This window comes from Mycobacterium cajalii, from assembly GCF_045809005.2.
In the GTDB taxonomy this organism is placed as follows: Bacteria; Actinomycetota; Actinomycetes; order Mycobacteriales; family Mycobacteriaceae; genus Mycobacterium.
The window spans coordinates 2,849,913-3,078,918 of record NZ_CM141436.1; the positions used below are offsets into that span (position 1 = coordinate 2,849,913).

Sequence of the window (229,006 nt, forward strand, 5' to 3'; positions counted from 1 at the left end):
GATCTACGCATCGGCCAACCGGGACGAGCGGGAGTGGAACGACCCCGACACCTTCGACATCCGCCGCGACGCCAACCGCCAGCTGGGCTTCGGGCACGGTGCCCATGCCTGCGCGGGGCAGGGCCTGGCTCGTATCGAGATGCAGGCGATCCTCACCGCGCTGCTGCGGCGGGTCGGCCGGATCGAGATGGTCGGGGAGCCGACCTGGGCGCTGAACAACATCATCCGTCGTTACGAGCGATTGCCGCTGCGGCTGGTCGCGGGCTGAGCGGGCTGACTGGGCGGTGCACGATGGCCGCTGATCGACTGGAGCGGCCTGGCCGATCGGTTGAACGCCGACATGCAGCCCGGCTGCGGGGCGGCGTTCGTCGACGCCGAGGGCGTGCCGTTCGTCAAGCTGATGCCCGTATCGCGAGGAAACGGCCACCCGCCGCAGCAGTTCATCTACCAGCCCGCGCTGGTGAAGGTGCCCGGCGGTGTCACCGTGGTGGCCGTGCTCATCGGTGCGGCGTTGCTCGGGGTGGTCGGGGCGTTGATCGCCATCCCCGTCGCCGCCGCGCTGCAGCTACTGGTCTGCGAACTGTTTTTCCCCACGCTCGACGAAGCATGATCGCCGGCGCGGCGCCGCGACCTTGACCGCAAATTCGCCGCGCCGGTGCGTCGGGCACGCGGCGGGACCATCAGGGCGAGGGAGATCCGTACAGCCCCGGACCGGTGATGCGGAGCTGCTCCAGGAACGAGCGAGCGGACACATACGCCGCCTCGATCAACTCGGCGGTGTGCGTGAAGTCGAGTGGCGACAACAGTCTGGGCGCGGGGCCGGGAAGGTACACGACCGGAATCCCGGCGGCGATGACAGGAGCCTCGAGCACGGACTGCGCGCGCATCGACACCATCACCCAGTAGAGCAGAATGTCGGCGATCGTATCGGTCGAACCCGGCAGGTGGCCGGGAAAATTGCAGTCGAACACCACCAACGAGCGTGCCCCCATCTCGACCGCTTGGCGCATCGGGACGTTGGCCACCAGACCCCCGTCGTAGAGCTGGTGGCCGTCCAGGTCGACAGCTGGGTAGATACCCGGGACCGCCGCGCTGGCCAGCAGGGCCGGCAGCAGCGGACCGTCACGCAGGACGTATGGCCGAGCGGTGGCGATATCTGTCGTAACCGCGGCGAACGGCAGTTGCAGATCGGCGAATGTCGTTGCCTGTCCGATGAAGTCGGCGATCACCGCGGCCAGCCCGGTGTTGGGGAAGAGGTGCGTCCTGACTTTCTGCAGCAGCAGAGCTTGGGCGATCAAACCGCCCGGGAATACCTGGTCTCGCGTCATTCGTGCCCACACGTGCGAGAGCCGGTTCACCGCACCCTTCGGGTCCGCGGCGACGACCGCGCCGTTGAGCGACCCAACCGAGGTTCCGGCGACGAGATCGGGAGTGACCTCGCACTCGCTGAGCGCCTGCAGCATGCCCACCTGGATCGCGCCAAGGCTGGCACCCCCGCCAAGCACGTAGCCGACCGGTCGGGGCAGCCCGTCCAGCCCAGGCACCTGACCATCCATCCCATCAGGCTAAAGCACCCAGTACAACGACTGGGCCCTGGCCGGTAGAGAAGATCTTCAGTGACCCGGCGGGCGGGAACATCGAGTGGCGAGACGATTCGCGTTCTGGCGAACATGATTGAGCCGTGCGACTCGAGGACGTCATCGGTGACTTCCGCGCCGTCGAGCCGGAGCTGGTCACGCACCCGGCGAATAATTCCGTTTCGGCTCCCAGGATCACAGTGAACTTGTCGTTGGGTTCTTGGTTTACGGACCCGAGGTCCCCAAGCGCGGAGAAGACTGGGCAGGACCAACTTCCTGACGGCAACCCCCGTTCAGCTGTGGCGAGGTCCCAGCCTCGTCATACCGTCTACACCCCAGGGGTGTAGCGTGGGACGTGCTGGGAATTTCAGCTGGTTCGGGATGAGTTCGGCTGTCCGCTGCGGAACTTCAGGAGCGTTGGCTCCGGAACCCCTACGCGCCGGTGATCGTTTGCACATCAGGATCACCATGACTTTTTGGCTCTTCTGGGAACTCCGTGGGTCATGGGATGGCCGGATAGAGCTGGAGCCCGCCGAGGTGGAAGTAGATCGCGGTCTTGAAGTGCTCGCGGTTGCGGTAGCCGCGGGCCGAAACCCGGATGGCCTGGATGCGTGAGTTCAGGCCCTCGGCACCGGCGTTGGTGATGCGGTGGGCGAAGTAGGACAACAGCCCCGCCTCGTGGCGCTTCAACGTCTTGGCCGCGTCGATGATCGGCTTGAGACGGCAGTGGGTGGCCCAGAAGTACCAGCGCTTAAAGTGTTTGGCTGCCCAGCCGCGACGCTGGTAGGACCAGAAGTGCCGCAGGCTCTCCTTGATCGCCCATGCCCGAGCGGTTTTCAGGTCACCGGAGCGCAGCGTGGCGAAGCGGTCTTGGTGACGGTCGGGCAGGTTCTCCGCCGAATACAGCCACAGGTACTTGCTGCCGGCCAGGCTCTTATCGCCGGCCGCGGCCAGCGCCCGGTTCTCGGCCTTGCGCACGGTGTCCACGGCCTTGGTCAGGTAGCCCATCAGGTGGTAGCGGTCGAAGACGATCTTGTTCTCGGCGTCGCTCAGGTGCGCGCGCACCGAGGCGGCGAACGGCTCCCACATGTCCATTGCCACCGCCTCGATCCCGGCCAGCTGCTCGGGGGTGAACCGGTCGAAGTAGCCGTCCAGGCTGGCCTGGCGGCGTTCGTCGGCGATGTAGTCCACCGTGCCCGCGTCCAGGTCACTGACCACGGTGATGTAGTCCTGTCCCTTCCCGGCCGCCTTCTCATCGACCCCGACGTGGGCCGGCGCCACCAGCGGTTTGGCGGCCAGGCCGCGGGCCACCGCACGGTCCATCAGGTGCCACGCCTCGTCCCAGCTGACCCGCAGCAGCCCGGCCGCGGCCGCCACGTCGCACGCGGCGAGCACGTCGATGGCCAGCCGCTCAAACAACATGGTGAACCGCGAATGCGGCTCGGCCCACGGCAGCCGCACCTGATGCACCCCGTGCTCGGGACAGGCCACCCGCGGCGGGCTGGCATGCAGGAACGTCAGAAACGCACACGAGTCCAGATGCCGCCACGCCCGTTCCTCGCCATGGTCATACACCGACAGCTCGCGCTCGCAGTCCGGGCAGGCGAACCGGGTCCGGCCCGGATGCACGACCCAGACGTCCACCCGACCTTCCTGAGCCGACAGCTCCACCCGTTGCACCTCCCACGGCGCTACCAGTCCCAGCAGATGGCGGTACAACTCGGTGTCGCGCACACAGCACATCCTGCCGCCCTGCGCCCATCACGCCCAGACCAGACCCACAGAAAACCCGGAAGCGCCGACTTTTTCACGGAGTTTCGCCACTCGATCGGCCCCCTCACCGGACCTGCGAACAACGAGGGTTGGCCATAACGCGGGCAGCGCTCGGCACGGCTCACCGACAGGTGCACGGCGATGAAAACGCTGGGGGTCGTCGTTGTTGTTGTGGTCGTTTTGTTATTGCTGGTGCTGGCGGTGCGGATCGTCAAGCAATACGAGAACGGCGTGCTGTTCCGGCTGGGCCGGGTGATCGGAGAACGCCAACCCGGGTTGCGGCTGATCATTCCGTTCATCGATGTGCTGCACCGGATTTCGTTGCGAATCGTGACGATGCCGATCCAATCGCAGGGGATCATCACCCGCGACAACGTCAGTGTCGACGTCTCGGCGGTGGCCTATTTCAAGGTCGTCGACGCGGTGAAGTCGGTGGTGGCGATCGAGAACGTCTACGCCGCGATCGATCAGATCGCCCAGACGACGCTGCGCAAGGTGGTCGGCCAGCACACCTTGGACGAGACGCTCTCGGAGACCGACAGGATCAATCTCGACATCCGCGCGATCCTCGATGTCACCACCGTCGAATGGGGGGTGCAGGTCACCCTGGTGGAGCTCAAAGACATCCAACTGCCCGACAGCATGAAGCGGGCGATGGCCCGCCAAGCCGAAGCGGAGCGGGAGAAGCGCGCGAAAATCATTGCCGCCGAGGGTGAATCGCTGGCCGCTGCCGCCTTGGGTGACGCCTCGGACACCATGATGGCCCACCCGCTGGCGCTGCAGTTACGTAATCTGCAAACCCTGGTCGAGCTCGGTGTCGACAAGAACAGCACCGTGGTGTTCCCGGCGCCGTTGATGTCGACCATCGCCGAACTCGGGAACTTCCTGGCCCGGGAAAACGGTGCAGCAGTCCAGCCAGAGCCACAGCCGCCGATTCCGGTTCCGGCAGCGGTGGCCAACGGAACCCCCGCCGCGGGGAGCCGGCTCTGATCGCCGTGCTGATGTTCTGTCGTTGATCGGGCGGGGTTACTGGTTGATCCACCGCGACACGCGTCCGGGATGAAGAAGCTGTTCACCCAATTCTCTTTCCCCGGAGGACCGGTCCACGCGGGATACTTGAGTACCTTCGCGACATCCGGAGCGCCCCGACGATGAAGCACCCCGACGATAACGAGCAGGCGGGCAACCAACCATGACCACTGAGGATGAGAAACTTCGAGCCGAGAGCTCCGCAGCGCCGACCAAGGCCGACCCGCATGGAGATCTGAAATCGCTGCCGATGCCCGAGCTGGAAAAACAGCTCGGGAGTTCGGCCGACGGGCTTAGCGCAGCCGAGGCCGGTAAACGCCTGACTCAGTACGGGCCGAACGAGATCGGAGAGAAGAAAACCAACCAGCTGCTGAAGTTTCTCGGTTACTTCTGGGGTCCGATCCCGTGGATGATCGAGGTCGCCCTCATCTTGTCGGGCGTGCTGCGCCACTGGCCGGATTTCGTCGTCATCTTCGTGCTGCTCGCCGCTAACGCGTTCATCGGGTTCTGGGAGGAACGGTCCGCGGGCAAAGCCATCGACGCCCTCAAAGCCCAACTGGCGGTCAACGCGCGGGTACTACGCGACAGCGCGTGGGTCACCCTCCCGGCGCGCGAACTCGTGCCGGGCGACATGATCCGGCTGCGGCTCGGCGACATCGTGGCGGCTGACGCCCGCCTGCTTGACGGCGACCCGGTGGAGGTGGACGAGTCCGCGCTGACGGGGGAGTCGCTGCCGGCCAGCCGCGGACCGGGCGACAACGTGTTCTCCGGATCGATCATGCGTCAGGGGGAGATCAGCGCCTTGGTGTACGCCACCGGTACGAGTACCTACTTCGGCCACACCGCAGAACTGGTCCAAGCCGCCAACAGCGTCAGCCACTTCCAAAAGGCGGTGCTGCAGATCGGCAAGTTCCTGATCCTGCTCGCGCTGGCCATGGTGGTGTTGATCGTCGTCGTGTCGACCCTGCGCGGCAACCCTTTCCTGAATACCGTCCAGTTCGTCCTGGTGCTCACTGTGGCGGCGATCCCGGTGGCGATGCCGACCGTGTTGTCGGTGACCATGGCCGTCGGCGCACGCCTGCTCGCCAGGAAGCAGGCCATCGTCACCCGGCTGGTCGCCATCGAGGAGCTCGCCGGCGTGGACGTGTTGTGCTCGGACAAGACCGGGACCCTGACCCAGAACAAGCTGACTCTGGGCGACCCGTTCGCCGTGGACGGGGTGAGCGCCGGCGACGTCATCCTCGCCGGCGCGCTGGCCTCGCGCGTCGACGACAACGACACCATCGACCTGGCCGTCCTGGCCGGACTGACCGACCCGACGGCACTCGACCCCTACCACATGGTCCACTTCCAACCTTTCGACGCGGTCCACAAGCGCACCGAGGCCAGCGTCGAGATCGCAGGCAAGCCGTCGTTCAAGGTCAGCAAGGGCGCACCGCAGGTCATCCTCGCCCTGGCCGACGACGCGGCCGAGGTGCAGGCAGCAGTGGACACCGCCGTGCAAGGGTTCGCCCAGCGCGGCTTCCGGTCGTTGGGGGTCGCCCGCGCCGACGGTGACGGACCGTGGCGGTTCCTGGGCGTGCTGCCGCTGTTCGACCCGCCCCGCGTCGACGCCAAAGAGATCATCGCGACTGCCGAACAGATGGGCGTGAAGGTCAAGATGGTCACCGGCGATGCCATCGCCATCGCCCGGGAGACCGCCAAGGCACTCGGGATGCGCGACGGGATTCTTGACGCCGCCGGGCTGGGCGGCGTCAAGGAAGAGGTGACGGCCGCCCAGGCGACGGCGATCGCACAGGCCGACGGCTTCGCCCAGGTGTTCCCCGAACACAAGTACCGCATCGTCGACGTGCTGCAGCAGCGCGGCCATATCGTCGGGATGACCGGTGATGGGGTGAACGACGCCCCCGCGCTGAAGAAGGCTGACTGCGGCATCGCCGTGTCCGGGGCGACCGACGCGGCGCGCGCGGCGGCGTCCATGGTGCTGCTGAGCCCGGGCCTGTCGGTGATCATCGACGCGATCAAGGAAAGCCGCCGGATCGTGCAGCGCATGAACAGCTACGCGATCTACCGCATCTCCGAGACGTTGCGGGTGCTGCTGTTCGTGACCGCCGCGATCCTGGTTTTCGGCTCCTTTCCCGTGACGGCGATCATGATCGTCGTCCTCGCGCTGCTCAACGACGGCGCGATCTTGTCCATCGCCTACGACAACGTGAAGTACAAAAACAGCCCCGAGGCGTGGAACATGCGCCTGGTCCTGGGGATAGCCACCGTCCTGGGTGTCATCGGGCCGATCGCCGCGTTCGGACTGTTCTACCTCGGCGAGCACGCCTTCAATCTCGACCGCGACCAGCTGCAGACCCTGATGTATCTGATGCTGTCGGTCGCCGGCTCGATGACGATCTTCCTCACCCGTACCCGCGGGCCGTTCTGGTCCATCCGGCCGAAGCGGATTCTCGTGCTGGCCGTGCTCGGCGCCGAGGCCATTGCGACGCTGCTCGCCGGCTTCGGGGTACTGATGACGCCGCTCGGCTGGCAGTGGGTCGCCTTCGTCTGGGGCTACGCCATCGGCTGGGCACTCGTCACCGACCGCATCAAACTCCTCGCCTATCGCATTCTCGACCCGGTCAGACGTGACGGCGCTAGCCACGGGGGAGCAGCCTCAGACGGTGACAGCTCGCCCGCTGACCCGAGTGCGCATGGTGTCGCTACCACGACGACGATCGCCACCTTCCGCACCGTCACCGATCACGCAGACTCCGTCTACCACGACAATCCCGACTGTCCCTACGGACGGGAAATCACCCGCCACAACACCGGCCAGGCCGTGTACCCGCGCAGCCCTCGCCAATTCCTGCACCTGTTGTCGCCGGCGCAGTGAGGTTTCTTCAAGGCGCCAGGCGGGCAACGCAATTGACCTCACTGAACGCGAATGCGGCGATCACTGCCTGCTGCACTGCACAAGGCGTGGGTAACCCATGCCGACGGTGGTGGCAATCTCCGGTCACCATCTGGGACGCTGACAGTGGTCGTTGCCCCGGGTCATGGAGAGACACACAAGCAGGAGGCGAAGTTGTCGGCGCTCTGGAAACGACTGGCGGAAGCTACCTGGGTAGAGCCGGGGTCCAAGGTGGACCTGGCCAAGGACTTCGATCCCGGCCGCCACGACAAAGAGCTTCGACAAGACCACGGCGCCGCGGTGCTGGCCGATGCGAAGGCGGCGCTGCTGGATTTGCAGGACCGCTTCTTCGCCGAGGCCAACCGGTCGCTGTTGATCATCCTTCAGGCGATCGACGCGGCCGGTAAGGACGGCACGATCAAGCACGTGATGAGCGGCCTCAACCCCGAGGGGGTCGACGTGTACAGCTTCAAGGCGCCATCGGCGACCGAGCAGGCGCATGATTACCTCTGGCGCCACCAAAGGTCGCTGCCGGAATTGGGCCGCATCGCGGTGTTCAACCGGTCGCACTACGAGAACGTCTTGATCACCCGTGTGCATCCCGAGACGTTGTGGCCACGCACCGCGGTGCTCGACGCCGGGAAAATTTGGCAGCGGCGGTACCGCGACATCAACGACTGGGAGCGCTACCTCACCGACAACGGGACCGTCATCGTCAAGCTGTTTCTCAACGTCTCCAAGGACGAACAGGCGCGCCGGTTCCTTGAGCGCATCGACGAACCCGAGAAGAACTGGAAGTTCTCCGTCGCCGACCTACGCGAGCGCGCGTTCTGGGATGACTACCAGCGGGCCTTTCAAGACATGCTCAGCCACACCAGCACCGTCTGGGCGCCCTGGCATGTGATCCCCGCAGACCACAAATGGTTTGGCCGCGTGTCGACTTCCGCGGTGCTGTTGGAGACGCTGCGGGATCTCAACCCGCAGTATCCGCAGGTCGACGCCGCTGCCAAAGCCGAGCTGGCACAGGCAAAGAAGGAGTTGCTAGGCAACGACGGTGACGCGGGCGCACAGTCGTCGTGACACGGTGGACCCGCATGCACCCACGTCGACGGGGCGCACCGACATACCACGGACGCAACTGGACGCACCCGACATTGACCGGTGTTGTGGGCGAATGAGGAGGACGACCCGTGGCGGTTACGCTGAACCAGGCCCGTTCGGTCTACGAGCGGATCGGACGCGCCCAGGACTGGCAGGCCTTCTGTGAGGGCGCGACCATAAACCGCCTCGCGGCCAAGGCGGCCCTCACCGGGGACCAGACCATTTTCGAGTCCGGTTGCGGCACTGGCCAGTTGGCTGCGCGCCTGCCGACGGCGCTTGCCTTCCAGTGTCAATTACCTCGGGTGTCGACATCAGCCCGGTGATGGCGTGCCGCCCGGTGTGTTCGCCCGCGTGCCGGAGGCCGACGCCGTGCCCGCCTACTGCCTCGCATCGATCGACCGGAACGGCACGACGACGTGCTTCGAAGATTTATACGGATGCCGGCCGCCGCTGGGGGAGATGGATCGTGAAGTACCGGTCGTTGGGTCATTATGGGTGTTCGGCGGCCGGCTTGAGCACTTCTGCGTTCGTGATGTGCATGCTTGTGGCTTAGCCTGAATCCGTGGATCAGTGATTTCGTGGTGTCGTGGGGTTGATTTTTGCACGGTTGGGGCGGTTCGGGGTGTTGTGGGTATGAGTGATCCGCTGGCCTGCACCAGCTTTTCCTTGTTGCGGGGTTCCTCGGGTCGGGCCTGGGAGGGCAGATGGGCAGGGGATGTGATAGTTATCCTGCTCGTGGGATCGCGGGCCTATAGCCGATGGTGTTGTTCCACAGCGTTTTCCATCCGTTTTGCCACGGCCAGTGCGCGGGCAGGTGCAGCATCGGTTTGCGGGCCGGGGCGGCGAAGCGGGCCGGGATGTTGACCAGGTCGCGGCGCAGGGTGGCGCCGCGGGCCACGGCGTGATGGCCACCAGCGAGGGTGCCTGCGGCGCGCAGCAGGTTATGGGCGATCACCGCGGCCGCCAGCCAGGCGCAGTTGGCGGCGAACAGCCCGGAAGGGATGTGAGCCAGCGGGCCGTCGATCACATCGGCGAAGGTGGTTTCGATGACGGCGTGGCCCCGGTGGGTGATATCGGCCTCGGTAACCGGCAGTTCGGAGTTGGTGACAAACGGGTGATGGCGCCACACCGGAAACAACGCATCGGGGTAGCGGGCGTCTTTGACCCGGCGCACCACCAGCCGCACCGTCAGCGTGCGGCCAGAGCCCAACCGCACGGTGTAGGGCGTTTCGGCGACTTGGGCATCCGAGATCAGCGTCCCCGTGTCGGGGTCGGTCACCGCGCCGGGGTAGTGCACCGGGGTGTAGGCGGCTTCGTCGATGGCTGCGATCGCAGCGTTGATGCGTTTGTTGCGGCTGATCGACAAGGAGAATTCGGCACCTTGGGCCACGCACGTGGTGATCACCTTCTTGGTGCCAAACGCCGAGTCGCCGCGCACCATGATCGCCCCAGCGGCCCCGCAGGCGCGGGCGGTGCCGATGGCCACCGTGATCTGGGAGGCGGCCGCGCGCCCGGAGGCGGCCTTGCCGCTGCGCAGCCTGGCCTCGGCGATCACCGGTGCGGCCTGCGCGGTGGAGATGGTAGTGATCTGCGGTGAGAGGCCTTTGCGCAGCAGCGCGCGGCTGGCGATCTTGGCGTGCCCGAAGCTGGCGCCCTGCTTGGCTTTCCCGTAGACCGGGCGCAGCAGCGAGTCGATGTCGACAAAAGCGCGTTGCTCGATGCCGGGTAACAGCGGTACCCGCGCCGCGAGCGCCACCAGATGGGCTCGACCTACCGCAGCGAGTTGGTTGGCGTGCCCGAAAGTGAACTCGCGCAGAAAGATCCCCAACGTGGAGGGCGCATACACCTCGTCGAACACCCGCGGGGTGCCGCCCGCGCGCAGCACGCCGGCATCGTCGATGCTGTCCGCGCCGCACATCATGCCCGCGATGATCGAGGTCAGCTTGCCGGCCGGATTCACCGCCCCCGACGCCACCCGAGTCGACGGCAGCTGCACGTGTTCGCCGATCAACTCCGAAAGACCGGCCTGCTCAGCTAGGTCCAACACCGGCACCAGCCCGGCCGCCGATACCAGATTCTGCTCGTCAAAGACCGCCGAGTCGGCGGTGAACGTATACGATGAGTGCATCGAAAGTGCCTTCTTGAACTCTGGACAAATACGACGTAAGCACTCGTATTATCCCAGTTCAGAAGGCGCTTTCGCTGTTCACACGCCGATCAAATCACCGGCCCATCCACGGATTCAGGCTTAGTGGGCGAAGGGCCGCTGGTTGTCGAAGTGGCCGCCGGGCTTGAGGTCGTCCAGACTGGCCAGCGCCGACATCATGTCGTCGCGCAGTGACCGGGCCAGATCGGCGGATAACCCTTCGCGCACCACGACGCGCAGCACCGCGACGTCGGTCGCGTCGGCGGGCATGGTGTAGGCCGGCACCTGCCAGCCGTAGGACCGCAGGGCGTGGGAGACGTCGAACTCGGTGTAGCCGAAATTCCCGGCCAACCGTAGGCAGACCACCGGGATCGCTGAGCCGTCGGAGATCACCTCGAAGTGCTTGCCTTTGCGCAACTCGTCGGCCAGCCAGCGCGCCGTCGACGACAGGCATCCCATCACCTGGGTGTAGCCCGCGCGACCCAACCGCAGGAAGTTGTAGTACTGGCCGATGACCTGGTTGCCCGGCCGGGAGAAGTTCAGGGAAAACGTCGGCATGTCCCCGCCGAGGTAGTTCACCCGGAACACCAACTCCTCGGGCAGGTGTTCATGACCGCGCCACACCACAAAACCGATGCCAGGATAGGTCAGCCCGTACTTGTGGCCGCTGACGTTGATCGACACCACCCGCGGCAGCCGGAAATCCCACACCAGATCCGGCTGCAAAAACGGCACCACGAACCCGCCGATGGCGGCGTCGACGTGCACGGGGACATCCACGCCGCCGCCGGCGGCCAGCTTGTCCAGGGCCGCGCAGATCTGCGCAACGGGTTCCAGCTCACCGGTGAAGGTGGTGCCCAGGATCGCGACCACGCCGATGGTGTCCTCGTCGACCGCGTTGACCACTTGCTCGGGCGTGATCACGTAGCGGCCCTTGGCCATCGGCAGGTATCTGGGCTCGACGTCAAAGTAGCGGCAGAACTTCTCCCAGACCACCTGCACGTTGGAGCCCATCACCAGGTTCGGGGTGCGGGTCCGCCAGCCGCTCTTCGCCGCGTCACCGACCCGCTGACGCCACCGCCACTTCAGTGCCAGCCCGCCCAGCATCACCGCCTCGCTGGACCCGACGGTCGACACCCCGGTGGCGGTGGTCGGGTCGTCGTCGCGCAGCCCCTCGGCATGGAACAGATCGGCCACCATCGACACGCACCGCGACTCGATGGCCGCGGTGGCCGGGTATTCGTCCTTGTCGATCATGTTCTTGTCAAATGTCTCCGACATCAGCTTGTCGGCCTCGGGATCCATCCAGGTGGTGACAAACGTCGCCAGGTTCAGCCGCGCGTTGCCGTCGAGCATCAATTCATCGTGGATGAACCGGTACGCGGCGGCGGGCTCCATATCTTCGTCGGGCAGCCTCAGTGCGGGCACCGACGTGGTGGACAGCCGCCCGGTGTAGGCGGGAGAGATCGACGGCGACAGGCTGACCTTGTATGGCATGAGAATCCTTTCGGCGGTGACTTCACAACACTCCACCGTCACCAGGCGCGAGCCCCACTCGCTGGCGCGGCACCTCTCGTCCTAATCCGAAAATGGCGGTGAGCTGACTCGATACGGGTGTGGTCAGGCTGCGGGGGTGAGGGTGACGGTGTAGCCGAGTGCTTCGAGTTGGCGGATGTGGTTGCGTTTTTTGACCTCTGGGTTTGTGTGTTTGGTGAAGTGATCGGCGCCGAGATCGGTGAAGTGGGTGTCCTGGTCGGCCAGGAGGTGCCAGACGATGACGAGGATGGAGCGGCCGACGGCGACGATGGCGCGTTTCTTGCCTCGTCGGCGGGCGATGCGCCGGTAGCGTTCGCCCAGGAAGGTGTCGGTGCGCCCGGCCACCACGGCGGCCTCGCCCAGGACCCGCGCCAGGTAGCGATTACCGTGCCCGGTCGAGCCGTTGCCCTTGGTTTTGCCTGCCGAGGAGTTGATCCCCGGTGAGAACTTCGCCCATGAACACAGGTGCCCGGCGGTGGGGAAGCGCGACATGTCGGTGCCGATTTCGGCGAGGATGATCGCGGCGGCGATGGGCCCGATGCCGGGGATTTCATCCAGGCGTGTCGCCGCCGCGGCGAAAGGGGCCAGATAGGCCTCGATTTGTTCGTCGAGGGCGGCGATGTCGGCGTCGATACCGTCGATGCGGTCCAACATCCGCGCCAGCAGGAACCCGTGATGGGCGTCGAAGTGGCCGTTGAACGCGTCCTCGAGCCGGCCGATCTTGGTCCGCATCCGAGACCGCGCCATCTGCGCGAGTACCTTGGGGTCGCGTTCGCCGGAGATCAACGCCGCCATCATCGCGCGCCCGGACACCCCGAAAATATCGGAGGCCACCACCGAGAGCTTGATGCAGGCGTCCTCGAGCAGCTTTTCGACCCGGTTCTTCTCCGCGGTGCGCACCCCGACCAGGTCGATGCGGTAGCGGGTCAGATCCCGCAACCGCCGGATCGGTGGGGGTGGCACAAAGCTGGGCCGCAGCATCTGGCGTTCGGCCACCTTGCACAACCACACCGCATCCAGCACATCGGTCTTGGGTCGGCCCGGGAGATGTTTGACATCGCGGGCGTTGACCAGCCACGGATCCAGCCCGTGGGCCTCCAGCAGGTAGAACACCGGTTTCCAGTAATCCGAGGTGGCTTCCATCACCACCCGCTCGACCCGTAACTCGACCAGTCGGTTGGCCAACTCGATCAGCGAGCCGGTCATCGTCGACTGCGTCGACACCTCCTGCAACCGTTTGCGCGCGCTGTCGGGCGCAGGAACACGCACACAGCACACCAGTTCGGCCTTGCCGATATCCAGGGCCGCGACCCTGGCGATGATCTGTTCGTCATCATGGGACTCCTGCAACACCGCCACTGACCTCCCGTCTCCACACCGATCTATATCTAAGGGTGTGGTCGCCCGTGGAATCGCAAGGCCAACAACAGAATCTAATCCTCGTGCTCGAACAAGCGGCAACAATGAAGGGCCCACAACGCGATCCCAGCACCCGGCTAGACGACGGCCTGCAAGGACCATAGAGCGACGGCGTCGCAAGGCGACCACCACACCATTTTCACCCCGGAACGGGCGACCACAAGGTCAATTTGGCTAGACGGGGAATTATAAGCGGCGAAGAGGTATTCGACCGCCTGTTGAGCCTTGGCATAGGTGGGATAGGAGCCGATGGGCCAGCCCGGCGATAGTGTCGGGCCGGCCGGGAGGCGGGATTGCCCGAGAACGTTTGTCGTGGAGTTCCTTTCGATGGTGTCCGCGCGCCGGACCCGGTGGGTCGTAAGAATGCCTGCTACTCCCACCGCCTCGTCGACCTGACCGGCCCGGTCGCATCGACCCTTTGAGCCACTCGTGATCGCAGCGGGGCGATGTTCAGGGCAGCGGTGCTGACCAGCGCAGCAAGGTACCTCCGCCGGGAGCATCCGCGGTGGTGAGCGTGCCGCCTGCCTGCTGCGCGCGGTGATGCAACCTGCTCAAGCCACTGCCGGTGACGTCGCCGGGGATGCCTCGACCGTTGTCGATAACCTCGATGCAGACGTCGTCCCCGACCTTTACCGTCACGGCAAGGTTGGTCGCGCCGGCATGCCGGACGGCGTTGCTGACCGCTTCGCGCACAACGGCTTCGGCGTGATCGGCGAGTGCAGCGTCGAGAACCGACAAGGGGCCCACGAATTGAACCGTGGTCTCCAGTTCCGATCCGCAGAACTGGACGACTACCTCGTCAAGCCGCTCTCGCAGCTGGGTTATGCCCGGCACTGCGCCGTGCACGTCGAAAATGGCGACACGGATCTCCTGAATCACGCCTTGAAGATCATCAATGCTGCGGGACAGTCGCTGCTGCACCTCGGTTGATCGCACCTGCGGAATGGCCCCATGCAATGCCAGTTCGATCGCGAAGATCCGCCGGATCACGTGGTCGTCCAGGTGCCGGGCGATTCTGTCGCGCTCATCGAGAATGTCGCCTCCACGCATCCGGCGCTGTGTGGACCCCAGCTGCCAGGCGAGCGCCGCCTGGTCGGTGAAAGCGGCCATCATGTCGAGCTGTTCGTCGCCGAACGCCCGGGCGCCGCCGCGCCGCAGCGCGACCAGCACCCCGGCCACGGCATCGTTGGTGCGCAGCGGAAGCACCAGCGCTGGGCCGGCATGTTGGACGCCGTCGATCGCGACGTCGAAGTTGTTGATTCGTTGAGGGATCCGCTCCACGAAGGCCTGTTCGATCGAGGTACCGGCAACAGAGATGGCATGAGCCGGCGTCGAGGTCATTGCAGCACCGGCGGTTTCCACGATCATCAAATCGGCCACCTCCGACGTGGGTATGTCGTAGTTGTCTGCGACGGCGACCAATGCGAGTTCTGCGCCCGTGAGCCTGAGCGCTTGTCGGGCGATGAGCCGATATGCTCTCGCGGGCATCGGCGCTGGAGAGTTGTTCGGTTCCGACGTCACGCGTCGCTCCGCCGGTTTAACAGCAGACATGGTCATTCAGTCCCAGATCCGAGGCCCTCGGTGCAGTGGACCAGCGCTTCGTCCATGCTCAGCCATTGCGCGTCGCGCGGTTCCCGGCGACCACAATGTTGACGAAGTGGCGGGTGCGCAGACCTTGGTCGGCGGAAGGTAGATGGGTGATGGCCGCTGCACATATTGGTCACCGGCGGCTCGCTCACGGGGGCGTCGAGCAGGTCCTCGGAGGCCTTGACATCGGTCAGTGGGTCGAACCCGGGCGACTTCGCTCGGGTGACCCAGAACCGCGACCCGGTGTCGGGGCCGCCGCAGTGCCACCCCACGGCGGCCTCTAAGGCTGCGTGTGGATCATGAATGGATTCGATCCGGGGCAGATCTAGCAGGGAAACGCCGACGTTGGAACACAACGCAAATGAAATGGTCATGGTGACCTGACGTCCAGTGGATCACCGGAGTGTGTGAGGGTTCGGAGCCAATGCTCCTTGAATTAAGCGGCGGACGGCTCAACTCATCCCAGACCAGCTGATTCTCAACGCCCTTCACGCTACACCCGTTGGACTGCTCGTATCGACCTACCGAATCAATTTCGCGCCGCCTGGGGTGATTGAACCACGCACGGCGACTGTTGAGACGAACTGTTGAGAGCGCGAGGCGGCAAGCAGAGATCGAAACAAAGACGACGCTGACAAGGCCGACCGGCTGCCGGGGTTTGGCTCGTTCGAACGCAGCAGGTGTCTGGTCCGGTTGCTGGCCCCGCCGGTTTCGGACGCGCGATAGTGTGGGTCTCGGTGCTGCCGACGCTATTATTGTCCTGACAACCATCTCGTGACGGTTGCGCCACGGGTAGGGCGCTGGGTTTCGGTACCGATCCCAGCTCCGCCAAGACTATTGAGCGCAGGTATGACGGAGTTGACCGAGGACGCCGACGGGTTACCGTTGGGGTCGCTGAGCGCGCAGCAAGCCAGTGCTGATGCAGCTGACTTGCGGGCCGGGATCGACGACCTGGCGGGCCTGGTGGCCGGCAGCCTCGGGTTGTCCGAGTTGCTGACTGAGGTGTCGGCGTTTGCGGTGCACGCGATACCGGGCGCCGAGGGCGCCGGGGTGACCTTGTTGCGGGTCGACCGGGTGGACAACATGGTGGAGGCGTTGGCCGCCAGTGCACCGTTTGTCGCCGAGATCGACGAGATTCAGTACGTGACTCTCAAGGAGGGGCCCTGCATCACCGCGGCGCTGGAGCGGCGGACGGTGCGGTCCGGGTCGTTGGGCGGGGAGAAGATGTGGCCGCGATTCGGCCCCCGGGTGGGCCGCCTGGGCGTGCACAGTGCGCTGTCGCTGCCGCTACTGCTGTCGGGCCAGGCGATCGGGGCGATCAATGTCTACGCCCACGGCAAAGACGTCTTCGATGAGCACGCCGCCGAACTGGGGGAGCTGTTCGCCAAGCCCGCGGCGGTGGCGGTGCACAACGCCCAGATCCTTGCGCACGCGTTGGCGCTGACCGTCCAGTTGCAGACGGCGCTGTCGACGCGCCCGGTGATCGATCAGGCGATCGGCTTGATTCGGGGACGCAGCGGGCGTAGCGCCGAGGAGGCGTTCACACAGCTGCGGGCGATCAGCCAAGCCGAACACCGCAAATTGGCCGACGTGGCCCAACACATTGTCGATGAAGCCGTGCGCCGCGCCCGCGCCCGACACAGCCCGGCCTGAGCACAAACGCCAGCCCCTTCCACGCCCGACCTGTCGCTGCACGGTGTGACGCGCGTAGGTTGGAGGTCGGGGTAACAGTCAACGGGACGGGTCCTGGCTACGTCGCGCGTTCCCCACCGGACAAGGCGATTCGCCCATTCGGCACAGGCAGGCTAGATTCGCGCTCGGGAGCGCCCAGCGGAGCAATCCCGTCATGGAGATCGGGGCGGCCCTGGCCGCCGATTTGGGAATCCTCACCGCCGCCCTGGATGAGGCCGGCGCCGATTTACTGCAGGGTTTGCAGCAATTGGGCGACCACGCCCAGGCAGCGGTGTCCACCTATCTAGACGGTATGGGCAGGCTGGGGCCTCGCTGCATGTGATCGTGGGTTGCCGACAGGAATCAGGTCCTGGCCGGTAGAGCCACAGATGTAGGAGGCCCCAGTGAAACGCCATCGTACGAGTGTTGGGTTGGATGTGCACGCACGATCAGTGGTCGCGTGCGCCTTGGACGGGGACACCGGGGAGGTGTTCGAACGGCGATTGACCCCGGACTATCGGGATGTCCTGGACTGGCTGCGGTCGCTGCCGGGCAGGGTGGCGGTGACGTATGAGGCGGGGCCAACCGGGTTCGGGTTGGCCCGGTTTCTGCTGGCCGCGGGGGTCATGTGTCTGGTGGCTGCGCCGTCGAAGCTGCAGCGCCCATCAGGGGATCGGGTCAAGACCGACGCCCGTGATGCCGCGCATCTGGCCCGGTTGCTGCATCTGGGACAAATCGTGGCGGTCACGATTCCCAGCGCGGATCAGGAAGCAGCCCGCGATCTGGTGCGCGCCCGTGAGGACTGCCGCGGCGATCTGATGAGTTCCCGGCACCGGGTATCGAAACTGCTGCTGCGCCAAGGGATCATCTACTCCGGCGGGCGGACTTGGACCGGTAAGCACGAGGCATGGCTACGGGCGCAACGCTTCGAAGCCACCCCATTGCAGCTGGCTTACGACACCGCCCTGGATACGATGCTGGCCACCGTTGATCGCCGCGACCGACTCGATGCCGCGATCGCCGAACTGGCCGCCGACAGTGCCTACACGCCGGTGGTCACGCGGTTGGGCTGCTTGCGTGGGGTCTCGACGTTGACCGCGTTCGGGCTGGCGGTCGAGATCGGTGACTGGGGCCGGTTGACCGGGCGCTCAATCGGGGCCTACCTCGGGCTGGTGCCATGCGAGTACACGTCGGGGAATTCACGCTCGCAGGGATCGATCACCAAGACCGGCAACGGCCATGCCCGCCGGTTGCTGATCGAAGCGGCCTGGCACCACCGTCAACCGTATCGGCCCGGGGTAGATCTGCGGCGGCGCTGGGATGCCGCCAGCCCGGCAGCACGGGCGCGGGGCCAGCAAGCCAACCGGCGTCTGCACCACCGCTGGGTGTCCTTCGATGCCCGCAAGAAGCGCCCCGTGGTCGCCAACACCGCCATCGCCCGGGAACTGGCCGGCTGGTGCTGGTCGCTGGCTGTGCTCGACACCTGAGCACCGGCCCATAACTGTCCGAACAACCCGGTGGTGGCGGCAGCGCCTGGGAGTGACCCGCGAACGCCCTATGAGCAATCATGTTGCAGTGCAGTCTGATTACGCTCGATCTCTAGACCCGCGATCCACTCCAGCAGAACAGTCCGTCCTGCGGTAACCAACCCGCGAATATCAGACTTGACGACGCGTCGACACACGACACGCTCGCCATCCACCCAAAGTCAGTTCGGTCAACGGAAGCGGCGTCCCGGCGACGGTCGAGGACGCCGCTTCCCCCTGCGGTCTTGACAAAACCGATTCCATATCAGGGCTGAGCGTGACCGTCGAAGGCAGCGATCCGCCATTCACGTTCAGCACCCTTGAGGACGGCGGGGCCGGCGATGTTCGCACCTCGCTTCGGCTGACGTTGCCCGGTGTCGGTGTCGGTGACGGCCGGGCAGCGCCGCGGGTTGCCCTCACTCTGTATGCGGGCACGCCGGGCGCATTCGTCGACCTCGCCGCGGACCTGGCGTGGCTAACCGGCCGCCTGCCCAGTGAGTTCGCGCTCGATCAGCATCTCAGCGTCCCTGACGGGTCGGATTTCCGGACATATCTGCGGGCTGCGTCGGTGGTCAATCAGGCGATCGGGGTCCTCATCGGCCGCGGCTACACGCCGCGGCAGGCTCATCGGGAATTGGAAATCCGAGCGCATGGCGCGCGCGCCGATCGACACAGCGCCGCGCAGTTCATCCTCGACACGCTCACCGCTGAGGACCCGGCCGACGCCGAGCGCGTCGGTCCGGAGCCCGAAATCGGCTGAGTGCGCCAAGCACGTTCGGTGGTTCCCAAAGCCCCGCGCCGTGTAGGGTCAGCGATGTTGAGAACCCAGCCACGTCGGGGATGAGGTCGGCTGTCCGCCGTTGTCCTCGCTGAGCAGCAAGCTCGCGCCGAACACGCGGTGAGAACCCCACGTTGGGAATCGCCTTGAACGGTTCGCTTACCACCGACCCGTCGCCCACTGTGCGAACCGCACCGGTCTTTACGCTTGGTTCGGCGCTGCGCTGGCTTGGGCATGACTGCGCGGATCACCGCTGCTCGAAACCGATTGACGCGTTGCGACTTCCATGTGGTTCCGCCGGCGCGGACATTCGCTTCCGACATATCCGCTGCAAGCCGTTCTCGTCGTGTACACCCGTGGTGAACCAATTTGGGTCCACCGGCTATACAGCGACGGGAACGGACACGACCCGATCGCTGGTCAGAACCAGACACTCGCGATGCAGAGTCCTGCCGTGTTGGGCTACCGCGAGGGCCTGCGGCGGATCAGCCAGGATCACACGCAGCGATACCTGCGGATGGTTCGCTAATTCCGACGGTCCGGACGACTACCGCCTAGGTGGCTGGTGTTTTTCGCGTGGCGTTGACCGGGTAATCGGGTGCGGTCGGCGAGAATGGTTGGGTGAGTTTGGGTTTGACGCCGAAACAGGCGGATTTGTGGCGGTCGACGGTGGATTTCTGCGAGGGCCGGGTGGCGCCGGACTCGATTTACAGCGTGCTGCACCGGGAGTGCTTCAACTTGTTCGGCGATGAAATGTTCGCCGACTTGTTCACCGATGTCGGCCGGCGCAGCGTGCCGCCGATGATTGTGGCGGTGGTGATGGTGTTGCAGCGCATCGAGGGGCTTTCGGATCGGGAGGCGGTGGATCGGTTCGCGTTCGACGCGCGGTGGAAGTATGCCGCGGGCGGGCTGGACTTCGATTATCCGGGGTTTGTGCACACCGTGTTGGTGGACATGCGCGCGAGGCTGGCCCGCTCGGATCGCCCGGACCGGATCTTTGAGGTCACCCTGCAAGCGGCCAAGGCGGCCGGGCTGGTGGGCCGTAAGCGGGTGCTGGACTCGACCCCGCTGTATGACGCGGTGGCCACCATGGACACGGTCACATTGATCCGCTCGGCGATCCGGGGACTGCTGGCGGTCGCCGGCGCGGAGCTGCAACCCGCGCTGCGGGCGCGGCTGTCCCGCGACGACGACTACGTCAGCGCCGGCAAACCGGTGTGTGACTACGACGACGTGGCGGCGCGCGAGGCGCTGGTGGACGCGCTGGCCCGCGACGCGTCTGCGCTGCTGGCCTGCCTGGATGAGCAGGCGCTGAAGCCCGAGGTGGACAAGGCGGCCAAACTGTTGGCCACCGTGGTCGGCCAGGACCTCGACCAAGACGCCGCCGACGGGATATTCCGCATCGCGCGCCGTGTGGCCGCCGATCGGGTGATCTCCACGGTGGACCCGCAGGCACGCCACGGCCACAAGACCTCCGCGCGGGGTTTCGACGGATACAAGGGTCACATCGCGATCGACCCCGACGCCGAGATCATCACCGCCACCGAAGTCACCGCCGGCAACGCCGGCGACGCCCAACCCGCCACCGACCTGCTGGCCGGCGACCTACCCACTCCGGTGACCAGCGACACCAACACCGCCGACGGAGATTGCGTTGATCCTCAGGACGACTCGAGCCTCGGTGCAAGTGCTGGCACGACGACCGCGGCCAGCGCGGTCGGTGATGGTGATGGCGACGGGAGCGCCCCCAGCGTGTGCGGAGCCCAAGACCAGCGATGCCCGGCGGTTTACGGCGACGCCGCCTACGGTGCGGGCAAACTGCTGGCCGTGTTGGAAACCGCGGGCGCGGAAATCTTCACCAAGGTGCAGCCACCGACCGCGCCGGGTGGCCGCTACGCCAAGGACCGCTTCGTCATCGACCTCGACGTCGGCACGGTCACCTGCCCGGGCGCGGTGACCGTGCCGATCCGCCCGGCCAAGGGCGGCGGCGGCAACGCGGTGTTCGGCCCGGCTTGCGCCTGCTGCCCACTGGCCGAGCAGTGCACCAGCTCAACCGCCGGGCGCACCATCGCGATCAGCCGCTACGAGGCCGAACTCACCCGTGCTCGCACCACCCAAGCAGATCCGGGCTGGGTCGCCGACTACAAGGCCACCCGGCCGAAAGTGGAACGCAAGATCGGCCACCTGATGCGCCGCCGCCACGGCGGCCGCCGTGCGCGCGTGCGCGGCACCACCAAGGTCGCCGCCGATTTCTCCCTGCTGGCCGCCGCGATCAACCTCGCACGCCTGGGTGTGCTCGGATTACACCGGGAAGGCGCAAACTGGGCCGCCGCCACGACCTGAGGCCGGTCGGCGATGCCAACCGGCCCACCAGGACCGCCTGTAGACCAGCCAAGCAACGGAATCGCCAATCCCGACAACCGAATTCACCTGAGCTAGGAACCGCTCACGACCACACGAGCATCGCCCAATAGCCCGACCGGTCAACCAGCGCCCCCACAATGGCCGTTCGACACCAGCCACCTAGGCCTCTGCCGCGCGCTTTGTGCACCAGCAGCAAGTCAATCAACGGTCGTTACTTCGACAAGCCGTACAGGCGCTTCAACGACATGCTCATGCCGGTGAAGGTTGACGAGGCCGGGAAGGCCTCGCCCCGTGTCGACAATTACCGGGGGCTGTCGCCGTGGGCTGTGCTGGTCCGTTGTCGATCGCGTGACGAGCGGCCGAACCGGGAAACTCGCGTGCTGCGATCGTCGGCGTGATCCGGATTCACGGTTCGGCCAGTGGCTGCGTCGACCTGCTGGTGTTCGAGCAGTTGATCACGATCGCGGTTCAGAAACGCCGTCTCGCGCTGTGACCTCTTGAGTTCGCGTCGGGCGTCTCGCCCGCGAGCCGCGGTGCGCCCGGCACCGGCCAGCAACATGCAAAGCCCGAGCATCGCGACCGCACCGATCACGATGCCGAAGAGAAACAACGTGCCGGTCGACCCGGTGACGTGAAAGCCGAATACGGCGAAATTCGCGGTCAAGTGGTGAGCCGGCCCGGCATTGAGCAGCACCCCGGTGAACCCCACGATCACCGCGGCAAGCAGAACAATTAATCCAAGGATGACGATCATGTCGATCCCTCTGATCCTGGTGCTAGAAATTCAGTACGCGCCAGATCGGCGCTACTGCAGGTCAACATCGTTGACAGGTGCTGTAATCCTACGCCGATGCGGGGCGACCGGAGGCCAGCTGTCCGGGTGGCATCTAGATGACGATGCGTGAATGGACAGGGGTGCGACAATGGCAGACAGCCGACCTGGCCCGACGCGCGCGCTGGCGATGGCGGCCCGTCCGTCGCCGCCGGCCGACACAACGCTCAGTGCTCCCCGGCCGATGGTCCCGTAGGCTGCACCGGCGATCGTAGACGGCCCGAGATCGGTTGATGCTCTGCCGTCTTCGTGCTCACCCCGAGGCAATCGCTAAGCTACCGTCCTGGTGACTGGATCTCGTCCACCACAGGGCGATCGCGCCTTCGATCGAGCCGAGTCCAAGGGTCGGCGATGCCGCCAGTGGCGGCGCCGGCCCAGGCGATCAGAGGGGGTTATCGAATCTAACTGTGCGTTCTGAGATCCCCCAACTGTGGGAATTGGTAGTACACGTCAGGGGTGTCGTGATGGTGCGCGGCCCGCGAGATGGTCATCAGCGTGCTTGGCGCTACGGGCGGGCAACGCCGAACGCTGCCGGGCCCTTACACCCGGCTGCACACCTGCAATCAACGCAGCGGCCACGCCGCAGTCGTCTGAGGCAACTAGCCGGGGGTTCCCGAGAGGGGTACATTTGGAGGTGCTGGATTCTTCAGCCAGTCCGGAAGTGAGTTTGGCTGTACGCCGCCGAACTTGATGAGCGTTTGCTCGCGCCGCACATTCCGATGTCTACCCGTTTCGGTCGAGACAGCATGCACATGTTGCCCATTCCCCCGTTGGCCCGGGATTCGGAGGGCCGGCAATCTCCTGTTCACCCGACCCATGCCCGTCGGTTTGGTGACCACTTGACCGGCGACCGGGGGAGAAACACCTGTTTCGGTGGCATCGGGAATGGCCGGCGACGCAACGAAGGACGCGACACCAGACTAGGGCGACGCCAAAACGCCCGGAGGTCAGGCTAAATGGCGCCTTCAAACAACTGACCCGGACAATCCTCCTCCCCAAACATCTACATCTACAGAGAAACCAGGTAAACGTCGTGATCGTTTTTGGAATCGTCCTCATCGCCCTCGGGCTCCTCCTCCCTGCCCTCGTCCCGACCTTCGCCTACGCCCACATTTGCTTGGTCGTCGGGGTCATCATCCTCGTCGTCGGCCTGCTACTGATGTTGATGGGACGGATGGGACACGCCGTCGGCGGCCGCCGCCACTACTACTAAGGGGTCAGAGTTACTCAGTGGCTACCGGGTTCGGTCGGCCCAAGCCCATGTGAGCGCCGCCCGAGCCACTGGTCTGCAACAAGCCGCCGCCTTACGCCGCGAGGCGGCGACGTGCCGCGACTAAATGAGCGAATAGTGTTAGCGCGCAGACAAAGTCGATTAGACCGCAGATGCATCGGACACACCTGAGTCGGCAGAACGAACCGCAGAACCGCCAACCAATCTGCGGCGCAGGTCCGCACGATAGCGGCGGATGCGGTCGGTCTGGGTTGTTCGTTGCCGATGAATTTTGGCGACCCGTTGTATAAGCCCGACGAAAGGGAGGCAAGCGATGGCGATTACGGACATTCCGGCCTTCGCTCGCCTGACCGACACCGACATCGAGAGTCTGGCTGTTGAGCTGGACGCGATCCGGCTGGACATCGAGGATTCCCGTGGCGACCGCGACGCGCGCTACATCCGCCGTACCATCGCCGCGCAACGCGCCCTTGAGATCGCCGGCCGGCTCATGCTGGCCGGCAGCTCGAAACGCTCTTTGTGGTGGGGGGGAACGGTGAGTCTGGGTCTGGCCAAGATCATCGAGAACATGGAGATCGGCCACAATGTCATGCACGGCCAATGGAACTGGATGAACGATCCCGAGATCCACTCCTCGACATGGGAGTGGGACATGAGTTCGGCGTCAAAGCACTGGCGCTTGACCCACAACTTCCAGCACCACAAGTACACCAACATCCTGGGCATGGATGACGATGTGGGCTACTTCGCCCTGCGAGTCACCCGAGACCAGCCCTGGCAGCGCTTCAACATCGGCACCCTACTGTTCAACGCCGTCCTTGCGCTCGGATTCGAGTGGGGGATCGGCTTGCAGCCAATCGATTTCGAGAAGGTGCTGAAGGCCGGCCCGGAGCGCGACCTCACCCTTCAACAGACACGTGAGTTTTCGGTCAAGGCCGCACGGCAGGTGGTCAAGGGCTACGTCGCGTTCCCGGCGCTGACCTCGCTGTCACCGGCGGCGACCTACAAATCGACGCTGACGGCCAACGTGGTGGCCAACGTGATCCGCAACCTCTGGGCCAACGCGGTGATCTTCTGCGGGCATTTCCGCGATGGCGCAGAGAAATTCACGAATACCGACGTGATCGGCGAAACGCAGGGCCAGTGGTATCTCCGTCGGATGCTCGGTAGCGCCAACTTTGCCGCCGGGCCGATGATGCGGTTCATGAGCGGCAACCTGTGTCACCAGATCGAGCATCACCTTTACACCGATCTGCCCAGTAACCGGCTGCACCAGATCTCGGTGCGGGTCAGACGAATTTGCGCCAAGCAAGTACGACCTTTCCTACACCACGGGCTCGTTTCTGCCGCAGTACGGCAAGACGTGGCGCACCATTGCCAAACTGTCGCTGCCGGACCGCTACCTGCGCGACACCGCCGACGACGCTCCGGAGACCCGCAGCGCGCGAATGTTCACCGAACTGGACCGTGCTTTCGTCGGGACCGACCCGGCGACCGGGCACCGCCGCGGGCTCAAGACAGCAATCGCAGCGACCCGGCAGCGACGTCGCACCCGCGCATCGGCCAAGACACAGACCAGGGCGGCATCGATCATGCCCGCAAGAGCAGTGCTTTACTGGTCGGTAACCTACGCCACCGTAGGTTATGTTAGTGTTGACTCAAAGTAGGGAGAGCGATCGTTAATGCCGTTGAGCCAGCAGGCCGGAACACCGTCGGATGGAGACCGGTGCACGTGGGTGAGATGAACTATCTCGATCTGCACGGTGAGCGCATTGCCTATCGGGAGGCAGGAGCCGGCGAGGCGCTGTTGTTGATTCATGGGATGGCGGGAAGTTCGGCGACCTGGCGGGCGGTCATTCCTCAGCTGGCGAAGAAGTATCGGGTGGTGGCACCGGACCTGTCGGGGCACGGGGAATCAGCCAAGCCGCGTGGTGACTATTCGCTGGGGGCGTTCGCGGTGTCGCTGCGTGACCTGCTCGATGAACTGGGCATCAGCCGGGCGACGGTAGTCGGTCAGTCACTTGGTGGCGGTGTGGCCATGCAGTTCAGCTATCAACATCGCGACTATTGCCAGCGACTGGTTCTCATCAGTAGTGGCGGCCTTGGCCCCGACGTGAACTGGATATTGCGGATCCTGTCGGCACCCGGAACCGAACTGGTGCTGCCGGTGGTCGCGCCGCAGCCGGTGTTGAACGTGGGCAACAAGCTGGGATCCTGGCTCATGTCGGCCGGGATCCAGTCGCCGCGCGCCGGTCAGATGTGGAACGCTTATTCGTCATTATCGGACCGGCAGACACGGCAGGCGTTCCTGCGTACGTTGCGCTCGGTGGTGGATTATCGCGGCCAGGCGGTCAGTGCGCTCGGCAAGATCCATCTAAGTCATGGATTACCCACCTTGCTGATTTGGGGCGAGCAGGACCGGATCATTCCCGTCGCCCACGGCTACGCCGCTCACGACGCCGTGCCAGGTAGTCGACTTGAGGTGCTCCCCGGTGTCGGGCACTTCCCACATGTCGAGTCCCCGACAGCGGTCGTGGACATCCTCGATGACTTCATCGTCACCACCGCGCGAGATCGCGAGCTGACGAATCGAAAAACCTGATCAGAACCGAGATGCGGCGAAGTGTCGACTGCCAAGATCCGACCCACAAGGCGCTTGACAATTGCTCCCGCGGGGTGGAACGTCAGCTGAGTTGAGACTCTCAACCAGTTCGGGATGAGGTCAGCTGTCCGCTGCTGTCCTCTGAGAGCAGTAGGCTCGCGCCGAACAGACCGGTGGCAACCGCATGTCGGGGATCACCATGGATACTGCGCCCGCCCCCTCCGTGCTGCCAGAGGGTGGCTTTCTTTCCCAGCCCTGGCAGGGTCACACCGCACGGTTAGTCAGTCGTCGGCTCAGGTCGTCGGTAGCTGTCATCAGCGCCCACGGCGACATCGACGCATCCAATGCTGACATTCTGACCGACTACACGCTAGGGCATCTGATGCGTTGCCGCGGGCTGATCCTTGATCTGCGCGAGCTGGAGTTCTTTGGGACCGAGGGTTTCTCGGCGCTGCACAGGGTCTCCGGCTGCTGCGCGCACGTCGGCATCGGCTGGGCAACAGTGTTCGGTGCGGCAGTGTCCCGGGTGCTGCGGATCGGCGACCCACAGGGCTTGCTACCCGCCGCCAGCACGGTCGAGGCAGCGATAACCATCGTCCAAAGCCAGCCTCACCGTCCGCCACAGCTCATCGCGACCCGCAAGGATCTCGGACAATCCTCGAGATGCGATCGCACGGTGTGCCTGGTGTGCGGCGGTACACAACAGGTCCGGCAGGAACAACGCACCTTGACAGAAGCAATCGCCAAGCTCGATGGTCCGGCGTTGACGGTGGTTGACCCTGGGTTTCGAGGATGCAAAATCTGAGGTTGTGGAGTGCGGCGCCGGCAAGAAATGTCGAGTCCGCGTCGATCTCGGCGGTTAATGTGTTGCGCCCCATGCTTGGTCGCGTTCGTGTGCCTCCGATGATCGGTTCGCCGCCTTGGACGCGGTTGACCTCACAGGATCGGGGTTACTGAAACCGGGCCGGGGCAAGGTCATTACTCCGGCTCGCCGCTGGAGTGGCCCGCCTACTCGCTGTCTGCGGTTCGTTGCTGGGGCTGGGCGTCGTGGCTTGTAGTCGATTGTCGATAGTGGCCGTCGGTGAGGTCGTGGTGCCAGGTTGTTTCCCCGGGCGCCGGCAGCCCGGCCCTGCGCAGCTCGGTCGACAGTGGACGATAGGAGGGCGTAAGCGGGATGCGGTCAACAATGTGGACGATGGCGGGACGCTGGTGACGGGGGAGGACGCTCAACGCCGTGGTCAGGTCGGCCGCGGTGAGGACGCCGTCCTTGCCCAGCGTCACGGCCGCGACCGCGACGTCATGCGTGTCGGTCGGGACGGGATAGACGACGGTCAGGTCGGTCCCGGTGATGTCGGCGAGGGCGTCGCAAATCGGTTGGCAGAAAACGGGTCCGTGCCCGGACTGGATCACGGTGTTCCTGTGGTCGACGAACCAGTAGTCGCCGTCGCTGTCGCGGCGAAACAGGTGGTTCGTGGTGATCCACGTATCTCCCGCGGCGAATACACCGCGCATCGACCCGATCGCGGCATCGAGTCCGGAGCGTGGTTTCGCCAGCAGCACGCCCACCTCGTCGTCCGCACAGGGCCGCACGAATCCGTGTTCATCCTCGCTGAACCGGCCCGTCGCGGCGTCGTAGCCGGCGAGCCGAATTTCGGCGCTGCCCGGCAGCGGCCGACCCTTGGCCCCGGTCTTCGTGCCGGTGATATTTGCCAGCACGGCGTCCCCTTCGGTAGAGGCGTAGAACTCCAGGACGCGGGCCGGAGCGAATCGGTCGATTACCTGCTGCCATAGCCCGATCGGCATTCCGGCTCCGATGAACAGGCGGATCGGATGATGTTCTGCAAGGTCTGGCGATGTCGTCTCCACCAGCTCGCGCAACATCGCCCAGGTGTAGGACACCACCGTGACCCCGTAACGGTGCACCTCGTCCGCGAACCGCGTCGGGTCGACGCCCCGGGTCAAGGCGATGCGCGAGCCGCCGGCGACCGCGCCCCCGAGGGCGACCATCAGACCCGACGGATGGTGCAGCGGGGTCAGGCAATAGATCGTGTCGCCGCGCCCGAGCGCGGCGGCAGTGGCCGTGCCGTACGCCGACAGCGCCCACCGATGATTGGTGACCTCCTTGACCACCCGGCGTCCGCCCGTCGTGCTGAAGAACACGAAGGCGAGTTCGCTTGCCCGGCCCGGGTTCGGCCGATACCACCGGGGCAGCGGCGCACCGGACGGGTCGAGGCGGTCCAGCTCGACGACCCGTCCCGGCTCCGTCCGGCCCAGGCCGCCGGTGGGAAGGTGGCCGAGGACGAGCACCCTGGCGTCGGTTGCGGTGGCCGCCGCGAGATGGTCTGGGTCGGTGACGATGTCGGACACCTCGCACAGCTGGACGGCCGCGGCGAGATCGTCATCCGGGGGTAGCAGCACCGCCACCGCGCCGAGCCTCGACAGTGCCGCGATCGCGGCCACGGCGCTGGGGCTGGTGCCCATCAACACACCGACGTTGGCTCCCTGACGGATACCGACGGCGATGAGGCCGCGCACCGCGTCGTCGATGCTGCGATCAACCGCGGCGTTGGTGTGCACCCGATCCTCGAAGAGGAAGCATTCCTCCTCGGGCGCTCGGCTGGCCTGTTCGGCCATCAAGCTGCCCAACGACACCCGGGTATGGGGCTGCAGCCGTCCGAGGCGGGCGAGCCGGGGCAGGGTACGTAGCGCCTCCCCGGCGATCTCCCCGCCGCTGCGCGCCGCACCCACCGTGGCGCCGGCCAGCCCCAGCCCCACGCCGATGCCCAATTCGGCCAGCGCACCCGCCGAGCGAGCGATATGCGCCGAGAGCCCGGCGGCGCCGTCGCCCCCGGCGTCAGGGTCGGCCTGCATCGGACGAACGCCGTCGGGCCTGGGCCCCAGACCGTCTTGCCACAGCACCCATTGGCCCACGGTGGGCCAGGTGTGCGTGGCGGCGGTCGATCCGACAACGAGCCCGAAGTGACCCGCCCGCAACAGCACCTCGGACACCTCGGCCCGGGGGGCGGCCCGCCGGATACCTCGCACGGATGCGGGTTGGCCGATGTCGTCGATCTCGCCGATGAAAGCAACGACCGGACAGGTGATTTCCGCGAGCGTGATCAACGTGCCGTCGATCACGGCTCCACCGGCCATCATGCGGTTATGGACCACGAACTGCCGTAACAGTTCGGCGACCGCGGGGCCCGACCATGCCACCCACCCCTCCACCTCGAGGAAGCGGCGTTGCTGTTCCCTGGGCAACAACGCCTCGCGGTCATGGAGTTGCCATAGGAAGTCCCATCTCGCCCGTACCGTCTTGATCGGGTCCAGAAGTTGAAACCCGGTACGGGCCATCCATCCGGACACGGAGAGACGGTTGAAGACGTGGTCGGCGACCAGCTGGGCGCCGCGGCCCGCCAAGGCCGCGGGAATCCCGAACGGCAGACCGCCGAGCGAATCGACGGCGCTACCGAACGTGATGACACTGGCCAGGCCCTCGGAACGTCGGTAGGCGGCGGTCTGATAGCAGAACATGCCGCCCTGCGAGTAGCCCGCCAGATGCACCTTGCGCCGGGTGTGTGCTCGTACCGCGTCGACGGCGCGGCTCAGCGCGATCACATGGTCGCTCAACGTGCGTTCGAGCCCACCGGTTTCCCGGTCCGGTGAGCCGAAGTCCACCACCCACGGGTCCACCCCGAGATCATGCAGGACTCCGACCGCGCCCTGGTGTCTGGTGACGTCAAAAACGTTGGCTGACATCATCATCGGCGGCACGAGTATTACCGGCGGCCGTGACGGATCGTTTGCCCCGTCGGGGAAGTACCGTCGCAGCCGGTACATGTCGGAGCGCTCCACGATCCGAAACGGCGACGGACGGGATCCGGTTTGAAGGCCACCGAACCGCAGCACCTCGATGCCGTTCCGCGTGGTCGCGATCGCCCGGTTCACCGGACCGGTGATCAGGCCGCTACCCCATGTCACCGATACCACATGTCACACCGACACTCCCGCTGATCGCCCATCTGCTGACGTCACCCAATCGACACTACGTGAGGCGCCCTCGCGTCCGCTTCTCGAGGGGCGTTGCTGTCATGTCCGGAATGCACACCCCTTAAAACGCCGCGGTGGTCAGCGGTGTCGTCGTGAATCGAATCGTGACCGGCTGTCGCGAAGCTTCGCCAAGCAGCATTCGGGCGTGTAGTGTTACGCGGTAGAGATACTTGGCAGACAGGCCATCTAACACGCGTTTTGACGGAGTTCCAACACCGAAAATAACCAAAGGTGTTGTCCACCAGAAGAAATGTGCACGCTCGAATTCGCTGCGGTGGTCGATGTGGTTTGCGCTTGTGTCTCGGAAATCGGGTGGCGGCGACTTCTTTGCCCGCTCTGGTCAATCCGGACCTGTAGTCATTCGAGGGCGGCTCGGCGCGTTTACCGCACCCGCAGGGCCGCCGCCTACGCGAAATGAGGCCACGATGGGTAAATCCGAGTACGAACAACGAGATGTCTTCGGGGGGCTCGTGCTTCAGGTGGGTGCGGGTTTCAAGGAGCATGAGCGACGCCATGTGGTGGAGGCATTGTCGACGCTCGGGCCGCACCTGGGAAGGTGGGACCCTCATGACCTGGTCGTCGATGTCTCCCTACAGGACCGCGGCGGCAAGGAGCAGCGCGTCACATTGCGCACGAGCCTGCCCGGCTTTCCGCCATTGGTAGCGGTTGCTGACAACCCGGACCTAACCCGCGCCCTCGGCGAAGCAAAGCGCGAGCTGATCCGGCAGATTGAACATCAGAAGTCGCAGCGAGAACCCATGAGCAACCGTCGGCTCAGGAACCCCACGGTCCGGCATCCGGATAGCCCCACGCCGTGACCGATCGCCCGTTCTCACCCTGGGTGGCGATTTCGTACCACCGGTGGGGCGGTTCGACGCTCGTGGCATGCGGAGATTCGCAGACGCCGATCACGCCGGCGGCTGCGGGCTCATCGCCGCGATGTAGTAGATCTCGTGCCCGGTGGGGTAGCCGCCCCCATTGGTGGCGATGTGAACGTGGTCGTAGTGGTTGAGGGTTTCGTTGCCGTAGTCCGCCGTCCAGCTCCCCGTGCCGATGCCCGGGTAGATCCGCTGCCGCCAGATCACGTGGTTGATGCCCCAGCGTTTGGCGTTCGCGAGGGCATACCCGGCGATCTGGTTGCCGAGCGCGATCCCCTCCGGGCTGTGGTAGTTCGGGATCATCACGTCGATCGCCAATCCTTCGGGGTGCCACTTCAGGGCGTCCTGCCGGTACCCGCCGATCGCTCTGATCTCCGGGAACAGTACGCCGATGGCACGCGCCGCCCAGATGGTCTTGACCTGCAACCCATGCTCCGGCGCCACGCCGGGAGGCAGCGGGACCAGAAAATTCTGGGCGGCGGCGGGGGCAGTGGGCGCGTTGGCCGCCAACGACTGCACCTCCGCGGGGGTGGCGATGCGCGGCCCGTCCGCGGGAGCGGACATCTGCGGCCCGTCCGGGGCGCGGGCGATCTGCGGGCTGCCGGGCGCCGCGGTTTTGGCGACGGCCGGGGCGGCGGGCGGGTGTCCCACGCAGCACCGGTGCTCGGTGCTCTGGGCGTAGACCATGGTGGACGAGACGATGACCGAGGCCGCGATCGCCAGCCAGCGGCCCCGGCCGTTGGCCAGCACGGCGGTACCCACGGTCAGCAGCTTAGTGTCCCGTGCGACGCGTGGGCAGACTTTGCTGTTTGTTGTCGGGTGTCTAACGCCGGGATTCGTCAGCGACGTCATGACGGGACTGGTGCAGGCCCGGCGCGTCCGGGTCCTCGCCTTGGTTTTCCAGCTCTTCCTGCAGCCGACGCTGCTCCTCGGTGGCCTTCCCGGCGTCTTCGGGTACCTCCGGCGGGTCGATGTCGGCTTGCGGATCCACGCGAGATCTCCTCGAAGGGTCGACGAACACTTCTCGTCAGGATCGCCCGAATCGGGCGCGCCCAAACCCTCGGCCCACCGGGGGTCCGCGTTACCTCGTCGCCAGCCGAGACCGATCGGCGGGCGGCTGTTTGATCCCCGCTGCGCGCACGAGCACCGCCAAGACCACGGCCACGAAAAACAGTGCCAGCACGTCGCCCCAGAGGTGTCCCATGTGGCCGTCGCCCAAGGATTGCACCGTCATGATCGCGGCGTGCACGCCGCTGGACCACACCGTGAACCAGATCAGGCTGAGGTTGTTTTCCGGCCTGCGCGCCGCATTGATGAGGAACACCCCGAGGGTGGCGTAGACGCCGACGATCATCATGAAGTAGTCGGATCGGTACGGCGCACCGGAGTGCCACATCCAGCCCGACGGCCAGACCACCGCGAGGGGATAGACCAGGAGCATGACGGCGCCGACGAAAACCAGCGCCAGTTGCAGGAGTTTGTAGGGCGTTGCCATCGTGGCCTCCTGTCGGTGGCTGATGGCTTGTCATTATGCGCTTTTCCCCACCGCCGCGCAGCTATGCTCCGGCGGCGAATTCCGCGGACAGGGCGGCAAGCAACTGCTGGGTGCGGCGGCGCGACTCGCGCCGGGTCCGGGCGTTCTCGCCCAGCGGCACCACCCGGGCGGCGAGGTCGGTGACGCCGGCGTCGCGGTACCGGCGCAACCTGGCGAGGATGGCCGCTTCGTCGCCGGCGGCCATGGTGTCGCCGACGTCGGCGGCGTCGCCGTGCTCGAGCAGCCGCACGTAGTTGGGGGAGAAGTCCGCGTGGCCGAGCACCTCGCTGGCATGGGCGCGGGCCTGCTCGACCTCGCCGGCGCGGCACAGCGCTACCGGGACGCCGGCCACCACGCGAATCCCGTTGCGGCCGAGAGCCGTTGCCGCCGCTGTGATACGGGGGACGACGTAGTCGCCGATCGCGCGTTCGTCGGCCATCCACAGGACGGTGCCGCCGGCGCGTTCCCCGGCGATGCGCAGCATCGCCGGGCCGAGCGCGGCCAGCAGCACCGGCACCGCGGAGTCGGTGACGTCCACCGGGCTGTGCACGTGGTAGGTGGCGTTGTCGACCGACACCGCACCGGGACCGGCGAACGCCGCGTCCAGCACGTCGAGGTAGTCGCCGACCAGACGGGCGGGCCGCTCGTAGGACAGCCCCAGCTGGTCGGCGACGATCCAATGGTGTGACGGGCCGACGCCCAGCGTGAACCGGCCCGCGCACGCGGCCTGCGTGGTCAGTGCCTGTTGCGCCATGATGAGCGGGTGCCGGGTCTGGATGGGCACGACCGCGGTGCCGATCTCGATGCGGTCGGTGACCTGCCCGAGCAGCGCGACGGCCGTCATCGCGTCGAGGTAGCCGGGCACCTGCGGGAACCAGAACGAGGCGAATCCGTCCGCTTCGGCGGCCCTTCCGTCCTCGAGCAGACCGGTCAGCCGCTGCGCGCGGGTGCGCTCCTTGTCCGAGCCCACCATCAGGCCGATCCTCACGACATCGCCCGCTCACGGGACATGGCGGTCCCATTCGTGCGCCACGACGACGTGGAACGGGGCGGCGAACAACGGTGTGGCGGTGCCGTCGGCCCAGCGCTGCTCCAGTGCGGGCCGCAGCCCGCCCGCGGCGACGACCGGGTCCTCGTCGAGGAAGCAGTACGAAAGGGTCTGTCCCGCAGGGGCGCCGGCCAGGTTCGCGTCGACGGCCTGCGAGACTGCGGACCACACGCCGGCGGCACCGTCGACGCCGAGCAGGTCCGTCGGTGCCGACGCGTCGGTTTCCACCAGCACGTACACGCCGCGGGCCGGCCACCACGGCAGCACGTCGGCCCCCACTTTGATCCGGGACGCGGCCGCCTTCGCACGCACGTCGTAGACGCCGCGCTCGACCGGGGGCAGCAGCGGCAGCTTGCGCCCGGCGCCACCGAGTGCCACCGAAAGTTGGTTGAACCCCGCCAATCCGCCCGTGCCGGTGAAGAAATATGACATCACGTGGTCGACGGGATCGAACCGCTCGGTGCCGAACGCCCGCGCGTTGCGGCACTGCGGAGTGGACACCAGCCGCAGCGACGCCCGCACCGCGCCGAGCCGGTGTTGTTCGGGCCGGTGGTCCATCGTGTGCCAGCGCAGGTACTCGGCGTCGGCCCCCTCGGGATGGCGGGTGGCCATGGAGACGAACACGGTGGTGATGTCGCCACGTCCCGCGGCGAGCACGTCGACGACCTCGTCGGAGGGCGTGCCGGGTAGCAGCATCGATGCCGTCCTTCAGACTCGTTTGAGCTCGATCTCGGGGTGACGCGCCCGGGCCATTCGCCGGAAGCCTTCGCGCCAGGGGACTTTCGTGCGCCCCAGCACGTAGTGCATGCGGGTGACGTCCGGCCACAGCGGCGTGTGCGCGTCGGGGGTGTAATCGAAGATCGGCTCGACGCCCACCAACTCGCCCAGGTAGGCGCAGTAGTCCTCGGCGCTGACGGTCTCGCTGCCGGCCCAGTTCACGACCACCGGCGGGGTGGCGGCGACCTCCATGGCCCGGATGCCGAGCTCGACGTAGTCGTCCTCGTAGATCGGGTTGTAGTTGTTGGGCTTGTCGGGGTGCAGGCGAATCGGCTTGCGCGCCAATATCGCATCGAGGCGATCAGCCGGCGCGCCACCCTCTGGCCCGTAGGTGGAGCAGATGCGGATGATCGTCAGCGGAATCCCGTACCGCTCGGCGATCCAGGTGCACACGGCTTCGGCGGCGACCTTGGAGAAGCTGTAGTGGGCCCGCAGCGGCACCCCGGGCGGGTCCGATTCGGTCAGTGGGCGCTGCCCCCGGTACCCGTAGATCGACCCGGTCGAGCAGAACACGAAACCCTTTGCGCCGCGGCAGCGGTACAGGAGATCACCGGAATGCTGCGCGTTGGTGCGCAGGCATGCGGTCCAGTCGCCGGCGCCGGGATCGACCGCCGCGTGGAAGACGTAGGTGAAATCGTCAGGTAGGGAGGAGAAGTCACCGGTGGCCATGTCGAGCGCGACCGGCGTGATGCCGGCGTCGGCCAGTTTGTCGCGGTCGGCGGGGTCCCTCAGGCGCGCGGCGCCCCACACCTCGTTGCGCGGGGCCAGCGCCCGCGCGATGGGGAAGGCGATCTTTCCGGTCGCCCCGGTGATCAAGATCTTCTCTGAATCGAGCATCCCACTAGTCATAGCGCACGGCGCCGCGAATGTTAAGTACTTGATATATTGCGGGTCTGCAAATGACCTTCGGGGATGAGGTCGAGGGATTCCGCGCGCAGTTCGTGAGGTTCCTCGACGAGCACCTGCCCACCGAGGCGCAGGCGGCGGAGCGGTCGCGGTCGACGTCGCACATCCCGGAGTGGGCGTGGCAGCGGCTGCAGTTCGACCACGGCTGGCTGTTGCCGGGCAACCCTCCCGAGTTCGGCGGCCGCAACGCCGGCAACCTGCAGCAGTTCGTGCATCGCGAGGAACTCTCCCACCGGCGCATCGCTCACTGCTTCAACCCGCAGGGCGTGGGCATCGTCGCCGCGGAGGTTTTCTTCACCGGTGTGCGCGTGCTCGCCGAAAACCTCGTCGGCCCGCTGCACGGCGGCTGGAAGGTGGCCAACGGGTCGCTCGGGCACGAGCGCACGCTGATGTGGATGGCGTTGGTCGCCGGCGACACGTCGGAGATCCAGCGCAACATCATCGGCCAACGGATCCTCGGGCTGCCGGCGCGCTGAAACCACATGGGCCACACCAGCACCCAGGGGGAGTCACCAGTCTTCTTGCCCACCTCGCAGCGACAACCAAAGGCGCGGAGCAATTGTCGCTGTGAGGCGGGCACATCGGGTGCCCCGGTGCCCATAGACGCGTGTGGCTGCTGTGACCGCACGCCGCCCCGGCCGCAAACGCTAGCCGGCCGCCACCGCGATCGACTTGGTGTCGGTGTAGCCGTCGAGACCCTCGCGGCCCAGTTCGCGACCGTAGCCGCTGCACTTGACCCCACCGAACGGCGCGAACGGGTCCATCGTGTAGCCCTGGTTGACCCCGAACGTGCCGGTGCGGATGGCACCGGCGACGGCCAGCCCGCGGTCGGCGTCGGCGGTCCACACCGCGCCGGCCAGCCCGTAATCGGAGTCGTTGGCGATGCGCACGGCGTCGGCCTCGTCGCCGTACTCGATGACGGTCAGCACCGGCCCGAAGATCTCCTCGCGCGCGATGCGCATCGTGTTGTCGGCGCGGTCGAAGAGCGTCGGACGCACGTACCAGCCGCGCTCGAGGCCGTCGGGCATGGCGGTGCCCCCGGTGACCAGGCGCGCGCCCTCCGAGCGGCCCTGCTCGATGTAGCCGCGCACGCGCTCCTGCTGGCGGCGGCTGACCAGCGGCCCGACCTGGGTTGCCTTGTCGGCGGGATCCCCGACGCGCAGCGACCCCATCTCGGCGGCCAGCGCATCGGTGAACTCGCCGGCGCGGCCTTCGGGCACGAGCACGCGGGTCAGCGCGTTGCAGATCTGCCCGCTGTTGGACAGGCTGGCCGATCGGACCCCGGCGGCCACCGCGCCGGGATCGGCGTCGTCGAGGACGATGGCCGCCGACTTGCCGCCCAATTCGAGGCTCACGCGGCGCAGCCGGGCCGCGCACGCCGTCGCGACCGCGGTGCCCGTGGCGGTCGAACCGGTGAACGACACCTTGTCCACACCGGGATGCGCGACGAGGTGGCCGCCCGTCTCGGGGCCGCCGGGCAGCACGCTGACCACCCCGTCAGGCACCCCGGCGTCGGCGATCATCTCGGCGAGCACCAGCGCGTCCAGCGGCGACTCCTCGGCGGGCTTGACGATCACGGTGCACCCGGCCAGCAGCGCGGGGACGAGCTTGGTGACCGTCAGGAACTGCGGCATGTTCCACGGCACGATCGCGGCGACGACACCGACGGGTTCCCTGCGGATCTGGATGTCCGAGCCGTACATGCCGCGCCGCGCCTCGCTGAACGGGTAGTTCTCGGCGAGATCGCAGAACGCGGTCATCATCATCGCGGGCAGGCCGACCTGGGCGCGCCGGGAGAAGGCGATCGGCGCCCCGATCTCCGAGGTGATGACCTCGGCCATCTCCGCGCTGCGCTGCCCGTACAGCCCGGCGAGGCGGCGCACGATCGCGATCCGCTCCTCCGCCGGCCGCTGCGGCCACGCGCCGGTGTCGAAGGCCGCGCGGGCCGCCGCCACGGCGGCGTCCACGTCCGCCGGCCCGGCCGCCGCGACCCGGGCCACGAGTTGCTCCGAATGCGGTGAGATCACGTCGATGTGCCTGTCGCTGCTCGGTCGGGCCCACGCCCCGCCGATGAACAGTTCGTCTTGGTGCACTGGCCGCTCGCCTTCCTGACACGGGGTGGGACACGAATATCAACTACTTGCGATGCCGCCCTTCGAGCATATAGCGTCGGCGCTGCACGCTCCCGGCGCATGCCGGGCCGGGTCACGGGGTCGAGAGGGGTAGGCAGGATGGCGCGATTCCCCAAGCCGCCGGAGGGCAGCTGGACGCAGCATTACCCGCAGCTGGGCACCGAACCGGTGTCCTACGAGGACTCCATCAGCCCGGAGGTCCACGAGCTCGAGCGCGAGGCCATCTTCAAACGCGCCTGGCTCAATGTGGGCCGGGTGGAACAGCTTCCGCGAAAGGGCAGCTACTTCACCAAAGAGCTGGTGGTCGTGAAAACCTCGATCATCCTGGTGCGCACGGCAGCCGGGGACGTCAAGGCGTATCACAACATCTGCCGGCATCGCGGCAACAAGCTGGTGTGGAACGACATGCCGCTCGAGGAGACCAGCGGGGTGTGCCGGCAGTTCACCTGCAAGTACCACGGCTGGCGCTACGACCTGGACGGCCACCTGACCTTCGTGCAGCAGGAAGACGAGTTCTTCGACCTCGACAAGAGCCGCTACGGGCTGGTGCCGGTGCACTGCGAGGTCTGGGAGGGCTTCATCTTCGTCAACTTCGCCAAGCGACCCGAACAATCGCTGCGCGAGTTCCTCGGGCCGATGATCACCGACCTGGAGGGTTACCCGTTCGGCAAGCTCACCTCGCGCTGGCATTACCGCTCGCAGGTGAAGGCGAACTGGAAGCTCTACATGGACGCGTTCCAGGAGTTCTACCACGCGCCGGTGCTGCACGCGAACCAGTCGCCCTCGGCCTATTCGAAGGCGGCCGCCGAGGCCGGCTTCGAAGCCCCGCACTACCGCCTGGAAGGTCCGCACCGGCTGGTCAGCACGTCGGGTGTGCGCGCCTGGGAGATGGCGCCCGAACTGCGCAAGCCGATGGAAGAGATCTGCCAGAGCGGATTGTTCGGCCCCTGGGACAAACAGGACCTGGGGCAGATGCCCGCGGGGCTCAACCCCGCGAAATGCGACCCGTGGGGCCTGGATTCGTTCCAGCTGTTCCCCAACTTCGTGATCCTGTTCTGGGGCCAGGGCTGGTATCTGACTTACCACTACTGGCCGACGTCGTACAACAGCCACCTCTTCGAGGGCACGCTGTATTTCCCCCAGCCGCGCACCCCGCGCGAGCGGGTGGCCCAGGAGCTGGCGGCCGTGACGTTCAAGGAATACGGGCTGCAGGACGCCAACACCCTCGAGGCGACCCAGGCGATGATCGAATCCCGTTGGGTGGACCGGTTTTTGCTCAACGATCAGGAGATCCTGCTGCGCCACCTGCACAAGGAGACCGCGGCCTGGATCGAGCGCTACCTGTCGACCTCCGCAACGGCGGGAGCCGCGGCACGATGACCGCAACGCTGCCGACCGAATTCGCCGACCTCGAGCCCTACGCGGACTGGTGCCTGCCGTCCGAGCCGCAGCGCTACGCCAAGCGGCTGGCCAGCTCGATGGCCGAGATGAAGGCCTTCTACGACGCGATCACCCCGCGCGCGGAGGAGGCCCTGGCCTACTGCGACAAGTTCCCGCTCGACGACCTGCCCGACGACGTGCTCAACCTCATGCACCTGCTGTACTCGATGATCATGGTGTCGTTTCCGGTGGAGTGCTGGAAGCAGCCCCGGGTTCCCGACTCCGGGGCGTCGACGCTGGACTGCGTCTCGGAGCCCTTTCCGTGACCGTTCCGGTAACCGACGCTGTCGTCCTGCGGGCGGCGCGGTGGGCCGACGTCGCCGCCGGGCAGATCCGCTCGCCGGCCGTGGTGGTCGTCGCCGGTGACCGGATCGCCGAGGTCGATCCCGCAGGGGCCCTTCCCGATTCGGCCACTGTTCTGGACCTGGGGGACGTTACGCTGCTGCCGGGCCTGATGGACATGGAGCTCAACCTGCTCATCGGCGGCCCCGGCGGGCCCGAAGGCCTGCCGGCACCGATGCACGGCGTACAGGACGACCCGGCGTACCGGACGCTGCGCGGCGCGGTGAACGCGCGCACCACGCTGGAGGCCGGTTTCACCACGGTGCGCAACCTCGGGCTCATGGTCAAGACCGGCGGCTACCTGCTCGACGTCGCGCTGCAGCGCGCCATCGACAACGGCTGGCACGCCGGCCCGCGCATCTACCCCGCGGGCCACGCCGTCACCCCCTACGGGGGGCACCTGGACCCGACGGTCTTTCAGCGGCTCGCGCCCGGCATCATGCCGCTGTCGGTGGCCGAGGGCATCGCCAACGGGGTGCCGGACGTGATCGCCTGCGTCCGCTATCAGATTCGGCACGGCGCCAAGCTGATCAAGGTGTCCGCGTCGGGCGGGGTCATGTCGCACAGCACCGCGCCGGGCTCCCAGCAGTATTCCGACGCCGAGTTCGCCGCCATCGCCGACGAGGCACATCGGGCCGGGGTGCGGGTGGCCGCGCACGCCGTCGGGGACAAAGCGATCCAGGCGTGCATCCGCGCCGGGATCGACTGCATCGAGCACGGATTCCTGGCCGGCGACGACACGATTCAGATGATGGTCGATCACGGCACCTTCCTGGTCTCCACCACGTATCTGACCGAGGCGATGGCGATCGACCGGATCGCCCCGGAGCTGCGCAAGAAGGCCGAGGACGTCTTCCCCCGCGCGAAGGCCATGCTGCCCAAGGCGATTGCCGCCGGGGTCCGGATCGCCTGTGGGACCGACGCCCCGGCGATCCCGCACGGCCAGAACGCCAGGGAACTGCAGGCGCTGGTGGACCGCGGCATGACGCCGATGCAGGCCATCCGGGCCGCCACGGTGGTCGCCGCCGAACTCGTCGACGCCGAAGACGAACTGGGCCGGCTCGCGCCGGGTTACCTCGCCGACGTCATCGCCGTGCCGGGCGATCCCGCCCGGGACATCGGCGTCACGCTCGACGTGCCCTTCGTGATGAAGGGCGGCCAGGTCTACAAGGACGTCATCGGGCGGGGAGGCGGGCATGGAACTCACCGATAACATCATGTGGCTGCTCAAACAGGCTTTCTACCATTCGCTGACGTCCATCAACGATGCGATGAGCGAGCACGGCGTGAGCACCGCGCAGATCGGTGTGCTGCGCCAGCTGGCCAACGAGCCCGGCCTGTCGGGCGCGGAACTGGCCCGGCGCCTGTTGATCAGCCCCCAAGGGGTTCAGTTCGCGCTCACCTCGCTGGAGCGCCGCGGCCTGGTGGAGCGGAAGCAGAATCCCCAGCACGGGCGCATCCTGCAGGCCTACCTGACCGGCGAAGGGCGCGACGTCGCCGCCACCGTCGTCAGCGACGCGGTGGCCGCACACGACAAGGTGTTCGGCGTGCTGACCGCCGAGGAGCAGCAGACGCTGCGCGAGTTGCTGGGCCGGATCGTCGAAAAGGGCACCGGCAATGAGCTTTTCAACGACCACGTGGACACCTGATGGTCGACACCGTGCTGGCCCGGGCCGGGGATGCCGTCACCGAGGAGGTCGTCATCGAACTGAACGGCGCCGCCACCACCGTGGCCCACAGCCGGGGCGACACCCTGCTGCAGACCGCCCGCATGGCGGGGCTGTACCCGCCGTCGTCCTGCGAGATCGGTTCCTGCGGAACGTGTATGGCCCGGCTGGCCGAGGGGAGCGCACACATGGTCAACAACGACGCCCTCGAAGCCGACGAGGTCGCGGACGGATGGGTGCTGACCTGTCAGGCGCTGCCCACCAGCCGCAGGGTCAGGGTGATCTACGAATGAACACACCGAGGGTGGCGGTGGTGACCGGCGGGGCCTCCGGCATCGGTGCGGCCACCTGCCACGAACTGGGCCGGCGCGGGCACAAGGTCGCGGTGCTGGACGTCGACGAGCAAGCCGCGCAACGCGTCAGCGACGATCTCCGGGCGGGCGGGGTCACCTCCGTCGGTGTCGGCGCCGACGTCACGGACCGGCCCGCCCTCGAGCGGGCGTTCGCCGAGGTCCGCGGCCAACTCGGACCCGTCTCGGTCCTGGTGACCAGCGCCGGGTTGTTCGGCTTCGCGCCGTTCACCGAGATCTCCGCCGACGCGTGGGTGCGCGTCGTCGATGTCAACCTGACCGGCACGTTCCACTGCTGCCAGGTGGCCCTGCCCGACATGCTGGCCGCGAACTGGGGCAGGATCGTGACGATCTCGTCGTCGAGCGCGCAACGCGGTTCGCCCTTCGCCGCCCACTACGCCGCCGCCAAGGGCGGGGTGATCACGCTGACCAAGTCGCTGGCCCGCGAGTACGCCACGCACGGGATCACCGTCAACACGATTCCGCCGTCGGGCATCGAGACGCCCATGCAGCACGCGGGGCAGGCCGCCGGCTATCTGGGCTCCAACGAACAGCTCGCCGCCAACATCCCGATGGGCTACCTGGGCACCGGCGCCGACATCGCCGCGGCCGTCGGGTTCCTCAGCTCCGAGGAAGCCCGCTACATCACCGGCCAGGTCCTCGGTGTCAACGGGGGAGCGGTGCTATGACGAGGAGGTGCGCATGACCCGATCGGGACGGCCCGCGGAGGGGTCCTGGACCGAGCATTACCCCGAATTGGGCACCGGCCCGGTGTCTTTGCGGGACTCTACGTCGCCGCAGTTCTACGAGCTCGAATGCGAGGCGATCTTCAAGCGGGCCTGGCTCAACGTCGCCCGCGTCGAGGAACTGCCCCGCACCGGCAGTTTCCTCACCAAGGAGATCGAGGCCGCGGGCGCCTCGGTGATCCTGGCCAGGGGGAGGGACGACCGGATCCGCGCCTTCCACAACGTGTGCCGGCACCGGGGAAACAAGCTGGTGTGGAAGGACTTTCCCGCCGAACAGACCCGCGGCACCTGCCGGCAGTTCACCTGCAAGTACCACGGCTGGCGCTACGACCTGCAGGGCGCGCTGCAATTCGTGCAGCAGGAGTCGGAGTTCTTCGGGCTCGACAGATCCGAATACGGGCTGAGCGCCGTGCACTGCGACGTGTGGAACGGCTTCGTGTTCGTCAACCTCGATCCCGAGCCGCGTCAAACTCTGCGCGAATTCCTGGGCCCGATGATCACCGGCCTCGACGGCTATCCGTTCGACAAGCTGACCGAACGCTACGAGTGGGTCGCGCACAACAACAGCAACTGGAAGATCTTCGCCGACGCGTTCCAGGAGTACTACCACGTCCCCTCCCTGCACCCCCAACAGGTGCCCCCGGAGGTGCGCGAGCCCAACGCCGGATTCACCTGCGGGCACTTCCAACTCGACGGCCCGCACCGGATGGTGTCCACCGCGGGTCGGCGCCGGTGGCTGCTGCCGCCCGAGTACATGTACCCGATCGAGCGGGCCACCGAGAGCGGGCTGGTCGGCCCGTGGCGCACCCCCGACATCGGCGAGCTGCCCCCTGGGCTCAATCCCGGCGGCATCGAACCCTGGGGGATCAGCAATTTCCAGATCTTCCCCAACATCGAGATCCTGATCTACGGCGGCTGGTATCTGCTCTACCGGTACTGGCCCACCTCGTACAACACCCACCGCTTCGAGGCCTACACCTACTTCTCTCCGGCCCGCAGCGTGCGGGAACGCATTCAGCACGAAGTCGCGTCGGTGGTGCTCAAGGAGTTCGCGTTGCAGGACGCGGGCATGCTCGGTGGCACGCAGGCCGCGCTGGAGTACGGGGTCGTCGACGACTTCCCGCTGAACGATCAGGAGATCCTGGTGCGCCATCTGCACAAGGTGGTCGTCGACTGGGTCACTGAATATCAGGCCTACCGCCGCGAAACGGCACCGGCGGGAGTGTGAGCATGCCGGAAGCCCTGCTGCCCAGCGCCTTCGCCGAACTGGAGCCCTACGCCCAGACCTGGTGTCTCCCCACCGAAACCGAGCGCTGGAACGCCCGGATGTCCAGCACGATGCCGCAGATGCGCGAGTTCTACGACGCGTTCTTCCCGCGCCTGGAAGAGGCCATCGGATACTGCGACAAGTTCCCGCTCGACGGTCTGCCGGACGATGCGCTCAACCTGTTGCACCTGATCTATTCGCTGATCATGGTGGCCATGTCGGTGGAGATCATGCACCAACCCGCGCCCGTCTGCGCCGCCGACGCGGTCATGACCCGCACCGTAGAGCCCACCCCCTGACCGCCGGAGGACCGACCATGAGTCTGCTCACCATCAACAAGCTCACCGACCGCGTCGGCGCCGAGGTAGTCGGGCTCGACCTGGCCGCCGTGGCCTCCGACGAGTCGCTCGGGGCCGCCGTGCTCGACGCCCTGGAGGCCAACGGTGTGCTGGTGTTCCGGGGTCTGCGGCTCGACCCGGAGGCACAGGTCGCGTTCTGCCGCCGCCTCGGCGAGGTCGACCACTCCTCCGACGGGCATCACCCCGTGGCCGGGATCTATCCGATCACGCTGGACCGGTCCAAGAACTCCTCGGCGGAATACCTGAAGGCGACCTTCGACTGGCACATCGACGGGTGCACCCCGATCAAGGACGACGAGTGCCCGCAGAAGGCGACCGTGTTGTCGGCGGTGCAGGTCGCCGAGCGGGGCGGCGAAACCGAGTTCGCCAACACCTACGCCGCCTACGATGCGCTGAGCGCCGGGGAGAGGGAGCGCTTCGGGTCGTTGCGTGTCGTGCATTCGCTGGCGGCGTCCCAGCGGCGCGTCTACCCCGATCCCACACCGGAGCAGTTGGCGCGGTGGAACTCTCGGCGCACCCACGAGCACCCGCTGGTGTGGACGCACCGCAGCGGCCGCAAGTCGCTGGTGCTGGGCGCCTCGGCCGACTACGTGGTCGGCATGGACCTCGACGAGGGCCGGGCGCTGCTGGACGAGCTGCTCGCGCGCGCCACCGAACCCGACAAAGTGTACAGCCACGCCTGGTCGGTCGGCGACACCGTCATCTGGGACAACCGCGGCGTGCTGCACCGCGCCGCGCCCTACGACCCGAACTCGGCGCGGGAGATGCTGCGCACCACCGTGCTGGGCGACGAACCCATCGAATAACCCGTGTAGCACACTGGCCGGTGAGGATTCGCCACGAACCCGAAAGGACCGGTCGATGACCCCACGGTTGGACGGCAAGGTCGCCATCGTCACCGGCGGCGCCTCCGGGCTGGGCCTGGGCATCGTCCGCACGTTCCTCGCTGCCGGCGCCTCGGTGGTCATCGCCGACATCGACGACGCCGGACGGCAACTGGCCGACGAGTGCGGTGACCGCGCGCGATTCGAGCACGTCGACGTCTCCTGCGCCGACGACGTCAGCGCCGTGGTCGAGGCGGCGGTGCGGCATTTCGGTGGCCTCGACGTGATGGTCAACAACGCCGGCATCTCCAGCAAGATGCACCGGAGCTTCCTGCAGGCCGACCTCGGCGACTTCCCCAAGGTCATGGCGGTCAACGTCCTGGGCGTCATGCTCGGCACCCAGGAGGCGGCGCGCCACATGGCCGACCACGACGGCGGCAGCATCATCAACGTGGCATCGATCGGGGGCCTGCAGGCCGGCGGCGGCGTGATGACCTACCGGGCGTCCAAAGCCGCGGTCATCCATTTCAGCCGTAGCGTGGCCACAGAACTGGCGCCGCTGGGCATCAGCGTGAACTGCCTTGCGCCCGGAGGAGTTCCGACGCCCATCCTCGCGTCGTCGGTCCCGGGGCTGAGCCCGGAAGCCGTGGACAAATTCGTGCGGAAGACGCGCGAGAAGATGCACAAGGACCGCCCGCTGCCGCTGGAGGGGACCCCCGAGGACGTCGGCGAGGCCGCGCTGTACTTCGCGGCGGGTACCCGCACCAGCGGCATGGTGCTGGCCGTCGACGGCGGGACGTCGGCGCGCGAATCTGCGTGAGACCGCCGCCGACTCGCGGGTGATGACGGCCGACCCGTCGCGCCGCGGACGAAACGTGCCTGCCGGAGGACCGATTCGATGACCTCGCAACTGACGTTCCTGTTGCTGTGCCTGCCGCTGGCGATCGCGCTGGCGGGGTGGTTGGCCGAGCGCTTCGGGGTGCCCTACCCGGTCGTGCTGGTCGGGCTGGGGGCGCTGCTGAGCCTGCCGCCGTGGATGCCGACGCCCGAGCTGTCGCCCACGGTCGTCTTCTACGTGTTCCTGCCGCCGCTGGTCTACTTCGCCGCGTACTTCATCGCCCCGGAAGACCTGCGGGCCGATGCCGTCCCCATCGGGCTGTTGGCCGTGGGGCTGGTCCTGGTCACCATGGCGGGGGTGATGGCGGTGATGGTCGGGTTCGCCGGCGTGCCGATCACGATCGCCGCGGTGGCCGGGGCGGTCGTGGCGCCCACCGACACCGTCGCGGCGACGTCGATCTTCCGGCGGCTCAACGCGCCCGAGCGGTTGGTGACCATCGTCGAGGGCGAAGGGCTGATCAACGACGGCACCGCGCTGGTGCTCTATGTCGGGGCCGTCACCGCCGCGGCCGCGAGTGTGGTGCGACCGGGGCAGATCGCGGAGACGGTGCTCGTCGCGCCGCTGGGCGGCGCGGCGCTGGGCCTGGTGATCGCCTGGATCCTGGTCGGCCTGCGTCGCCGGCTCGATCAGGCGTTGCTGGAGATCACCCTGTCGCTCGCCACGCCCTACCTGACGTACGTGCTCGCGCAGGCGGCCGGTCTGTCGGGGGTCCTGGCGACCGTCGTCGCGGGCCTCTACGTCGGCGCCCGCTCCGGGTGGATCTTCGCGCCGCGGGCGCGGCTGCAGGCGTTCGCGTTCCTGGACGTGCTGGTGTTCCTGCTCAACGGCGCGCTGTTCACCCTGCTCGGGATGCAGTTGGTCCGTGTGGTCCACCGCGTCCCCGGGGTTCCCACCTCGACGCTGCTGACCGTCGTCGCGGTGGTGCTGGCCGTGGTGGTGGGTTCGCGGCTGGTCTGGATGCTGATGCTGCGACCGGCGATGACCCGCGTCGAGCGCCATCCGGGCACACCCGCGACCTGGCGGGAGCGGGCCGTGATCGGGTGGGCCGGAATGCGCGGCGGCGTCTCGCTGGCCGCGGCGCTGGCCATACCGTTGCGGCTCGACGACGGCTCACCCTTCCCGCATCGGGACCTGGTGATCGTGGTGGCGGCATCGGTCGTCGTGGTGACCCTCGTCGTGCAGGGCATGAGCCTGCCGCTGCTGCTCCGCAGGCTCGGGGTGGACCGCGATGACTGGCGCGACCAGGAGCGCGAAGCCCGGCTGGAGGCGGCCGCCGCCGCGCTCGACTGGCTGGGCGAGCAGTCCCAGGCGTGTGACGAGTCCGACGCCTCGGTCGCGTCGCTGCGCAGCCTGTACACGTCCAGGGTGCGCCGGCTGCAGGGACCCGACCCGGTCACGGCGGCGCCGCACAGTGAGGCCGACACCTACCGGGGGCTGCGGCTGGGGATGCTCGCCGCGGAGCGGGCCAAGGTCGTGGGGTTGCGGCAGCAGGGCCGCATCAGCGCGACGGTGTTGCGGGCCATCCAACGCAGCCTGGATCTCGAGGAGGCGAGGCTGCGGGACCTGTGATGCGGGTGGTCGCCTCACCCGGCGGTCGGGGGCACCGAAATGCCCGCGTCGCTCCTGTACTGCGGACAATAGGACGCCACCGAAGCGCCGATGAAGTAGCCGGCGTCCCGCGCCGACAGGAAGGTCGTCTTCGCGAGGGCCAGCGTCAGGCCGGCGGGCGTCTGGCCGTTGTCGAGGCCGGCGCACACGTTGCGGGCCGCCGCGATCGCGGCGGCGTCGCTCGGAAAGACGATCCCGCGCTTTTGCAGCGCCGCGACGAACGCGTCATCGACCTGATCGGCCGCGGCCGGGACCGCGAAGAGCAGCGCGGCAAGCGGGGCCGCAACGAGCGTCGACCACCTCGCGGTGATTGCCCGGCTGTGGGCCATGGTTCCCTCCCGGCGCGCGTACGGACGGACTCGGCGGTGAGTACGGCGGTAGCTAAACGGTAGCCGACACGACGATGTCCGTCCTGCCCAATCGTCCCGGGCAGCCCGCACCGGGCAGCCTGGGTGCGGGGTCAGTAACTTGGGAACCCTGCGTTTGCGGCGGCCGACGGACGGCCGATCCCGTCTCGGAACCAGAACGGAGCACAGATGAGCACAGGCGCGCAGACCGGGACCATCTCGACCCAGGTGCCGGCGCGGCTCGACCGGCTGCCGTGGTCGCGGTTCCACTGGCGCGTGGTGCTGGGTCTGGGCGGCGTCTGGGTCCTCGACGGCCTCGAGGTCACCATGGTCGGCAACGTCTCGGCCCGGCTCACGGAGAAGGGCAGCGGCATCGCGCTCGACCCCGCCCAGATCGGGGTGGCCGCCGCGATCTACATCACCGGTGCCTGCGCGGGCGCGCTGTTCTTCGGTCACCTGACGGACCGCTTCGGGCGGCGCAACCTGTTCATGCTGACCCTGGTGCTCTACCTGATCTCCACCGTGGCCACCGCATTCGCGTTCGCGCCCTGGTATTTCTTCGTCACGCGCTTCTTCACCGGCGCCGGCATCGGCGGCGAATACGCCGCGATCAACTCGGCGATCGACGAGCTGATCCCCGCGCGGGTGCGCGGTCGCGTGGACCTGGTCATCAACGGGACGTACTGGGTCGGGTCGGCCGCGGGAGCAGCGGGGGCTCTGGTCCTGCTCGACACCGCCCACTTCCCGGTCGACATCGGCTGGCGGCTCGCTTTCGGCATCGGCGCCATCTTCGGCATCTTCGTCCTCCTGGTCCGGCGCAACGTCCCCGAGAGTCCCCGCTGGTTGTTCATCCACGGCCGCGAGCAGGAAGCCGAGCGCATCGTCGGCGACATCGAGGCCGACGTGTTCCGGGAAACGGGCGAACCGCTGCCCGAGCCGCAGGGGCGGCCGCTCAAAGTCCGTCAGCGCACGGCGATCTCCTTCGTGGAGATCGCCAAGGTGGCGTTCACGCTCTACCCCGGGCGCGCGGTGCTGGGGCTGGCGCTGTTCATCGGGCAGGCGTTCCTCTACAACGGCGTCACCTTCAACCTGGGCACGCTGTTGAGCGACTTCTACGACGTCCCCTCCGGAACGGTGCCGCTCTTCTTCGTCGTGTGGGCCCTCAGCAACTTTCTCGGCCCCCTGCTGCTGGGGCATCTGTTCGACTCCGTCGGCCGCAAACCGATGATCACGATGTCCTACATCGGTTCCGCGGTCGTCGTGGCCGGCCTCGCGGTGCTGTTCGTGACCGGGGCCGGCGGCGTGTGGGCCTTCATCGCCGTGCTCGCGGCGGCCTTCTTCCTCGCGTCGGCGGGCGCGAGCGCGGCCTACCTGACCGTCAGCGAGATCTTCCCGATGGAGACCAGGGCGCTGGCGATCGCCTTCTTCTACGCGATGGGCACCGCGATCGGCGGCATCACCGGCCCGCTGCTGTTCGGGCAGCTGATCAACTCCGGGCAGCGCGGCGAGGTGGTCTGGTCGTTCCTCATCGGGGCGGCGGTGATGGCCGTCGCCGGGCTGGTCGAACTGTGGCTCGGTGTCGCGGCCGAACAACGCTCGCTCGAGGACCTCGCCATGCCGTTGACCGTCGTCGACGCCGAGGACGAGGACGCGCCGGCCGGCGCGGGGGACGCGCCGGTCCGCCGGGGCGGTGTGTCTGATTGACTGCGGCCATGCCCAGAGAACCGGAATTGGCGCGACGCTTCTTCGACCGTTTCGAGCCGGTGCACGCGGTGACGTACTTCGCGCCCGAGGCGCGGGCGGCGCTGGACGGGCTGGGTTACCGGGGATTCTGGATGGGCTACTTCGCCGCCCGTTCGGCGCCGCTGGGTTCGGTGTCACCGGAGATGGTGACCGCGATCTTCTACAACTTCGCCCCCGAGCGGGTCGCCAAGGCGCTGCCGGCGGCCTGGGAGATCGCCGGCCCGCAAGACGCGCTGCGCGCACGCGTGGAATCCGCCGTGGCGGCGCTGCGGCGCTACGGGCTGAGCGCGGACGAAAACGTCACCGTGGCGGCGGAATTGGCCGGTAAGGCCGCGCGGCGGGCGCCGCTCGACGGGCGGCCGCTGTTCGCCGCGAACCGGGCCCTGCCGTGGCCGGACGACCCGCTGGCCGCGTTGTGGCATGCGGCCACGCTGCTGCGGGAGCAGCGCGGTGACGCGCACGTGGCGGTGCTGGCCGCCGCGGGTGTGTCCGGGCGCGAATCCAACGTGCTGCACGCGGCGGCCGGGAGGATCCCGCGCGACGTGATCGCCGCCACCCGCGACTACGACGAGGCGGCGTGGCGGCACCACGAACAGCGGCTGGCCGAGCGGGGCCTGCTCGACGACGACGGGGCGCTCACCGACGCCGGCCGGGACCTGAAAGGCCGCATCGAGGCGGCGACGGACACCTTGTCCCTGTCGGCGCTCGAGGCGCTCGGCGACGACGAGGTCGAAGCGCTGTTCCGGGCGCTCACGCCGATCACACGCGCCGTGGTGGCCGCCGGCGACGTTCCCGTCGTCACCCCGATGGCTCTGCAGCGCGACGACCTGCACGACGACAGCGCACATCTGGCGTAGACGGCCGCGCGCCCGAAGCACGCTGGAAACGGTTGCCGAGCTACCGTTGACATCGGCGTAACACGTTTGCCATCGAAGCTTCCTAAAGTGAGGCCGTCCGTCTTCCACACCGGGGCAGCGCGGACCCTCAGCGATAGGAACTTTATTGAGCGGCAACTCCGTCCGCCTGCAGGCGATCAACAACGTCGAGGCATACGTCCCGCCCGCGGTCAGTTTCGTGCCCGGTGAGACCCCGGGCGGGATTTTCGGCAGCAACGTGTTCACCAAGGCCGAGATGCAGGCCCGGCTGCCCAAATCGGTGTACAGGTCCGTGGCGGCGACGATCGACAAGGGCGCCAGGCTCGACCCCGCCGTCGCCGACGCGGTCGCGGTCGCCATGAAGGACTGGGCCCTGGAGCGGGGCGCCACCCACTACGCCCACGTCTTCTACCCGATGACCGGCCTCACCGCCGAAAAGCACGACAGCTTCTTGGAACCCGTCTCGGACGGGCAGACGATGGCCGAGTTCGCCGGCAAGACCCTGATCCAGGGCGAACCCGACGCCTCCAGCTTCCCCTCGGGCGGACTGCGCAGCACCTTCGAGGCGCGCGGCTACACCGGCTGGGACGTGACCAGCCCCGCCTACATCCTGGAAAACCCCAACGGCAACACGCTGTGCATCCCGACCGTGTTCGTGTCGATGACCGGCGAGGCGCTCGACTACAAGACGCCGCTGCTGCGCAGCCAGCAGGCCATGGGCACCCACGCCGAGCGCATCCTGAAGCTGTTCGGCCACTCCGACCCCGGGAAGGTGGTGTCGTTCTGCGGGCCCGAGCAGGAGTACTTCCTGGTGGACCGGCATTTCTTCCTGGCGCGCCCGGACCTGGTCAACGCGGGTCGCACCGTGTTCGGCGCCAGGCCCCCCAAGGGGCAGGAGTTCGACGACCACTACTTCGGCGCGATCCCCGAACGCGTCCTGGGCTTCATGATGGACACCGAGCGGGAGCTGTTCAAACTCGGCATTCCCGCCAAGACCCGGCACAACGAGGTGGCGCCCGGCCAGTTCGAGGTGGCGCCGATGTTCGAGCGGGCCAACCTGGCCTCCGACCACCAGCAGCTGCTGATGACGGTCTTCAAGGCGCTGGCCAAAAAGCACGGCATGGAATGCCTGTTCCACGAGAAGCCGTTCGCCGGGGTCAACGGGTCGGGCAAGCACGTCAACTTCTCGGTGGGCAACGCCGAGCTGGGCTCGCTGCTGGTGCCCGGCGACACCCCCCACGGCAATGCCCAGTTCCTGGTGTTCTGCGCCGCGGTGATCCGCGCCGTGCACAAGTACGCGGGGCTGCTGCGGGTCTCGGTCGCCTCGGCCACCAACGACCACCGCCTGGGCGCCAACGAGGCGCCGCCCGCGATCATCTCGATCTTTCTCGGCGAACAGCTCGCCGACGTGTTCGAGCAGATCGCCAAGGGCGCGGCCACATCGTCAAAAGGCAAGGGCACCATGATCATCGGTGTCGACACGCTCCCGCCGCTGCCGACCGATCCGGGCGACCGCAACCGCACCAGCCCGTTCGCGTTCACCGGCAACCGCTTCGAGTTCCGGGCACCGGGCTCCGGGCAGACGGTGGCCGTGCCGATGATCGTCCTCAACACGATCATGGCGGACTCGTTCGACTACATGGCCACAGTCCTGGAGAAGGCGGTCGGGGACGGCGAGAACTTCGACACGGCGGTGCAGAAGCTGCTCACCGAGATCATCACCGAACACGGCGCGGTGGTGTTCAACGGGGACGGCTACTCGGAGAACTGGCAGATCGAGGCGGCCGAACGGGGCCTGCCCAACCTCAAGACGACGCTGGACGCCATCCCGGAGCTGATCAAGCCGGAGGCGGTGGAGGTCTTCGCGAAGTACGGCGTGTTCAGCGACCGCGAGTTGCACAGCCGCTACGAGGTCCGCCTGGAGCAGTACGCGCTGACCATCGGGGTCGAGGCCAAGCTCACACTCGAGATCGGGACCACGGTCATCCTGCCGGCCGCGATCCGTTACCAGACCGAGCTCGCGCAGAATGTCGCCACGTTGAAAGCCGCCGGCATGGAGCCGAGTATGACTGCGCTGCAATATATTTCGGAACCACTGGCAGATCTCGAGGGGGCGCTGGCGGCGCTGAAGGCGGCGCTGTCGGAGCACTCGGGGGCCTCGGCGCTCGACGAGGCCACGCATGCCCAACGGGCGTTGCTGCCGGCGATGGAGGCGGTGCGCGCCGCCGCCGACACGCTGGAAGGCGTCGTGGCCGACGACCTGTGGCCGCTGCCGACCTACCAGGAGATGCTCTACATCCTCTAGCGTCGCTCCTCGTCGTCGGCTCCGCGCTCGCTCAGCCCCTCCCGGGACAGCGCCCTGACGAATCCGTACGCCTGCATCCCGGCCTTGCCCGGGTTTGCCGCGATCCAGTCGTTGATCTTGCCCAGCGCCCTGGCCAGGTCGTCGCGCCTGACCCGCACCAGGTAGGTCTTCCTGTCGTCTGCCGGATCGTCGCTGGATTCGGCGACGGCCACGGGATGGCGGAACGCGTAGGCGATGCCGTGCACGGCATCGTGGTTCAGGGCCCACTGAAGCTCGCCGGGCCGCAACCGATTCACCGCCAGATTCCGGTAGTCGTCGTCATCGTGTGAACTGCTCACCTGGCCGATGGTCCTCCTCTACGAACTCGGAGAATGTGAACGGCGATGGACTGAAGACGATGCCGCGCGGGCGATGCGACCGAAGCTCCGCCGGGACCCTCCCATCATAGGAAGCGGCTTGCCCGGCTGCATGCCGAGTGATAGCCCGACCGCCGTCAACGGCGGTACTTCAGGTACAGGTAGCCCTCGTGTACCAGGGCGTGCTCGAGCCGCATCGCGACCGGCGCGGGCAGCCGCGACGGCAGCCGCTGACCCACCGGCTGACTCGCGGCGAGGCTGGGGGCCAGGGTCACGCAGATCTCGGCGAGCGCGTCGGCCTCCACCAGCTCGTCGAGCAGCGTGGGTCCGCCCTCGCACAGGATGCGGCGCATGCCGTGTTCGCGCAGCAGACCCAGGGCCCGTGTCACGTCCACCGAATCCTCGCCGGCGACCAGCACCCGGAGGCGTCGATCGTCGTGCAGCCGTGCGGCGGAGCGTGCGCAGGTGAGCAGGATCGGTGGCCGGTCGGGGTCCTCCAACAGCCGGGACGGCAGCTCACCGCTGCGGCTGACCACGGCGACCGGGGGCGGATCCGGGCGTCCCTCGGCGCGCCGGCCGGCGCGCTGCGCGTCGGTCAGCCGCACCGGGCCGTAATTCTCGGCGCGCGCGGTACCGGCGCCGACCAGCACCACGTCGGCGAAGGCGCGCAGAGTCTTCAGCAGCTGCTGATCGGTGGGACACGACAGTGGGCCCGCGCGACCGCCGAACGCCGCGGCGCCGTCGGCGCTGAAGATCATGTTGGCGCGCACACCCTCGGGAGGATCGGCGTAGCAGGCGGCCAGTTCGGTGACGCCGTCGACGGCGCCCACCCGGGGACAGTCCACCCGTCAGGCCTCGTGGCCCGGCTGCAGGTCCCGGACGTCGCCGAAGGACACCCAGCGTTGCAGGTCGTGCGGCGCGCTGCCGTCCACCGGCTCCAGCAGATGCCCGACGTGGTCGCCCAGGGTGAACCGGTCCAGGATCCTGCCGGCGAACCAGGCGGCCGCCTCGTCGAGGACGGGCAGGTCCGCGGGGCCGCGGTGCCAGGAGCAGCGTTCGAACTTGTCGATCTCGTCGCCGGTCTGCCCGCCGAACAGTTCGACGACGTCGAGGTGCTCGCGGTCGAACACGTGGACCGCCAGGTGGGTGGCGCCACCGGCCACCCGGTAGGTGTGATTGCGCTTGGACAGGCCGACCAGGAAGCGCGGCGGATGGATGCTGGTCTGGCTGGCGAAGCCCACCAGGCAGCCCGCCGACACACCGTCGGCCGCCGTGGTGACGACGAACATCGGATAGTTCAGCTGCGCCACCAGCTTCTCGAACGCGTCGACTCCGGGATTGCTCACCCGCCCAGTCTTCCCGTTCTGAACGGGCCGGAATCGCATTGACGCGATGGTAGCCGTGCCGCGTCGGGGGCTGCTCGCGGGACGGTGCGGGAGGTGACGCGCTGCGTCGTCTAGCCGAGCGGGTCGTTCGCGCGGACCCCGCGGTACATGCCCCACCGGACCAACCCCGGCATCACCACCCGTTGCACCGACCACGGCGGCAAGCGGAAGGCCTGCCCGCTCGGCAGGAACACCTCCAGCCCGTCGGGCTGGATCCCCAGCAGCGAGCCCCACCGCCGGCCCGGCGCCCGGTAGCCGCGCAGGCGCCGGCCCGCGAATTCGGCGCGGACGTTGCGGGCCACCAGCGCGTCCCCACGGTTGCGGGCCGAGCTGCGCAGCGGGTCGGTGGCCGCGACGTCGCCGACGGCGAACACGCCCCGCTGACCGGGCACCCGCAGTTCCGGCGTCACGCGCACGAAGCCGTGCTCGTCGAGCAGTTCGGGCGGCAGCCAGCCGGTGTTGGGCCGTACCCGTCCGATCGCCCACAGCACCGCGGCGGCGCAAGCCGGAGGCTGCCCGGTGCTCCACCGGACCGGGTCGGCGGTGATCTCGTCGCCGGCGAATCCGTCGGGAATCTCGGCGCGGTGCCCGGGATGCAGGCCGACGCCGAGGTCGGTCAGCCGGCCCTGGATGCGTCGCCAGGTTCGGGGGTGGTAGGCGGGCAGGGCCCGCTGGCCGGGAAAGTAGAGGTCGATGCGCTTGCCGGGCCAGGTGGTTGCCATGTTGGCGGCGCTGCTGACCGCGGCGACGCCGCCGCCCACGACGATCACCGATCCGGCGGCGGCCAGCCGGGCGTGCGCGGCGCGCAGGTCCGCCCCGATCTCGGTGGCCGACTGCAGCGTGGGCCGGCGCCAGAACCCGTTGGTCACCCCGGTGGAGATGACCAGCGCGTCGTACTCCACGGCGATCGGCGCGCCATCCTCGCGCCGGCCCGTGACCGTGCGGGCCGCCAGGTCCACTCCGGTCAGCGCGGCCTGAAGCGTGTGCACCGATTCCAGCCGGCGGAACCGGTCGAACGGGATCCAGTAGTCGCGGGCCCAGTCCGCGGGGCGGGCGAGCCGGACACCGAGTTCCTGACCGCTGACCAGGCCGGGTTTGACCGAGATCCCGGTGACCTCGGCGTGGCGGGAGAGGCGGATCGCGGTCAGCACACCGACGTCGCCCAGGCCGGCGATCACGACGCGCCGGCGGCTCATGTCGCAGCCCGGTGCGGCGGCATCGGCACGAACCGCGATACCCGGTCGATGACGCGCTGGTAGTCCGGCCGGCGTTGCAGGCTGCGCTGTTCCATCATCGGGATGCTCGCGCCCAGGAACATCGCCAGCATCGCCAGCGCACCGCCGAAGAGCCACCACGCGTCCGCCGGCGCGGCCGCGACGCCGAACAGCGCCAGGGCGACCCAGAAGGCGAACTCGCCGAAGTAGTTCGGGTGCCGCGACCACCGCCACAGCCCTCGGTCCATCACATCGCCGGGCCGGCGGCTGCGCACGAACCGGTGCAACTGCACATCGGCGACGGACTCGAAGGCCACCGCCGCGACACCGACCGCGAACGCGACCGCCGTGAGCCATCCGAGGTCACCGCCTCGACGCGTCACGCAGACGTAGACCGGCAGCATGCCCGCGAAGACCTGCAGGGTCGGGATGAGGTGTATGGCGACCAGATCGACGGCGAATTCCCATCTTCCGGCCCGCTGCCGGAACATCTGGTAGCGCCAGTCTTCGTGTTGCAGTCCCGGGAATCCGTAGATCCAGTTGGCGGTCAGCCGCACCGCCCACACCAGGACGAGCGCCGCGACGAGCCAGCAGCGCAGGCGATCCGTTCCCGCCTGGCTCCACCAGTAGAACGTCAGCAGCGGCGGGATGACGCTCCAATAGGCGTCGTAGCAGCTCGAGTTGCGGAATCCGCGACTGAAGGCGAACACCACCGCCGTCGCCAGCACGTCGGCCACGAGGGTGTCCGACCACAGCCTGCCCGTCGTCGGCCCCCAGGCCAGCCAGGCGACGGCGACGGCGGCGGCGGCGGCGTAGGCGACGCCGATGATGGCGAGCGACCGCGATTTCGTCGTGCTCATCGACGCAACCGAACGCGCTCGCCGACAGCGCAATTCATGCGTGGCCTCCTCGACGCGACGCCGGGATGCCCGTGCCGGCGGCCGCGATCGGCAAACTGTAACACGTTCTAGTAAGCCGTCCGGGGGCGTTGGTGGCTACATGACGACGTGGCCGGCGTCCACGGGTATCGACACGCCCGTCACGTAGCGCGCCCGGGGGCCGACCAGCCACAGCACGGCGTCGGTGACGTCCTGCGGATCGACCAGCGACGCGTCGGGCAGCAAAGTCTGGGACAGCGCGGGGTTCGGATTCTCCGTCATCTGTCTGACGACGAAATCGTTGAGGATCATCGGGGTGGCGACGCCGCCCGGATGTACCGAGTTGACCCGGATCTTGTGCGGCGCATACGCATTGGCCGCCGAGCGCATGAGCCCGACCACGCCGTGCTTGGAGGCGGCGTAGGCGAACATGGCGGCGCTGCCGTCCCCGCCCCGGCCGGTCAGGCCCTGCGACGAGCTGACCAGGACGACCGACCCGCCGCGGCCCTTGCGGACGATCGACGGCACCGTGGCCACCAGCGTGTTCCACACGCCCTTGAGGTTGGTGTCGACGATCGCGTCGAAGACCGGTTCGGCGCGGGGCTGGGTGTCACCGATCGCCACCACGCCGGCGTTGGCGATGACGATGTCGATCTCGCCGAGCTCGTCGACGCCGGACCGCACCCCGGCCTCCAGCTGTTCGAGGTCGCGGACGTCGGCGACGACGGGCACCGCCCTGCCGCCGGCCGCCCGGACCAGCCGCACGGTCTCGTCGAGGTCGGCTTTGGTGGCCAGCGGGTAGGGGATCGCGTCGATGTCGGCGCACAGGTCGACGGCGATGATGTCGGCGCCCTGCCCGGCCAGCGCCACGGCGTGGCTGCGTCCCTGGCCGCGCCCCGCCCCGGTGACGACGGCGACGGTGTTCGCCAGTTCCCGCCCGGATTCACTCACGGCTAGACCTCCATCGTTGTGCCGGTTGCCTTTTCGGCGAAGGCCACCAGGCGGGCGGCCGTGTCGTAGTCGCACGCCAGCTCCGAGCGGCCGATCAGGACGGGGCCGCCGCGCAGGCCGAACCAGCCGCTGACCCCGACGTAGCTGCCCGGCGGCAGGGGTTCGCTGATGCAGTACAGGGTGGGCGCCGCCCCTTGGTCGATGTCGTTGCCCAACCGGTCGGCCAGCGCCTTGACGCTGCGGTGCGCCAGCGTCATCAGCGGGAAGTCCGACAGGTGCGACAGGTTCGAGGCCACCCAGCCCGGGTGGGTGAGCTGGGTGACGACCGGCGATGCGGCGGCGCGCAGCCGGCGGTCCAGCTCGAGCCCCCACAGCATGACCGCGAGCTTGGACTGCGCGTAGGCGCCCAGCCTGGTCCAGCCGTGGCGCAGCTGCAGGTCGTCGAGCCGCAGCGTCGCCGTGCGGTGCGCGTCGGAGCCGACGTTGATGATCTGCGAGCGCACCCGCGGCAGCAGCAGGTTGGTCAGGGCGAACGGTCCGAGCAGGTTGGTGGCCAGCGTCGTCTCGAATCCGTCGGCGGTCTCGGTGCGGTGGTCGGTGAGGGTGCCGGCGTTGTTGACCAGGATGTCGACGGCCCCGTCGATCCGGCCGGGGAACGCGCGCACCGACGACAGGTCGGCGAGATCGAGCTCGACCACCGAGGTCGAGCCGCCGACTTCTGCCGCGCGTTGCGCACCGAGTTCGGTGTTGCGTACGGCCAGGATCACGTGGGCGCCGGCCCTGGCCAGGGCGCGCGTCGTGCCCAGGCCCACGCCGTTGGTCGCGCCGGTCACGATCACCCGTTTGCCGGTCAAGTCGCCGAGTCGGCCCGGCGTCCACGGTGCTGCCACGCGATCAGAGTAATGGTTGGTTCTATGAAAGTAAGGCCGGCTCTGCCACGATGGTCTGCGACGGTCGCCAGGCAGGAGTGAGCCCGAGTGAATGACAGCGCCATTGAGATCACCAACCTGATCTATCGCTACGCCGAGCTGATCGACGCCGGTGACCTCGACGCCGTCGCGGGCCTCTTCGCCCACGGCCGCATCTGCGGGGTCGAGAACGGCCCGCCCGAGACGGTGTTCACCGGATCGGCCGGGGTGCGGCAGATGTACGAGATGGCCACGCGCATCTACTCCGACGGCACCCCGAAGACCCACCACAACACCACCAACGTGCAACTGCACATCGACGAGGCCGGCGGCACCGCCCGCAGCACGTCCTACTACTGCGTCACCCAGGCCACCCCCGAGCTGCCGCTGCAGGTGGTCGTGACCGGGCATTACAAGGACACCTTTCACCGGGTCGACGGGGCGTGGTGGTTCGACACCCGCACGATGTTCGTCGACCAGGTCGGCGACGTCAGCCGGCACCTGAAGTTCTGAGCCCGTGCCTCACCCGGACGCCTTCGATGCCGCCGGCGTGCTGGCCGACGCGCAGCGCAAAGAGGCCCTGACCGACTGGGGGCCGGGGGATTTCGAAGACCCGCTGGGCGTGCTGCTGGACGACTACGCCCAAGCCGACCTCAACGCCGTCGGGGCCCACATCCTGCGGTCGGGCATCGTACACAGCCTGCGCATGCGGTTGCGTGCCCAGGAATGGATCCGCCGGAACCCCGAGATCCTCGACGAGCGGGTGGTCGCGCCCGTCGTCGTGGTGGGCATGATGCGCAGCGGCACCACCCTGCTGCAGCGACTCCTGGCCGCCGACCCGCGTTTCTACTGCGCCCACGGCTGGGAGGTCGTGGAGGTCGCGCCACGCCTCGACCACCGGTTCACCGGTGTCGATCCCCGCATCGCGGTGGCCGAAGCCCGGGAGGCCAAGTCCCGGGAACTGGCGCCGGAGCTGTTCGCCATCCACCCGATGTACGCCCGGGAGGCCGAGGAGGAGATCGTCTTCCTGGCCGACGCGTTCCTGTCGCACGTTCCCGAATCCGGTGCGCACCTGCCGGTCTACCGGTCCTGGATCGACGAGCAGGATTTCACGCCCGCCTACGACTACCTGTACCGCATGCTGCAGTTCCTGCAGTGGCAGAAACGCCGGACCGGGGCGAGAGGTGAGCTCTGGGTGCTCAAGTCGCCGGCGCATCTGGGCTACCTGGACCTGCTGCGTGCCCGATTCCCGGATCTGCACATCGTGCACATGCACCGCGACCCGCGCACCACGATCGCGTCCGGAGCCGGCCTGAACGCGACCCTGCACGCGATGCACGCCGACACCGTCGACCCGCACCGGGTGGGCGCGCAGTGGTTGCAGCGCATGGGCTGGACCAACGATCGTGCGATGGCGGTCCGCGACGGATGGACCGATGACGCCGCGCGCGTCACCGACATCGCGTTCGACGACGCCGTGGCCGACCCGATCGGCCAGGTCGCCCGCGTCTACGACGACGTCGGGTTGCCGTTGACCGCCGAGGCGGAGGCCGCCATGCGGCGCTGTCTGGCCGAGCGTCCCCGCGAGGCGCCGCGGTCCCCCTACGGGCTGGCGGCCTACGGCCTGCACCCCGAGCAGGTCGACGAACGGTTCACGTTGTACAACAAGCGGTTTCGGAACCAGTGAGGAGAGGTCCATGCCTGACGACCCGATCGCGACCACATCTCAGCACGAACAGGAACTGGCGGCGCTGGAGCTGACCGAGCACCCAGAAGTCAAGGCGGCCTACCGCACCGTGGCGCAGACCTGGCTGGGCCGGGCCAAGGCATCCGACTCCATGCGCGAGCGGTTCGACGACGCCTTCGCCGAGGTGATGTTCTCCGCGGCGATCTGGTCGTCCAACCAGGACAAGCTGCGGCCCAAGGTCAGCTGCATCACCCGGCTAGCCCATCCCGTCAACGGCCGCCGCATCCCCGGATCACGCTGGGGCATCGACAATCCCGACAGCGTGTACCGGGTGATCCCGATATCGGGAGACGAACGCTACGAGATCCGCGGCCGCGTCGGCGAGCACCGCATGACCGAGAACTACTTCACGCTCTGGGACGCCCACATGGGCACCGTCGACGTGCTCAACGGGCGGACCATGCAGGTGGACTCCGACGGCAGCTTCACCATCACCGTCGACGCCCGGGCGGCCGGCGGGCGGCCCAACCACGTGCAGACGTCGCCCGCCGCGCACGAGTTCTACATCCGCGACGTGCTGCTGGACTGGGGCCGGGACGATCCGAACCAGCTCAGCGTCGAACGGCTCGGCGGACCATCACGAGCGCCCGCACGTACCCTCGACGAGCAGGCCGAGGCCACCACGGCGATGATGGCGTACTTCGCCGACTTCACCGGGAAGCTCAGCCACGGCGTGTACAAGATGCCGCCCAACCATTTCGACCTGGCCTGGTCGGCCGACAAGGTCGGCGCGATGCGCAACCAGGTCTACGTGATGGGACGCTTCGATCTCGCCGAGGACGAGGCCTTCGTCGTCGACCTCAACGACGGCGGCGCCGAGTACTTCACGGTGCCGCTGAGCAACATCTGGGGCACCACCCTGGACATCGTGGACCGCACCGGCAGCCTGAACAAGGCGCAGTCGGTGGCCAACGCGGACGGCAGCTACACCTACGTGATCGCGCCGGCCGATCCCGGCGTCGCGAACTGGATCGACTCCGACGGGCTGCGCGAGGGCATCCTGACGCTGCGGATGGCCGAGTTCGGCGAGGCCGGTCCGCGGGAGACCCTGGGCGCGCGCGGCAGGGTCGTCACGCTGGACCGGCTCGACTCCGAGGTGCCACATCTGGCGCGGGTGAGCCCGCAGCAGCGGGCGGCACAGCTCACCGAGCGGCGCGCGGGGTATCTGCGGCGCCTGCCGGAAGGGACGGCCTAGGTGGCTGGTGTTTTTCGCGTGGCGTTGACCGGGTAATCGGGTGCGGTCGGCGAGAATGGTTGGGTGAGTTTGGGTTTGACGCCGAAACAGGCGGATTTGTGGCGGTCGACGGTGGATTTCTGCGAGGGCCGGGTGGCGCCGGACTCGATTTACAGCGTGCTGCACCGGGAGTGCTTCAACTTGTTCGGCGATGAAATGTTCGCCGACTTGTTCACCGATGTCGGCCGGCGCAGCGTGCCGCCGATGATTGTGGCGGTGGTGATGGTGTTGCAGCGCATCGAGGGGCTTTCGGATCGGGAGGCGGTGGATCGGTTCGCGTTCGACGCGCGGTGGAAGTATGCCGCGGGCGGGCTGGACTTCGATTATCCGGGGTTTGTGCACACCGTGTTGGTGGACATGCGCGCGAGGCTGGCCCGCTCGGATCGCCCGGACCGGATCTTTGAGGTCACCCTGCAAGCGGCCAAGGCGGCCGGGCTGGTGGGCCGTAAGCGGGTGCTGGACTCGACCCCGCTGTATGACGCGGTGGCCACCATGGACACGGTCACATTGATCCGCTCGGCGATCCGGGGACTGCTGGCGGTCGCCGGCGCGGAGCTGCAACCCGCGCTGCGGGCGCGGCTGTCCCGCGACGACGACTACGTCAGCGCCGGCAAACCGGTGTGTGACTACGACGACGTGGCGGCGCGCGAGGCGCTGGTGGACGCGCTGGCCCGCGACGCGTCTGCGCTGCTGGCCTGCCTGGATGAGCAGGCGCTGAAGCCCGAGGTGGACAAGGCGGCCAAACTGTTGGCCACCGTGGTCGGCCAGGACCTCGACCAAGACGCCGCCGACGGGATATTCCGCATCGCGCGCCGTGTGGCCGCCGATCGGGTGATCTCCACGGTGGACCCGCAGGCACGCCACGGCCACAAGACCTCCGCGCGGGGTTTCGACGGATACAAGGGTCACATCGCGATCGACCCCGACGCCGAGATCATCACCGCCACCGAAGTCACCGCCGGCAACGCCGGCGACGCCCAACCCGCCACCGACCTGCTGGCCGGCGACCTACCCACTCCGGTGACCAGCGACACCAACACCGCCGACGGAGATTGCGTTGATCCTCAGGACGACTCGAGCCTCGGTGCAAGTGCTGGCACGACGACCGCGGCCAGCGCGGTCGGTGATGGTGATGGCGACGGGAGCGCCCCCAGCGTGTGCGGAGCCCAAGACCAGCGATGCCCGGCGGTTTACGGCGACGCCGCCTACGGTGCGGGCAAACTGCTGGCCGTGTTGGAAACCGCGGGCGCGGAAATCTTCACCAAGGTGCAGCCACCGACCGCGCCGGGTGGCCGCTACGCCAAGGACCGCTTCGTCATCGACCTCGACGTCGGCACGGTCACCTGCCCGGGCGCGGTGACCGTGCCGATCCGCCCGGCCAAGGGCGGCGGCGGCAACGCGGTGTTCGGCCCGGCTTGCGCCTGCTGCCCACTGGCCGAGCAGTGCACCAGCTCAACCGCCGGGCGCACCATCGCGATCAGCCGCTACGAGGCCGAACTCACCCGTGCTCGCACCACCCAAGCAGATCCGGGCTGGGTCGCCGACTACAAGGCCACCCGGCCGAAAGTGGAACGCAAGATCGGCCACCTGATGCGCCGCCGCCACGGCGGCCGCCGTGCGCGCGTGCGCGGCACCACCAAGGTCGCCGCCGATTTCTCCCTGCTGGCCGCCGCGATCAACCTCGCACGCCTGGGTGTGCTCGGATTACACCGGGAAGGCGCAAACTGGGCCGCCGCCACGACCTGAGGCCGGTCGGCGATGCCAACCGGCCCACCAGGACCGCCTGTAGACCAGCCAAGCAACGGAATCGCCAATCCCGACAACCGAATTCACCTGAGCTAGGAACCGCTCACGACCACACGAGCATCGCCCAATAGCCCGACCGGTCAACCAGCGCCCCCACAATGGCCGTTCGACACCAGCCACCTAGATGGCGCGCTGGCTGGTCACCGGGTGTTCCACAGGTTTTGGCCGCGAGATCGCGCGCGCCGCGCTCGCCGAGGGTCACAGCGTAGTGGTGACCGCGCGCCGGGCCGAGTCGGTGGCCGGTCTCGCCGGCGAGTTCGGCGACCGGGCACTGGCCCTCGCCCTCGACGTGACCGACCCGGCCCAGATCGCGGCGGCAGTCGCCGCGGCCGACGAGGCGTTCGGCGGCATCGACGTCCTGGTCAACAACGCCGGTCACGGCTACCTGGCCGCGGTCGAGGAAGGCGAGGACGTCGAGGTCCGAAAGTTGTTCGACGTCAATTACTTCGGCGCCGTCGACATGATCAAGGCGGTGTTGCCGGCCATGCGAGCCCGCGGCTCGGGCCACATCGTCAACATCTCGTCGATGACCGGCCTGGTGGCCAACCCGCCCAACGCGTACTACTCGTCGACGAAGTTCGCGCTGGAGGCGCTGACCGAGGCGCTGGCCACCGAGGTGCGGCCGTTGGGCATCAAGGTGACCGCCATCGAGCCGGGCGCCTTCCGCACCGATTGGGCGACGCGGTCGATGAAGGAGTCGGGCACCCCGATCGCCGACTACGCCGACGTGGCGGCGCGCAAAGACCTGATCAAACAGTTCGCCGAACATCTGCCCGGCGACCCGCGCAAGGTGGCCGAGGCGGTGCTGATGGTGACCGGGCTCGAGGAGCCGCCGCTGCGGCTGTTGCTGGGCCGCGACGTCCTCAAGGCGATGCGCGACAAGATCGCCGCGACGACGGCGTCGATCGACGAGTGGGAGTCGGTCACGAAGGATGTGAACTTCCCGGGCTCGTGACCCGGCGCCTCCATGGTGGCGCGCGCGCAGCGGTGTGCGCGACCACGCCGCGTCCGGCCGCGGCCGGGCGGGCGGCGAGCGACTTCCGGCGGCCATTGTGGCCGGCGGTGCGCGCCGAGATTCGCTGGGCGTTCACCCCGCCGCGCACCTGGTTGACGGGCGTCGCGGCAAACCTCGTCCTCGCCGCGGGATGGTTGGTCATTCAGCCGCTCACGCTGCCTCCCGGCCGCCATTACGACTGGGTGGTCATGGTGATCACCTACTTCTCCTCGTTCATCCTCGCCGACGTCACCACCACCAACCTGCTCGGCGCCGACCACCACCGCGTCCTGCAGGGGCTGGCCGACGGGGTCCCGTTCTGGCGGATGCTGTTGATCAAGAACCTCGCCCTGCTCGCGATCGTCGGTCTGCCCACGTTGGCGGCGGCGGCGGCGTTGACGCTGTGGCTGGAAGCGCCTGCCCGCCTTGCGATCATCGTCCCCACCGTCGCGGTGCCGATCGTGTCCTGGCTGGGCGTCGGCAGCCTGATCTCGGTGCTGCACCCGGTCAGCGTCCAGTCCCTGTTCCGGCGGTGGCGGAGGCGGCACGACGGTTGGCGCACCGCCGGATGGTTGTTCGCCCTGGCGCTGCCGTATGGCCTGTACTACGTCGCAGACCCGATGGGCGGGGTCGAGCATCGCGTCCTGTGGAGCGATGTGCCCAAGCTCATCTGGCCGATATTCGGGCGCGACACCAAGAGTTTCGTGCATCTGGGCACCGCGGTCGGGGTCTGGCTGGCCGGCGCCGGGGCGGCGGTGCTCTGGGTTGGCAAGCGGGGGTTGCGGTTCCGATGAGGAATCGGATATCTATGGTTTCTCGCCACGCTCGCGAGTTCGGGGTTCGTCGAACAGCGGTTGAATGTCGGGCGTCGGGGGTTTGATTCGCGCTGTGGCGGGCGCTTGACCGGTCGGACAGGTCGAGGCGTTCGCCTCGGAGAGGCAAGCCAGACGAATCGACTCGGCGTTGAACAGGTAGCGCATAAGGGTACGACTCAACTGGACTCAGGCGTAACGGATCTGCACTAAGCCCCGACACCCGCGCAGGCCACCCTGCGACAGTTGGCCGAATGGGTGCGCGACCTACAGCATCAGACGTCCGCGGACATCCGCGCGGTTCTCGACCAGCTCGCCCAACGGGCGGCCCGCACCGTGCCCACGGCCCAGGACGGGCGAAGGACCCGCGCTGTCGGCCGTGCGGGAACATCCCTGTGTGCGAGTCGACGACCTGGCCGCCGAGGACCGCCCGCCGGGTGGTGCACAGTCAGGCGCCGCGGCGATAGCCCGAAAGGGCGCCACGCGGGGTGTCCCGGCCAGTGGTCGATGTCACGCGAGCCGGCGCGCGGTGTTGCTAACCTGGCCGGATGGACGCCCCCGGCACAAGCCCGACAAAGGCGACACTCGCCGCCACGAGTTGGGCACTGCTCGGAATGATGTCCTACGAAGAGGAAGTCTCGGGATACGACCTCAAGAAGTGGATCGACTGGAGCGTCGACCTCTACTATTGGAGCCCGTCATACAGCCAGATCTACACGGAGCTCAAGAAGCTCGAGGGCCTGGGTCTGGTCACCTCGCGGGTCGACCGCGACGAGGGCACCCGCAGCCGCCGGCTCTACAAGATCACGCCGGCCGGGATGGCTGCCGTGACCGACTGGACCAACAACGCCCCGGTGGACCCGCCGGTGCTCAAGCACAGTGTCCTGCTGCGGGTGACCTTCGGTCATCTCAGCAACCCGGCCCGGCTCAAGGAACTGCTGCAGGAGCACGTCGCGTACGCCGAGGCTCGACATCGCAAAGCGGTCGAGGACGCCGAAGGGGCCGAGGCGGAGCCCGCGTGGGCGTATTCAGTCATCGCTCTGCGTTGGGCCGCTAAGTACTACGCCGCCGAACGCGAATTCGCGCTGGAATTGATGAAGGACATCGACGAGGCGGACTCCATCATCGCAAACGCCGCCAAAGGCGGCACCGGAAAGCCACGTCCCGCACCGGGCTATTGGCGAGAAGTTGAGAAGCAGGTCGAAGCCAAGCGGGAAGCCGACTAGCCCGAACGGTGGTGACCCGCTTCGCCTGGCTCCGCCGCGCTCGCGATCACCACTAGTTGGCCTCAGCCGCGTCGCGGGCCGCGATGTAGCCGTACACCAGTCCCTGCGCGATCGTTGCACCCGCCCCCGGGTACGTCGTTCCAAACGCGTTGGCGGCGGTGTTGCCGATCGCGTATAGGCCTGCAATGGCACCGCCATCTTCGCGCAAGACCCGCGCCCGCTCGTCGGCTTTGAGCCCGCCGCAAGTTCCCAAGTCGCTGAGCACCATTTTCACCGCGTAGAACGGGCCTTTGACCAACGGACGCAGGTTCGGGTTCGGCGTCACAGTCGGATCGCCGTAGTACCGGTCATAGGCGCTGCGTCCCCGACCGAAGTCAAGATCCACACCAGCAGCAGCGTTTTCGTTGAAGCGGGTCATCGTGGCGGTGAAATCGACGACGGGAACGTTGATTTGGGGGGCCAGCCCGGCGAGGCTGTCAGCGCGCACTGCGATACCCGCGTCGTACCACGGTTGTGGGATTCTCATGCGCGGGAACAGCTCGGCGCCAAAGACATAGCTGTTGCGGTACTGCTGGTCGAAGACAATCCACATGGTTTCGACCGGCGTTCCCGCGCGTTCCAGTTCGAGCAGTCGCTGGCCGAAAGACATGTAGTCAGTTGATTCATTGGCGAAGCGGTGGCCGTCCTGGTCGACTATGAGGCAGCCTGGGAGCGATCGTTCGGCGAGCATCACCACCGGCGCTTTTCCGGGTAGCGGCGCAACAGCGGGGAACCACCACGCCTGATCCATCAAATCGATGTCGGCGCCGAGTTCTTGAGCCGCTCGGATCCCGTCACCGGTGTTGCTCTCGGCGCCCAGGCTCAGGTTGGCGCCCAGTGATTCGGACTGAAATTTCCACCGCATGTCCATGCTGTGGTCGAACCCACCTGTGGCCAGCACCACGCCGCGCCGGGCAGTGATCGTGAGTTCACGGCCGGCGTGGTCCACGATCGCGCCGTTGACACGGTCGGAATCGCCGGTGAGGCGCAGCAGCGTGGTATCGGTCCACACCGGGATTCCCGCTCGCAGCACGCCCGCGAACAGGCCGGCCGTCAGACCCTGGCCGCCTGCCGCGTAGTGGCGGCCCACCAGCAGCCCGCCCACGCCCTGGGCTAATCGTTTGATTATCGTCGGGATTCCCTTTCGTGGCACCCGGGCCATCAAATTCATCCAGCGATAGTCGGCGCCCGTCGTCGGAACCGGGATGCCGGCCTCCATGACCCCGGGCCGCAGCCGGGCGCGGTGTTCACCCAGGATCGAGGTATTCAACGGCCGGCATTCGCAGGTACGTCCGGCCGCGCTGCCGCCGGGAGCCTCGGGGTGGTAGTCGGAGTACTCACGTGCCCAGAAAAGCCGCAGTGGAGTGGTGCGGGCCAGCATGTCGACGGTCGCGGGCAGGTGCGTCAGGAACCCGGCGGAACGTTGCGCGGGTGCCGAGCCGGCAACCACCGAATCCAGGTACAGGGCAGCCCGCTCGCTCGTGTCGTTTGCCCCAGCTTCCTGCAGCACCGGGCCGGCGGGCAGCCACAGCGCACCACCGGACCGGGCGGTCGAGCCGCCCACACACGACGATTTTTCGATGATCAACACCGACAGGCCGAGCTCATGAGCCGCCAGTGCAGCCGCCATGCCCGTGCCCGAGCCGACAACCAGTAGGTCAACGCAGGTGTCGGTCACCGATAGGCCAGCGGGAATCGTCGAGCTGTGCGCGGTCACGAATGAAACGGTAGGCCCGGGCGCTGCTGCAAAGGAAGAGCCTTCCTGATGAGTGGAACAACAGGCCACCCAAATCGGCGTTATGGGGGTTGAATAGGCGTTATGACGTCGCAGTCTGAATCCGACCAAATCCGAGTCATCGAAGCGGATGCCGCGCCGGCGCGGTTCGCCCGCGGCTGGCATTGTCTGGGTCTGCTCCGGGAATTCGGCGACGGCAAGCCGCATACCGTGAACGCCTTCGGACAAAAGCTCGTCGTCTTCCGCGGCGCCGACGGGAGGGTCAATGTGCTCGACGGTTACTGCCGCCACATGGGCGGCGACCTGTCCGAGGGCGAGGTCAAGGGCAATGAGATCGCATGCCCGTTCCACGACTGGCGCTGGGGCGGTGACGGACGCTGCAAGCAGGTGCCGTACAGCAGGCGCACCCCCAGGCTTGCCCGCACCCGGTCTTGGACCACCCTGCAACAGGACGGCATGTTGTTCGTGTGGAACGACCCCGAAGGCAATCCGCCCCCACCGGAGGTGACGATCCCTCGGATCGAGGGTGCCATGAGCGACGAATGGACCGACTGGCACTGGTACACGACCGTGGTCCACACCAACTGCCGCGAAATCATCGACAACGTCGTGGACATGGCGCACTTCTTCTATATTCACGGATCGCTGCCCACGTACTTCAAGAACATCTTCGAAGGACACGTGGCGACGCAGTACATGAACAGTGCGGGCCGCCCGGACCTCGGCGGCACCGAGGGTGCGCAGATGCTCGGTACCACCTCCGTGGCCTCGTACTGGGGTCCGTCCTTCATGATCGACGACCTGACCTATCACTACGCGGAGGCCGATCACCACACCGTACTCATCAACTGCCACTATCCAATCGATGCGAATTCCTTTGTGCTGCAATATGGCATCATCGTCAAGAAGTCGGCCACGCTGCCCGATGACCTCGCCATGCAGACGGCCGTCGGCCTCGGCGACTTCGTCAAGCTGGGATTCGAACAGGATGTGCAGATCTGGCGGAACAAGGCACGCATCGACAATCCGCTGCTGGTCGAGGAGGACGGGCCGGTCTACCAGCTGCGGCGCTGGTACCAGCAGTTCTACGTCGACGTCGGTGACGTGCAACCGGACATGGTGGACCGCTTCGAGTTCGAACTCGATACCACGCGACCCTACGAGACGTGGATGAAAGAGGTCGAGGCGAATATGGCGGCACAGGCGGCCACCACCGGCTCGGTGTGATGAAGCCGGCTGGGGCCGGCAGGGCCGACAATCGCCTCGACGACATGCCCATGGTTTCCGTCGCATGTCGCACCTGCGGGGCACGGGTCCTGGTCCGCAAAAGCAGCTGGAATCAGACCAGCGTGCAGTGGGATGCCGACGCGACGAAGCGGTGCGCCGAGCGCCGCGAAGCCGATCGCTTCGCCGGCAACCGCCAGGAGCTGTTCCTGGCATGTTCGGGCTTGCGCCATTCGATCGAGGACGCCGTAGCGGCGGGAGAGCTCACGATCGTCCAGGCCGAATAGTGGCCGAATAGAGCTTCTGATGCACATTGCGGTGACGGGCGGAACGGGTTACCTCGGCGCTCATATCGTCAGCGCGCTGCTCGCCGCTGGGCACAGCGTGAAGCTACTTGTGGAGCCGCACTGGTCTAACGATGTGCTGATGGGCCGGTTCGCTTCCGCGGGGCCGGTATCGGTACTGCGCGCCGATCTTCGGGCGCCGGGGGTTATCGATGCGTTGCTGGAGGGTTGTGACGCTGTGCTGTACGGCGCGGGCGTGGTGGGCACCGACAACCGGCGTGAGCGATTGATGTGGGATATCAACGCCGACGCCGCCGAGCGGGTGATGCGTCGCGGTGTGGCGCTGGGGCTCGACCCGATTGTCCTGGTGTCGAGCTACAGTGCGCTGTTCCCGCCACCGGGGCGGATAATCGGACCGGATTCGCCTACGGCCCAAGGTCGGTCGGCCTACGCGCGGACGAAGTCCTATGCCGACAGAGTTGCGCGCGAGCTGCAGCGTCGAGGTGCGCCAGTGGTGGTGACCTATCCGTCCAGTGTGGTCGGGCCGGCGCTGCACACACCACCTGGTATCACCGAGCAAGGTTGGGGGACCATGGTCCGGTTTCGGGTCGCACCGAGACTGCGCAGTGCCGGCATGCAGATGATCGACGTTCGCGATGTCGCCGACGTCCACGAGCGCCTGATGCGGCCGGGGCGCGGGCCGCGGCGTTATCTGTGCGGTGGGCAGATGCTGACGTTCGATGCGATGATCTCGGCGATCGAACAAGGGTCGGCACGGCGCATACGTCGGGTACCGATGAGCGCGGGTATGTTTCGACTCGTCGGCCGATTGTCTGATCTTGCCGCCGCGGTGGTGCCACTGGGCAGCGGGTTCAGTTTCGAAGCCGCGCAACTTATCACCGCGGCGATACCGACCGACGACTCCGAAACACTGCGCGATTTGCACGTTGCGTGGCGGTCGGCCACTCAAGCCATCATTGCGACATTCGACCGGGGCTCGAACGCCGAAGCGCCGCGAGCGACGCGGCGCGGGTAGCCGTGGTAACCAAGGCAGGAGGGGGCATCGCTGTGCAAACGTGCACAGGGCAGTTGAAGCTCCGGAACGGCATGTTGCACGTCAGGCGTGCGCGCCGCCGTCGATCCGGATTTCGGTGCCGGTGATGAACGAGCCGTCGTCGGATGCCACCATGGCGACCACCGCGGCCACCGCACTCGGGTCACCCAGGATTTCGTTCTCGCTGCCGTGCAGCAGCGGTGTCTGCTTGGCCCACAGCCCCAAGTCGTAACCCTCGGGCATCTTGTCCAGCGTGCTCAGCGCCAGCGCGGTGGCCACGCCACCGGGTTGGATGTTGACCGCGCGCAACCCCCGCTTCGAATACTCCAGCGCAAGGGAGTGCGTGAACGACAACACCCCGCCCTTGCTGGCCGCGTAGGCCGCCATGTAGGGGTGAGCGAATGACGCCGCGGTGGACGTGAAGTTGACCACGACGCCGCGGCCGGAAGTCAGCAGCGCCGGAAGCGCCTGACGAGTCATCAGGAAGGTGCCCGTCAGGTTCACCGCAAGGGTGGCGTTCCAGTCGGCCAGCGGGTGCTCATGCGTGTTGGCGCACCGCTGAATTGCGGCCGCGTTGACCAACCCCTCGAGCCCGCCGAGTTCGGCGACGGCCGCATCCACCGCGGCGCTCACGGCGTCCTCGTCGGAGATGTCGAGGACGGCGGTGGTCAGGCGCTTCCCGGTGCCGGCGTCCTCAGCCGCCGCCGCCGTGCCCGCCAACCCGTCCGCCGAGATGTCGTAGGCGACGACGGTGCCGCCCTCGTCGAGCAACCGGGCGACGGTGGCCTGTCCGATCCCCGAGCCGGCTCCGGTGACGATGACCCGCCTGTCGGCGAAACGATCCATCAGCGAACTCCTTTCGGTCATGCCAGCTGGAAGGCGCTGAGCGGGGCTGTTTCGGGGTAAGCCGTCGGCCCGCCGATGTCGTAGGCGGCGTTCAGGGCGCCGATGAACGCCGGGTCGTGCAGCGGTTCGCCAGGGATATCGAGCTTGATGCCCTTGCCCGCGAGGTCGTCGACCATCATGTCGATGGCCTTGTCCACCGTGAGGTCATCGGAGCCTTCCATGTTCTTCTTCAGCTCCTCGTAGTCGGAGAACACCTCGGCCGACCAGTGCACCAGGAAGCGCAGCTCATCGGTGTGGTGGCGGGCGATCACCTCCCCACCGTTCTGCAGCAGCCAGTGGTCGCGGTCACCCGGGTCGCCGGTGAACATGGTGTCGAACGCCAGGCCAGCCGGAACCTGTTGGTCCAGTGGGCCGTTGGCCTCACCACGGTGCACCATCATCTCGTTCTGCACCACGACACCGCGGTTGTAGATCGGCGGCAGCACACGGCGTGGCGCCTTCAACGGTCCCTCGGGCCAATAGGTGAATCCGCTTCCGTCATCGAGCGAGAACCAGGTGATCACCTGCGCCATCTTGATCAGGTAGTCACGGAACAATCCGGATTTGCCCATTACGCTGGTCAGCCACGTGGGCGCGTTCTCGTGCCGCACGCCGCGGAAGCTCGGCGAATCCAGATGGCCCGGGTCGCGGTTGGCGCACGGCCCGTTGATGTTGAACAGCATCAACTGCGGCTTGGCGTATTCAGCGTTCCAGTAGCTCTTGGCCATCTCGAGGAACCGCTCGTTGTAGAAGCAGTCGTGCAGCTGCGGGTAGAGCACCGCGCCGTAGTTGGCCAGGTAGCCGCGAAAGGTCGGCGTCAAGAACAGGTCCAGCGAAGGGGTGAAACCCTCCGGGAAGACGCCGCTCATCGTGGCCATCAGCTCGTCGGGCGACGCAAAATGCTGGGCGATGATCAGCTTCCACGGACCCTCGGAATGCACGACGTCGAGCAGGCGCTCGCGTTGGTCGTCGGTGTACACATTGTCGATCTCGCGGGGCGGTGCGGCGGGCCGCAATACGTCGGAAAGCTCCATCCGCCGCTCGTCGGTGAGCATCAGCAGTCTCCTTTGCAATCCTGAATCGCTTGATTGTGGGCAGCGTCAACGCAATGCGGTCGACGGCTGTCCGGTGATCGGGACGTCAAAGCGCACCGGATGCCGAAATTTGGCGCACAGCAGCGCGCCGACCTCGGCGATAGCCAGCCGGCCCCGCGCCGTTGCGTCGGAGCGCATCAAAAAGCCGTGGTAGGCGCCCGGATAGCGGGTGGTGGTGGTCTGCACGTCGGCGTCGGCCAACCGGGCGGCGTAGCGCTCGCCCCAATCGCGGATCGGGTCGCAACCGCCGGTCACCACGATCGCCGGCGGCAGGCCGGTCAGGTCGGAGGCATACGCGGGGACCAGGTAGGGGTCGGTGGGCGGGCCGGCGTCGCCGTCGACGAGGGCGTGCATGTAGTCGATGTCGTCGCGGGCCAGCATCGGCGCATCGGCCAGTGCGGTGACCGACGGGGCGGACATGTCGCGGTCCAGCCCCGGATACAGCAGCACCTGCGCGCAGATCGGGGGTCCGCCGCGGTCGCGGGCGGCGAGCGCGACGGCGGCCGCGAGCGACCCGCCGGCGCTGTCGCCGAGGACGGCCAGCCGTGCGGCATCGACACCGAGTTGCGGCGCGTTCCGCGAAACCCACTCCGTGGCCGCGTAGGCGTCGTCGAACTGCGCGGGCGGCGGGGACTCCGGGGCGAGCCGGTACTCGACGGCCACGACGGCGGCCTCCGACGCCGCCGCCAGCTCGCGCGCCAGGGGTTCGAAGGAGTGGTTGGAGCCCATCACGAGTCCACCGCCATGCAGATAAACCGACACGGGGCCGCCGGTTTCGGCGGTGGGACGGTAGATCCGGGCCGGGATGTCGCCCGCGGGACCGGGAATGACGGCCTCGTCGATGGCGGCCATGTCGGGCATCGCGTCGGGCAGGGGGGCGGATTCCAGCCCGGCGCGCACCGCGGCCAGTCCGCGCTGCCGCATAGGCGCGATCGGACCGAAGGCCGCCACGCGCGCCGCGGCGTCGGGATCCAGTGCCGGCGTCACGGTGTCAGTGCTTCGTCGATTCGAAGCGGCTCTCGAGGCGCAGCGTCGGAGAGCGTTGCGCGGCAAGCACATCGGCCCGCTCAGCCATCGCGGCGCCCACCGCCTCGGGGTGCGTGTGCAGGTAGAAGTGTCCGGTGGTGGCCTGCTCGAACAGCGTCGCGGCGGCTTCCTGCGGGTCCATGGCCGTGGCCTTGATGTCGAGCATTGTCGAGCGTTGCGCCTCGGCGGCCTGAACGTCCACGCACCCGCCGGGGTCGACTCCGCCGGCCGACTCGAAGATGTTGGACGACACGGGGCCGGGAAGTACGGCCTGCACGTGGATGTGACGGCCGTGCCCGGTCGATTCGACCTCCAGGTACAGGCACTCGGTCAGCGCCAGCACCGCATGCTTGCTGACGATGTACGGGGCCTGCAGCGGAATCGCCACCACCGCGCCGACCGACGCGATGTTCCACACCCACACCCGCTCGTCGGTGGCCATCATCTTCGGCAGGAACGCCCGCACACCGTAGAAGACGCCGCTGACGTTGATGTCGATGATGCGCTGCCAGTTGGCCACCGGCGTGTCCCACAGGTAGCCGAACTGTTCGATGCCGGCGTTGTTGACCAGCAACCGCACCGCCCCGATATCCCGGTACACCCGCTCAGCAAGGTCCCGCACGGCGTCGGGGTCGCGGACGTCGCAGACGACGTCGACCGCGGACCCGCCTGCCGCGCGCAGTTCGTCGGCCACCGAGGCGGCCGCCGCCCCGTCGATGTCGGCCAGCACCACGGTCATGCCCAGCCCGCCGGCGTGGCGCGCCAAACCGGCCCCCAGTCCGGAGCCCGCTCCGGTGATGACGGCGACCCCGCCGCCGAACGATTCCCGGGCGCTCACGAACCCGCTGCGCTGTCGGCGGCCAACTCCGACAGCAGGACCGAGTTGGTGGCGTCCAGGACGACGTCCATCTCGGTGAACTGAAGTCCGTCGGCGCCGCGCCGGACCCCGACGTCGACGACCCCGCTGGACACCGCGAACGGCACGAAGTTGGCGATCTGGTTGACGAAGATGTAGAACCGAGCCCGGGTCACGTCACCGTCGGTGCCGGTGCGGTGCACATTGGTGGCGTGGTGGCGCAACGGGTACGGGCTCTGCGTGCGGTGCTCGGACAGCCACTCCATCACCGCGTCACGGCCGGTGAGCTCCGGTGACATCAACTCCTCGAAAGGGCTTGCGCCGGAATCGCTTCGGGTCAGATAGCGAACGTCCTCGGCGTAACTGGCCACCAGCACGTCGTAGTGGGCCTCGTCGTAGTGGTACCAGAAGCCGGCGATGAACTCCTGCAATTCGGGCAGCGTGATGTCGTTTGCCATGGGAGCAGTCAACTCCGCGGGTGGTCCCGACAACAGACCCGGTGCCCGGTCAGTGGAACGTGCCCGCGAGTCAACCGGTGATCAGGCTCCACAGCCCGCCCGCGCTCGCGTGCATCGCACTGTCGGTGACCTGCTGGTCCCAGTACCCCACCGAACCGAATTCCGAACGCCAGGCGAGCGCGGCCCGGGTGAATTCGTGCAGCCGGTGCTCGCGGGTGGTGCCCATGGCTCCGTGCACCTGGTGTGCGTTGCGCACCACCACCGAGGTCGCGTGGCCGGCACACGAACGTGCGACGGCGACAAGGAAGCCGAGATTCGGTCCCGACCATTGACTGGCCATCCCGGCACTCAGCGCCGCTTCCGTCGTGGCCCGAGCGAGCGCCGCCTCGGTCGCGATGTCGGACACCAGGTTCTGCAGGGCCTGGAATTTCGCCAGCGGGCGGCCGAACTGGACCCGGGAGGTCGCATGCTCGACGCACAGCTGCAGAATCCGGTCCAGCGCGGCGCACACCTGGATCGCGCGCACCAGCCCCGACTTCAGCCCGAGCTGGGTGATGAGGGCCGGGCCGGCCGGGGTACCTTCCAGAGCGGCCAGATCGGCGGCCACGGTGTCTCGCGGTTCGCCGATCAGGTTGACGCCCGCGGTGATGGTGAGTGTCGCGCGCGCGACGTCGGCGACCCGGTACTGCCCGTCGGCGCGCCACACGAGCACCACCCGGTCGGCCGAAGCGGCCCACGGCACCTGCGCCGCGGACCCCTTCGCGTCGAGCACGCAGACGGTCCGGACCGCGTCATCTACTGGCACTCCCGCCGCATCCAGTAGCCAGCATGCCAGTAAATCATGTTCCGCCAATGGGATTCGGACTCCGTGCTGGACGGCGGCGGCCAGGAGCTCGGCCGCTTCGGCCCAGCCGGCCCCGCTGCCGCCGTGCTGCTCGTCGCCAGTCAGCCGCACCAGGCCGAGTTCGTCGAGATGCCGCCACAGGTCCGGATCCCGCCGGACGGTCGTGGAGGGCGGACGCTTTTCGCGGTGTCCGGCGAACACCGCATCCATCATGTCGATGAGTGCGGGGTCGGGGCCGGGCCCGGCGGTCATCGCATGCCCAAGCCGCGCGCGACCACGCCACGCAGCACCTCGTTGGTGCCGCCGCGCAGTGTGAACCCGGGCCGCTGGTCGACGGCCGCATGTACCAGGCCGGCGAACACCGCATCGGGGGAGTCAAGTAGGTCGGCGAATTCCGCGATGTCGCCCTCGGTGGTGGTGCCCAGTACCTTGACGACGGCGGCGGGAAGGTCCGCGGGCTCGTGCCGCTCCAGCGCGCCGGCCACCGCGGTGGACATCTGATGCAGGCCGGCGATGCGCGCCACCAGCCGCCCCAGGTCCGGATCGCGGGGGATGGCATTGGCCGCCATGCGATCCGCGCAGGCCGCCAGCAGCACGAAGGTGGACAGGAACCGCTCGGGTCCGCTGCGCTCGAAGGCGAGCTCGGAGGTCACCTGCTGCCAGCCGTCGCCGATCTCGCCGAAGACCATCTCGTCGGGGACGAACGCAGAATCCAGGATCACCTCGTTGAAGTGGTGGGCGCCGTTCATGGACACGATCGGCCGGATCTCGACGCCGGGGCCGCGCAGGTCGACGATGAATTGGCTGAGCCCGGCGTGGCGGTGCGCCGGATCCACCTGCGCGGTGCGCGCCAGGACGATGAAGGCGTGGGCGCGGTGGGCCCCCGACGTCCAGACCTTGGTGCCGCTCAACGACCAGCCACCGTCGACGCGGGTGGCGCGGGTGCGCACACTGGCCAAATCCGAGCCCGAGTCCGGTTCGCTCATGCCGATGCCGAAGAAGCACTCGCCTCGCACGATGCGCGGCAGGAACTCCGACTTCTGCTGTTCGGTGCCGTATTTGAGCAGCGACGGCACGATCTGGCGGTCGGCGATCCAGTGCGCCGCCACGGGCGCGCCGGCGGCCAGCAGTTCCTCGGTGACGACAAACCGCTCCAGGAAGGACCGCCCGTGCCCGCCGTAGTCGACCGGCACCGTCATGCCCAGCCACCCACGTGCGGCCAGCGCGGCGGTGAAGTCCTCGTCCCATCCGGTCAGCCAGGCGTCGACGGACGGGGTGAACGCCCCGGCGGCCAGCTGGTCGGCGAGGAAGTCGCGCACCTCGGTGCGCAGGCCCTCGGTCGTCGCGGGGTCGACGCGGGCGGGCGGCACCAGCCGGGGGAGCGTCATCAGCGCGTTCTCCACTTGGCGATGCGCTGCTCGTGCTCGCGGTCGTGGTGGGCCAGCGGCTGCATGGCCGCGGCCATCCCCAGCGTCGACTCCAGGGTTCCGGTGCGCGACTCCTGCAGCAACCGCTTGGCCATCCGCAACGCGTGCGGCGGGTTCTTGGCGATGCGCTCGGCGAGCGCCCGCGCCTGGGGGAGCAGGTCGTCGTTGGCCACCACGCGGCTGATCATGCCCCAATCGAGTGCGGTCGCCGCATCCACGCGGTCGCCGGTGAACGTCATCTCGGCGGCGCGCTCGTAGCCGATCGCCCGCTGCAGAAACCAGGTGCCGCCGTCCCCCGGGATCAGGCCGAGTTGCACGAAGCTCTCTGCGAACGACGCCCGTTCGGAGGCGATGCGGATGTCGCACATCATCGCCAGATCGCAGCCCGCGCCGACGGCGGCCCCGTTGATCGCACCGATCAACGGCACCTCGAGACGTCCCAACGCCCTCGGGATGCGCTGGACGCCGTCGATGTAGGCGCGCCGCTGGTCGATCGCGTCGAGACCGAACATTCCGGCGCGGTCGGCCATTTCCTTGACATTGCCTCCGGCGGAAAAGATCTTGCCGTCCCCGGTCAGGATGACGGCGCGAACGGTGGTGTCGGCGTTCGCCGCATCGACGGCCGCCTCGAGCGCGGCGATGAAGTCGTTGCCGGTGATCGCGTTGCCCACCGCGGGCATGCTGATCGTCCACAGCTGCGTCGGCCCGTCGGCGGCGATGTGCAGAGGCGCGCTCATGCGGGCAACTGTAGAGACTTGGTCTGCAGGTACTCCTCGAACCCCGCTCGGCCCAGCTCACGGCCGATGCCCGATTTCTTGTAGCCGCCGAAGGGGGCGATCGGGTTGTAGTTGCCGCCGTTGATGTCGAGTTGGCCTGTCTGCACGCCGCGAGCGAACGCGATCGCGCGGTCGATGTCGCCCGCCCATACCGCGCCGGACAGGCCGTAGGGGGTGCAGTTGGCGATGCGCAGCGCGTCGGCGTCGTCGTCGAAGGGGATGACCGCGAGCACCGGCCCGAAGACCTCTTCCTGACCCAGTTCGGAGGCGGGGTCGACGTCGGCGAACACCGTGGGCGCGAGGTAGTACCCGATATCGCGGACCTTGTCGGGGCCGCCGGTGAGCAGCCGCGCACCGTCGCGCCGGGCGCGCTCGATGTAGCCGCGCGCGGTCTCGAACTGTTTGGCCGACGCCGACGGCCCGATGCGGGTGGCCGCGTCGAACGGATCGCCCACGGTGTATTTGGCCACCGCGGCCGCGACGAGGTCCAGCGCCTCGCCGTAGCGCGACCGCGGCACCAGCATCCGGGTCCAGGCCATGCACGTCTGCCCGCCGTTGAGGAACGCGTTGCCGACGCCCACCTTGACGGCGGTGGACAGGTCGGCGTCGTCAAGGATGACGTTGGCCGACTTGCCGCCGAGCTCGAGGGCCACCTTCTTCACCGACCGTCCCGCCAGCTCGGCGACCCGGGCGCCGACGCCGGTGGACCCGGTGAACGACACGAAATCGAGGTCGGGGTGCTCGGCGAGTCGTTCGCCGATCACCGCGCCGCTGCCGGATACCAGGTTCACCACGCCGGCGGGCAGGGCGGCCTCCTCGACTGCCTCGACGAACTCGAACACCGACAGCGGCGCCTCGTTGCTGGGCTTGAGCACCGTGGTGCAGCCGGCGGCGATCGCCGGCAGCACCTTGGCCACCACCTGATACAGCGGGTAGTTCCACGGCGTGATGGCTCCCACCACGCCGTAGGGTTCGCGCACGACGAGCGAATTGGCCACGTGCTCTTCGAATTCGAAAGTCTCGAGCACGCCGGCGAAACCTCGGGCGACGGCCAGCGGGACCTGGGTCTGCACAGTCTGCGCGATGCGCAGCGGCGCACCCATTTCGCGGCTGATGGTCTCGGCGATGTCGGGCAGCCGCGTCTCCATCGCGGCGATCACGGCGGCGACCCGCTCGCGGCGCTCGGCGACACTGATCAGCGGGTCGAAGGCGCGGCGGGCGGCGGCGACGGCGGCGTCGACGTCCTCGGCGGTACCGGCGGGCACCGACCCGATCGGCCGCTCGGTGGAGGGGTCGATCACCTCGATGACGTCCTCGCCGGCGGGCTTGACCCATTGCCCGTCGATGAACAGTGTGCGGCGGTCGTAGTCGTGCATGTGCGATTCCCTTCGGTCAGGGGACGATACTGGCCCGGACGTCGTGCTTGGCCTCGGCCGCGGTGAACGCATGATTGATGTCGTCGAGCGAATAGGTCGCTGCCGCAAGTCTGTTCAGCGGTAGCCGATCGTGGTTCTGCTCGAGGAAGGTTAGCGCCCGTGCCAGCACGGCCGGGTCGTAGAGCGAGACCCCCACCATCGACTTGTTGCCGAACACGAATCGCGACGGGTCGAATTCGAAGGTCTTGCCGATGTTGATGTTGCCGATCTCGACGTAACGGCCGAACTGCCCGAGCAATTTAAGCCCCTCGTCGATTGCGGAGGGGTGTCCGACCACCTCGACCACCACGTCGGCCCCTTGACCGTCGGTCAATCGGCGTACGACCTTGGCCCGGTCCTTGACTTCGGGCACTTCGGTGATGTCGATGACGTCGTCGGCGCCGAATGCGGTCGTGAGCTCCAGCCGTTCGGGTACCCCGTCGATGGCGATCACCCGGGCGGCGCCGCGCGCCTTGGCCACGGCGACGGCGTACAGACCCAGCGCACCCGCGCCCTGCACCACCACGTACTCGCCGAGCTGCGCATCGACCCGCTCCAGGCCGTACATGACCTGCGAGAGGGCGCAGTTGGCGCCCGCGGCGATGTCGTCGGAGACGGTGTCGGGAACGGTGTAGACCACCGCGCCGGCGGGCAGCAGGTAATAGTCGCCGTACCCGCCGACGAAGTAGGGCGGCTCGTCGGCGCGCCCGAGCATCGCCATCTTCAGGTTCACACACGCGTTGCGCCGCCCGGCCAGGCAGTTGCGGCACTCGTGGCAGCAGAAGAAGTAGGGGAAGACCACCCTGGTGCCCGGCGCCAGCGGTTTGCCGTTCGAATCCTTGCTGACACCGTCGCCGAGCGCCTCGATCGCGCCGACCATCTCGTGGCCCAGCACGGTGGGCAGCTGTCCGCCCAGGCCGCGAGTGGCGAAGGTGCCGTGCCAGGCGTGCACGTCCGAACCGCAGATGTTGGCGCGGCTGACCTTGATCAGGATCTCGCCGGGACCCACGTCGGGCAAGCTGACCGTTTCGATCTCGAACGGCTTGCCGGGCTCGTCGAACCGCGCGATGCGACCTGTGAACACGTCGGGCGCATTCCTTTCGGTGGTGTTGGGACTGACGGGGTCGCTACGTGGCGTGACCGGCGCGAACAGGAGCCACGTAGCTGGGTGACGACGGATCTGGTGGCGGCCAGATTAAGCCTTGCCCCCGCCGGTTGACGCGTTCCCTTCCCGCCCAGCGGTCACCGCTCTCGCGCGGATTGCTTGTGCAGCAATCACGGTCCAGGCGTCAGCGATGCGAGCGCCATCTCGATTCCCGTTCGCAAACCGCGTTTCAGGCGGCGGAAGTCGCCGTCCACCGCCCAGTGAACGTAGGCGTGTCTGCAGCACTGGATCACGAGTTGCGCCGGCAGTTCGCGACGAAACGGGTCCGCGCCGAGGTCGAACCGGGCCGCAAGGAACTCCGATATCGGCTCGGCCAGGTCTTCTCCCCAGTCAAGCCAGCGCAGCCTGTACTGCGGATAGTTGAGCATCAGGGCCAAGAACCGGCGGTCCGTCTCGACCTGCCCGCGCTTGGGGACTTCGGTACTGAACGCTTCCACCAAGGTGTCGACGGCGTTGCTCGTGGACGGGGCATGGTGAAGCACTTGGACACTGAGCCTGCCGAATTCGCGAAACAGCGGCATGACGACGTCTTCTTTTACCGGGAAGTGCCGGTGGAAGGTGCGAGGCGCGATCCCCGCCTCCTCGCAGATGCGCTCGACGGTTGCCGACGTCGATCCCTGGGCGAGGAAGATGTCGCGCGCTGCGATTGCGATATCCAAGCGGAGCTGCTCCGCGCGCCGTTCGCTTCGGGCCTGCTTACCGGGCGCGCTCACGTCAGACTCCCTTTCCGCCCGTGCGGGCGCGTCGAAACTGCGGGCAACGTCGGATTGTGGCTGACGCGATCGAGCCGGCATCCAGTGTCCCACTCAGCGGTCATCGCGACTGATCCTCTGGTGTCGTTTGTCCGTACCCTAGGGCTGTCAGATTCTGCCACACGTTGCAGAGTCTGCCAGGTTGTCTGGGGCGTCGAGCGTTGCCTCGATTCCCGGGATGGCTCGAAAGCTGCTGTTGCACGGTCGGACCTATAGAGACCCATAGAGACCTATCGAGGAGGAGCTCCGGTGAACATGACAGAAGACGGCTTGAACTATGACGACTACACCCACGACTTCATGGGAAAGGTCGGCAATGTGGAGGACTTCTCGCGGGACTTCCTGTTGGGGCTGGCCCGCGTCTTCGAGGACACCCTGAACTTCGTTCCCTACGCTCATGTCACCACCTACGCCCCCAGGGTAGGCATCAACACGGCCATGGACGTCGCCGCCGAGGTGTCGCGCGCCGGGATGCGGCAGGTGATGCCCATGGGCCGCTTCATAGCGCCCCCGGGGTGGGATTGGAAAAACGCTCAGTATCAAGCTATTCCATTCGATGTCCAAACGGAGGACTTCACAAAGGAAGCCCTCATCCGGCTGATCAAGACCTACTGGGACCAATATCTCAAGGGGCACAACTACTTCGTCGATCAATGGACGAAGATCATCCCCGAAGACGAAGTCTGGTTGGGTCTGCCGGACATGTACCAACTGATCATCGACTACGAATACCCCAAGCTGGCGAAGGTGCTGCGGATCAAGCCCGTGCACGTGGTCGACTACCTGAAATTGGCCTGCCTCAGCATCGACGGGACGCTCGGCTACGGCGGTGAGTACATCGTGCACAACCCCGATCACGTGGTTCTGAACATGCGGCGGTGCGAGGTGCTGCAGAAGTACACCGACGAAGGGCTGTACCCGCCGGCGCGGGCTTGGATGAACTGCACGTTCGAGCAGCGCATTTCCGCGCCGTTTTTCCTCGGCTGCAAACTCGACATCAACTTGCCGCCGAAGGATCTCAAGTTCGCCCAGGGCGAGCCGTTCTGCGTGTGGACCTACACCCGCGGCGAGGAGAACCATCGAGCTGCCGCAGCCGCGCCCGATCCCCGGGCCAGCGCCATGAAAAAGATCCCCATCATCCCGGTCTCCTGACCGGCGGCCAGCGGCGATTATCGAGAGCCGAACATTTCTCGCAATTCGCGCTTGAGGAGCTTTCCGCTGGGGTTCTTGGGAAGCGAATCGACGAAGAAGACACGCTTGGGCGTTTTGAAGCCCGCCAGGTGCCCTCGACAGTGGGCTACGACGTCCTGCTCGGTCAACGTCACGCCGTCGCGAGGCACGATCGCCGCCACCACCGCCTCCACCCACACCGGGTGCGCCATGCCGAACACCGCCACCTCTTCAACACCGCTGTGGCGGTACAGAACCTCCTCGACCTCTCGGCTGGCGACGTTCTCGCCGCCGGTCTTGATCATGTCCTTCTTGCGGTCGACAACGTGCAGCAGCCCGTGCTCGTCGTAGAAGCCCAAGTCGCCCGAGTGGAACCAACCGCCTCGGAAGGCTTCGGCGGTGCGATCCGGGTCATCCAGGTAGCCGAGCATCAAATGCGGGCTGCGGTGCGCGATTTCGCCGACGACACCTGTGGTGACCGGTTCATCCTTGTCGTCGAGGATCGTCGTCTCCACGTTGGCGACCGGGCGCCCGGCTGAACCGGCATGCTGGTCTTGCTCGTCGGGGCCCAGGGCGGACGCCAGTGGCGCCATTTCGGTCTGGCCATAGAAGTTCCACAGCCTCAGTTCCGGTAGGCGTTGCCGAATCTCGGCCAAAATCTCGACCGGCATGGCCGACGCACCGTAGTAGCCCTTGCGCAGGCTGGACAGATCCACCTCATCGAACACCGGTGAACGCAGCAGCGAGATCCAGACCGTCGGGGGAGCGAAGTAGTTGGTGACGCGGTAGCGCTCGATCGTGCGTAGCACCGTTTCGGGGTCTGGGCGGGGCAGGATGATGCTGGTGGCACCCAGGTAGATGTCGGTGGCCAAAAAGTTGTCCAGCTGCGCGCAGTGGTACAACGGCAGCGAATGGATCTCGATGTCGTCATGGGCCATCTCCCCGGCGACGATGGTGCTCACGTACTGCCACATCAGGCTGCGGCTGGTGTGCATGGCCGCCTTGGGACGGGACTCGGTGCCGCTGGTGTACATCAGCCGCACCAGCTGGTCGTCGTCGATGTGCGGGCTCGGCGGCGCGTTGTCGGTGTCCAGCCAGTGCGCGAAGTCGTCCCAGCCGGGCGGGGCCTCACGGCCGGCGGGCGCCAACGCAACCCGGGTTGTGACCACACCGCCGCGCCGCATCGCCTCTTCGGCCGTCGCTGTCATTTCGGACTCGACGATGAATCCGCGGGCCCGGCAGTGGCCGAGAATGTACGCGATCTCCTCGGCGGTCAGCATGAAGTTGATCGGCACCAGGACCACGCCGGCGCGCGCCGTCGCGAACGCCAGCACGGCGTACTCCCAGCAATTGTGCGAAAGCAATGCGACACGGTCGCCGACGCCAAACCCGTTGTTCTGCAACGCGGCCGCCGCGCGATCGACCAACCGATCGAAGTCCGTGAAACTCAACGCGACGTCGCCGTCGATGATCGCAGTCTTGTCGGGGTGCCGGCGAGCCGACCGGCGGGGGACATCGCCGAGTCCGTTGCTGCGAGCCCGCGCGACGATCGCGTCCAGATCCTGGGACTGCATTCCCGCCACGGTAGGCGCGAACACCCGGTTGCGGGCCATCGGCGTCCCGCTGAGTAGACAAGGGGCTGCACGCGACCGCGGATCGCCCCAATACTTGCCGGCATGAGCGCTGGCGTCCCCGTCACGACCGAAGGCACCGGATACGTCCACCTGGACCCCGAAGAGTTGCGAGCCAACCTGCGCCAGGCCGATCCCGGCGTGCTGGTTGCCGTGCTGGCGCAACTGACCGGTGACCCAGGGGTCGTCGAGCGGTTCGCAGGGAAGATCAGCTACGTCCCCGATCCGCCCGAGCAAGCCGGTGTCACCGATCCCGCAACGGCCGCGGAGCTGGTCGACGCGGTCGTCGCGGCGCTGCAGTCGCCCCGCCCGAGCGACGCCGTCCGTGCCGACGACCGCGACCTTTTCGCCCGTATCGCACCCGTCGCCCTGGGGGGCGAAATCGGTCCCGAGTACCTCCCGCTGCTGCTCGAGCAGGGCGGATTCCAGCCGTCCCAGCCGGTACTGCCGCGCACCGCCAAGCTTCCCGACGGCTTCAAGGTCGCCATCATCGGCGCGGGAATCGCCGGAATCACCGCCGCGCTCGCGTGCACAGACGCCGGCATCGACTACCAGATCATCGAGCGACACGGCGAGGTCGGCGGAACCTGGTACACGACAACCTATCCGGGCATCGGTGTGGACACCCCGTCGGCGTACTACTCGCTGTCGCGCGACATCAACGGCGACTGGTCGAGTTACTACCCGCAGGGCGCCGAGTACCAGTCCTACCTGGTGTCGGTGGCCGACAAGAACGACCTGCGCAGCCACACGCGGTTCGGCACCGAGGTCGAAGTGCTGTGGTGGGACGAAACCCGCCAGCAGTGGGAAATCCACGCGGTCGGTCCCAATGGCGCCCGCGACATCAGCTACGCGAACGCGGTGATTCCTGCGGCCGGTTATCTCAACCGTCCGCGCTGGCCGGACCTGCCCGGCCTGGAGACATTCGCGGGGGTTTCCGTCCATTCCGCCCAATGGGATCCCGATCTGGACCTGACGGGCAAGAGGGTTGCAGTGATCGGCGCCGGTTGCACCGCGGTGCAGATCGTCGACGCGTGCGTCGACCAGATTGCGCATCTGACGGTATTCCAGCGGCAGCCGCACTGGGTGGCACCGCGGCGACGGGCGTCCGACGACGTTCCGGCCTACCAGCGGTGGCTGGGCACCAGGGTGCCGCACTACGCGAATTGGGTTCGCCTCAAGTCGTATTGGGGGACGGCGGACAACAACTACCCGGTGATTTTGCATGACCCGGAGTGGGCGGCCGAGCATCTGTCGATCTCGCCGGCCAATGACGTGCTGCTGCGGATGTGTCAGGACTACATCGATCGGGTGTTCGGCGCCGGCAGCGAACTGGCCCGCAAGGTCACGCCCGACTTCGCTCCCTACGGCAAGCGGATCATCCGGGATCCCGGCGGCTACTACGCCGCGCTGGCGCGCGAGCATGTGGACGTCGAGGCGAGCGAACCGGCGCGGGTCAACGAGGCCGGCATCGTCACGGCCGACGGCCGGCAGATCGACCTCGACATCATCATCTACGCGACCGGCTACTACCTGGATTTCCTGTCCACCGTTGACATCCGGGGCCGCGGCGGCAAGAAGCTCAGCGACGAGTGGGGCGACATCCCGCGGGCCTACCGCGGCGGGATGGTGCCCGGTTTCCCGAACATGTTCGTTTCGTCGGCCCCCAACTACAGCCCGGGGCACGGGGCGGGCCACAACTTCGGCGTCGAGGTGATGGTGCACTACGTCATGGAATGCCTGCAGCTGATGGCGCTGCGCAAGGCGGCCACCATCGAGGTCACGCAGAGCGCCTACGAGCGCTATGTCGCCGACATCGACCAGACCATGGCCGGTACCGTCTGGTGCCACACTCCGTCCGCCCACACCTACTACCGCTCGGGCGGAGGGCGGATCGTGACCGCGTTCCCGTATCGCCTCATCGACTTCTGGCGCGACCATCGCGCGCCGCTCGAAGAGGATTTCACGCTGCGATGAGCGGACTCCTTTCCGGCAGAACGGCATTGGTGACCGGCAGCAGCCGTGGCATCGGCCGGGCGATCGCGCAGCGCCTGGCCGCCGAAGGCGCCACCGTGGCGGTCACCGCGCGATCGCATGCCCCGTCCTTGTCGACGCGGGCAGGAACGACCGCGGCGCTGCCGGGCACCATCGCCGAGACGGTCGGTCTCATCGAGGCCGCGGGCGGCCAGGCGTTCGGCGTCGCGGCCGACCTGGAGGACGCCGAGCAGCGCGACGGGCTGATCGGCGAGGTGCTCGAGCGCGCCGGCCGACTCGACATCCTGGTCAACAACGCCGGTTTCGCCGACTACTCGCTGGTCGAGGCGATGAGCCTGGAAACGTTCGACCGCACCGTGGAGCACTACCTGCGCGTGCCGTTCGTCCTGACGAAAGCGGCGGTGCCCCAGATGCGCAAGCAAGGCGCGGGCTGGATCGTCAACATCGGCTCGGTCACCGGCGTGGCGCCGGTGCGGCCCTACCGGGAATACAACAAGATCTCGGGCGACGTCATCTACGCGTCGATGAAGGCCGCCCTGCACCGGTTCACCCAGGGGGTGGCCGCGGAACTTCTCGACGCCGACATCGCCGTCAACTGCGTCGGCCCCTCGACGGCGGTCCGCACACCCGGCGCTGCGCAACTCATTCCGGATACTTTCCCGACCGAGCCGGTGGAATACCTAGCCGAGACGGTGCTGGCGATGTGTCATCTGCCCGCCGCGCAGCGCACCGGCTTGGTGGCGTTCAGCCTGCACTATCCGTGGTCGCAGCAGTTGCCGGTGCACAGCTTGGATGGCACCACGGTGTTGCCGCCGCTGCAGCCACCCGCGACGGCCAACCCGAACATCTCTCCCGCGGGGCTCTAACCCAGTACGGGCCCGGTGCTGGCGCAGAAGCTGTGACAGACGCGGTCGCGCACGATGACGTCGGGGCATTCGGGGTCGAACCAGCGATCCACGACCGCCCAGTGGATCGGATGCATCAGGTAGGGCCCGGTCAAACCGTCCGCGTCGGTGAAAAGCTGTTCGAACACATGAGTCCACGCCGAGGTGCCGGTCGCCTCCTCCACCCTGCTCAGCTGCCAGTCGGTGATCGTGCGCACGTACCGCGGCATCAGCCGCAGGTCGGCCTCGAAACGGGCGATGGTGGCCGCATCGGTGCCGGGCAGCACACTCAACAGCAGCGCCCGGTAAACGGTTCCCGGTCTGTCGTTGCCGAGTACGGGCGTTCCCGAGTAGGCCGCGCCGTTCACCCGGCTGACCGCGGACTCGGCGAAGAGCTCGGCGAAACGGCCTGCCGTGCAGTCCCATTGGCTTTTGACGGCAAAGCGGAGGTGAACCAGGATGTCGCCGCCGTTACGCGAACCGGGCAGCGTGGGCGCCACCACCCAACGCAGCGCTCCGGCGTTGGACGCGGCCCCACGCAATCCGGCGAGCATGCGGTCGCGGTCCGGCTCGGCGACATCGATCAGCCGGGTGACGCTATACATTGCAAAGTCCGTCCACGTCGGCGGCGGCCGCAGCGAACGACCGGGACCGTTCGACCACCAAGCCACCGACCTTTGTCCACCATTCGCCCAGCGCCGGGTCCGGCCGGCCTTTCCAGGTCATCTGCCACCACGCCGGTGCGCTCGGCAGCGTCCAGGTGATGGTGACCGTGTTGACCCGCTCCACTGATTCGTCGAACCAGATGGGCGGGCTGACCAGAACGTCACGCAGCGTCATGCCCCGTGCGCGTGCGCCGGGAGCGTATTCGGCGAGGTAGGTGTCGACGAATCGACGGGCACATCCGGGCCGAGTGACGACCCGATCGATCACGAAGATTTCACCGTCGGCCATGAGCCGACCGTATGACACCGGCGCGGCCCGGCGAGGCCGGCTCCCGATTATCGGGAACCTGGTGTTGACCGGCGCCGAATGCGGGGCAACGGTAGCCGGATGAGCACCGCAGCTCCCGATCCTTTCGCCCCCGCCACCTTGGGTCCGGTGAGGTTGCGCAACAGGGTGATCAAGGCCGCCACCTCGGAAGGTCGTTCGCCGGACGGGCTGGTCACCGACGACCTGATCGAATTCCACCGCGCCTTCTCGCGCGGCGGCGTCGGCATGACGACGGTCGCCTACTGCTGTGTGGCGCCGGAAGGGGCCAGTGCACCCGGCCAGATCGTGATGAGCCGGCGGGCGCTGCCGGGGCTGCGTCGCCTGACCGACGCCGTGCACGCCGACGGGGCCGCGATCTCCGCGCAGCTGGGCCACGCCGGGGTGGTGGCGCAGAAGAAGCTGACCGGGGTGACCCCGGTGGCGCCGAGCCGGTTCGTCAACCCCGCGTCCATGGGTTATTGCCGGGCGATCACCCGCGCCGAGATCGCGGCCGTGATCGACCAGTTCGGCGCCGCGGCGCGGGTGGCCGCCGATGCCGGCTTCGACTCCGTGGAACTGCATTTCGGTCACCTCTATCTGCCGAGCTCGTTCCTGAGCCCGCTGATCAACCGCCGCAAGGACGACTATGGCGGCGACATTGACAACCGCTCGCGCCTATGCCGCGAGATCGCCCGGCGGGTACGCGACGAGATCGGCGAGCGGATCGCGGTGACGGCCAAGTTGGATATGGACGACGGTGTGCCCGGCAGCATCTGGGTCGACGAAGCACTGCGGACCGCCGCGCTCCTGGATGCCGACGCGACCCTCGACGCGATCGAATTGACCCAGGGATCTTCGGTGTTCAAGCCCATGTATCTATTCCGCGGTGACGTCCCCGTCAGGGAGTTCGCCCAGGTCATGCCGCAGCCCATGCGCACGGGCATTCGGGTCATCGGCAAATGGGCGATGGGAGACTATCCGTACCACGACCTCTACATGCTGGAAAACGCCCGGCAATTTGTCCCGGTGATCCGCAACACGAAGCTGATCCTGCTGGGCGGCATCACCAACCGCGACCACGTCAAGACCGGTATGCGCGAGGGCTTCGACTTCGTGGCGATGGGCCGCGCGCTGCTGCGCGAGCCCGACCTGGTCGCCCGGATGGCCGCCGACCCCGCCGTGCGCAGCCGGTGTACCCACAACAACAAGTGCATGGTCACGGTGTTCGGCCGGACGCACTGCGTCTTGGACCCAGATCAGCGTTACGAGGCGGCAGAGCCGTTGCGGGCGAAAACTCTACCGCCGCAGCAGGTCGGCTAGCGCCGCAGTGGCCGATTTTCGGGCCTGATGCGCGAGGTCAAGCATCGGCATCGTCATGAAGCCGTGGATGCCGCCCTCGTAGTCCAGTCGCACCGTTGGGACGCCTGCCGCCTGCAATGCCGCGCTGAAGGCCAGTCCCTCATCGCGAAGTGGGTCGTGGCCGGCGATCACGACGACTGCGGGCGGCAGACCGCTCAGCTCCGCATGCAGGGGCGCGGCATACGGGTGAGTGCGGTCGCCCGCTGCGGGCACATAACAGTCCCAGTACCACTGCAGGGCCGGCTTCGGGTTGTAGTAGCCCCGACCGAACAGGCGGTAGGACTCGGTGTCGAAGTCGGCGGCGATCACCGGATACAGCAGCAGCTGGCCGGCCAGCGCCGGTCCGCCGCGGTCGCGGGCCATGATCGCGGTCACCGCGGCCAGGTTGCCGCCGGCGCTGTCGCCGCCGACGACGAGACGCCCGGCGTCGCCGCCGAGGGTGGCGGCGCTGTCGGCGCACCAGCGTGTCACCGCGTAGACGTCTTCGGCGGCCGCCGGCCACGGGTTCTCCGGCGCCAGCCGGTATCCGACCGAAACCACCACCGCGGGAAAGAGTTTGGCGATGCTGCGGCACAGGCCGTCGTGAGTGTCCAGATCGCAGAACACGAACCCGCCTCCGTGCGCGTAGACCAGTATCGGCAGCGGGTCGACGGCTTCGGGCCGGTAGACGCGCACCGCGATCGAGCCGTGCGGGCCGGTGACTATGCGGTCCGTGACTTCGCCGATGGGCTCGGGTTGGGCCGGCGGGACGAACCTGGACCTGATCAGATCGCGGGCCTCCACGCCGGTCATGTCGTGGACAGCGGGGAACCCGCCGTCCAGTTGCTCGATGATGGCGGCGATCTGGGGGTCGAGGCTCACGCGTATTGCAGGGTCGGGTGCGGCGCCGCGGCCGGCCGCGGCCGCGGGGGTAGCAAGGGCCGCAGCGGCTGCAGGGTGGGTGCGACACGTTGCGGGCCGCCTTCGACGTTGCGCCAGACGGCCATAGCGGTCATCCGAACCGGAGCGGCGAGGCGCTGGTCGAAGGTCACCCGGTTCATCGGGCCGCACACCGACACGGCGGCCACCGCTTCACCGGGGTTCCCGATGGGCGCTGCCACGCAACCGAACCCGAGCAGCGACTCTTCGCGCTCGAACGCGACACCGTGAGCGCGGACCTTGGATAGTTCCGCTGCCAGTTGCGCGGCACTCGAGATCGAGTATTTGGTCAAGCGGGCCCGCGGATCGATGCCCGCTCGCTCATCGCCGTAGGCCAGGATCGCCTTGCCGACGGCGGTGCAGTGTGCCGGCTGCCGGCCGCCTACCCTGGTGGGAATCGCGTTGCTCAGCCGGTCGCCGATCTTCTCGAGGTAGACGACATCGGGGCCGTCCAAGACGGCCAGATGTACGACCAGGCCCGTGGCGCGGTGCAATTCCCCCAGCAGCGGGGTGGCCGCGCGCACCAGCCGATCTTGATGCACGGCCAATGAGCCGAGCTCAACCAGCCGCATTCCCAGCTCGTAGTCGCGGCCACTGCGGCGTAACCAGCGGAGCTGAACCAGCCGCTCCAGCATGCGGTGTGCCGATGAGCGCGGCAGTCCGGTGCGTCGCACTATTTGAGCCAGCGTCAGCCGTCCCGGTCCGTCGAACGCGTCGAGCACCAGCGAGATGCGGTCGATAACGGCGCTGGGCGTGGTGGATTCGACGGTGTCATCGGTCGGAGCCATCGGTCGGTCCTCCAAGAGGTTGGTCTGCCTGGCTGGAATATTCCTATTAGGAATATCCGTTTCTATCACATCGTGTGGCTGCTGTCACAAACACGCGCCGAGCAGACGCAGAAACCCCGACACGCTGGGCGTACGGAGGTTTTTGTGTCTGCTCGGCCGAGAACCACCGGGCTGCGCGGGCGCGGATCAGGCCGGGGGACAGATAGCGCGGCATCGCCTCGCGCTGGGAGCGGCCCGTGGCTTCCCGGGGGCCCCGTCGTGCCTATCCCGTCGGAATTTCGTCCTTGTGCCGCGGGCAATACGCGTCGATGCTCGCCCCGACGAAGTAGCCGGCATGGTATTCCGGCAGGCCGCTACTCTGCCTCGATTTTTCATGGTGGGTCGGGTGCTCCCGTGAGGTGTGCTGAGGTCTGCTGGTGGGCGTGGTTTTCGGTCGCAGGGGAGGTGCCGGCGCCGCGTGTCGTGCGGTGGCGCCGGGTTCCTTGGTCCCGGTGGGTGTTGCTCCTTCCTGGGGTTGTTCGGACAGGTGCCAGGTGGTCAGGGGATCGCCAGCACGCGGTGGAACGCGGTTTCCAGTGCTGTTGCCCAGGGCCAGGTTTGGGGTATTCGCAGGATTTGTTTGCGGGAATGGCTGATGATGCGGGCTGCGGTGTGCAGCAGCCGGTAGCGCAGGGTCTGTGGTTCGGCGACGGCCAGGGTGCCATCGAGCAGCAGCAGCCGGGTCCAGCACAGCAGGTCGACGGCCAGGGCGACTGCGGCCACCCACGCGCGGTTCATCGCATAGGACGATGACGGCCATTTGGCCAGGCCGGTGTCTTTGGCGCAGCGGATGAATCCTTCGACGCGGGCGTGCACCCGGTGGCGGGCTTCCAGACGCTGGGCTTGCCCGCCGGCGGTGTTGGTGGCCACCGGTTGGTAGCGGTAGCCGTTGGTCTGCTCGAACAGCGAGAGTTGTGCTCCGGTCTCGATGGGTTCGCGGCGCACCAGGATCCGCATCCCCGCTGGCCAGGTGGATAGTTTGTCGCCGCCGTGGCTTTCCCGCAGCAGGCCGGTGACCTCGGCGGCCTGTGCGTCCTCGCGCGGGGTGCCGGTGGCATCCAGTGCTGGTTCCCACCCGGTCTCGGGCAGCAGCGCCAGCGCGGCACGCACCCGGGCATCCAGGTCGAAGCCGACCGAGTACGCGATGCTGTAGCCGGCGCGGGTGTTGAGCTTGGTGATGTGGTCGATCACCTTGTGGCTGGAGCCCGCACCGTCGATGGTGATCAGCAGGTTGTGCCGCCACTTGGCGGGGATCGCGGCGATCGCGGCGTCGATGATGGCGATGTGATCGGCGGCGGTGTTGGAGCCGGCGTTACCGGCTCGCGCGATGATGGCCAGCAGCTCGCCGGTATTGTCACACCACGCAGTCAGCGGATGAAAACCGTATCCGCCCTTGAAATTTCCCGCTGCCGATTCCTTATCGGAGTACGAGGTGATCAAGGTGGCGTCGATGCGGATGCAGATCACATCATCGAGATCACCGTAGCAGGTGGCCACCGGCGGAATCTTCCCGTGGCGGGCCTCGATGCGCTCCCATACCCGGGCGCGGACCCGATCCCGCGCCAGCGCCAGCGCCAGCCGCCCCAGCGCCGCGTCGTCGAGTTCGTTGAGTGCCCGCCATGCCGTGGTGGTCGAGGCGACCGGCCCGAACACCCGCTTTTGATCGCCCAGGACCGCGATGTCGCAGATGCTGGTCGCGCCGTCGGCGATCCCCACCGCCAGGTCCCGCATCACCGCTCCCCGGTCGTGGACCACGTCGGGCCGGTACAGCGCATCCGACAATGCGCCGGTCAGCCCCGTCTTATCGGCCAACATCCGGGTGATCACACTGCCGGTGTGTGACACCACATCGTCGCCGCGGACCTCCACGTCGAGGTGCCGGGACCATTCTGTTGTAGCCTGCATCTGAAAGGTGCACCCGTTCTCTGGATTTTCCGAGCCTTAACAACCCTGGTTATCCTTGAGCGAGTGCACTTTTCGCGTCTAAGACACCCCAAAGCCGACCATCCCCGTGAAAAATCGAGGCTGGCGGCCGTTGCGGTGGCGTTGTCCGGGTGCGGCAGTGACAACAAGCAGGCAACAGCGCCAAGTTCTTCGACGAATGCGCCATCGGCGAACGTGCATTGCGGTGGAATCAAAACGCTCAAGGCCAGCGGGTCGACGGCGCAGGCCAACGCGATGGCACGGTTCGTGAAGGCTTTCGAGCAGGCCTGCTCGGGTCAGTCGTTGAACTACACTGCCGACGGCTCTGGTGCTGGGATTCGTGAATTCACTGGCCAACAGACCGATTTCGGTGGTTCTGACTCACCGTTGATCCCGAGCGAGTATGCCGAGGCCCAGCGGCGCTGCGGCTCGCCGGCGTGGAACCTGCCGGTGGTGTTCGGTCCGATCGCCATCGCCTACAACGTCCAGGGAGTCGATTCGCTGGTTCTCGACGGCCCGACCGCGGCCAAGATCTTCAACGGCGGCATCACGACGTGGAACGACCCCGCGATTCAGGTGCTGAACAAGGGTGCCACCTTGCCTGCTGAGCCGATCCATGTCGTGTTCCGCAGCAACTTGTCCGGCACCTCGGACAATTTCCAGAAGTATCTCGATACCGCCGGCGGCGACGCGTGGGGTAAGGGTGCCAGCAAGGCGTTCAACGGCGGTGTGGGCGAGGGTGCGATGGGCAACGACGGCACCTCCGCGGCCGTCAAGCGCACCGAAGGGGCGGTTACCTACGACGAGTGGTCGTTCGCCCAGGCGCAACAGCTGAAGATGGCCAAGATCATCACTTCGGCCGGTTCGGACCCCGTGACGATCAGCGGCGATTCGGTGGCAAAGACGATTGCCACGGCCGGGGTCATCAACAAGGGCAACGACCTCGTCCTGGACACGATCTCGTTCTACCGGCCGAACCAATCCGGTGCTTATCCGATCGTGCTGGCAACCTATGAGATCGTCTGCTCGAAGTACCCTGACCCACAGGTCGGGGCGGCCGTCAGGGCTTTCCTGCAGAGCACGATCGGCGGAGGCCAGGAAGGATTGGCCGAGCACGGGTACGTCCCCATTCCGGAGGCGTTCAAGGCGAGGTTGTCGACCGCGGTCAACGCCGTTGAGTGAACCCGGCCTACCAGCCACCGAAAACGTCGAGTGATCCGACGTGGGCTCGGTTGAACTTCACCCGCTCTGTCAGGCGCCAAGCCCCGTCTGAGCACCGCTGCCATGTGTCGCGGTAATCGCCAAGCGTGTAGAACCGCGCCGACGGGTTGGCGTCGGTGCTCAAGTGGACGTCGTGGATGTACGCGCGGCTGGTCGCGGTGTCTCCGTCTACATCAATAACCACATTGCCCAATAGGTGTTGCGTGGGCCCGCAGTTGTCCAGGAATCCGCGAATCATCTCGATGATCGCCGCGCTGCCGTGGAGGCGCCCTGTTCCGAAGTCGCCTTGTGCGTCGCCGGCGAGGATTTCGGCCATCGCAGCCCAATCGCGGTCGTCCATGGCGCGGGCAAACTTGGTCAGTGCTCGTTCGACATCACGCTCATCGCCCAGAACCCGTACTCGATCAGCGTCCACGCGTCCGTTCCTTCGCGGTCAGCTTTTCGCCGCTGAGCGGCCGGCGCGGCGCCCGTAGAAGCTGCCGTCGCCCAGCGAGACGCCGCTGGCGTAGCCCCAGGCGGCCAGCCCGGCCGTCGAGCGGCCCGCCGCGAACAGCCCCGGGATCGGCTCGCCGCTGACGTGCAGCACTTCCGCGTCCAGCGTGGTGCACAGCCCACCCAACGTGAATCCGCCGGTGTTCTCCCGCAGGTCGATCGCGCCGACGGGGGACCCGATCGGCCGCAGCCATTCCGGCTTCTTGTGCAGCAACGGGTCCTCGCCGCGCGCGGCGCCCTCGTTGTAGGCGGCCACGGTCGCCTGCAGCGAGCCGGGCGCCAGCCCCATGTCGCGCTCCAGGTCGGCGACGGTGTCGGCCACCCAGGTGGCCTCCCGCAACATGAACTTCGGTGACCACGACGCCTTGGCCTCCTCCTGGGCGTCGCCGTCGATGATCAGGTAGGCGGTGTTGTCCTGCTGGTACAGCGTCAGCTGCCCGATCCGGCCGGGGTAGGTGTCCTCGGCGACGTAGCGCTGGCCGCGGCCGTTGACCAGAATGCCGCGCACCAGTTGCTGGGGGTCGATGAAGATCGCGACCTCGGTGGCGTCCATGTGGGCCAGGTCCGCGCCGAGCGCCTGCGCCATCCGGATGCCCTGCCCGTCGTGTTGTTCGATCGAGGCGGCCGGGCGCCCGGCGATGCGCGGGGCGTACTGCGCGACCATCGCGTCGTTGTAGGCGAAGCTGCCCATCGCCAGCACCACCCCGCGGCGCGCCCGGACGTTGATCTCGGCGCCGTAGCGGCGGGCGCGGATCCCGGCCACCCTGCCGTCGGACTCGACGATGAGGCGCTGCACCCGCACGTCGTAGAGCGCCCGCGCGCCGGCCGCGCTGGCCGTCTCGACGAGCGGCTTCATCAGCATGTAGCCGGCGCTGGCCTCGCCCTGCTTCTTGTTCGACATCTGCGGGACGTGCCCCCGCGGGGCGGGGGAGGCGATGGTGTTGAACGGGTAGGCGTTCTCGCCGCCGCTGTACATCAGCCCCTGGTCGCCCATCGGCTCCCAGCCGGGTTCGGAGAAGAACTCGGCCTTGAACGGCACACCGCAGTCGACGAGCCAGTCGAAGTGCGCGACGCTGCCCGCGCAGTAGTCGGCGATGCGCTCCGCGTCCGCCCCGGGGCCCATCGCGACGTTGAGGAAGGCCGCCATGTTCTCGACCGAATCGTCGAAGCCACAGGCCTTCTGCAGCGCCGTGCCGCCGCCGAGGTAGATGAAACCGCCGGCCATCGCGGCCGCACCGCCCCAGGAGCCGGTGCGTTCGAGCACCAGGACGTCGGCGCCGGCGCGGGCCGCCTCGACCGCCGCGGCCGCCCCGGCGATGCCGTATCCGGCGATCACGACGTCGGCCTCGTCGTCCCAGGAGGTGATCGACGCCGCCGGGACCGGGGTGACGTCGGTATCGGGCGTCATAACCGCATCGCCGCCGGCATCTCGCCGATCCACTGGTGGCCCCAATAGCTGTCGGCAGTGATTTCCTCAGCGGTGTAATAGTTTTCGTCGACCCGCATGCCCTCGGTGCCGAACTCGATGTCCCAGTCGCCGGGGGCCCGGACGTAGAACGACACCATCTTGTCGTTGGTGTGCCGTCCGAGCGTGGAGGACAGCTGGAAGCCCTCGGCGTTGACGCGGTCCAGCGCCTGACCCACCGCGTCGAGGGTGTCGACCTCGACCATGATGTGCACCAGGCGCGGGTCGCGCTGATGGGCGGCGGGGACGATCGCCAGGCTGTGGTGTCGCTCGTTGATGCCTAGGAAGCGCACCCGCACCGGGCCGAACTCCTTGGGCAGCGGAACCCGGAACGCGCCCCGGGAGCGGAACCCCAGCACCTCGGTGTAGAAGTCGAACAGGCCGCCCGGGTCCGTGGTGGGCAGCACGACGTGGCCCATGCCCTGGTCGCCGGTGACGAACTTCGCCCCGAACGGGGTGATCACCGGGCTGTGGTCGAGCACCGCGCCGTGAAAGACCTCGCACGTGATGCCGGCGGGGTCCTCGAAGGTGATCACCTCCTCGACGCGCCGGGCCTCGGCCTCCTCGTCGGAGAGTTGCTTGAACGCCACCCCGGCGCCGTCGAGGGCGGCTTTGACCCGCTGCAGGCCGGGGTGGTCGCGCACCTCCCAGCCCACGGTGCGGATCCGTTCGGTCTCCCCGGGCACCACGATCAGCCGGGCCGCGCGCTCGTCCATGCGCAGATACAGCGCCGACGGGTCGGGGCCCTTTCCTTCGGCGAACCCCAGCACACCGAAGGCGAACTGCCGCCACCGGCCGATGTCGTTGGTCGAAATGGTGACGTACCCAAGGCTTTTCAGTTCGGTCACTTTCGTCTCACTCCTAGATCAGCGCCCGGAGCGGGCCCTGGGGCGGTTCGACACCCAGCGAGCTCAGGGCCGACGCGTGGTAGATGGTGCCCGGGACGTGGATGGCGTGCATCTGCCCGACGTGCACATCGCGCCAGTAGCGCTGCAGCGGCTTGTCCATCCGCGACGCGTTGCCACCCGATCGGGCGAAGATCTCGTCGACCGCCGACACCGCGCGCCACACCGCGCGCACCTGGGTGCGACGGCCCGCCGCCCGATCGGCGAAGGACACCTCCTTGCCGGCGGCGACCATGTCATAGATCCGGTCGGCGTTGGCCAGCAGTTCCTGGCGAGCGGCGTTGATGTCGGCCGCGGCCTCGCCGACGGCGTACATGACGTAGGGGTCGTCCTTGATCGCCGTTCCGGTGGCGCCGACCCGCTCCCGCTGATAATCGAGGTGCGCGGCCAGCGCGCCCTCGGCGATACCGATGGTCGCCGCGGAGATCCCCAGCGGGAACATCGTCGACCACGGCATCAGATACAGCGGCTCGGTCATCCCGGCCTCGCGCTGGGCGGTGCCGTCCATCACCTTGGTCGCGTCCATCGTCCGGTAGGAGGGGACGAACGCGTCGGAGACGATGACGTCCTTGGAGCCGGTTCCCCGCAGCCCCACCACGTTCCAGGAATCCTCGACGATCTCGTAGTCCTTGCGGGGCAGGATCATGTGCAGCATCTGCGGCGGCATCAACGGCATGCCGTTCTCGTCACCGAGCATCGCGCCCAGGATGATCCAGTCGCAGTGGTCGGTGCCCGAGCTGAACTGCCAGCGGCCGTTGAACAGGTAGCCCCCGTCGACGGGCTTGGCCACCCCCTGGGGCGCATACGGCGAGGCCATCCACGTGTCGACGTCGTCGGCCCAGACCTCGGCAGCCACCCTCGGGTCGGCGTAGGCCAACTGATAGGGGTGCACACCCACCACACCGACGATCCAGCCTGCCGCCGGATCGAGCGCCGCGGTCGCCATGACCGTCTCGGCGAACTCGCGGGGGTGGACCTCGAAGCCCGCATAGTTCTTGGGTTGCAGCAGTCGAATCAGGCCGGCGGCCTTCATGAGCTTCACCGAGTCGTCGGTGAGCCGGCCAATCCGCTCAGCTTCTGCGGCCTGCTCGCGCAACTGGTCGGCCATCGCCACGACCCGGTCAAGTACCCGCTCGCTCATTTTCATCGTCCTTACGTGTGTGGGCTTAATGAATGGTTTACCGCAGTCCATGCGCCGACTCTCTGATGATCCCGATCAGCGGGCTGAAATGGGTCCAAATCGATGTGCGAATTGTTGCCGACGAAACGGCTGCGGCCGCCCGTACAAGTCGAGCACGACGCCGGTGCCGGGCGTCACAAGCGCCGTCGCGCCGCCCGGTGCTCGGGAACGGACCCGCTCCGAGGTCGCGGAAATCCCTAACCTGACGGCGGTGAACAATGCCAGTGCGCGGCCCTGGCGGCGCGAGACCTCACCCCGGCAACCCACGCTCGGGGGCCGATGCCGCGACCCATTGGACTGGCGCGCTATCGACCCGATCGTCCACGACGAAAGGCGGCCATCCGCCAGAGGTACTGCGGCAGGTGCATGGACGGCACCCGTCGCGGCCAGTCATCGGCACGGAAGTATGCGTCAGTGCCGCCGTCGACGAAAATAACGCTACCGCAAAGGAACTCGGCGGCATCCGAGAGCATGAAGACCATCCAGTCCGCAAGCTGTGCGGGATCTCCGAAACCGCCGACCGGCACGGGAAACGAGTGGATCGCCCGGGCCTCGCGCGGTGTCGCGAGCTGCTTCTGTAACAGCGGGGTCATGATCGCGCCCGGCGCGATCGCGTTCAAGCGGATCCCCGCACCTGCCCACTCCGGTGTCACCGCGGTGCGCCGCACCCAACGTGAGAGCGCGATTTTCGACGCGCCGTAGGCCATCGACGGGGCGGCCGACCGAAACATGCGTACCGCCCGTTCGGCCCTGACCACATCGCGGTCCAGCAACGCGCGTACCGCGCGCCCCGGCACGGCCGGCATCGTGGTCGCCGAGTTGCTCGCGACGACGACCACCTTCGCGTTCCCCGCCGCCGTGAACGCGGGACGCCACGCCTCGGCCAATTCGACCACGCCGAGAAAATTCACCGTCAGGATCAGGGGCACACCGGTCGCACCGGGGGTAGGTCCGAGGCCCGCCGCCAGCACCGCGCCATCCAGTCGGCCGTCGCAGGCCTCGGACACCGCTCCGGACGCCGCCGTGCGCCCGTCCTGACTGGACAGGTCGGCCAGCACATCGGCGTCCCTGATATCGACGCCGATCACGCGGTGGCCCGCTTCCCGGAGTTTTGCCGCGGCGGCACGCCCCATACCCGAAGCAGATCCGGTGACCGCGTAGACGCCCATATGCCCTCTTCCTACGCTTTCGCCAGAAGACCGGCGTCGACCACGATCTGGGTGCCGGTGATGTAGCGGGCTTCGTCGGAGGCCAGGAAGACGACGACATTGCTGACATCGACGGGTTCGACCCACGGCACCGGTAGCAAGTGACGGGCGATGAGCACCTCCGCGGCGTCCTCTGCCGTCGGGTTGTCCAAGTCGGGGCGAAGGCGCCGGAACGTCGCGTCGTTGAGCACCATCGCGGTTCCCACTGCGCCGGGGTGGACGGTGTTCACGCGGATACGTCGCGGCCCGAGTTCGTTGGCGAGTGTGCGCGCCAGTCCCACCACGGCGTGCTTGCTCGCGGTGTAATGGGCGCTGTTCGCGGTGCCACGAATGCCGTTGGTGGAACTGATGATGACGACAGAGCCACCCTGCTCCCCGATGTGGGGCACGCCCGCCTTCACGGTGTGCCAGACGCCGGTGAGATTGACGTCCAGCACCTGCTGCCAACTCTGCGGGGTGATCTCCCACGTGGGAGCGCCCGCAGGATGAATCCCGGCATTGGCGACGACCACGTCGATGGGACCGAGCTCGGCGACGGCGGCATCCACCGCGGCCGTCACGGCGGGCAAGTCGCTGATGTCGGCCAGCTCCGTCGCGGCGCGCACGCCCCGCCGCGCGACGGCGGCGGCGGTTTCGGCGAGTTCGGCAGCCGCCGCGGGCGCATCCAGCGCGATGACGTCGGCACCCTCGTCCGCGAACCGCTCACAGTGGCAGCGACCGGTCCCTCGGGCGGCGCCGGTCACCAGGACGACGCGACCATGCAGACCCGACATCAAGATCCCTTGATCAGCGAGAATCCCTTGTATCCGGCCTCGGCGACCTCTTTGCAGATGTCGAGATAGACCCCGAACCCGCCGATGAACAGCATGAAGACCCGCGGCTTCCCGGGAACGTTGGCGCCCAGGTACCACGAATTGGCCTTCGTGAACAGGCTCGCCTCGGCCCGGCGGGCGCACTCGGCCACCCAGTCATCGACGGCCTGCGCGGTCGCCTCGATCGCCGCGTAGCCGTGGGCATCGAGGTAGGCGATGCAGTCGGCGATCCAGTTCACGTGCGCCTCGGCGTGCAGCACCATGTTGGCCAGCACGGCGGGAGCACCGGGGCCGCACACCACGAACAGATTGGGGAACCCGTCGGTGTTCAGGCCGAGATAAGACCGCGGCCCATCGCTCCAATAATCGCGCAGGTGCTTGCCGTTCCGGCCGACGATGTCGATCTTGTCCAGTGCGCCGGTCATCGCGTCGAAACCGGTGGCGAGCACGATCATGTCCAGGTCGTAGTGTGCGTCGGTGGTGCTGATCCCGGCGGCGTCGACGGAGACGATCGGTGTTTTGCGGACGCTGACCAGTTTTACGTTCGGGCGGTTGAAAGTCTGAAAGTAATTGGTGTCGGTGCAGATCCGCTTGGTGCCGATCGGGTGGTCGTTGGGGATGAGGAGTTCGGCCACCTCCGGGTCGTTGATCACGGCCCGGACCTTCTCCTCGTAGAACTTGCGGGCCTCTTCATTGGCGGCCGGGTCGGTCATCTGGTCCGGGAAGGTCTTGGAGAACAGCACACCGCCCAGATCCCAGCGCTTCTCGAATGCCGCGCGTCGCTCCTCGGGTGTCGCCTCCATGGTCGGCTTGGGGTGCGCGACATGGGGGGACCCGCCCGAGCTGCGCCATGACACCCGTCGCCGTTGCTCGTAATTCGCCTTGACCTCCGCGCGATCGAAGTCGGTGAGCGGGCGGTTGCCCGCGGGGACGCTGAAATTCGGGGTGCGCTGGAAGACATAGAGCTGTGACGCCTCTGCGGCGATGATCGGGATCGACTGGATACCGGAGGAACCGGTTCCGATGACCGCGACCCGCTTGCCGGCGAAGTCCACCGGCTCGTGCGGCCACGAGGCAGTGTGGTGCACCTCCCCGGCGAAGGTGTCCAGGCCGGGGAACTGCGGGGTCAGCGCCGCCGACAGGGGACCCGTGGCCATCAAACAGAAGCGGGCGGTGACGCGCTCACCCGTGTCTGTCGTCACCGTCCAACGCAACGTGTGCTCGTCGAGCACCGCGGACGTGACCCGGGAGTTCAGTGTGACGTCCCGACGCAGATCCAATCGGTCGGCGACCCAGTTGATGTAGGCCAGGATCTCGGCCTGGGTGGCGTACTTTTCCGACCAGTCCCATTCCTGTTGCAGCTCGTCGGAAAACGAGTAGCAGTAGTCCACGCTCTCGACGTCGCACCGGGCACCGGGGTAGCGGTTGAAGTACCACGTACCACCGACGTCGGGTCCGGCCTCGCACACCCGGACGGTCAACCCGTCGGACCGCAGCCTGTGCAGCGCATACAAACCCGCGAACCCGGCTCCGACCACCACAACATCAATATCGGGAGCCACCAGCCGATCACCGCCACTATTCACAGGGTCAACGGTAGATCCTGCACGCCGGAGGCAGGTGAGGTGTCCCGGTGACCGGACTCCAAGACGGCCGGCCTCCCGGCCATCGGAAAGACATCGGCGGGCCGGCTCATCGCCCCGCCAGAATCGCTCCATGTCAGAACCCGGACGACATGATGCCGCTCTGCGCACCGACGCGGCGGCTGCTGCTGTCGAGGTGAACTTGGCCGGCGAGGTCCACCGGTTGCGGTGGCCGCGCGACCAGTCACTCGTCGACACGATGCTCGACGCCGGAATCGACGTGCCACACTCGTGCCGTGAGGGCCACTGCGGCTCCTGCGTGGCCACCCTCGTCTCAGGTGAGGTGGACATGGCCTGTTGCGAGCTACTGGGACCCGAAGAGCGCGCCGAGGGCTTGATCCTGGCCTGCCAGGCCCGCCCGGTCAGCGATGATGTCCGCGTCGAATTCTGACGCGGGATGAGTACGCGCTTGGCGGGCAAGGTCGCGCTGATCACCGGCGCAGCGCGGGGGATCGGACGCGCACAGGCCGTGCGGTTCGCCCAGGAGGGCGCCGACATCGTGGCGCTCGATGTGTGCGGACCGGTCGACACCGTGGTGGTTCCGCACAGCACGCCGGCCGACCTCGAGCGCACGGCGTCGTTGGTCGCCGAAACCGGCGCCCGGGTGCACACCGAGGTCGTCGACGTCCGTGACCTCACGAGTGTCCAGGCTGCCGCTGACCGCGGCGTCCGGCAGTTCGGCGGACTGGACGTCGTGTGCGCCACCGCCGGGATCACGTCGCGTGGTGCGGCGCTCGACCTCGACGAAGATGCCTGGCGCGCCATGCTGGATGTCAACCTCACGGGGGTATGGCATACGTGCCGCGCCGGCGCGCCCCACCTGATTGCGCGCGGCGCCGGCGCGATGGTCTTGACGAATTCCATCGCCGGATTGCGTGGCTTGGTCGGCGTGGCCCACTACACCGCAGCCAAGCACGGTGTGGTCGGGCTGATGCAGACCCTGGCCAAAGAGCTCGCGCCGCACAATGTCCGGGTCAATTGTGTGCATCCCACAAATGTCGACACGCCGCTGATCCAGAACGACGCCGTGCGCGGTGCATTCCGCCCCGACTTGGATCGGTCACCCACCCGCGCCGAATTCGCCGAAGCGGCACTGGGCATGAACCTGCTTCCCGTCCCATGGATAGAACCCGTAGACGTGGCCAACGCATCGCTCTTCTTGGCGTCCGACGAGGCGCGCTACATCACCGCGGCGACCCTGCCCGTGGACGCCGGCGCCACTCAACGGTAGGAGCAATCATGCTCGAAGTCGGCAAATACGGACCATGGGCAGTCACTGCCGGCGGTTCGGAAGGGGCTGGCGCCGAGTTCGCCAAACAGTTGACGGCCGACGATTTCAACCTGGCCCTGATTGCACGCAAACCAGGACCGCTGCAGGACACCGCGCGGGCGTGCACGCTGCGTAATGTCGCAGCCACGGCGGTGACCTGCTCGGTGCGTGCCCACACCGCGGCGCTTCACGTCGAACAGTTGTCAACGCTGCACGACCTGGCCAACGATGAGAAAGGAATCGGGTCATGACCGAGATCGCCGACCTTGCCGCACGGCTGAGCCGCCTTGAGGACGAACGTGACATCTCCAGGCTGATCGCCTCGTACGGCCCGGTCGTGGATGCCGGGGACGCCGACGCCGCCACGCAACTCTGGGCGACCGACGGGATCTATGACGTTGAGGGCTGGCAAATGCACGGCCAGAAGGATGTTCATGCGATGGTGAGTTCCGATTCTCACCAGAGGTTGGTGAGCAACGGATGCTGCCACTTCATCGGGCCGAGCGTCGTAACGGTGACTGAAGATTCGGCAGTGGCGGTTGCCGAATCTCTGGTGCTCGTCCGCGACGGTGAGAGCTATCGCGTATGGCGCTCGACGGCAAACCATTTCGAGCTGCAGCGCATCGATGGGCGCTGGCGGATCACCAGACGCACCAGCCGTGTCCTCGACGGCGATCCGGGAGCACATGCGCTGCTGACGCGAGGACTCGTGGGTGCGTCGGCACCGGTATTGGGTGCGGGGCCGATGTGAGGGGTTGCCCGCTGGTGTTCTTTTCGTTTGTCGCGCTCGACAACGCGGATTCCGAGCAGCACCGTCTCTACAACGAATGGCACCAGCTCGACCATCGGCCGGAGAACCTGGCACTTCCCGGCGTCGCATGGGGAGATCGATGGGCGCGCACAGCCGAGTGCCGAGCCGAATCGATCGCCGATTCAGAGCATGCGGCGACGGACTACGTTGCCATGTACTGGTTCCGTGATCCTGTCGAGCAATCGGTACCGGAGTGGGAGCGGCTTGGCACGGACTCGTTCGAGTGGGGCCGCGGGCCGATCATCGCCGATCCCCGTGACGTCCAGATCGCCCGGCGACACCCGCCCCGCACCCAACACGAAACCCGCCGAGGAGGCGTTGTCGGCGATCGTGTCACACAACGCGATCTTCCAATCGGTGATCCGGGTGTCGATCAACTCGATCGCCGGCACCAGCGCCTCGGTCGCGGCCAGCACGTCGTCCTCGCCGCAACCCGCCCCCGGCAGGTCAGCGGCCAAGATGAAACCCACCTCCACCTCGACCCGCGGGTACAGGTACTTCCCCGCCTTGACCGGGGTGTCCTCGAACACCCGCATCTCATCGAGCAGATGCCCGTAGTCGGGCTCATCGACACCCATCATCTGCTGCATCGCCAACGACGACAACCCCACCTTGTGCCCCACCACCCGGGCACCCCCCGCGACCCGCCGACCAATGTTGATCAACTGAATCTCATAAGCATCCACCACATCGATCTCAGGATGGGCCGCCGTCAACGGCGCGATCGGCTCACGGCTCAACTCAGCACGCCACAACCCCGCGGCCAGCTCGTCGCGCAGGCCGGCGCTAAGCATGAAAGCCGGGCGTTTCGTCGCCCGATGCCGCGGCCATCGCCTTGGCGTTCATGCCGGCGAGTGAGCCGATCCCGATTTCCGCGTTGTGCGCATGCGCGAAATGATGGAGCCCGAAGACGGAATCGATGCCGTTGCGCAGCCCCATCTGATCTTCGCACTGGTTGACCGAACGCTTGGCCAACGCCAGTCCGAAGCGTGGCATGGTCGCGATACGTGCTGCGAGGCTGTGGGTTTCGCGGGCAAGCTCGGAGCGTGGCACGACCCGGCTCACCATTCCGACCTGGTAGGCACGCTGGGCGCTGAACCGTTCTCCGGTGTACAGAATCTCTTTGGCGAAGCGCGGTCCCAGCGCCCACGGGTGGGCGAAATACTCGACGCCTGGAATGCCCATGCGCACAACGGGATCGCAAAAGAAGGCGTCGTCGGCCGCAACGATGAGATCGCAAACCCAGGCCAGCATGAGTCCACCGGCAATGCACGCCCCCTGGACCATTGCGATGGTGGGTTTCGGGATTTCACGCCAGCGACGGCACATTCCCAGGTACACCTCCATCTCACGCGCGTAACGTTGATCGCCGCCGGGCTTTCCGACGTGGTCCCACCACAGGACGGCGCGATTGTCATAGTTCACGTGATGATCGCGCGCAGGGGTACCGATATCGTGGCCGGCGCTGAAGTGCTCGCCGGCGCCAGCCAAGACGATGACGTCGATCTGGTCGTCGTCGACGGCGCGTTGAAAAGCGGTGTCGAGGGCATACGTCATTGCCGAGTTCTGAGCGTTGCGGTAGTCGGGACGGTTCATGGTGACCACGGCGACGCCGGCGCTCACCTGGTAGGTGACCACGTCGTCTTCGTCTGCTGCTGCCAACTCGGTGCCTCTCCACGTCACGCTTGGTGGTGGTCTCCATCATCGGCGCCAGCCGGCGCCAGGGCGGGGTCGGTGTCCGCACATCGGGAGTCATCTCGATCACAGCCGCGCGCCGCTTGCGTGATGCAGCGGCAGTCCCGTACCTACATGCGGGCCAGTGAGAATGGGTAGCTCTGGGTCCCGCCTGGCGAACCACCACACCCCGACGCGAACGACGACTCCAACGTGCCGACGAGCGTCGTCGCATCCCATGAGTAGACGTCCCGCGTCGGGATGATCGGGCCGTAGTAGACATCGCCGCAGCGGAGACCGTCGGGAACGTCGACGGTCAACGTGTATCTCCCGTCGGTGAGGCGGGCAGCACCGCTGTATTCGAAAGCTCTGGCCACCGGTCGCGGTATCGCCTGCACGCTGACGCATTCGCCGGGGCAGGACGAGATGGCCCAAACCCAGGTGTGGAAGTCGTATCTTCCGGTGATCAGTAGCTCGTAGTTCCCCGTGCGCATTTCGGCATGGGCCACCGGCGAGGCAACCGTGGCCGTCAGCGCCGCCCAGCCGGTCAGCGCCAACGCCGCAATAGCCTTTTGCATTCCCGAACCGAACGTGGTCGGCGGACCTGCCGGCCGCCGGGACACGCAATGTTCCGGGTCACGGCTGTCGGACGCCGGCTGGTGAGCAGTCACACAGCGATACTGGGCCGTCCGGCAGCGCCGTGTGCCGGGTCTCCCGGTGGGCGGGACGCGCTGTGTTACGCAACTCACTCATCCGGGAAGGTTGCCGCCGGGTAACCCGTCGCGGGTTCGGCGAGGGCCAGCCTGGTTGGCGGCGACGGTAACGATCTGAGAGGAGTCAGTCCGCGTGGTCAGCATGGCGTCGGACCGCTGGCGACTGAGGCTTACGCTGCTCCGCAGCAACGTGGCCGGGCCGCTCGAGGCCATCGGGGGCCTGGTCGCGATGGCCGCCGATGCGGGCAAGTTCGCTTGCCGCAGGCCATTTCAATGGCGGGAATTCTTGGGCCAGTCCTGGTTCGTCGCACGGGTTTCGCTCATGCCAACCCTGCTGGTTGCCATCCCGTTCACGGTGCTGGTCAGTTTCACATTGAACATCCTGCTGCGTGAATTGGGTGCCGCCGACCTGTCCGGGGCAGGTGCGGCCTTCGGCGCCGTCACACAGGTGGGTCCGATGGTGACGGTGCTGATTGTGGCGGGCGCAGGCGCAACGGCCATGTGCGCGGATCTGGGTTCCCGCACCATCCGCGAGGAGATCGACGCCCTGGAAGTGCTCGGCATCAATCCGGTCCAGCGATTGGTGACGCCGCGCATGTTGGCATCTGGAGTGGTGGCGCTGCTGCTCAACAGCCTCGTCTGCATCATCGGCATCCTGGGCGGCTACTTCTTCTCGATATTCGTCCAGGATGTCAATCCCGGTGCATTCGCCGCGGGCATCACCCTGCTGACCGGCGTTCCCGAACTCATCATCTCATCGGTGAAGGCACTGCTCTTCGGTCTGATCGCGGGCCTGGTCGCCTGTTACCGCGGGCTGACGATCACCGGTGGCGGCGCCAAGGCGGTGGGCAACGCGGTGAACGAGACGGTGGTGTATGCGTTCATGTCGCTGTTCGTCATCAACGTCGTGGTGACCGCCATCGGAATCCAAATGACGGCGAAGTAGGCACGCGATGACGTTGCGAGCGGCGCATCCGCGCCTTATGCAAGAGATGAACAGACCGGTTGCCGCGCTGGGCTCGATCGGCGACCATGTCCTGTTCTACGCAAGGTCGATGGCAGGGGCACCGTTCGCGGTCAGCCGCTACCGGCACGAGATTGTCCGACTGATTGCCGAGATCAGCATGGGCGCGGGAACATTGGCGATGATCGGTGGGACGGTGGTCATTGTTGGATTCCTGACCTTTGCGACGGGGGGAACGCTGGCCATCCAGGGGTACAGCTCGCTGGGCAACATCGGGATCGAGGCGTTGACCGGGTTTTTGGCGGCATTCATCAACGTCCGTATCTCGGCACCGATTGTCGCCGGCATCGGTTTGGCGGCCACCTTTGGCGCGGGCGTCACCGCCCAGCTTGGCGCGATGCGGATCAACGAGGAGATCGATGCACTCGAGAGCATGGCAATTCGGCCAGTGTCCTACCTGGTCAGCACGCGGATCATCGCGGGGATGCTGGCGATAACACCCCTGTACTCGATCGCGGTCATCCTGTCATTCGTTGCAAGCAAGTTCACGACGGTGGTGGTGCTGGGGCAATCCGGGGGGTTGTATGGCCATTATTTCTCGACGTTCCTCAACCCGGACGACCTGCTGTGGTCGTTTCTCCAGGCATCGCTGATGGCTCTGGCCATCCTGTTCATCCATACCTACTACGGCTATTTCGCGAGCGGAGGTCCGTCCGGCGTGGGTGTCGCCGTGGGGAACGCGGTGCGGGCCTCGCTGATCGTGGTCGTCTCCGTGACTCTGCTGGTCTCGCTGGCCATCTACGGGGCCAACGGCAACTTCAACCTGTCGGGCTAGGGGTAAACCGTGTCGAACTCCGCCGTACGCCCGTTGCTGGGGTTGGTCGCCGTCGTCGCAATCGGTGCGATCGTCGCGGGAGCGATCGTCCTATTCCGCGGCGGGGCGGTCGAATCCGTTCCGGTCACGGTGCTGTCCCCGCGGGCGGGTCTGGTGATGAACCCCGACGCGAAGGTGAAGCTGCACGGTGCGCAGGTGGGCAAGGTGTCCTCGATCGAGAACCTGCCAGACGGTCGAGCCGCCATACACCTGGCGATTGAACCGTCTTGGCTGCACCTCATTCCGGCCAATTCGCGTGTCGACATCGAATCGACGACGGTCTTCGGATCGAAATTCATCCAGCTGACACCGCCGCCGGACCCCTCGCCGCAATCGCTGAAGGCGGGACAGGTGCTCGACTCCCAGCATGTAACTGTCGAGATCAACACCGTTTTTCAGCAGTTGGTTTCGGTGCTGTCGCGGATAGAACCTGAAAAGCTGAACGAGGCCCTTGGCGCCCTCGCGCAGGCGTTCAGCGGGCGGGGCGAGAAGTTAGGCCATACGCTTGCCGATCTCGACACGCTGTTGGCCAAACTCGATCCGAGTCTGGCGGCCCTGAGCCACGAATTCGCGTTGGCGCCAAAGGTGTTCAACGCTTATGCCGATGCGGCGCCGGATTTGGTCGCGATCGCCGATGGCGCAACCCGGGTCAGCGACACGATCGTCGACCGACAACAGGATCTCGACACACTTCTGATCAGTGCGATCGCCCTGGCGGATACGGGAAACGAGGTGTTGGCCGCGAACGCCAAGGCGTTCGCCGATGTCCTGCATCTGCTGGTGCCCACCACCGCGCTGACAAACAAATACAACCAGGCCCTTACCTGCGGCCTGGCGGGCCTCAAGCCGCTGGCAACCGGGCCGCCCCTTCCGGTGCCGGGTGTTCTCTTGCTGGATTCTTTCCTGCTGGGCACCGAGCGGTACCGCTACCCGCAGAACCTGCCCAAGGTCGCGGCAACCGGCGGTCCGCAGTGTATGGGGCTGCCGAACGTTGGGTTCGGGCAGCGTCCGCCATATCTGGTCACCGACATCGATGCCAACCAGGCCCAGTACGGAAACCAGGGCATCTTGCTGAACTCCGATGCTCTCAAGCAGATGCTGTACGGACCCATCGACGGACCACCACGCAACACACCACAGATCGGGCAGCCGGGATGAGGGGCGGCGCTGTGACCGCGGTCAAATTTGGAGCCTTCGCCGTCGTGACAACACTGCTCACGGCGGCCCTGTTCGCCATCCTCGGCCAGTACCGCACGGGTTCGACGAATGCCTATTCGGCCGTGTTCGGCGATGCGTCCAGCCTCAAGCCCGGAGACTCCGTTCGCGCCGCGGGCATCCGGGTTGGCACTGTCACCGGGGTGTCGCTGCAGCCGGACACCTCGGTAGTGGTGAGCTTCGATGCCGACCGCGAAGTCATGCTCACCACCTCCACCAGGGTCGCGGTGCGCTATCTCGACCTTGTCGGTAACCGCTACCTGGACCTCATCGATGCGCCTGGCTCCGCCAGGATCGAACCACCGGGCTCGCGCATCCCGCAAAACCGCACCGAGCCCGCGCTGGACCTCGATCTGCTGCTGGGCGGATTGAAGCCGGTGATCCAGGGACTCAACCCGCAAGCGGTCAACGCGTTGACCAACTCGCTGATTCAGATTCTGCAAGGCAGCAGTGGCGACATGGAGTCGTTGTTCGCCAAGACTTCCTCGTTTTCTCACGCGCTGGCAGACAACGGGCAAGTGGTGCAGCAATTGATCGACAATCTCAACCAGGGCGTCGCGACGGTTGCCAAAGACGGTGACAAGTTCTCCGGGACGGTGGACCGTCTCGAGCGACTCATCACGGGCTTGTCCGCCGACCGCGATCCCATTGGAGAGGCCATCACCGCGATGGACAACGGGACTGCATCGTTGGCGGACCTGCTCACCCAGGCCCGCCCACCGCTGGCGGGCACCATCGACCAGCTCAACCGGCTGGCTCCGTTGCTGGACAATGACAAGGCGCGCCTGGACCTTACGTTACAGCGGGCGCCGGAAAACTACCGCAAGCTCGTGCGGCTCGGCTCCTACGGCAGTTTCATCAACCAGTATCTGTGCGGAATATCGATCCGGGTCAGCGACCTTCAGGGCCGCACCGCCGAATTCCCCTGGATCAAACAGGATACCGGAAGGTGCGGGGAGCCCTGATGCTCAAATATCGCGGCGGCCAACTCATTCGAACCGGCTTCATCGGCTTCGTGCTGGTCGTGCTCGTCGTCATCATCGGACTGCACCCCCAACAGCTGTTGTCGATGGCCACCTCCGTGCGCTATCAGGCGCTGTTCACCGAGGCCGGCGGCCTCACCGCCGGAAACGACGTCCGAGTGTCGGGGGTCAAGATGGGCACGGTCTCGGAGATCACACTTCGCCACGGAAAGGCGTTGGTGACGTTCAGTCTCGACTCGAGGGTGCGTCTCGGATCGACAACGACCGCGCATATCAGGACGGGGACGTTGCTGGGTGCCCGGATGTTGGCTCTGGAACCCTCAGGTGGCGGAGCTATGCACGCGGCCGACGTCATCCCGGTCTCGCGCACGTCCTCGCCGTACTCGCTGACCGACGCCGTCAGCGACTTCGCTGACAACACCGCCGGGACGGACACCGCGGCGCTCAACCGGTCCCTGGACACATTGGCCGAGACCATAGACCGGATCGCGCCGCGCTTGGGGCCGACGTTTGAGGGCCTGAGTCGGCTGTCGCAATCGTTGAACAGCCGGAATGAGTCGCTTGCCAACCTGCTCAAGAACGCCGCCGATCTCACGGCGATCCTGTCGGCGCGCAGCCAACAGGTGAACACGCTGCTGCTTAACGCCAACGACCTGCTGGGGGTCTTGCATCAACGTCGCTATGCGATCGTCAATCTGCTCGCCAATACTTCAGCGCTGGCTCAGCAGTTGTCCGGCCTGGTCGCAGACAACCAGAAGGAGCTGGCGCCAACACTGCAGAAACTGAACTCGGTGACCGCGATGTTGGAGAAGAACCGGGACAACATTGCGAAATCCATGGCTGGCTTGGCGAAATATCAAGTAACCCAGGGCGAATCAGTAAACAACGGCTTCTACTACAATGCCTTCGTCGGGAACCTACTCCCGGCCCAAGCCCTGCAACCATTCCTGGATTACGCCTTCGGCTTCCGCCGAGGCGTCAATGCAGGGCAGCCACCCGACAATGCAGGCCCGCGGGCAGAATTCCCTTGGCCGCACAACGCAATTCCCGGAGGGCGATGATGAGGGCGCGCGGACCGCGGCTCACCAGAGCACTGTCGGTGACCTTCGTGGGGCTTCTCATTGCGGCCGCGGCATTCATCCTGCGCCAGGAATTCTTCGCGCCGAAAAGCATTACCGCGTACTTCAGCTCGGCGACCGCGATCTACCCCGGAGACGAGGTGCGTGTCGCCGGGGTGAAAGTGGGCACGATCAGATCCATCGAGCCGCAGGGAACCCAGGCCAAAATGGTCCTCGCCGTGGATCACGATGTGCCGATACCCGCCGACGCAAAGGCGGTGATCGTGGCGCAGAACCTCGTTGCGGCGCGGTACGTGCAATTGACGCCGGCCTACGATGCGAATGGATCCGGCGGGTCGATCATGGCTGACGGAGCGGTGATCGGCGTGGAGCGCACCGCGGTCCCCGTCGAATGGGACGAGGTGAAAACGCAACTGATGCGGCTGGCAACGGAGTTGGGGCCGGCCAACGGCGCATCGACCACGTCGCTCGGGCGCTTCATCGACAGCGCGGCCAACGCGATGGCCGGCAATGGGGACAAGCTCCGCCAAACCATCACCGAACTCTCCAAGGTCGGAAGGATATTGGCCCGCGGCAGCGGCAACATCGTCGACATGATCAAAAACCTGCACATCTTTGTCTCGGCCCTGCGGGACAGCAATGCCCAGATCGTGCAATTCCAGGATCGCCTGGCCACGGTGAGCGACGTCGTGGACGGTAACCGGTCCGACCTGGACGCCGCGCTCACCAACCTGTCATCAGCGGTCGGCGAGGTGCGGCGATTCATCGCCGAAAGCCGGGACCAGACCGCCGAACAGCTGGGGCGACTGGCGAACGTGACCCAGAACCTCGTCGACAACCGCACGGCCCTGGAGAACGTTCTGCACGTGGCGCCGAACGCAATCGCCAACGGCTACAACATCTACGACCCCGACACCGGAACAGCCAGGGGAGCTTTCGCAATGTCGAACTTCGCCAACCCGGTGGCACTCGTGTGCTCGGCGATCGGCGCCGTGAAGAACGCCACCGCCACCGAAACGGGCAAACTCTGCGCCCAGTACCTCGGTCCGGCCTTGCGCCTGATGAACTTCAATTACGTGCCGATACCGTTCAACGCCTATCTGCGGAAGTCGCCGGACCCGGGGAATCTGGTCTACTCGGATCCCAATCTGGCGCCCGGCGGGCCGGGCGGGGTTCCGCCCGTACCCTCCGAGCCCCCGGCGGTGTCGGCGTACACGGGCGCGGGAGACATGCCGCCGCCGGCGGGGTGGGATGCGCCACCGGGGCCGCCCGGAGCCTATGCGCCGCACGGGTTGCCGGCGGACCCGTCGCCGGCCCTGTTCCCCGGCGCATCCATCCCGCCCGGTGTACCCGGCGCCGCGCGACCGGCGCCGTCACCGTCCAACTTGCAGGACATGCTGCTGCCTGCGCAGGCACAACCGCCGACGGGCGCAACGCCTGAACCCCTGGGCGGAACGCCATGAGGGGCGCGCCATCGTGGCGCCGCATGGCACTGATCGCGTCCTCGGTGGTGATGACCGCGACAGGGTGCGCGTTCGACGGCTTGAATTCGTTGCCTCTGCCCGGCACGGTCGGACGCGGTCCGGGCGCGGTGACCTACCACGTGGAGATCGCCAATGTCGGCACCCTCGAATCCAATTCACCGGTGCTGATCAACGACGTGGTGGTCGGCAGCGTCGGCAAGATGACCCTCCGCAACTGGCACGCCGACGTCGAGATCTCGGTGCGCCCGGATGCGATTGTGCCGGCCAACGCGGTGGCCAGCGTCGGACAGACCAGTCTGCTGGGCTCCATGCACCTGGAGTTGAATCCGCCACCGGGCCGACCGCCGGCCGGGAGACTCGAGCCCGGGTCCACCATCGGCCTGCAGCGCTCGTCGACCTACCCATCCACCGAGCAGACCCTGTCCTCGCTTTCGGTCATCGTCAACGGTGGGGGATTGGGCAAGGTCGGCGGCCTGATCAACGAGTTCAACGCGGCCCTGGGCGGCCGCGAAGACAAGATCCGCGATCTGCTGAGTCGCCTGAACGACTTCGTCGGGCTGCTGGACACCCAGCGCGACAACATCAATGCGTCGATTACCGCGTTGAACAAGCTGTCCGGCACCGTGGCCGGACAAAGCGGTGTCGTCACCCAGGCGCTCGACCGCATTCCTCCCGCCCTCGACGTGCTGGTCAAAGAGCGGCCGCGGATCACCACAGCGCTGGAGAAGTTTCGGGTGTTCAGCGACACGGCCACCGGGGTGATCCGTTCGTCTCATGCCGATCTGGTCGCCAATCTGCGAAACCTGGAGCCGACGGTGCGTGCCCTGGCCGATGTCGGGCCAAGCCTGGACACGGTGCTCGGGTTCGTGCCGACGTACCCGTATCCGCAGAACTTCATCGACCGTGCAATCAGGGGCGATTATTTGAACGAGTTCATCACGTTCGATTTCACGATTCCCCGACTCAAGAGGGGACTGATGCTGGGCACCCGGTGGGGTCAGGAGGGCGCCGAATTGGTGCCGGCGCCGGGGGATCCGTGGTACAGCACGTTCACCAAAGACCCGCTCAACGCTCCGCTTACGGCCCCGCCCAGCGCGGTGGCGATGCCGCCGACGGCCGGCGCGCCGCCAGAGTCGGGCTCCGTGGCGACGGCTCAGCAAGCCAATTCGGCACGGGTCCCATCGCCAACCGATTTCCCGCCACAGGATGTCGGGGGCCGCTGATGTTGACACGTTTCGTTCGAGTCCAGTTGGTCATCTTCACGATTGCATCCGTGATCGGGATTTCCGTGATGGTGGTCGAGTATCTGCAGGTGCCTACCCTGCTCGGCATCGGCCGAATGACGGTCACGCTCGAATTGCCGGGAACTGGCGGGCTGTACCGGTTTTCCAACGTGACCTATCGGGGAGTGGAGGTAGGAAAGGTCACCGAGGTGCGGCCCACGCGGGCCGGCGCGGCCGCGACGCTGTCGTTGCAGACCTCCCCGAAGATCCCCGCGAATCTGCATGCGGCGGTGCTCAGCGTCTCAGCGGTCGGCGAACAATACGTCGACCTGCAGCCGGTGACTTCGGCAGGCCCCTATCTCGCAGACGGTTCGGTCATCCCCGCGGCCAGGACTTCGATCCCGCAGGCCGTCGGACCGATGTTGGATCAGGTCAGCTTGCTCATCGACAGTATCCCGAAGAACAAGGTCAGCGGCCTGCTCGATGAAACATTCAAGGCTTTCAACGGGTCTGGGTACGACATGGGATCGTTGCTCGACTCGTCTTCGCGGCTCATCGGCGACGCGAATGCGAACGCCGAGCGGTCGCGGGCACTCATCGACGACAGTAAGCCGCTGCTGGAGGGCCAAGCGCAATCCACCGCCGCCATCCGAACGTGGGCACGCAGCCTCGCCGGCATCAGTGGACAACTGGTCGCCGATGACCCACAGACGAGGGTACTGCTCCGTGCCGCGCCGTCGGCGGCCGACGAGGCGGCACGCTTGTTCAATCAGGCCAAACCGACACTGCCGGTGCTGTTGGCCAATCTCACCACCCTTGGACAGGTCGGCGTCACCTACCACCCCTCGCTGGAGCAATTGCTGGTGTTACTACCGCCCACGATTGCCGCCACACAGTCCTACGGTGTGCCCAAGAACAATCCGACCGGTTTCTCGCTCGGAGACTTCACCCTGACGATCAATGACCCGCCGGCTTGCACCGTGGGCTTTTTGCCCCCGTCGTCGTGGCGGTCACCGGAGGACACCACGGTGATCGACACCCCCGACGGCTTGTACTGCAAGTTGCCGCAGGATTCTCCCATCGGGGTGCGCGGCGCCCGCAATTACCCGTGCATGGGGCATCCGGGCAAGCGCGCGCCGACGGTCGAAATCTGCGACAGCGATAAACCCTTCGAGCCGCTGGCGATTCGCCAGCACGTGCTCGGCCCCTATCCGATGGACCCGAACCTCATCGCGCAGGGAATTCCGCCCGACGATCGAACCAGCTTCAACGACAACATCTTCGGGCCGGTCGACGGCACGCCGCCGCCACCGTCTTCGCCCGTCCCGGACGGAGGGGTCCCGGCCGCCGCGCCGAGTGCGTACGCACCCCAGGGAGGAGCCGGTCCGTCGGTTGCCATCGCCACCTACGACCCCCGCACCGGGCGCTATGCCGGCCCGGACGGCACGGTGTATCGCCAGTCGGATCTGGTGGCCCACGCCGGAAGGCGTTCGTGGAAGGACCTGTTCCCCACATGAGGGGGCGCCGATTCCGCGCTTTGGCGAGTATCCCCATTGCGGCCGCCACGGTGATTGCGACGATCGTTGGTGCACCGTCGGCCGGGGCGGCCGACGGCTGGGGTCTCAACGGCAGGTACACCGCGACATCGAACGGGGAGTGGGCGAAGACCAACGACATCTACCACGACGAGCCGAGCATCCGAAGCACGTGGACCATCGACACCACGTGCAGTTATCCCACCGAATGCGCGGGCACGGTGGTCAGCGACTGGGGCTGGCGCGCCCCCATCTATCAGACCGGCGGGGTCTGGTTCGTCAAGCACGTCGTCGACAACTGGCAGCCGTGCCCCGACGGGACGGCCGCCGCCGGCCTTCAGGTCTTCAGGTTTGCCCCCACCAACCCTGACGGCGACACCGTCGACGCGGCGTCGACCGTTTTAACCGGCGCCGACGAGACGACGGGCATCAGCGGTTCCTGTGGCAGGAGCAGGACACTTTTCATCAGCATGCCCTTCAAGCTGGTCAAGGCGGGTTGACAAGTGGCGACGAAAACTCCTGCTCACAGCGATGTTCCGGTCACGGCCGTAGTGGTCGCGGTGCTGACACTCGCTGCCTGCATTCCCGCCCCGGCGGCGGCCCAGGGATCGGAGTGTGACGACCCCACCTGCGTTCCCGGTATCGCAGGGGGCGTCGTCCTCGGCGCACCATGCGCGGATACCGCCCATTTTGTCTTCGGTACGACGTCCTGGGGGCGCTTGGTCTTCTGCGGCTCCCCGCGGCGGTACGGGCCCAGATACTTTCGGTCCCCGACGATGCGGGGGATCAAGGACGAAAACGCCAACTGCGAGGGGTTCGAGAATTCGGTCGCGCAGGCACCCGACGGGTTGTTCCTCACCTGCTTGTCCGTCGACGGTGAACCCCGGTGGGTTCGTGGCGACGGCTAGCCCCTCCGAGGTGACGATGATGGACGGCACGCGCAAATGCGTAGTGCGGCGTCTGGTCGGGCTGGCAACGTCATTGCTCACCGCGACCACAGCAGGTGCGCGCGTGCCCGCGCACGCTGACGAGCCGGTGCTGCACCGGGTCACCTACGTCGTGACCGCGGAAACCCGCGTCGACGCAGACATCTACTTCTGGGACGCCGACCCGCCCGGCTGGGCCGACTACAGCCAAAATCCCTACCAATACAGCCCCAAAGTCGAGAACTCGGGTCCCACGGGCGCACTGTGCTCCATACGGCACTGGTGAGGCCGCGCGGCGGGCAATGCTCACTGAGCGGGAAGGTCGACCCGGTACGGCCACCCGCTCGGCTAACTTGCCTCGAGAAGCGGTCCCGGCACCAGCGCAAGATGTGCTCGATCTGGAATGGAAAAATCAACGGGAGGACGAAATGCCCGATACGACAACGCGGTCGAACTTCAACGGCAGCGAGGACGTATCAGCTGACGCCGGTCTTCTCGAAGAAGCGGAGGCAGAAGCGGCAGAGGCCGAAGCCCTGGCCGCCGCCGCCCGCGCCCGCCTGAAAGCCATGCGGCTGGCCCAACGTGGACAGCTGGCTAAAAGTGCGTTGCCAGAGGCCTCTGCGGTGGCCCCTGGCGGCGACGACACCCCTTCCGAGGAGGACCCTCCTTCCAAGGATGAAACTCCACTGCCCCTTGTCGACGCGACGGTCACCGATGCTTCCGCATCGCGCTCTGACGTAGACGAGCCACCACCCGAACGGGAGGCGCGCCGACCCCGCCGTCCGGCCACGATGACGGTCCTGGTAAGTATCGCGCTCCTCGGCACCGCCGGACTGATCGCCGCAAGCGCCGTCATGATCCGACACCACGCCGTTCTGACGCGTCAGCAGCACCGCGCTGCGGAGTTCACCGCCGCGGCACGACAAATTGTCGTCACACTGATGTCTATCGACGCGGCACGCGCCAAAGACGATGTCCAACGCATCATCGATAGTTCGACGGGCCAATTCAAATCTGACTTTCAGACTGCCGCAGACGATTTCGTCAAGGCCGCCCAGAAAGCCAAAGCGGCCACCAAAACCAGCGTCCGCGCCGCCGCCGTGGATTCGATGACAAGCGACACCGCGGTGGTTCTGGTTGCGGCGAACACCACCCTCACCGATACCACCGGCGCCGCGGGACAGCCCCGCTCGTGGCGGCTGAGCCTCAAGCTGGTCAGGGACGGCGGACAGATCAAGATGTCGAGCATGGAATTCATCCCATGACCGCCAGCCGCGTCGAAAACCGCGACGCCACGCAGTTTGACGCAGTCAGAACCAGCGTCAGCGACGAGCGGCCCAGCGACTGCGAGCGCGGTTGGGTGGATGAGGCGGCGAACACGCGCCGAAGTCGTCTACGACGACTGGTGTCGCGTTGGCCACTGATCATCTCCGGATTGGTATTCGTGGCTGCCGCCACGGGGACAGCCGGGCTGTACTTCGGCCAATATCTGCACGACCGGCAGACCGATGACGTGGCCGCGAAGTCGGCGGTCGCCGCGGCTTCGCAAGGAACTGTCGCCCTTCTTTCGTATGCGCCGGACAAACTCGAGAGTGACCTGGCAGCCGCAAAGTCACACCTGACAGGTGACTTCTTGACCTATTACAGCAAGTTCACCGATCAGATCGTGCTGCCCGCGGCCAAGGCCAAGGGCGTCAGCACCACGGCTGTGGTGAAGCGTGCCGTAGTCGACGAACTGCGCGCGGACTCGGGCAAGGTCTTGGTCTTCCTCGATCAAACCACTACCAGCAAGGACACACCCGAGCCGGTTCAGACCGCCAGCAGCGTCATCGTCGGCCTGACGCGGATCGATGGAGTGTGGCTCATCTCGACGTTCGATCCGATCTAGGCCGTACCCTCGCCACTGAGCCCGATGGTGGCGACCCGCTTCGCCCGGCTCCGCCGCGCATCGAGAGTGAAGTGGTTGCGAAGTCTGCGCGCAGATTTCGCAACCACTTCACTCTCGGCGAGCCGCCGCGCTCGCGATCACCACTAGCGCGACAGGAACGCCAGCACGGTGCTCTCGAAGGCCTCCTTGGCCTCGATCATCGCCCAGTGCCCGGACTTGGGGAAGATGTGGAGCTCGGCGTTGGGGATGGTGCGCATCGGGATGAGGGCCATGTCGGGCGGGCTCACCCTGTCGTCGCGACCCCACGTCAGCAGCGTCGGGGCGGCCAGCTTGTGCATCGTCGCCCACGGCATCGGCCGGTCGGAGGCCTCCATCGCCGCGGTCATGGCAGCGAACGCCGCCTTGCCGTACATGCGGCGCGCGGCGGCCAGCGTCTCCGGGTCGGTGGCCAGCTGCCAGCGTTCCTCGATCAGCTCGTCGGTGATCAGCGCCTGGTCGTAGACCATCGATTTGAGCCAGTCGACCAGGCGTTGCCGGGTGGGGTCCTCGGTGAACTCCTGCAGCAGCCGGATGCCCTCGCTGGGGCTGGCGCTGAAGATGTTCGTGCCGATCCCGCCGATGGTCACCAACCGGCCGATGCGTTCCGGGTTGCGGATCGCGAAGTTGATGCCGACCCCGCCGCCCATCGAGTTGCCGATGACGTGGACCCTGTCGACGCCGAGCGCGTCCAGGAACGGCACGACGGCGCCGTGCGCGGTCACCATCGGGTGGCCCCCGACGTCCGGGCTCACGCCGAAGCCGGGGAACTCGAGGATCAGGCAGCGGTAGTGCTCGGCGAAGCGGGGCAGTAGTCCCCGGAAGTTGCGCCAGCCGGTGACCCCGGGGCCCGAGCCGTGCAGGAACAGCAGCGCCGGGCGGGAGTCGGGGCCGCAGTCGTAGTACCGCAGCACGCCTTTGGGGGTTTCGATGTCGCGCAGGTCTTGTTCGACGGCGATCGGTTCAGAAGTGTTGGCCACGCATGTCACCCTGCCATGCCCGCGCTTCGGGGCGACAGCGGTGTTCCGCAGGCCGGTCACCCGGTGGGCGGGCGCCCGGCGCTCAGCCCGGCGGCGCCGTCGGGCACCAAGGTGTCGCGGTAGCGCCCGAAGTGGTCGAGCCCGATGTGGGTCAGCACGGTGAAATACGACGACACCTGCGCCCGCCCGGCAGTCAGGCCGGTGATCAGCACGTTGGTGAGATTGTGCCGGACAACGGGTTTGACGCCCGCGCCGCCGGCCAGGTCTCCGGTCACGCCGCCGAGGAACTCGCGGATCTCGGAGCGCCCGCGCAGCGGCTTCAAGCCGCGAATCTCGAGAACGCCGTCGGGGCGGAAGGTCTCGGCCAACTCGTCGAGGCGGCCGGCGTCACCCGACCAGTTGTAGCGTGCCAGGGTTTCCCGGATCTGTTCGCGGGCGACGAGTTCCCACATCTCCATCGCGGTGACCCTAATGGCCCGGCGGCGGATCGCCGAGGACCACGCGGATCGACCGCTATCTGACGAGGTAGGGCCGGAAGTGCTGCCTGGGCGCCGGCGTGACGCCGTTGAGGTCGAACACCGCGATCAGCGCGCGCAGCAGGTCGGGGGACCATTCGTGGAACGGGAGCGCGTCCACCCGGTCGAGCAGTTCGCAGCGCAGATAGTCGAGGTCGGGTTGTTGGCGCATCGACCCAGTTCCTTCCGAGGGTGGGCGATCATCGTGGCGGCCGCTAGTTGTTTGCGCGTGGTGGTTGATCTGTGCCGACATTAAGCCGGGGCCTGGGCGGGTGTACAGTTCGGCGGCCGAACTCGAACCCAATTCCCGGCGGAAAATCAGCAGGTTGTCAGGTTCGCGGTGGGTTCGGCACCGCCGCGGAGTCGCCGTGTTGACTCGCGGTTTCCGGTAGGTGTCGGTGCGCCCAACCGGTGCCCAATGATTTGCCGGGCATTAGCCGGGCGTTGGCCGGGGCGGACGGGTGCGCTGATCATGCGTGCTGAACCTGGTTGCCGCCGTGATTGTTTCACCGCGTGGACGGCGCTGCCGGCTCAGCCGTCGGCGACGGGGCGAACATCGACCTGGGGTTCGACGGTCACGTCGGCGCTGAGCGAGTTGGCGATGTAGCACTCCCGATGCGCGACGTCGACGAGGTGGCGTACCTGTTCTGCGGTCGCTCCCGCCGCCACGACGATCCGCGGTCGCAGCGCGATGCGGCTCAGCCGCATCGGGGGAGCGCCGGCGGGCATGACACCCACCGCGTCGTCGCTGTAGCCGAGCACGTCGATGCGCGCCCGGGCGGCCGCGGCGAGAAACGACAGCAGCTGACACGACGCGGCGGCCATCACCAGCAGCTGTTCGGGGTTGAGCCGGTCCGCGGTACCGAGGAAGGCCGGGTCCGCCGAAAGTGTCAGCGTGTCGTGGGCCGGGGGCGCACTGACCAGATGCTCGCGTCGATAGTCGCGGTAGCCGACGCCCGTCGAGCCCTGCCAGGTGCACCGGACCCGATATGTGTGTTCTCCGGGGCCCTCCGCGGGCACACCGCCGGCCGGCGCCTCGACCTGGCGGCGAATGTCCAGGAGGTGGTGCTGGGCCTCGTGCACGGTGTGGACCGCGAGCCAGCGCAACGAGCGTTCCCGCGTCCGCGGGTAGTGGTAGAGCACCGTGCGGTCCCACTCGCCGTCGCCCAAACGCGCCAAGACATTGACGAAAAGTTCTGCGGCGTCTTCGAGTTGGAGATCCACGTCGACGGCGGCCCCATCGACGGCAAGGTCACCGGCATCCGCGGGAACCGCGACGACGTGTGGAGCCGGGGCCACCTGTGTCCGAAGGGCGCGTCGCTGGCCGCGCTGCACCACGACCCCGACCGCATCCGCCGCCCGATGGTCAAGATCGACGGACAATGGCACGAGGTCGGCTGGGACGCGGCGTTCCGCCGCTGCACCGAACTGCTGGCGCCGGTGATCGACAAGTACGGCATCGGGGCGGTCACCGCCTACACCGGTAACCCACTGGCGCATTCGTTTTCGCTGGCCCGCTACGCGGGTGTGCTGATGGGGATGTCGGGGATACCGGTCACGTATTCGCCGGGCACGGTCGACCAATGGCCGAAGAACCTGTCGTCGCACCTGATGTACGGGCTGTGGTGGAACTTCCCGGTACCCGACATCGAGCGCACCGACCTGATGGTGATCATGGGCGCCAATCCCGCCGCGTCGCAGGGTTCCCTGCTGGCTGCGCCCGACGTGATGGGCCTGATCAAGGACATCCGCGGGCGGGGCAAGGTGATCGTCATCGACCCGGTGCGCACGCCGACCGCCGCCCGGGCCGACGAGTGGCTTCCGATCGTTCCGGGCACCGACGCGGCGCTGCTGCTGGCCGTCGTGCACACCCTCTTCGACGAACACCTGGTGAACCCCGGCCCGCACCTCGAGGGCCACGTGGACGGTCTCGACACGATGCGCAAGGTGGCCGCGGAGTGGCCCCCGGAGCGGGTGGCCGCCGTCACCGGCATCGACGAGGACCGGATTCGCCGGTTGGCCCGCGAGCTCGCCGGCACCCCCAGATCCGTCGTCTACGGCCGAATCGGGTTGTGCAACCAGGAATTCGGCAGCCTCGCCAGCTGGCTGGTCGACGTGGTCAACATCCTGACCGGTCACTTCGACACCCCCGGTGGCGCGATGTTCCCCAAGCCCGCGGCCTGGTCGATCACGACGCAACCGCTGCCCGGCCTGGAAGGCGGCGCAGCCGAATTCGGCCGCTGGCGCACTCGGGTGCGCGGCGCCAAGGAGGTCCTCGGTCAGGCCCCGGTGTCGTGCATGGCGGAAGAGATCGCCACACCCGGCGACGGGCAGCTCAAGGCGCTGATCACCGTCGCCGGCAACCCGGTGCTGTCCACGCCCGGCGGCGACAAGCTCGACGAGGCGCTGCCGATGCTGGAAGCGATGATCTCCGTCGACCTGTGGCTCAACGAGACGACGCGGCATGCCGATGTGATCCTGCCCGGGTTGTCCCCGCTCGAGCAGCCGCACCACGACGACCTGATCCTGCTGTTCGCGATACGCAGCATCGCGAACTATTCGGCGCCGGTGTTCGACCCGGGCGACCGCCCCCACGAGTGGGAGATCCTGATCCGGCTCACCGGCCTGTGCACCGGCACACCGGCCGAGGACGTCGACGTGGCGGCGATCGACGACGGGTTCTTCGACTACCTGGCCTTCACGCAGGGACTCGACGGCGCAAAGATCCGCGAACTCTACGAGCACGGCGGCCCGGAGCGCATGCTCGATCTGACGCTGCGGACCGGTCCCTTCGGCGACCGCTACGGCGAGAACCCGGGCGGACTGACTCTGGACCTGCTCAAGGCCAACCCGAACGGGATCGACTTCGGGCCGATGGTGCCGCAGCTGCCTGACCTGCTGGGCACCCCGGACAAGAAGATCCGGCTGGCCCCGCAATACCTGCTCGACGACCTGCCGCGGCTGGCCGCGCGGCTGGAACGGCCCTCCGACGAGCTCGTTTTGGTGAGCCGCCGGCATCTGCGGTCGAACAACACGTGGCTGCACAATGTGCCCGCGCTGATGAAGGGCAAGGACCGGTGCACGCTGCTGATGCACCCCGACGACGCGGCCCGCCGCGGGATCGCCGACGCCGACGTCGTCACGGTGAAATCTGAGGCCGGCGAGATCACCGTGCCCGTCGAGGTCACCGGCGCGATCAGGCCGGGGGTGGTGTCGATGCCCCACGGCTGGGGGCACGGCATGCCGGGCACCCGCATGGCGGTGGCCAACGGCTCACCGGGCGTCAACACCAACGTGCTGTCCCCGCCGACGTTCCTCGACGAACCGTCCGGCAACGGCGCCCTGAACGGCATCCCGGTGACCATCGGCTGACGCTCCAACGCGCGACGCCCGGGCGCGACGTCGCGCCGTCGATGTTTATGGTGGGCACGGGAGGGGCATCGGAGAAGGACCGGGAAAAGCCATAGCGGGAGGGGTGGTGGAGACCGTACTCGGGGTATCGATGGCACCTACGACGGTTCGGATGGTGCTGGTCGAGGGGGAGAACGCCGATGGCGCCACGGTCGACACGGAAAACTTCGAGCTGCCCGCCGGGCGGACCCCGGACGCCCCGGACGCCCCCCGACAGGTGGTCTCGGCGATCCTGGGAACCCGCGAGGGGGCGGTCGAAGCCGGATACGAGCTGGCGTCGATCGGGGTGACGTGGACCGAGGCCGGCCAGGCCGCCACGCTGAACGACTTGCTGGCCGGCCTGAAGATCGAGAAGGTCATGCTGGTCTCGGCCTTCCTGGCCGCCGCCGCGCTCGCTCAGACGGTGGGCAACGCGACGCACTATGCGCAGACCGCGCTGCTGTTCCTGGAGCCCTATACCGCGACGCTGGCGGTGGTCGACTCCGCGGACGGTTCGCTGGCCGACGCACGGCGACAGAACCTACCCGACGACGAGCACGCTGCCGTCGCGGCGTTGACCGCGATGGTCGCCGGTGTCGACGGGCTGCAACCGCGACCGGACGGCCTGTTCGTCGTCGGCTCCGACGGCGTCGACGTCGCCGCGATCAAGCCGCAGCTGCAGCGGGCGACGTCGCTGGTGGTGAGCACACCGGCGGAGCCGGAGACGGCGCTGGCGATGGGCGCGGCGCTGGCGTCGGCCAACCCGCCGTTGTTCTCCTCGTCGACCGCCGCGATGGCCTACGCGCAGGATCCCGGCACGGGTGCGGTGGCCCCGGCGGCGGTCCCCGGCTACCTGGAAATCCCTGCAGCCGTCGAAGAGGGTGACGAGGCGCTCGCCTACAGCGCCGTCCCCGACGAGGAGGCTGACGCTCTGACGGCTGCCACCGGCGGCTTTTTCGCGTCCGCCGCGATCGGAGGCGAGGAGGACGGCGAGCGGCTGGAGACGACCAGACCGTTTCTGGTGGCGATCGGCGTGCTGTCGCTATTCGTCGGCGGGGTGGTGGCGCTGGTATTTGCCCTGGCCATCGCCATCCGGCCACACGTCGACAACCGTCCGGCCATCGGCGCAACCGCCGTCGCCCCGGCGAAGCCGGCCCCGCCGCCCACCCCTCCGGCCAAGCCGGCCACACAGCAGCGTCCCCCGGTGAAGCCGGCGCCGGCCGCGCCGGCCCCCGCGGCTCCTCCGCCACCGGCGCCGCCTCCGGCCCCACCGGCCCCACCGGCGCCGCCGCGACTGCCGCTGCCCGCCCCGCCGGTTCCGCTCCGCCCTCCTGGTCCGCCGATCCCCGGGCCGGGCCCGGGCATCCCGGGCATCCCGGGCGGCCCGCCAATCCCCGGGCCGGGCCCGGGCGGCCCACCGGGGATTCCGATCCCGCACCTCCCGGTGCCGGGCATCCCGGGCATTCCGGGCCTGTGACGAGGGCGTCGGCCAAGCGGCTTTGTGCGGGATGAACCTTCGGGGGGCGCCGCACGTCGGCTGGGTATGACTGCAACAACGTATTCTCCGCCCTCCCACTGGGCCGCCCAGCACGGCCGCGGTGCCGCCCCGCGGATCGCCGGCACCGCGGTGGCGTTCACCCCACACCGCTACGACCAGGACGAAGTGGCCCGCGAGCTCACCGGGTTCGCCGAACCGGGCTTCCTGCGCTTCGCGCAGACGGCGGGTGTCGACCGGCGCAGCCTGGCGCTGCCGCTGTCGCGTTACCCGCGGCTGAGCGGGTTCACCGAAGCCAACGACGCCTACCTGGAGGTCGCCGTGGACCTCGGTGAGCGGGCCCTCCGGGAGGCGCTCGCCGAGGCGAATGTCGAACCGTACGAGGTGGGCACGATCGTGATGGTGTCCAGCACGGGCATCGCCGTGCCGACCATCGATGCGCGGCTGATCTCGCGGGTCGGCCCGCGGCCGGACATCAAGCGTGTCCCGCTGTTCGGGCTCGGCTGCGTGGCGGGTGCCGCGGGGATGGCGCGCGTCTACGACTACCTGCACGGCTACCCGGGGGATGTAGCCGTGCTGCTGTCCGTCGAGTTGTGCTCGCTGACGCTGCAGCGTGACGACGCATCGATCCCAGCCCTGATCGGCGTGTCGCTGTTCGGCGACGGCGCGGCCGCGGCGGTCGCCACGGGTGCCGATCGGAAGGCGCTGTGCACCAACGCTACCCGGGCCCCGCGCGTGCTGGCGACCCGGAGTCGGGTGGTACCGGAGACCGTCGACGTCATGGGCTGGAACGTCGGTTCCAGCGGGTTTCGGCTCGTCATGTCCCGTGACGTTCCGAAGATGGCCGACGACCACCTGCGCGGCGAGGTCGACGCCTTCCTGGGCGACCACGGTTTGTCCGTCGCGGACATTTCGACGTGGGTGTGCCATCCCGGGGGCCCGAAAGTGCTCGACTCGATCGAGAACGCGCTGGGCCTGCCGCCGCAGGCGCTGGCGCACAGCCGAAACTCGATGCGCGAGAACGGCAACATCTCGTCGGCGTCGGTGCTCGACGTGCTGCGCAGGACGGTCGCCGCGCCGCCGGAGCCCGGGGCCTTCGGGGTGATGCTGGCCATGGGCCCGGGCTTCAGCTTCGAGCTGTTGCTGCTGCGGTGGTGAGGGAGTCGCTCGTGTACTACTACCTGTTCATCCTCGCCGTCGCCGTTGAACGCCTGGTCGAACTCGCGGTTTCACGGCGCAACACCCGATGGTCGATTGCGCACGGCGGCAGGGAATTCGGGCGGGAGCACTACCCGGTGATGGTGAGTATTCATGCGCTGCTGCTGGTTTCGTGCTTCATCGAGGTGTGGGCCGTCTAGCCGCGGTTCATCGCGTGGCTGACCGCTGTCGTGTTCAGCGTCGCCAATGCGCTGGTGCTCGGCGTGCGGATCCGCGCCGAGAACGCGGTCCGCGGCTACGTGTGAACGGGGTATCGGGCGATCACGGCGCGAAGGGCCGGTTCGTCCATTCCCGGCCGGCCCGGCGCGACGAGCGGAACCAACCGCCGGCCGCGCCGGTGCCGCCATCGGTCGGGATGGTGTGTCCGGTGACGAACGCCGAAAGATCCGACGCCAGAAAAAGAATCACCCGCGCCTGGTCCTCGGGAACGCCCATGCGCCCGACCGGAACCCAGCCCGGCCATTGCGTCTGCTCCTCGGCGGACAGCCATTGCGAGTAGGGCACCTGCAGGGATTCGGTGACGTCGGGTCCGATCGCGTTGACACGGACCCCGTCGCGCCCGACCTGAACCGCGAGGCTGCGGGTGAAGTGGATGACGGCGGCCTTGAAGGCCGCATACACCGGGTCCTCCGGGTAGCCCCGCAGGCCCTCGACGGAGGACACGTTGACGATCGCGCCGGCCTGCTGCTCGACCATCGAGGGCAGAAAGGCACGGGTCACGGCGAAGACGTGATGCAGGTTGATCCGGTACAGGTCGTCCCACAGTTGCGGGTCGGTGTCGACGAAGTTGCCGGGGTGGCGCAGCCAGTGGCCCACGTTGTTGACCAGGACATCCACCCGCCCGAACCGCTCCAGTACCGCCCGCGCCAGGCCGGCCACCTGGTCGGGGTCGCGGACATCGGTCACCACCGGCATGGCGATGCCACCACTGGCCGCAATCCGGCCGGCGTTGCCGTGGGCCAGTTCGGCATCGATGTCGACGACGACCACGTGGGCGCCGTGCCGGGCGAACAACCGCGCGGTGGCCGCCCCGATCCCGCCACCGGCGCCGGTGACCACCGCGACCCGGTCGGCCAGCAGTGGGGCGGCTTCCGCCGCGGATTCGGCGTCCTGCATGTCCACCATCTTGGGCCACGGGCCCTTACCCCGCGCAGGGGAGGGCCAAACGTGACGAGCGTGACACCGGCCCGAGTTCACCCGTCGTTTCCCGGGCCGCGGGAAGGGTACTTGTTCCTGCCAGGAGTGATTGAAATTGGCAACGAAGAAGAACGATCCGTACCACGTATTGCCAAAGCAAGAGACAAAGCGGCGAATTCACCATCGCCACAGTCCGCAATCGGTTGCGGTGTCCCTGGCCAGCCGGCTGATCGTGAAGAACGCGGTCCGTGCGTGGGCTTTTCAGCCCAACCTGCACTGGCCGCTGGAATATGTGGACGGTCTTGCCGGACTGCTGCCACATTTTCGGTCCTCCGCGAAGATCGACCCGGTGCGGCTGGAGAACTGCAACGCCGAATGGGTTCGCGCGCCCGGGGCGTCGTCGAAACGGGCCATTCTCTATCTGCACGGGGGCGCATTTCTGACCTGCGGCCTCAACACGCACCGTTCGCTGGTGACGCGCCTGTCGAGAGCGGCCGACGCCGCGGTGCTCACCGTCGGCTACCGCAAGCTGCCCTCGCACCGGATCGACGATGCCATCGAGGACGGCCTCGACGGGTTCCGCTGGCTGCAGGAGAGCGGCTATGACGGCGAGCAGGTCGTGGTGGCCGGCGACTCCGCCGGCGGATACCTGGCGTTCATGACCGCGCTCTCCGCGATCCGCGCCCGTGTCGCCACGCCGGCGGGCATCGCGACGATCTCGCCGTTCGCGGATGCCGACCCGGCCGAAAAATTGGGGCACCGCAATGCGCGCCGGTGCTCGATGTTCACCCGCGCGGCGTTGTCGATATTCACCCAATATCTCGGGGAGGTACAACTTCCCGGCGCGGACGGCTCCGCGGGCCCGGTCGTCTCACCGGTGGAAGCCGATCTGTCCGCGTTGCCGCCGGTGACCATCCACGCCAGTTCCGACGAATTGCTGCTGCCCGACGCCGAGCTGATGGCAAAACGCCTGGACGCCGCGGGAATCCGCTGCGATCTGCACCTGTGGGACGGACAGATCCACGATTTCCCGTTGGCGGCCGACATTTTGCCCGAAGGGCGCCGCGCCATTCGCTACATCGGTGATTTCGTCAAAGAGGTCACCGCCGAACGGGACGCGGTGCCCGACGGCCGCGCGGGCACCGCGTGGTCGCGCAGCCTACCGGCGACCACCAGGGTGGGCTAGCCCTCGCGCGCCGCGAAAGATGTTGTGCCGCATAGCCTCGCGCAGGCCGGCGGCGTCGCTGTCGCACGGTGCTGAGGGGATACCCCGGGGTTTGTGCCCGAAACTCGACCGTAGCTCCTGCCCCCGATCGGTCGCGCTGCCGATACAGTGAAGCGGATGAGCCGACCAGCCCCGCCCGTGCTGACCGTGCGTTACGAGGGATCCGAGCGCACCTTCGCCGCAGGAAACGACGTGGTGATCGGCCGCGACCTGCGCGCCGACGTGCGCGTCGCGCACCCGCTGATCTCCCGCACCCACCTGATCGTGCGGTTCGACCAGGGCCGCTGGATCGCCATCGACAACGGAAGCCTCAACGGCCTGTACGTCAACAACCGCCGCGTCCCGGTCGTCGACATCCAGGACGGCCTACGGGTCAACATCGGCAATCCGGACGGCCCCGCGCTGGCGTTCGAAGTGGGCCGACACCAGGGCTCGGCGGGCCGGCCCCCGCTGACGACGTCGATACCGATCTTGAATCACGGCGACGCCGGCGCCGCACCGGCGCACGCCCAGCCGCAGACCGTCGCGCACCGGCCCGGCCAGCTGCATCAACCCCCGTCGGCCTCGTTCCGGCAACCCGGCGGCCCGCAGGTCGGGCACCCGAGCGGGCCACTGCCGGGCTACCCCCCGGAGCCGCAACCGCGGCATCCGACCGGTGCACACCACGCCGGCCCGCCCAGCGGGCCGCAACAGGGGCCGCAGATCTACCGGGCGCCACCGATGCGGGTGCCCGCCACGCCCCCGGGCGAGCCGAGGGCCGGCGAGACCGGCCGCATCGGCGGCGACGCCACCAACATCGCGACGTCCATGATGCGGATCCTGCGCCCCGGCAGGTCGGCCGCCGAGTCGGCGCCCGGAGCGATCAAGATCGGCCGCGCCAACGACAACGACATCGTCATCCCCGAGGTGCTGGCGTCCCGTCACCACGCCACCCTGGTCCCGACCGACCACGGCACCGAGATCCACGACAACCGCAGCATCAACGGCACGTTCGTCAACGGCGCCCGGGTCGACTCAGCGCTGCTGCACGACGGGGACGTGGTCACGATCGGCAACATCGACCTCGTCTTCGCCGGTGGCACGCTGGCCCGCCGCGACGAGACCGCAACCGCGACCCGCACCGGCGGCCTCGACGTGCGCGGGGTGACGTGGACCATCGAGAACAACAAGACGCTGCTGGACAACATCTCGATGGGAGCCCACCCCGGGACGCTGACGGCCGTCATCGGTCCCTCTGGTGCCGGCAAGTCGACGTTCGCCCGCCTGGTCGCCGGCTACACGCACCCGACCACCGGCACGGTGACGTTCGAGGGCCACAACGTCCATGCCGAGTACGCCTCGCTGCGCAGCAGGATCGGCATGGTCCCGCAGGACGACGTGGTGCACGGGCAGCTGACCGTGCAGCAGGCGCTGATGTATGCCGCCGAGTTGCGGCTGCCGCCGGACACCACCAAAGAGGACCGCGAACAGGTGGTGGCGCGGGTGCTCGAGGAACTCGAGATGACCCAGCACCTGCACACCCGGGTCGACAAGCTGTCCGGCGGCCAGCGCAAGCGCGCGTCGGTGGCGCTGGAGCTGCTCACCGGGCCGTCGTTGCTGATCCTCGACGAGCCGACCTCGGGTCTGGACCCGGCCCTGGACCGCCAGGTCATGACGATGCTGCGGCAGTTGGCCGACGCGGGCCGCGTGGTGCTCGTGGTCACCCACTCGCTGACCTACCTCGACGTCTGCGACGAGGTGCTGCTGCTGGCCCCCGGCGGCAAGACCGCATTCTGCGGGCCGCCCAGCCAGATCGGTCCCGCGATGGGGACGACGAATTGGGCCGACATCTTCAGCACGGTGGCCAACGACCCGGACGGGGCGCGGGCCCGCTACCTGGCGCGGACGGGACCGCCCCCGCCGCCGCCACCGGTGGAGCAACCCGCGGAGATCGGCGACCCGTCGCACACGAGCCTGCGCCGGCAGTTCTCCACCATCGCCCGGCGGCAGATGCGGCTGATCATCTCCGACCGCGGCTACTTCGCCTTCCTGGCGGTGTTGCCCTTCATCATGGGTGCGCTGTCGATGTCGGTTCCCGGCAACGTCGGGTTCGGCATCCCCAACCCCATGGGTGCCGCGCCCAACGAGCCCGGGCAGATCCTGGTGCTGCTCAACGTCGGCGCCGTGTTCATGGGCACCGCGCTGACGATCCGGGACCTCATCGGCGAGCGTCCGATCTTCCTGCGCGAGCAGGCCGTCGGCCTGTCCACCGGCGCCTACCTCCTGGCCAAGGTCTGCGTGTACACGGTGTTCGCGGTGATCCAGTCCGCGATCGTGACCGTCATCGTCCTGATCGGCAAGGGCGGTCCCACCCAGGGGGCCGTCGCCCTGGGCCGGCCGGGTCTGGAGCTGTTCGTCGACGTCGCGTTGACGTGCGTCGCCTCGGCGATGCTCGGGCTGGCGTTGTCGGCCATCGCCAAGTCCAACGAACAGATCATGCCGCTGCTGGTGGTGGCGGTGATGTCGCAGCTGGTGTTCTCCGGCGGCATGATCCCGGTCACCGACCGCGTCGGGCTCGACCAGATGTCGTGGGCCACGCCCGCCAGGTGGGGTTTTGCGGCGTCGGCATCCACCGCGGACCTGCTCAAGCTGGAGCCGGGCCCGGTGACGCCGAAGGACTCGCACTGGCAGCACACCGCCGGCGCATGGTGGTTCGACGTGGCCATGCTGTTCGCGATCAGCATGGTCTACCTGGGTTTCGTGCGCTGGAGGATTCGCCTCAAGGGCGGCTGATCACCTGCCGGTGACCGGCGAAGCACCGCGAACGGTCAAGCCCCCTTGCGCGCCATCTGTTCGGCGGCGGCACGCATGCGGTCGGACAGCTGCAGGAGATCGTGCTCGCCCACGCCGTGGGGCAGGGTGTACGCCAGCTGGCGCAACTCGACGGCGCAGGTGCGTAGTTCCTGGCGAAGGCGTGTCTCAACAGTTGGCATCTGCTTCTCCCCGTGCGCTTCGGACCGAGCGGTACGACTGATACCTAAGACCGGTCGATCCCACGATCCTTGCAGCCCCGTCGCGTGGCCGCGAGGGCCGTCGTGCCGATTTACGGGAGTTTGACAGCGTTTTAACAGTGTGAAACCCGGATGCCGTCCGACGTGCACTTTCATGACCACCGGTCATGCAACTCGAGCCTCGGCACCGCGGCCCGGCGGACGATGCCGTCCGGGGGGAGCGGCCGTCCCGCCGTCGGTCGTCCGGAGCCATCGCGATGTCCGCGCAGCGGCGAGCGTAACGTCAGCCCGAAATCGCGGAGCTCGTTCTGTCCCGGCGTTACGCTGGCGCTGCCGTGTGAAAGGCCGGAAGGTGAGGTGGGCTTCGGAATGGATTTCGAACTCGACGCCGGGCAGCGCGCCTGGCTGGCCGAGGTCCGCGAATTCCTCCAGGAGAATGTCACCCCCGCGCTACGCGCCGAGCTCGCCCGGCACGATCTCGAATTCCCGAACGGAGAGGTTGCCCGTTTCCGCCGCAAGATCGGCGAGAAGGGCTGGTTCGGGCTGAACTGGCCGCGCGAGTACGGCGGGCTGGGAGGCGAAGGGGGCCTCGGCGCGGTCCATCAGCACCTGCTGATGAGCGAGTTCGAATACTGGGGCGTGCCCGGTCCCGACCTGACGGTCACATCGGTGGCGCCGATGATCATGCGGCACGGCACCGAGCGGAACAAAACCGAATGGCTGCCACTGATCGCCAGAGGCGAGATGATCTGCGCCGTCGGCTATTCCGAACCCGACGCCGGCACCGACCTGGCCGGCCTGCGGACCCGCGCGACGCGCGACGGCCAGGAGTGGGTGATCAACGGAACGAAGATCTGGAACAGCGGCGCCCAGCGCGCCACCCACGAGTGGCTGTGCGTGCGCACCGATCCCGACGCGGCCCGGCACCGCGGCATCTCGGTCATCATCGTCCCGGTCGACAGCCCCGGTATCGAGATCCGTCCCCTCTACGCCTGGTCGGGATACCGCACCAACGAGGTCCACTTTCGCGACGTGCGGGTCCCGCTCACCAACCTGGTGGGCGAGGTCAACCGCGGCTGGACTTACATCACCGGCGCGCTCGACCTCGAGCGGGGCGCGCTGACCAACGCCGGCGATCTGCGGCGCGCCGTGGAGGAATTGCGCGATCTCGCGGCAAGGCCCCGCCGCGACGGCAGCGTGCCCGCCGACTCTCCGGCGCTGCGCCGCCGGCTGGTGCAGGCCGAGGCCGACGTGGAGGTGGCCACGCTGATGGGCTACGAGGCCGCCTCGATGCTCGACGGCGGCGTGATCCCCACCGTGGAGGTCAGCGTCGAGAAGGTCTTCACCAGCGAACTGCGCCAGCGCATCGCCGAACTGGCGCTCGACCTGCTCGGCCCCGACGGGCTGCTGGCACACCGCAGCGAAAATGCCCCGCTGGCCGGGAAGTTCGAACGGCTCTACCGGGCCGCGCCGTTGATGCGCTTCGGCGGCGGGACCAACGAGGTGCTCCGCGACATCATCGCCCAGCGCGGCCACGGCATGCCCTCGTACGGACGCTGAGCGATGAGACTGCTCCCCACCGACGAACAGCGCGAGTTCGCCTCGGCAGCGCGGGCGCTGCTGGCGGCGGAATGCCCGGTGAGCCTGGTGCGCGCGCTGTCCCGGCCCGGAGCCGACCGCAGCGCCCCGGCGCTGTGGAAGGCACTGGCCGCCGCCGGGATCTTCGGGCTCGCCGTCGCCGAGGAGTACGGCGGTTCCGGGGGATCGCTCGACGATCTCGCCGTCTTCTACACCGAGACGGGCCGCGCCCTGTGCCCGACGATGGTGCACAGCACCGTGCATGCGGTGCTGGCGATCGACCAGCTGGGTACGCCCGCGCTGAAGGCGGCCTGGCTGCCGCCGCTGGCCAGCGGCGGCAGCCGCGGCACCACGGCGTTGTGGAACGCCCGCGACGCCGCGGCCGTATCGCCTGCCGTGCAAGCCGTCCCGGAGTCGACACGCTGGCGGCTCAGCGGAACCGTCGACTACGTCGCCGACGCCGACGTCGCCGACCTCGTCGTGGTGTCGGCCGCCGCGCCCGGGCGCACCCTCGTCCTCGTCGTCGACACCCGCGCCGACGGACTCGCCGTCGAGCCCCTCGCCATGGCCGGCGGGCACCGGGCTTTCACCGTGCGCTTCGAAGACGTGGCGGTGCCGGCCGACGCGCTGCTCGGCGACGGTGTGGGCGAGCCCGCGCTGCGCCGGCTCGCCAACACGGCGGTGGCATTGGGATCGCTGGACCTGGTGGGCATCGGCCAGGCGGTGCTGGAGCGCACCGTGGACTACACCACGCTGCGTCATCAGTTCGGGCGGGCTATCGCGTCGTTCCAGGCCGCCCAGCACCTGGTCGCCGACATGCACATCGCCCTGGCCGCAGCGCGTCTGGCCGCACACGCGGCGGTCTTCCGGATCGCCCGCGGGCACACCGCAACCCGGGAGACGGCCATCGCCCGGATGCACGCGGCCCGCGCGGCTCGGCTGATCACCCTGGACGCGCATCAGTTGCACGGCGGGATGGGTTATGTGACCGAGACGGACCTGCATCTGTGGAGCGAACGGGCGCGGTTGGGCTCGACGCTGGGGGGCGGGGCCGACGTCGCCGCGGCATGGCTGGAGGAGGCCCTCGACGATGAACGATGACAGCCTGATCGACGCCGAGTCGGCGTCGCGGGTGGGGACGGTCGCCGCGTCGGCGACCGGTGAGGTGAACCGGCGCGACTGGCAACGGTGGGCGGCCGCGGTCGGCGACCACAACCCGTTGTGGTTCGACCCGGAGTACGCGCGGGCCAACGGGTTTCGCGACGTCATCTGCCCGCCGCTGTTCCTGCAGTATGCCGTGCTGGGCGTCACGCACCTCGAGACGCTGCGGCCCGACGGTTCCTCCGGCGCCGTCTCGGGCAGCCTGGCATTCCCGCGCGCTCCCAAGCGGATGGCGGGCGGGGAGAGCTTCAGCTTCCACCTGCCGTCCTATCACCGTGACCAGATCGAGATGGTCCGCACCATCGAGTCGATCACCGAAAAAAAGGGCCGCTCTGGCAGATTCGTGTTGGTGACCTGGCACACGATCTACCGTAACCAGCACGGCGAGCTGGTTGCCGAAGCGTCGACCTCGATGATCGCCCGGCCTTAGGAGCGCCTTGACCGAGCAACAGGTCTTCTTCGAGGACGTCGCGGTGGGGGAGCAGATCCCGGCGTTGACCGTCACCGTCGACGAAACCCAGCTGTTCTTCTTCAGCGCGGCCACCTACAACGGCCACCGCATCCACTACGACAAGCAGTGGGCGCACGGGGAAGGCTACGACGACGTGCTGGTCCAGGGCCCGCTGCAGGCGGCGCTGCTGGCACGCGCGATCGGCGACTGGATCGGCGGACGCGGCCGCCTGGTGTCTTTCTCCGTGCAGAACCGGGCCGTGGCCCATCCCGGTGAGTCGTTGCGCTTCGGCGGGGTCATCACCGGCACGCACCTCACCGACGGGGGCGCCGGCCTGGTGGACCTCGACATCGCCGGCCGCCGCGCCGACACCGTGCTGATGCCCGGGACGGCGACGGTGCAGTTGCCCCGGCGCGGAGCGCCGTCATGACGGGGCTGCGCGGCCAGGCGGCCATCGTCGGGATCGCCGAGTTGCCCGCCGAACGACGGCCGACCGCGCCGCCCCGGTTCACCCTCGACCAGTACGCGGCGTTGGCGAAGGCGGTCGTCGAGGACGCCGGTCTCGACCCCGCCGCCGTCAACGGCCTGATCACCCACGGGGTGGCCGAGTCGGCGATGTTCGCCCCGGCCACATTGTGCGAATACCTGGGCCTGCCAATGGATTTCGGAGAGCGGGTCGACCTGGGCGGAGCCAGCGCGGCGGGGATGGTGTGGCGGGCCGCGGCAGCCGTGGAACTCGGTGTCTGCGACGCGGTGCTGGCCGTCGTACCCGGATCGGCAGCGCTGCCCCAGTCTGCCACCGGGCCGGCCGCCGCCCCGAATTGGTATGGGGCGTCGTCGAACAACTACGGGTCACCCCAGGCCGAGTTCGAGATCCCCTACGGCAACGTGGGCCAGAACGCACCGTATGCGCAGATCGCCCAGCGGTACGCGGCCGAGTTCGGCTACGACCCGGCCGCGATCGCCAAGATCGCGGTGGACCAACGCACCAACGCGTGCGCGCACCCGGGTGCGGTGTTCCACGGCACCCCGATCGCCGTGGACGACGTGCTCGCCAGCCCGATGATCGCCGACCCGATCCACATGCTGGAAACGGTGATGCGGGTGCACGGGGGAGCGGGTGTGCTGATCGCCAACGCCGACATCGCGCGCCGCAGCCGGCATCGGCCGGTGTGGATCACCGGCTTCGGCGAGCACATCGCGTTCAAGACGCCGACCTACGCCGCGGACCTGCTGCGCACGCCGATCGCCCGCGCCGCCGACAAGGCGTTCGCGATGGCCGGGCTGAGCCGCTCCGACGTCGACGTGGCGTCGATCTACGACTGCTACACGATCACGGTGCTGATGAGTCTCGAGGACGCCGGCTTCTGCGCGAAAGGCAAAGGCATGCAATGGGTCACCGACCACGACCTGACCTACCGCGGTGATTTCCCGCTCAACACCGCCGGCGGCCAGCTCTCCTACGGGCAGGCCGGCATGGCGGGCGGCATGCACCACGTCGTCGACGGCGCCCGCCAGATCATGGGCCGGGCCGGCGATGCGCAGGTGCGCGACTGCCACACCGCGTTCGTCACCGGCAACGGCGGCATCATGAGCGAGCAGGTGGCGCTGCTCCTGCGGGGGGACTGACCGTGACCGTGAACCCGACCGAACCCCGTCCCGTCCCCGAGCCCACGCCCGTCTCCCGGCCGTTCTGGGACGGGCTGGCCCAACACCGCATCCTGGTGCAGTATTCGCCGTCGGCGGGCCGCTACGTGTTCTATCCGCGCACGCTGGTCCCCGGGACGCTGGCCGACGACCTGGAATGGCGTGAAATCGACGGCGCCGGAACGCTGTACACGTTCACCGTGGCCCGCAGGCCCACGGGACCACCCTGGGCCGACGCGCTGCCCCAGTTGCTCGCGGTGGTCGAGTGGGACGCCGGGCCGCGGATCAGCACCGAATTGGTCGACGTCGACGCGCGCGACGTCCGGATAGGAATGCGAGTGATGCCGGTGTTCTGTGATCTCCCCGAAGCCGGGATCACCCTGCTGAAGTACCGGCCCGCATGAGCGGGCCGACGATGCCCACCCATGTCCACCGGACCCAGGTCGACGACTACCTGCGGGACATGTTGCGCGAGTTGGACGCCGGCTTCCCGCGCGTCGAGACCATGACGGGTGCGGCGGCGCGGGAGGCGGTGGCCAAACGCCGCATGCCCGTCAACAACGCGGCCGACGTGCACAGCGCCGTCGACCACTCGGTTCCGGGTCCGGCCGGGCAGATCCCCGTGCGGGTCTATTACCCGCACGGCGGGCCGCGCACCGACCGGCCCGCGATCGTGTTCTGCCACGGCGGCGGATTCGTCTTCTGCGGCATCGACTCCCACGACGGCTTCTGCCGTACCCTGGCCCGCGGCAGCCAGGCCGTCGTCGTCTCGGTCGACTACCGGCTCGCCCCCGAACATCCCGCGCCGGCCGCCGCGCTGGACGCCTTCGCCGCCTTCTGCTGGACGGCGGAGCACGCGGGGGAGCTCGGCGTCGACGCGGCGCGCATCGCCGTCGCCGGCGACAGCGCAGGCGGCAACCTGGCGGCGGTCGTGCCCATCCTGTGCCGGGAACGTGGGGTGGCCCCGCCGGCCGCCCAGGTGTTGCTCTATCCGGTCATCGACCCGTCGTTCGACACCGAGAGCTACCGCCGCTACGCCCAGGGTCCCTTCAACACCCGCGCCGCGATGCAGTGGTACTGGCGGCAGTACCTGGGCGGTGACGGGATCGTCGAACCGCCCTACCTCGTGGCCCCGGCGCGCGCGGCCTCGCACGCGGATCTGCCACCCGCGGTCGTCGTCACCGCCGGGGAGGACCCGCTGCACAGCGAGGGCTGCGACTACGCCCGCCGGTTGCACGACGCGGGCGTGCCGGTCGTGCACCGCGACTTCCCGGACATGTTCCACGGCTTCATGACGATCCCGTCGCTGGCCGCGTCGGTGCTCGCGCGCGACCTGGTCTACGCCGACCTGCGCACGCTGCTCGACCCCACGTCCGGGAGCTGAGACCGTGCCGGAGACGGTCCAACAACTGCTACGGCAACGCCTGCACGACGACACCCCCGCCGTCGCCCACGGCGACCGGACCTGGACCTGGCGGGAACACCTCGCCGAGGCCGAGGCCGAGGCGGCCGCGTTGATCGGGATCGCCGACCCCACCCGTCCGTTGCACGTCGGCGCCCTGCTGGCCAACTCGCCGGAGATGCTTCGCGCGATGGCCGCGGCCGCGCTGGGCGGCTACGTCCTGTGCGGTGTCAACACCACCCGGCGCGGCGCCGGCCTGCTCGCCGACATCCGGCGCTCGGACTGCCAGATCCTGCTCGTCGACGACGAGCACCTGCCGCTGCTGGACGGTCTCGACCTGTCCGGTGTTGAGGTGCTCGACGTGAGCGCGTCCCGCTACGCCGAGGCGGTCGGGGCGGCGCCACCCCTGGTCGCCCACCGCGAGGTCACCGCCGCCGACACGCTGATGATGATCTTCACCTCGGGCACCAGCGGAAATCCCAAGGCCGTGCGGTTCGCGCACGGGATGGCGATCATGTGCGGGGCGAGCCTGATCTTCCAGTACGGCGTCACGGCCGACGACGTGTGCTACCTGTCGATGCCGCTGTTCCACTCCAACGGCGTCGCCGCCGGGTGGGCGGTCGGCGTCGGCTGCGGCGCCACCATGGTCCCGGTCCGGTTCTCGCCGTCGCGCTTCCTCGACGACGTGCGCCGCCACCGCGTGACGTACATGAACTACGTCGGCAAGCCGTTGGCCCTGATCCTGTCCACGCCGGAGCGCCCCGACGACGCCGACAACACCCTGCGGGTGGCGTTCGGCAACGAGGCGACCGACCGCGACATCGACGAGTTCGCGAGGCGTTTCGGCTGCCGGGTGATCGACAGCTTCGGCTCCAGCGAGTTCGCGGTGATCGTCGTACGCGAGGACGGCGCCCCGCCCGGCTCCATCGGCAAGCCGTATCCGGGGGTCGGCATCTACAACCCGGCGACATGCACCGAGTGTGCCGTCGCGGAGTTCGACGAGAACGGCGCCCTGACCAACTTCGACGCCGCGGTCGGCGAACTCGTCAACACGCAGGGCGCGGGGCCGTTCACCGGTTACTACAACGACCCCGCCGCGACAGCCGAGCGACTGCGGCACGGCATGTACTGGTCGGGCGATCTGGCCTACCGCGACGCCGACGGCTGGATCTACCTGGCGGGCCGCACCGCCGACTGGATGCGGGTCGACGGCGAGAACCTGGCCGCGGCGCCCATCGAGCGGATCCTGGGGCGGATTCCCGAGGTCAGCCAGGTGGCCGTCTACGCCGTGCCCGACGAGCGGGTCGGCGACCAGGTGATGGCCGCGTTGGTCCTGCGCGACGGAAGCCGTTTGGAGCCAGACGATTTCGCGAAGTTCCTGGCCGCCCAGCCCGACCTGTCACCGAAGGCGTGGCCACGCTACGTGCGCATCGACGCCGCCCTGCCGGTGACGGCCACCAACAAGATCCTCAAACGCGAGTTGATCGCCGCCGGCGCCGACGCGCAGGGCGGGGCGCTGTGGACGCGGTCGGCGCGCGGCACCCGGTACGCCGTTGAGCCGGCTGATGACCCGCGCCTCAACCCGCTTCGGCCGCAGTAGGGGCCTCGCCGAACCTCGCCAGCACGAGCGCCCCGGAGACCGCGACGACGAATCCCGCGACGACCAGCCAGCCCAGCCCGTCGCGCGCACGGTCGCCCAGCCAGACCACTCCGACGAACGCGGGCGCGATGGTTTCACCGACCACCATCCCCGCGACGGCCGTGGTCACCGATCCGCGATGCAGGGCCGAGGTGAGCAACAGGAAACCCGCGGCCCCGCCGGCGGCCGCCGCATACAGGGCCGGGTTGGTGTAGAAGGAAACCTTCGTGGGGTCGATCACCGCGATGAGGCGGACGCCGACCTCGATGACCCCGAAACCGGTTCCGGCGGCCAGGCCCAGCGCGAGCGCCCGCGGGCGATCCGGCAGCCGGCCCGCGGCGGCGCCCGCGACGAATATCGCGGCCACCACACCCAACAGCGCCCAGTCGAGCCCGGCGGGGGCGGGGCGAAAGTGGCCCGGGCCGGCGGCGAACGCCAGCACCACCAGGCTGAGGCAGATGACACCCACGGCCGTCCATTCGGCCGGTGACAGCCGCGCCGACAGCACCCACGCCGCCATGACGCCGGTGACGGCGATCGACGCGGCCAGCGCGGCGGCGACGACGTAGATCGGCACCATCCGCAGCGCGGCCACCTGCAGCAGGAAGCCGGCCCCGTCCAGGCTGACGCCGGCGAGATAGCGCCACTGCCGGGCCGCGCGCCACAGCAGCACGGTGTCGAGCCCCGAACCGCTGCCCGCCTCCACCGATCGGGTGGCCGCCGCCTGCAACACCGACGCCGACCCGTAGCAGACCGCGCAGCCCAAGGCCAGTACGAAGCCGATCAGCACACACCGACACTAGGCGTGCCGGGGCCGGGCCGCCGACAGCGCGCCTACGTATTGTTTTCGCCTGTCGATGCCATAGGCGATCCCGATGGCGCGGCAAGACGGTTCGGCGCGGGCGACGGCTTGAATGTGGGCACGGAACGCGAATCGCAGATGGCGGTGGTCACCGGTGGCACAGCGGGCATCGGTCCGGAGTCCGCGCGGCTGTTGGCCGCGGAAGGTGCGGAGTGGTGATCTCGGGCCGCGACGCCGAGCGTGGCGCTCGGGCGGTGGCCGAGATCGGCGGCAGGGTGAGATTCGTGCGGGCCGACCTCGGGACGTGGAGCCGGTCGCCAACCTCGCGCGAGGCGCCGGTGAGGTCGACATTCTGGTGAACAACGCCGGTACTTTTCCAGTAGCCCCCACCGTCGAGCAGAATCTGGCAGGCTTCGAGTCGATGTTCGACACCAACGTGCGCGGTACCTACTTCCTGGTCACCTGGCTGGCCAATTGAATGGTCGCGCGGGGGCACGGGAGCATCATCGCCCAAGCCGTACTGCTTTTGGCGTGCCCCGCGGGCAAGCTGCGTGACCGAGTCCACGCTCGACGCCGACGGCGGCGGGTCGGCCCTGTGAAAGTCAGCCCGTGAGCGGACCCGAACGCCCCGGGCCCCCAGAGTCCGCCGGCCGCTACGGCTTTCCGGCGCGGCTGTGGCGCACGCTCGACGAACATCCGCCGCCCGGCGCGCGGCGGCTGCAGCGGTGGCGCAGTCCGCTGCGCGGGCCGTGGCTGACCTCGGTGTTCGGCGCGACGCTGTTGGTGACGCTGCCTATCGTCGCCATCACGGGTCTGCTGTCCTACATCGCCTACGGGCCGCGCTTCGGCCAGGCCATCCCGGGCGACGTCGGGTGGCTGAAGCTGCCGACGTTCGACTGGCCGACCGACCCGTCCTGGCTGTACCGGCTGAGCCAGGGACTGCACGTGGGACTCGGGCTCGTGCTGATCCCGGTGGTGCTCGCCAAGCTGTGGTCGGTGATACCCCGGCTCTTCGCGTGGCCGCCGTCGCGCTCGATCGCCCAACTGCTGGAACGGGTTTCGCTGCTGATGCTGGTCGGCGGCGTCCTGTTCGAGATCGTGACCGGCGTGCTGAACATCCAGTACGACTACATCTTCGGGTTCAGTTTCTACACCGCGCACTATTTCGGCGCGTGGGTGTTCATCGCCGGGTTCCTCGTGCACGTCGCGATCAAGGCGCCCCGAATGTGGTCGAGCCTGCGCGCGATGCCACTGCGCGACGTGTTGCGCACCCGTCGGGAGGACACCCGGGCAGAGCCCTGGGAGCCCGACGGACTGGTCGCCGCCGATCCGGGTCCCGCCACGCTCAGCCGCCGCGGCGCGCTGGCGCTGGTGGGCGGCGGGGCGCTGTTCATGGCGATCATCACCGCGGGCCAGACCCTGGGCGGCGTCACGCGGCACGCCGCGCTGCTGTTGCCCCGCGGGCGGACCCGCGGCGACGGGCCCAACGACTTCGAGGTCAACCGGACCGCCCTGGCAGCCGGGATCTCCAGCACCCGGACGGGGGAGCGCTGGCGGCTCACCCTCAGCGGCGCCCGGGCCCCGGTGGTCGTCGACCGGGCCGCGCTACTGGCGATGCCGCAGCACACCGCGCGGCTGCCGATCGCGTGCGTGGAGGGCTGGTCGACCACCCAGACGTGGAGCGGGGTGCGGCTGGCCGACCTGGCCCGCCTGGCCGGTGTGCCGGCACCGGAATCGGCGCACGTCTCCTCGCTGGACTCCGGCCCGTTCGGCAGCGCGACGCTGCAGCGCAACCAGGTGCTGCACCCCGATGCGCTGCTGGCGCTGCGCGTCAACGGCGTCGACCTGTCCCCGGACCACGGCTATCCCGCGCGCATCGTCGTCCCCGCGCTGCCCGGCGTGCACAACACCAAATGGGTGACCACGATCGGCTTTCGGGCGGCCCCACATGCGTAGCGCCCCGGCGTGGTTCGCCCGGATCTACGGATCCCACCCGCTGCACCTGCTGAGCCTGGTCGCCGGGTTCGCGCTGTTGGGCTACGTGCTGGCCACGTTCAAACCGGTCACGCTGTGGAACCCGGACACCTGGTGGCAGTCGGTCGCCGTGTGGTTCGCCGCGGCGATCGTCGCGCACGACCTGGTGCTCTTCCCGGTCTACGCGCTGCTCGACCGGTTCCTGCCGCAGCCCAAGGCCGGGCGCGCCGCGCCCGACGTCCCGGTGCTCAACCACATCCGGGTGCCGGCGCTGGGATCCGGCCTGACGCTGCTGGTCTTCCTGCCCGGCATCATCGAACAGGGCGCGTCGACGTACTCGGCCGCCACCGGCCAGACCCAGCAGCCGTTCCTGGGCCGCTGGCTGCTGCTCACCGCGGCGATGTTCGCGGTCAGCGCCGTGGTCTATGCCGTCCGGCCGGCAATCAGCCGGCGTCGCGCGTCGCGAGCCGCCGCACCGCCTCCGCGATCTCCTGAGGGTGGTCCTCCTGCAGAAAATGCTTGGCCGGCAACAGGATCGGCTCAGTAATGCCGGCGGCGCGCTGAGCTTCGACGCCGTAGCGCCGCCACGGCAGCATCGCGTCGCGGGCGCCCCACACGATCTGCACGGGGTAGGGCCCGCGGACCGCATCGCGGTAGCGCCGCTGCGTGGCCGCGGTCAGTTCGAAGCCACGCATGATCTTCAGGAAGGCCCGCCCGCCGTCGTCGCCGAACAGCAGCGGCGGCCAGCAGGCCAACTCGGCGGCGGGAACCCGCCGGCTCACCCCGACCATTCGCATGATCGTCAGGAACGTGCCGGGTATCCGCATCGACGCCAGCCATGCCTCCCCGACGCCCCGGTGGGCGAACGGTTCCATGGGCCAGGGCCGGTGAAACGACTCCACGTCGACGATCGTGTTCAGCAGCGTCATCGACAGCACCCGGTCGGGCGCAGCGGCGGCCACCTCGAAGCCGACGGGCCCGCCGATGTCGTGGACCAGCAGGTGGAACCGGTCCAGTTGCAGCGCGTTGATCGCCGACAGCAGCCAGCGGCCGAGCCCGGTCCAGGTGTAGTCGGCGTCGGCGGGCCGCTGGGCGAATCCGAGCCCGGGCAGGTCGATCGCGATGCCCCGCAAGCCCCGGGCTGCCAATTCCGGCACCACCTTGCGGTACAGGTACGCCGAGGCGGGCACGCCGTGCACGCACACCACCGGCTCGGCGTCCCGGGGCCCGTCGTCGAGCAGGAACGACAAGATCCCGTCGGCGCGCAGCGTGCGTCCGGCGGAGCGATGCGCTTGGAGCAATCGGGTGGTGGTGGTGTTCGGCATGCCTGGGTTCATCGTAAAGACAACGCGATCGCGGGGTCTGGCCGCGGGCGCACCGCCCATTTTCGTCCGCAATGGCGCATTCGCTGTGGCGGCCATCCGTCCTGCGAATGGCCCGCAACTACGCACGGCGTGGCGGCCCCGCCTGGTACGACGAGCTGACGGCGATCCCGCGCAGTCACGGCGTGCACCCCGGGCCGTCGAAGCTCGGGCGGGAGATTCGCCCTGGCGCCGGCCGGGCGCTTCCAGCCACCGCCGGATTCGGTGCGCTGGCCACCGTTGGCGGGCGGCCCCTGGTGCGGCGCACGTGGGTGGTCTGGCCCGCGCCGTCCCGGCGGCAGGATCTTGCGCACCTGGTCGGGGCGCTGGAAGACGTCGCGCGCGATCCGGGGGCCGCGGGCTTGGAGGATCCCGCGGAGCTTCTTGGAGTCTTCTAGGAGAGCGGGCGCGACGGGCCGAGGAGGCGCTCAGGGCGCCTAAAGTGGTGTCATGTCGAATCGCAAACGTAAGGCCTCCGCCGTGTTGTGCGGTGGCGCAGCCGTGTTTGCCCTGGCGATCGGCGCGTCGCTCGACGACGCGACCGCCACCGCGGCAGCCGCGGCGGCGTCGAGCACGAGTTCTCCGGCCCCGGCGAACCCGGGCGGCGCCCTGCCGGTTGAGCCCGTCGGCGGGGGCGCCTGCATCAGCGGCCTGAACTGCGGGTGCATCCGCCACATCACGTGCCCCTGGGACCGCGTCCGGCATCAGCCCGTTCCGGGTCTCGAGGCCAATCAGCACGCCGCCCCGGCCCCGCAGAATCCCTAGCGACTCCACCGACGACGCCGCCAGCGGCTTTCCTATCATGTCCTGATGAGCGCCGGTGAGCTGGAAATCATGGGCTCGCCGGCGTTCGCCGTCGAGGACTCGGCCCGGTTCCGCGCCGAGGGCTGGTGGTCCGATGCGACGCTGTCGGACGCGGTGCGCCGCAACGCCGCGGGCTCACCGGATCGTCCCGCCTACATCGACCATCGCGGCGGCGCGCTGACGTGGGCCGAATTCGATGCCGCGGCAACCGCTCTGGCTGCCCAGTTGGCCGCGGCCGGTGTGGCGCGCGGTGACCGGGTGGCGGTGTGGCACAAGGACTCGGCCGCCGTCCACGCGTTGTTCGTCGCCGTCGAACGCTGCGGCGCCGTCGTGGTCGGCATCGGCGCGCGCGCCGGCACCCGCGAGGTCGCCGCGATCCTGCGCGGCGCCCGGCCCGACATCATGGTCAGCGATCGTGCGCGCAGCGGCGCCGCGGCCGAAGTTTGTGCCGGGTCCGGGCCGACTGTGCTGACCCTGCACGGCCTGCGCCTCGACACCGACGCCTCGCCCGCGGCCTCGGGCGGCGAGGCCCGGCTCGGCCCCGACGACGTCTTTTTGATCAACTCCACCTCCGGGACCACCGGCCTGCCCAAGTGCGTGGTGCACACCCAGAACCGCTGGCACTACTTCCACCGGAAGGCCGTCGCCAACGGGCACCTGCGCCCGGACGACGTGTTCCTGCCGGTCATCCCCATGCCGTTCGGGTTCGGGATCTGGACCAGCCACACCACCCCGATCTACCTCGGCGCCACCGCCGTCATCGTCGAGCGGTTCACCACCGCGGCGGCCTGCGAGGCGATAGAACGGCACAAGGCGACCGTGTTGTGTTGTGTCAGCACGCAATTGACCATGTTGATGGCGGATCCGGCGACCCGCGGCCACGACCTGAGTTCGTTGCGCGTGGTTTTCACCGGGGGCGAGGCGCTGCCGTATCGGCCCGCCGCCGAGTTCGAGGACCTCACAGGTGCCAAGATCCTGCAGTTCTACGGCTCGAACGAGACCGGGATTCTCAGCGCCACCACCCTCGACGACCCGCGCCAGCGCCGGCTGCGCACCGGTGGGCGGATCGTCCCGGAGATGGCGGTCCGACTCTTCGACGGGGACCGCGACGTCACCGACACCGGGCGGGGCCAGCCCGCCTGCCGGGGTCCGGCGACCAGCCTCGGCTATCTCGGCGGCACCGACCACGACAAGCTGTTCACGCGCGACGGGTGGATGCGGATGGGCGACATCTGCGAGATCGACGCGGACGGCTATCTGAGCGTCACGGGGCGCACCTCGGATTTCATCCTGCGCGGCGGTAAGAACATCAGCGCCAGCCAGGTCGAGGATGCCGTCACCACCCATCCCGCGATCGCGGTGGCCGCAGCGGTGGCGATGCCGGATCCGGTGTTCGGCGAGAAGGTCTGCCTCTACGCCGAGCTCGCCGGTTCGGCCGGCATCGATCTGCCCGGATTGGCCGAATTCCTTCTGGCGCAAGGAGTTTCCAAGGAACTGCTGCCCGAACGGCTCATCGTGGTCGACGAGCTGCCCCGTTCGTCGGGAGGCAAAATAGCCAAAGGCCTGCTCCGCGACGACATCCGCGCCAGAATGGAGGCCGATGATGAAGGGTCCTGAGGCCAGGCGCGGCGGCCTGGAGGTGTGGTCGCCGTCGGTGGTTCCCCCGATCGGGGTCGCGCTGTCCGACGAGCAGGCGCTGGCGGTGGCGTTCCGGCACCTGGCCGCCATCGGGTTCGCCGAGAACATGGCCGGACACATCACCTGGCAGCTCGACGGCCAAACCGACATGCTGGTCAATCCGTGGGGCCTGTGGTGGGCCGAGCTCACCGCCTCGGACATCTGCGCCGTCGACAGCGACGCCCGGGTGGTCCGCGGTCGCTGGGACGTGACCCCGGCCATCCACATCCACACCGAACTGCACCGGGCGCGCCGGGACGCGCGGGTGGTGATCCACAACCACCCCTACTACGTGTGCGTGCTCGCCGCGCTGGGCAGGCTGCCCGAATTGGTGCATCAGACCGGATCGCTGTTCCTCGACGACCTGTGCCTGGTGGACACCTACGACGGCGAGATCGACAGCCCCGCGCGCGCCGCGGAGCTCGCGGCGCGCATCGGCGGAGCCAACCTGACGATCCTGGCCAACCATGGCGTCATCGCCACCGGCCGCAACCTGCCCGAGGCCGTCTACCGCGCGGCCTCGATCGAACGGGTGTGCAAGCTGGCCTACGACGTCATGCTGACCGGCCGCGAGCCCGTCGCCATGAACTGGTCGGACATGGCGGGCATGCAGCGCTCGCTCGTCGAACGCGCCGCCGACGTGTACTGGGCCGGGGCGGCGCGGATGACCATCAAGGCCGACCCGGACGTGCTCACGTGAATCGCCGGTCGCCCCGGGTGGATCCGGGCCGGCGACACGCCGGTCGGTGGCACCGCCGGTTCACTCTCGACCCCGTCATTGCACACACGATCGGAGGTTGACGGGTGAAATCGATCGACGAGCTGGCCGCAGACCTCAACTTCACGACCGCCAACACGGGGGACACCCGGTCGGTCACCTTGCTGCCCGACCCGCCCCGGGCCCCGCGCCGCTACACGGTGATCTCGGTCGACGATCACATCGTCGAACCCCCGGACACCTTCGCCGGACGGGTGCCGCGCCAGTTCGCCGACCGCGCACCGAAAGTCGTCGACACCGAGCAGGGCGGGCAGACCTGGGTCTATGACGGCCGGCAGCTGCCCAACGTCGGGTTCAACGCCGTGGTCGGGCGGCCGGTGGCCGAATACGGCTTCGAACCCGTCCGTTTCGACGAAATGCGCAGGGGCGCCTGGGATATCCACGAGCGCGTCAAGGACATGGACCTCAACGGCATCTACGCCTCGCTCAACTTTCCCTCCTTCCTGCCCGGCTTCGCCGGACAGCGGCTGCAACAGGTCACCCCGGACCGCGAGCTGGCGATGGCCGCCGTGCGCGCCTGGAACGACTGGCACCTCGAGGTCTGGGCGGGGTCCTACCCCGACCGCATCATCCCCTGCCAGCTGCCGTGGCTGCTGGACCCCGCGGTCGGCGCGACGATGATCTACGAGAACGCCGAGCGCGGCTTCCACGCCGTCACTTTCAGCGAGAACCCGGCGATGCTGGGGTTGCCGAGCATCCACTCGGGGCACTGGGACCCGATGATGGCGGCGTGCGCCGAGACGGGCACCGTGGTCAACCTGCACATCGGGTCGTCGGGATCCTCGCCGTCGACCACCGACGACGCACCCCCGGACGTGGCGGGCGTGCTGTTCTTCGCCTATGCGATCTCGGCGGCCGTGGACTGGCTGTACTCCGGGCTGCCCAGCAGGTTCCCCGACCTGAAGATCTGCCTGTCGGAGGGCGGCATCGGCTGGGTCGCCGGTCTCCTCGACCGCCTCGACCACATGCTCAGCTACCACGCGATGTACGGAACCTGGCAGGCGCTCGGTGAAAGCCTCACTCCAGCAGAGGTTTTCACTCGCAACTTCTGGTTCTGCGCGGTCGAGGACAAGTCGTCGTTCGCGCAGCGGGACCGCATCGGCGTCGACAACATCATGCTGGAGGCCGACTACCCGCACTGCGACTCGACCTGGCCGCACACCCAGCAGACCGTCCACGAGCAGATCGGGGGGCTGCCGCAGGACGTGATCCGCAAGTTCACCTGGGAGAACGCGTCCCGGTTGTACCAGCACCCGGTGCCGACCGAGGTGCAGCGCGATCCCGAAGCGTTCTAACCCCGGCCATTCGGGGTGGCGCTTTCGCGGCGCCTCCGAATGGATTAGCCTACGTTCAGAATTGTTCTTCGAACTCCTCGGCGCCACCCGCACCATGGGCCGGATATACGGGTGGCTACTGATCTCCGATCCACCGCAGCAGTCGTTGACCCAGCTGGCCGATGCGTTGGCGGTCAGCAAGGCATCGATCAGTACCGTTGCCCGGCAGCTGCTGGAAGGCGGCATGGTGGAGCGGTTGCCCAGCCCGGATCGTCAACACCTCTACCGGGTCAGAGCGGGCGGGTTCACCAGCGTCCTGGAAACGCAGCTGTCGCTGATGCGGCTCGGTATCGAACCCGCCGAGTTCGCTCTGTCCGTGCAGGGTGAAGACCGCGCCGAACAGCGGCAACGGGTCGAGGACTTTCGCGACTTCTGCGAGTTCTGCACGCAGGCCTACCGAGACCGGCTCATGCAGATGTGGACCGAATACCGGGCGGAAAGGAAACAACCATGACCGCGCTGGACAAGGTCGACTTCACCGACGTGGTGTGGGGCTCGGTGGAATGGACGAACCTGTGCACGCTGTACCTGCGGGCATACGAAAGTCGTTCACCGGCGCCGATTCTGGGCGACACGGCGGCCGCCGAGGCGGTGGACCGCATCGAATACGACTGGGCCCGCATGCGCCGCGCCATGCGGCCCGCGGTCAATCAGTATCTGGTCACCATGCGCGCCAGGCAACTCGATGACTGGAGCGCCGACTTCCTGCGCCGCAATCCCGACGCCGTCGTACTCCACCTGGGATGCGGCATGGACACCCGCGCGTTCCGGCTGCATCCGCCGGACACCGCGCGGTGGTTCGACGTCGATCAACCCGCGGTGATCGCGTTGCGGCGCAAGCTCTACGACGACCGCGACGGCTACCGGATGATCGGGTCGTCGGTGACCGAGGAGTGGCTGGACGAGATCCCCACCGATCGTCCGATGCTGATGGTTGCGGAGGGACTCCTGATGTATCTCACCGAACCCGAGGTGCGCACGCTGCTGCAACGCCTCACGGATCGGTTCGGCGCCGGCGAACTCGTCTTCGACACCGTGTCGCCGATGGGGCCGCGCCTGTCCAAGGTGCTCACCAAGGGCATCATCAGGTGGGGCATCCGTGACACCCGCGACATCGAGCGGTGGAACCCACGGCTGCGTTTCCTCGAGCGGTCCGCCGCGGGGGCACTGTACGAACGCATACCCTCGGCCCCGTTGCGACTGCTGTGGCGGCTCGTCAACGCGACACCGATGCGCGACTACGACGTCCTCAACCGATTCGCGTTCTCAGTCGTGCGTGCACCGGCGCGAAACCCCTGACGTGGCGGCGGCGCACCCGTCCGCTCGCCCTCACACCCCGGAGGCCAGCCGCCGCAGGATGTCGGCGGTCGGTTCGGTGGTGGCCTGCCGGTAAGCGGTTCCCGCCCACAGGTGCACGCAGTCGGGTTCGCCCGCCGCGGCCGCCGCCTTGCGCAGGGGACCGGTCAGGTGGTGGATGGCGGGGTAACCCAGCGGCGCCCGGGCTTCGTGGGCGTCGATGAACGCGTTGCGCAGGCCGCGGGCCGGGCGGCCGGTGAAGGCCCGGGTCAGCACGGTCTCGGTGCGGGCGGGATCGACCAGGGCGGCCTGATGGGTGGCCGAGGCGCCGCTCTCGGCCGAATGCAGCAGAACCGTCCCGACCACCGCCGCCGCGGCGCCCGCGCGGATCACCTCGGCCACGGCGCCCGGTGCGGCGAGCCCGCCCGCCATCGGCGCGGCGACCAGTGGGATCGACATCCCGAACTCCGCCAACATCGCACTGCCCTCCGGTGACATCACGGCCAGCACCTGACAGGATGCTTCAGCGTGAAGCGACCCAACTTTCTCGTAATCGTTGCAGACGACCTGGGGTTCTCCGACGTCGGCGCATTCGGCTCCGAGATCGCCACGCCGAACCTGGACAAACTGGCCCACGCGGGAGTCCGGCTGACCGATTTCCACTCCGCCCCGACCTGCTCGCCCACCCGGGCGATGCTGCTGACCGGCACGGATCACCACACCGCCGGCATCGGCACGATGCTCGAAGTCGCCGCCCCGGGATTCACCGGCGCGCCGGGCTACGAGGGCTATCTGAACGATCGGGTCGTGGCGCTGCCCGAACTGCTGCGCGACGCCGGATACCTGACGCTGATGGCCGGCAAGTGGCACCTGGGCAACACCATCGAGACGTCGCCGTGGGCGCGCGGGTTCGAGCGCTCGTTCGCGCTGCTGCCGGGCGGTGGCAACCATTACGGCGGCCCGGCCCCGGTGCCGGCGCTCTACACCGAAGACGACCGGTTCGTCACAGTCGGCGACGACTTCTACTCGTCGGACTCCTACACCGACACCTTGCTGCGGTACCTGTCCGAACGCGCCCCCGAGGACGACCGCCCGTTCTTCGCCTACCTGCCTTACCAGGCGCCGCACTGGCCGCTGCAGGCGCCGCAGGAGTCGATCGCCGCCTACCGTGGGCGCTACGACGCCGGACCCGACGCACTGCGCGAGGAGCGCCTGGCGGCGCTGAAGCGGCTCGGCCTGTGCCCGGACGACGTCGTGCCGCACCCGGTCGTGTCCGACGGCGCCCCGGAGTGGGCCGACATGACCGACGAGGAGCGGGCGCGCTCGGCCCGCTGCATGGAGATCTACGCCGCGATGGTGGACCGGATGGACTGGAACATCGGCCGGGTGATCGACCACCTGGCCGGGACCGGCGAGCTCGACGACACGGTCGTCATCTTCCTGTCCGACAACGGCGCGGAGGGGGCGGTCGTCGAGGCGATGCCGCTGCGCGGCCCGCAGATCGCCGCCCAGATCGAGCAGCACTGCGACAACAGCCTGGACAACCTCGGCGGCCCCACGTCGTTCGTCTGGTACGGCCCGCGGTGGGCGCAGGCGGCCACCGCGCCGTCGCGGCTGCACAAGGCGTTCACCACCGAAGGCGGCATCCGGGTCACGGGTTTCGTCACCTGGCCGGGCTTTGCGCGGCAACGCGAGATCGGCACGGCCTTCGCGACCGTCATGGACATCGCCCCGACCGTGCTGGAATTGGCCGGCGTCGAACATCCCGGCACCGCCTACCGCGGGCGAGACGTGGCCCCGATGCTGGGTCGCTCGCTGGTGCAGTACCTGTCCGGTGCCGCCGAGACGGTCCACGACGCCGACACCGGCACGGGCTGGGAGCTGTTCGGCCGGCGCGCCATCCGACAGGGCGACTGGAAGGCGCTGTACCTGCCCGAGCCCTACGGGCCCGGCGCCTGGCAGCTCTACGATCTGTCCCGCGACCCCGGGGAGACCGACGACCGGGCCGCCGCGCATCCGGACAAGCTCGCCGAACTGCTGGCCCTGTGGGACCGCTACGTCGAGGAGAACGGCGTGCTCCTCGAGCCCGTTTCGGTGTTCGACGCCGAGCTGTAGCCCCTCGGCGGGATGCCCGCGAACACGGGCGTCCCCTTATGCTGAGCGCGGTGGTGGAGACAACGACGTGCGCGATCGTCGGCGGCGGCCCGGCCGGCATGGTCCTCGGGCTGCTGCTGGCCCGCGCGGGTGTCGACGTCACGCTGCTGGAGAAGCACGGCGACTTCCTGCGTGACTTTCGCGGCGACACCGTGCATCCCACGACGATCCAGTTGCTCGACGAGCTGGGGTTGGGGGAGCGGTTCGCCGAGTTGCACTACAGCGAGGTGCGCAAGGGACAGCTCGACACCAACGGTCGCTCGGTGACCTACATCGACTTCGAACGCCTGCGTCTCCGACATCCGTACATCGCGATGGTTCCGCAGTGGGACCTGCTCAACCTGCTCGCCGAGGCCGCCCGCGCCGAGCCCAGTTTCACGCTCCGGATGCGCACCGAGGTCACCGGGCTGCTGCGGGAGGGCGGCCGGGTCACCGGCGTGCGCTACACGGGACCGGAGGGTCCCGGCGAACTCAGGGCCGAACTGACCGTCGCCTGCGACGGCCGCTGGTCGGTCGTGCGCCGGGCGGCGGGGCTGCGGGCCCGCGAGTTCCCGGTGGGCTTCGACGTGTGGTGGTTTCGGCTGCCCCGCGAAGGCGCCTCGGACTTCTCCTTCCTGCCACGCACCGGCCCGGGCAGGGCCCTCGCCGTGATCCCGCGCGAGGGCTATTTCCAGATCGCGTACATCGGGCCGAAGGGCACCGACGCTCAGCTGCGCGCGCGGGGCATCGAGGCGTTCCGCCGCGACGTCGCGGCGCTGCTGCCCGACATGCCCGACTCGGTGGCGGCGCTGAAATCCATGGACGACGTCAAGCACCTCGACGTGCGGGTGAACCGGCTGCGCCGCTGGCACACCGACGGGCTGCTGTGCATCGGCGACGCCGCGCACGCGATGTCACCGCTGGGCGGGGTCGGCATCAATTTGGCCGTCCAGGATGCCGTGGCGGCCGCGACCATGCTGGCCGAGCCGCTGCGACGCCACCGCGTCACCGACCGCGACCTGGCGGCCGTCCGGCGCCGCCGCGCCCTTCCGGCCGCGGTGACCCAGGCGGTGCAACGGGTGTTACAGCGGGCGTTGCTGGGGCCGCTCCTGCGCGGCGCCGACCCCATGCCGCCGGGGGCGCTGTTGGCGCTCGTGGAGCGGCTGCCCTGGCTCTCGGCGGTGCCCGCGTACTTCGTCGGGGTGGGGTTCCGGCCGGAGCACGCGCCGGCGTTCGCCCGTCGCGACTCCGCCGGTGACCATGGCTGAGGGGCAGGCACCGCTGCGCATCGGCGTCCTCGGGGCCGCCCGCATCACACCGCTGGCGCTGGTCAAGCCGGCCCGGGCCAACCCCGAGGTGATGGTTGCCGCCGTCGCCGCACGCGACGTCACCCGCGCCCGGGCGTTCGCCGCCAGGCACGGGATCGCCCGGGTGCACGAGGATTACGAGGCGCTGGTCGCCGACCCGGACCTCGACGCGGTGTACAACCCGCTGCCCAACGGATTGCACGGCCGGTGGACGCGCGCCGCGCTCGCGGCGGGCAAGCACGTCCTGTGCGAGAAGCCGTTCACGGCCAACGCCGCCGAGGCGCACGAGATCGCCGGGATCGCCGCCGATTCCGGCCGGGTGGTGATGGAGGCGTTCCACTACCGCTATCACCCCCTCACGTTGCGGGCCGAGCAGATCGTCGCCTCGGGGGAGTTGGGCAGGATCGAGCGGGTCGAGGCCGCGATGTGCTTTCCCCTGCCGAAGTTCTCCGACATCCGCTACGACTACTCGCTGGCCGGGGGCGCGTTGATGGACGCCGGGTGTTACGCGGTCCACATGGCCCGCACGCTCGGCGGTTCGGCCCCGGAAGTCGTTTCCGCACAGGCGCAATTGCGGGACCCCCGGGTGGACCGCGCGATGACGGCCGAGTTGCGGTTCGCCGCCGGGCACACCGGCCGGATCGTGTGCTCCATGTGGTCGGCGCGCCTGTTGCGGATCAGCGCGCGCGTGGTGGGCGAACGCGGTGAGTTGCGTCTGCTCAACCCGGTCCTGCCCAACCTGGTGAACCGCCTGTCGGTCCGCTCGCCCGACGACAAACGGGCGGAACGCTTTCCGCGCCGCGCCTCCTACGCCTACCAGCTCGACGCTTTCGCCGCCGCGGTGCTGCGCGGCGAACCGGTGCTGACCGCCCCGGAGGACGCGGTGCAGAACATGACGGTGATCGACGGGATCTACCGGGCCGCGGGCCTGCCGTTGCGGCAGCCGAGCTGAGCGCGTCAACCCTGTCGCCGCGCCGGCAGGTCGGCCAGCAGGCGGCGGGCCGCCTCCACGCAGGGGGCGAGCCGGTCGGCCGGGCCGGCGCCGGCCAGCGCCAGCGATCGCCGGGGCACCTCGAGTTCGATCACGACATCGGCGGGAAGTGCGGACACGATGTCGCACAACGGAAGTTCGCCCTCCCCGGGAACCATGCGCTCGAACATGGCTTCCTCCATGTAGTTGTCGATGTGCGGCCGGAGCGGGGCGTCGCAGAGCTGCGCGTACCCGATATGCGCGGGATCGACGGCCGCGAGGTCCGCGGCGCCCGCCCCCGAACGCACCAGGTGCATGGTGTCGATCAGCAACGTGAACTCGGGCCGCCCGACGTGCTCGCGCGCGGCGAGCGCGGTGGGCAGATCGGCGACCGTCAGGCCCGGCACGGGCTCCACGACCGTGCCGATGCCGCGCCGGGAAGCAAGCTCGGCGAGGGCTGCGAACTGGTCGAACGTCCGACCCAGGTCCGGGTCCAGGCTGACGACGTTGATCCGGGGAACGCCGAGTTCGGCCAGGACGTCGAGATCCGCACGGTAGCGGGCCACCTCCGCACCCGGCACCACCAGGAACCCGTCGCCGAGCGAGATGGCCACGCCGCGGTCGTTCATGGCGGCGAGCACGTCGTTCCTGAGCGCGAGGTCGTCTTTGAGGGAGTACGGGGGATAGCCGAGGGGCAGCAACTCCCGGCTCTGCACGGCGGCCGACATATACCCGCAGCCGAGGTCGGCGGTGAGATTGACGAATTCGACCGGCGGAAGGCCGAAGCCGCCGAGGAAACCGATGCCCAGCCGGGCCGTGCCGGAAGTCGCATGCTCGTCGATGATCGGGGCCTGCCCTCCGCCGTACCGTGTTTACGGACACTACAAACATAGAGTATGGTCGTGCTTCAAGTCAGCGAACGTTCGACCGAAGATCCGCGAACGCATCCGCACGAAAGCATCCGCTCATGGCCCGACAGACCCCCACGGTAGCGAAGAGGCGCAAGCCCAATTCGGCGGAGCGCCGCCGCGACCTCTGCGACGCCGCGATCCAGTTGCTGGCCGACGACGGGGCCAAGGGGCTGAGCCATCTGAAGGTGGACCGCAGGGCGGGCGTACCGGACGGCACCACCTCGTTCTACTTCCGCACCCGGGAGGCGCTGCTGCATGCCGTCGCCGAGCGGCTGGCCGAGCGCGACCTGGCCGACCTGCAGTCGGTGGTGGACAGTTCCGACGGGCGGGGCGAGAACCCCTCGCCGTCACGGTTGTCGCAGGTGGTGATCCAGGCCGGCAGCGAGCCGCAACTCTCCCGGACGCGGGCCAGATACGAACTGACGATGCAGGCCGCACGCGACCCGGCGCTGGCCGCGATCCTGCAGCAGGCCACCGACGGGTTCACCAAGCTGCACCGCGAGATTCTCGTGCAGCTCATGCCGCACGGGGCCGAGTTGGAGCCGGCCGTCGTGGAAGACCTGAGCAATGTCACGCTGACCTTCATCAACGGGCTCATGGCGCGCATCGCCCATGGCGACCGCATCGTCGTCAGCCCGGAACAACTCGACGGCATCCTGTCGGCCATCGCCGCCGGCATCCTGAGAAGCCCCGCCAAGGGCCGGCTGACCGAAACCGGCGAAGCGCGCCCGTCGCGCCGGCGCCGGACCGCGGCATCGGGCTGAGCGCGAGACCCGACGCGGCGTTTCCCGGCCGGGGCTTGCCACAACATCCCCCATATGGTTCTCTACGAGAATAGAGTAAGCCGCCGTTCGCGGCGAATACGAAGAAGCACATTTAAGCGGAGTGTACAAATTGCCCGAACCGGATCCGGCGCTGGCACACTGGCAGCGCCGGTGCCCGTGCGAACGACGCCGGTATCCGGAAAACGCAGCCGTAGGAGGGGTTTCGTGACGGCGAGCACCGACAGCCAGGTTCGTTTCGACCCATACGACGTCGAGCTCATCGCCGACCCGTATCCGATGTTTGCGCGCCTGCGCGACGAGGCGCCGCTTTATTACAACGCCGAATACGACTTCTTCGCCGTGAACCGATTCGCCGATGTCAACAAGGCTCTGGTCGACCACGCCACCTACAGTTCGGCGCGGGGCGCCATCCTGGAGTTGATCAAGGCCAACCTCGACATCCCCTCGGGGATGCTGATTTTCGAAGACCCGCCGATCCACGACGTGCACCGCAAGCTGCTCTCGCGCATGTTCACCCCGCGCAGGATCGCCGCCCTGGAGCCGATGATCCGCGACCTGTGCGCCGAACTCCTGGACCCGCTGGTGGGGTCGGGGCGGTTCGACTTCGTCACCGACCTGGGCGCGGTGATGCCGATGAGGGTGATCAGCTCGCTGCTCGGCATTCCCGAGGACGACCAGGTCTACATCCGCGACCGGGGCAACGCCCAGCTGCGCACCGAGGCCGGCAAGCCGATGGCCGCCGCCCAGCACGGGCTGTCGGTGGGCGAACAGTTCGAGGCATACATCGATTGGCGCGCCGGTCATCCCTCCGACGACATCATGACCGAGTTGCTCAACGTCGAATTCGTCGACGAAACCGGAACCACGCGGAAGCTGACACGCGAAGAGATTCTCGTGTATCTCAACGTCGTGGCCGGGGCCGGCAACGAGACGACCACGCGGCTGATCGGTTGGTCCGGGAAGGTTCTCGCCGAGCACCCCGACCAGCGTCGCGCGCTGGCCGAGCACCCCGAACTCGTCCCGCAGGCCATCGAGGAGCTGCTGCGCTACGAGCCCCCGGCGCCGCACGTGTCCCGGTATGTGACCCGCGACGTCACCCTCTACGACCGCACGGTGCCCGAGGGCAGCGTATTGATGATGCTCATCGGGTCCGCCTGCCGCGACGAGCGCCAATTCGGCTCGGATGCAGGCGAATTCAACATCCACCGCCAGGGCCGCGCGCACCTGACCTTCAGCGTGGGCACGCATTTCTGTCTCGGCTCGGCGCTGGCCCGGCTGGAGGGCCGCGTCGCCCTGGAGGAGATCTTGAAACGGTTCCCCGACTGGGAGGTCGACCTCGGCAATGCCAAGCTGAGCCCCACCTCGACGGTGCGGGGCTGGGAGTGCATGCCGGCTCAGGTACCGAGATGACCGGCCGGGTCGCCGGCAAGGTTGCGTTCATCAGCGGCGCCGCCCGCGGTCAGGGACGCAGCCACGCGGTGCGCCTGGCGCAGGAGGGCGCCGACATCATCGCCGTCGACATCTGCGGACCGATCGAGAACCTGGCGTATCCCCACGCCACGCCCGAAGACCTGGCCGAGACCGCCGACCTGGTCAACGCGCAAGACCGCCGCATCGTCACCGCACAGGTGGACGTGCGCGACTACGAGGCGCTGAAATCCGCGGTGGACTGCGCTGTGGAACAGCTCGGCCGACTCGACATCATCGTCGCGAACGCGGGCGTGGGCACTGACGGCCGCAAGCTGCACAAGATCCGGGACAACGTCTGGCAGGACATGATCGACATCAACCTGACGGGCGTGTGGCATACGGTCAAAGCCGCTGTGCCGCATATCCTCTCGGGCGGCCACGGCGGGTCGATCGTGCTCACCAGCTCGGTGGGCGGGTTCAAGGCCTACCCGAACACCGGGCACTACATCGCGGCCAAGCACGGCGTCATCGGGCTGATGCGCGCATTCGCCGTCGAGCTGGGACCGCAGATGATCCGCGTCAACTCGGTGCTGCCCAGCCAGGTCAGCACCACGATGGTGATGAACGACCAGACCTACCGGCTCTTCCGCCCGGACCTGCCCGACCCCGGCCCCGAGGACTTCGCCCCCATCTCCCAGATGATGCACACGCTGCCGGTGCCCTGGCTGGAACCCGTGGACATCAGCAACGCCGTACTCTTCCTCGCCTCTGACGAATCACGTTATGTCACCGGCGTTTCCTTGCCCGTCGACGCGGGCGCTTTGCTCAAGTAAGCACAACAAAACTGGAGAAAATCATGCCGGAATACGACTACGAAAAGATGAAGAAAGAAGCCGAGCAGTACATCAAGTTCGAGAAGGACAAGAAGAACCGGATCGCGTACATCACGTTCAACCGTCCGGAGGAGCTCAACTCCACCACCTTGGGCATGCGGCAGAACTACGCCGACCTGATCCACAAGTGCAACGTGGACGACGACGTCAAGGTCGTGGTGATCCGCGGGGAGGGTCAGGATTTCGGCAGCGGCGGCGATCTGCCGGAACAGCGGGGCATGCTGGAGAACCCCGGAATGCCGCTGCTGCACGAGGTGGCCATCAACGACGAGGACGTCAAATACCCGCCGGGTGGGTCGTACCGCTACCTGTCCACCGTGACCGACTTCTACGCCAAGGCCCGCGCCGGCAACCGGCCGCTGCAGGAGCTGCGGAAGATCAGCATCATCGAGGCCAAGGGCTACTGCTACGGCTGGCACTTCTACCAGGCCGGCGACGCCGACCTGGTGGTGGCCTCCGACGACGCGCTGTTCGGGCACCCCGCGTTCCGGTACGTGGGTTGGGGCCCGCGGCTGTGGTGGTGGGCCGAGACGATGGGCCTGCGCAAGTTCTCCGAGATGCTCTTCACCGGAAGGCCGTTCAGCGCCAAGGAGATGTACGAGTGCGGCTTCGTCAACAGCGTGGTACCCCGGGAGAAGCTGGAGGACGAGACGCTGAAGTACGCGATGGCGTGCTCGCGCTCCCGCCCGACCGACACCGTCGCCGTGCAGAAGACGTTCCTGGAGCTCTACAAGCAGCACAAGGGCGAGTATTTCGGCAGCCTGCTCACCGGGATGGTGGAGGGGATGCTGCCGATGATCGCCAACGACGCAGAAGAGGTCGACCTGACGGCGGGCACCTTCGAGAAGGGCCTGAACAACGTGGTCAAGGACAACGACATGAACTTCCCGCCGGAGTGGCGCCTGAGCCGCTCGGGGCGCCAGAAGCCCTGACCTTCGCGCGGGTGCAGGAATGTCGGCGCTGACCGGTCTCCGCATCGTCGAACTGGCCGACTCCGTCGCGGGGGAGTACTGCGGAAAGCTGTTGGCCGACTTCGGCGCCGAGGTGATCAAGGTCGAACCGCCCGGGTGCGGCAGCCGCACCCGGGCGATGGCCCCCGCCCTGGGCGCCGGCCCCGAGGGCAGCGGCCTCTTCGCTTACCTCAACACCAACAAGCAGTCCGTCGTGCTGGACGCGGGGCGGGTGGACCGGCTCATCGGCACCGCCGACGCGGTGATCGAGGACCGCGCCACCGACCGGCCCGCGCGGTATCCGGGCGTGGTGTTCTGCTCGATCACCCCGTTCGGCAGCGGGGTGCCCGCCGAATTCGACAACGCCAGGAGCATCAACGTCTTTCATGCCAGCGGCTGGGGGTATCACACCCCCAGCCATGCCGACCCCGGCAAGCCGCCGTTGCAGGGACCCGGCCGCTTCCTGGCCGACTACGAAGCGGGGCTGGACGCGGCGCTGTGCATCGCGGCGTCGCTGTTCGGCCGCCTGCACACCGGGCGGGGGGAGACCATCGACATCTCGCAGCAGGCGGTGCTGGTGTCGCGGGCCGACTGCATCCTGGGGCGGCTCGTCCCCGGGGAGGTGCCGGCCGAAGGCAACCGCGGTGACTACGACCAGGCGGGGCCGGCGTCGTTTTTCGCCTGCGCCGACGGCTTCGTCTACCTCTACATGACCAGCCGGGCCCACTGGGCCGGCGTGAAACGGCTGCTGGGCCAACCGGACTGGCTCGACGCGTTCGACGACGACTGGCTCGAGTTCTCCGTCACCGTGGAAAAGGTCGCCGAGTTCCAGCGGGGATTCGCGGCCTGGGTAGGGCATCTGGACAAAGACGACGCGGCCGATGCGGCCCAGCGGCTGGGCGTCCCGCTGGTCCCGGTCAACGGCGCCGCGGATCTGCACCGCTCACCGCAGTACCGCCACCGCCACTTCTTCCAGCGGGTGCACCACCCCGTGTTGGGCGCCGCAGAATACCCGACCGTGCCGTACGCGCTGAGCGCCTCACCGGCGGTCATCACCACCGCCGCGCCGCTGCTCGGCGAGCACACCGCCTCGGTGCTGAAGCGCCTCGATGCGCCACGCCCGGGCCCGGCGGTCGGGTCGGCCCAGCCCAAACCGGCTCGGACGCCCCGTGGCGGCCCGCTGGCGGGAGTGCGCGTCGTCGAGCTCACCAAGGTGTGGGCGGGCCCGTACGCGGGAAAGCTGCTGGCGCTGCTGGGCGCCGAGGTGATCAAGGTCGAAACCGCGGGCAGTCCGGAGGAGATGCGTGCCTACGGCGGCACCGACATCGACCACGCGCCCTTCTTCCTGAGCATCAACCCGGAGGTCCTCAGCGTCGACCTGGACATCAAGTCGGCCGAGGGGATGGCGCGCCTGCGCGAGCTGATCGCGTGCAGCGACGTCGTCGTCAACAACCTGCGCCCGGGCGCGATGGAACGTCAGCGCCTGGGGTATCGGGAACTCGCCGCGATCAAGCCCGACATCATCTCGGTGTCGATCAAGATGTGGGGCAACGAGGGACCGCTGGGCCACCAGACCGGCTACGCCCCCTGCTTCGCCGCCCTGGCCGGGATCGCCTCGCTGGTCGGCTATCCCGGCGGGCCGCCGCTGGGAACGAGCATGCGCTACGGGGACTCCACCGTGGGTGCGGCCGCCGCCTACGCCGCCGTCGTGGCGTTGCTGCACCGCGAGCTCAGCGGGGAGGGGCAATTCGTCGACGTGTCGGCCGTGGAGACCCTGTCCACCTTGATCGGGGACAGCCTGGTGGCACAAAACCTCACCGGAAATCCGCGCGGTCCCATGGGTAATCGCCACCCCGACATGTGCCCCCACGGCTGCTACCCCTGCTCGGGCGGCGGCTGGATCGCCGTTGCCGTCGCCGATGACGCCGAATGGCTGCGGTTGTGCACGGTGCTCGACGCCGCCGCGCTGGCCGGCGATCCCCGCTACGCCACGACCGCCGCGCGGCAGCGCCACGCCGAAGCGCTCGACGCCGCCCTGGCAGACCTGACCCGGCTCCACGACGCCGAAGGGCTCGCGCACCGGCTGCGGGCGGCGGGTATCCCGGCGACCAAGAGCGCCACCGCGCTCGACGTGATCGCCGACCAACGGCTCTGGGACCGCGAACTGTATCGCTTCGTCAGCGATCACCGCGAGGGGCAGCGCCCGATCGTGGGAGCCTCGTGGCGGATGGCGCGGTCTCCGGCGCTCGTCGCCCGCGGGGCGCCGGACCTTGGCGAGCACACCGATTACGTGCTCCACGAGATACTGGGTGCCGAATCTCGAACGGGAGGCTCACATTAAGGCAGGCAGAACATGACGCCGGCACTGGCGGGCACCGCGGCCCTGGTCACCGGCGCCAGCAGCGGAATCGGCGCGGCGACGGCGAAAGCCCTGGCCGGCCGGGGCGCCGCCGTGGCCCTGGTCGCGCGCCGCGGAGACCGGCTGGCCGAGCTGAAAAGCGAGATCGAATCCGCGGGCGGTACGGCGCTGGTCGTGCCCGCCGACGTCACCGACGCCGATCAGGTCGCTGACGCGGTGCGGCGCACGGTCGCCGAGCTGGGACGGATCGACGTCCTGGTCAACAACGCCGGCACGATGCAGTCCGGGCCCGCGGCCGAGGCGCCGCTGCAGGACTGGGACGCCATGGTCTCGGTCAACGTGCGGGGAGTCCTGTACGCCACTCGTGCGGCCCTGCCACACCTGATCGACGCGGCCGCCGATTCGCCGCGCGGCGTGGCCGACCTGGTCACCGTCAGTTCCACCGCCGGCTGGGTGGCCCGGCCGGGAACCGCGGTGTATTCGCTGACCAAGTTCGGGGTCAACGCCTTCAGCGAGGGCATCCGCCAGGAGTTGATCGGCCAGCGGGTCCGCGTCGGCGTGGTGGGCCCTGGAACGGTGGACACCGAGATCTTCCACCACCTGGCCGCGCCGTCGCGGGAGGCGTTCGAGCGCCAGACCGCGGGCATGGTCAAGTTGCGGCCCGAGGACATCGCCGACGCGGTGCTCTACATGGTCACCCGCGACCGCCGAGTTGCCGTCAACCACATGCTGGTTCGTGCGGCCGAACAAACCTGGTGACCGGGCATTGGGCGGCCGGTGACCGATACGGGCTGGCGTTTCCCGCCGACCCGGCGACGTTGCGCGGCGGTGGCGCCAGGTTCCTCACCGACGCGCTGCGCCGTTCCGGTGTCCTGGGGGCCGACAACCGCGTGGCCCGGATCGCCCGGTTCGAGGTGGTCGACGCGGGAAGCACAGGACGCAAAGTCGTCGTCACGGTCGAATACGACCGGGCCGCACCGGAGCTGCACACCGACCTGTTCGTCAAGTTCTCCCGCGACTTCGACAACCCCACGCGCGATCTCGGCAGGACGCAGATGGATGCCGAGGTGCGGTTCGCCGCGTTGTCACGGGTGCCGGATTTCCCCATCGCGGTGCCGAGCGTCCTGTTCGCCGATTATCACCGGGAGACCGGCACCGGTCTGCTGATCACCGAACGAATCTGGTTCGGCACCAACGGGATCGAACCGCATTATCAGAAGTGCCTGGACTACGGGATGCCCGAGCCCCTCGAGCACTACCGCGCGCTGCTGACCGCGCTGGCCCGACTGGCCGGCACCCACCGATCGGGGCGCCTGCCGGCCGACCTGGCCGCCGACTTCCCACTGGACGTCGCGGCCGCGACGGTGGGAGAGCGGGCCCCGCTATCCCCGGAGAAGCTGCACAAGCGCGTCACCCGGTTGGCCGATTTCGTCGTCGCAGTCCCCGGACTGCTGCCGACGGGTGTTCGCGCGCCGGAATTCCTGGACCGCCTGCGCGCCGAGGTGCCGGTGGTGGCCCGGCACGAGGCCGCGGTCGAGCAATCGCTGGCCGCCGACGCCAACTATGTGGCGCTGTGCCACTGGAACGCCAACGTCGACAACGCCTGGTTCTGGCGCGACGGCCCGGACGGCCGGGGCGCCCTGCGCTGTGGCTTGATGGACTGGGGATGCGTCAGCCAGATGAACGTGGGCATGGCCCTGTGGGGCGCCCTGTCCGGCGCCGAAACAGATTTGTGGGACGAGCATTTCGACGAGCTGCTGCACGCGTTCGTCACGGAGTTCCACCGTTGCGGAGGTCCGGCCCTGGATCCCGACCGGTTGCGCCGCCACACCGTGCTCTACGCCGCGGTGATGGGGGTCGCCTGGTTGCTCGACGTGCCGGCGTTGCTGCTCAGGCGATTCGGCGACGCGCTGCCCGGCAGCCGCACCGATCCCCGCATCCGAGACGACGAGAGCGTGCGCGCACCGCTGCAGATGCTGACGAACCTGCTGAACGTGTGGGAGCGACATTGCGTAGGGGAGCTGCTGGACGACGCCCAACTTGGTGCATTCGCTGCAGTACGCCCGTGCGGTGGCTAGACTCATCGCGAGTGAGGCTAGCGTCGTGTTCAAGCTCCGTGCTTCCGCAGTAATTGCCGCTGTCTATGCCGTCGCAGTGGCAGCACCGGCGCATGCCGACGGCGGCTACATCGTGATGGCGGGATCGGACTCCACCCATACCTTCGAAACCACGGTGGGCGGCGGCCTGGCCAGCCTGGACCATGTCGAGGCGTATGCGGTGAACCATTGCGCCGCGCGCCGCGGCGCGACCGACTGCCGCATCCTTGCCGAGGGGGAGGGCGGGTGTGTGGCCCTCTCCGATGACGGTCCGACGTTGCTCGGCGCCTGGGGCGCCACCCGTGAGGATGCCATTGCCGCGGTGGTGGCCAAGGTGGGGCGGCCGGGGGCGACCGCGGACAACGCGTACTGCGTCGGCGACCCGGACCTCGTCGCCCCGCCCGGTGGTTCGTTCTGGACCACGCAGTAGCGGCGAAGAGAAGGTCCCTGAGTCAGCACTGATCGTCGTCGTCTTCGTCGTCTTCGTGGCGCAGGAGTTTTTCGGGGTGCCAGTAGGTGTTGGTGCGGGGTTGGCCGCGCTCGAGGTGTTTGGGTGGGATCCATTCGGTGTCGCCGTTGGCGTTTTTGCGGGTGGTCCAGCCTTTTTCGGTGATGGGGTGGTGGCCGCCGCAGCCGAAGGTGAGGTCGTCGATGCCGGTGGTGCCGGATTTCGCGTAGGGGGTGACGTGGTGGACTTCGCAGTAGTAGCCGCCGACGGTGCAGCCCGGTGCGCTGCAGCCGCGGTCCTTGGCGTACAACACGATTCGCTGCGCGGGTGAGGCCAACCGCTTCGTGTGGTAGAGGGCCAGGGTTTTGCCTTGGTCGAAGATCGCCAGGTAGTGATGGGAGTGGCGGGCCAGGCGGATGACGTCGCTCATCGGCAAGATGGTGCCCCCGCCGGTGAGAGCTTGTCCGGCGGCGGCTTCGAGTTCGGCCAGGGTGGTGGTGACGATGATCGAGGCGGGCAGCCCGTTGTGCTTGCCCAATTCCCCGGAGGCCAGCATCGCGCGCAGCGCGGCGAGCAGGCCGTCGTGTTGGCGCTGTGCGGGGCCGCGGGTGTCGCGGTCGATGGCGTCCTGGGTGGGGGTGGCGTCCAGGCAGGGCTGCTCGTCGAGGTTGTTGCACATGCCGGGGGCGGCGAGTTTGGCCCACAGGGCTTCGAGGGTGGCGCGCAGTTCGGGGGTGATCCAGCCGCTCAGGTGCGACATCTTGTCGGGGCCCTGGGCGCCCAGGATCAGCCCACGCCGGCGTGCCCGGTCTTCGTCGGTGTAGTTGCCGTCGGGGTTGAGGGCGTTGTCGAGTTGCTCGGCCAGTGTGCTGAGTTGTTCGGGGCGGATGTGGGTGCCGTGGCGGGCCAGGTCGGCTTCGGCGCGGTCGCGGGTGGGTTGGTCGACCCAGCCGGGCAGCTGGTGGCAGAAGTGGCGGATCACGGTGACGTGTTCGCAACCGAGCGTGCCCTGGCGCTGACGGGCGGCGGTCTCGGCCAGCGTCGGGGGTAGGGGTTCCCCCGTCAGTCCGTGGCGCTCGCCCAGGTCGGCGGCTTCGCGCACCCGCCGGTTGGCTGCAGCACGCGAGATCAGGGTGGCCTCGGCGATGGCGTGGGAGAGTTTGCCGCCCAACTCTTGCGGGGTGGCTTGGTGGGCCAGGGTGTTGATCACCGCATGCTCGAGGGCGGGCAGGCGCCGGCGCACCTTTTCCACCCGGCCCAGCCAGGCCAGCAACTCCGGGGTGGTCAACGCATCGCAGTCGAACCCCAGCAGCGTGTCCACACTGGCGTCGAGGGCGTCGAACGCCGCACCCAACTCCTCCCGGTCAACACTCACACCGTCAAACTATGCGCACGCACCGACAAGAAACCCCCGATTGTGACTCCTGAAACCAAAGTGACACAAGTTTTTTCACGCCGGAAAGGCGGTCAGCACCTCGGCGCCCCGGTCGGTGATGTGCACGGTGTCGCGGCGAAAAACCGCTCCGACGCCCTGCTGCCACACGTAGCCGGTGAGGGCCAGCACCATTCCGGCGTCGAGTCGATCGTGTTCTCCTGCGGCGTGGAGTGTTTCGGAGACCACCGGCGGATCGAACCCCAGCCCGAGCCCGTGCCCAACCGGCATCGGCGGCAGCGGCTCGCCCGCGGCCTCATACGCCGCGAGCAGCCCATCGGCACGCGCGCCCGGCCGGCAGGCGGCGAGCATCTTGTCGTACAACGCATCCGAGCGCCCGAACAGCTCGCGGGCAGGTCCGCCCGGCGCGTCACCCGCGGGCCGGGTCCGGCCCACCTCGGCCACATACCCGTCCGCCAGGGCGCCGGCGGCGAACGCGACAAGGTCACCTTCACGAACCGGGCCGTCAGCCCGCCGCCACGGGTGTTCCCGCGAGGTCGCCCAGGCGGCGTCCTGGGTGGCCGGCGTGCTCACCCCGCCCGCAGCCATGGCCGCCAAAACGGTTGCGGCCAGACTCCGTTCGGAGCGCCCCGGTTGCAGTGCGGCCACGCCGGCGGCCAGTCCCTGCCCGGCGACGCGGAGCGCCGCGCCCATCGCCGCAACCTCCTCGGCCGTCTTGATGCGGCGCGCCGCACGCATGGCGGGCTCGCCGTCGACGAGTGCGGCGTTCGGGAACGCCTCGGGCAGCAATGCCGCGAAAGTCGGCGTGATCGCGTCGGTTCCGACCCTTCGCGCGGCTTCGGCGCCGTCGATCTTCTTCAGCACGTCGATGAGCGTCATCGGATTCCATGCCAGCCCGTAAAGGTGGTCGCGGCCTATCTCCTCCGGAACCCCTTCGTCGTCGGTGCTGTTGAGGTAGATCTCGCCGGATGTGCGCATCATCACGCACATCGGCCCGAACGGGCGCGTCCCGGCTATCCACAGCTGCGGGGCACCCGTGACGTAACGGATGTTGGCCTGCCGGCCCAGCACCAGGATGTCGAGGTCGTGGGCGTCCATCTGGGCCAGGGCGCGCTCTCGACGGGCCAGCCGCAATGCCCGCGCGTCGGGCAGAACGTCAGTCGCCATAAGGCGCATAAGGGTAGTCGGTGACCGGCGTGTAGCCGTCCTCGGTGATCACGATGATCTCCTCACTGCGATAGCCGCCGGTGCCGTCTTCCCAGACCACCGGTTCCAGCACCAGCACCGTGCCCGGCGGGAAGACGAAGCTGTCGTCGAAGTCCTCGCCGAGATCCGTCCCGATCATCGGCGCTTCCGCGGGGTATGTGCCGATCCCGTGGCCCAGGTAGAAGTGCGGCAGCCACGGCTTGCGGCCGCCGTTCGCCGCGATCGCCGCGCGCGCCAGATCGCCCGCCGTGGCGCCCGCCTTGGTCACCGCGAGCACGGCGTCCAGGATGGCGCGCCATTGCCGGAACTGGTCTTGCTGCCGCGGCGTGGGGTCCTTGCCGACCAGCCAGGTGCGCCCGAAATCCGAACAGTACCCGGCGTAGCCGATGCTGATGTCGGTCCACAACACATCGCCGGCGGTCAGTTCGCGGGCGGTGGGCAGCAGCGGAAGCGCGAGGTCGCCGTGCGTCGTCCACACCCCGGTTGCCCGGGACGCCGGCATCACCTGCCAGATGGCGTCGAGCATGTTGGTGGTGGCGCCGAGCTCGAACGCGCGGCGCACGAGAACGGCCGACAGGTCGATCTGCCGAACACCGGGTGCCAGCGCCTTCTGCACCTCCGCCATCGCCTCCTCGGTGATGCGGCAGGCCCGGCGCAGGCAGGAAAGCTCGTCGGGCGTCTTGACCAGTTGGGCCGCGCCGAGCACGATCGCGGCGTCCGAGGGCTCGCCGCCGGGAAACAGCCCGGGGCCCGACCGTCGCATCGCGCCGGTCAATTCGTCGACGGCCACGCCGGCCCCGGACGGCAGCAACGCGGCCAACTCACCGGCGAATCGCTCTACGCCATGGTCGAATTCGAGATAGACCGGCCCGTGCACATGGTCGTCGGGCACCGGCGGCGGCGACGACGCGCCGCCGCGGAACGGCAGGAACAGGTGGGGGTGCTCGTCGTCGGCGAGCACGACCGCCACCGGCCGCTCCACGTGCGAAAGGCCGGCGTCCAGCAGCGGCCAGCTGACACCCGTCGCATAGGTGACATAGCCGTTCATCGACAGGATCAGCGCGTCGACACCGTGGTCGGCCATCGCCGCGCGCAGCCGTGCACCGACCTCGCGTCGCATCCGCGCGAAGTCCGGTTGGTCGGGGATGTCCAGGCGTGCACCCCGGGCGGTGAGTAGGCCGGTCATGACTGAATCCCCAGGAATTCTCTGACGTTCCCGCCGACGACGCGGGCGGCAGCCTCGGGGCCGACGGCGTCGACCACCGCGGACAGCGACCGCTCCGAATACCCGAATGTGCTCTCGTTGTGCGGATAGTCGGAGGACCACATCACCTTGTCGATACCGATCTCGCCGATCTGGCCGAGGCCGAGAACGTCGACCATGAACGACGCACACATGTGGGTGTCCCAGTAGTGCCGGACGTCGTGGCGGGGCTGGTATGCGAGCATGTGCCGATACGACGCCAGGACGTGCTCGGCGTCCTGTAACGCCGGTGGCACCCAGGCGATTCCACCCTCGAACCAGCCGATCCGCAGGCGCGGGTGCCGGTCGAGGATGCTGCCGAAGATGTACTTGGAGAACATCTCCCGGAACGAGTCGATGTTGACCATCATGGCGACCGCCACGCTGTTGACCGCGCTCGGGCATTTCGGCTGGCTTTCCCCGATGTGGTGCGTGACGGGAAGGCCGGAGGCCTCGATCTCGTCCCACACCGCCCTCATCGCGGGGCTCGAAAAATCGATGATGCGCCCGTTGTCGTCGTTGCCGGGGTTCAACGGCATCAGGAATGTCCTGATTCCCAGCGACTTCAGTTGCTCCAGGGTGCGCCGGGCGCCGCGGGCGTCCCACCAGTTGATCAGCCCGACGCCGTAGCAGTGGCCGCGGGAGCGCTCCTGCAGGCCGGCGATGTGTTCGTTGTAGATGCAGAAGATCCGCTCGCGCAGCGCCTTGTCCGGATAGTGGAACAACGCCAGGACCGCGTTGGGGAAGACCAATTCCTTGTCGACCCCGTCCTCGGCGAGGTCGCGGATGCGGGCGTCGATGTTGTTGGTGGCCGCGCCGGCCAGGTCGTCGTACTGCATGAGCACCGCGCTGAAGTCGCCGACCACCATCGACTGGCCGGGGCGCCCCAGCAGGTAGGCGCCGTCCTCGTACCAGATGCGCGGCGCCTGGTCCTTCAGGTCGTCGGGAAAATGCTCGTAGAAGATGTCGTCGGCCACCGAGACGTGGTTGTCGGCCGAGAACACCTCGGTCCCGGGCGGCAGGCCGGTGTCCGAACCGGCGGCGTGACCGCGTCGGTTCTTGGGTGCGCCGATCACGCCCTCCGGGTAGGGGGTTCGGGTTTGGGTCGACATGTGCACCACTTTCTGCGGTCAGTCCGGGTACGTGACACCGGTGAGTTGTTCGGAAAGCCGCCACAGTTTCGCCATGTCCGGCTCGCTGCGTGCCAGGCGGGGAACCCCGGCGAAGGTGATTCCGCCGCCGACCGTTTCGTAGAACCCTCGCGGACCGTAGTACTCGGCCCCGCGGGCGTCCGGCGAAACAGCCGCGTAGAGCGACGGTTTGAGGCCCTCGTCGACGTCGAGCCACATGAAAGGCAGCAGGCGCCACGTCAGGCGCGTGAGTCGCGCCTGCAGCGTGGGCTTCTCACGTCCGTAGGACGCGCCGCTGAGCAGGTTGGTCTTGCTCAGCCCGGGGTGCGCGGCGTTGGATGTCACGCCCCAGCCGCGTTCGCTGCTGCGCCGGTCCAACTCGACGGCGAACATCAGTTGCGCAAGCTTGGCCATCCCGTAGGAGCGCATGGGCCGGTAGCCCGATTGGGCATTGGCGTCGTCGAAATCCAGCCTGCGCTGTGTCGCGGCGAGGCTGCCGACGGTCACCACGCGCGCCGATCCGGCGGCGCGCAACGCGGTCAGCAGCCTTCCTGTCAACGCGAAGTGGCCCAGATGGTTGGTGCCGAACTGCAATTCGAAGCCGTCGGAGGTCGCCTGACGCTGCGGCGGTGTCATGACGCCGGCATTGTTGATCAGGACGTCGACCGGGCGGCCCTCGGCGACCAGCTCGTCCGCGAACGCCGCCACACTCCGCAGCGACGCCAGGTCCAGCCGCTTGACGGCCAGCTTCGCGTGCGGCAACTCGCGGCGGATCGCGGCGATCGCGTTGTCGCCGTTGGCCGTGCTGCGGACCGCCATGACCACCTCGGCGCCCGCGGCCGCCAGGCGTTTCACCAGCCCGAATCCCAGGCCGCTGTTCGCGCCGGTCACGACGGCGAGGCGGCCGGACAGATCGGGTACCTGCAGGGCGAGAACCGGTTTCACGGCAGCCAAACTCTCACCACGTCACGGGGAGCTCGTAGACGCCGTAGGCCAGCGCGTCGTGCTTGAACGGCAGCTCGTCGAGCGGCACCGCCAGCCTCAGCGTCGGGATGCGGCGCAGCAGGGTGGGCAGCACGATCTGCAGTTCCATCCGGGCCAGCTGCTGACCGACGCACTGGTGGCGGCCGTAGCCGAAGCCGACATGCGGGCCGTCGTCGCGGGTCAGGTCCAGCCGGTCCGGGGCGGGAAACTGATGCGCATCCCAGTTCGCCGGCGCCACATCCAAAATGATGCCCTCGCCCGCCCGGATCGTCTCGCCGCCGATCTCGATGTCCTCGACGGCGATGCGGCGCTGGCCGGTCTGGATGATGCTCAGATAGCGCATCAGCTCCTCGACGGCCACGGCGATCACCTTGGGGTCGGTGGTTTCGCGCAGCAGCGCCAGCTGCTCGGGATGGTCGAGCAGGGCCGCGACGCTCAGGCTGAGCATGTTCGCCGTCGTCTCGTGGCCGGCGATCAGCACCCCGGTGGCCAGTTGCGCGGCCTCGCGCACGCTGAGCTCTTCGGCGCCGACCCGCTCGGCGAGGTCGGACACCAGGTCCTCGGAGCGATCGTGCATCTTGGTGCGCACCAGGTTGGCGATGTACTTCGCCAGCGAGGCGGCGCCCTGCGCGGTGTCCTCCGCGGTGGCGTAACGACCCATGCCCCGCTGGGCCTGCGCCTGGAAGAACTCCGCATCCTCGTACGGCACACCCAGCAGCTGACTGATGACCAGCGACGGGATGGGCAGCGCCACCGTGCTGACGATGTCGCCCGGGTTCGGACCGGCCAGCAGGGCGTCGATGTGGTCGTCGGTGATCTGCTGCACCGCCGGGCGGAGCGCCTCGACCCGCTTGAAGGTGAACGGCTTCGACAGCATCCGCCGGAAGCGGGTGTGCTCCTCGCCGTCGGAGGTGAACACCGAACGCGGCCGGGTGTGCACCGTGGCAAGCATCCCCTCGTTCCAGTGCGGGTAGCCGGGCAACCGGTCGTCGACGCTGGCGCGGGAGTCGGTGAACAACGCGCGGATCGCGTCGTAGCCGTGAATCAGCCAGGGCGTGCTGCCATCCCAGATCCGGACGCGGCTGAGTTGCCGGTTCGCGTTGAGCGCCAACGACTCCGGCGGCGGGGCGAAGGGGCAGCCCGGTGCGCGCGTCATCGGGAACTCGGGAATGTCGGTGGCGGTGCCGGTCGAGACGTCGGTCATGCTGCTCCTCGGTTGTGGTCGTGTCCGTTCCGGCGACACCTAGCAGCCCGCCGCGCTCACGTGCACCGGCGCGCGCCACAGGCCGACGATCGCGTCGATCAGCCCTTCGCCGGCGACCGGCCACGCCGAACGCGATCCCGCCCTGTGCTCGGCCAGCGCGCCTTCGTGCTCGGCGCAGGTGTGCATCAGCAGGTTGCGCACCATCACGATGCGTTCCGAGCGCACCCGCCTGGGCAGGTCGGGCAGGCAGCGGTTGATGCCCTCGATGGTGCGCACCAGCCCCGGCGAGCTGAGAGCGTCCTTGGTGACGACGTGGCGATACGTCGGGTCGGCCATCGCCTGGGCGGCGAACCGCGCATACCAGCTGGGAACGCCCAGCGCCGCCAGGTGATCGGTGAGCGGGCGCACCAGTGCCCCGACCCAGTCCCGCAGTTCGGCCGAATCGCCGATATCCGCCAGCATCCGGGCGCGCAACTGCTCGATCGGCTCGCGGTGCTTGCGCTCGATCGCCCGCAGCAGGTCGGTTCGGGTACCGAAGTGATAACACGCGGCCGCGTTGTTGCCCTGGCCCGCGGCCTCGCTGATCTGCCGGTTGGACACCGCGTACATGCCACGCTCGGCGAAGAGCACCTCGGCGGCCGACAAGATCGCCTCCCGGGTGCCCGTCGACCTGCCGGATCGAACCATCCGCTCGGCGGTCATCGCCTCAGTGAACACCGCCCGCAACGTTAAATCAAGCAATTTATTTAGTTCGGTGGCGGTCCCACCGCCAACCCGCCGCCACGGCCCGAGAACGTGACGAAAAGCCCGGTAGCCAAGGTTATTTCATCGGCCCGACGCCCGGGCGGGAGCAACCCGGAATACAGTGTCCGTATGAATCCGCTGCAGCGGCTGGCGCGGAACCCGACCGCATACCGCTGGCTGGTGCTGGCCGGAAGTCCGCTGATCGAAGCTCTCGAGTCGGTGCTGCGGTTCGTCAGCGTCGGGCGGGCCGGCGTGCTCGAACTCGCCGGGCTGCCCGGTGTTCGGATCACCGTCTCGGGCCGCAAGACGGGTCTCGCCCGCACCGCGACGGTTCTGTCCGCCCCGGTCGGGGAGGGGCTGATCGTGGTCGGGTCGAACTGGGGCCGCCGGTGTCACCCATCGTGGTCGGCGAATCTCAAATCGGCACAACGGGTCAGCGTGCGCCGGGGTCGCCAGGTTTTCACCGCCGAGGTCCGGTTTCTCACCGGATCGGAACGCAAGACGGCATGGGCCACCGTGCTGCAGCAGTGGCCCAACTACCGGATCGCCGAATCCTCGGCGGGCGGAAGGCAATTCCGCCTGTTTCTGCTGACCCCCACCGCGTGACCCCGGTCGGGGTCACCTGGGGATTCGCCCGGTGCGCGAGCGCACCTTTGCCGCCCGGCGAGAAATCGTGAGTCGTGCCCGTCCGACAGGGTAACCACTCCTCATGACACCGACCGCAGTGCTGGGGATCAAACGCGACGACATGATCGTGCGGAAGCAGAGGCCGTACAACGCCGAGCCGCCCGCCGCGGTGTTGGCCGAAAGCGACATCACCCCGATCGACGCGTTCTACGCCCGCAATCACGGCTTGTTTCCCGACATCGCAGCCGAACAGTGGCACCTCACGGTCGAGGGCAGGGTGGCCACGCCGCTCACCCTGACATACGACCAGCTGAGCAGCGATTTCGACCGGCACAGCGTGGTGGCGACCCTCGCGTGTGCCGGGAATCGCCGCGAGGATCTCCTGCGGGTGCGGCCGATTCCAGGGGAGGAGCCATGGTCCCACGGGGCGATCTCGACGGCGGAGTGGGGCGGTGCCCGCCTGGCTGACGTCCTCGCGGCTGCCGGGGTGCGTTCCGAGGCCGGGTTCCATGTCGCGTTCCGGGCTCTGGACGTCGCGGAGCGGGCGCGGCCCGCTCAGGCCTATGGCGGCTCGATACCGCTGAGCAAGGCCATGTCACGGGAAGTGCTGCTTGCGTGGCAGATGAACGGAGAACCGCTTCCCCGCGCCCACGGCGGCCCGGTACGGGTGGTCGTGCCCGGATACGTCGGCGCCCGCAGCGTCAAATGGGTGACCGCGATCACGGTGCAGCCCGGTCCGTCGGACAGCTACTGCCAGGCCCACGATTACCGCGTCCTGCCGGCAGACGCCGACCCGGAGTCCGCGGCCCCGGGCGAGGGCATCGCGCTGTCGGCGCCGCCACTCAACTGTGACATCCTCCACCCCACCGACGGGGACCGGGTGTCCCCGGGCGAGCTGACCATCCGTGGCTACGGGATCGCGCGCGGGCGACGGTCGCGGCGTGGCGCGGGTCGAAATATCCCTGGACGACGGCCTCAGCTGGCAGCAGGCCCGCCTACATCCCGCTCCCGGCGAATGGTCATGGCAGCCCTGGTCACTGACCGTGACTGTCGGGCCGGGCCCGTTGCGGATCATCGCCCGCGCCTGGGATGACACCGGCGCCCTGCAGCCGGAGTCAGCGGATTCGCTGTGGAATCCGGGCGGCTACGCCAACAACTCGTGGGCCCGCGTCGCAGCGTGCGTGGGGGCAGCCGGCTGAACCCTCCGGCAGGCCGAGGTCGGCTTCTCAGCTGGGCTTGCGAAGGTGCGCACCCAGCAGCTGCTGCCATCCCCTGGACATGTTCCGAAACTCTTCCTCGCAGTTGCCCGCCCGGTCTTCGGGAAGGTCACCCGACGTGACGATGCCGGCGTTGGCCACCGGGTCCGAGCCGTAGATCCAGCACTCCCAGTTGTACATCCGCGTGATGTCCATCGAGTGTCCGTCCCAGAACGGCAGGTCGTTCGCGTCGCCGGAACCTTTTGCGCTCAGCTTCCACTCCTGGGCGGTGTCGGTGGCGATGCGGACACCGTTGGGATAGGGCTGTCCGTCGGCGCCGGGAGTGAGAAGCATGAAGGCCGACAGTTGGTCGGCCACGTCCTCCTCGCGTCCCGTGAAGGCCAGGTCGTACATGGCGAGCGTGGCGTGACCGAGCTCGTGGTAGGCCGCCGAGACCGCTTCGTCGACGGCGGGGGTCACCGGGTCCGGGCTGCCGTTCCCGGCGAAGAGCTGTTCGGCGTGATCCCTTGCCTCGTAGCAGAGTTGAATCTCGTTGGCGGCGGGGTCATAGAAATCGTTGTCCGTGTTGCACTGCTTGCCCACGACCCCCAGGTTGGACGGCAGCAGCAGATCGTCCTCGATGTGCTGGGCGAGGTCTTCGAGGACCTTTGCGTCCTGCATGATCTGGCGACCGTGCAACGCCTCCGGCGTTTCCGCGTCCTCGTAACGAATCGTCACCTTCCCCGACGCGGTGGCCGGCTTGGCCACCTGCGATGCCTCCGCCGACGAACCGCCGGCCTCTTTGGCACCGACCAGGTGGCCGCTGCATCCGGCCGCCGCGAGGAGCGCGGCACAGGCTGCGGTGACTCTGACACGCACTCTCATCGTGTTGACTCCCGTCCGGAAATGCCCCCGCAGCCGCCCCCGAGCGATCCTTCGCGGCGCCCAGGGAGCCTGGGGGAACGGTACGACACAATGCCCACCCCACGGGGAACTTTGCGGCCACTTCGACATCGGCCCCTGGCGCAGTGGGCTGTTCGCGGCCGGAGACTATGGCTTGTGTGCTTTCTCCAGGCGTGCTATCTCGCCACCCCACACGGACCGGGCGCCGGCGTCACCCACCCGGTAGGTCTGGATCATCGATGAGATTCCCACGGCGAGAACGACTATCCCGGTGATGACGGACATGGCGACCGACGGCTTGGGGGACCTGCGTTCGGTCACGCGCAGCACGACGAGCCCGACGGCGACCGCCAGCAGAGCGGCGGCGAAATAGACCATCGTGCCGCCGAGCGCGGCGTGTTCGCGCAGGATGGGGGGCGGGCTGGCCCGCAGGCTGTAGAGCCACCCGCCGGCGTTCGCGGTGATCGGCGTCAACACCATCGTCACAGCCGCCGAGATCAGCGTCAGCCACAACAGCTGGCCGCGCCGCGCAGCCGGCCACAGTCCGCACACGATCTCCAGCAGCGCGGTCAGCGGCACGAGCACCACGACGAAGTGCAGCAGCAGGGCATGAGCGGGCAGGCCATTGACGACGTCCATCGAACTCCTCGGCTGGTCAGGGCTGCCTGGCGCCGGCTGCGGTCGCCGGGGGCGCCCGCAACGATAGCGCCGGCACGTGTCGAAGTGCGGGCCGACACGGTTTGCGGGGACGGCCGGTCCACCGGCCCGCGGATCAGCCGCCGAGCCCCTTCTTGACGGCCGCGTCCTGCTTCTGGCCGACGTCGGTCATGAACTCTTGGGGCACCAGCGAGCCCGGCGGGCCGTCGAACTGCAGCGTGACGAGGGCCCTGCCCTGGGTGAACAGCAGTACCGTCACGCCCTTGTTGCCGTCCGGGGAATCGCCGGACAGTGTCGTTCCGCCGGTGCCGATGTTGGCCGGGCGCGACGTCGGGTTCTTCACGACGTCGCCCTGCGCGCCTTTTGCCGCGTTCAGCGCGGCCGTTGCGGCGGCGGGATCGGCGTACACCTGGATGGTGTCCTTGATCTGGTGACTGCCGTCTTCATCGCGGAATGTCGTGGCCACGCCCGGTTTGCCGTTCGGGTTGTCCGTCGGCGGGCTGCCCGTGAAGGTCACCGGGGCGTTGATGTCCGTCGCCTGGATCAGCAGGCCGGCGTACTGGCCCGGCTGTGCCGCGGCCGACGAGGCCGGTGCCGGGCCGCTGGTGCCCGGGGCCGAGGTGGCAGACCCCGGTTTCGGGTTCGACGACGTCGAATGGCTGCCACACGCGCTCAGCGCGACCGTCAGCGCCGCCGCCGCGGCCACGCCCGCCAACACCGCCGGAGAAAACCTCACCGCACGCGCCCCTTCCCGGCTCCGCCCCGGGCTGCCTCGGCGAAGCAATCCGACTCGAATGCCGAATCGGACAGTACATCGCCGGCAAAGCGGGCGTACCGGAAAGGGGCGCTGTGCGTGCGGAGTGCTACTCCAACTGGTCGCGCAGGCAGCGCAGCGTGTTGGCGAGGATGCGCGAGACCTGCATCTGCGAGACGCCGATCCGGTCGGCGATCTGGCTTTGCGTCATCGATTCGAAGAACCGCATGTGCAGAATCTCACGTTCGCGGCGGGGGAGCGCGCTGACGAGGGCGCGGACCGCTTCCCTGTTGGTGATGTGGTCGATCTGAGGATCGACGCCACCGATCGCGTCGGCCACGAGCCGGGGCTTGCCCGAACTGTCGGTGCCGATGGGCGCGTCCAGGGACTCGAGCCGATAGGCGTCACCCGCGACGAGGCACTCGACGATCTCCTCGTGGGGGACTTCCAGAACCCGCGCGAGCTCGCCGGCTGTGGGCGCCCGCCCCAGCTTCTGCGCCAAATCTGCTGTGGTTCTGCTGATTTGGACGTGCAGCTCACGCAACCGCCGGGGCACACGCATGCCCCAGCTGTAGTCGCGGAAATAGCGGCGGACCTCACCCATCATGGTGGGGACCGCAAACCCGATGAAGCTGGGTCCTTTTTCGGGGTCGAAACGGTTGATGGCGTTCATCAGGCCCAGGCGTGCGACCTGCGTCAGGTCGTCGAGACCTTCGCCGCGACGTCCGAAGTGGCTGGCGACATGGTCGGCCAGCGGCAGGCAGCGGGCCACGATCCGTTCGCGTTGTTGTTTGTACTCGTGCGATTCGGCTGGCATCTGGCGCAGCGCGACGAACATCTCGATGACGTCGTCATAGGAATCGTCCGGTTGTGAGGTGGTCGAGCGAGGGGGGCGGGGCGGGGCCAGAACGTCGGTCATCGGCTGGAGAACCCCCACCGCCGGACTCGGCAAGTGCACGAAACAGTTTGCATGGATTGCTCTTCCTCTGCGTCGTGGGCAGCGGGACGGCACGGCATGTGGATGCCACAGGCGCGCCTCCCGCGGCACCCGTATCCGTGCGGATATCGGCCGCAGCTCGCACGGTGCTAACGGGGCGGTGACAGATGACTTATCGCCGTATGCCACGGGAACCCGGCAGCCGAGCGGCTGACTGGCCGCTTTGAGCTAAACGGCGACCTGTCCAGAACGGACTCACTGGTGACTATACGCGACATCGCATCAAGCCGCGACGGGTACGCGGAATCTGGCTTGCGAGAAGGGTTCTAGCCTCGTTAGCGGGCGAGCCGGCTCTTAGCCAGAGGCGATCGCACGCCCGGTGGCAGGGTCGCGCAACCCGTGGGATCGCTTGGCGGCTGGCCGTATTGGGCCGCGCAGGGCCAGGGTCCGCCGCCATGACCGCTTTGCCCGCTACGGTTCGCCGTATACCCCCGGTTCATGGTTCGTTCACCTTCCGGCAACCTCGCTGGTGTCGGTGCCCCACTCGGCTCGGTTGGGGCACCTCGGCGCACCGGCGAGGTACCGTTCCAGTGATGTCGAACACTCGCGGCCAACTATCCGTTTGCAATTTCACTCGGAAGCGCCTGCCACGGAACGTCTTCCGGCAGGTATCGCGGGGTCGGGAAGGTCCGGTGCGATGAGCGGGGATTTGCTGGCCGGGCGCGGCGCGGTGGTGTCCGGCGGCAGCCGGGGGATCGGACGCGCGGTCGCCGAACTGATGTGCGTTCTCGGTGCCGGCGTGGTGGTCAACGGGCGTGATGAGGCCACCGTGGACGACACCGTCGCAGCGTTGACATCCTCGGGCGGACGGGCGACCGCGGTCGTCGGCGCCGCCGACGACGAGCGCATCGCCGGTGCTCTCGTCGATCGATGCATCGGCGCGTTCGGCAGGCTGGACGTCCTCGTCAACTGCGCCGGGGTTGCCGAGCCCCCGGGGTCATCGATCCTGAACATCTCACCGGCGCAGTTCGACCACCTGATCGGTGCGCACCTCGGCACGGCGTTCCACACCTGCCGGGCCGCCGCCCGCGTCATGGCCGCCCAGGGGCACGGGTCGATCGTCAACACCAGTTCGGTGGCGTTTCTCGGCGATTACGGCGGCACCGGGTACCCCGCCGGCAAGGGTGCCGTCAACGCACTGACGATGGCCATCGCCGCCGAGCTGAAGGCCTATGGGGTGCGGGCCAACGTGGTGTGTCCCGGCGCGCGGACCCGGTTGTCCACCGGGGCCGAGTACGAACAACACATCGCGGACCTGCATCGCCGGGGGCTGCTCGACGAGGTGACCATGCGGGCTTCGCTGGACAGCGCCCCCGCCGAGTTCGTCGCCCCGCTGTACGCCTACCTCGCTAGCGACCTGGCGCGCGACGTGACCGGTCAGATGTTCGTCGCCGCAGGAGGATTCGTCGGCAGGTTCGATCGTCCGACGCCGCGGTTGCTGGACTACCGCGATCACCACGACGCCGGGCCGTGGTCGATACCGGACCTGCACGAGATGATCGTCACCGGGTCATGAACCGGCCCGGTGCTGCTTGCGCGCCAGCGAACTCACGGCACGCAGCACGCCGCGCAGCGCGTAGGCGGCGGTCACCAGCGACAGCAGGATCAGCAGCACGAACATCGGGAGCCAGTTGCTACGGCTGTGGTTGACGTCCCACCAGATGACGGTGAACAACACCACACAGGCCAGGAGCACGACGTCGCGCCAATTGCCCTGATAAAACAGGGCGGCCTGACGCAACGCGCGACTCCGGTCGGAGCTGTCGATCAGGTCGTCGATGCGTGCGTCGATCGTGCGCTGCAACTCCGCTCGCCTGGCGGTGGCGTCCGGCGGCAGGCGGTCCAGCAGGTCCATGTCCTGCTTGATCAGGGCCCGGTAGTCGGGGCCGCGGAATTGCCCGGCCGCGACGGCGAGCATCGCGCCACCGAACACCGGTGCACTGTTCAGCGCCAGCTGCGCCAGACCCACCACATCCGCTCCTTCATTCGTCAGCGCCGGCCGATCGCAGCGACCCGCCGGGCAACACAGTCGCGAAAGTGTATGGCCATGTCCGCCTCGCCGATCGGGTCAGGACGCCGCCGGGGGGCGCCGGCGCACACGGCGCAGCTCCGGCATGCGCAGCGTGTCCATCGCCCTGACCAGTTGCGGATAGGCGATCGCGGGCCCGATCCAGCGGGTGAGGTAGCGCCGCAGTTCGGGGCCGCTGCGCGGTGGCCGCCCCGGGTCGGCGAGAAACGAATGCAGGACCCGAAGGCAGAACTCATTCAACTCGTCCAACGCCGCTTCGTCGAAACCGTGGCTTTCCCAATTGATATCGAAGCGATGCAGCATGGACCGGCCGAAAGCCAGGGCGGTGTCCGACATGATCGACGCCTTCTGGCCGCCGCGGTGGCGCTGATTGAGCACGAATTCGACCTGCTTGTCGGAGGCCAGCTGTTCGACCGCGAAGGCGATCCCCTCCGTCACCGCCACCACCGGGTCGGTGACACCCGCCAGATGGGCCGCCGACCGGTCGAGGAAACCGTCGGCCGACCGCATCGCCGATGCCACCAGCAGCGCCTGCGTGCCGGGAAAGTACCGGTAGACGGTCTGCCGTGTCACCCCGAGGACGCGGGCCACGTCGGCGATGCGCATCGCCGAGCCGCGCTCCTCGATGATCACGTCGGCGGCATCCAGGATGCGCTCGATCGCCTCCTCATCGGAGGCGGGCGTGTTCCCCGCCCAACCGTGGCTGCGCATGCTCAGCGAACGGTGGTCTGGCGTCCGGTCGTCCCCACACGCGGATCATAGCGTCCGAGCACGGAGTTCGGCCCCGGTCGGCACGGCGGACGGTGCGGCGCAGCCCGAGCCATCTCGGTAGACATCGTGGACCGTGTGTATGATCACCGCACGTCTGAAGGCGGAATTGCGGCGACGCGCACGCCCGGCGCGAGTCGGTGCCGCACGGTAGCCGGCCCGGGGCCGGGCAGGGAGGCCGAACAATGCAGTACGACACCGTGATCCTCAACGGCCGCTGGTTCGACGGAACGGGTGCGCCGTCGGCCCTGCGCAACATCGGTGTGCGCGACGGCCGCGTCGCCACGGTCACGGCCGCGCCGATCGAGGCGCCGGGTGCCGACGTCATCGATGCGACGGGCCGGTGGGTGATTCCGGGCATGATCGACATCCACACCCATTACGACATCGAAGCACTCTGCGAACCAGGCCTTTCCGAGTCGCTGCGGCACGGTGTGACGACGGTGATGCTCGGTTCGTGCTCGTTGTCCACGGTGTACCTGAACAACGTCGACGCCGGCGACATCTTCGGCCGCGTGGAGGCGATCCCCCGGCGCTACGTGATCGAACACCTGGACCGGGTGCGCACCTGGAGTGATCCCGGCCAATATGTGGCCGCGCTCGAGCGGCTGAACCTGGGCCCCAACGTCGCCGCCTTCATCGGTCACTCCGACATGCGGGCGGCGACCATGGGACTGGACCGCGCGACCCGCAAGGACGTGCGGCCGTCCCCGGCGGAACTGGCGCGGATGGAATCGATGCTCGAGGAGGCGCTCGACGAAGGATTCGTCGGGATGTCCTCGCAGCAACTTCTGTTCGACAAACTCGACGGGGAGGTCTGCCGCTCACGCACGCTGCCGTCGACCTATGCCACCCCGCGCGAGCTGCGCCGCCTGAACGCCATTCTCCGGCGGCGCGACAAGATCCTGCAGTCCGGGCCCGACATCAAGAATCCCGTGTCGGTGCTGTCGCAACTGGTGACGTCGCTGGGGGTCGGTCGTCCCCGGTTGAAGACCAGCCTGCTGTCGGCCGCGGACATCAAGGCCATCCCGCCCGTCATCCACGTCATGGACCGGCTCGGTCGGCTCGTCAACGCCCTGGGCGGTGACTTTCGCTGGCAGCATCTGCCTGTGCCGTTCGAGGTCTACGCCGACGGAATCTCGTTGGTGGTCTTCGAGGAGTTCGGCTCCGGTGCCGCGGCGCTGCACCTGCAGGACGAGGTCGAGCGCAACGAGTTGATGCGCGACGAGGAGTATCGCCGCTGGTTCCGCAGGGACTACGGCCAGAAATTCGGGCCCAGGGTGTGGCATCGCGACTTCTTCGACGCCGAGATCGTGGCCTGCCCCGACCGGTCGGTGATCGGGAAGTCCTTCGGGCAGGTGGGTCTCGACCGCGGGGGGCTGCACCCGGTCGACGCCTTCCTCGACCTGGTGGTCGAGCACGGCGAAAGTCTGCGCTGGCGCACCACCATCTCCAATCACCGGCCCGAACTGCTGCGCACGCTGGCGCAGAGCCCGGCCGTCCAGATGGGTTTCTCCGATGCCGGCGCCCACCTGCGCAACATGGCTTTCTACAACTCCGGGCTGCGCCTGCTGCGGCACGCGCACGACGCCGAGAAGAACGGCAGGCCGTTCCTGTCGATGGAACGCGCCGTGCACCGGCTCACCGGCGAACTCGGGCTGTGGTACGGGATCGACGCGGGCACGCTGCGCGAAGGCGACCGGGCGGACATCGTCGTGCTCGACCCGGACAAGCTCGACGATTCCCTCGACAGCTACGCCGAACACCCGGTGCAGTCCTACGGCGGGCTGTCGCGGATGGTCAACCGCAACGACGACACGGTCAGCGCGGTGCTGGTGTCGGGACAGCTCGCGTTCGGCGGGGGCTTCGGCGGGGGCAACGCCTCTCCCGCGCTGGGCAATCGGAAGCTCGGGCGCTTCCTGCCCGCCGGACGCGCGTCGCGGAAGCTGACCGCGGCGTAGCCCTCTACCCAGCCGCCTATCCGGCCGCAGACTCTCCCAGGATGAGCTCGACGGCCCGGTCGAGTTGTCCGGCGATCTCCTGATACGTGACGAAGCGGGCCGTCATCAGCGCGCCGGCGAACATCATCTGCAGCGTGGATTTCACCGCGCGGGGCCAGCCGGGGCCCAACGCCGCCGCGATCCGCCTGGACACCTCCTCGCCGATCTGCTCGCGCAGGGGCGCCACCGCCGGGTCGTCGGCCATCAGCGCCGCTCCGCAGGCGACGGTCAACTCGGGCTCGTCGGCGACCGCCACGGCCATGTCCCGCAGGGTGGCGCTGACACGGGTCCGGGTCGCGTCGTCGACGTCGGTGTGCAACGGCAGGTCGCGGAGGAAGCGCAGGTAGACCGCGGCCACCAGGGCGCTTTTCGACGGGAAGTAGGTGTAGGCGCTGGCCGGCGAGACCCCGGCCCGGGTCGCGACCGCACGCATCGTCAGGTTCGCGTACGACGATTCGCGCAGTTCCTCCAATCCGGCGTCGAGCACCTTGCGGATGGTCTGCCCGGGACGGCGATCAGAGCGGCGTGCTGCTCCGGCGCTCGGAGAAGCCGCTGCTGTGGACACCGGTCCAGTGTAGGAAGGGCGTGCGCGCAACCGTCGGCATCCGCTGGGCCGGGCTCCTGGGTAGGGTGACGCACGTGGTCGAGGGTGACCGGCTGCGCTGGGACGAGCGGTACGCGCGCCTCGGGCCCCCCGCGGTGGACGCGGTGGCGGTCCCCGGTGTCTTCGCAGCTCACCAGGACGTTTTCCCGACCGCGGGACGCGCTCTCGAGCTGGCCTGCGGACAGGGCCTCGGCAGCGTCTGGCTGGCCCGACGGGGGCTGGATGTCGTGGGGTTGGACATTTCGCCGGTCGCCACCGGCCACGCCCGGGACCTGGCCCGCCGCTGCGGGGTCGGCGACCGTTGCCGCTTCGACGTCGTCGACTTCGACGACGGTCTGCCGGCCGGTCCGCCGGTCGACGTCATCCTCTGCCACAAGTTCCGGGACCGCCGCCTCGACCGGGCGATCGTCGAGCGCCTGGCGCGGGGAGGGCTGCTGGCCGTCGCCGTGCTCAGCGAAGTCGGGCGGGGGCCCGGGCCGTTCCGTGCGGCGGCCGGCGAACTGCCGCTCGCGTTCACCGGCCTCCGCGTTCTCGCCGCCGGTGAAGGGGACGGCTGCGCCTGGCTACTGGCACGTGCGTGAGAACCGGGACCGCTAGCCGGCGAAGGGCGGGCGCGCCATCACCGATCCGTAGGCGTTGGCGGCCGTGGCGAGTTCAGCGGCCAGCGCGTCCCATGCGGTCGCGGCGACCATCATCGATTCCGATCCCGGGCCCGCGTACATGCGACTGGAGTTGATCTCGGGCGACAGTCCACCGAAGTCCAGCACCGCGCCCCCTCTCACACAACCGCGACCGCTTGCGGGCGAACCGCCGACGGGGGACGGCAGGCGGGTGCCGAAGACGCCTCGGCCGGCGAACCGCCTCGGCGGCGAGGCTCCGCACGGTCACAGGGAGCAGTCTGAACCGGTCGGCGGCCGTGCGACAGGGCCCAACGTTGCACGTAACGTGGGCTCACCGACCCGGCGAGTGGAGCCATTGGTCCCTATCGTCAGCGACTGTGCCGTGCCGCGCCTAGCTAGACCTAACGGCACATTAGCAAACTATTCGCTTGCCGCGATGGGATCGGCGGCGGCGCGCGTCACGCAGAGCGCCGCCGCGCCGCCTTGCGGCCGGCGATCTTGGCGCGGACGGCGGCCATGTCCAGCGCCCGCACCTGTGCGATGAGGTCCTCCAGCACGGCGGGGGCCATCGCGCCCGCTTGGCTGTAGACCAGCACGCCGTCGCGAAACGCCATGATGGTCGGTACCGAACGGATTCCCAGCGTGGCGGCCAACTCGGGTTCGGCCTGGGTGTCGACCTTGGCGTGCACGATTTCCGGGTGCGTCTGCGCCGACCGTTCGTAGACGGGCGCAAAGGCTCGGCAGGGCCGGCAGTATGCGGCCCAAAAGTCCACCAGCACTATCGGATTGCCGGTGATCGTCGACGCGAACGTGTCGTGGGTCAGGTCGGTGGTCGTCATCGTGTCTCCCGGAGGTTGGTTCTGCAGACGCCAACGCCATACCCGGTGGGGTATATTCCGGGGTGCGGTACCAAATCGGCGAACCTGGGGCACATATACCCCCCTGGGTACTATGATGAGGTAAGCAACCACGATGGAGGAACCAGTGAGCGGCGAACAAGACAGCATGACCGCGGTGCTGAACCGGCTGCGGCGTGCCCAAGGCCAACTTGCCGGAGTGATCTCGATGATCGAGCAGGGGCGCGACTGCAAGGACGTCGTCACGCAACTGGCCGCGGTCTCGCGCGCTCTGGACCGTGCGGGGTTCAAGATCGTGGCGACCGGATTGAAGGAATGCGTCACGGGTACGACGGCCAACGGCGCGGCTCCCATGAGCGAAGCCGAACTCGAGAAGTTGTTCCTCGCCCTCGCGTGATGCGCGCGAGCGCAAATCAGTCCAGGCAAGACAAACGGCCCAAGCACCAGCATGGACCCCAGGCAACAAAGGACGGAGTCGTCATGGACATCTCAATCGGGACACCTCTGCACACCTCCTTCGACGACGCGGTCGCGCGCACGCGTGCCGCGCTGGCGGAGCAGGGATTCGGGGTGCTGACCGAAATCGACGTGAAGGCCACGCTGAAGGCAAAACTCGGCGAGGACATGGAGGACTACCTGATCCTGGGTGCCTGCAACCCGCCGTTGGCGCACCGCGCCGTGTCGGCGCACCGCCAGATCGGGTTGCTGCTGCCGTGCAACGTCGTCGTGCGCACCGACCCCGACCGGGACGGTACGGTGCTCGTCGAGGCCATGAACCCCGCCCTCATGGTGGAATTCACCGGGGAGCCGGAGCTGCGGCCGGTCGCCGAGGAGGTCACCGGCAAGCTGCAAGCGGTGATCGACTCCTTGAAGAGCAGTGCATCGGTGACCGCGGGCGAATAGGGACATATACCCGCGGGGGTATAGGATGAGAGCCATGTCAGACCAGCAACATCACCACAAGGTCCTCGAGGACCTCCTGCCTCAGCATCGCGAACTCCGCCAGCAGATCCCCGAGGTCTACAAGGGCTTCGCGGCCCTGTCCGGGGCCGCGTTCAACGAGGGCGCACTGAGCCGCAAGGTCAAAGAGCTGATCGCGATGGCGATCGGCGTCGTCGAGGGATGCGATGGGTGCATCGCATCGCATGCCCAGGCGGCCGCCCGTGCCGGCGCCACACCGGAGGAAGCCGCCGAGGCGATCGGTGTCACCTTCCTCATGCATGGGGGGCCCGCCACCATCTACGGCGCTCGGGCCTACAGCGCATTCTGCGAATTCGCCGACGCCAAGACGTCCTAGAAACCCGGGCGGTCGTCGCCCTTCGACGACGAATGGCACGACCTTGAGGGACCAAAGTCATGGCGTGCCGTCGAACTGCTGACCTTTGCGTCCGCCAGTCGTAGCTTGGTGCCCGGAGCACCTATGACCGCCTTCATGCGAAACAGCGACGCCTTCACCTGGGCGATGGAAAGCGACCCGCGGCTGAGGTCGACGGTGGTAACCGTCCTGCTGCTGGACCGATCCCCGGACTGGCAGCAGGTGCGTGACCGCTTCGACCTGATGACCCGCAAGCTGCCCATGTTCCGGCAGCGCGTGGTGGCGTCGCCGCGGCCGGCTCCGCCCCGGTGGGAAAACGACCCGAACTTCGACCTCGCCTACCACATGCGGCGGGTCGCGGTGCCGTCCGGCGGCACGCTCGACGACGTGCTCGAAATGGCCCGGCTGGCCGACATGCAGGATTTCGACCGCGCCCGGGCGCTCTGGGAGACAACCCTGGTCGAGGGCCTCGACGACGGTGGCGCGGCATTGATCTGCAAGTTCCACCATGCGCTCACCGACGGAATCGGCGGCATCCAGATCGGGATGCACCTGTTCAACCTGTCCGCAGACCTATATGCGCGTGAACCCGTGCCGCCCGAACCGCCGGCGCCCGGGCCGTCGCTGCTGGACCGCTACCGCGACATCTTCCGGTACGACGCCGGCGTGCTCGGCAGCGCCGTGGCGGGCGCGGTGACGTGGGCTCCGCGGCTGATCTACGACAGTGTCCGGCGGCCCGTCACGACGATTCGATCGACTGCCTCCACCGCGGCATCCGTGTACCGGACCATCCGGCCGATCAGCCGGACCGGGTCACCGCTGGTGACGGACCGCGGGCTGAACCGTCGCCTGGGAGTGCACGAAGTCCCGAAGCCCCTGTTGCGGGAAGCGGCGCACCGGTGCGGCGGGGCGCTCAACGACGCGTTCGTCGCCGGGGTGGCCGGCGGATTGCGGAGATACCACGACAAGCACGGTGTCACGGTGGGAGACCTGCACCTGACCATGCCGGTCAGCCTCCGCACGGCGTCGGACGACATCGGCGGAAACCGGATCACGCTGATGCGATTCGACGTGCCCGTCGGGGAGACCGACCCGGCAGCGCGGATCAGGGCCATACACCTGCGCAGCGGCGCGGTGCGTGACGAGCGCTCCCTGCCCTACACGCAGGCGATCGCCGGAGCGCTCAACCTCATGCCGCGGTGGTACATCGGTTCGATTCTGCGCCACGTCGATTTCCTGGCCAGCGACGTGCCCGGCGTTCCGGTGCCGGTCTTCCTCGGGGGTGCGAGGGTCCGCGCGCAATACGCGTTCGGCCCGACGATCGGCTCGTCGGTCAACGTCACGTTGCTCACCTACGTCGACACCTGCGCCCTGGGCATCAACGTCGACACCGCCGCCATACCCGATTACGACGTCTTCCACGACGCGATCGTGGCCGCATTCGACGAATTGCTCGCGATCGCCACCTGATCCACTCCAACCCGTTCCCCGTCGAAACCGGCCGGTCCCGAAACGGTCACGGGTGCATACCGATGGCGCCGGAAATATGGCGCAATCGAGCGCGGTGAACAAATCATGGTTAAGTGCGTCAAAGGGGATCACTGTTGCAAATCACGCGCGTGCACGGTCACGCGCACCGCTGTGTGAACAGCGGATCGGGCTGGGGGACAACGGGAGGTACCCACAACATGATGGCGAACTGGGTTCCCGCCCAGACGTCGTATGGCCCGCATTCCGGGCGCATCCTCGACACCGCGCGGGGTATTCTGATCGGACTTCGCCGCTGCCGGTCCGACACGGCCTTCGACGAATTGCACAGCGCGGCACAGCGTCACCGGGTGCCGGTATTCGCACTGGCGTGGGCGCTGGTCCACCTCGCCGGTGGCGGTGAGAAGACGTCCAGCTTCATGGATGCGCAAAGCGCGGCCCGCCAGGAGTGGGGGCAGTTGTTCGCGGCAGCCGCGGCGACCTGCTGAGTGGGGTGAAAGACGTCGGCACGGCCGAGCTTCGAGGGGTACCGCGGTCGTCGCCAACTCCCACCAGTTGATGCGCACTGAAACTTCCCGGCGCACAGCCCTTCCGGGCGGCCCCTCGATCAGCGCGCACGGGGTGCGTACATGATCACGGCGACGCCGGCCAGACACACCAGGGCCCCGGCTAAGTCCCACCGGTCGGGCCGAAATCCGTCGACGGCCATGCCCCATCGGATAGCGCCGCGGTATCGCGTGGTCGACCACTTGGTCGAGGTCGGGCAGAGCTATCCCGGCTGCGATCGCCAGCAGCACGCCGATCGAGGGCAGCGGCCACAGCCGCGTGCGCAACGCGTCGCTGACGTGGTCGCGCCAGGTGCTCGACCAGATCGGGTTCCTGCGCCGTTTGGTATTGCGCGCAGCGCCGAAAGCCCGGGGTGGTCGCAACTTGGACACCGCCTTGGGGTTTCCCCGATTCGGGCGGTTACACCCGAACGGCGTCGAATAAGCGCGGCGGGTGTTCGCGGTCCGGTCGCCCGAAGTTCACGGACGGACGTTCAGCGGGTCCAGATCGGCGCCTCGGGCGCCGCCCGCAACGCGGCGACGATGACCTGTTCCTTGAGCAGGAAACGCTCGGTGGGCGCCGGCACCGAGATGGCGATCACGGTGCCGCCCGGGGCGCGTCCGGCAATGGCGGCCGCCGAGATTCCCGGGGTGTGTTCGCCGCGGTCGAAAGCGATGCCGGTCCGCCGGACCTCGGCGATCTCCCGCCGCAGGCCGTCGCCGACGTCCGGGTCCAGCCGCGAGAGGACGGTTTCGACGTCCGCGTCGTCGAGGGTCGCGAGGGCCGCTTTCCCGTTGGCGGTCGACTCCAACGGGAACCGCATGCCGATCGCCGAAACCGCCCGCAGCCGATGCCGGACTCGATCTGGTCGATGAACCGCATGCGCTGGCCAGTCAGCATCGACAGGTCGACGGTCTCGCCGTCCGTCGCGCGTGCCACCTTCTCGATCGTGGGGCGGAACACCGCCGAGAGTTGCGCACCGTCGGCCTTGGCGAAACCCAGGAGGCGCTCGCCCAGGGAGAAACGGCCCTGGGCGTCGACGCCCGCCAACCCGACTTCGACCAGGCCGACCATCAGTCGGCGAGCCGTCGACTTGGCCAGCCCGAGGCGCTCGCCGAGATCGACCAGGCGCAGCCGTCCGGGTTCGGCGGCAATCTCGTCCAGCGCGGCGGCGGCACGACGTAACACCTGGATGCCCTCGTCGCGACCAGTTGGCAAACTTTCCCCCGCGCGCGTCACCAGTCCACTGTAGTGATCCGCACAACGGACGACTAGGGCCCGTAATGCGGATCAAGTCACTCTGGGCGGGTGAGTGCCGTCGAGGAAGCCAGCGCGTTTTTCGCCGACCAAGCCCTGCAGGATCCGTACCCGCTGTACGAGCGCATGCACGCCGTCGGGCCGGTGCACCGCATCGGCGCGTCGGAGTTCTATGCCGTGTGCGGCTGGGATGCGGTCGACGAGGCGATCGGGCGCCCCGAGGATTTCTCGTCCAACCTGACCGCGACCATCACCCACACAGCCGGCGGTGGCATCGAGCCCTTCCCGATGGACCCCCTCGGCGGGCCGACCCACGTGCTGGCCACCGCCGACGACCCGGCCCACACGGTGCACCGCAAGCTGCTGGTGCGCCACCTGGCCGCCGACTCGCACCTGCTGCTGTTGTGGGGCGCGGCCAATCGCGACCCGGCGCGCTTCGAGATGCCCGGCGAATTCCGCCTCGATCGCAGAGATGCCAAGGGCCACAGCAGCTTTGGCAAAGGCGCGCACTTCTGCGTGGGTGCGGCGCCGGCGCGCCTGGAGGCACGGGTCGTTCTGCGGCTACTGCTGGACCGGACCTCGGCCATCGAGGTGGTCGACGTCGGCCGCTGGTTGCCGAGCATCCTGATGCGCCGCCTGGAGCGCCTCGAACTGGCTGTCGCCTGAGTTCAGGGCTGCGACGGCGGCTTGGCCGTGGCGGCCGGCCCCACCACGACGAACGCCTCGACCGCCGTGGCCTGCTCGAACCCGGCGATTTCGACGCGCCACTCGTAGATGCCGGGCTCCAGCGGGATTCCCGCCGGGATGTTGAGGGTGAGCGGCATCCGAACCGAGGTGCCGTGGATCGCGCCGGGGGGGCGGCCCGCCTCGGCCGAGGCCTCGAAGCAGATCCGCTGAGGCCCATTCGGGCCCGGCACCGAAACCGGGTCACCGTCGGTCGTCAGCAGTTGGCACGTCAGCTTGTGCTGCTTGTTGGTCTCATTCCAGTCGATGTCCAAAAACAGCACCAAAGCGATGGCGGGCGTGGGCGTTTGGCACTGTCGCCAGCCCAATCCCAGGGCATTGACCTTGCCCGACTGGGCGTCGGCCTGTGCCGCGTCCGCGAGGAACAGGCTGATTCTCATGCGGTCGTTCGTCCGGTTGACACCACGCACTGCCCTGCCATCGCTGCCGCCCCCACGAAATTTTGTTCTGCTGTTAAAGACTGGATAATACGCCGTTGCCCGAAACGGGATCGCGGCCGTCGCGCCGGCGGACCGCTGGTTGTGGCCTGCCGTCGCGTCGTGCCGATGGTGGGTGTGCCGGGTGGACCGCTCGTGGTGCGCACCCGCCCCGCGCGTGACCCGGCAAATTCGACCACGCTCATCAGAGTCCGGCCACCTCCAAGGGCTCATGCCTGTCAGCCCGCGGGCCGGGGACCGAGCTGTGGCGGCATCGCTTGCGGCGACGCGATCGGATCAGCGGCCGTTCCAGCAGGCGACGTGAGACGGTATAAGCCTATGCAGAACCACGCTTATGTCACCTACGAAGAATTCGGCCGCAGATTCTTCGAGTACGCCGTCACCCCCGAGCGCGTCGCGGCCGCATTCGCCGACATCGCGGGCAACGAGTTCGCCATGGAACCGATCGCCCAGGGCCCCGGCGGAATCGCCAAGGTCAGCGCGCACGTCAAGATCCACGACCCCCGGGTGACGCGCCGTCTCGGTGACAGCATCACGTTCGTCATCCACATCCCGCTGTCGATCGATCTGCTCCTCGACCTGCGGCTCGACAAGCAGCGGTTCGTCGTCTCCGGTGACATCGCGCTGCGGGCGACGGCGCGGGCGGCCGAGCCGCTGCTGCTGATCGTCGACGTCGCCAAGCCGCGGCCCTCCGACATCACGGTCAACGTGTCGTCGAAGTCCCTGCGCGGCGAGGTGCTGCGCATCCTGGCCGGCGTCGACGGCGAGATCCGGCGCTTCATCGCCCAGTACGTCGCCGACGAGATCGACGCGCCCCAGTCGCAATCCGCGCAGATCATCGACGTGGCCCAGCAGTTGAACGAGGTGTGGCCGTAGGCTCCCCACCTCAGGCGTAGGCGCGCGGACATCCGGGTATGCGTACCCGAGACCCAGTCGACGTGGAGGAGCGGGCAACTTGGCACGAGTGGACGTATCGATGGCCTCGGACGTGGAACCGACGACCGCCTGGAAGCTCGCTTCGGATCTGCGCCGTTTCGACGAGTGGATGACGATCTTCGGCGGATGGCGCGGCCCGGTGCCGTCGACGATCGAGAAGGGTACCCAGGTGTCCTCGTGCGTCAAGGTCAAGGGGTTCCGTAACGTCGTCCACTGGAAGGTGACCCGCTACGAGGAGCCGAAATCTATTGAGCTGCAGGGTCATGGCCGCGGCGGGATCCGGATCGGCGTGACCATGCACGTCGCCCCCAACCACCCGGGAACGGAGTTGCACCTCACCGCCGATATCAGTGGCGGCCTGCTGAGCGGGCCGCTCGGCGGTCTCGTCGCGCGGGTGATCCGGTCCGACGTCCGCAAGTCGGTGGACAACCTCGCGTCGTTGCAGTGATTCCCTACCGGTGAGTGACCGGCCAGTCGCGCTCGGCTTGGCGAATCCGCCTGCGGTCCATGGCAAGCCAGGCCAGCCCGGCACCGAAGGCCAGCAGGCCGACGCTCGCGGCATACACGCCGGCGTGGGCCTGCCCCAGGGCGAAGGACACCACGCACACCACCAGCGCCAGCGCAGCCGCCGCGACCACGACGTGGCCGGGCGCCGGCTGGCCTTCCGGGATCGGCGGGTTCGTGTTCCGGCGGGTGGCCCGATCGTCGTCGACAAGGCCGCGCGCATCGTGTGCCATGAGCGCCTCCTCTGGTAGCCCTTGTGGCCGCGTCCCCCTGCGCGGGCGACGCGGTTCTCGCCTAGGAGCTACCCGAAAAGGCTTTCGAACAAACGGGTTCGAAGCATCAGCCCGGATCGCGGGGCAGCAGCCGGCGTACGGCCCGCGTCTCGATGGCGTTGATGGTCAGGGCCCGGCGGCTGAACCGCCAGCCCGCGTCCGTCAGCGTGTATTCGTCGTCGTAGCGAAGGTGCCAGGTCACGTCGGTCACCTCATCACCGCGCCGATTCCAGTGATGCGCGACGCAGGCGATGCGTCCCCGCGCGAACCCGGGGCCCGAAGACTCGTCGTAGACCTCGCCGACGATCGCGTGCTCGGTCCGCGCCACGGCCGCCACCGCGGACAGCGCCGCCACGATGGCCGGATGGCCCCGGTGCACGTGAACCGGTTCCAGCGAAGCCGGCGGATCGGGCACCGACAGCTCGCCCGAGACAGTGAAAAGTGCTGCCGCGGCCTCGAACCGACGGTCGTCGACGCCGGCCGCATACCGGTGCACCAGGTCGCTGAGGGCCGGCCGGTCCTCCACCGGGAGTGTCATCGCGGCCGCCCCCGGCTCACGGCGCCAGCGACAGCCGCTGCGCGCAGGCCGACACCATGTCCTTGGCCTGCTCGATGTCGGTGGTCGGCGGCATCGCCAGCACGATGCGGTCGGCGCCCTGATCGGCCAGGGCGCCGGCGCGCTCGGCGTCGATCTTGGTGACCAGGTGGCCGAGGGAGATTTCCAGGGCCGCCGGGTCCCGGCCGGCCGCTGACGCCTCGTCGCGCATCACCGCAAGCAGGGCGGCGAGTTCCGCGCCGCCCACGCCGAGTGGCTGAAAGCCGTCGCCGAGGCGTCCCGCGCGGCGCGCGGCCGCCCGGCTGTGACCGCCGATGTGCACGGGAAGCCGGTGGCCGGCAACCGGTTTGGGGTAGCACATGACGTCGTCGAAGACGAAGAACTCCCCGTGGAACGAAGCCCCGCGGGGCTGGTCGGCCCACAGCGTCCGCAGGACCGCCAGCTGCTCGTCGGCGCGCCGCCCCCGGTTGTCGAACTGCGCGCCGCAGGCCTCCAGCTCTTCTTTGAGCCAGCCCACCCCCACGCAGAGCCGCAGCCTGCCACCGGACAGCGCGTCGACGGTCGCAGCCCGTTTGGCCAGCACCACCGGATGGTGGTTGGGCAGCACCAAGACGCCGGTGGCCAGCCCGAGCCGGCTGGTGTGGCCGGCCAGGAACGCCAGCAGATCGAGTGGGTCGGGAATGGGGCAGTCGGCGGCCAGCCCGACGCGTCCGGAACTGTCGTAGGGATAGACGCTCTCGTAGCGGGTGACCAGGACGGTGTGCTCGACGACCACGATCGACTCGAACCCGCACAGCTCGAGATGCTGCGCGAAACTCGCCATCCAGCCGGGGTCCGCGGTGACACCGTCGGCGACCGGGGCCACGACCGAAACCTTCATGGGCCTTGAAACTACAGGTAGCCCCTATTCGACGGCGGCCGGCGCGATCGCGGCGCGGACCGCCTCCGCCAGGGCCCCCGCGCGGCGGTCGGTGAACACGTCCTCGAGCATCATCTGCCGGCCGCCCGGCCCGGTCAGCGGGACCCGCCAGTTGGGATATTCGTCGGTGGTCCCCGGCTGGTTCTGGGTGCGGCGGTCGCCGACGGCGTCGGTCAGCGCCACCCCCAACAGCCGCGACGGCGTGCGGCCCAGATACCGATAGAGGGCGACGACGACCTGCTCGGGGTCGTCCTCGCCGTCGGCGAGCAGGCCGACGCGGCGCAGTTCGGCCAGCCAGGCCGCCAGCTCCGCCCGGTCCGACTCGAGTTCGTCGGCCACGGGCCGGGTCAGCAGGCCCAGGGATTCGCGCAGCCGGACGTGGTCGCCGACCAGGTACCCGGCGGTGGGCGGCAGATCGTGGGTGGTGACCGACGCCAGGCAGTACTCCCGCCAGCGCTCGGCCGGCAGCGGGCCGCCGTTTCCGTCGCGGTCCAGCTCGAACCAGAGGATCGAGGTCCCCAGCAGGCCGCGCAACAAGAGGTAGTCGCGCACCCACGGCTCGACGGTGCCGAGGTCTTCGCCGACCACCAGCGCCCCGGCGCGGTGCGCCTCCAGGGCGACGATGCCGACCATCGCCTCGTGGTCGTAGCGCACGTAGGTGCCTTCGGTGGGCGGGGCGCCGGCGGGGATCCACCACAGCCGGAACAACCCGATGACGTGATCGATGCGCACGCCGCCCGCATGCCGTAACACCGCCCGGATCAGCGCGCGGAACGGCCGGTACTCCTGCTGTTCCAGCCCGTCCGGCCGCCACGGCGGCTGAGACCAGTCCTGGCCGAGCTGGTTGAACTCGTCCGGCGGCGCACCTGCGGTCACGCCGGGTGCCAGCACGTCCTGCAGGGCCCACGCGTCGGCGCCGGCGGGATGCACGCCGACGGCCAGGTCATGCATGACGCCCAGCGCCATCCCGGCGCGCACCGCTTGTGACTGCGCCGCGGCGAGCTGCTCGTCGAGCTGCCACTGCATCCAGCGGTGGAAATCGACGGCGTCCGGGTGCTTCGCGGCGAACCTGGCGACGCCCGCGGCGCCCGGATGCCGCAGGGAGTCGGGCCAGCGATGCCAGTCGGCGCCGAACTTCTCGGCCAGCGCGCACCACGTGGCGAAGTCGTCGAGCGCGCGGCCTTCCCGCTCCCGGAAGGCCCCGTAGGCCAGCTCACGGCCCGCCGATCGCGGGACCCGGTGCACCAGTTCGAGCGCCGCCCGCTTGGCGGCCCACGCCCGGTTCCGGTCGATGGCGTCGACGCGAGCGGCCCGCCGCTGGACGTCGGACCGCAGCTGTCGCACCCGGCCACGCTTGCTCAGCTCGGCGAACTCGGGGATCGCCTCGACGCGAAGGTAGATCGGGTTGACGAAACGCCGCGACGTCGGCAGGTAGGGCGACGGTTCCATCGGCAGCGTGGGCGCGGCCGCGTGCAGCGGATTGACGAGCACGTAGTCGGCCCCGTGGCGGCACGCCGACCACACCGCCAGGTCCGTCAGGTCGGTGAGGTCCCCGACGCCCCAGGACTGGCGCGACCGCACGCTGTAGAGCTGGGTGGCGAGGCCCCACACCCGGCGGGCGCCGAGCCGTTCGGGGAAGCCGAGCCAATCCGGCGTCACGATGAGCGCGGTGCTGTCCTCGGTGTCCCCGGACCGCAAGTGCAGCCGGTGGTAGCCCAGTGGTAGGTCGCCCGGCACCACGAAACTGGCCTCGCCGACCCAGCGGCCGTCCAGGTCGAACGGCGGGGTGAAGTTGTCGACCTGCCGGATCCCGCCGCGCACCGTGCCGTCTTCGAGGCGCAACCACACCTCGGCGGGGTCGCCGTGGGTCACGTGCACCCAGAACCGGATCTGCTCGCCGCTGCGCCCGACGAGGGTCGCCGGCAAAGGCCGCGCCCAGTACGACCGCAGGTGCGCGGCCAGGGCGACGTTGCGCTCCTGCTCGGTGCCGGCGGGAACGCCGAACGCGGCCAGCACCGCGACCAGCGTGCTCGCGGGAACCGGCACCTGCCGCCCGGTCCAGTCCTGGTACTCGGTCGCGATGCCGAAACGCCTGGCCAGCTCGGCCAGGGACGGCGCATGCTCAGTCATGCCGCCCATCCTTCCCCGGAGACGGGCCCGTCGTCGCCGCAGCCGCGTCCGCGCCCGCGCGGCCGCGGCCTTCCGCAGCTCAGCGCCGTGTCCGCCGAATCTCGGCGCTCGACAGGACGAGTTGGCAATCCGCAGCTACCATGCCCTGAGGAGAGACGAAAATTCCGACCGGGGATCGGGTGGGGGGAGCGGAAAGTGCCGGCTTGGTGATGCACGTCAGTGCCGGCACCGTGCGCGCACCCGGCCCCGGCAGCGCGGCCGGAATCCTCTCTCGAGCGGGTAGTACAGGTGAGCTCGCACAACGCAGCGTGGCGGGGTCCGTGCGGGTGGCTTACGGTTGTCGATGGGATTCGCGCGCGGGTGTCGGCGGGTCTCCAGTCGTTTCAACAGACCGGATGGTGAATTAAGTGGCGGAAGAGAGTCGCGGGCAGCGGGGGTCGGGATACGGCCTCGGGCTGTCGACGCGGACGCAGGTGACGGGCTATCAGTTCCTCGCTCGTCGGACCGCGATGGCGCTGACCCGGTGGCGGGTCCGCATGGAGATCGAGCCCGGCCGGCGGCAGAACCTGGCCGTGGTGGCGTCGGTCTCCGCGGCACTGGTGATCTGCCTGGGCGCGCTGCTGTATTCCTTCCTCAGCCCGTCCGGTCAGATCAACGAGTCGCCGATCATCGCCGACCGCGACTCCGGCGCGCTGTACGTGCGGGTGGGCGGCCGGCTGTACCCGGCGCTGAACCTGGCGTCGGCCCGGCTGATCACCGGCCGGCCCGACAACCCGCACCTGGTCCGGTCCAGCCAGATCGCCAGCCTGCCGCGCGGGCCGCTCGTCGGGATTCCCGGTGCGCCGTCGAACTTCGCGCCCCAGACCCCGACCAAGTCGTCGTGGCTGGTCTGCGACACCGTGGGCACCGCGGGCGTAATGGGGTCCGGGCTCGGCTCCCCGTCGGGCGTGACGGTGACCGTCATCGACGGCAATCCCGACCTCAGCGGCCACCGGCGGGTGCTGACGGGGTCGGACGCCGCGGTCCTGAGCTACGGCGGGGACGCCTGGGTGATCCGCGAGGGGCGGCGGTCGCGCATCGACGCGACCAACCGGTCGGTGCTCTTGCCGCTCGGTTTGACGCCCGAGCAGGTCAGCGCGGCCAAGCCGATGAGCCGCGCGCTGTTCGACGCGTTGCCGGTGGGACCCGAGCTGACCGTGCCCGACGTGACGGACGCGGGCACGCCGGCGTCCTTCCCCGGGGCGCCCGGCCCGGTGGGCACGGTGATCGTCACCCCCCAGATCAGCGGTCCGCAGCAGTACTCGCTGGTGTTGTCCGACGGCGTGCAGACGCTGCCGCCGCTGGTGGCCCAGATCCTGCAGAACTCCGGACCGGGTAACACCAGGCCGGTGACCGTGGAACCGTCGGCGCTGGCGAAGATGCCGGTGGTCAAGAAGCTGGACCTGTCGTCCTACCCGGACAATCCGTTGAACGTGATGGACATCCGGGAGAATCCGGCCACCTGCTGGTGGTGGGAGAAGACCTCCGGCGAGAGCCGCGCCCGCGTCCAGGTCATCTCCGGGTCGACGATCCCGGTCGCGTCCCACGACACGAGCAAGGTCGTGTCCTTGGTGAAGGCCGACACGACGGGCCGGCAGGCCGACCAAGTGTACTTCGGCCCCGACCACGCCAACTTCGTCGCCGTCACCGGCAACGACCCCGGCGCGAAGACGACGGAATCGCTGTGGTGGCTCACCGACGCGGGCGCCCGGTTCGGGGTGGACGACACCCGCGACGTGCGCGAGGCGCTCGGGCTGAAGACCGCACCGAGCCTGGCACCCTGGGTGGCGCTGCGGTTGCTGCCACAAGGTCCGACCCTGTCGCGGGCGGACGCGCTGGTGGAGCACGACACCCTACCGATGGACATGACCCCTGCAGAGTTGGTGGTACCCAAGTGAAACGCGGATTCGCACGGCCGACCCCGGAGAAGCCTCCGGTCATCAAGCCGGAGAACATCGTCCTCCCCACGCCGCTGAGCATTCCGCCGCCGGAGGGCAAGCCCTGGTACATGATCGTGATCGGCGTCGTCGTGATCGGCCTCCTGGGCGGCATGGTGGCCATGACCTTCGCCAGCGGCTCCCACGTGTTCGGCGGCGTCGGCTCGATCTTCCCGATCTTCATGGTCGGCGGGATGATGATGATGATGTTCGGCGGCCGGATGGGCGGCCAGCAGCAGATGAGCCGGCCGAAGCTGGACGCGATGCGCGCGCAGTTCATGTTGATGCTGGATATGCTGCGCGAGACCGCCCACGAGTCGGCCGACAGCATGGACGCCAACTACCGATGGTTCCACCCGGCGCCCAACACGCTCTCGGCCGCCGTCGGCTCGTCGCGGATGTGGGAGCGCAAGCCCGACGGCAAGGACCTCAACTTCGGTGTCGTCCGGGTCGGCGTGGGCATGACCCGTCCCGAGGTGACCTGGGGTGAGCCCCAGAACATGCCGACCGACATCGAGCTGGAGCCGGTGACCGGTAAGGCGCTGCAGGAGTTCGGGCGCTACCAGAGCGTCGTCTACAACCTGCCCAAGATGATCTCGCTGCTGGTCGAGCCGTGGTACGCGCTGAACGGGAACCGCGAGCAGGTGCTGGGACTGATGCGGGCCATCGTCTGCCAGCTGGCGTTCTCCCACGGACCCGACCACGTCCAGATGATCGTGGTGAGCTCCGATCTGGACGAGTGGGACTGGGTGAAGTGGCTGCCCCACTTCGGCGACCCCCGGCGTCACGACGCGGCGGGCAACGCGCGGATGGTGTACGGCTCGGTGCGCGAGTTCGCCGCCGAGCAGGCCGAGTTGTTCGCCGGCCGCGGCTCGTTCACGCCCCGGCACGCCAGTTCGTCGGCGCAGACGCCGACGCCGCACACCGTGATCATCGCCGACGCCGCGGACCCCCAGTGGGAGTTCGTGATCAGCGCCGAAGGCATCGACGGGGTCACCTTCTTCGACCTGACCGGCTCGCCGATGTGGACCTCGGTCCCCGAGCGGATGCTCAGCTTCGACGAGACTGGCATCATCGAGGCGCTGCCCCGCGACCGCGACACCTGGATGGTGATCGACGAGAAGCCGTGGTTCTTCGCGCTCACCGACCACTTCAGCCTCGAGGAGGCCGAGGAGTTCGCGCAGAAGCTGGCGCGCTGGCGCCTCGCCGAGGCGTACGAGGAGATCGGTCAGCGGGTCGCCCACATCGGCGCCCGCGACATCCTGGCCTACTACGGGATCGACGACCCGGCCGACATCGACTTCCATGCGCTGTGGGGCAGCCGCTCCGACCACATGGGCCGGTCGCGGCTGCGCGCGCCGTTCGGCAACCGCTCCGACAACGGCGAACTGCTGTTCCTGGACATGAAGTCGCTGGACGAAGGCGGCGACGGCCCGCACGGCGTCATGTCCGGCACGACGGGTTCGGGTAAGTCGACCCTGGTGCGGACCGTGATCGAGTCGCTGATGCTCAGCCACCCGCCGGAGGAACTGCAGTTCGTGCTGGCCGACCTGAAGGGTGGATCGGCGGTCAAGCCGTTCGCCGGGGTGCCGCACGTGTCTCGGATCATCACCGACCTGGAAGAAGACCAGGCGCTGATGGAACGCTTCCTGGACGCGCTGTGGGGCGAGATCGCCCGCCGCAAGGCGATCTGCGACAGCGCCGGCGTCGACGACGCCAAGGAGTACAACTCGGTGCGCCTCCGGATGCGGGCCCGCGGCCAGGACATGCCGCCGCTGCCGATGCTCGTGGTCGTCATCGACGAGTTCTACGAGTGGTTCCGCATCATGCCGACCGCGGTCGACGTCCTCGACTCGATCGGCCGCCAGGGCCGTGCCTACTGGATCCACCTGATGATGGCGTCGCAGACCATCGAGAGCCGGGCCGAAAAGCTCATGGAGAACATGGGTTACCGCCTGGTGCTGAAGGCCCGTACGGCGGGCGCGGCCCAGGCGGCCGGCGTGCCCAACGCGGTGAACCTGCCCGCCCAGGCCGGGCTGGGTTACTTCCGCCGCAGCCTCGAGGACATCGTCCGGTTCCAGGCGGAGTTCCTGTGGCGCGACTACATCTCCCGCGGGGTCACCATCGACGGCGACGAGGCGCCCGCGCTGGTGCACAGCATCGACTACGTGCGCCCGCAGCTGTTCACCAACTCCTTCACCCCGCTCGAGGTCACCGTCGGGGGGCCCGATCAGATCGCGATCCCGACCAACGGGGACGCGGCCGAGCCGCCACTGCCCATCGAGGCCGAGGACGAGGACGAAGAGGGGATCCGCGTACCGAAGATCGGTACCGTGATCATCGACCAGTTGCGCAAGATCCCGTTCGAGCCCTACCGGCTGTGGCAGCAGCCGCTGAACCAGCCCGTCGCCATCGACGAGCTGGTGAACCGGTTCCTCGGGCACCCGTGGCAACAGGACTACGGAACGGCGCGGGACCTGGTCTTCCCGATCGGGATCATCGACCGCCCGTTCAAACACGACCAGCCGCCGTGGACGGTCGACACCTCGGGGCCCGGCGCCAACGTCCTGATCCTGGGCGCCGGCGGCTCGGGTAAGACGACCGCGCTGCAGACGCTGATCTGCTCGGCCGCGCTGACCCACACCCCCGAGCAGGTCCAGTTCTACTGCCTGGCCTACAGCAGCACCGCGTTGACCACGGTCGCGCAGCTGCCCCACGTGGGTGAGGTGGTCGGTCCCACGGACCCGTACGGCGTGCGCCGCACCGTGGCCGAGCTGCTGGCGCTGGTGCGGGACCGCAAGCGCACCTTCCTCGAATACGGGATCGCCTCGATGGAGGTGTTCCGGCGCCGCAAGTTCGGTGGCGCCTCGGGCCCCGTGCCCGACGTGTTCGGCGACGTCTACCTGGTGATCGACAACTACCGGGCGCTCGCCGAGGAGAACGAGGTCCTGATCGAGCAGGTCAACCTGATCATCAACCAGGGCCCTTCGTTCGGTGTGCACGTGATCGTCACCGCCGACCGCGAGTCGGAATTGCGCCCGCCGGTGCGCAGCGGCTTCGGTTCGCGCGTCGAGTTGCGGCTGGCCGCGGTGGAGGACGCCAAGCTGGTGCGTTCCCGGTTCGCCAAGGAGGTGCCGGTCAAGCCGGGCCGCGGCATGGTCGCGGTGAACTACGTCCGTCTCGACGCCGACCCGCAATCGGGTCTGCACACGCTGGTCGCCCGGCCCGCGCTGGGCAGCACACCCGACAACACCTTCGAGTCCGACAGCATCGTCGAAGCGGTCAGCAGGCTGACCAGCGGCCAGGCCCCGCCGGTGCGCCGGCTGCCGGCCACATTCGGCGTGCAGCAGGTGCGGGAGCTGGCCGCGCGGGACACCCGGCAGGGTGTTGGCGCAGGCGGCATCGCCTGGGCGATCTCGGAGCTGGACCTGAACCCGGTCTACCTCAACTTCGGCGAGAACTCGCACCTGATGGTGACGGGACGGCGCGAATGCGGAAAGACCACCACCTTGGCGACCATCATGGCCGAGATCGGGCGACTGTACGCCCCGGGCGCCAGCAGCGCGGCGGCCACGTCGCAGCGTTCGGCCCAGGTATGGCTGGTCGACCCGCGCCGTCAACTGCTGACCGCGCTGGGTTCGGAGTATGTGGAGAAGTTCGCCTACAACCTCGACGGCGTGCAGGCGATGATGGGCGAAATGGCGGCGGTCCTGGCCGGCCGCGAGCCACCGCCCGGCCTGTCGGCCGAGGAGCTCCTCTCGCGGTCGTGGTGGAGCGGCCCGGAGATCTTCCTGATCGTCGACGACATCCAGCAGCTCCCGACGGGATTCGACTCGCCGCTGCACAAAGCCGTCCCGTGGGTGACCAGGGCCGCCGACGTGGGCCTGCACGTGATCGTCACCCGCTCGTTCGGTGGCTGGTCCTCGGCGGGCAGCGACCCGATGCTGCGGGCGCTGCACCAGGCCAACGCGCCGCTGCTGGTGATGGACGCAGACCCCGACGAAGGCTTCATCCGCGGCAAGATGAAGGGCGGCCCGCTGCCCCGTGGCCGTGGCCTGCTGATGGCCGAGGACACCGGTGTGTTCGTGCAGGTGGCGGCGACCGAGGTGCGCAAGTAGAGAGTTCGCGATCGTTGCACCGGGGCGGCCCGGATTGGCCGGGTCAGCCCCAGCGCAGCGGTAACGCCTTGAGCGCGAACGTCTTCGACGGGAACGTGATCTCGGGAGTGTAGTCCGCGGGCAGCTCGAAATCGGGGATCTGGTCGAGCCATTCCCCGACGACCACCGTCAGTTCCATCCGGCCCAGGTGCGAGCCCAGACAGCGGTGCGGTCCGCCGCCGAACCCCCAGTGCCGGTGCACTTTTCCGTCCATCACCAGTTCGTCGGTGGAGATCTCGTCGCTGCCGTCGCGGTTGACCGCGGCCATGCACAACCGCACCGGTGTGCCCGCCGGCAACGTCATGCCGCCGACGGTGACGACCTCCGTGGTCACCCGGGGCGCGACCGGCGCCGAGGGCTCCAGGCGGACGATCTCCTCGATGAAAACCCTGATCTGCTTGGGGTTGCCGCGGAGTTGGGCGCGCAGGGCGGGCCTGCGCGCCAGTTCGTACAGGGAGAACCCGATCGCCGCGGTGACCGTGTCCAGGCCCGCCAGCACGAGCAGGTGGGTCATGCCCAACAGCTCGAGGTCGGTGAATTCGCCCGGGCCGGTCATCACCCGCGACAACATGTCAGAACCGGGATTCTCCCGCCGTTGCCGGATCGCCTCGGCGAGATATGTCAACAACTTGCTGCCCTCGGCGAAGTCCTCCTGCGTGAGGTAGGGCTTGTCGGCCACGACCGCGTCCTTCCAGGCGATCACCCGGTCCCGGTCCTCCAGGGGCAGGCCGTAGAGGTCGAGGAAGACCTGGAACGGGTACAGGCGGGCGAGCTCCGCCATGGCCTCGCACTCGCCCCGCCCGGCGAACGCCCCGATCATCTCGGCGGCATGGCGTTCGAGCACCGCCCGGGACCTGCTGAGTGCGTGCGGGCTGAAATACGGCTGCAGCACCTTGCGGTAGCGGGTGTGTTCGGGCGGGTCGAACGCCAACGGCACCACCGGCAGGGGGCTGCCCGGGGGTTGCAGCGCCAACCGTGAGGAGAACACCTTCGGGTTGCGCAGCGCCGCCAGCACGTCCTCCCGGCGCGTCAGGTAGTAGTGGCCGTTCATGAACACCACGGGACCGGCATCGCGCAACGTCTTCCATCCGACGCCGCGATCTTCGGCCATCGGCAGCTTCGAATATTCGAGGCGCGGCAGGTAGAACGCGCCGGGCTGGCCTTCGTCGGGAGCGCTCATGCTCTCTGATCTCCGCATGCTGGGGGTTCTCGGGTCGTGATGGCACACCAATCTTGCATCTCCGGCCCGAACGCGCCGGCGACCGGGTCAGCCCCAGCGCAACGGCAGCGATTTCAGGGCGAGCGCTTTCGACGGGAATTCGACGTCCGGGGTGTAGCCCGGCGGCAGTTCGAAGTCGGGGATCTGCCGGAGCCATTCGTCGACGATCACGGCGAGCTCGAGCCGGGCCAGGTGGGAGCCCAGGCAGCGGTGCGGCCCGCCGCCGAATCCCCAGTGCCGGTGCACCTTTCCATCCATCACCAGGTCGTCGGTGGACATCTCGTCGCTGCCGTCGCGGTTGATCGCGGCGATGCACAACCGCACGGGTGTGCCCGGAGGCAGCGTCATGCCACCCACCTTGGCGAAGTCGGTGGTGACCCGGGCCACCACCGGCGCCGACGGCTCCAGCCGGATGATCTCGTCGATGAACGCCCTGACCTGCCTGGCGTCCTCGCGTAGCTCACCGCGCAACGCGGGCCGCCGCGCCAGCTCGAACAGCGAGAACCCGATCGCCGCGACCACCACATCCAGATCGGCCAGGATCTGCAGGAAGACCGTGCCGAGCACTTCGAGGTCGCTGAGTTCGCCGGGCCCGTTCAGCACCTGCGACAGCATGTCGGCGCCGGGGCTGCGACGACGTTGCCGGACGGCGTCGGTGAAATATGCCAGCAGCGCCTCGCTCTGGCCCACGTCGGACTTGCCGGCCACCACGGCGTCCTTCCACCCGATCACGAGGTCCCGGTCCTCCAGCGGCAGCCCGTAGAGGTCCATGAACACCTGGAACGGGTAGAGGCGCGCGAAATCGGCCATCGCCTCGCACCGGCCCAGGCCGGCGAGCGCCGCGACCATGTCGGCGGCATGGCGCGCCAGCACCGGTCGGGACCTGCCCACCGCCTGCGGGCTGAAGTAGGGGTCCAGGATCGTGCGGTAGAACGTGTGCTCGGGCGGGTCGAACGCCAACGGCACCACCGGCACCGGACTGCTGGCGGGCTGCAGCGCCAGTCGCGTCGAGAAGAGCGTGGGGTCGTGCAGCGCCGCGAGCACGTCCTCCCGGCGGGTCAGGTAGTAGTGGCCGTTCATGTACACGACCGGCCCGGCGTCGCGCAACGCCTTCCATCCGGCGCCACGGTCCCTGCCGAGCGGCAACGCCGCGTAGTCCAGCCGCGGCAGCTGGAACGCACCCTGCTGGTGTTCGCCGTCAGCGCTCACGCGTTCAGTTCCAGTGCAGCGGCAATGACTTGAGCGCGAAGGTTTTCGACGGGAACGGGATCTCCGGCACGTAGCCGTCGGGCAGTTCGAAGTCGGGGATCTGCCTGAGCCACTCGCCGACGATGATGGTCAGTTCTATCCGGGCCAGGTGCGAGCCCAGGCAGCGATGCGGCCCACCCCCGAACCCCCAGTGCCGGTGCATCTTTCCGTCCACGACCAGTTCGTCGGTGGATATCTCGTCGCTGTCGTCGCGGTTGATGGCCGCCGTGCACAACCGCACCGGTGTGCCCGGGGGCAGCGTCATGCCACCCACCTTGACGAAGTCGGTGGTGACCCGGGCCGCAGCCGGCGCCGACGGCTCCAGCCGCACGATCTCCTCGATGAAAACCCTGGTCTGCCTTGGATTGTCGCGAAGCTCGCCGCGCAGCTGCGGCCTGCGCGCCAGCTCGAAGAGCGAGAAGCCGATCGCCGCCGCCACCGTGTCCAGACCGGACAGGATCAGCAAGTGCGTCATCCCGAGCAGCTCGAGATCGGTGAGCTCGCCCGGGCCGGTCATGATCTGCGACAACAGGTCGGAGCCCAGGTTCTGCCGGCGTCGCCGGATGACGTCGGCGAAATAGTCGTACAGCTCGTCCCCCTCGGACTGGCCGGCCACCACGGCGTCCTTCCAGCGGATCACGCGGTCGCGGTCCTGCAGCGGAAGGCCGTAGAGGTCCATGAAGACCTGATAGGGGTAGAGCCGCCCGAACTCGGCCATCACCTCGCACTCGCCGCGCCCCGCCAGGGCCGCGATCATGTCCCTGGCGTGGCGCTCCAGCACGGGCCGCGACTTGCTGAGGCCCTCCGGGCTGAAGTACGGGTGCAGGATCTTGCGGTAGCGGGTGTGCTCGGGCGGATCGAACGCCGACGGCAGCACGGGCACGGGGCTGCCGGGGGGCTGCAGCGCCAATTGCGCCGAGAACAGGTTGGCCTCGCGCAGCGCCATCAGCACGTCCTCACGGCGGGTCAGGTAATAGGCGCCGTTCATGTACACGACCGGTCCGGCATCGCGCAGCGTCTTCCACCCGGCACCCCGGTCTTCGGCCATCGGTAGCGTCGAATACTCCAGCCGCGGCATGGGGGAGGCGCCCGGCTGCCAGTCGTCGAGAATGCTCATGCGCGCTGGTGTCCGCCTATCTTGTTCGTGACCGCCCGATACAGCAGCCACAGCGAAGCCGCACCGATCAGACCTCGGCCGCAACGCCCCGCTGAAGCCGCCGGCCTTGGTGGGCCTTGGTGCGGGCATCTGCCAAACCCTACCGACCGACTAATCTACCTAGCGAGTTGTCAATCCGACCTGGCGCGCTTGTCGGAGCCGCCGAAGAAGGAACTCAGGTGAAGGTTCGTCTCGAGAAGTCGAAATGTGTAGGGCACGCACAGTGTTACGCCGTCAGTTCCGAGCTGTTCCCGATCGACGACTCGGGATATTCGATCCTCGAAGAACACGAGGTGCGGCCCGAGGACGAGGAGCTGACGCGCGAGGGTGTGGCCTCCTGCCCGGAAATGGCGCTCGTCCTCGAGGAGGATTGACGGCACTATCCGCTCAGTCAACAGCCGAGCAAACGGCAAATGAACGGCGGTTGACTTCGAGTGAACAGTGGTCGGCGGGTAATGAACAGTTGGCGTCTCCGGTCGGTGTCCCGCTTATAACGGGTTAATGTCTTTGGCGAGCGACAGGTCAGCCCACAAGCTAGCTGTCGCTCGGTTGCTGACTATGGGGGTGTCCAAACAGGATGTGCGCGTCGCTCGTGACCGGGTTCACGGGAATCCCGTTGAGGGATCACTAGTCCGGCACAGCAAAACAACACGCCAACTTGTTGGGTCCGCCCCTCGACTGGATTTGCTGACTGTGAACATACAGCTCAAGGCTCCACCGGCTCAGCGGCCCGGAAGTAGCGAATGTGACGAGGCCGTGACCGCGGTCTCTGCTAGGTCTTGTTCGAACGTCGGGGTCGCTCGGCGACCACGGCCCAATAAGGGAGGGCGCGGTGTTTGACTTCGGGGCGCTACCGCCCGAAATCAATTCCGGTCGCATGTACACGGGACCTGGATCGGCGCCCATGATGGCCGCCGCGGCGGCTTGGGACGGATTGGCGGCCGAGCTGAGCACGGCCGCCACCGGTTACGGTTCGGCGATCACGGAATTGACCAGTGGACCATGGGTGGGGCCGGCGTCGGCCTCGATGATGTCCGCCGTTGCGCCGTATGTGAGTTGGCTCAGCGTGGCGGCCGGTCAGGCCGAGGAGACCGCCAATCAGGCCCGTGCCGCCGCCGGGGCGTACGAGACGGCGTTCGCGATGACCGTTCCGCCGCCGGTGATCGCGGCGAACCGCGCATTGCTGCTGATGCTGATCGCGACCAATTTCTTCGGGCAGAACACCCCGGCGATCGCGGCCACCGAAGCGCAGTACATGGAGATGTGGGCGCAGGACGCGGCGGCGATGTACGGATACCTCGGGTCGTCGCTGACCGCCGGGCAGCTGGTGCCGTTCAACTCCCCGCCGAAGACAACCACCCCGAATGCGGGTGCCGACCAGGCCATGGCGGTGGCCCAGGCCGTCGCCACTCCGGCCGGCAACACGGCGCAGACCACCGCGACCACCACCCCGCAGCTGGTGCCGGCGGTGGTGACCCCGCACGCGATCTCGGCGGCCACCGCGCTGCCCCAGCCGCTGCAACAGCTGCAGAACCTGCTCACGACGGCCACCACGAACCCGGCGGCGCTGCCGTGGCCGCTGAACCAGATCCCGACGGCGTGGAACACCTCCGGCATCACGTCGGCGACCTACTACACCTACTTCCACAACTTGCTGCAGGTGTACAACGGCTACGGTACGGGCTACCAGGGCTACCAGTGGGGACAGCAGTTGGTGTTCGGTGCCGGTACCACGGCCGGCTCGGGCTACTGGTACCCGACGCCGCAGTTCGCGCAGCTCGGCCTCGGTGCCCACAGCGTCTCGGCGGTGTCGGCCAGCACGGGCGGGGCCGGCCGGATCGGGGGGCTGTCGGTGCCCTCGGGATGGGCCACGCCGGCCACACCGGCGACGGAGGTCAGCTCCATCGTCAAGGGTGTGGAGGGCACTCCCATCCACGCGGCGGCGAACCATGCACCCGACAACGCCATCCTGCGCGGCATGCCGATCGGGTCGGGGAGTCGGCGGGCGGCCTCCGGTTACGTCAACAAGTACGGGTTCCGCTACAGCGTGGTGGTGCGGCCGCCTTCGGCCGGATAGGCCCGGACACGACCATGAACATAGCGAATGAAACTCAGAAGCTGTTGAGCGCGAAGGTTTTTGGAAAGGAGATCGCATGTCGTTCGTGACTACGCAGCCGGAGGCGTTGGCGTCGGCGGCGGGGACGTTACAGGGGATTGGCTCGACGCTGAGCGCCCAGAATGCCGCGGCGGCGGCCCCGACGACGGGGGTGGTGCCCGCGGCGGCCGACGAGGTGTCGGCGTTGACCGCGGCGCAGTTTGCCGCACACGCGCAGATGTACCAGGCCGTGAGCGCACAGGCGCAAGCGATTCATGAGATGTTCGTCAACACCTTGGGCATGAGCTCGGGGTCGTACGCGGCGACCGAGGCGGCCAACGCGGCCGCGACCGGCTAAAGGAGGTCAAAGGTGATTGATTTTGGTGCCATTCCGCCGGAGATCAACTCCGCGCGGATGTATTCGGGTCCGGGTTCGTCGTCGCTGATGGCGGCGGCCTCGGCGTGGAACGGGTTGGCCGCGGAGTTGAACTCCACGGCGCTGGGCTATGACAAGGTGGTCACCGCCCTGAGCAGCGAGGAGTGGTTGGGGCCGGCCTCGGCCTCGATGGCCCAGGCCGTCCAGCCCTATGTGGCGTGGATGAGCACCACCGCGGCCCAGGCCGAGCAGGCCGCCGCCCAGGCGCGTGCGGCCGCGGCGGCCTACGAGAGCGCGCTGGCGGCCACGGTGCCCCCGCCGCTGGTGGCGGCCAACCGCACCGAGACGGCCCAGGCGATCGCGACCAACGTGCTGGGGCAAAACACCGGCATCATCGCCCAGTTGGAGGCCCAGTACGCCCAGATGTGGGCCCAGGACGCCACCGCGATGTACACCTATGCGGCCCAGTCCTCGACGGCCTCGAAGGTGACGCCCTACAAGAACGCACCGGCCATCGCCAACCCCGCGGCCCAAAGCCTGCAAACCGCCGCCACCACCACCGCGGCGGGCGGGTCGGCCACCAACAACCTGCAGAACCTCATCTCGTCGCTGCCGAGCCAGTTGCAGAGCCTCGCCTCGCCCAGTGGGCTGGCCAATCAACTCGGGTCGAACAACGCGCTCACCGAGCTGTGGTTCCTGATCAGCGGTCAGAGCGTCCTGCCGAGCAACATCGGGACGTTCGTCCAGGGGTACAACAACTACTCGGCCCTCTGGTACAACACGGAAGGTCTGCCCTACTTCTCCGTTGGTATGGGTAACTTCGGTGTGCAGATCGCCAAGACCACGGGTGCACTGGGCGGTGTGGCGCCCGCGGCCGCCGGTGCCGCCAAGGCCCTGCCCGGCCTGGGCGGTCTGGGCGGCCTGCTCGGTGGTGGCGGCGGCGTCGCCGCGCACGCGGCGTCGGCAACGGCGTCCATGGGCAACGCGGCCTCCATCGGCGGCAAGCTCGCGGTGCCGGTGTCCTGGTCGGGGGCCACCGCGCCGCTGGCGCACACCCCTGCCCAGCTGGTCAGCACCGTCAGCGCCGCCCCCGAGGCCGCAGCCGGTGCCGGCGGACCCGGGAACCTGCTCGGCGGCATGCCGCTGGCCGGTGCCGGCGCCGGTAGCGGGGTCGGGTCCGGGCCGCGGTACGGGTTCCGTCCCGTCGTCATGGCGCGGCCGCCCTTCGCCGGATAACGATCGATCGACCCGGTCGGGTGCCGTGCCGACGCGCTCAGCGCCGTCGGCACGGCACCCGTCGGCGTTTCGGCGCAGGCGTTATCCGCGGTCGGATTGTTACCCGTCGCCGCCCTCGGCCACCGCACCGAACCGTCCGGTCGAGGCGCGCCCGACCGGGTGACATCGGTGCTGGTCAGAATCGGGCAGCGGGCTCCGCGAGATGCCGCACGTCGGCGTCGGGTCCGGTGCCCGCGTGCGGTGCGCGCGGACCTTCGGGCGTCCCGGTACGGGAGCGCGCCGATCTAGCCTCGCAAGCACGAGATTCGGAGAACTCTCTCCTCGATGGTGCCCCCGCCGGCGATCGCGGCCAACCGTGCGGCGCTCGCGCGCCTGACGTCCACCAACGTGCTGGGCCAGAACGCGGGGGCGATCGCGGCGCTGGAGTCGCGGTACGCCGAGATGTGGGCCCGGTCACCGCGGCCGGCGAGAGCCCGGCGGGCTCCGGGCAGAGCGCGCTGCACGATCTGATCGGCCAGATCACCGCTCGGCTGCAAAGCCTGGCGGCGCCGCTGTCGTCCCCCCTGCAGGGCGAATGGAACCATCTGGCCTCGTCGTCTGGCCCCCTGTCGTGGCTGTGGCAGATCGTCTTCGGCACGCCGAGCTTCCCGACGAGCCTCCAATCGCTGCTGACCGCCTACGCGCCCTACGCCGGCTTCCTCTACAACACCGAGGGGCCGCCCTATTTCGGCGTCGGGATGGGCAACCCCTTCGTCCAGGTCGCCAAGAGTCTGGGGGCCGTCGGCGGCCCGGCGACCACGGCCGCCGGCGGCCCCGCCAAGGCCACAACTGGTCTGGGCGGACTGCTGGGCGGCGCCGCCGCGCCCGTCACCGCCCGGCTCGGCGAGGCCGTCCCGGTCGGCAGGCTCTCGGTTCCGCCTCTCTGGAGCGACGCCGCGCCCGCGCCTCGCCCCGCCGCGGAGCCACTGGCGGTCAGCAACATCGGGGAGGCACCCGATCCCGGCACCGGCCACCTGTTCGGCGGTGTGCCGCTGAGCGCACCCGGGGCGGGGCCGCACTACGGGTTCCGCCCCGTCGTCATGGCGCGGCCGCCGTTTGCCGGCTAGCCCCTCGTGACCGGTCCGGGCGCGGGAACGGCTCCGAAACGAAAGGCCCGGCGGTCGGACGGAGCCGCGCCCGGCAAGAGTTGCTGACCGGATACGGCCCGGCCCGGCCGGGCAGTCGATCGACCGCTGTTGACGTGCGCCGCCCATGCCGGACAGGGGCGGTGGGCGTCCCCTCTCGGGCCCTTGCCGGACCTCCGCTCCGCGTCATCGGAGACCGCATTTTTACCAGCTCATCCGCCGCCTGGGGGGACCATGGCGCGTCTGCCTGCAGTCCCGCAAACTCACGATTGCTGTGACTGTGTTGCGGGATCCCCCGAGCGGGGTCCGCCGCTGTTACTCTGACGTTACCGAAGGTGAATTCGCCGTGCCGTTTGGTGAACAGTTGCGAACACGGGACGCTGAAGGCAGCTTGGTGCTACGTAGTCATCTACTCTCATACGAGAGCGATTGCTGGAAATTAATCGAGGAGGGAACAGTATGTCGTTCGTAACCACACAGCCGGAGGCTCTGGCTGCGGCGGCCGGGAACCTGCAGGGCATCGGCGCCACCATGAGCGCTCAGAACGCCGCGGCCGCGGCCCCCACGACTGGGGTGGTGCCCGCCGCCGCCGACGAGGTTTCGGCGCTGACCGCGGCTCAGTTCGCCGCGCACGCGCAGATGTACCAGGCGGTGAGCGCGCAGGCGCAGGCGATTCACGAGATGTTCGTGAACACGCTGTCGATGAGCTCCGGCTCGTACGCGGCCACCGAGGCCGCCAACGCCGTCGCCGCCGGCTGACCGGATCGGCGATTCGGGGGGCGGGATCATCGGCGCATGCGCCGGAACCCGCTTGACAGGCCAGCAGTATCGAGCGACCCGTCAACTCGAACGTCGTGGTTCGGGTTTGACTTCGTTCGACCGTGGTACAGCGCCCGGACAGCCATCGGCTGCCGGGAAGGGGGGACATAAATTTCGTGGGCCGGGTTTGGCGGTGTGCAAGCGCGTATCCGTCCGCCCGCCGTCGATCATGTCGACAATGCGCTGAATCAATTCATCAAGACAACGAAGGAGAGAGGCAACATGCCAACACGTTTTATGACCGACCCGCACGAGATGCGTGCGATGGCGGGCCGCTTCGAGGTCCACGCCCAGACCGTCGAGGACGAGGCCCGCAAGATGTGGGCGTCGTCGATGAACATCGCCGGTGCCGGCTGGAGCGGTCAGGCCCAGGCCACCTCGTACGACACGATGGGCCAGATGAACCAGGCCTTCCGCAACATCGTCAACATGCTCCACGGGGTGCGCGACGGGCTGATCCGCGACGCCAACAACTACGAGCAGCAAGAGCAGGCTTCGCAGCAGATCCTGGGCAGCTAGCGCCAAAAGGCGAGGCTGCGTACCATTCCAGACGTTAGGAGAACACCGTCATGTCAATCAACTACCAATTCGGCGATGTGGACGCTCACGGCGCCACCATTCGCGCCCAGGCTGCATCGCTCGAGGCCGAACACCAGGCCATCGTCCGTGATGTGCTGGCCGCTGGTGACTTCTGGGGCGGTTCGGGTTCGGTGGCCTGCCAGGAGTTCATCACCCAGTTGGGTCGCAACTTCCAGGTGATCTACGAGCAGGCCAACGCCCACGGCCAGAAGGTGCAGAGCGCCGGCAGCAACATGGCCAGCACCGACAGCGCCGTTGGGTCCAGCTGGGCCTAACCCCCAACTTCAGGCGCGGCAGCACACCACATATCGGTGTGCTGCCGCGTCCTGCGGTTACCGATTAACCCGACCTTCGAGGGATAGATGGACCAACAGAGCACCCGCACCGACATCACCGTCAACGTCGATGGTTTCTGGATGCTCCAGGCTCTCCTGGACATTCGGCACGTCGCGCCGGAGTTGCGGTGCCGGCCATTCGTATCTACCGACTCCAACGACTGGCTCAACGAGCATCCCGGCATGGCGGTGATGCGCGAGCAGGGCATTGTCGAGGGCGACGAGGTGAACGAGCAAGTGGCCGCCCGCATGCGGGTGCTCGCCGCGCCGGACCTCGAGGTCGTCGCCCTGCTTTCGCGGGGCAAGCTTCTCTACGGCGTGGTCGAGGACGAGGACCAGCCGCCCGGTTCGCGCGACATTCCCGACAACGAGTTCCGGGTGGTGCTGGCCCGGCGGGGCCAGCACTGGGTGTCGGCGGTTCGGGTCGGCAGCGACATCACGGTCGACGACGTCGCCGTCGCCGACAGCGCCTCGATCGCGGCGCTGGTGATGGACGGCTTGGAGTCGATCCACCATGCGGAACCCGCCGCGATCAACGCGGTCAACGTGCCGCTCGAGGAGATGCTCGAGGCGACGAAGTCCTGGCAGGAGTCGGGCTTCAACGTGTTCTCCGGGGGAGACCTGCGACGCATGGGCATCAGCGCCGCCACGGTGGCCGCCCTCGGGCAGGCGCTGTCCGACCCCGCCGCCGAGGTCGCGGTGTACGCCCGTCAGTACCGGGACGACGCGAAGGGCCCCAGCACCTCAGTGCTGTCGCTCAAGGACGGGTCGGGCGGCCGGATCGCCATGTACCAGCAGGCACGGACGGCGGGCTCGGGGGAGGCGTGGCTGGCCATTTGTCCGGCGACACCCCAGCTCGTGCAGGTGGGCATCAAGACCGTTCTGGACACCCTGCCCTACGGCGAGTGGAAAACCCATAGCAGGGTCTGACGCCCGGATACGAAACACAGAGTTTACCAATGCTTCTGCGCACAACATGCGGCCAAGATGCGGACACGGCATACTTCTCTAGAATCATCAGCAAATTCCAAATGAGTGTCACCACAACTCTTAATCGCGAGGCAAGGCAGATGAGATCCGAATTAGTCGAACTGCACGTGCCGGGGGGCGACGTCGCCTCGGGTAATGCAGGGGCCGATGCCCCCGCGTGGCTGAAGACACGGGGTTACACACCAACCATTGCAGGGGGTGCAGGGCGATGACCGCGGTAGTTGAAGCGCCACAGGCTGACGTAGAGGGAGTCTCACAGCCTCGGGCGGTCGTGGTCGGCATCATGGCCGGTACAGGCGTGCAGATCGGCGTGTTGTTGGACGCCAACGCCCCGGTGTCGGTGATGACCGATCCGCTGTTGAAGGTCGTCAACAGCAGGCTCCGGGAGCTCGGCGAGGCCACGCTGGAGGCCACCGGGCGCGGGCGCTGGGCGCTGTGCCTGGTCGACGGCACGCCGCTGCGGGCCACCCAGTCGCTGACCGAGCAGGACGTCTATGACGGCGACCGGCTGTGGATCCGGTTCATCCAGGACACCGAGCGCCGGTCGCAAGTCATCGAACACATTTCGACGGCGGTTTCGGCGAACCTCAGCAAACGATTCGCCGCGATCGACCCGGGCACCGCGGTGCAGGTCGGCGCCGCCATGGTGGCGGTCGGCGTCGTCGCGGCGTCGGCGCTGATGGGTTGGTGGCGCTGGGACCACAACTCGTGGCTCCCCACCATCTACGGTGCGCTGATCGGCGCCGTCGTCACGGCGGTCTCCGTAATGCTGCTGATGCGGGCCAAAACGCAGGCCGAACGCCTCGTCGGCGACACCATGCTGATGAGCAGCCTCGCGCCCCTCACCGTCGCCGCCGCCGGCGCGCCTCCCGGCAGCGCGGGATCGCCGCAGGCCGTGCTGGGCTTCGGTGTGCTCGCCGTCGCAGCCGCGCTCGCCCTGCGCTTCACCGGTCGGCGGCTGGGGGCCTACACCGCGATCGTCACGATCAGCGCGGTGGCGACGGTCGCCAGCCTGGCGCGGATGGTCGCGATGATCAGCACGGTCACCATGTTCACGTCCATCGTGCTGGCATGCGTGCTCGCCTACCACGCCGCGCCGGCCCTGTCCCGCCGGCTGGCGGGCATCCGGCTGCCCGTCTTCCCGTCGGCCACCAGCCGGTGGGTCTTCGAGGCTCGCCCCGACCTGCCCACCACGGTGGTGCGTTCCGAAGGCGGCCCGCCGGTGTTGGAGGGGCCGGCGTCGGTCCGCGACGTGGTGCTGCAGGCCGAGCGCGCGCGCTCGTTCCTGACAGGTCTGCTCGTCGGGCTGGGCGTGCTCACGGTGTTCTCGCTGACCGTGCTCTCCGATCCGCGCACCGGGCAGCGCTGGCTGCCGTTGCTGCTGACCGGTTTCATCGCCGGTTTCCTGATGCTGCGCGGCCGCTCCTACGTCGACCGCTGGCAGTCGATCATCCTGGCCGGCACGTCCGTGATCATCGTCGCGGCCGTGGTGGGGAGGTACGCGATCGTGCTGCAGTCCCCGCTGGCGATCTCCGTCAGCGTGGCGATCCTGGTGCTGCTCCCGGCGGCCGGCCTGACCGCGGCCGCGGTCGTGCCCAACACCATCTACAGCCCCCTGTTCCGCAAGTTCGTGGAGTGGATTGAATACCTCTGCCTGATGCCGATCTTCCCGCTGGCATTGTGGTTGATGAATGTCTATGCAGCGATCCGATACCGCTAACCGGAGGGTGTGGCGCGGTCGCGCGACCCGTGCGACCGTCGCCGCGCTCCTGCTCACCTCGGGTGCGTTGGCGGGCCTACCGCCCGCCTATGCCATCTCCCCACCGACGATCGACCCTGCCGCGGTGCCACCCGACGGTCCGCCCGGACCGCCTGCGCCGATGAAGCAGACCGCGTACTGCACCGAGGTCGGCGTGCTGCCCGGCAGCGATTTCAAGGTGCCGCCGGAGTACATGGACATGCTGAACCTGCCCGAGGCGTGGCAGTTCGGCCGCGGCGCCGGTGTGAAGGTGGCCGTGATCGACACCGGTGTCACTCCGCACCCCCGGCTTCCCCACCTGATTCCCGGCGGGGACTACATCATGGGCGGGGACGGCTTGTCCGACTGCGACGCGCACGGCACCATCGTCGCGTCGATGATCGGGGCGGCACCGGCCAGCGGAGCGGTACCGCTGCCCGCCGCCCCGCGCAAGCCGGTCACCATTCCGACCACCGAGCCGCCGCCCAAAGCACCGCCGCCGCAGACGGTGACGTTGTCGCCGCTGCCGCAAACGGTGACGATGGTTCCGCCCGAGCCGGAGGGGGAGGGTCAGCCGCCGCCACCCGGTGCGCCCCAGCCAGCTCCACCTCCCGGCGCGCCGCCACCACCCGCTGCGCCGCCGGCTCCCGGCGCTCCCGCGCCCGGCGCGCCGTCCGGCAACCGGGGCGACGGTACGGTGACCATTCCGAGCTACTCGGGTGGCGCGCACGTGGCCGGGGTCGACAACCTGCGGGGCCCCCGTCCGCTCGACCCGGCGGTCCCGACGCCGCCCGTGGCGCCGACGCAGCCTTCCGACGCCTACAGCGGCATCGCCCCGGACGTCGACATCATTTCGATCCGGCAGTCCAGCCAGGCGTTCGGCCTCAAGGACGCCTACACCGGGGACGAGGATCCGCAGACCCGGGCGAAGATCGACAACGTGGAGACGATGGCGCGCGCGATCGTGCATGCCGCCGACATGGGCGCCCAGGTCATCAACATCTCCGACGTGACCTGCATGAGCGCGCGCAACGTCGTCGACCAGCGCTCGCTGGGTGCCGCGGTCCGCTACGCGGCGGTCGACAAGAACGTCGTCATCGTGGCCGCCGCGGGCGACAGCAGCAAAAAGGACTGCAAGCAGAACCCGCTGTTCGATCCGTTGCAGCCCAACGATCCGCGCGACTGGAGCGCCGTGACCACCGTCGTGACGCCGTCCTGGTTCAGCGACTACGTCCTGACGGTCGGGGCGGTCAACAACGACGGTCGCCCGCTCACCCAGGGCGGTCAGGGACAGGGCGCGTCGAGTATCGCCGGTCCCTGGGTCGGGATCGCCGCGCCGGGCACCGACGTGGTCGGACTGTCGCCGCGGGACGACGGCCTGATCAACGCGATCGACGGGCCGGACAACACGCTGCTGGTCCCGAGCGGAACCAGCTTCTCGACCGCGATCGTGTCCGGGGTGGCCGCCCTGGTGCGTGCGAAGTATCCCGAGCTGACGTCCCACCAGATCATCAACCGGTTGACCCGTACGGCGCGGGCGCCCGCGCGCGGCGTGGACAACCAGGTCGGGTACGGTGTCGTTGACCCGGTGGCCGCGTTGACCTGGGACGTCCCCGAAGGCCCGGCAAAGCCGCCGCAACAGCTTTCGGCGCCGCTGAACATACCCAAGCCGGCCCCCCCTCGCGACGAGGTGCCGGTCTGGGTTGCCGCAGGGGGGCTGACCGCGGCGCTGCTGATCGGCGGCGCGGTGTTTGGTGTCACGATGTTGATGAAGCGATCGCGTAAGCAGCGATGAGGGCGGGACGGTAATGAAGGCTCAGCGCAGGTTTGGTTTGTCGTTGTCCTGGCCACGGGTCACCGCGGTGTTCGTGGTCGACATCGCGATCCTGATAGTGGCAAGCCACTGCCCGGATTCCTGGCAGGCCGATCACCACGTGGCGTGGTGGGTCGGCGTGGGGCTCGCCGCGCTGGTCACCCTGTTGTCGTTGATCACCTACCACGGGATCACCGTGATCTCGGGACTGGCCGCCTGGGTGTGGGACTGGTCCGCCGACCCGGGCACCGCGCTGGCCACCGGGTGCACGCCGGCCGTCGACTACCAGCGCCGCTTCGGGCGCGACAAGGTCGGGGTGCGGGAGTACGCCGGCCATCTGGTCGCCGTGATCGGGATCGACAGCGGCGAAGACGACTCGGCGGCGCGCCACCGCCACCGTGCGACGTCGGCAACGCTGCCGGTGCAGGCGGTCGCCGAACAGCTGCAGCAGTTCGACATCCACCTCGATGACGTCGACATCGTCACCGTGAAGGTGCGCCGCGGGGGCAACGCGGCGGAACTGTCGGCGCTCGAGGACTGGGGCCCCGAGGAGTGGGGGCTGGTCGGGGATCGCCCGACTTCGTACGTGCGCAAGACCTGGCTGGTGCTGAGGATGGACCCACAGCGCAATGTCGCCGCGGTAGCGGCCCGCGATTCGCTGGCATCGACGCTGGTGGCGGCGACCGAACGGATCGCCCAGGATCTCGATGGGCAGAGTTGTGTGGCCAAGCCGCTGACCGCCGAGGAACTCGCCGAGGTCGACAAAGCCGTGCTGGCCGATCTGGAAGCGACCTGGAGCCGCCCCGGCTGGCGCCATCTCAAGCATTTCAACGGCTTCGCGACCAGCTTCTGGTTGACGCCGTCGGACATCACCACCGAGTCGCTGGAGGAGCTTCTGCTCACCGACGACCCGGACGTCGGTGCGACCGTGATCACGATCCGGCTCAACACCCGCAGCGGTCAGCCCCGGCTGTCGGCCTGGGTGCGGTACCACAGCGAGGGCCGGCTGCCCAAAGAGCTGTCCGCGGGCCTCAACCGGCTCACCGGCCGCCAGCTGGCCGCGGTGCGCGCCAGCCTGCCCGCCCCGACGACCCGGTCCCTGCTCGACGTACCGAGCCGTGAGTTCCTCCACGACGACGACTTGGTGCTGCCGGTGGGCCAGGTGCGGGACGACGCGGAAAGCGTGCCCACGGGGCAATGACACGCCCGCAGACCACCGCCGAGGACGCCCGTAACGCCATGGTCGCCGGTTTGTTGGCGTCCGGAATTTCCGTCAACGGGCTCCAGCCCAGCAACAACCCGCAGGTGGCGGCGCAGATGTTCACCACCGCGACCAGCCTTGACCCGGCGATGTGCGACGGCTGGCTGGCGCGGATCCTCGCCGGTGAGCAGAGCATCGAGGTGCTGTCCGGCGCGTGGGCGGCGGTGCGGACCTTCGGCTGGGAAACCCGCCGCCTGGGTGTCACGGACCTGCAGTTCCGTCCCGAGGTGTCCGACGGGCTGTTCCTGAAGCTCGCCGTCACCAGCGTCGAGTCGCTGGCGTGCGCCTACGCCGCCGTTCTGGCCGAGGCCAAACGCTACCAGGAGGCGGCCAAGCTGCTCGACAGCATCGAGCCACGCCACGCCTTCGACGAGGAACTGTTCAACTACGTGCGCGGGGTGCTGTTCTTCCGCACCGGACGCTGGCCCGATGTGCTCGCCCAATTTCCCGAGGGGAAGACCTGGCGCCACCCCGAGTTGAAGGCGGCGGGGGCGGCGATGGCAACCACCGCCCTGGCATCGCTCGGCGTCTTCGAGGAGGCATTCCGGCGCGGACAGGACGCCGTCGAGGGCGACCGCGTGCCGGGAGCCGCCAACATCGCCCTCTACACCCAGGGCATGTGCCTGCGCCACGTCGGGCGCGAGGAGGAGGCCGTCGAACTGTTGCGCCGGGTCTACTCGCGCGACCCGAAGTTCACCCCGGCCCGCGAAGCGTTGGACAACCCCAACTTCCGGCTGATTCTGACCGATCCAGAGACCATCGAGGCCCGCACCGACCCGTGGGACCCCGACAGCGCGCCGACCCGCGCCCAGACGGAGGCCGCTCGCCACGCGGAGGCGGCGTCAAAATACCTCGCCGAAGGGGATGCCGAGCTCAACGCGATGCTCGGCATGGAGCGCGCCAAGCGCGAGATCAAGCTCATCAAGTCGACGACCAAGGTGAACCTGGCCCGCGCCAAGATGGGTCTTCCGGTGCCGGTGACCTCGCGGCACACCTTGCTGCTTGGCCCTCCCGGAACCGGAAAGACTTCGGTGGCAAGAGCTTTCAGCAAGCAACTGTGCGGGTTGACGGTGCTGCGCAAGCCGTTGGTGGTGGAAACCAGCCGTACCAAGCTGCTGGGCCGGTACATGGCCGACGCGGAGAAGAACACCGAGGAAATGCTCGAGGGCGCCCTGGGCGGCGCGGTCTTCTTCGACGAGATGCACACCCTGCACGAAAAGGGCTACTCCCAGGGCGACCCGTACGGGAACGCGATCATCAACACGCTGCTGCTGTACATGGAGAATCACCGCGACGAGTTGGTGGTCTTCGGTGCGGGCTACGCCAAGGCGATGGAAAAGATGCTCGACGTGAACCAGGGTCTGCGGCGGCGCTTTTCGACGGTGATCGAATTCTTCAGTTACACCCCCAACGAACTGGTCGCGCTGACCAAACTGATGGGGGCGGAGAACGAGGACGTCATCACCGACGAAGCGGCCGAGGCGCTGCTGCCCTCATACACGAAGTTCTACCTCGACGAGAGCTACTCCGAGGACGGGGACCTGATCCGCGGCATCGACATCCTGGGCAATGCGGGGTTTGTCCGCAACGTCGTGGAGAAGGCCCGCGACCACCGCAGCTTCCGCCTGGACGACGACGATCTCGACGCGGTGCTGTCCAGCGATCTCACCGAGTTCAGCGAGGCGCAACTGCGCCGCTTCAAGGAACTGACCCGTGAGGACCTCGCCGAGGGCCTCGGCGCGGCCGTGGCCGAGAAGAAGCCGGAGTAGTTTGAGGTTGGCTCCACCGTCGCCGCACTCATCGCCTTCGGCTCGGCCTGCTCGATGACCACCGTGTACTTGCCGCCACATCGGGCAAGCCGTACCGTGCTCCGCGCTCAAAGCCGGTGAGGCACGTCGCGCCGCACGAGGTGCCTCACGTAAAAGTGAGCGCGAAGCGGTGGCTGGTGCCTCACGCATAGTGAGCGCGTGGGGGGCTTGCATTACTTCGCCTTGGCCAATCGGTTGATTGACGGTTGTAATGCTTGCAGGTCGATGTGGCGGGCGGCGGCGAGGGCCTCGGTCTTGGCTTTGGCCAGGTCCAGCAGCTGCATCTGGATGGTGGTGATCTGGCGGGTCAGATCGGCGGGGTTGATGCCCTCAATTCGGGTGGCCACGTTTGAAAGCTGTTGCGCATCAAGGACACCCGATTCCTGTAGGCGCTGCCACGGGGTGGCCGGCTTGTCGTAGACGCGCTTGCGGCGACCGTTGGTTGTGGTGGTGTAGCCGACGGGCTTTTTGGTCGGGGTGAAAAAGTTGCACCGTAGCGACACCACCGGCCACAGCTCGTTGAGCAGCTCCAGCTCCTCGGGGGTGTCATAGCGCCAGTAGAAGGCGTGTTTGCGCACCACATGGTTGTTCTTGGATTCCACATGGGCCTGGTCGTTTTTCTGGTAGGGCCGCGAGCGGGTCTGTTCGATGTCGCGGGCCTGCAGCCAGTTAGCGACCTCGTGGTTGATGAACTCAGACCCCGAGTCCGAATCGAAGATCACCATCGGGAACGGGAACCGCCGCTGTAACTCCTCGATGCCAGCGGTGATCCACTTGGAGGCGTTGTTGCGGATCGAAGCGTTCTCGGTCCAGCCGATGACCACGTCGGTCATCGTCAGGGTGCGGGCGAACTCGCCGATCAGCGTCGGGCCGCAGTGCGCCACGGTGTCGGCCTCGATCACCCCCGGGACCTTGGGCGCCTCATCGGCGCAGGTGCGGATGGCGATCGAATTCCGCAGCAGCGGTGAGGGTTTCGTTGTCGAGATGCCCTTAATGCGCATCGCATCCCGGGCGGGTTTGAGGTAGCGGTCCACGGTGGCCGCGCTCATCGCCTTCACCCCGGCCATGGCCGCCTCGGTGGCGAACGGCTTGTCCAGATCACCGGCCTTCTCCAGCAACGGCAGCCACAGATCACGCATGACCACCAGGTACTTGCCGCACGGCATGCCCATCAACGCCCACACGTGCTCCAGCAGCGCCCTGGCGTCGTCGCTGAAGCCCCGCGCCCGCAACGATCGCCTGTCGACCTGCTCGGCCGGATCCACCAGTCTCGGGCCGGTCAGCATCCGCCGGGCCGTCGAACGGCCCATCCCGGTGGTGGCCACCACCCGATCCAGGATCTTGGTCTTGTCCGCCTTGCACGCCTTGCCGTACTGACCTCGCAGTTTGTTGGTTACCTGCCGTCTTGCGGCCATGTCGATCTTGCCCTCCATACCGGGCAAGCCTTCCGCGCTACGCGCTCAAAATAGCTGAGGCATCACCACCGGCCACGCGCTCAAAGTAGGTGAGGCACGCCGCCGCATTGACTCCCGGCGCCTTGGAGTGTAAGAATCGTGCACGTAGGCACCTCGCTAGGTGAGGCGTCCACGCGGATACAGGCCACTGACCTCGAACGTCGAAAGACGCCCAGGGTCAGGACAGCTCCTCCCGGCTTAAGGGTTGAGCCCAAGTGGCTTTCGGCTCCGGCCGAATACGCCGTGTGGTGCCAAAGCTCTGACGAGAGAGGTGCGGCTCCCGGGATTTCCCGCTCGGGCTCACACTTCCGAAGTGCCCTGACGGCATCAGCGTATGCCCCGGCCGCGAGGAGGTGAGGACCGAAATGAGCCCAGGCGATAGTCCGCATCCCGAGTTCGACGACCATCTCGATCCGACCGTGGCCGCTCCCAAACTCTGAGCGAGTCCTAAAAGCCGGCACTTTCAACCTCTGGTGATGACCGCCGTCGTTGTACGTAGTGTAATTTTCTTGCAATTCACTTGCATGAAGCACCTAAGCTTTGGCTAAGCTAAGCTAAGCGCGGGCCGTCACGGCTGGGACTCCCGGAACGGCCAGCAACCACCCGGTCGGAACGACAGTTTACCCGTGCGATAGAAACGATTGTCATTTTCATCTAGGCTGCCTGCATCGGCGCCTACGGGCCTGTGAGGAGACTTGGAATGCTGTTCGTTACCGCGCAGCCGGAATCCTTGGCCGCTGCTGCCGCTCGCCTTCAGCAGATCGGTTCGACGCTGGCCGGTGAGCACGCCGCCACCGCCCCGCCGATGACCGGGGTGGTACCTGCCGCCTCCGACATCGTGTCGATGCTGACGGCCGCTCAGTTCGCCCGGCACGCTCAGACCTTCCAGGCATTGAGCGCCCAGGCCGCCGAAATCCACGAGAAGTTCGTGGCCACATTGGCGGCCAGCGCCGGATCGTATGCCGCCACCGAAGCAGCCAACGCGGCCGCGGCCCGTTAACCCGGCAGGGGCAACAATGTTGGACTTCGCCGCGCTACCGCCCGAAATCAATTCGGCCACAATGTATTCCGGTCCCGGATCCGGTTCGATGTTGGCCGCCGCCGGCGCATGGAACACGATCGCCGCCGAGATGCGTTCGGCGTCGGCGTCATACAGATCGGTGATCGTGGAGCTGACGAGCACCGGCTGGCTGGGCCCATCGTCGATGTCGATGCTGGCCGCGGCCACACCGTACCTGACATGGTTGGACACCGCCGCCACCCGGGCCGAGCAGACCGCGGGCCAAGCTTTCGCAGCCGCGACCGCCTTCGAGTCGGCGTTCGCGGCGACGGTCCCCCCACCCGTTGTCACCGCCAACCGCGCACAGCTGGCGATGTTGGTGGCCACCAACGTCTTCGGCCAGAACACCCCGGCGATCGCGGCCAACGAGGCCCAATACGCCGCCATGTGGGCCCAGGACGCCGCCGCGATGAACGGCTACGCCAGCGCTTCGACGACGGCCACCCAATTGACTCCACTCACCGCCCCGCCGACCGGCACCCGGACCGACGGGGTCACCACCCAGACCGCGGCGGTCACCCAGGCGGGACGAACGCCGGCCGGCACCGTGCAGTCCAGCCTCGCGCCCGCGGGGTCGTCCTCGTTGTCGTGGGGATCGGTTTCGTCGTGGCTGGCAGCCACCCTGAACGACACGAACGGCTCGGCTGTGGCGGACTTCCTGGCCAGCAATTTCTTCTCCGGCACGGTTGTCAACGGAGCCCTCGCGGGTGGTCCTTACGCACCGAATTTCATCCTGGGGTCGGTCGCGGGTTTCAGCTTCCTGGGCGCCGCCAAAGCCGGTGGGCTGCTCAAGGGTCTGGGCGACATCGCCGCGGCGAGCTCGGAAGTGCTACCGCTACCCGGGGTGGGGCTCATGGGCGCGGTATCCGCGGGGTCCGCGGCGTCCACCGCGTCCACGGCGTCCGCCGCGATGGGCCATGCCAGCCTGGTCGGGTCGGTGTCGGTTCCACCCGGTTGGGCGTCGGCGGCGGCGATCAGCCCCGCTGACGCGGCGACGCCGGTCACCGGCTTGAGCGACATCGGCTCCTCGCCGGCCGCGGGGGGGCCGGGTGGCTTCGCGGGGCCGATCACCGGCGCGGCCGGGCGTCGCCGCGCTATCCCGAAGTACGGGTTCCGCCCGGTCGTGATCCCGCGCCCGCCGGCGGCCGGATAGCCGCTTTCGGAGAATGCAGGAGAGAAGAGTCATGCTGGATTTCGCGATGTTGCCGCCGGAGATCAACTCCGCCCGGATGTATTCGGGGCCGGGCTCGGCGTCGATGACCGCCGCGGCCTCCGCCTGGAACCGGATTGCCGGCGAAATGCGCTCCACGGCAGCCGCTTACGGTTCGGTCATCACGGCGTTGACCGACGAGAGCTGGCTTGGCCCGTCATCGACGTCGATGTCGGCTGCGACGCGGCCTTACCTGGAATGGCTCGCCCTTGCGGCGGAACAGGCCGAACAGGCCGGCGCCCAGGCCGACGCCGCGGCAGCCGCCTACGAGACGGCATTTTCCGAGACGGTGCCCCCGCCGGTGATCGCCGCCAACCGCGCACAGCTGGCGACGTTGGTGGCCAACAACATCGTCGGGCAGAACACCGCGGCGATCGCGGCCAACGAAGCCCAGTACGGATCCATGTGGGCGCAGGACGCCGCTGCGATGAACGGCTACGCCAGCGCGTCGGCGGCGGCAACCCGGTTGACTTCGCTGACCGCACCGCCGTCCACCACCAACTCCGGGGGGTCGACCCAGGGCGCCAAACAGGCCGCTTCCACCTCGGCGACCACCGCGTCGGCGACCACCGCATCGTCGTCCGATCTCTTCGCGTGGCTGGGCTTGGCACCCAACACGGGCACCTCCACCACGGGCCTGGCCGGATTGCTCAACCTCTTGGACGGAAACACCGGCACGCTGTTCGGCAGCGCGCTCAACAACAACACGATCTCCAACTTCTCCAACGCGCTGACCACCAACGGGATGATGAACCCGACGTCGATGATCGACTCGGTCACGGCGTACAGCTTCCTGTTCGCCACCCAGGGCGGCGCCTCGTTCGACATGTCGGACCTGGCCGCGGGGCTGGCATTGACCGGGCCGATCGGGGCGGCCCCGGGCCTGCCGAGTCTTTCGGCCGCGGCGGTGTCGGCTCAGCTCGGGCACGCCAGCCTGGTCGGGGCCGTATCGGTGCCCCCGGCCTGGGGTGCGAGCGGGGCGACGGTCAACCCGGTCGCAGCTGCCACGAGCCGCATCGGCGCCGGGGCCTACCACAGCCTGAGCAACGCCACCCCCATGGTGATGGAAGAGACCGGGCCCGTCGGCATGCCCGGCCTGCCCCTGGCAGGCATGACCGGGCCGCACGAAGACGAGTTCAGCGCCCCGATCTACGGATTCCGCCCCCGCATCATCACGCGGCCACCTGCAGCAGGTTGACCCACGACCGGTCGAGACCGCCGTCGGGCGGCAAGGGCCGGCCACAACCAAGGACTCACCAAAATCCAGGACCCGGTTGACATCACGGACAAAGGACACGCCATGACGCTCAAACTTCTCACCGCATCGGCCGGCCTCGCCACCGTTCTCGCCGTCAGCCCGCTGGCTCACGCCGATTCCGATGACGGCGATACGGCGGCCTTCCTGATGACCATCCGCAAGGCGGGCATCGCCTTCCACGATCCGGGCCGCGCCGTCAAAGCCGGCCAAGCGGTCTGCGGCATGGCCAGTGCGGGCACCAGCGAGCCTGAGATCCTCAAGGACATCCGCGAGCTGAACCCCGGATTCACCCTGGACGGTGCCGCCAAATTCGCCGAAGCCGCCGCCCGGTCTTTCTGCCCCGAGCAACTCGGGGACGGCAGCAGCAGCGACAAGAGCAGGTGAGGTGCATGGGGCACGGCCTCGGGCAAACTCGTGAAACGCGTGTTTGACCTGCATTGTTGTGTCTGTGACCCGCGGAAGCGGTGTCTGTGACCAGCTGCTGTCTGATTGCTATCCACGGCCTCGGCGCGGCGCGTTCGGCAGCCGCTCAGCGGCCTCCGGTGGGTAACTCGCCGGACTCCGCGCTAGTCCCCGCCCGACGGCCACGGGATGCGTCGGGCAACGACGCACGCCGGCTCGGGTGATCCGGTGGGGCGCTATTTCGGCTGGCTCAGCAGAGCGAACGGGGCAAAGCGACTTGGCAGGAAACACACAGCAGCTAATCAGCGCTGGCGCAGCTATGCCTCGCTAACCTACGTGGTGACATCCCGGGGAGCGATGGTGACGTTTGCTGTTTACCCGCCCGTGCCGCAGGCCGAAAGCCATAGGGGCACTCATGGTGCTGCGCTGCAGACCGGGCACCGGGGATGTGTCAGCCCGGTGGACTGCGGCCGCCCGCTGGCTCGAGCCGGCAGGCACCCGCCGGCGGACCGCGCATCCCGTTGACGTCCGGGGCACCGCCGGCGGCGACGGGTTTGGGTTCGTTGCGGGAAAATAACCATGGCCGAAAGGCTGGACTCCCTCAATCGCGCAAAACCGGCTCCAAAAGCTAGTGACGACTGGCCTTACTTGGCCCTGTGGAAAAATTGTATTTGGATTACCAAAATGGCGGCGGAAGAAAATTCTTTTTGTCCCCAAAAGAAACGGACAGCGCACGCGGTCTGTCGTCGTTGAACCTGGGTTTCGTCGCTCATTCGTATGACGCGGGGCATCACCGTAGCGAGCTGCTGTCGGTGGCGCGTGCGACGCGGAACACACTGAAAGATAAGGCATCTCGCCTTGAGCATGGTCACTGACCGAAAGCGTTCTCTCCACCGCCCGCCTCGTCGTGACACATGTTCGTAACATTGTGCTTACTCCGCTGGAACAACGCCTCAATATCGTGGCACCTCGATGAGCCCGAGATTGCGCAGATCTGCCAAAAATAAGATCTGCAGCAAAGCTTTTGAGACGCAGAAACCACGTTTTTTTGGATTCCATAAGAGCTCGGACAGTTTTGGGGGCAGGGCTACGCGCGTCGTCATTACGATGACGGCTACCTGAAAGGACCGGAGGTAGACAGGTGATAGATTTCAGCGCGCTTCCGCCGGAGATCAATTCTGGGCGGATGTATGTCGGTCCGGGGTCGGGCCCGATGCTGGCGGCGGCGGCGGCCTGGGACGACCTGGCCGCCGAACTACGGTCGACGGCCGCGTCGTACAGCTCCACGGTCGAGGGCTTGACCGTGGGGCCGTGGGTGGGTCCCTCCTCGATCGCGATGGCGGCCGCGGCCACCCCCTACGTCTCGTGGATCAGTACCACCGGCTCGCAGGCCGAGCAGGCGGCCGCCCAGGCCAAGGTTGCCGCCGCCGCCTACGAAACGGCCTTCGCGGCGACGGTCCCGCCTCCGGTGATCGTGGCCAATCGCGCGTTGCTCATGGCGTTGATCGCCACCAACATCCTGGGGCAGAACACCCCGACGATCGCCGCCACCGAAGCCCAGTATGCCGAGATGTGGGCCCAGGACGCCGCCGCCATGTACGCTTACGCCGGCTCGTCGGCGGCCGCCGCACAGCTGATCCCGTTCCTCGACCCGCCTCAGACGACCAACAATTCGGGCGGGCCGATGCAGGCGGCCGCCGTCAGCCGATCGGGCACCTCGGGCGGCCTCAACATCGGTAGCCAGCTGTCGCAGCTGACGAGCTCCGTCCCGGGCGCGCTGCAGAGCCTGGCGACGGGCGCGACCACCAACGCGGCGACGCCGGGACTCACGCTGCCTTCGACTCTGCCCAACGCGCTGAACAACTGGAACTCGATCTTCGGCGCGCTCACCGGCATTTATTCGCCCCAGTCGTGGAGCACCATCCCCGGCGGCCCGTTCCTGTCCTTCGGGCAGGTGTACGCGTGGGGCCAGAACGGGCAAAGCGCGGCCGCCTATCTCGCCGGCCCCAAAGCCATCTCCGGCGCATTGGCGCCGCTGACCAGCGGCGCCGTCAAGCCGATGTTGAGCGCCGCCGTCGGCGGTGCGCCGGTGTCGGCGTCGATGGGCAGGGCCGCCCTGGTCGGAAGCATGTCGGTGCCGCAGGGCTGGACCGAGGCCGCACCGGCGATCAGGACGCTCGCCTCGGTGTTTCCCAACATCGCCGCCGCGCCCACCGCCTCGCTGGCTCCCGAAGGCGGCGTCTTCAGTCAGATGGCCCTGTCCAGCCTGGCGGGGCGTGCCGTGGCCGCGGGGGCGACCTACTCCTCGGGAGGTTCCGTGGCGGCGGGCTCGCTGGGCGGCGTCATCGAAGCCGAGGCGGCCACCGCCACCATCATCGTGATCCCGGCGCTCGAGGACTGACCGCGATGACCGACACGACCAGGCAAGGGGTATAGCGATGTTCTACGGAGCCTTTCCGCCGGAGTTCAACTCGGGCCGCATGTACGCCGGCCCGGGCGCCGAGTCGATGGTCGCCGCGGCTGCGGCCTGGGACACACTCGCCTCGGAATTGCAGTCCACCGTCTCCGCCTACTCGTCGGTGATCGACACGCTGAGCAGCGGACCGTGGGTGGGCCCCTCGTCGGTGAGCATGGTGGCCGCGGTCACGCCGTACCTGGCCTGGATGCAGACCACCGCCGCCCAGGCCGCGCACACGTCGAACCAGGCCACCGCGGCGGCGGCCGCCTACGAGACGGCGTTCGGGGCGACGGTGCCACCGGAGGAGGTCGCGGCCAACCGGACCCAGCTGGTATCGCTGGTGGCGACCAACATCGTCGGGCAGAACACCGCCGCGATCGCGGCCACCGAAGCGCAGTACGCCGAGATGTGGGCCCAGGACGCCCTGGCGATGGACACCTATGTCGCCGAGGCGGAGGCCGCCACCACCCAGCTGACCGCGTTCACCCAGGCGCCGGCGACCACCAACGGCTCGGGCTCGACGACGCAGGCCGCCGCGGTCAGCGCCGCCTCCGCCACCCCGGCCGCCAACGCGGCGGCGACCCTGGGCTCGATCATTCCCCCGTTCACTCCGGCGGCCGGGCCACTCGGATATCTCGCCGGGCTCGCCAACTGGTACCAGGCCCTCGGCAAGAACCTCCTGGAGATCGTCCCGAACGGGAGCGCGTGGTACGCGGCCGTGTACAACGCCGTCAAGATTCCCCTCGGCATCACCACGACGTTCAACGACATCGGTTTGCTCATCAACTTCCCGCTGTCGCAGTGGCTCAAGTTCGCCCCGCCCGTCGCGTACGGCGCGCTGCCGAAGGACGCGCTGGGCGCCGGGCTCGGAGCGCTGGGCTTCGGGCGCGGCACGCTGTACAACGCGGTCAGCCCGGTCGCGGCGAGCCTGGGCCGCGGCACCCTGGTCGGGTCGCTGACGGTACCTCCCAGCTGGGCCTCGGCCACCCCGGCCATCCGGACCGTCGCCGCCGCGTTGACGGCGGCCGGACCGGAGGCGGTGCCGGCGGCCGCCCTCGGCGAGGGCGGGCTGCTCAGCTCGATGTCGGTGGCGGGCATGCTCGGCAGCGCTTTCGGCGCGGGCGCTCCCACGGTTGCGAACCGTGCCGGCGTCCGCGGCCGCCTCACCCCGCTCAAAGAGCTGAAGGACGGCACCTCGCCGGAGAAACTGAAAAAGGTGGTCGCACAGATTTCGGAAAAGCCCGAAAGCGTGCAACATCACAATGTCGACCAGGAAGGGCTCGACGCACTGCTCGAGCAACTGGCCAGAAAACCCGGCATTCACGCCGTTCACCTGTCCAAGGGCAAGCCCAAAGTCGTGCCCTCAGAAGCGCAGATGACTTAGGAGGCAACCATTTTCCGGGGCAGGGCCGGCGACCGCGCCCCCACCGCATCCGGCGCCGAAATCGGCGGCGCGTGAGGCCATAAACGCAGTTCAGGGTGTTTTCTCGGAGAGCGAAAAAAGCGCTGAACCAGCTGTGAGAATGGCGGTGGCACAGCTAATCCAGCAACGTCGACGGTAGAGTTTTTCTGGTCTGCGGTTTCGGTCGAAGACCAGGCGGCACAATTTCCTCGACACGAGGGAAGGAGTAAATCATGAAAATGTTCGTTGCGCTTCTCGGCACGGCGGCGATGATCGGTTTCGCCGCGCCTGCGTATGCGGACCCGCCGCCGGAACCGGACGGTGACGACGCGGGGTTCGTCGCCGCACTGAACCAGGCCGGCATCTCCTTCGCGACCCGGGAGGGCGCCGTCGCCGCCGGCAGGGCGGTGTGTTCCTTCCTGGACAACGGCGAGAGCGGCCTGCAAGTGGTGCACGACGTCAAGGTGCACAACCCCGGGATGGACATGGAGAACGCGTCCAATTTCGCGTTGATCTCGGCGAAGTACTACTGCCCCCACCAGCTGTCCAAGGCCTGACGAACAGGGGTGGCGGCGGCATGAGACGGTTACCGGCGCTGCTCGGCGTCTCGTTCTTGATCGCGTGCGCCGCACCCGCGTCCGCGAGCCCGGACGACGCGTTCGACGACACGGGTTTCCTGGCGACGGTGCGCGACGCGGGCCTCACCTACACCACCCCCGACAAGGCCATCGCTTTCGGCAAAGCCGTATGCGGCTGGATCGACAGTGGCAAGTCAGGCCCTGAGCTCGTCCGCAGCCTGCAAGACGGTAATCCGGGATTGAGCGCGGACCACGCCACCCTGTTCGTGGCGATCTCGGCGAAGTACTACTGTCCACAACGACTCGCCGCGACGCATTAGACACCGGGCATTCAGGGCGGGTGACGAATAGTCAACGGGCCCAGTCGGATGCGGCCTGACCATTGGGCGGCGCACAGATGTCCGGCCGGTGGCCGCGGTGCGATCGGGTTCGCGCGGGGTCCACCTCCCGTTCACCTGCCCGTGGTTAGGTGCCTCGGATCAACACGGTCCGGCACCGGCCCGGCGGCGGTGCCCAATGCTGCGCAGGGGAGGGGAAGTGCCGTCATGCAGACGCTGAGCGTCGCCGATTTCGCGGTGCGACTGGCCGTCGGGGTCGGCTGCGGCGCCCTCATCGGCCTGGAGCGGCAATGGCGGGCGCGCCGGGCCGGGCTGCGCACCAACGCGCTCGTCGCCGCCGGCGCGACCCTGTTCGTGCTCTACGCGGCCGCCACCGAGGACACCAGCCCCACCCGGGTCGCGTCCTATGTCGTGTCCGGGATCGGGTTCCTGGGCGGTGGGGTGATCCTGCGCGAGGGGGTCAACGTGCGCGGGCTCAACACCGCGGCCACCCTGTGGTGCTCGGCGGCGGTCGGTGTGCTGGCCGCGTCGGGACATCTGACCTTCACGGTGATCGGCACCGGCACGGTCCTCGCGATCCACGTGTTCGGGCGCCCGCTCGGGCGGCTGATCGACCGTGACGAGAACGTCGAAGACGACGAGGGCCTCCAGCCGTACCTGGTACAAGTGACCTGCCGCCGCAAGGCGGAAACGTATGTGCGCGCCCAGGTCGTGCAGCACGCCAGCAGCAACGACATGACCCTGCGCGGCATCCACGCCCGCCAGACCGGCGACGACGAGGTCACCCT

Annotated in this window: 213 protein-coding genes, 14 pseudogenes and 1 riboswitch (2 of these 228 only partly in view); of the genes and pseudogenes, 137 read left to right on the forward strand and 90 right to left on the reverse strand. The window is 68.2% G+C overall.

Annotation, left to right across the window (positions count from 1 at the left end; genetic code table 11):
* On the forward strand, positions 1-268 hold the end of the coding sequence (locus ACJ512_RS13510; RefSeq protein WP_369738333.1) for a cytochrome P450. The gene continues 920 nt to the left of window position 1, outside the view; the window shows 268 of its 1,188 coding nt (coding positions 921-1,188); its start codon lies beyond the left edge, outside the window; the stop codon is at positions 266-268.
* A 72-nt stretch (positions 269-340) separates the two neighbouring features.
* On the forward strand, positions 341-610 hold the full coding sequence (locus ACJ512_RS13515; protein WP_407688322.1) for a hypothetical protein: 270 nt from the start codon (positions 341-343) through the stop codon (positions 608-610).
* Positions 611-680: 70 nt separating this feature from the next.
* Here ACJ512_RS13515 and ACJ512_RS13520 read toward each other — a convergent pair whose 3' ends face one another.
* Both ACJ512_RS13520 and ACJ512_RS13525 read right to left on the reverse strand, forming a co-directional pair.
* On the reverse strand, positions 681-1,556 hold the full coding sequence (locus ACJ512_RS13520; protein WP_369738335.1) for a patatin-like phospholipase family protein: 876 nt from the start codon (positions 1,554-1,556) through the stop codon (positions 681-683).
* 522 nt (positions 1,557-2,078) lie between these two features.
* Positions 2,079-3,311 carry an ISL3 family transposase gene (locus ACJ512_RS13525; RefSeq protein WP_369736917.1) on the reverse strand — a complete coding sequence of 411 codons (1,233 nt, stop codon included), beginning with the start codon at positions 3,309-3,311 and terminating at the stop codon, positions 2,079-2,081.
* A gap of 180 nt (positions 3,312-3,491) precedes the next feature.
* Here ACJ512_RS13525 and ACJ512_RS13530 point away from each other — a divergent pair, with 180 nt between their 5' ends.
* The 4 genes from ACJ512_RS13530 (at position 3,492) to ACJ512_RS13545 (ending at position 8,702) form a co-directional block, all read left to right on the forward strand.
* On the forward strand, positions 3,492-4,340 hold the full coding sequence (locus ACJ512_RS13530; protein WP_369738336.1) for a slipin family protein: 849 nt from the start codon (positions 3,492-3,494) through the stop codon (positions 4,338-4,340).
* A gap of 202 nt (positions 4,341-4,542) precedes the next feature.
* Positions 4,543-7,260 (forward strand): plasma-membrane proton-efflux P-type ATPase, encoded by a 2,718-nt coding sequence (locus ACJ512_RS13535; protein WP_407688323.1) that lies wholly within the window; start codon positions 4,543-4,545, stop codon positions 7,258-7,260.
* A 192-nt stretch (positions 7,261-7,452) separates the two neighbouring features.
* Positions 7,453-8,358 carry a PPK2 family polyphosphate kinase gene (locus ACJ512_RS13540; RefSeq protein ID WP_407688324.1) on the forward strand — a complete coding sequence of 302 codons (906 nt, stop codon included), beginning with the start codon at positions 7,453-7,455 and terminating at the stop codon, positions 8,356-8,358.
* Positions 8,359-8,468: 110 nt separating this feature from the next.
* Positions 8,469-8,702: a hypothetical protein gene (locus ACJ512_RS13545; RefSeq protein ID WP_407688325.1), complete on the forward strand. Its 234-nt coding sequence runs from the start codon at positions 8,469-8,471 to the stop codon at positions 8,700-8,702.
* Positions 8,703-9,103: 401 nt separating this feature from the next.
* Here ACJ512_RS13545 and ACJ512_RS13550 read toward each other — a convergent pair whose 3' ends face one another.
* The 4 genes from ACJ512_RS13550 to ACJ512_RS13565 all read right to left on the reverse strand — a co-directional run bounded on the left by ACJ512_RS13550 (position 9,104) and on the right by ACJ512_RS13565 (position 15,001).
* Positions 9,104-10,507, reverse strand: a complete 1,404-nt coding sequence (locus ACJ512_RS13550) for an IS1380 family transposase (RefSeq protein ID WP_461479860.1) — start codon at positions 10,505-10,507, stop codon at positions 9,104-9,106.
* A 120-nt stretch (positions 10,508-10,627) separates the two neighbouring features.
* Entirely contained in the window at positions 10,628-12,022 is a 1,395-nt protein-coding gene (locus tag ACJ512_RS13555) for a glutamate decarboxylase (protein WP_407689804.1), read from the reverse strand.
* 123 nt (positions 12,023-12,145) lie between these two features.
* Complete coding sequence (locus ACJ512_RS13560; protein WP_461480087.1) at positions 12,146-13,414, reverse strand: IS110 family RNA-guided transposase; 1,269 nt, start codon at positions 13,412-13,414, stop codon at positions 12,146-12,148.
* Positions 13,415-13,930: 516 nt separating this feature from the next.
* Positions 13,931-15,001: a GAF domain-containing sensor histidine kinase gene (locus ACJ512_RS13565; RefSeq protein ID WP_407689730.1), complete on the reverse strand. Its 1,071-nt coding sequence runs from the start codon at positions 14,999-15,001 to the stop codon at positions 13,931-13,933.
* 915 nt (positions 15,002-15,916) lie between these two features.
* On the opposite strand from ACJ512_RS13565, the gene ACJ512_RS13570 reads away from it, so the two are divergent.
* The 5 genes from ACJ512_RS13570 to ACJ512_RS13590 all read left to right on the forward strand — a co-directional run bounded on the left by ACJ512_RS13570 (position 15,917) and on the right by ACJ512_RS13590 (position 21,385).
* Positions 15,917-16,720, forward strand: coding sequence for an ANTAR domain-containing protein (locus ACJ512_RS13570; protein ID WP_407689729.1), 804 nt, complete (start codon positions 15,917-15,919; stop codon positions 16,718-16,720).
* A gap of 193 nt (positions 16,721-16,913) precedes the next feature.
* On the forward strand, positions 16,914-17,081 hold the full coding sequence (locus ACJ512_RS13575) for a hypothetical protein (RefSeq protein WP_461480078.1): 168 nt from the start codon (positions 16,914-16,916) through the stop codon (positions 17,079-17,081).
* A gap of 61 nt (positions 17,082-17,142) precedes the next feature.
* Complete coding sequence (locus tag ACJ512_RS13580; protein ID WP_461480079.1) at positions 17,143-18,225, forward strand: IS110 family RNA-guided transposase; 1,083 nt, start codon at positions 17,143-17,145, stop codon at positions 18,223-18,225.
* A 316-nt stretch (positions 18,226-18,541) separates the two neighbouring features.
* Positions 18,542-19,024, forward strand: a complete 483-nt coding sequence (locus ACJ512_RS13585; RefSeq protein WP_461480080.1) for a hypothetical protein — start codon at positions 18,542-18,544, stop codon at positions 19,022-19,024.
* Positions 19,025-19,663: 639 nt separating this feature from the next.
* Positions 19,664-21,385: a transposase gene (locus tag ACJ512_RS13590; RefSeq protein WP_407689781.1), complete on the forward strand. Its 1,722-nt coding sequence runs from the start codon at positions 19,664-19,666 to the stop codon at positions 21,383-21,385.
* A gap of 322 nt (positions 21,386-21,707) precedes the next feature.
* Here ACJ512_RS13590 and ACJ512_RS13595 read toward each other — a convergent pair whose 3' ends face one another.
* Entirely contained in the window at positions 21,708-22,160 is a 453-nt protein-coding gene (locus ACJ512_RS13595) for a hypothetical protein (RefSeq protein WP_407687193.1), read from the reverse strand.
* A 1,111-nt stretch (positions 22,161-23,271) separates the two neighbouring features.
* Here ACJ512_RS13595 and ACJ512_RS13600 point away from each other — a divergent pair.
* The 4 genes and pseudogenes from ACJ512_RS13600 (at position 23,272) to ACJ512_RS13615 (ending at position 26,876) form a co-directional block, all read left to right on the forward strand.
* A complete protein-coding gene (locus tag ACJ512_RS13600) occupies positions 23,272-23,451 on the forward strand; it encodes a DUF6131 family protein (protein WP_407687192.1) in 180 nt (59 codons plus the stop codon).
* A 331-nt stretch (positions 23,452-23,782) separates the two neighbouring features.
* Positions 23,783-25,136, forward strand: a pseudogene (locus ACJ512_RS13605) (fatty acid desaturase family protein).
* 74 nt (positions 25,137-25,210) lie between these two features.
* Entirely contained in the window at positions 25,211-26,071 is an 861-nt protein-coding gene (locus tag ACJ512_RS13610; protein WP_407687194.1) for an alpha/beta fold hydrolase, read from the forward strand.
* Between the two features lie 184 nt (positions 26,072-26,255).
* Positions 26,256-26,876 carry an STAS domain-containing protein gene (locus ACJ512_RS13615; RefSeq protein WP_407687191.1) on the forward strand — a complete coding sequence of 207 codons (621 nt, stop codon included), beginning with the start codon at positions 26,256-26,258 and terminating at the stop codon, positions 26,874-26,876.
* A 203-nt stretch (positions 26,877-27,079) separates the two neighbouring features.
* On the opposite strand, the gene ACJ512_RS13620 is transcribed toward ACJ512_RS13615, so the two are convergent.
* The gene (locus ACJ512_RS13620) at positions 27,080-30,052 is read right to left on the reverse strand and encodes an AMP-binding protein (RefSeq protein ID WP_407687190.1); all 2,973 of its coding nucleotides are present in this window, start codon (positions 30,050-30,052) and stop codon (positions 27,080-27,082) included.
* A gap of 494 nt (positions 30,053-30,546) precedes the next feature.
* Here ACJ512_RS13620 and ACJ512_RS13625 point away from each other — a divergent pair, with 494 nt between their 5' ends.
* Entirely contained in the window at positions 30,547-30,939 is a 393-nt protein-coding gene (locus ACJ512_RS13625; protein WP_407687189.1) for a hypothetical protein, read from the forward strand.
* 90 nt (positions 30,940-31,029) lie between these two features.
* Here the strand turns inward: ACJ512_RS13625 and ACJ512_RS13630 are convergent, their stop codons facing one another.
* From ACJ512_RS13630 to ACJ512_RS13655, 6 genes are all read right to left on the reverse strand, one after another.
* Positions 31,030-31,761 (reverse strand): glycoside hydrolase, encoded by a 732-nt coding sequence (locus tag ACJ512_RS13630; RefSeq protein WP_407687188.1) that lies wholly within the window; start codon positions 31,759-31,761, stop codon positions 31,030-31,032.
* Positions 31,762-31,822: 61 nt separating this feature from the next.
* Positions 31,823-31,990, reverse strand: coding sequence for a hypothetical protein (locus ACJ512_RS13635; RefSeq protein ID WP_407687187.1), 168 nt, complete (start codon positions 31,988-31,990; stop codon positions 31,823-31,825).
* A 90-nt stretch (positions 31,991-32,080) separates the two neighbouring features.
* On the reverse strand, positions 32,081-32,494 hold the full coding sequence (locus ACJ512_RS13640) for a DUF6632 domain-containing protein (protein WP_407687186.1): 414 nt from the start codon (positions 32,492-32,494) through the stop codon (positions 32,081-32,083).
* 61 nt (positions 32,495-32,555) lie between these two features.
* Positions 32,556-33,521 (reverse strand): TIGR03564 family F420-dependent LLM class oxidoreductase, encoded by a 966-nt coding sequence (locus ACJ512_RS13645; protein WP_407687185.1) that lies wholly within the window; start codon positions 33,519-33,521, stop codon positions 32,556-32,558.
* A 12-nt stretch (positions 33,522-33,533) separates the two neighbouring features.
* The gene (locus ACJ512_RS13650; protein ID WP_407687184.1) at positions 33,534-34,277 is read right to left on the reverse strand and encodes a hypothetical protein; all 744 of its coding nucleotides are present in this window, start codon (positions 34,275-34,277) and stop codon (positions 33,534-33,536) included.
* Between the two features lie 12 nt (positions 34,278-34,289).
* On the reverse strand, positions 34,290-35,195 hold the full coding sequence (locus tag ACJ512_RS13655) for an NAD-dependent epimerase/dehydratase family protein (RefSeq protein WP_407687183.1): 906 nt from the start codon (positions 35,193-35,195) through the stop codon (positions 34,290-34,292).
* 56 nt (positions 35,196-35,251) lie between these two features.
* On the opposite strand from ACJ512_RS13655, the pseudogene ACJ512_RS13660 reads away from it, so the two are divergent.
* Positions 35,252-35,665: pseudogene (locus tag ACJ512_RS13660) on the forward strand (acyl-CoA dehydrogenase family protein); the annotation flags it as partial.
* Between the two features lie 246 nt (positions 35,666-35,911).
* Here the strand turns inward: ACJ512_RS13660 and ACJ512_RS13665 are convergent.
* Positions 35,912-37,357, reverse strand: a complete 1,446-nt coding sequence (locus ACJ512_RS13665; RefSeq protein WP_407687182.1) for an aldehyde dehydrogenase — start codon at positions 37,355-37,357, stop codon at positions 35,912-35,914.
* A 138-nt stretch (positions 37,358-37,495) separates the two neighbouring features.
* Between ACJ512_RS13665 and ACJ512_RS13670 the strand changes: the two genes are divergently transcribed.
* From ACJ512_RS13670 to ACJ512_RS13720, 11 genes and pseudogenes are all read left to right on the forward strand, one after another.
* A complete protein-coding gene (locus ACJ512_RS13670; protein WP_407687181.1) occupies positions 37,496-38,776 on the forward strand; it encodes an aromatic ring-hydroxylating oxygenase subunit alpha in 1,281 nt (426 codons plus the stop codon).
* Positions 38,773-39,102 carry a hypothetical protein gene (locus ACJ512_RS13675; protein ID WP_369738355.1) on the forward strand — a complete coding sequence of 110 codons (330 nt, stop codon included), beginning with the start codon at positions 38,773-38,775 and terminating at the stop codon, positions 39,100-39,102. The genes ACJ512_RS13670 and ACJ512_RS13675 overlap by 4 nt, the downstream gene beginning before the upstream one ends.
* Entirely contained in the window at positions 39,099-40,391 is a 1,293-nt protein-coding gene (locus tag ACJ512_RS13680) for a metal-dependent hydrolase family protein (protein WP_407687180.1), read from the forward strand. Before ACJ512_RS13675 ends, ACJ512_RS13680 begins: the two co-directional genes overlap by 4 nt.
* Positions 40,375-40,827, forward strand: coding sequence for a MarR family winged helix-turn-helix transcriptional regulator (locus tag ACJ512_RS13685; protein ID WP_369738357.1), 453 nt, complete (start codon positions 40,375-40,377; stop codon positions 40,825-40,827). Before ACJ512_RS13680 ends, ACJ512_RS13685 begins: the two co-directional genes overlap by 17 nt.
* Before the next feature lie 44 nt (positions 40,828-40,871).
* Positions 40,872-41,138: pseudogene (locus ACJ512_RS13690) on the forward strand (2Fe-2S iron-sulfur cluster-binding protein); the annotation flags it as partial.
* Positions 41,135-41,884, forward strand: a complete 750-nt coding sequence (locus tag ACJ512_RS13695) for an SDR family NAD(P)-dependent oxidoreductase (RefSeq protein ID WP_407687179.1) — start codon at positions 41,135-41,137, stop codon at positions 41,882-41,884. The pseudogene ACJ512_RS13690 and the gene ACJ512_RS13695, both read left to right, overlap by 4 nt.
* Before the next feature lie 13 nt (positions 41,885-41,897).
* On the forward strand, positions 41,898-43,169 hold the full coding sequence (locus ACJ512_RS13700; protein ID WP_407687178.1) for an aromatic ring-hydroxylating oxygenase subunit alpha: 1,272 nt from the start codon (positions 41,898-41,900) through the stop codon (positions 43,167-43,169).
* A 2-nt stretch (positions 43,170-43,171) separates the two neighbouring features.
* A complete protein-coding gene (locus ACJ512_RS13705) occupies positions 43,172-43,507 on the forward strand; it encodes a hypothetical protein (RefSeq protein ID WP_407687177.1) in 336 nt (111 codons plus the stop codon).
* A 17-nt stretch (positions 43,508-43,524) separates the two neighbouring features.
* Entirely contained in the window at positions 43,525-44,373 is an 849-nt protein-coding gene (locus ACJ512_RS13710; RefSeq protein WP_407687176.1) for a TauD/TfdA dioxygenase family protein, read from the forward strand.
* Positions 44,374-44,428: 55 nt separating this feature from the next.
* On the forward strand, positions 44,429-45,211 hold the full coding sequence (locus ACJ512_RS13715; protein ID WP_407687175.1) for an SDR family oxidoreductase: 783 nt from the start codon (positions 44,429-44,431) through the stop codon (positions 45,209-45,211).
* Positions 45,212-45,289: 78 nt separating this feature from the next.
* Entirely contained in the window at positions 45,290-46,858 is a 1,569-nt protein-coding gene (locus ACJ512_RS13720) for a Na+/H+ antiporter (RefSeq protein ID WP_407687174.1), read from the forward strand.
* Positions 46,859-46,872: 14 nt separating this feature from the next.
* Here ACJ512_RS13720 and ACJ512_RS13725 read toward each other — a convergent pair whose 3' ends face one another.
* Entirely contained in the window at positions 46,873-47,226 is a 354-nt protein-coding gene (locus ACJ512_RS13725) for a DUF732 domain-containing protein (RefSeq protein WP_407687173.1), read from the reverse strand.
* Between the two features lie 207 nt (positions 47,227-47,433).
* On the opposite strand from ACJ512_RS13725, the gene ACJ512_RS13730 reads away from it, so the two are divergent.
* From ACJ512_RS13730 to ACJ512_RS13740, 3 genes are all read left to right on the forward strand, one after another.
* Positions 47,434-48,948, forward strand: a complete 1,515-nt coding sequence (locus tag ACJ512_RS13730) for an MFS transporter (RefSeq protein WP_407687172.1) — start codon at positions 47,434-47,436, stop codon at positions 48,946-48,948.
* An 8-nt stretch (positions 48,949-48,956) separates the two neighbouring features.
* Positions 48,957-49,844: an SCO6745 family protein gene (locus ACJ512_RS13735; protein WP_407687171.1), complete on the forward strand. Its 888-nt coding sequence runs from the start codon at positions 48,957-48,959 to the stop codon at positions 49,842-49,844.
* A gap of 145 nt (positions 49,845-49,989) precedes the next feature.
* Positions 49,990-52,167: a glutamine synthetase III family protein gene (locus tag ACJ512_RS13740; RefSeq protein WP_407687170.1), complete on the forward strand. Its 2,178-nt coding sequence runs from the start codon at positions 49,990-49,992 to the stop codon at positions 52,165-52,167.
* On the opposite strand, the gene ACJ512_RS13745 is transcribed toward ACJ512_RS13740, so the two are convergent.
* The 7 genes from ACJ512_RS13745 to ACJ512_RS13775 all read right to left on the reverse strand — a co-directional run bounded on the left by ACJ512_RS13745 (position 52,164) and on the right by ACJ512_RS13775 (position 57,841).
* The gene (locus tag ACJ512_RS13745; protein WP_407687169.1) at positions 52,164-52,505 is read right to left on the reverse strand and encodes a hypothetical protein; all 342 of its coding nucleotides are present in this window, start codon (positions 52,503-52,505) and stop codon (positions 52,164-52,166) included. The two genes, ACJ512_RS13740 and ACJ512_RS13745, sit on opposite strands and share 4 nt — an antisense overlap.
* A 155-nt stretch (positions 52,506-52,660) precedes the next feature.
* Positions 52,661-53,353: a pyrimidine reductase family protein gene (locus tag ACJ512_RS13750; RefSeq protein WP_407687168.1), complete on the reverse strand. Its 693-nt coding sequence runs from the start codon at positions 53,351-53,353 to the stop codon at positions 52,661-52,663.
* A gap of 18 nt (positions 53,354-53,371) precedes the next feature.
* Complete coding sequence (locus ACJ512_RS13755; RefSeq protein WP_461480124.1) at positions 53,372-53,812, reverse strand: flavin reductase family protein; 441 nt, start codon at positions 53,810-53,812, stop codon at positions 53,372-53,374.
* A gap of 167 nt (positions 53,813-53,979) precedes the next feature.
* Positions 53,980-55,104, reverse strand: a complete 1,125-nt coding sequence (locus ACJ512_RS13760; protein WP_407687166.1) for an FAD-dependent oxidoreductase — start codon at positions 55,102-55,104, stop codon at positions 53,980-53,982.
* The gene (locus ACJ512_RS13765) at positions 55,101-55,982 is read right to left on the reverse strand and encodes a DUF1295 domain-containing protein (protein ID WP_407687165.1); all 882 of its coding nucleotides are present in this window, start codon (positions 55,980-55,982) and stop codon (positions 55,101-55,103) included. The genes ACJ512_RS13760 and ACJ512_RS13765 overlap by 4 nt, the downstream gene beginning before the upstream one ends.
* 135 nt (positions 55,983-56,117) lie before the next feature.
* Positions 56,118-56,951: a mycofactocin-coupled SDR family oxidoreductase gene (locus ACJ512_RS13770; protein WP_407687164.1), complete on the reverse strand. Its 834-nt coding sequence runs from the start codon at positions 56,949-56,951 to the stop codon at positions 56,118-56,120.
* Positions 56,952-56,953: 2 nt separating this feature from the next.
* Positions 56,954-57,841, reverse strand: coding sequence for an SDR family NAD(P)-dependent oxidoreductase (locus tag ACJ512_RS13775; RefSeq protein WP_407687163.1), 888 nt, complete (start codon positions 57,839-57,841; stop codon positions 56,954-56,956).
* Positions 57,842-57,928: 87 nt separating this feature from the next.
* Here ACJ512_RS13775 and ACJ512_RS13780 point away from each other — a divergent pair, with 87 nt between their 5' ends.
* The 7 genes from ACJ512_RS13780 (at position 57,929) to ACJ512_RS13810 (ending at position 65,678) form a co-directional block, all read left to right on the forward strand.
* The gene (locus tag ACJ512_RS13780; RefSeq protein WP_407687162.1) at positions 57,929-58,372 is read left to right on the forward strand and encodes a nuclear transport factor 2 family protein; all 444 of its coding nucleotides are present in this window, start codon (positions 57,929-57,931) and stop codon (positions 58,370-58,372) included.
* A 4-nt stretch (positions 58,373-58,376) separates the two neighbouring features.
* The gene (locus tag ACJ512_RS13785; RefSeq protein ID WP_407687161.1) at positions 58,377-59,546 is read left to right on the forward strand and encodes a sulfotransferase family protein; all 1,170 of its coding nucleotides are present in this window, start codon (positions 58,377-58,379) and stop codon (positions 59,544-59,546) included.
* A 10-nt stretch (positions 59,547-59,556) separates the two neighbouring features.
* Entirely contained in the window at positions 59,557-60,801 is a 1,245-nt protein-coding gene (locus ACJ512_RS13790) for a hypothetical protein (RefSeq protein WP_407687160.1), read from the forward strand.
* Positions 60,802-60,864: 63 nt separating this feature from the next.
* The gene (locus ACJ512_RS13795) at positions 60,865-62,586 is read left to right on the forward strand and encodes a transposase (RefSeq protein ID WP_407689781.1); all 1,722 of its coding nucleotides are present in this window, start codon (positions 60,865-60,867) and stop codon (positions 62,584-62,586) included.
* A 184-nt stretch (positions 62,587-62,770) separates the two neighbouring features.
* On the forward strand, positions 62,771-63,601 hold the full coding sequence (locus ACJ512_RS13800; RefSeq protein WP_407688036.1) for an oxidoreductase: 831 nt from the start codon (positions 62,771-62,773) through the stop codon (positions 63,599-63,601).
* On the forward strand, positions 63,598-64,434 hold the full coding sequence (locus ACJ512_RS13805) for a hypothetical protein (RefSeq protein WP_407688011.1): 837 nt from the start codon (positions 63,598-63,600) through the stop codon (positions 64,432-64,434). The genes ACJ512_RS13800 and ACJ512_RS13805 overlap by 4 nt, the downstream gene beginning before the upstream one ends.
* 566 nt (positions 64,435-65,000) lie before the next feature.
* Positions 65,001-65,678 (forward strand): helix-turn-helix transcriptional regulator, encoded by a 678-nt coding sequence (locus tag ACJ512_RS13810; protein WP_407688012.1) that lies wholly within the window; start codon positions 65,001-65,003, stop codon positions 65,676-65,678.
* A 52-nt stretch (positions 65,679-65,730) separates the two neighbouring features.
* Here ACJ512_RS13810 and ACJ512_RS13815 read toward each other — a convergent pair whose 3' ends face one another.
* Positions 65,731-67,434 carry a 3-ketosteroid-delta-1-dehydrogenase gene (locus tag ACJ512_RS13815; protein ID WP_407688013.1) on the reverse strand — a complete coding sequence of 568 codons (1,704 nt, stop codon included), beginning with the start codon at positions 67,432-67,434 and terminating at the stop codon, positions 65,731-65,733.
* A 102-nt stretch (positions 67,435-67,536) separates the two neighbouring features.
* On the opposite strand from ACJ512_RS13815, the gene ACJ512_RS13820 reads away from it, so the two are divergent.
* Genes ACJ512_RS13820 through ACJ512_RS13830 form a run of 3 tightly spaced genes read left to right on the forward strand, consistent with a single transcriptional unit; the run spans position 67,537 to position 69,996 of the window.
* Entirely contained in the window at positions 67,537-68,679 is a 1,143-nt protein-coding gene (locus ACJ512_RS13820; protein WP_407688014.1) for a Rieske 2Fe-2S domain-containing protein, read from the forward strand.
* 44 nt (positions 68,680-68,723) lie between these two features.
* The gene (locus tag ACJ512_RS13825) at positions 68,724-68,963 is read left to right on the forward strand and encodes a ferredoxin (RefSeq protein ID WP_407688015.1); all 240 of its coding nucleotides are present in this window, start codon (positions 68,724-68,726) and stop codon (positions 68,961-68,963) included.
* Positions 68,964-68,982: 19 nt separating this feature from the next.
* Entirely contained in the window at positions 68,983-69,996 is a 1,014-nt protein-coding gene (locus ACJ512_RS13830) for an NAD-dependent epimerase/dehydratase family protein (protein ID WP_407688016.1), read from the forward strand.
* Between the two features lie 81 nt (positions 69,997-70,077).
* On the opposite strand, the gene ACJ512_RS13835 is transcribed toward ACJ512_RS13830, so the two are convergent.
* From ACJ512_RS13835 to ACJ512_RS13885, 11 genes are all read right to left on the reverse strand, one after another.
* On the reverse strand, positions 70,078-70,860 hold the full coding sequence (locus tag ACJ512_RS13835) for an SDR family NAD(P)-dependent oxidoreductase (RefSeq protein ID WP_407688017.1): 783 nt from the start codon (positions 70,858-70,860) through the stop codon (positions 70,078-70,080).
* A 17-nt stretch (positions 70,861-70,877) separates the two neighbouring features.
* Positions 70,878-71,954, reverse strand: coding sequence for a hypothetical protein (locus ACJ512_RS13840; RefSeq protein WP_407688018.1), 1,077 nt, complete (start codon positions 71,952-71,954; stop codon positions 70,878-70,880).
* Positions 71,955-71,999: 45 nt separating this feature from the next.
* The gene (locus ACJ512_RS13845) at positions 72,000-72,917 is read right to left on the reverse strand and encodes an alpha/beta hydrolase (protein ID WP_407688037.1); all 918 of its coding nucleotides are present in this window, start codon (positions 72,915-72,917) and stop codon (positions 72,000-72,002) included.
* A 67-nt stretch (positions 72,918-72,984) separates the two neighbouring features.
* The gene (locus ACJ512_RS13850; RefSeq protein WP_407688019.1) at positions 72,985-73,857 is read right to left on the reverse strand and encodes an SDR family NAD(P)-dependent oxidoreductase; all 873 of its coding nucleotides are present in this window, start codon (positions 73,855-73,857) and stop codon (positions 72,985-72,987) included.
* Entirely contained in the window at positions 73,854-74,333 is a 480-nt protein-coding gene (locus ACJ512_RS13855; protein ID WP_407688020.1) for a nuclear transport factor 2 family protein, read from the reverse strand. Before ACJ512_RS13855 ends, ACJ512_RS13850 begins: the two co-directional genes overlap by 4 nt.
* 70 nt (positions 74,334-74,403) lie before the next feature.
* The gene (locus tag ACJ512_RS13860; RefSeq protein ID WP_407688021.1) at positions 74,404-75,429 is read right to left on the reverse strand and encodes an acyl-CoA dehydrogenase family protein; all 1,026 of its coding nucleotides are present in this window, start codon (positions 75,427-75,429) and stop codon (positions 74,404-74,406) included.
* A complete protein-coding gene (locus ACJ512_RS13865) occupies positions 75,426-76,565 on the reverse strand; it encodes an acyl-CoA dehydrogenase family protein (protein WP_407688022.1) in 1,140 nt (379 codons plus the stop codon). The genes ACJ512_RS13860 and ACJ512_RS13865 overlap by 4 nt, the downstream gene beginning before the upstream one ends.
* Positions 76,565-77,341, reverse strand: coding sequence for a crotonase/enoyl-CoA hydratase family protein (locus ACJ512_RS13870; RefSeq protein WP_407688023.1), 777 nt, complete (start codon positions 77,339-77,341; stop codon positions 76,565-76,567). The genes ACJ512_RS13865 and ACJ512_RS13870 overlap by 1 nt, the downstream gene beginning before the upstream one ends.
* Positions 77,338-78,756, reverse strand: a complete 1,419-nt coding sequence (locus tag ACJ512_RS13875) for an aldehyde dehydrogenase family protein (RefSeq protein WP_407688024.1) — start codon at positions 78,754-78,756, stop codon at positions 77,338-77,340. Before ACJ512_RS13875 ends, ACJ512_RS13870 begins: the two co-directional genes overlap by 4 nt.
* Before the next feature lie 16 nt (positions 78,757-78,772).
* A complete protein-coding gene (locus ACJ512_RS13880; RefSeq protein WP_407688025.1) occupies positions 78,773-79,879 on the reverse strand; it encodes a zinc-binding dehydrogenase in 1,107 nt (368 codons plus the stop codon).
* Between the two features lie 191 nt (positions 79,880-80,070).
* On the reverse strand, positions 80,071-80,673 hold the full coding sequence (locus ACJ512_RS13885; protein ID WP_407688026.1) for a TetR/AcrR family transcriptional regulator: 603 nt from the start codon (positions 80,671-80,673) through the stop codon (positions 80,071-80,073).
* Positions 80,674-80,967: 294 nt separating this feature from the next.
* Here ACJ512_RS13885 and ACJ512_RS13890 point away from each other — a divergent pair, with 294 nt between their 5' ends.
* A complete protein-coding gene (locus tag ACJ512_RS13890) occupies positions 80,968-81,864 on the forward strand; it encodes a hypothetical protein (RefSeq protein WP_407688027.1) in 897 nt (298 codons plus the stop codon).
* A 17-nt stretch (positions 81,865-81,881) separates the two neighbouring features.
* Here ACJ512_RS13890 and ACJ512_RS13895 read toward each other — a convergent pair whose 3' ends face one another.
* Positions 81,882-83,456: an acyl-CoA synthetase gene (locus ACJ512_RS13895; protein WP_407688028.1), complete on the reverse strand. Its 1,575-nt coding sequence runs from the start codon at positions 83,454-83,456 to the stop codon at positions 81,882-81,884.
* A gap of 102 nt (positions 83,457-83,558) precedes the next feature.
* Here ACJ512_RS13895 and ACJ512_RS13900 point away from each other — a divergent pair, with 102 nt between their 5' ends.
* Both ACJ512_RS13900 and ACJ512_RS13905 read left to right on the forward strand, forming a co-directional pair.
* Positions 83,559-85,490, forward strand: a complete 1,932-nt coding sequence (locus ACJ512_RS13900; RefSeq protein WP_407688029.1) for a flavin-containing monooxygenase — start codon at positions 83,559-83,561, stop codon at positions 85,488-85,490.
* Positions 85,487-86,374, forward strand: a complete 888-nt coding sequence (locus ACJ512_RS13905; protein WP_407688030.1) for an SDR family NAD(P)-dependent oxidoreductase — start codon at positions 85,487-85,489, stop codon at positions 86,372-86,374. The genes ACJ512_RS13900 and ACJ512_RS13905 overlap by 4 nt, the downstream gene beginning before the upstream one ends.
* On the opposite strand, the gene ACJ512_RS13910 is transcribed toward ACJ512_RS13905, so the two are convergent.
* Positions 86,371-86,997, reverse strand: a complete 627-nt coding sequence (locus ACJ512_RS13910; RefSeq protein WP_407688031.1) for a Dabb family protein — start codon at positions 86,995-86,997, stop codon at positions 86,371-86,373. The genes ACJ512_RS13905 and ACJ512_RS13910 overlap by 4 nt on opposite strands.
* Entirely contained in the window at positions 86,990-87,346 is a 357-nt protein-coding gene (locus tag ACJ512_RS13915) for a hypothetical protein (protein ID WP_407688032.1), read from the reverse strand. The genes ACJ512_RS13910 and ACJ512_RS13915 overlap by 8 nt, the downstream gene beginning before the upstream one ends.
* 99 nt (positions 87,347-87,445) lie before the next feature.
* On the opposite strand from ACJ512_RS13915, the gene ACJ512_RS13920 reads away from it, so the two are divergent.
* On the forward strand, positions 87,446-88,684 hold the full coding sequence (locus ACJ512_RS13920) for an NADH:flavin oxidoreductase (RefSeq protein WP_407688033.1): 1,239 nt from the start codon (positions 87,446-87,448) through the stop codon (positions 88,682-88,684).
* On the opposite strand, the gene ACJ512_RS13925 is transcribed toward ACJ512_RS13920, so the two are convergent.
* From ACJ512_RS13925 to ACJ512_RS13935, 3 genes are all read right to left on the reverse strand, one after another.
* Positions 88,661-89,584 (reverse strand): alpha/beta hydrolase, encoded by a 924-nt coding sequence (locus tag ACJ512_RS13925; protein ID WP_407688034.1) that lies wholly within the window; start codon positions 89,582-89,584, stop codon positions 88,661-88,663. The genes ACJ512_RS13920 and ACJ512_RS13925 overlap by 24 nt on opposite strands.
* Entirely contained in the window at positions 89,581-90,429 is an 849-nt protein-coding gene (locus ACJ512_RS13930; protein WP_407688035.1) for an IclR family transcriptional regulator, read from the reverse strand. Before ACJ512_RS13930 ends, ACJ512_RS13925 begins: the two co-directional genes overlap by 4 nt.
* Positions 90,430-90,966: 537 nt before the next feature.
* Positions 90,967-92,373, reverse strand: coding sequence for an IS1380 family transposase (locus tag ACJ512_RS13935; RefSeq protein WP_461480081.1), 1,407 nt, complete (start codon positions 92,371-92,373; stop codon positions 90,967-90,969).
* A gap of 120 nt (positions 92,374-92,493) precedes the next feature.
* Between ACJ512_RS13935 and pstS the strand changes: the two genes are divergently transcribed.
* Complete coding sequence (pstS, locus tag ACJ512_RS13940; RefSeq protein ID WP_407685537.1) at positions 92,494-93,573, forward strand: phosphate ABC transporter substrate-binding protein PstS; 1,080 nt, start codon at positions 92,494-92,496, stop codon at positions 93,571-93,573.
* A 7-nt stretch (positions 93,574-93,580) separates the two neighbouring features.
* Here the strand turns inward: pstS and ACJ512_RS13945 are convergent, their stop codons facing one another.
* The 7 genes from ACJ512_RS13945 to ACJ512_RS13975 all read right to left on the reverse strand — a co-directional run bounded on the left by ACJ512_RS13945 (position 93,581) and on the right by ACJ512_RS13975 (position 101,260).
* Complete coding sequence (locus ACJ512_RS13945; protein WP_461480125.1) at positions 93,581-93,952, reverse strand: nuclear transport factor 2 family protein; 372 nt, start codon at positions 93,950-93,952, stop codon at positions 93,581-93,583.
* Between the two features lie 93 nt (positions 93,953-94,045).
* Complete coding sequence (locus ACJ512_RS13950; RefSeq protein ID WP_407685528.1) at positions 94,046-95,512, reverse strand: FAD-dependent oxidoreductase; 1,467 nt, start codon at positions 95,510-95,512, stop codon at positions 94,046-94,048.
* Positions 95,509-96,417 (reverse strand): biphenyl-2,3-diol 1,2-dioxygenase, encoded by a 909-nt coding sequence (gene bphC, locus ACJ512_RS13955; RefSeq protein ID WP_407685527.1) that lies wholly within the window; start codon positions 96,415-96,417, stop codon positions 95,509-95,511. The genes ACJ512_RS13950 and bphC overlap by 4 nt, the downstream gene beginning before the upstream one ends.
* 13 nt (positions 96,418-96,430) lie before the next feature.
* Complete coding sequence (locus tag ACJ512_RS13960) at positions 96,431-97,615, reverse strand: acyl-CoA dehydrogenase family protein (protein WP_407685526.1); 1,185 nt, start codon at positions 97,613-97,615, stop codon at positions 96,431-96,433.
* A gap of 344 nt (positions 97,616-97,959) precedes the next feature.
* Positions 97,960-98,823 (reverse strand): SDR family oxidoreductase, encoded by an 864-nt coding sequence (locus ACJ512_RS13965; protein ID WP_407685525.1) that lies wholly within the window; start codon positions 98,821-98,823, stop codon positions 97,960-97,962.
* A gap of 11 nt (positions 98,824-98,834) precedes the next feature.
* Positions 98,835-99,635, reverse strand: coding sequence for a mycofactocin-coupled SDR family oxidoreductase (locus ACJ512_RS13970; protein ID WP_407685524.1), 801 nt, complete (start codon positions 99,633-99,635; stop codon positions 98,835-98,837).
* A complete protein-coding gene (locus ACJ512_RS13975; protein WP_407685523.1) occupies positions 99,635-101,260 on the reverse strand; it encodes a flavin-containing monooxygenase in 1,626 nt (541 codons plus the stop codon). Before ACJ512_RS13975 ends, ACJ512_RS13970 begins: the two co-directional genes overlap by 1 nt.
* A gap of 130 nt (positions 101,261-101,390) precedes the next feature.
* On the opposite strand from ACJ512_RS13975, the gene ACJ512_RS13980 reads away from it, so the two are divergent.
* The 4 genes and pseudogenes from ACJ512_RS13980 (at position 101,391) to ACJ512_RS13995 (ending at position 103,338) form a co-directional block, all read left to right on the forward strand.
* Positions 101,391-101,708: a 2Fe-2S iron-sulfur cluster-binding protein gene (locus tag ACJ512_RS13980; RefSeq protein WP_407685522.1), complete on the forward strand. Its 318-nt coding sequence runs from the start codon at positions 101,391-101,393 to the stop codon at positions 101,706-101,708.
* Positions 101,709-101,714: 6 nt separating this feature from the next.
* Complete coding sequence (locus ACJ512_RS13985; RefSeq protein WP_407685521.1) at positions 101,715-102,548, forward strand: mycofactocin-coupled SDR family oxidoreductase; 834 nt, start codon at positions 101,715-101,717, stop codon at positions 102,546-102,548.
* Between the two features lie 8 nt (positions 102,549-102,556).
* Positions 102,557-102,712, forward strand: a pseudogene (locus tag ACJ512_RS13990) (SDR family NAD(P)-dependent oxidoreductase); the annotation flags it as partial.
* Positions 102,713-102,834: 122 nt separating this feature from the next.
* Positions 102,835-103,338: a nuclear transport factor 2 family protein gene (locus ACJ512_RS13995; protein WP_407685520.1), complete on the forward strand. Its 504-nt coding sequence runs from the start codon at positions 102,835-102,837 to the stop codon at positions 103,336-103,338.
* A gap of 308 nt (positions 103,339-103,646) precedes the next feature.
* Here ACJ512_RS13995 and ACJ512_RS14000 read toward each other — a convergent pair.
* The 3 genes and pseudogenes from ACJ512_RS14000 to ACJ512_RS14010 all read right to left on the reverse strand — a co-directional run.
* A pseudogene (locus ACJ512_RS14000) lies at positions 103,647-104,192 on the reverse strand (2-keto-4-pentenoate hydratase); the annotation flags it as partial.
* On the reverse strand, positions 104,185-105,060 hold the full coding sequence (locus tag ACJ512_RS14005) for an enoyl-CoA hydratase (protein ID WP_407685519.1): 876 nt from the start codon (positions 105,058-105,060) through the stop codon (positions 104,185-104,187). The gene ACJ512_RS14005 and the pseudogene ACJ512_RS14000, both read right to left, overlap by 8 nt.
* Before the next feature lie 143 nt (positions 105,061-105,203).
* Positions 105,204-105,650 (reverse strand): hypothetical protein, encoded by a 447-nt coding sequence (locus ACJ512_RS14010; protein ID WP_407685518.1) that lies wholly within the window; start codon positions 105,648-105,650, stop codon positions 105,204-105,206.
* A 364-nt stretch (positions 105,651-106,014) separates the two neighbouring features.
* Between ACJ512_RS14010 and ACJ512_RS14015 the strand changes: the two genes are divergently transcribed.
* From ACJ512_RS14015 to ACJ512_RS14075, 13 genes are all read left to right on the forward strand, one after another.
* Positions 106,015-106,731 carry an MlaE family ABC transporter permease gene (locus ACJ512_RS14015; protein WP_369741562.1) on the forward strand — a complete coding sequence of 239 codons (717 nt, stop codon included), beginning with the start codon at positions 106,015-106,017 and terminating at the stop codon, positions 106,729-106,731.
* Positions 106,732-106,738: 7 nt separating this feature from the next.
* Positions 106,739-107,584, forward strand: coding sequence for an MlaE family ABC transporter permease (locus tag ACJ512_RS14020; protein ID WP_407685517.1), 846 nt, complete (start codon positions 106,739-106,741; stop codon positions 107,582-107,584).
* Positions 107,585-107,593: 9 nt separating this feature from the next.
* A complete protein-coding gene (locus ACJ512_RS14025) occupies positions 107,594-108,781 on the forward strand; it encodes an MCE family protein (RefSeq protein ID WP_407685516.1) in 1,188 nt (395 codons plus the stop codon).
* On the forward strand, positions 108,778-109,803 hold the full coding sequence (locus tag ACJ512_RS14030) for an MCE family protein (protein ID WP_407685515.1): 1,026 nt from the start codon (positions 108,778-108,780) through the stop codon (positions 109,801-109,803). Before ACJ512_RS14025 ends, ACJ512_RS14030 begins: the two co-directional genes overlap by 4 nt.
* Entirely contained in the window at positions 109,803-110,882 is a 1,080-nt protein-coding gene (locus ACJ512_RS14035; protein WP_407685514.1) for an MCE family protein, read from the forward strand. The genes ACJ512_RS14030 and ACJ512_RS14035 overlap by 1 nt, the downstream gene beginning before the upstream one ends.
* Positions 110,882-112,363 (forward strand): MCE family protein, encoded by a 1,482-nt coding sequence (locus ACJ512_RS14040; RefSeq protein ID WP_407685536.1) that lies wholly within the window; start codon positions 110,882-110,884, stop codon positions 112,361-112,363. The genes ACJ512_RS14035 and ACJ512_RS14040 overlap by 1 nt, the downstream gene beginning before the upstream one ends.
* Positions 112,360-113,607: an MCE family protein gene (locus ACJ512_RS14045; RefSeq protein WP_369738417.1), complete on the forward strand. Its 1,248-nt coding sequence runs from the start codon at positions 112,360-112,362 to the stop codon at positions 113,605-113,607. The genes ACJ512_RS14040 and ACJ512_RS14045 overlap by 4 nt, the downstream gene beginning before the upstream one ends.
* Entirely contained in the window at positions 113,607-115,124 is a 1,518-nt protein-coding gene (locus ACJ512_RS14050; protein WP_369738418.1) for an MCE family protein, read from the forward strand. The genes ACJ512_RS14045 and ACJ512_RS14050 overlap by 1 nt, the downstream gene beginning before the upstream one ends.
* Positions 115,121-115,642, forward strand: coding sequence for an Rv2253/PknI dimerization domain-containing protein (locus ACJ512_RS14055; RefSeq protein WP_369738419.1), 522 nt, complete (start codon positions 115,121-115,123; stop codon positions 115,640-115,642). The genes ACJ512_RS14050 and ACJ512_RS14055 overlap by 4 nt, the downstream gene beginning before the upstream one ends.
* A gap of 60 nt (positions 115,643-115,702) precedes the next feature.
* Positions 115,703-116,050 carry a hypothetical protein gene (locus tag ACJ512_RS14060; protein ID WP_369738420.1) on the forward strand — a complete coding sequence of 116 codons (348 nt, stop codon included), beginning with the start codon at positions 115,703-115,705 and terminating at the stop codon, positions 116,048-116,050.
* 103 nt (positions 116,051-116,153) lie between these two features.
* Positions 116,154-116,354 carry a hypothetical protein gene (locus ACJ512_RS14065; protein WP_407685513.1) on the forward strand — a complete coding sequence of 67 codons (201 nt, stop codon included), beginning with the start codon at positions 116,154-116,156 and terminating at the stop codon, positions 116,352-116,354.
* 103 nt (positions 116,355-116,457) lie between these two features.
* Positions 116,458-117,333 (forward strand): hypothetical protein, encoded by an 876-nt coding sequence (locus tag ACJ512_RS14070; RefSeq protein WP_369738422.1) that lies wholly within the window; start codon positions 116,458-116,460, stop codon positions 117,331-117,333.
* Complete coding sequence (locus tag ACJ512_RS14075; protein ID WP_369738423.1) at positions 117,330-117,956, forward strand: twin-arginine translocation pathway signal; 627 nt, start codon at positions 117,330-117,332, stop codon at positions 117,954-117,956. Before ACJ512_RS14070 ends, ACJ512_RS14075 begins: the two co-directional genes overlap by 4 nt.
* Positions 117,957-118,099: 143 nt before the next feature.
* Here the strand turns inward: ACJ512_RS14075 and ACJ512_RS14080 are convergent, their stop codons facing one another.
* The 5 genes and pseudogenes from ACJ512_RS14080 to ACJ512_RS14100 form a co-directional block, all read right to left on the reverse strand.
* A complete protein-coding gene (locus ACJ512_RS14080) occupies positions 118,100-118,972 on the reverse strand; it encodes an alpha/beta fold hydrolase (protein WP_407685512.1) in 873 nt (290 codons plus the stop codon).
* A gap of 56 nt (positions 118,973-119,028) precedes the next feature.
* On the reverse strand, positions 119,029-119,430 hold the full coding sequence (locus ACJ512_RS14085) for a nuclear transport factor 2 family protein (protein ID WP_407685511.1): 402 nt from the start codon (positions 119,428-119,430) through the stop codon (positions 119,029-119,031).
* Between the two features lie 55 nt (positions 119,431-119,485).
* Positions 119,486-119,659 carry a hypothetical protein gene (locus tag ACJ512_RS14090; RefSeq protein WP_407685510.1) on the reverse strand — a complete coding sequence of 58 codons (174 nt, stop codon included), beginning with the start codon at positions 119,657-119,659 and terminating at the stop codon, positions 119,486-119,488.
* 359 nt (positions 119,660-120,018) lie between these two features.
* Positions 120,019-120,312: an OsmC family protein gene (locus tag ACJ512_RS14095; protein WP_461480126.1), complete on the reverse strand. Its 294-nt coding sequence runs from the start codon at positions 120,310-120,312 to the stop codon at positions 120,019-120,021.
* A gap of 213 nt (positions 120,313-120,525) precedes the next feature.
* Positions 120,526-120,702: pseudogene (locus tag ACJ512_RS14100) on the reverse strand (DinB family protein); the annotation flags it as partial.
* Between ACJ512_RS14100 and ACJ512_RS14105 the strand changes: the two are divergent.
* The 4 genes from ACJ512_RS14105 (at position 120,670) to ACJ512_RS14120 (ending at position 125,730) form a co-directional block, all read left to right on the forward strand.
* Positions 120,670-122,859, forward strand: a complete 2,190-nt coding sequence (locus ACJ512_RS14105; RefSeq protein WP_407685534.1) for a molybdopterin-dependent oxidoreductase — start codon at positions 120,670-120,672, stop codon at positions 122,857-122,859. The pseudogene ACJ512_RS14100 and the gene ACJ512_RS14105 sit on opposite strands and share 33 nt — an antisense overlap.
* 106 nt (positions 122,860-122,965) lie before the next feature.
* Positions 122,966-124,354: a DUF7159 family protein gene (locus ACJ512_RS14110; protein WP_461480082.1), complete on the forward strand. Its 1,389-nt coding sequence runs from the start codon at positions 122,966-122,968 to the stop codon at positions 124,352-124,354.
* 66 nt (positions 124,355-124,420) lie between these two features.
* Positions 124,421-125,530, forward strand: coding sequence for a type III polyketide synthase (locus ACJ512_RS14115; protein ID WP_407685508.1), 1,110 nt, complete (start codon positions 124,421-124,423; stop codon positions 125,528-125,530).
* A gap of 11 nt (positions 125,531-125,541) precedes the next feature.
* Entirely contained in the window at positions 125,542-125,730 is a 189-nt protein-coding gene (locus ACJ512_RS14120) for a hypothetical protein (RefSeq protein WP_461480083.1), read from the forward strand.
* 121 nt (positions 125,731-125,851) lie between these two features.
* Here the strand turns inward: ACJ512_RS14120 and ACJ512_RS14125 are convergent, their stop codons facing one another.
* On the reverse strand, positions 125,852-126,706 hold the full coding sequence (locus tag ACJ512_RS14125) for an SDR family NAD(P)-dependent oxidoreductase (RefSeq protein WP_407685506.1): 855 nt from the start codon (positions 126,704-126,706) through the stop codon (positions 125,852-125,854).
* 169 nt (positions 126,707-126,875) lie between these two features.
* On the opposite strand from ACJ512_RS14125, the gene ACJ512_RS14130 reads away from it, so the two are divergent.
* Positions 126,876-127,913: an alpha/beta hydrolase gene (locus tag ACJ512_RS14130; protein WP_407685505.1), complete on the forward strand. Its 1,038-nt coding sequence runs from the start codon at positions 126,876-126,878 to the stop codon at positions 127,911-127,913.
* Positions 127,914-128,069: 156 nt separating this feature from the next.
* A complete protein-coding gene (locus ACJ512_RS14135) occupies positions 128,070-130,724 on the forward strand; it encodes an FHA domain-containing protein (protein ID WP_407685504.1) in 2,655 nt (884 codons plus the stop codon).
* 35 nt (positions 130,725-130,759) lie between these two features.
* Here the strand turns inward: ACJ512_RS14135 and ACJ512_RS14140 are convergent, their stop codons facing one another.
* Positions 130,760-130,924: a hypothetical protein gene (locus ACJ512_RS14140; protein WP_407685503.1), complete on the reverse strand. Its 165-nt coding sequence runs from the start codon at positions 130,922-130,924 to the stop codon at positions 130,760-130,762.
* A gap of 387 nt (positions 130,925-131,311) precedes the next feature.
* Between ACJ512_RS14140 and ACJ512_RS14145 the strand changes: the two genes are divergently transcribed.
* Genes ACJ512_RS14145 through fadD1 form a run of 8 tightly spaced genes read left to right on the forward strand, consistent with a single transcriptional unit; the run spans position 131,312 to position 138,781 of the window.
* Positions 131,312-132,502 (forward strand): acyl-CoA dehydrogenase family protein, encoded by a 1,191-nt coding sequence (locus tag ACJ512_RS14145; protein ID WP_407685502.1) that lies wholly within the window; start codon positions 131,312-131,314, stop codon positions 132,500-132,502.
* A 3-nt stretch (positions 132,503-132,505) separates the two neighbouring features.
* A complete protein-coding gene (locus ACJ512_RS14150) occupies positions 132,506-133,621 on the forward strand; it encodes an acyl-CoA dehydrogenase family protein (RefSeq protein ID WP_407685501.1) in 1,116 nt (371 codons plus the stop codon).
* The gene (locus ACJ512_RS14155) at positions 133,611-134,111 is read left to right on the forward strand and encodes a MaoC family dehydratase (RefSeq protein WP_407685500.1); all 501 of its coding nucleotides are present in this window, start codon (positions 133,611-133,613) and stop codon (positions 134,109-134,111) included. The genes ACJ512_RS14150 and ACJ512_RS14155 overlap by 11 nt, the downstream gene beginning before the upstream one ends.
* A 7-nt stretch (positions 134,112-134,118) precedes the next feature.
* Complete coding sequence (locus ACJ512_RS14160) at positions 134,119-134,562, forward strand: hotdog family protein (RefSeq protein ID WP_407685499.1); 444 nt, start codon at positions 134,119-134,121, stop codon at positions 134,560-134,562.
* The gene (locus ACJ512_RS14165) at positions 134,559-135,761 is read left to right on the forward strand and encodes a thiolase family protein (RefSeq protein WP_407685498.1); all 1,203 of its coding nucleotides are present in this window, start codon (positions 134,559-134,561) and stop codon (positions 135,759-135,761) included. Before ACJ512_RS14160 ends, ACJ512_RS14165 begins: the two co-directional genes overlap by 4 nt.
* 8 nt (positions 135,762-135,769) lie before the next feature.
* The gene (locus tag ACJ512_RS14170) at positions 135,770-136,183 is read left to right on the forward strand and encodes a Zn-ribbon domain-containing OB-fold protein (RefSeq protein ID WP_407685533.1); all 414 of its coding nucleotides are present in this window, start codon (positions 135,770-135,772) and stop codon (positions 136,181-136,183) included.
* Positions 136,180-137,163: an alpha/beta hydrolase gene (locus tag ACJ512_RS14175; protein ID WP_407685497.1), complete on the forward strand. Its 984-nt coding sequence runs from the start codon at positions 136,180-136,182 to the stop codon at positions 137,161-137,163. Before ACJ512_RS14170 ends, ACJ512_RS14175 begins: the two co-directional genes overlap by 4 nt.
* 4 nt (positions 137,164-137,167) lie before the next feature.
* Positions 137,168-138,781: a fatty-acid--CoA ligase FadD1 gene (gene fadD1, locus ACJ512_RS14180; protein WP_407685496.1), complete on the forward strand. Its 1,614-nt coding sequence runs from the start codon at positions 137,168-137,170 to the stop codon at positions 138,779-138,781.
* Here fadD1 and ACJ512_RS14185 read toward each other — a convergent pair.
* Positions 138,759-139,610 carry a hypothetical protein gene (locus tag ACJ512_RS14185; RefSeq protein WP_407685495.1) on the reverse strand — a complete coding sequence of 284 codons (852 nt, stop codon included), beginning with the start codon at positions 139,608-139,610 and terminating at the stop codon, positions 138,759-138,761. The two genes, fadD1 and ACJ512_RS14185, sit on opposite strands and share 23 nt — an antisense overlap.
* A gap of 150 nt (positions 139,611-139,760) precedes the next feature.
* On the opposite strand from ACJ512_RS14185, the pseudogene ACJ512_RS14190 reads away from it, so the two are divergent.
* The 3 genes and pseudogenes from ACJ512_RS14190 to ACJ512_RS14200 form a co-directional block, all read left to right on the forward strand.
* Positions 139,761-140,097, forward strand: a pseudogene (locus ACJ512_RS14190) (SDR family NAD(P)-dependent oxidoreductase); the annotation flags it as partial.
* A gap of 134 nt (positions 140,098-140,231) precedes the next feature.
* Positions 140,232-141,578 carry a molybdopterin-dependent oxidoreductase gene (locus ACJ512_RS14195; protein ID WP_407685494.1) on the forward strand — a complete coding sequence of 449 codons (1,347 nt, stop codon included), beginning with the start codon at positions 140,232-140,234 and terminating at the stop codon, positions 141,576-141,578.
* The gene (locus ACJ512_RS14200; protein WP_407685493.1) at positions 141,571-142,143 is read left to right on the forward strand and encodes a hypothetical protein; all 573 of its coding nucleotides are present in this window, start codon (positions 141,571-141,573) and stop codon (positions 142,141-142,143) included. The genes ACJ512_RS14195 and ACJ512_RS14200 overlap by 8 nt, the downstream gene beginning before the upstream one ends.
* On the opposite strand, the gene ACJ512_RS14205 is transcribed toward ACJ512_RS14200, so the two are convergent.
* Positions 142,040-142,921, reverse strand: a complete 882-nt coding sequence (locus tag ACJ512_RS14205; protein WP_407685492.1) for an alpha/beta fold hydrolase — start codon at positions 142,919-142,921, stop codon at positions 142,040-142,042. The genes ACJ512_RS14200 and ACJ512_RS14205 overlap by 104 nt on opposite strands.
* 107 nt (positions 142,922-143,028) lie before the next feature.
* Here ACJ512_RS14205 and ACJ512_RS14210 point away from each other — a divergent pair, with 107 nt between their 5' ends.
* From ACJ512_RS14210 to ACJ512_RS14240, 7 genes are all read left to right on the forward strand, one after another.
* Positions 143,029-143,355, forward strand: coding sequence for a hypothetical protein (locus ACJ512_RS14210; protein ID WP_407685491.1), 327 nt, complete (start codon positions 143,029-143,031; stop codon positions 143,353-143,355).
* 52 nt (positions 143,356-143,407) lie between these two features.
* Entirely contained in the window at positions 143,408-143,722 is a 315-nt protein-coding gene (locus ACJ512_RS14215; protein ID WP_407685490.1) for a hypothetical protein, read from the forward strand.
* A gap of 45 nt (positions 143,723-143,767) precedes the next feature.
* Positions 143,768-145,378 (forward strand): class I adenylate-forming enzyme family protein, encoded by a 1,611-nt coding sequence (locus tag ACJ512_RS14220; RefSeq protein ID WP_407685489.1) that lies wholly within the window; start codon positions 143,768-143,770, stop codon positions 145,376-145,378.
* Positions 145,365-146,138 carry a class II aldolase/adducin family protein gene (locus ACJ512_RS14225; RefSeq protein ID WP_407685532.1) on the forward strand — a complete coding sequence of 258 codons (774 nt, stop codon included), beginning with the start codon at positions 145,365-145,367 and terminating at the stop codon, positions 146,136-146,138. The genes ACJ512_RS14220 and ACJ512_RS14225 overlap by 14 nt, the downstream gene beginning before the upstream one ends.
* Before the next feature lie 104 nt (positions 146,139-146,242).
* Positions 146,243-147,511: an amidohydrolase family protein gene (locus ACJ512_RS14230; protein ID WP_407685488.1), complete on the forward strand. Its 1,269-nt coding sequence runs from the start codon at positions 146,243-146,245 to the stop codon at positions 147,509-147,511.
* Positions 147,512-147,605: 94 nt separating this feature from the next.
* Positions 147,606-148,004 carry a GbsR/MarR family transcriptional regulator gene (locus tag ACJ512_RS14235; protein WP_407685531.1) on the forward strand — a complete coding sequence of 133 codons (399 nt, stop codon included), beginning with the start codon at positions 147,606-147,608 and terminating at the stop codon, positions 148,002-148,004.
* Complete coding sequence (locus ACJ512_RS14240; protein ID WP_407685487.1) at positions 148,001-148,849, forward strand: class I SAM-dependent methyltransferase; 849 nt, start codon at positions 148,001-148,003, stop codon at positions 148,847-148,849. Before ACJ512_RS14235 ends, ACJ512_RS14240 begins: the two co-directional genes overlap by 4 nt.
* A gap of 30 nt (positions 148,850-148,879) precedes the next feature.
* On the opposite strand, the pseudogene ACJ512_RS14245 reads toward ACJ512_RS14240, so the two are convergent.
* Positions 148,880-149,275: pseudogene (locus ACJ512_RS14245) on the reverse strand (nitronate monooxygenase); the annotation flags it as partial.
* 99 nt (positions 149,276-149,374) lie between these two features.
* Between ACJ512_RS14245 and ACJ512_RS14250 the strand changes: the two are divergent.
* From ACJ512_RS14250 to ACJ512_RS14260, 3 genes are read left to right on the forward strand one after another with little or no spacing between them, the layout of a single operon-like run.
* Positions 149,375-150,961, forward strand: a complete 1,587-nt coding sequence (locus ACJ512_RS14250) for an arylsulfatase (RefSeq protein WP_407685486.1) — start codon at positions 149,375-149,377, stop codon at positions 150,959-150,961.
* 50 nt (positions 150,962-151,011) lie between these two features.
* A complete protein-coding gene (locus ACJ512_RS14255) occupies positions 151,012-152,247 on the forward strand; it encodes an FAD-dependent oxidoreductase (RefSeq protein ID WP_407685485.1) in 1,236 nt (411 codons plus the stop codon).
* Positions 152,240-153,238, forward strand: coding sequence for a Gfo/Idh/MocA family protein (locus ACJ512_RS14260; protein ID WP_407685484.1), 999 nt, complete (start codon positions 152,240-152,242; stop codon positions 153,236-153,238). Before ACJ512_RS14255 ends, ACJ512_RS14260 begins: the two co-directional genes overlap by 8 nt.
* A gap of 5 nt (positions 153,239-153,243) precedes the next feature.
* On the opposite strand, the gene ACJ512_RS14265 is transcribed toward ACJ512_RS14260, so the two are convergent.
* On the reverse strand, positions 153,244-153,984 hold the full coding sequence (locus ACJ512_RS14265; protein ID WP_461480084.1) for a sugar phosphate isomerase/epimerase family protein: 741 nt from the start codon (positions 153,982-153,984) through the stop codon (positions 153,244-153,246).
* A 239-nt stretch (positions 153,985-154,223) separates the two neighbouring features.
* On the opposite strand from ACJ512_RS14265, the gene ACJ512_RS14270 reads away from it, so the two are divergent.
* The 8 genes from ACJ512_RS14270 (at position 154,224) to ACJ512_RS14305 (ending at position 163,090) form a co-directional block, all read left to right on the forward strand.
* Positions 154,224-154,931 (forward strand): TetR/AcrR family transcriptional regulator, encoded by a 708-nt coding sequence (locus tag ACJ512_RS14270; protein ID WP_407685483.1) that lies wholly within the window; start codon positions 154,224-154,226, stop codon positions 154,929-154,931.
* Between the two features lie 225 nt (positions 154,932-155,156).
* Positions 155,157-156,362, forward strand: a complete 1,206-nt coding sequence (locus ACJ512_RS14275; RefSeq protein ID WP_407685482.1) for a cytochrome P450 — start codon at positions 155,157-155,159, stop codon at positions 156,360-156,362.
* Positions 156,359-157,195 carry a mycofactocin-coupled SDR family oxidoreductase gene (locus ACJ512_RS14280; protein ID WP_407685481.1) on the forward strand — a complete coding sequence of 279 codons (837 nt, stop codon included), beginning with the start codon at positions 156,359-156,361 and terminating at the stop codon, positions 157,193-157,195. The genes ACJ512_RS14275 and ACJ512_RS14280 overlap by 4 nt, the downstream gene beginning before the upstream one ends.
* A gap of 23 nt (positions 157,196-157,218) precedes the next feature.
* The gene (locus ACJ512_RS14285) at positions 157,219-158,187 is read left to right on the forward strand and encodes an enoyl-CoA hydratase/isomerase family protein (RefSeq protein WP_407685480.1); all 969 of its coding nucleotides are present in this window, start codon (positions 157,219-157,221) and stop codon (positions 158,185-158,187) included.
* A gap of 19 nt (positions 158,188-158,206) precedes the next feature.
* Positions 158,207-160,546 (forward strand): CaiB/BaiF CoA transferase family protein, encoded by a 2,340-nt coding sequence (locus tag ACJ512_RS14290; protein ID WP_407685479.1) that lies wholly within the window; start codon positions 158,207-158,209, stop codon positions 160,544-160,546.
* 12 nt (positions 160,547-160,558) lie between these two features.
* On the forward strand, positions 160,559-161,323 hold the full coding sequence (locus ACJ512_RS14295; RefSeq protein ID WP_407685478.1) for an SDR family NAD(P)-dependent oxidoreductase: 765 nt from the start codon (positions 160,559-160,561) through the stop codon (positions 161,321-161,323).
* Entirely contained in the window at positions 161,320-162,642 is a 1,323-nt protein-coding gene (locus tag ACJ512_RS14300) for a hypothetical protein (RefSeq protein WP_407685477.1), read from the forward strand. The genes ACJ512_RS14295 and ACJ512_RS14300 overlap by 4 nt, the downstream gene beginning before the upstream one ends.
* 76 nt (positions 162,643-162,718) lie before the next feature.
* A complete protein-coding gene (locus ACJ512_RS14305; protein WP_461480085.1) occupies positions 162,719-163,090 on the forward strand; it encodes a DUF4189 domain-containing protein in 372 nt (123 codons plus the stop codon).
* A 22-nt stretch (positions 163,091-163,112) separates the two neighbouring features.
* Here ACJ512_RS14305 and ACJ512_RS14310 read toward each other — a convergent pair whose 3' ends face one another.
* The 7 genes from ACJ512_RS14310 to ACJ512_RS14340 all read right to left on the reverse strand — a co-directional run bounded on the left by ACJ512_RS14310 (position 163,113) and on the right by ACJ512_RS14340 (position 170,985).
* Positions 163,113-164,483, reverse strand: coding sequence for an HNH endonuclease signature motif containing protein (locus tag ACJ512_RS14310; RefSeq protein WP_461480086.1), 1,371 nt, complete (start codon positions 164,481-164,483; stop codon positions 163,113-163,115).
* 75 nt (positions 164,484-164,558) lie between these two features.
* Positions 164,559-165,668, reverse strand: a complete 1,110-nt coding sequence (locus ACJ512_RS14315; RefSeq protein WP_407686310.1) for a M24 family metallopeptidase — start codon at positions 165,666-165,668, stop codon at positions 164,559-164,561.
* The gene (locus ACJ512_RS14320; protein ID WP_407686309.1) at positions 165,658-166,893 is read right to left on the reverse strand and encodes a M24 family metallopeptidase; all 1,236 of its coding nucleotides are present in this window, start codon (positions 166,891-166,893) and stop codon (positions 165,658-165,660) included. The genes ACJ512_RS14315 and ACJ512_RS14320 overlap by 11 nt, the downstream gene beginning before the upstream one ends.
* Positions 166,890-168,062, reverse strand: a complete 1,173-nt coding sequence (locus tag ACJ512_RS14325; RefSeq protein WP_407686308.1) for an amidohydrolase family protein — start codon at positions 168,060-168,062, stop codon at positions 166,890-166,892. Before ACJ512_RS14325 ends, ACJ512_RS14320 begins: the two co-directional genes overlap by 4 nt.
* Before the next feature lie 18 nt (positions 168,063-168,080).
* Positions 168,081-169,025, reverse strand: a complete 945-nt coding sequence (locus ACJ512_RS14330) for an SDR family oxidoreductase (RefSeq protein ID WP_407686307.1) — start codon at positions 169,023-169,025, stop codon at positions 168,081-168,083.
* Between the two features lie 13 nt (positions 169,026-169,038).
* Positions 169,039-170,268 (reverse strand): cytochrome P450, encoded by a 1,230-nt coding sequence (locus tag ACJ512_RS14335; RefSeq protein ID WP_407686306.1) that lies wholly within the window; start codon positions 170,266-170,268, stop codon positions 169,039-169,041.
* A gap of 39 nt (positions 170,269-170,307) precedes the next feature.
* Positions 170,308-170,985 (reverse strand): TetR/AcrR family transcriptional regulator, encoded by a 678-nt coding sequence (locus tag ACJ512_RS14340; protein ID WP_407686305.1) that lies wholly within the window; start codon positions 170,983-170,985, stop codon positions 170,308-170,310.
* A gap of 156 nt (positions 170,986-171,141) precedes the next feature.
* On the opposite strand from ACJ512_RS14340, the gene ACJ512_RS14345 reads away from it, so the two are divergent.
* Both ACJ512_RS14345 and ACJ512_RS14350 read left to right on the forward strand, forming a co-directional pair.
* A complete protein-coding gene (locus tag ACJ512_RS14345) occupies positions 171,142-171,618 on the forward strand; it encodes a nitroreductase family deazaflavin-dependent oxidoreductase (protein WP_407686304.1) in 477 nt (158 codons plus the stop codon).
* 103 nt (positions 171,619-171,721) lie between these two features.
* Positions 171,722-172,838, forward strand: a pseudogene (locus ACJ512_RS14350) (sulfite oxidase).
* 27 nt (positions 172,839-172,865) lie between these two features.
* On the opposite strand, the gene ACJ512_RS14355 reads toward ACJ512_RS14350, so the two are convergent.
* From ACJ512_RS14355 to ACJ512_RS14370, 4 genes are all read right to left on the reverse strand, one after another.
* The gene (locus ACJ512_RS14355; protein WP_407686303.1) at positions 172,866-173,720 is read right to left on the reverse strand and encodes a DUF4344 domain-containing metallopeptidase; all 855 of its coding nucleotides are present in this window, start codon (positions 173,718-173,720) and stop codon (positions 172,866-172,868) included.
* Positions 173,721-173,885: 165 nt separating this feature from the next.
* The gene (locus ACJ512_RS14360; protein ID WP_407686302.1) at positions 173,886-174,377 is read right to left on the reverse strand and encodes a hypothetical protein; all 492 of its coding nucleotides are present in this window, start codon (positions 174,375-174,377) and stop codon (positions 173,886-173,888) included.
* A 133-nt stretch (positions 174,378-174,510) separates the two neighbouring features.
* Entirely contained in the window at positions 174,511-175,113 is a 603-nt protein-coding gene (locus ACJ512_RS14365) for a hypothetical protein (protein ID WP_407686316.1), read from the reverse strand.
* A gap of 145 nt (positions 175,114-175,258) precedes the next feature.
* The gene (locus ACJ512_RS14370) at positions 175,259-176,068 is read right to left on the reverse strand and encodes a SigB/SigF/SigG family RNA polymerase sigma factor (RefSeq protein WP_407686315.1); all 810 of its coding nucleotides are present in this window, start codon (positions 176,066-176,068) and stop codon (positions 175,259-175,261) included.
* 715 nt (positions 176,069-176,783) lie between these two features.
* On the opposite strand from ACJ512_RS14370, the gene ACJ512_RS14375 reads away from it, so the two are divergent.
* Positions 176,784-177,662, forward strand: coding sequence for an SDR family NAD(P)-dependent oxidoreductase (locus tag ACJ512_RS14375; RefSeq protein WP_407686301.1), 879 nt, complete (start codon positions 176,784-176,786; stop codon positions 177,660-177,662).
* Here the strand turns inward: ACJ512_RS14375 and ACJ512_RS14380 are convergent.
* Both ACJ512_RS14380 and ACJ512_RS14385 read right to left on the reverse strand, forming a co-directional pair.
* A complete protein-coding gene (locus ACJ512_RS14380) occupies positions 177,657-178,064 on the reverse strand; it encodes a hypothetical protein (protein ID WP_407686314.1) in 408 nt (135 codons plus the stop codon). The genes ACJ512_RS14375 and ACJ512_RS14380 overlap by 6 nt on opposite strands.
* 150 nt (positions 178,065-178,214) lie before the next feature.
* The gene (locus ACJ512_RS14385) at positions 178,215-178,886 is read right to left on the reverse strand and encodes a TetR/AcrR family transcriptional regulator (RefSeq protein ID WP_407686300.1); all 672 of its coding nucleotides are present in this window, start codon (positions 178,884-178,886) and stop codon (positions 178,215-178,217) included.
* Between the two features lie 242 nt (positions 178,887-179,128).
* Between ACJ512_RS14385 and ACJ512_RS14390 the strand changes: the two genes are divergently transcribed.
* Positions 179,129-180,904: an N-acyl-D-amino-acid deacylase family protein gene (locus ACJ512_RS14390; protein WP_407686299.1), complete on the forward strand. Its 1,776-nt coding sequence runs from the start codon at positions 179,129-179,131 to the stop codon at positions 180,902-180,904.
* A gap of 16 nt (positions 180,905-180,920) precedes the next feature.
* Here ACJ512_RS14390 and ACJ512_RS14395 read toward each other — a convergent pair whose 3' ends face one another.
* Positions 180,921-181,508, reverse strand: coding sequence for a TetR/AcrR family transcriptional regulator (locus tag ACJ512_RS14395; protein ID WP_407686298.1), 588 nt, complete (start codon positions 181,506-181,508; stop codon positions 180,921-180,923).
* Between the two features lie 74 nt (positions 181,509-181,582).
* On the opposite strand from ACJ512_RS14395, the gene ACJ512_RS14400 reads away from it, so the two are divergent.
* On the forward strand, positions 181,583-182,128 hold the full coding sequence (locus ACJ512_RS14400) for a class I SAM-dependent methyltransferase (RefSeq protein ID WP_407686313.1): 546 nt from the start codon (positions 181,583-181,585) through the stop codon (positions 182,126-182,128).
* A 33-nt stretch (positions 182,129-182,161) separates the two neighbouring features.
* Here the strand turns inward: ACJ512_RS14400 and ACJ512_RS14405 are convergent.
* Together ACJ512_RS14405 and ACJ512_RS14410 are read right to left on the reverse strand one after the other, a co-directional pair.
* Positions 182,162-182,314 (reverse strand): annotated as a pseudogene (locus ACJ512_RS14405) (PPE domain-containing protein); the annotation flags it as partial.
* Between the two features lie 311 nt (positions 182,315-182,625).
* Positions 182,626-183,006: a thioredoxin family protein gene (locus tag ACJ512_RS14410; protein ID WP_407686297.1), complete on the reverse strand. Its 381-nt coding sequence runs from the start codon at positions 183,004-183,006 to the stop codon at positions 182,626-182,628.
* 145 nt (positions 183,007-183,151) lie between these two features.
* Between ACJ512_RS14410 and ACJ512_RS14415 the strand changes: the two genes are divergently transcribed.
* The 5 genes from ACJ512_RS14415 to ACJ512_RS14435 all read left to right on the forward strand — a co-directional run bounded on the left by ACJ512_RS14415 (position 183,152) and on the right by ACJ512_RS14435 (position 186,315).
* Positions 183,152-183,421 (forward strand): metal-sensitive transcriptional regulator, encoded by a 270-nt coding sequence (locus ACJ512_RS14415; RefSeq protein ID WP_369741572.1) that lies wholly within the window; start codon positions 183,152-183,154, stop codon positions 183,419-183,421.
* 83 nt (positions 183,422-183,504) lie between these two features.
* Positions 183,505-183,927: a DUF302 domain-containing protein gene (locus tag ACJ512_RS14420; protein WP_407686296.1), complete on the forward strand. Its 423-nt coding sequence runs from the start codon at positions 183,505-183,507 to the stop codon at positions 183,925-183,927.
* A gap of 34 nt (positions 183,928-183,961) precedes the next feature.
* Positions 183,962-184,321 (forward strand): carboxymuconolactone decarboxylase family protein, encoded by a 360-nt coding sequence (locus ACJ512_RS14425; protein ID WP_369738479.1) that lies wholly within the window; start codon positions 183,962-183,964, stop codon positions 184,319-184,321.
* 123 nt (positions 184,322-184,444) lie between these two features.
* Positions 184,445-185,809, forward strand: a complete 1,365-nt coding sequence (locus ACJ512_RS14430) for a wax ester/triacylglycerol synthase domain-containing protein (RefSeq protein WP_407686295.1) — start codon at positions 184,445-184,447, stop codon at positions 185,807-185,809.
* Positions 185,810-186,027: 218 nt separating this feature from the next.
* Complete coding sequence (locus ACJ512_RS14435) at positions 186,028-186,315, forward strand: ANTAR domain-containing protein (protein ID WP_407686294.1); 288 nt, start codon at positions 186,028-186,030, stop codon at positions 186,313-186,315.
* A 119-nt stretch (positions 186,316-186,434) separates the two neighbouring features.
* On the opposite strand, the pseudogene ACJ512_RS14440 reads toward ACJ512_RS14435, so the two are convergent.
* Both ACJ512_RS14440 and ACJ512_RS14445 read right to left on the reverse strand, forming a co-directional pair.
* Positions 186,435-186,554: pseudogene (locus ACJ512_RS14440) on the reverse strand (YnfA family protein); the annotation flags it as partial.
* Between the two features lie 312 nt (positions 186,555-186,866).
* Positions 186,867-187,612 (reverse strand): annotated as a pseudogene (locus ACJ512_RS14445) (IclR family transcriptional regulator).
* A 69-nt stretch (positions 187,613-187,681) separates the two neighbouring features.
* On the opposite strand from ACJ512_RS14445, the gene ACJ512_RS14450 reads away from it, so the two are divergent.
* A complete protein-coding gene (locus tag ACJ512_RS14450) occupies positions 187,682-188,296 on the forward strand; it encodes a cytochrome P450 (RefSeq protein WP_407686293.1) in 615 nt (204 codons plus the stop codon).
* A gap of 2 nt (positions 188,297-188,298) precedes the next feature.
* On the opposite strand, the gene ACJ512_RS14455 is transcribed toward ACJ512_RS14450, so the two are convergent.
* Positions 188,299-188,754 (reverse strand): DUF6941 family protein, encoded by a 456-nt coding sequence (locus ACJ512_RS14455; RefSeq protein ID WP_407686292.1) that lies wholly within the window; start codon positions 188,752-188,754, stop codon positions 188,299-188,301.
* 375 nt (positions 188,755-189,129) lie between these two features.
* Here ACJ512_RS14455 and ACJ512_RS14460 point away from each other — a divergent pair, with 375 nt between their 5' ends.
* Both ACJ512_RS14460 and ACJ512_RS14465 read left to right on the forward strand, forming a co-directional pair.
* Positions 189,130-189,687 (forward strand): hypothetical protein, encoded by a 558-nt coding sequence (locus tag ACJ512_RS14460; RefSeq protein WP_407686291.1) that lies wholly within the window; start codon positions 189,130-189,132, stop codon positions 189,685-189,687.
* Between the two features lie 79 nt (positions 189,688-189,766).
* Positions 189,767-190,195, forward strand: a complete 429-nt coding sequence (locus ACJ512_RS14465) for a type II toxin-antitoxin system Rv0910 family toxin (RefSeq protein WP_407686290.1) — start codon at positions 189,767-189,769, stop codon at positions 190,193-190,195.
* Between the two features lie 4 nt (positions 190,196-190,199).
* Here ACJ512_RS14465 and ACJ512_RS14470 read toward each other — a convergent pair whose 3' ends face one another.
* The 4 genes from ACJ512_RS14470 to malQ all read right to left on the reverse strand — a co-directional run bounded on the left by ACJ512_RS14470 (position 190,200) and on the right by malQ (position 194,128).
* A complete protein-coding gene (locus ACJ512_RS14470; protein ID WP_407686289.1) occupies positions 190,200-190,484 on the reverse strand; it encodes a LapA family protein in 285 nt (94 codons plus the stop codon).
* A 106-nt stretch (positions 190,485-190,590) separates the two neighbouring features.
* A complete protein-coding gene (locus ACJ512_RS14475; RefSeq protein ID WP_407686288.1) occupies positions 190,591-191,061 on the reverse strand; it encodes a nuclear transport factor 2 family protein in 471 nt (156 codons plus the stop codon).
* Between the two features lie 16 nt (positions 191,062-191,077).
* A complete protein-coding gene (locus ACJ512_RS14480; protein ID WP_407686287.1) occupies positions 191,078-191,959 on the reverse strand; it encodes an LLM class F420-dependent oxidoreductase in 882 nt (293 codons plus the stop codon).
* A gap of 24 nt (positions 191,960-191,983) precedes the next feature.
* Complete coding sequence (malQ, locus tag ACJ512_RS14485; RefSeq protein ID WP_407686286.1) at positions 191,984-194,128, reverse strand: 4-alpha-glucanotransferase; 2,145 nt, start codon at positions 194,126-194,128, stop codon at positions 191,984-191,986.
* Positions 194,129-194,535: 407 nt separating this feature from the next.
* On the opposite strand from malQ, the gene eccB reads away from it, so the two are divergent.
* Together eccB and eccCa are read left to right on the forward strand one after the other, a co-directional pair.
* Positions 194,536-196,065 (forward strand): type VII secretion protein EccB, encoded by a 1,530-nt coding sequence (gene eccB / locus ACJ512_RS14490; RefSeq protein ID WP_407686285.1) that lies wholly within the window; start codon positions 194,536-194,538, stop codon positions 196,063-196,065.
* Positions 196,062-200,222 (forward strand): type VII secretion protein EccCa, encoded by a 4,161-nt coding sequence (eccCa, locus tag ACJ512_RS14495; RefSeq protein WP_407686284.1) that lies wholly within the window; start codon positions 196,062-196,064, stop codon positions 200,220-200,222. Before eccB ends, eccCa begins: the two co-directional genes overlap by 4 nt.
* Positions 200,223-200,265: 43 nt before the next feature.
* On the opposite strand, the gene ACJ512_RS14500 is transcribed toward eccCa, so the two are convergent.
* The 3 genes from ACJ512_RS14500 to ACJ512_RS14510 form a co-directional block, all read right to left on the reverse strand.
* Positions 200,266-201,441, reverse strand: a complete 1,176-nt coding sequence (locus ACJ512_RS14500; protein ID WP_407686283.1) for a cytochrome P450 — start codon at positions 201,439-201,441, stop codon at positions 200,266-200,268.
* A gap of 87 nt (positions 201,442-201,528) precedes the next feature.
* Positions 201,529-202,689: a cytochrome P450 gene (locus ACJ512_RS14505; protein WP_407686282.1), complete on the reverse strand. Its 1,161-nt coding sequence runs from the start codon at positions 202,687-202,689 to the stop codon at positions 201,529-201,531.
* Positions 202,690-202,693: 4 nt separating this feature from the next.
* Entirely contained in the window at positions 202,694-203,845 is a 1,152-nt protein-coding gene (locus ACJ512_RS14510) for a cytochrome P450 (RefSeq protein WP_407686281.1), read from the reverse strand.
* Between the two features lie 218 nt (positions 203,846-204,063).
* Here ACJ512_RS14510 and ACJ512_RS14515 point away from each other — a divergent pair, with 218 nt between their 5' ends.
* From ACJ512_RS14515 to eccA, 14 genes and pseudogenes are all read left to right on the forward strand, one after another.
* Positions 204,064-204,258, forward strand: a complete 195-nt coding sequence (locus tag ACJ512_RS14515; RefSeq protein ID WP_407686280.1) for a ferredoxin — start codon at positions 204,064-204,066, stop codon at positions 204,256-204,258.
* Between the two features lie 458 nt (positions 204,259-204,716).
* Complete coding sequence (locus tag ACJ512_RS14520) at positions 204,717-205,961, forward strand: PPE family protein (RefSeq protein ID WP_407686279.1); 1,245 nt, start codon at positions 204,717-204,719, stop codon at positions 205,959-205,961.
* 76 nt (positions 205,962-206,037) lie between these two features.
* Positions 206,038-206,337, forward strand: a complete 300-nt coding sequence (locus ACJ512_RS14525; protein ID WP_144947324.1) for a PE family protein — start codon at positions 206,038-206,040, stop codon at positions 206,335-206,337.
* Positions 206,338-206,352: 15 nt separating this feature from the next.
* Complete coding sequence (locus ACJ512_RS14530) at positions 206,353-207,591, forward strand: PPE family protein (protein WP_407686312.1); 1,239 nt, start codon at positions 206,353-206,355, stop codon at positions 207,589-207,591.
* A gap of 318 nt (positions 207,592-207,909) precedes the next feature.
* A pseudogene (locus ACJ512_RS14535) lies at positions 207,910-208,044 on the forward strand (PPE domain-containing protein); the annotation flags it as partial.
* 284 nt (positions 208,045-208,328) lie between these two features.
* Positions 208,329-208,697, forward strand: a complete 369-nt coding sequence (locus tag ACJ512_RS14540; protein ID WP_407686311.1) for a PPE family protein, SVP subgroup — start codon at positions 208,329-208,331, stop codon at positions 208,695-208,697.
* 477 nt (positions 208,698-209,174) lie between these two features.
* Entirely contained in the window at positions 209,175-209,474 is a 300-nt protein-coding gene (locus tag ACJ512_RS14545) for a PE family protein (RefSeq protein ID WP_144947327.1), read from the forward strand.
* Positions 209,475-209,756: 282 nt separating this feature from the next.
* Positions 209,757-210,053: a WXG100 family type VII secretion target gene (locus ACJ512_RS14550; RefSeq protein WP_144947330.1), complete on the forward strand. Its 297-nt coding sequence runs from the start codon at positions 209,757-209,759 to the stop codon at positions 210,051-210,053.
* Positions 210,054-210,103: 50 nt separating this feature from the next.
* Positions 210,104-210,388, forward strand: a complete 285-nt coding sequence (locus ACJ512_RS14555; RefSeq protein ID WP_144947333.1) for a WXG100 family type VII secretion target — start codon at positions 210,104-210,106, stop codon at positions 210,386-210,388.
* Positions 210,389-210,475: 87 nt separating this feature from the next.
* Entirely contained in the window at positions 210,476-211,378 is a 903-nt protein-coding gene (locus ACJ512_RS14560; RefSeq protein WP_407686278.1) for an ESX secretion-associated protein EspG, read from the forward strand.
* Positions 211,379-211,646: 268 nt separating this feature from the next.
* A complete protein-coding gene (gene eccD / locus ACJ512_RS14565; RefSeq protein WP_407686277.1) occupies positions 211,647-213,158 on the forward strand; it encodes a type VII secretion integral membrane protein EccD in 1,512 nt (503 codons plus the stop codon).
* On the forward strand, positions 213,136-214,971 hold the full coding sequence (gene mycP / locus ACJ512_RS14570; protein ID WP_407686276.1) for a type VII secretion-associated serine protease mycosin: 1,836 nt from the start codon (positions 213,136-213,138) through the stop codon (positions 214,969-214,971). Before eccD ends, mycP begins: the two co-directional genes overlap by 23 nt.
* 13 nt (positions 214,972-214,984) lie before the next feature.
* On the forward strand, positions 214,985-216,190 hold the full coding sequence (eccE, locus tag ACJ512_RS14575; RefSeq protein WP_407686275.1) for a type VII secretion protein EccE: 1,206 nt from the start codon (positions 214,985-214,987) through the stop codon (positions 216,188-216,190).
* Entirely contained in the window at positions 216,187-218,019 is a 1,833-nt protein-coding gene (gene eccA, locus ACJ512_RS14580; protein ID WP_407686274.1) for a type VII secretion AAA-ATPase EccA, read from the forward strand. The genes eccE and eccA overlap by 4 nt, the downstream gene beginning before the upstream one ends.
* A gap of 212 nt (positions 218,020-218,231) precedes the next feature.
* Here eccA and ACJ512_RS14585 read toward each other — a convergent pair whose 3' ends face one another.
* Positions 218,232-219,107 carry an integrase catalytic domain-containing protein gene (locus ACJ512_RS14585; protein WP_461480127.1) on the reverse strand — a complete coding sequence of 292 codons (876 nt, stop codon included), beginning with the start codon at positions 219,105-219,107 and terminating at the stop codon, positions 218,232-218,234.
* Positions 219,084-219,368: pseudogene (locus ACJ512_RS14590) on the reverse strand (integrase catalytic domain-containing protein); the annotation flags it as partial. The pseudogene ACJ512_RS14590 and the gene ACJ512_RS14585, both read right to left, overlap by 24 nt.
* A gap of 250 nt (positions 219,369-219,618) precedes the next feature.
* A riboswitch (M-box (ykoK) riboswitch) is annotated at positions 219,619-219,790 on the forward strand.
* Between the two features lie 422 nt (positions 219,791-220,212).
* On the opposite strand from ACJ512_RS14590, the gene ACJ512_RS14595 reads away from it, so the two are divergent.
* The 10 genes from ACJ512_RS14595 to ACJ512_RS14640 all read left to right on the forward strand — a co-directional run.
* On the forward strand, positions 220,213-220,512 hold the full coding sequence (locus tag ACJ512_RS14595; protein WP_407687678.1) for a PE family protein: 300 nt from the start codon (positions 220,213-220,215) through the stop codon (positions 220,510-220,512).
* Between the two features lie 16 nt (positions 220,513-220,528).
* Positions 220,529-221,725: a PPE family protein gene (locus ACJ512_RS14600; protein ID WP_407687677.1), complete on the forward strand. Its 1,197-nt coding sequence runs from the start codon at positions 220,529-220,531 to the stop codon at positions 221,723-221,725.
* 31 nt (positions 221,726-221,756) lie between these two features.
* Positions 221,757-222,980, forward strand: a complete 1,224-nt coding sequence (locus ACJ512_RS14605) for a PPE family protein (RefSeq protein WP_407687676.1) — start codon at positions 221,757-221,759, stop codon at positions 222,978-222,980.
* 102 nt (positions 222,981-223,082) lie between these two features.
* Positions 223,083-223,424 carry a DUF732 domain-containing protein gene (locus tag ACJ512_RS14610; RefSeq protein WP_407687675.1) on the forward strand — a complete coding sequence of 114 codons (342 nt, stop codon included), beginning with the start codon at positions 223,083-223,085 and terminating at the stop codon, positions 223,422-223,424.
* Positions 223,425-224,098: 674 nt separating this feature from the next.
* The gene (locus ACJ512_RS14615; protein WP_407687674.1) at positions 224,099-224,317 is read left to right on the forward strand and encodes a hypothetical protein; all 219 of its coding nucleotides are present in this window, start codon (positions 224,099-224,101) and stop codon (positions 224,315-224,317) included.
* A 266-nt stretch (positions 224,318-224,583) separates the two neighbouring features.
* A complete protein-coding gene (locus tag ACJ512_RS14620; protein ID WP_407687673.1) occupies positions 224,584-225,843 on the forward strand; it encodes a PPE family protein in 1,260 nt (419 codons plus the stop codon).
* 37 nt (positions 225,844-225,880) lie between these two features.
* Positions 225,881-227,284, forward strand: a complete 1,404-nt coding sequence (locus ACJ512_RS14625; RefSeq protein ID WP_407687672.1) for a PPE family protein — start codon at positions 225,881-225,883, stop codon at positions 227,282-227,284.
* Between the two features lie 248 nt (positions 227,285-227,532).
* On the forward strand, positions 227,533-227,859 hold the full coding sequence (locus ACJ512_RS14630; RefSeq protein WP_407687681.1) for a DUF732 domain-containing protein: 327 nt from the start codon (positions 227,533-227,535) through the stop codon (positions 227,857-227,859).
* A 20-nt stretch (positions 227,860-227,879) separates the two neighbouring features.
* Positions 227,880-228,200: a DUF732 domain-containing protein gene (locus tag ACJ512_RS14635; protein ID WP_407687671.1), complete on the forward strand. Its 321-nt coding sequence runs from the start codon at positions 227,880-227,882 to the stop codon at positions 228,198-228,200.
* 225 nt (positions 228,201-228,425) lie between these two features.
* A protein-coding gene (locus ACJ512_RS14640; RefSeq protein ID WP_407687670.1) for an MgtC/SapB family protein crosses the window boundary here: on the forward strand, positions 228,426-229,006 show its 5' portion. The gene runs 130 nt beyond the window's last position; only the first 581 of its 711 coding nucleotides appear in the window; it begins with the start codon at positions 228,426-228,428; its stop codon lies off the right edge, out of view.

Bases quoted from the DNA above. Each gene is read 5' to 3' on its own strand.
- ACJ512_RS14125 (WP_407685506.1), bottom strand. From the start codon at position 126,706: ATGCAGGACGCCGAATCCGCGGCGGAAGCCGCCCCACTGCTGGCCGAC.
- ACJ512_RS14235 (WP_407685531.1), top strand. From the start codon at position 147,606: ATGGGCCGGATATACGGGTGGCTACTGATCTCCGATCCACCGCAGCAG.
- ACJ512_RS13870 (WP_407688023.1), bottom strand. From the start codon at position 77,341: ATGAGCGCGCCTCTGCACATCGCCGCCGACGGGCCGACGCAGCTGTGG.
- ACJ512_RS13960 (WP_407685526.1), bottom strand. From the start codon at position 97,615: ATGAGCGAGCGGGTACTTGACCGGGTCGTGGCGATGGCCGACCAGTTG.
- ACJ512_RS13995 (WP_407685520.1), top strand. From the start codon at position 102,835: ATGACCGAGATCGCCGACCTTGCCGCACGGCTGAGCCGCCTTGAGGAC.
- eccA (WP_407686274.1), top strand. From the start codon at position 216,187: ATGACACGCCCGCAGACCACCGCCGAGGACGCCCGTAACGCCATGGTC.
- ACJ512_RS13705 (WP_407687177.1), top strand. From the start codon at position 43,172: ATGCCGGAAGCCCTGCTGCCCAGCGCCTTCGCCGAACTGGAGCCCTAC.
- ACJ512_RS13760 (WP_407687166.1), bottom strand. From the start codon at position 55,104: ATGAGCCGCCGGCGCGTCGTGATCGCCGGCCTGGGCGACGTCGGTGTG.
- ACJ512_RS13720 (WP_407687174.1), top strand. From the start codon at position 45,290: ATGACCTCGCAACTGACGTTCCTGTTGCTGTGCCTGCCGCTGGCGATC.
- ACJ512_RS14320 (WP_407686309.1), bottom strand. From the start codon at position 166,893: ATGACCGGCCTACTCACCGCCCGGGGTGCACGCCTGGACATCCCCGAC.
- ACJ512_RS13825 (WP_407688015.1), top strand. From the start codon at position 68,724: ATGCCCATGGTTTCCGTCGCATGTCGCACCTGCGGGGCACGGGTCCTG.
- ACJ512_RS14150 (WP_407685501.1), top strand. From the start codon at position 132,506: ATGAGACTGCTCCCCACCGACGAACAGCGCGAGTTCGCCTCGGCAGCG.
- ACJ512_RS13685 (WP_369738357.1), top strand. From the start codon at position 40,375: ATGGAACTCACCGATAACATCATGTGGCTGCTCAAACAGGCTTTCTAC.
- ACJ512_RS14345 (WP_407686304.1), top strand. From the start codon at position 171,142: ATGAATCCGCTGCAGCGGCTGGCGCGGAACCCGACCGCATACCGCTGG.
- ACJ512_RS14155 (WP_407685500.1), top strand. From the start codon at position 133,611: ATGAACGATGACAGCCTGATCGACGCCGAGTCGGCGTCGCGGGTGGGG.
- ACJ512_RS14525 (WP_144947324.1), top strand. From the start codon at position 206,038: ATGTCGTTCGTGACTACGCAGCCGGAGGCGTTGGCGTCGGCGGCGGGG.
- ACJ512_RS13890 (WP_407688027.1), top strand. From the start codon at position 80,968: ATGACAGAAGACGGCTTGAACTATGACGACTACACCCACGACTTCATG.
- ACJ512_RS13950 (WP_407685528.1), bottom strand. From the start codon at position 95,512: ATGACGCCCGATACCGACGTCACCCCGGTCCCGGCGGCGTCGATCACC.
- ACJ512_RS13655 (WP_407687183.1), bottom strand. From the start codon at position 35,195: ATGCTCGATTCAGAGAAGATCTTGATCACCGGGGCGACCGGAAAGATC.
- ACJ512_RS14210 (WP_407685491.1), top strand. From the start codon at position 143,029: ATGGCCCGCAACTACGCACGGCGTGGCGGCCCCGCCTGGTACGACGAG.
- ACJ512_RS14335 (WP_407686306.1), bottom strand. From the start codon at position 170,268: ATGACCGACGTCTCGACCGGCACCGCCACCGACATTCCCGAGTTCCCG.
- ACJ512_RS14290 (WP_407685479.1), top strand. From the start codon at position 158,207: ATGTCGGCGCTGACCGGTCTCCGCATCGTCGAACTGGCCGACTCCGTC.
- ACJ512_RS13700 (WP_407687178.1), top strand. From the start codon at position 41,898: ATGACCCGATCGGGACGGCCCGCGGAGGGGTCCTGGACCGAGCATTAC.
- ACJ512_RS14555 (WP_144947333.1), top strand. From the start codon at position 210,104: ATGTCAATCAACTACCAATTCGGCGATGTGGACGCTCACGGCGCCACC.
- ACJ512_RS14625 (WP_407687672.1), top strand. From the start codon at position 225,881: ATGTTCTACGGAGCCTTTCCGCCGGAGTTCAACTCGGGCCGCATGTAC.
- ACJ512_RS13980 (WP_407685522.1), top strand. From the start codon at position 101,391: ATGTCAGAACCCGGACGACATGATGCCGCTCTGCGCACCGACGCGGCG.
- ACJ512_RS14015 (WP_369741562.1), top strand. From the start codon at position 106,015: ATGGCCGCCGATGCGGGCAAGTTCGCTTGCCGCAGGCCATTTCAATGG.
- ACJ512_RS13835 (WP_407688017.1), bottom strand. From the start codon at position 70,860: ATGGATCGTTTCGCCGACAGGCGGGTCATCGTCACCGGAGCCGGCTCG.
- ACJ512_RS14540 (WP_407686311.1), top strand. From the start codon at position 208,329: ATGGGCAACCCCTTCGTCCAGGTCGCCAAGAGTCTGGGGGCCGTCGGC.
- ACJ512_RS13550 (WP_461479860.1), bottom strand. From the start codon at position 10,507: ATGCACTCATCGTATACGTTCACCGCCGACTCGGCGGTCTTTGACGAG.
- ACJ512_RS13840 (WP_407688018.1), bottom strand. From the start codon at position 71,954: ATGCTCACCGACGAGCGGCGGATGGAGCTTTCCGACGTATTGCGGCCC.
- ACJ512_RS13900 (WP_407688029.1), top strand. From the start codon at position 83,559: ATGAGCGCTGGCGTCCCCGTCACGACCGAAGGCACCGGATACGTCCAC.
- ACJ512_RS14500 (WP_407686283.1), bottom strand. From the start codon at position 201,441: ATGAGCGCTCCCGACGAAGGCCAGCCCGGCGCGTTCTACCTGCCGCGC.
- ACJ512_RS14510 (WP_407686281.1), bottom strand. From the start codon at position 203,845: ATGAGCATTCTCGACGACTGGCAGCCGGGCGCCTCCCCCATGCCGCGG.
- ACJ512_RS13730 (WP_407687172.1), top strand. From the start codon at position 47,434: ATGAGCACAGGCGCGCAGACCGGGACCATCTCGACCCAGGTGCCGGCG.
- mycP (WP_407686276.1), top strand. From the start codon at position 213,136: ATGCAGCGATCCGATACCGCTAACCGGAGGGTGTGGCGCGGTCGCGCG.
- ACJ512_RS13625 (WP_407687189.1), top strand. From the start codon at position 30,547: ATGGGTAAATCCGAGTACGAACAACGAGATGTCTTCGGGGGGCTCGTG.
- ACJ512_RS13895 (WP_407688028.1), bottom strand. From the start codon at position 83,456: ATGCAGTCCCAGGATCTGGACGCGATCGTCGCGCGGGCTCGCAGCAAC.
- ACJ512_RS14140 (WP_407685503.1), bottom strand. From the start codon at position 130,924: ATGCCAACTGTTGAGACACGCCTTCGCCAGGAACTACGCACCTGCGCC.
- ACJ512_RS14435 (WP_407686294.1), top strand. From the start codon at position 186,028: ATGATGGCGAACTGGGTTCCCGCCCAGACGTCGTATGGCCCGCATTCC.
- ACJ512_RS14200 (WP_407685493.1), top strand. From the start codon at position 141,571: ATGCGTAGCGCCCCGGCGTGGTTCGCCCGGATCTACGGATCCCACCCG.
- ACJ512_RS14635 (WP_407687671.1), top strand. From the start codon at position 227,880: ATGAGACGGTTACCGGCGCTGCTCGGCGTCTCGTTCTTGATCGCGTGC.
- ACJ512_RS13515 (WP_407688322.1), top strand. From the start codon at position 341: ATGCAGCCCGGCTGCGGGGCGGCGTTCGTCGACGCCGAGGGCGTGCCG.
- ACJ512_RS14045 (WP_369738417.1), top strand. From the start codon at position 112,360: ATGAGGGGCGCGCCATCGTGGCGCCGCATGGCACTGATCGCGTCCTCG.
- ACJ512_RS13965 (WP_407685525.1), bottom strand. From the start codon at position 98,823: ATGGGCGTCTACGCGGTCACCGGATCTGCTTCGGGTATGGGGCGTGCC.
- ACJ512_RS13865 (WP_407688022.1), bottom strand. From the start codon at position 76,565: ATGACGCTCCCCCGGCTGGTGCCGCCCGCCCGCGTCGACCCCGCGACG.
- ACJ512_RS14095 (WP_461480126.1), bottom strand. From the start codon at position 120,312: ATGGCCGCCGCGTCGTGTCAGCTGCTGTCGTTTCTCGCCGCGGCCGCC.
- ACJ512_RS13675 (WP_369738355.1), top strand. From the start codon at position 38,773: ATGACCGCAACGCTGCCGACCGAATTCGCCGACCTCGAGCCCTACGCG.
- ACJ512_RS14475 (WP_407686288.1), bottom strand. From the start codon at position 191,061: ATGACACTCCCGGTGGAGGACCGGCCGGCCCTCAGCGACCTGGTGCAC.
- ACJ512_RS14205 (WP_407685492.1), bottom strand. From the start codon at position 142,921: ATGCCGAACACCACCACCACCCGATTGCTCCAAGCGCATCGCTCCGCC.
- ACJ512_RS13930 (WP_407688035.1), bottom strand. From the start codon at position 90,429: ATGGCTCCGACCGATGACACCGTCGAATCCACCACGCCCAGCGCCGTT.
- ACJ512_RS13810 (WP_407688012.1), top strand. From the start codon at position 65,001: ATGGACGCCCCCGGCACAAGCCCGACAAAGGCGACACTCGCCGCCACG.
- ACJ512_RS13800 (WP_407688036.1), top strand. From the start codon at position 62,771: ATGGCGCGCTGGCTGGTCACCGGGTGTTCCACAGGTTTTGGCCGCGAG.
- ACJ512_RS14420 (WP_407686296.1), top strand. From the start codon at position 183,505: ATGGACATCTCAATCGGGACACCTCTGCACACCTCCTTCGACGACGCG.
- ACJ512_RS14360 (WP_407686302.1), bottom strand. From the start codon at position 174,377: ATGGACGTCGTCAATGGCCTGCCCGCTCATGCCCTGCTGCTGCACTTC.
- ACJ512_RS14595 (WP_407687678.1), top strand. From the start codon at position 220,213: ATGCTGTTCGTTACCGCGCAGCCGGAATCCTTGGCCGCTGCTGCCGCT.
- ACJ512_RS14075 (WP_369738423.1), top strand. From the start codon at position 117,330: ATGACCGCCAGCCGCGTCGAAAACCGCGACGCCACGCAGTTTGACGCA.
- eccD (WP_407686277.1), top strand. From the start codon at position 211,647: ATGACCGCGGTAGTTGAAGCGCCACAGGCTGACGTAGAGGGAGTCTCA.
- ACJ512_RS14385 (WP_407686300.1), bottom strand. From the start codon at position 178,886: ATGCGCAGCCACGGTTGGGCGGGGAACACGCCCGCCTCCGATGAGGAG.
- ACJ512_RS14380 (WP_407686314.1), bottom strand. From the start codon at position 178,064: ATGCTCGCCGTCGCGGCCGGGCAATTCCGCGGCCCCGACTACCGGGCC.
- ACJ512_RS14260 (WP_407685484.1), top strand. From the start codon at position 152,240: ATGGCTGAGGGGCAGGCACCGCTGCGCATCGGCGTCCTCGGGGCCGCC.
- ACJ512_RS13715 (WP_407687175.1), top strand. From the start codon at position 44,429: ATGACCCCACGGTTGGACGGCAAGGTCGCCATCGTCACCGGCGGCGCC.
- ACJ512_RS13765 (WP_407687165.1), bottom strand. From the start codon at position 55,982: ATGAGCACGACGAAATCGCGGTCGCTCGCCATCATCGGCGTCGCCTAC.
- ACJ512_RS14425 (WP_369738479.1), top strand. From the start codon at position 183,962: ATGTCAGACCAGCAACATCACCACAAGGTCCTCGAGGACCTCCTGCCT.
- ACJ512_RS14355 (WP_407686303.1), bottom strand. From the start codon at position 173,720: ATGAGAGTGCGTGTCAGAGTCACCGCAGCCTGTGCCGCGCTCCTCGCG.
- ACJ512_RS14605 (WP_407687676.1), top strand. From the start codon at position 221,757: ATGCTGGATTTCGCGATGTTGCCGCCGGAGATCAACTCCGCCCGGATG.
- ACJ512_RS14115 (WP_407685508.1), top strand. From the start codon at position 124,421: ATGACTGCAACAACGTATTCTCCGCCCTCCCACTGGGCCGCCCAGCAC.
- ACJ512_RS13855 (WP_407688020.1), bottom strand. From the start codon at position 74,333: ATGGCAAACGACATCACGCTGCCCGAATTGCAGGAGTTCATCGCCGGC.
- ACJ512_RS13875 (WP_407688024.1), bottom strand. From the start codon at position 78,756: ATGCACGACTACGACCGCCGCACACTGTTCATCGACGGGCAATGGGTC.
- ACJ512_RS14610 (WP_407687675.1), top strand. From the start codon at position 223,083: ATGACGCTCAAACTTCTCACCGCATCGGCCGGCCTCGCCACCGTTCTC.
- ACJ512_RS13755 (WP_461480124.1), bottom strand. From the start codon at position 53,812: ATGTTCGTCGTCACCACGGCGGCCGACGGTGTGTCGGCGGGCTGCCTG.
- ACJ512_RS14280 (WP_407685481.1), top strand. From the start codon at position 156,359: ATGACCGGCCGGGTCGCCGGCAAGGTTGCGTTCATCAGCGGCGCCGCC.
- ACJ512_RS13535 (WP_407688323.1), top strand. From the start codon at position 4,543: ATGACCACTGAGGATGAGAAACTTCGAGCCGAGAGCTCCGCAGCGCCG.
- ACJ512_RS13650 (WP_407687184.1), bottom strand. From the start codon at position 34,277: ATGCTGCTACCCGGCACGCCCTCCGACGAGGTCGTCGACGTGCTCGCC.
- ACJ512_RS13860 (WP_407688021.1), bottom strand. From the start codon at position 75,429: ATGACCGCCGGGCCCGGCCCCGACCCCGCACTCATCGACATGATGGAT.
- ACJ512_RS14270 (WP_407685483.1), top strand. From the start codon at position 154,224: ATGGCCCGACAGACCCCCACGGTAGCGAAGAGGCGCAAGCCCAATTCG.
- ACJ512_RS14315 (WP_407686310.1), bottom strand. From the start codon at position 165,668: ATGGCGACTGACGTTCTGCCCGACGCGCGGGCATTGCGGCTGGCCCGT.
- ACJ512_RS13555 (WP_407689804.1), bottom strand. From the start codon at position 12,022: ATGCCATACAAGGTCAGCCTGTCGCCGTCGATCTCTCCCGCCTACACC.
- ACJ512_RS13790 (WP_407687160.1), top strand. From the start codon at position 59,557: ATGCCTGACGACCCGATCGCGACCACATCTCAGCACGAACAGGAACTG.
- ACJ512_RS13670 (WP_407687181.1), top strand. From the start codon at position 37,496: ATGGCGCGATTCCCCAAGCCGCCGGAGGGCAGCTGGACGCAGCATTAC.
- ACJ512_RS14135 (WP_407685504.1), top strand. From the start codon at position 128,070: ATGAGCCGACCAGCCCCGCCCGTGCTGACCGTGCGTTACGAGGGATCC.
- ACJ512_RS14035 (WP_407685514.1), top strand. From the start codon at position 109,803: ATGCTCAAATATCGCGGCGGCCAACTCATTCGAACCGGCTTCATCGGC.
- ACJ512_RS14165 (WP_407685498.1), top strand. From the start codon at position 134,559: ATGACGGGGCTGCGCGGCCAGGCGGCCATCGTCGGGATCGCCGAGTTG.
- ACJ512_RS14050 (WP_369738418.1), top strand. From the start codon at position 113,607: ATGTTGACACGTTTCGTTCGAGTCCAGTTGGTCATCTTCACGATTGCA.
- ACJ512_RS13575 (WP_461480078.1), top strand. From the start codon at position 16,914: ATGGAGATCGGGGCGGCCCTGGCCGCCGATTTGGGAATCCTCACCGCC.
- ACJ512_RS14430 (WP_407686295.1), top strand. From the start codon at position 184,445: ATGACCGCCTTCATGCGAAACAGCGACGCCTTCACCTGGGCGATGGAA.
- ACJ512_RS14220 (WP_407685489.1), top strand. From the start codon at position 143,768: ATGAGCGCCGGTGAGCTGGAAATCATGGGCTCGCCGGCGTTCGCCGTC.
- ACJ512_RS14600 (WP_407687677.1), top strand. From the start codon at position 220,529: ATGTTGGACTTCGCCGCGCTACCGCCCGAAATCAATTCGGCCACAATG.
- ACJ512_RS14215 (WP_407685490.1), top strand. From the start codon at position 143,408: ATGTCGAATCGCAAACGTAAGGCCTCCGCCGTGTTGTGCGGTGGCGCA.
- ACJ512_RS14285 (WP_407685480.1), top strand. From the start codon at position 157,219: ATGCCGGAATACGACTACGAAAAGATGAAGAAAGAAGCCGAGCAGTAC.
- ACJ512_RS13695 (WP_407687179.1), top strand. From the start codon at position 41,135: ATGAACACACCGAGGGTGGCGGTGGTGACCGGCGGGGCCTCCGGCATC.
- ACJ512_RS14090 (WP_407685510.1), bottom strand. From the start codon at position 119,659: ATGCGCCAACAACCCGACCTCGACTATCTGCGCTGCGAACTGCTCGAC.
- ACJ512_RS14455 (WP_407686292.1), bottom strand. From the start codon at position 188,754: ATGAGAATCAGCCTGTTCCTCGCGGACGCGGCACAGGCCGACGCCCAG.
- ACJ512_RS14325 (WP_407686308.1), bottom strand. From the start codon at position 168,062: ATGTCGACCCAAACCCGAACCCCCTACCCGGAGGGCGTGATCGGCGCA.
- ACJ512_RS13595 (WP_407687193.1), bottom strand. From the start codon at position 22,160: ATGATCGTCATCCTTGGATTAATTGTTCTGCTTGCCGCGGTGATCGTG.
- ACJ512_RS14020 (WP_407685517.1), top strand. From the start codon at position 106,739: ATGACGTTGCGAGCGGCGCATCCGCGCCTTATGCAAGAGATGAACAGA.
- ACJ512_RS14175 (WP_407685497.1), top strand. From the start codon at position 136,180: ATGAGCGGGCCGACGATGCCCACCCATGTCCACCGGACCCAGGTCGAC.
- ACJ512_RS14550 (WP_144947330.1), top strand. From the start codon at position 209,757: ATGCCAACACGTTTTATGACCGACCCGCACGAGATGCGTGCGATGGCG.
- ACJ512_RS13610 (WP_407687194.1), top strand. From the start codon at position 25,211: ATGAACTATCTCGATCTGCACGGTGAGCGCATTGCCTATCGGGAGGCA.
- ACJ512_RS14480 (WP_407686287.1), bottom strand. From the start codon at position 191,959: ATGAAGGTTTCGGTCGTGGCCCCGGTCGCCGACGGTGTCACCGCGGAC.
- ACJ512_RS13570 (WP_407689729.1), top strand. From the start codon at position 15,917: ATGACGGAGTTGACCGAGGACGCCGACGGGTTACCGTTGGGGTCGCTG.
- ACJ512_RS13530 (WP_369738336.1), top strand. From the start codon at position 3,492: ATGAAAACGCTGGGGGTCGTCGTTGTTGTTGTGGTCGTTTTGTTATTG.
- ACJ512_RS13915 (WP_407688032.1), bottom strand. From the start codon at position 87,346: ATGGCCGACGGTGAAATCTTCGTGATCGATCGGGTCGTCACTCGGCCC.
- ACJ512_RS13615 (WP_407687191.1), top strand. From the start codon at position 26,256: ATGTCGGGGATCACCATGGATACTGCGCCCGCCCCCTCCGTGCTGCCA.
- ACJ512_RS13905 (WP_407688030.1), top strand. From the start codon at position 85,487: ATGAGCGGACTCCTTTCCGGCAGAACGGCATTGGTGACCGGCAGCAGC.
- ACJ512_RS14055 (WP_369738419.1), top strand. From the start codon at position 115,121: ATGAGGGGGCGCCGATTCCGCGCTTTGGCGAGTATCCCCATTGCGGCC.
- ACJ512_RS13945 (WP_461480125.1), bottom strand. From the start codon at position 93,952: ATGGACGACCGCGATTGGGCTGCGATGGCCGAAATCCTCGCCGGCGAC.
- ACJ512_RS13910 (WP_407688031.1), bottom strand. From the start codon at position 86,997: ATGTATAGCGTCACCCGGCTGATCGATGTCGCCGAGCCGGACCGCGAC.
- ACJ512_RS14390 (WP_407686299.1), top strand. From the start codon at position 179,129: ATGCAGTACGACACCGTGATCCTCAACGGCCGCTGGTTCGACGGAACG.
- ACJ512_RS14265 (WP_461480084.1), bottom strand. From the start codon at position 153,984: ATGTCGGCCGCCGTGCAGAGCCGGGAGTTGCTGCCCCTCGGCTATCCC.
- ACJ512_RS13920 (WP_407688033.1), top strand. From the start codon at position 87,446: ATGAGCACCGCAGCTCCCGATCCTTTCGCCCCCGCCACCTTGGGTCCG.
- ACJ512_RS13970 (WP_407685524.1), bottom strand. From the start codon at position 99,635: ATGTCGGGTCTGCATGGTCGCGTCGTCCTGGTGACCGGCGCCGCCCGA.
- eccE (WP_407686275.1), top strand. From the start codon at position 214,985: ATGAAGGCTCAGCGCAGGTTTGGTTTGTCGTTGTCCTGGCCACGGGTC.
- ACJ512_RS14030 (WP_407685515.1), top strand. From the start codon at position 108,778: ATGAGGGGCGGCGCTGTGACCGCGGTCAAATTTGGAGCCTTCGCCGTC.
- ACJ512_RS14010 (WP_407685518.1), bottom strand. From the start codon at position 105,650: ATGCAAAAGGCTATTGCGGCGTTGGCGCTGACCGGCTGGGCGGCGCTG.
- ACJ512_RS14470 (WP_407686289.1), bottom strand. From the start codon at position 190,484: ATGGCACACGATGCGCGCGGCCTTGTCGACGACGATCGGGCCACCCGC.
- ACJ512_RS14370 (WP_407686315.1), bottom strand. From the start codon at position 176,068: ATGACCGACGTTCTGGCCCCGCCCCGCCCCCCTCGCTCGACCACCTCA.
- ACJ512_RS14585 (WP_461480127.1), bottom strand. From the start codon at position 219,107: ATGAGCGCGGCCACCGTGGACCGCTACCTCAAACCCGCCCGGGATGCG.
- ACJ512_RS14295 (WP_407685478.1), top strand. From the start codon at position 160,559: ATGACGCCGGCACTGGCGGGCACCGCGGCCCTGGTCACCGGCGCCAGC.
- ACJ512_RS13735 (WP_407687171.1), top strand. From the start codon at position 48,957: ATGCCCAGAGAACCGGAATTGGCGCGACGCTTCTTCGACCGTTTCGAG.
- ACJ512_RS13845 (WP_407688037.1), bottom strand. From the start codon at position 72,917: ATGCGGCAGCGCGGACTGGCCGCGGTGCGCGCCGGGCTGGAATCCGCC.
- ACJ512_RS14240 (WP_407685487.1), top strand. From the start codon at position 148,001: ATGACCGCGCTGGACAAGGTCGACTTCACCGACGTGGTGTGGGGCTCG.
- ACJ512_RS14375 (WP_407686301.1), top strand. From the start codon at position 176,784: ATGAGCGGGGATTTGCTGGCCGGGCGCGGCGCGGTGGTGTCCGGCGGC.
- ACJ512_RS13830 (WP_407688016.1), top strand. From the start codon at position 68,983: ATGCACATTGCGGTGACGGGCGGAACGGGTTACCTCGGCGCTCATATC.
- ACJ512_RS14410 (WP_407686297.1), bottom strand. From the start codon at position 183,006: ATGACGACCACCGACCTGACCCACGACACGTTCGCGTCGACGATCACC.
- ACJ512_RS13520 (WP_369738335.1), bottom strand. From the start codon at position 1,556: ATGGATGGTCAGGTGCCTGGGCTGGACGGGCTGCCCCGACCGGTCGGC.
- ACJ512_RS13640 (WP_407687186.1), bottom strand. From the start codon at position 32,494: ATGGCAACGCCCTACAAACTCCTGCAACTGGCGCTGGTTTTCGTCGGC.
- ACJ512_RS13710 (WP_407687176.1), top strand. From the start codon at position 43,525: ATGAGTCTGCTCACCATCAACAAGCTCACCGACCGCGTCGGCGCCGAG.
- malQ (WP_407686286.1), bottom strand. From the start codon at position 194,128: ATGACTGAGCATGCGCCGTCCCTGGCCGAGCTGGCCAGGCGTTTCGGC.
- ACJ512_RS14460 (WP_407686291.1), top strand. From the start codon at position 189,130: ATGCAGAACCACGCTTATGTCACCTACGAAGAATTCGGCCGCAGATTC.
- ACJ512_RS13820 (WP_407688014.1), top strand. From the start codon at position 67,537: ATGACGTCGCAGTCTGAATCCGACCAAATCCGAGTCATCGAAGCGGAT.
- ACJ512_RS14225 (WP_407685532.1), top strand. From the start codon at position 145,365: ATGAAGGGTCCTGAGGCCAGGCGCGGCGGCCTGGAGGTGTGGTCGCCG.
- ACJ512_RS13985 (WP_407685521.1), top strand. From the start codon at position 101,715: ATGAGTACGCGCTTGGCGGGCAAGGTCGCGCTGATCACCGGCGCAGCG.
- ACJ512_RS13725 (WP_407687173.1), bottom strand. From the start codon at position 47,226: ATGGCCCACAGCCGGGCAATCACCGCGAGGTGGTCGACGCTCGTTGCG.
- ACJ512_RS14560 (WP_407686278.1), top strand. From the start codon at position 210,476: ATGGACCAACAGAGCACCCGCACCGACATCACCGTCAACGTCGATGGT.
- ACJ512_RS13935 (WP_461480081.1), bottom strand. From the start codon at position 92,373: ATGCAGGCTACAACAGAATGGTCCCGGCACCTCGACGTGGAGGTCCGC.
- ACJ512_RS14545 (WP_144947327.1), top strand. From the start codon at position 209,175: ATGTCGTTCGTAACCACACAGCCGGAGGCTCTGGCTGCGGCGGCCGGG.
- ACJ512_RS14145 (WP_407685502.1), top strand. From the start codon at position 131,312: ATGGATTTCGAACTCGACGCCGGGCAGCGCGCCTGGCTGGCCGAGGTC.
- ACJ512_RS14040 (WP_407685536.1), top strand. From the start codon at position 110,882: ATGAGGGCGCGCGGACCGCGGCTCACCAGAGCACTGTCGGTGACCTTC.
- ACJ512_RS14085 (WP_407685511.1), bottom strand. From the start codon at position 119,430: ATGGAGATGTGGGAACTCGTCGCCCGCGAACAGATCCGGGAAACCCTG.